This window comes from Brevundimonas sp. NPDC058933 (genome assembly GCF_049315965.1).
Taxonomy (GTDB): Bacteria; Pseudomonadota; Alphaproteobacteria; order Caulobacterales; family Caulobacteraceae; genus Brevundimonas.
The window spans coordinates 1-224,620 of sequence record NZ_JBMOSL010000002.1 but is presented as its reverse complement, the minus strand read 5'-3'; the positions used below and the strand labels follow the sequence as shown (position 1 = coordinate 224,620).

Below are 224,620 nucleotides of genomic sequence, written 5' to 3'. Positions count from 1 at the left end.
CTGTCGTTCCAGCGCAGGCCGCGACGCTGCGGCGCAGGGGTCGATTGCGAAGCCTGGGCGGCTTCGGTCAGGGAGACGGCGGGCGCCCGGCGCGCCTGGGCCGAGGCGTCATGAGCCGTCCCGGCGATAGCCAGGGCGCTCACAGTCGCAGCGATGATCGCAACGAAACGCATCTTCCAACCCTTGCGACCGACGTTAAACCGCCGATCCTTGTTCCTGAACCCGAGCCGAAACTCGAGAACACAGCGATTAGACACCGCTGGTCCACCCGGTCAACGAAACGTAGTCATCCACAGGTCGTTCCGCACGACTCTTCGCGGCCCTGTGGCGCTGGCACCACGCCAATAAGTCGCCTTACCGGCGCTCGAACATCGGTTCGCCTTGTCACGGCCCCTTTTCACCGTGTTATAGAGCGTGGCTGCGGCGCAGACGTGCGCGGATCAGGGACGCCCGCGTCCAGGGTTCGCGTTGCGGCTCGGCCTCGAACCTTTACGGAGACCTCGGAATGGCTTTTGTTCGCGGCGCTGCGGTCGCCCTTATTGCGTCGGGACTGCTGCTCGGCGGCTGCTCCAGCCTGCCTTTCGCAGGCGGCAAGGAAGCCGCCCCCAAGGCTGACGCCCAACTGGGCATCGGCGTAAACGCCTATCTGTGGCGCGCCACGCTCGACACCCTGTCCTTCATGCCCCTGGCCAACGCCGATCCCTGGGGCGGCGTCGTCAACTATGACTGGCACGTCAATCCGCAGGCGCCGAACGAGCGCTTCAAAGCGACCGTCTTCATTCTGGATCGCCGCCTGCGCGCCGACGCCCTGAACGTTTCGGTGACCAAGGAGGTCAAGGACGCCGCCGGCGCCTGGACCCCCGCTCCGGTCGCGGCGCAGACGGAGACCGATCTGGAAAACGCCATCCTGACCCGCGCGCGTCAGCTCAACCTCGCCAACGCGGCTCGCTAAGAGCCGCCCTCGCCCGCCACCCCAACGCAGACCTCAGGGCCGCCTCAAGCTTCGCGCCTGAGGCGATACCTCAGGATACGCCGTGGCCACTCGTTACGAGCCCAAGACCGCCGAACCCCGCCAGCAGGCCCGCTGGGCGGCCGCTGACGCTTTTTCGGTGTCCAACGCCGACACCGGCCGTCCCAAATACTATGTGCTCGAGATGTTTCCCTATCCGTCGGGCAACATCCATATGGGCCACGCCCGCAACTATGTGATGGGCGACGTGGTGGCGCGCCACAAGCGGGCGCAAGGGTACGACGTCCTGCATCCCATGGGCTGGGACGCCTTCGGCATGCCGGCCGAGAATGCGGCCATGGAGCGCGGCGTCCATCCCGGCGACTGGACCTGGTCCAACATCGCCACCATGCGCGACCAACTTAAGCTATTGGGCCTGTCGCTGGACTGGAGCCGTGAATTCGCCACCTGCGACCCAGCCTACTACGGCAAGCAGCAGGCCTGGTTTCTGGAGCTGTACAAACGCGGTCTGGTCTATCGCAAGGACGGGGTGGTCAACTGGGACCCGGTCGACAATACGGTCCTGGCCAACGAACAGGTCATCGACGGACGCGGCTGGCGCTCGGGCGCACCTGTAGAGAAGCGCAAGCTGAACCAGTGGTTCCTGCGTATTACTCAGTATGCAGACGATCTGATCGACGGCCTGTCCGAACTGGAAGGCCGGTGGCCCGACAAGGTCCGCCTGATGCAGGAAAACTGGATCGGCCGGTCCAGGGGCCTGCAGATGAAATGGGCCTTCGCGCCCGACGCCGCGCCCGCCGGGCATGAGGCGGTCGAGGTCTACACCACTCGTCCCGACACCCTGTTCGGCGCCAGCTTCGTCGGCCTGGCCCCCGATCATCCGATCTCGAAACAGTTGGCCGAGGCCAATCCCGAGATCGCCGCCTTCGTCGCCGAATGCCGCAAGGGCGGGGCCTCGCAGGCCGAGATCGAACAGGCCGAAAAGATAGGCTGGGACACGGGCCTGAAGGTCGTCCACCCCTTCACCGGCGCCGAGGTTCCGGTCTGGATCGCCAACTTCATCCTGTCGGAATACGGCACGGGCGCCATCTTCGCCTGCCCCGCCCACGACCAGCGCGACCTGGACTTCGCCCGCAAATACGACCTGCCGGTGATCCCGGTCGTCCGCCCCGAGGGCGCCGACGATGACTTCGCCGTGGGAACCGAGGCCTATACCGGCCCCGGCTCCATCTTCCATTCCGACTTCCTGAACGGCCTGGACATCGACACCGCCAAGGCCGAGGCCATCGCCCGCATCGAGGCGACGGCTCAGGGCGAGGCCAAGACCATCTATCGCCTGCGCGACTGGGGCGTCAGCCGCCAGCGCTACTGGGGCTGCCCCATCCCCATCATCCACTGCGAGGCCTGCGGCCCGGTAGCGGTCCCGGCCGACCAACTGCCGGTTGAACTGCCCAAGGATGTGACCTTCGACGTGCCCGGCAACCCGCTGGACCGTCACCCGACCTGGAAGCACGTCAAGTGCCCGAACTGCGGCGGGGAAGCCCGTCGCGAGACGGATACGCTGGACACCTTCGTCGACTCCAGCTGGTACTTCGCCCGCTTCACTGATCCCAAGGCGGACGAGCCGATCAACAAGGCCGCCGCGTCGAAGTGGCTGCCGGTCGACCAGTATATCGGCGGCGTCGAACACGCGGTCCTGCACCTGCTCTACGCCCGCTTCATCACCCGCGCCCTGTCGGACGCCGGCCTGATGGACGTGAAGGAGCCGTTCGCCGGCCTGTTCACCCAAGGCATGGTGGTCCACGAGACCTATTACGAAGGCCATGAAGCCAGCGGCAAACCCCGTTGGGTCGAGCCCTCGGACGTGCGCATCGAGACCGTGAACGGCCAGCGCGTCGCCACCCGCCTGTCCACCGGCGCCGCCCTGACGATCGGCGACATCGAGAAGATGTCCAAGTCCAAGAAGAACGTGGTCGCGCCCCAGGACATCATCGCCGCCTACGGCGTGGACGCTGGTCGCCTGTTCGTCCTGTCCGACAGCCCGCCCGAGCGCGACGTCCAGTGGTCGGTCGGCGGCGTCGAGGGCGCCAGCCGCTTCGTCCAGCGCGTCTGGACCGAGTTCGACGGCTTCGACCCGGAGGCTGCGGCCAACGCCGACATCGACGCCAGCCTGATCCGCGAGACGCACAAGACCATCAAGGCGGTCAGCGAGGGCGTCGAGGGCTTCCGCTTCAACTCAGCCATCGCCAAGCTCTACGCCTTCCTGGCGACCCTGCGTCAGCACGACAAGGCGGGCGGCGAGGCCAGGAAGGCGGCGCTGGCGACCATGGCCCGCCTGATCGCCCCCTTCACGCCCCACCTGGCCGAAGAAGCCTGGGCGCGCCTTGGTGAAGACGGCATGGTTCTGGATGCGCCCTGGCCGGTGTTTGACGCCGCCCTGGCGGCGGACGACGAAGTCACCCTGCCCGTCCAGATCGGCGGCAAGCGCCGCGGCGAGGTCGTCCTGCCGCGCGGATCGGACAATGCGACGGTCGAGGCCGCTGCTCTCGCCAATCCGACGGTTCAGGCCTACCTTGCCGCCAACAACCTCAGCGTCCGCAAGGTGATCGTGGTGCCCGACCGTATCGTCAACCTGGTGGCCGGCTGATGCGTCGCGCCGTCGCCCTGATCGCCGTCGCGGGGGCCGCCCTGCTGTCCGGCTGCGGCTTCACGCCGATGTACGGGGACATGGGGGTCGGCGCGGGCCTGTCACGCATCGCCGTCGCCACGCCCGACAATCGCCTCGGCTACCGCCTGCGCGAGCAGTTGGAGGACGCCTTCGGCTGGAATGGAGCGGCGACGCCCCTCTATCGCCTGGCGACGGAGGTGACGCAGGAGCGTCGCCCTCTAGGCCGGCGTATCGACGACACGGCCAGCCGCTATGAGCTGACGGTCAAGGCCGACTGGACCCTGACCCCGGTCAGCGGCGGCGCCCCGATCAAGGGCTCCCAGACCACGACAACCACCTACGCCGCCGCCGACCAGCCCTATGCCGCCATCGCCGCCCAGCAGGACGGCGAGGACCGCGCCGCCGCCGATCTGGCGCGCCTGATCCGGCTGGACATGATGCGCGCCCTGGCGGGCCAGTGAGCCGCATTCTGAGGGGGATGGCCGCGTGATCCTGGCCAAGCGGCCCGAGGTCGACCGCTTTCTGAAGTCGCCAGACAGCCACATCCGCGCGGCCGTGATCCACGGCAAGGACCGCTCGGGCGTCACTGAGCGCGCTCTGACCCTCTACAAGGCCATCACGCCCGACCTGAACGACCCGTTCAACGTCACCTTCCTGACCGAGGCCGACATCGACGGCGACGCGGTCAAGCTGGAGGAGGCGCTGACGGCGCTGAGCATGATCGGCGGGCGGCGCCTGGTGCGCATCCGCCTGTCGGACGGCAAGCCCGGCGTCGACAAGGCCATCGCCGCCGCCCTGACCGTCCACGCCGACGGCGGCTACAACCCCGACGCCATGCTGGTCGTCGAGGCCGGAGCCCTGGGTCGCGAATCCGCCCTGCGCAAGGCCGCCGAGAAGTCGCCCGGCGCCGTCGGCATCGCCTGCTACGAGGACGAGGTCGGCGACGTCGCCCGCATGACCCGCGAGGCCCTCGGCGCCGACAAGGTCGGCCTGACCGGCGACGCCCTGGACCGCTTCGTCGCCCGCCTGCCCCGCGAACGCGGCCTGATGCGTCAGGAGATCGAGCGTCTGGTGCTCTATATCGGGCCTGGCTCGGGCCGCACTATCGACGTGCCGGAACTGGAAGAGCATCTGGGAGTCGAGCCCGACGCCTCCCTGTCCGACGCCGCCCTGCAGGCCTTTGGCGGACGCCCCGGCCCGGCCCAGTCGGGCCTGCGCCGCGCCCTTGCCGAGGGCGAAAGCGCCGTCATGGCGGTGCGCATGGCCGCCATCCACCTGGGAAAACTGCGCCGCATCAACGTCCTGCAAGCCTCCGGCGCCGGCGCCAAGGAGGCTGCGAAGTCCGCCGGCGTCTTCTGGAAACAGGAGGCCGAAATCCTGCGTCAGGCCCGCGCCTGGCGGCTGGAACTGCTCGACGAGGTCCAGGACAGCGTCAACACAGCCGACATCGCCACCAAGACCACGGGAATGCCCGAGGCCCTGATCGCCGAACGCCTGCTGCTGGAAATCTCCGCCCGCGCCAAACGCATGGGGCTTTAAGCTAGGGGGCCTATCGCGCTTCGCGCTACTTGAGGCCCATTCCTCTTGGCCCACCGGCCTTCGGCCTGCTTGCGCCCTCGTTTCTCTAGCCCTTCTCCCATTGGGAGAAGGTGGCCGCAGGGCCGGGTGAGGGTCGTCGGTCGCCTCCGGCGTAAGCCGCCGCCCTTCGGGTCGCCGTTCCCAATCGCTACGCTCCTGGAGGCTCAAGCCCTCTCCCGCAGGGAGAGGGAAAGCAAGGCGCTAGCCCCGCTTGGAGGCCTTGCGGAAGGCCGGCTTGTTCGCCGCCGCAGCCTGGCGCTGCATGGCCTTTTCGGGGGCCTTGCCCACGGTCTTGGCGCCGGGCTGGCCGCCTGGCGCCCCCGCCTTCTTGGCGGCGAGGGCGCGCTTCAGGGCTTCGGTCGCGCTGGTCTTGTCGGTTTGATCAGTCATGAGCCCACCCTAGCACGTCCTGACCAGAATCGTCCTAGCCGCGCATCAGGCGTCGGCACAGGTCGTCCAGCTGTTCCAGGGTGCCGTACTTGATGGTCAGCTCGCCCTTGCCGCCCTTGTCGGACAGCAGGACCTTCAGGCCCAGCGCGTCGGCCAGATCCTGCTCCAGGGCGACGACGTCGGCGGCGCCCTCCCCGTTTGCCGCCGGCCTGGACTTCGACGCCTTGGGACCGTCGACGGCGCGACGGGCCAGGGCCTCGGTCTGCCGCACGTTCAGCCCCTTGGATAAAACCTGTTCGGCCAGGGCCTCGGGGTTGGGGGCCGTGATCAGGGCGCGGGCGTGGCCGGCCGAGAGCCGGTTCTCCATGACGTGGGTCAGGACGCTGTCGGGCAGTTGCAGCAGACGCAGGGTGTTGGCGACGTGGCTGCGGCTCTTGCCGACCACGCCGGCCAGCGCATCCTGGGTGCGGCCGAAACGCGAGATCAGCGAGCCATAGGCCATGGCCTCTTCGACTGGGTTCAGATCAGCGCGCTGGACGTTCTCGATGATGGCGACCTCCATCACCTCCACGTCGTCCATCGGGCGTTCGATGATGGGCACGAATTTCAGGCGGGCGGCCTGGGCGGCGCGCCAGCGACGCTCGCCTGCGATGATCTGCCACATGCCGTCCTCGCCCGGCTGAGCGCGGACGAGGATAGGTTGCAGCACGCCCTTGTCGCGGATCGAGGCGGTCAATTCTTCCAGATGCTCGGCGCCGAACTGCTTGCGCGGCTGGTCGGGATTGGGCTTGAGGCTCTCGATCGGCACGGCGCGCACGCCCGTCGGCTGAACGCCGCCGTCGACCGGCGCGCTCTCGGCGACGTTTTCCCCCAGAAGGGCCGAAAGACCCCGGCCCAGACCACGTTGACGTTCGGACAAGATACTGATTCCGTTTCTATATTCTATCAGGCAGCCAGGGCGAGACGGCGCTGACGCTCGCGCGCGACGACTTCGCGGGCCAGTTTGAGATAGGCTTGGCTGCCCGTGCATTTCAGGTCGTAGATCAGCACTGGCTTGCCAAAGGACGGCGCCTCGGACACCCGCACATTGCGGGGAATGACGGCGTCATAGACCTTGTCGCCGAAGTGGCTGCGCACATCGGCCGCCACCTGACCCGAAAGGGCGTTGCGGCGGTCGTACATGGTCAGGACCAGACCCTGGATTTCCAGCGACGGATTGAGGCTCTGCTTGACCATGTCGATGGTCCGCATCAGCTGGGTCAGGCCCTCCAGCGCGAAGAACTCGCACTGCAACGGCACCAGAACGGCGTCGGCCGCGGCCATGGCGTTCAGCGTCAGCAGGTTCAGCGACGGCGGGCAGTCGATCAGGACGTAGTCATACCGCGTATGGCCGTTCCCGCCCTGCGCCGCCAAGGCGTCACGCAGGCGATAGGATCGGCGATCCGCCTGGCTCAGTTCGATCTCGACGCCCGACATGTCGGCGTCGGCGGGCACGATGAATAGGCCGGGAACCGTGGTCTCCACCGCCGACAGATCGATCGGGCGGCCGTCGACGATAACGTCATAGATCGTCGCGCGGCGTGTTTCACGTGGAACACCCAGACCCGTCGAGGCATTGCCCTGCGGGTCCATGTCGACGATCAGCACCTTTTCGCCGATGGCGGCCAGGGCGGTGCCAAGGTTGATGGCGGTCGTGGTCTTGCCCACCCCGCCCTTCTGGTTGGAGACAGCCAGCACTCGGGTCTGTTTCTCGCGATCAGCGGACACGGCGAAGACTCCGGATATGGACGATGCGGCCGCGCGGGTCGCTGCGCGAGACGGAGAGGTCGCTCTTAAAATGCCAGACCTTGGCCGCCTCTTTCAACTCAGCTTCGGCCTTCTCGCCCTTCAGGAACAGGCCTTGTGCACCGTGATGGAAGTAAGGCTGTGCATAAGACAGCAGCTTCTCCATCGGCGCCACGGCGCGGGCGGTGACGATGTCGACCTCGACGTCCTGCTCCTCGGCCCGACCGTTGATGACGGTGGCGGGCAGATCCAGAGCCTCGACCACCTGATCCAGAAAGCGGCAGCGCTTGCCCAGGCTGTCGATCAACCAGACATGGGCGTCCGGACGATCCTTCAGCAGGATGGCCAGCACCACGCCAGGAAAGCCGGCGCCGGCCCCCAGATCGGCCCAGGTCAGGGCCTCGGGCGCCAGGGCCAGGAGCTGGGCGCTGTCCCAGGCGTGCCGGTTCCAGAAGTCCGGAATGGAATCCGGCCCTACCAGATTCATCACCTCATTGGCCTCGGTCAACATGGCGAGGAAGGCGGTCAGATCGGCGATCTGGGTTTCACTGGCGCCCGTATGGGCGCGGAATTCGGCGACGGGGTCCAGGCTCACGCGACGATGGTCTCGACTTCTGCGGCGAGCGAGGTCGCCTTCTTCACATGGGCCAGGAGCGCCGTCAGCGCCCCCGGCGTCATGCCTTCGATGCGGCCCGCCTGCCCCAGGGTGCGGGGCTGGACCAGGATCAGCTTCTCGCGGACCTCATTCGACAGACCGCCGATGGCGGCGTAGTCGAGGCTTTCGGGCAAAGACAGCCCCTCCTCGCGCCGCAGGGCCTCGGCCTCTGACGCCTGGCGATCCAGATAGCCGGCGTAGACGGCGTCGATTTCGACCTGTTCGCGCACCGCCGGGGCCCAATCGGCGATCTCGGGCCGGACAGACACGAACTGATCCAGGGTCACACCGGGGAAGGACAGCAGGTCGCGGATGGCACGACGCTGGCCGTCGGCGTTGACGCTGATGCCCAGCGCCCCGGCCTCCTTGGGCGTGAACTGTGTTTCACGTGAAACACGGTTCGCCCGGTCTAACTGGCCCGACTTCTCCAGCCATACCTTCCCCCGCTCCGAGCCGACGACGCCCGCCGCGATTCCCAAGGCCGTCAGGCGCACGTCAGCGTTGTCGGCGCGCAGGGTCAGGCGGTACTCGGCCCGGCTGGTGAACATGCGATAGGGCTCGGTGACGCCGCGCGTCACCAGGTCGTCGATCATGACGCCGATATAGGCCTGGTCTCGGCCAAGGATGATCGGGTCGGAAGCGGCGGCGGCGCGGGCGGCGTTCAGACCGGCCATGAGCCCTTGAGCTCCCGCTTCCTCATAGCCGGTCGTGCCGTTGATCTGCCCTGCCAGATAGAGGCCAGGGCGCTTCTTGACCTCCAGCGCCGGCGTCAGTTCGCGCGGATCGACATAGTCGTATTCAATGGCGTAGCCGAAGCGGAAAACCTCGACCTGCTCCAGTCCGGGCATCGTCTTGAGGAACGCCAGTTGCGTCGCGTCGGAGACAGAGGTCGAAATGCCGTTGGGATAGACGGTCGGATCATCCAAACCCTCGGGTTCGAGGAAGACCTGGTGGCTGGTCTTGTCGGCGAAGCGGACCACCTTGTCCTCGATCGAGGGGCAGTAACGCGGACCGCGACCCGACAGCTTGCCGCCATAGACGGCGCTCTCGCCCAGGTTCTCGGCGATGATGCGGTGGGTTTCCTCGGTCGTGTGGGTAATGCCGCAGGCGATCTGAGGCACCTCGATCCGGTCGGTCAGGAAGCTGAAGGGCACAGGCTCCTCGTCCGCCGCCTGCATCTCCAGCCGATCCCAGGCGATGGTGCGGCCGTCCAGGCGCGCGGGCGTGCCGGTCTTCAGACGCCCCATCATCAGGCCCGAGCCATAGAGGTCTGCCGCCAGACCCGTCGACGGCGCCTCGCCGAAGCGGCCCGCCGCGATGCGTTCCTCGCCGCGATGGATGACCCCGTTGAGGAAGGTGCCCGTCGTCAGGACCACGGCCCCGGCGCGAAGATCAGTCCCCTCGCCCGTCGTCACCCCCACCACGCGGTCGCCGTTCAGGATAAGGGCTTCGGCCGTGCCGGCCATCAGGGTCAGGTTCGGCGTCTGGGCCAGCTCGGCCTGCATGGCCTCGCGATAGAGGCGACGGTCTATCTGGCTGCGTGGCCCGCGCACGGCGGCGCCCTTGGAGCGGTTCAGCAGGCGGAACTGGATGCCTGACACGTCGGCCAGACGGCCCATGACGCCGTCGAGAGCGTCGATCTCGCGCACCAGATGGCCCTTGCCCAGGCCGCCGATGGCCGGGTTGCAGCTCATCTCGCCGATGGTTTCGAGCTTCTGCGTCAGCAGCAGGGTGCGGGCGCCGGCGCGCGCCGAGGCGGCTGCAGCTTCGCAGCCGGCATGACCGCCGCCGATGACGATGACGTCGAAGATCGTGGAGGGGGAGGAACTCATGGGCGAGGACATAGTCCATCCGGCCACAGATCGCCACTAGAACGACGCCGATGTTTCACGTGAAACACCGTGGTTCGGCGGCTATTTGCCGATGCAGAAGGTCGAGAAGACCTCGCCGAGGATGTCCTCGACGCCGATGGCGCCGGTGACACGGGCCAGGGCGTCGGCGGCCCGGCGCAGGTCGTCGCCCGCCATCTCTGGCGCCAAGTCAAGCGCGCGACGTCCCGCCTCGACTGCAGCCAGGGCCTCGACCAGACGGCGGCGATGGCGCTCGCGCGTCACCGCCGGGAAGTCGGCGCCCGACAGATCGCGGGCCAGACGGGCGGCGATCCAGTCATGGAGATCGGACAAGCCCTCCCCGCTCGTCGTGCTGACGGACAGGGCCTCAAGCCCGTCGACCGGCTTCGCGGCGCCGAGGTCGGCCTTGTTGAGGATCTGCAGATCCTCAACCTGGGCGAAGGCGGCGGCGGGGTCATCCCCCTGCCCTTCATCTGGCGCGCGGACCCAGAGGCGCAGGTCAGCGTCTTGCGCCCGCAACCGCGCCCGGCGGATGCCCTCGGCCTCGACCACATCCTCGCTTTCGCGCAGGCCGGCGGTGTCGGACAGGGTGACGGCGTAGCCGCCGATCATCAGTTCGGCGTCGAGAACATCGCGGGTCGTGCCGGCGATGGGGGTGACGATGGCCGCTTCACGCGCCGTCAGGGCGTTGAACAGCGACGACTTGCCAGCGTTGGTCTCGCCGATCAGGACGATACGATAACCCTCGCGCACCCGCCGACCGCGATCGGAATCGGCCAGAGCCGCGCGCAGATCGGCGGCCAGCTGGTCCAGAACCGGGCCGGCCGTGCGGGCCAAATTGTCGGGGACCTCCTCGTCCGGGAAGTCGATCTCGGCCTCGACCAGCGACAGGGCCTTGAGCAGGTCGCGACGAAAACCGGCGTAGGCGGCAGACAGGGCGCCGTCCAACTGCCCCAGGGCCTGAGACTTCTGGGCCGTCGTTTCGGCGTCGATCAGGTCGGCGACGGCCTCGGCCTGGGCCAGGTCCATGCGGCCGTTCTGGAAGGCGCGGCGGGTGAATTCACCCGGCTCTGCGGGACGGACCTTCAAGGCGATCAGGGCGCGGCTGGCGGCCTCGATCACGGCCCGGCCGCCGTGCAGATGCAGTTCAGCGGAGTCCTCGCCGGTGTAGGAGTTGGGGCCAGGAAAGCGCAAGACCAGGGCCTGATCCACCATCTCGCCGTCATGACGCAGGGTGCGCAGCGCCGCCAGACGCGAGGTCAGCCCCCCTGCCCCCAGCGCGCTCAGCGCCGCGTTCACGCCTGGCCCGGACAGGCGCAGGATGGCGATGGCGCCGCGTCCGGGCGGGGTGGCCAGGGCGAAGATGGTGTCAGCGTCGGCGCTCAAGTCGTCAGGCCTTGGGCGCGCCCGTGACGGCGGCTTCCATCAGACGCCGGAACTGATCCTGGGCTTGAGCGCCGAAGCTGGTCCAGGTCTTCATCAGTTCGTCGGGCTGCATGGCCGCCATGTTGGCGTCCATCCGCTTCTGCATCTCGGCCACCAGATGATCGTTCAGGACGGTGACGTCGGGCAGGCCGAAGAAGGCGCGGGCCTCAGCCGGGGTGCAGTCGATTTCGATGTTCAGCTTCATGGCGTCTGCCTTTCAGGCTGGCTTGGTTTCACGTGAAACATGCCCTCAAGCCGCCGCCCGCCGTGCGGGCGGCGCCAAGACCGGAATTATGTATTCATGGACTGGAAGAAGTCGCCGTTGTTCTTGGACTGGCGCATCTTGTCGAGCAGGAACTCGATCGCGTCCTGCGGCCCCATCGGGTTGAGGATCCGGCGCAGGACATAGGTCTTGGCCAGCTGATCCTTCGGCGTGATGAGGTCTTCCTTGCGGGTGCCGGACTTGAGCACGTCGATGGCCGGGAAGATGCGCTTGTCGGCGACCTTGCGGTCCAGCACGATTTCCGAGTTACCCGTGCCCTTGAACTCTTCGAAGATGACCTCGTCCATGCGGCTGCCGGTGTCGATCAGGGCCGTGGCGATGATGGTCAGAGACCCGCCCTGCTCCACGTTACGCGCGGCGCCGAAGAAGCGTTTGGGCCGTTGCAGGGCGTTGGCGTCGACGCCGCCGGTCAGCACCTTGCCCGACGACGGGACGGTGGCGTTGTAGGCGCGGCCCAGACGGGTGATGGAGTCCAGCAGGATGACGACATCCTTCTTGTGCTCGACCAGACGCTTGGCCTTTTCGATGACCATTTCGGCGACGGCGACGTGGCGGGTGGCGGGCTCGTCGAAGGTCGAGGCGACGACCTCGCCCTTCACCGTGCGCTGCATGTCGGTGACTTCTTCCGGACGTTCGTCGATCAGGAGGACGATCAGGAAGACTTCCGGGTGGTTGCGCTCGATCGACTTGGCGATGTTCTGCAGCATGACCGTCTTGCCCACCCGCGGCGGGGCGACGATCAGGCAGCGCTGGCCCTTGCCGAGCGGGGCGACGATGTCGATGACCCGGCCCGAGCGGTCCTTCAGCGTCGGATCCTGGATTTCCATGTGCAGACGCTCTTCGGGATAGAGCGGCGTCAGGTTGTCGAACAGGACCTTGGTCTTGACCATCTCCGGATCTTCGAAGTTGATCGTGTCGACCTTCAACAGGGCGAAGTAGCGCTCGCCCTCGCGCGGACCGCGCACGGCGCCGTGCACCGTGTCGCCCGAGCGCAGGCCGAAGCGGCGGATCTGCGACGGCGAGACATAGACGTCGTCGGGACCCGGCAGGTAGTTGGCGTCGGGGCTGCGCAGGAAGCCGAAGCCATCCGGCAGGATCTCCAGCACGCCCGAGGCGATGATCTCCACCTCTTCGTCGGCCAGGGTCTTGAGGATGGCGAACAGCAGGTCCTGCTTGCGCAGGTTGCCGGCGTTCTCGATGTCCAGTCCCTCGGCGAAGGCGACCAGCTCTTCCGGCGTCTTCTCGTTCAGTTCCTGCAAGGTGATGCGGCCGTTGGGAACAATGGGCTCGCCGTCTTCGTCCTCATCGTCGGCCGTGGTGTCGATACCCGTATCGTCGTTGACGATATCAGTCGCTGCTTCGACCTCGACTTCAGGTTCCGGCTCAGACGTCGGCTCAGCGGCGCGCGAGCCGCCCAGAGTCAGCGTCTTTCTTGGACGTTCCGCAGCCGTTTCAAGGACTTCCGGAGCCTGGTCGTTGTTCTCGGGCGTATCGGTCATGGCGTGCTCGCTCACGCGCTCAAACGCGATCAGCGTTGAGGGCGGTTCGTCTGTCGATGTCGCGGCCTTGCGGCCAGAGGGGGGACGACGGGCTCCCGCAGGATCAATCCGGCAGGCGTCGCAAGAAGAGAGGGAACGCCCTGCGGATCGCAATGGGATCACGTCGAACGGTTCACCACGAGCGGAACCACGAATGACCCAACCGCGTCAAGCAAGGCGGTATCAGAAAGGCTGGCGGTCAGGCGGCAAGCGACCCCCCCCCGGGAGCGTTATCGCCCCTAGAATGTCCATTCAAGGGTGACGGACAGCACCATGACGATGGCCAGCAGGAAGGGAATCTCGTTGGTCATGCGCCAGAAGCGACCCGAATATTTCGACGTGCCTGCAACGATCTTCTTTCGCTGACCGGCCAGGAAACCGTGCCAACCCGCCAACAGGAAGACACCGACCAGCTTGGTCACCATCCAGGGCTGGTGCGCAAAGCTCCAGTCGGCGCCGTCGCCGCTGCGCAGCCACAGCAGCCAGCCGCCGAAGACGAAGGCCAGGATCATGGCCGGATTGATGATGATGCGTAGAAGCCGCGACTGCCACAGGCGCAACAGGGCCTGCATTTCGCCGCGCAAGGGCTCGGGCCTGGCGTTCTGCTCGGCGTCATAGGCGAACAGACGCGGCAGGAAGAGCATGCCGGCCATCCAGGCGATCACCGCCAGGATGTGAAGTCCGCGCGCGAGATTATAATAGTCCATAAGGATCCCCTCGACCGGTCAGGCCGCCTTTGAACAACCGCTGGGACAGGCTTTCAAGCGGGCGCATGGTCCCCCCTTCGACGGGCCCTGCGGCGCCACGCCCGAGGTCCCTAATGCGGCCTCGACGGCCTGGGCCAGGGCCGCGATGAAGGACGGCTCAATGCCGACGGCGGGCGTGCGCAGATAGGGGGCGCAGCCGACGTGCGCGGCCAGTTCCCCGTATTCCAGATCCAGCTCGACCAGGGTTTCGATGTGTTCGGAGACGAAGGCGATCGGCACCACCACGGCGCCGACGCCGTCCCGCCCTGCCTGTTCGATAGCCTGGGGCGTAGCCGGTCCCAGCCATTTCAGCGGCCCGACCCGGCTCTGATAACAAATGGCCCAGTCCGTCAGACCCATGCGGGCGACGATCGCTGCGACCGTGGTCTCGACCTGAGCCTGATAGGGATCGCCGGCGGCGACCAGTTTTTCTGGAATGCCATGGGCCGAAAACAGCACGCGCACGGGCTGGCCCTCGGCACGATCCATGGTCTCGCGGATCAGCTTGGCCTGAGCCTCGACCAGACCCTCGGCGTCGGGATAGCAGCAGACGGCGTGAACCTCGCCAGGCCCCTTGTAGGCCTCGTTCCAGACCTTGAGCGAAGAGGCCGTCGTCGTGGTCGAGAACTGCGGATAGAGGGGCAGAAGCACGACATGGTCGGGCTGGAAATCCGCCACCGCGCGGGCCGTGTCCTCGGTAAAGGGGTGCCAGTAGCGCATGGCGATGAAGACCTCGGTCTCATCGCCGGGCGCCGCGTCCGCGAGCACCTCAGACAGGGCGGCGGCCTGTTTCAGGGTCTCGGGCAGCAGCGGCGAGCCCCCCCCCATCAGGGCGTAGTTGGCCTGAGCCGATTTCTCGCGCCGTGAGGAGATCAGCCGCGCCAGGGGCGTGCGCACTATGGCCGGCAAGCCGATGATGGCCGGGTCGTTGAACAGGTTGAACAGGAAGGGTTTCACCGCCTCCGGCCCATCAGGCCCGCCGAGATTGGTCAGCACCACGGCCACGCGCCGGTTCGATCGGCTCGGCTCGGCGGTCATGATCACTGAGCTCCGATCCGGCGCAGGACCTGTTCCACGTGAGCGATCGGGACGTCCGGCAGGATCCCGTGGCCCAGGTTGAAGATCCACGGCCCCTGGCCCCAGGCCTCCATCAGTTGATCGACGCGGCGATCCAGCGCGGGACCGCCGGCGCGGAGGAGAAGCGGATCGAGCGCGCCCTGGATCGGCTTGATGGCCTGGACCCGTTTACCAACCTCCAGAGGACAGGCGGTGTCCAGCGCCACGGCCTGAACGTCGCAACTGCTGGCGTAACGCTCTGCAAGCGCCGCAGAGCCCCTCGGGAAGCCGATGAGCGGCACGGTGACCCCCAGGGCCCGGGCGCGGGCCACAAGCGCCTGGTGAGGCTTCAGGACGAGGCTTTCGAACAGATCGTCGGGCAGGCCCTCGGCCCAGCTCTCGAAGATCTTCAGAACCTGGGCGCCCGCGTCCTGCTGCATCTTCAGATAATGGGCGGTGGACTCGACCAGAACCTCGAGAAGGGCGGCGACCTTTTCCGGCTCGGCATAGGCATAGGTGCGGGCCGTGGCGCGCTCCCCCTTGCCAATGGTGCGGGCTTCGCCGTCCAGCATATAGGTGGCCACGGTCCAGGGCGCGCCGGCGAACCCGATCAGAGCCTTTGACGGATCCAGTTCAGCACGAACAAGGCTCAGGGTCTGGCCCACCGACTTCAGGGCTTCCCCTGCCTGGTCAGCCAGCTCCCGCATCGACTCCACCGACGGCAGGGCGCCAAGACGCGGACCTTCACCGGCTTCGAACCAGACCTTTTGTCCCAGAGCGCCCGGGATCAGCAGGATGTCGGCGAAGACGATGGCCGCGTCGAAGCCGAAGCGGCGCATCGGCTGAAGCGTCGCCTCGGCCGCCATCTCCGGGTTCATGCAGAAGGCGATGAAGTCCGGCGCCTTGGCCCGCAGCTCTCGGTATTCCGGCAGGTAGCGCCCGGCCTGACGCATGAACCACACGGGCGGACGGGTCGTAGTCTGGCCCTGGAGAGCCTGGATCAGAAGAGGAGTGCTCATGCCTTGGGCTTTAGGATGCACACCCCCAAGCCTCAATCCCTATTCAAGAATAAGAATTTGAAAGAATTGGAGGATGGAAGCAGGGCGCTGGAATGCGGGGATAGTTCGCGGCCATACCGTCGATCGACAGGTTTCTCCCCGATTTCGAGTGAACCAATCCGACGACCCCGGCGATAGTGTGTTGATTGCGGGGATAACACTTGCCGAATCCGCTGTGACGGGAGTCCGACCTGGGCGCCGTTGTGGGAAAGGCGCCGGGCGCCAATTCTGGACAAGGCGCCTTATCCCCGGGTGAGGATAGAAATTCGGCGCCTGCATGAACGACTCCAGGCGCCGTTCGACCATTGGCGCCCGCGATCCCCGCTCGCGACCGGGAGCGGGGCTTGCTAGAGGATTCGGCGCCCAGTCGATGTCGAACGGCGCCCCGACTTTTACACAGGCTGCGGGGACATAGGCCGACACTATCGACCGAGGCGACCGAGGATGAGGAGACGATCAAAGTCATGAGCCCCGCCCGACCGTCGTCGCGTCTCGCCACCTATTTCCACGTCCACCTGGTCTCGGATTCGACCGGCGAGACCCTGAACGCCATGGCCAAGGCGGTGATCGCCCGTTTCGACGGCGTCATTCCCATCGAACACATCTACGCCCTCGTCCGTTCAGCCAAGCAGATGGAGCGGGTGCTGGAAGAGGTCGCGGGGGCGCCTGGCGTGGTTCTGCATACCCTGGTCGACCGGGAACTGCGCGAGCAGTTGGAGGATGGCTGCCGTCGGCTGCAAACGCCGCAGATCGGGGCCCTGGATCCGCTGGTCGGCGCGCTGTCGGGCTATCTGGGGACCAATATCTCGACCCGCGTCGGGGCCCAGCACGCTCTGGACCACGGCTATTTCAACCGCATCGGCGCCCTGGACTTCGCCATCGCCCACGACGACGGCCAGGGCACGCTGGAGCAGCTGGAGCATGCCGATGTGGTCTTGTGCGGCGTCAGCCGCACCTCCAAGACCCCGACCTGCATCTATCTGGCCAACCGCGGCATCCGCGCCGCCAATGTGCCGCTGGTGCCGGGTCAGGAGGACGGCGAGCGGTTGATGCAGCTGAAGAACCCCCTGGTCGTCGGTCTGACGGTCTCGCCCGATCGGCTGGTGCAGATCCGCCGCAACCGACTGGAGGGGCTGAACGCCCACCACGCCTCGGACTATGTCGACCACGATGCGGTGCGCGAGGAAACGGTCAAGGCGCGGCGCGCCTTTGAGCGGCGCGGCTGGCCGACGATCGACGTGACCCGCCGCTCGGTCGAGGAGACTGCGGCGGCCATCATCAACCTTCTGAGCGAGCGGCGGACGCGCCGCGTGGGGACTGCCTGGTGAAAAACGACGGCGAACGACTGATCCTGGCCTCAAAGAGCGCGGCGCGACGCGCCATCCTGACCGAGGCGGGCGTGCCCTTTACGGTACAGGTGGCCGATGTGGACGAGGACGCGCTGAAGACGCCGGGCGTCGATCCGGTCGAACTGGCGGTGGAGCTGGCGCGGGCCAAGGCCCTGGCCGTGTCGCGCCACGACGCCGAGGCCTGGGTCCTGGGCGCCGATCAGACCCTGGCCTTTGACGGCGGCCTGGTCTCCAAGGCGCCGACTCTGGCGGCGGCGCGCGAGCGGTTGATGGCCATGCGCGGCCGCAGCCATCACCTGCATTCCGGCGCGGCCCTGGCCCGCAACGGTCAGGTGGTCTGGTCCGGCGTCGATACGGTCGAGATGAAGATGCGCGACTTTTCCGACGCCTTCCTCGATGCCTATCTGGCGGCCGAGGGCGAGGCCCTGCTGGCCTGCGTCGGCTCCTACCGGCTGGAGGGCCTGGGCTCGCAGCTGTTCGAGGCGGTCGAGGGCGACTATTTCACCGTTCTGGGCCTGCCGCTGTGGCCGGTTCTGGCCGAACTGCGCCGCGCCGGAGTGATTGTCTCGTGAGCCCCTCCCCTACGCCAAATCGTATCACCGGCGCCGCCCTGCTGGCCGGCATCGCCGGCCAGCCCGTCAGCCATTCGCTCAGCCCCGTGATTCACAACGCCTGGCTGGAGGCCGGTGGCATCGACGGCGTCTATGCGCCGTTCGCGCCGAAAGACGCCGCAGGGTTCGATGCTCTGGTGGCTGCCGGTCGCGCCGGCCTGGTCCAGGGGCTGAACGTCACGGCTCCCTTCAAGCAACAGGCTTTCGCCCTGGCGAGTGAGGCCAGCAAGGCCGCTCAGGCGACGGGCTCGGCCAATATCCTGGTGTTTGAGGACGGTCGTGTGTTTGCCGACAGCTCGGACGGCGTCGGCGTTCTTTATGCCTTGGCCGAACAGGCGCCGGCCCTGAACCTGCAGGGCGCCGTCGTCGTTATGCTGGGCGCTGGCGGGGCGGCGCGAGCGGGCGCGGGCGCCCTGATCGAGGCAGGGGCCGGCATTCGCATCCTCAACCGCTCGCGCGACCGGGCCGAGGCCCTCGCCGCCGATCTAGGGCCGTCGGTTAAGGTGGCCGATGAGACAGCTCTGGCCTCGGCCGATCTGGTCATCAACGCCCTGAGCGTGCAGCCGGGGATTGATCTGTCGGTCTTGAAGCCGGACGCCGTGGTCATGGACATGACCTACAAGCCCGTCGTCACCCCCTTCCTCGCGGCGGCGAAAGCCCGAGGCCTCACCACGGTGGACGGCCTGGCTATGCTGATCGGCCAGGCGACTCCGTCATTCACGGCCCTGTTCCGGCGCCCGCCTCCGCCGCTGGACCTGCGCGCCCTGCTGTTGAGCCATCTGGGCGACGCGGCGTGATCGTCCTCGGTCTGACGGGCTCGATCGGCATGGGCAAGTCCACCACGGCCCGGATGTTCGCCGACGAAGGGGCCCTGCTGTGGGACGCCGACGCCGCCGTGCATCGGCTCTATGCACCGGGCGGAGCGGCGGTCGCCTCGCTGGACAAGGCTTTTGCCGACGTGGTGGTCGACGGCGCCGTGGACCGCACGCGACTGGCGGCGGCTCTGGGGCGCGACGAAGACGCGTTCAAGCGTCTGGAGGCCATCGTCCATCCTCTGGTGGCGCAGGACCGGGCCGAGGCTCTGGCCAAGGCGCGAGCTGAGGGCGTTCGGCTGGCCGTCCTCGACATCCCCCTCTTGTTTGAGACGGGCGGCGACGCCTTCGTGGACGCCGTGGTCGTGGTCACCGCTGATCCCGAGGTGCAGGCGACGCGTGTTCTCGCCCGTCCCGCCATGACTCGCGAACGGTTCGAGGCCATCCTGGCCCGCCAGACGCCCGACGCCGAAAAACGCCGCTGCGCGGACTTCCTGGTCGATACGGGCCGGGGCCTGGACGCCGCACGGGATCAGGTGCGCGGAATCGTGGGGACAGTCCTTGATCCGTCGTGGACGCCGCCGGCCCGAGACTGAGCCGGCTCTTTCGCCCGGGCGCGGCTTACCGCATTAAGGGGCATGGCCCGCGAAATCGTTCTCGACACCGAAACCACCGGATTCGATCCCAAGACCGGCGACCGCCTGATCGAGGTCGGCTGTATCGAGATTCACGACCTGCTGCCGACGGGCCGGACGTTTCACCGTCTGGTCAACCCTGAGCGGTTGATCCCGCCGGACGCGATCCGGGTGCACGGCATCACCGACGACCACGTCAAGAACGCGCCCAAGTTCCATGAGATCGCCGCCGACCTGCTGGACTTTATCGGCGATGCGCCCCTGATCGCGCACAACGCCAACTTCGACCGCAACTTCATCGACTTCGAGTACAGCCGCATCGGCCAGAAACCGCCGCTGCAGGAGCGCTGGATCGACACGCTTCAGTTGGCGCAGAAACGCTTTCCGGGGATGCCCAACTCCCTGGACGCCCTGTGCAAGCGCTTCAAGATCTCGTTGGTGGACCGCACCCTGCACGGCGCCCTGATCGACTCCCGCCTGCTGGCCGAAGTCTATCTGGAACTGCGCGGCGGCAAGGAACGGGCGCTGGACCTGACCACGGCTCGCAGCCCGCAAGCCGTGGCGGCGGCCGCCTCGGTCAGCCACGGGGCGCGACCCCATCCCCTGCCCTTGCGCTCGACCGAGGCGGAACAGGCGGCGCATCTGGCCTTCCTGAAATCCTCGCTGAAGGATTTTAGCCTCTGGGCTGGCTACGGCGTGACCGTCGAGGTCAAGGACGAGGCGGCGGCCTAAAGCGCGGGGTCCATCAGGATGTAGGTCCCCGGCTTCTCCTGAAAGGCGTCGATCTGCGGGACCAGGCGGCGGAAATGTTCGCTGGCGCAGTGGACGTCCAGCGCGGCCTGATCGGGCCATTCCTCGATGAAGATGAAGTGGCCGGGCTGGCGCTGATCCGTGAACAGATCATAGGCGAGGCAAAGCGGCTCTTCGCGCGTCAGCCGCACCAGTTCACGATAGAGCGGCATGACCGCCTCGATGTGTTGGGGCTTGATGAAGTCTTCGGCGATGACCTTCAGCACAGCGGCTCGCGCTCCCTTATAGACATAGAAAAGGGGGCGCCCCACGGACGCCCCCAAACCTTCCGCTCAAGCAGCGAGGCGCCGCGCGCCTCGCGTTGGCGGTCTTCCTTAGAAGTTATGCCTGACCGGTTTCGGCCGGGCCGCTGGCGATCTGCTGCTGACGGGCGACGTAGATGGCGGCGAAGTCGATCGGGTCGACCATGAAGGGCGGGTAGAAACCGCCGTCCGATGTGGCCTGGGCGATGACCTGACGGGCGAAGGGGAAGAGGTAGCGCGGGCATTCGATCAGCAGCATGGGCTCGATGTCCTGGGGCGCGACGCCCGTCAGGGCGAACAGGCCGCCATAGACGAGTTCCACGTGAAACACGGCGTTCTTGTCGTCGCCCGTGGCCTTGACCGACAGCTTCAGGTCCAGCTCGAACAGACCGTCGGGACGACCGGCGGCGTTCATCTCCACGCCCATGTCGATGGCGGGCTTGCCTTCGATACGCAGGCTTTCCGGGGCGCGCGGGTTCTCGAAGGACAGGTCGCGGACGTATTGCGCCAGAATGCGGAAGCCGGGACCGGCTGGCTGGCCCTGGCCTTCCATCGGCTCGGTCTGGCCGTTGGCGGCGGTGTCGGCGGGGGCGGTGGCGTCGGTCATGAAGATAGCCGTCAGTCTGAAAACCAAGGGGACGCCGGACCGCTCCGGGTCCGGGGTGAAGGGGCCGCGACTACCACGGCGAGGCTATTGGCCGCAACGGCGAGACCCGCGTTCTGAAGCCCCCTCGCCTTGCGCCGGACAGGATCGCCCCCTAATCCTCACAATAACAGATGCGCGTCCGTTGAACCCCGGGGCGCGCGCTAATCCCAGGGAAGCCCCGTGCCCGTACAATTCCAGATCGTCATGTTCGCCATCGTCGCCGCGGTGCTGCTGTTCATGCTCTACAACGTGCTGGGCAAGAAGGTGGGCCGCCAGCCGCAGGAAGACGCCCGCTTGCCGCAAACGACCGCGCCCGGACAGGCGGCGCCGGCCCTGACGCCCGGGGTGGACCCGGTCACGGCCGCCGCCGTGGCGGGGCTCAAGGCGCGCGACCCGGCCTTCGACCCGGCTCGCTTTGTCGAAGGCGCCCGCCAGGCCTATGAGACCATCGTCCGAGGCTATGCTGCGGGCGATCGCGACGCCTTGCGGCCCTTGCTGACGCCGGCGGTCATGACTTCGTTCGAAGCGGGCATTGCGGCGCGCGAAGCGCGCGGCGACCGCGAGCAGACCGAATTCCTGCATCCCCCGCGCGCCGATCTCGAGTTGGCTACGGTCAAGGACGAGCGCGCCATCGCCAAGGTCCGCTTCCTGGCGGAAATGCGCAGCACCGTGACCCCAGCCGTGGGCGAGGCCGCGACCGAGGAGCGTCGCACCGCCGAGTTGTGGACCTTCGAGCGTACGCTTGGCGCGGCGGACCCCAACTGGGCCCTGGCCCGTGTCGAGCCGGCCAACGCCTGATGCGCGCCGTCGTCCTGCCGTCCGCCTCGACCTCGGCTCGGTCTGGCGCGGCCAGGGTCGGCGCCCTCTCGTTCCTGATGTTCGTGGCCGCTTGCGCTTCGGCCCCGCCCGTCGTTTCGCCGGTTTCGCCTGATCCCGGTCCGGGTCCGGGTCCGGGTCCGGTTTCGCCGCCGACCGCGGGCGAAGGTCTGAGCCTGGCGGCCCTGCCCGGCTGGGCCCAGGAAGACCATCTGGCCGCCTTCCGCGCCTATGTCGCCGGCTGCGGCCGCGCCAAAGGGGCTGGGGCTGCGGCCGTCTGCGCCCGCGCCCGGGACCTGGCGGACCGGCGGCTGTCGCCCAGCGACGCCCGCAGCTTTCTCGAGACCCACTTCGTCGCGACCGAAGCGCGGACGGATAACGGCCGCGCCGGTCTGCTGACCGCCTATTTCGCTCCCGAGTATCCTGCGCGTGGCGCGCCTGATGCGGAGTTCGACGCCCCGGTCCTCAGCCGCCCGACCAATCTTTCCGAGGTCGGCGATCGCGCCGCGATCGAAGCCGGATCGGCCCGGTCGTCGGTGCTGGCCTGGATGCGGGCCGAGGACCTCTTCTTCCTGCAGATACAGGGATCCGGAACCCTGACCTTCCCGGACGGCGCCCGACTGCGCGCCGCCTACGCCGCCGACAATGGCGCTAGGTTCGTCGGCATCGCCCGCCCCATGGCGGAGCGGGGCCTGCTGCCACAGAACGGCACTTCGGGCGACGCCATCCGCGCCTGGCTGGCGGCCCACCGCGGGGCCGAGGCCCGTGAGGTGATGGCGTTGAACCCGCGCTACATCTTCTTCGCCATCAGCCCGGATAAAGGCGACGAGGCGACCGGCGCCGCCGGCGTTCCCCTGCCCGCGCGCCGTTCGGTGGCCGTGGACCCGTCGCACTGGACCTATGGCGACGCCGTCTGGATCGAGGCCGACGGCGGCAACCTGATCGGGGCCAGGGCCAGCTACCGCGGCCTGGTCATGGCGCTCGACACCGGCTCGGCCATCCGCGGCCCCGTCCGCGCCGACCTCTATATCGGCCGGGGGGATGCGGCGGGGCAGGAAGCCGGCGCCGTGCGGCATCCCTTACGGATGTGGCGGCTGACGCCGAAGGGGTGAGGCGGGGAGGTCAGGCTGCATTCGACCCATAGGACACCTTCTCGCCTAGCTAGGGCACCAACCCGGTAGGGGAGTCTCCAAGTGAACTTCAGCCAGGGGGGAGTCGTCCCGCTTTACGAAAACGCCGCCGCTAGCGTCGCCAAATACCTGAAGGCGCATGGCCTGAGGAGGCCGACCCTCACCCTCCACAAAGATGATGCCTTCCGAGATCACGTATGACCCTCGGACAGGTCCAACTCGGTGACGGGGGCGAGCATAGGTTCCGTCGGGACAGAAGACTCCAGCGTATCCCCCAATACTGATCTCGCTCACATACTTCATCGCCTTCCCGCTGAAGGCAGATGCGATCTGCGTCCCTGAAAGCGGGTGGATTCTCTCCTCAACGGATCGAGAACCGTTGCGCCAAGTAGTGCTGACGCTAGCGAGATCAGACCATAGGTCGACATCGATATTCCCTACTGCGACGCTGTGTGGTGGATCATAACTGATCTGAAGCCGTGGGCGAACAAGTCCGCTAACACCCTTAAGCGAACTTCGCTTCACGACCCGTTGCGGACGTCATGGAAGGCCTTCCGAATTGCCTACTGTGGCCAATCCAAAGTCTTCTTACGATCAGCTAATCGCGATTTCGCTCGACGCCTGTAGAACCATTCCACCGCTTCTGGCACGAGTAGCAGAGGGATAATAACCGCTATCCCGCGCCACCACTCGGCGCTCAGCCATTGCCCCGCGATCGGCAGCCGATCTTTGACGTGGAACGCAGAAGCAAGCATCACACCAATTGCCAGCAAGCGCATCGCTAGCAGCAGAAAGGTGATTGATCGCGGCGGTCGTGCCGCTTGATTTAGCGCAAGCTCACGGCCCGATAGCTTCTCGCCAAACAACCGACCCAACACGTTCCCTCGCTTCATATCAGCCTTCGCTAGGAACCATATACCATCCAGCTACAAGTCTGCTTCCCACCCTTTGCTGACTCTCTCTACCGCCGCTTGAGGCTGCCCAGGACGCCGCGCAGGAGTTCGCGGGTGATGGTTGTGCCTGCGGTGCGCAGGACGGACTTGGTCAGGGCCTCCATCGGCGTCTGGCGGGATGAGGCGCGGGCGCGCGGCGCGGCGCGTTCGCGGGTCGGCGCGGGCGCCGAGCGGGTCGCCCTTTCGGCGGCCTTGGCCTCGGCGGAGGCGCTGGCGGCTTCAGCCTCGATGCGCTCGGCCTGGGCGCGGCGGGCTTTCAGGACCTCTTCGGCGGACTCGCGGTTGATGGCGGTGTCATAGGTCCCGCGCACCGGGCTGGCCGCCATGACGGCGGCGCGTTCGGCGTCGGTGGCGGGGCCCAGGCGCGAGTCCGGCGGACGGATCTTGGTCTGGGCCACCACGGTCGGGGCGCCCTTGTCGTCAAGGGTCGAGACCAGGGCCTCGCCCACCCCCAGCCCCTGAATGGCCTCGGCGGTATCGAAGGCGGGATTGGTGCGGAAGCTCTGCGCTGCGGCGCGCAGGCCCTTCTGTTCGGCCGGGGTATAGGCGCGCAGGGCGTGCTGCACCCGGTTGCCCAGTTGGGCCAGGACGGTGTCCGGGATGTCGGCCGGGTTCTGGGTGACGAAATAGACCCCGACCCCCTTGGAACGGATCAGGCGCACCACCTGCTCGACCTTTTCCAGCAGGCCCCGGGGCGCGTCGTTGAACAGCAGGTGGGCCTCGTCGAAGAAGAAGACCAGGCGCGGCTTCTCTGGGTCGCCGATCTCGGGCAGTTGTTCGAACAGTTCCGACAGCAGCCACAGCAGGAAGGCGGCGTAGAGGCGCGGGCTGTTCATCAGCCGCGTCGCGTCGAGGACGTTCACCTGACCCCGCCCGTCCAGCGAGGTGCGCATCATGTCCTCCAGCCGCAGGGCCGGCTCGCCGAAGAAGGCCTTGCCGCCCTGCTGTTCCAGTTGCAGCAGGGCGCGCTGGATGGCGGCGATGGAGGTTGGCGAGACATTGCCGACCTCCCGGCCGATGGTCTGGGCGTTCTCTCCGACATAGGCCAGCAGGGCGCGCAGGTCCTCGAGGTCCAGCAGCAGCAGGCCTTCCTTGTCGGCGACATGGAAGGCGACGGTCAGGACGCCTTCCTGCACGTCGTTCAACTCCAGCATCCGGGCCAGAAGCGTAGGGCCGACGTCCGAGACCGTGGCGCGGATCGGGTGGCCCTTCTGACCGTAAAGGTCCCAGAAGACCACGGGCGCGGCCTTGCCGGTCAGGCTCAGCCCCATGGCGCCGGCGCGCTCGGCGAACTTCTCCACATTTCCCGCCTGGCTGATGCCCGACAGGTCGCCCTTGACGTCCGCGCAGAAGACCGGGACGCCCGCGTCGGAAAAGCCCTGGGCCATGATCTGCAGCGTTACGGTCTTGCCGGTGCCGGTGGCGCCGGCCACCACGCCGTGGCGGTTGGCGCGCTTGAACAGCAGGTTTTCAGCGGCGCCCTCGAAGGACTGGCCGAGGAAGAGGGCGGCGGCGGCGGCGGCGTCGGTCATTCGGGCGTTCTCCTGCGTCCGGGCGCATGGTTATCCGACCGGGCCGGAGCCGCAAGGCGGAACCGCAAGGCTTTACAGCGATTGACGCTGTCCCCGCCGCCCGTGACAGTCCCCCTCATGAAACTGCCTATCTCGCTTCAGACCTCTTCGGTCGCGCGCAACGCCCTGGTCCTGATCGCCGTCGTGGCGGGCGGCGCGGCCCTATATTGGCTCAGGGACATCCTGACGCCCCTGGCCATGGCCATCTTCCTGATGATCATGATCGACGGGATGAAGCGGGCGATAGAGCATCGCACGCCCGTGCCGTCGCGCTTCGCCGGGACGGCGGCGCTGATCCTGGTGGTTCTGGGCTTTCTTCTGTCGATCTGGATCATCGTCGACGGAGCGGCGGGCTTCTTCACCGACGCCTCCGGGGTCTCGGCCAGCATCGGTCCGCGACTGGACCACATCATCGCCGACATCAGCGGTCTGGTGGGCCTATCGGACCCGCCGACCCTGAACGAGCTGATCGCCGGCATCGACGTGCGCGGCTGGCTGACCCAGGCGGCGATGCAGGCGCAGGGAGTCGCCTCGGGCGCCTTCTTCGTCATGGTCTATCTGGGCTTCCTGCTGGCCTCCCAGGCAGGCTTCCGCAAGAAGATCGTCGCCATGTTCCCTGATCGCGGCGCCCGCAACGAGGCGCTGGAGGTGTTCAACCGCGTCCGCGGCGGGGTCGAGGGCTATCTCTGGGTTCAGGCCGTCACCGGCGCGCTGATCTGTCTGGTGGCCTGGGTCCTGATGCGGGCGGTCGGCCTGCAGAACGCCGAGTTCTGGACCTTTGTCATCTTCATCGTCGGCTTCATTCCGGTCCTGGGCGGGGCGATCGCGGGCCTGGCGCCGCCCCTGTTCGCCCTGGTCCAGTTCGAGAGCTACTGGCCCGCCCTGATCCTTCTGGTGGGGTTGCAGGCCCTGCTGTTTATCGTCGGAAACCTGATCCAGCCCCGGATGCAGGGCGACAACCAGAACATCGATCCGGTCGTGGTTCTTCTGGCCCTGGCCCTTTGGGGCAAGATGTGGGGCGTCCCGGGCATGTTCCTGTCGACGCCGCTGGCGGTCATGGCCATGGCCATTCTGGCCGAGTTCAAGGGCTCTCGCTGGATGGCGGTCCTGTTGTCCGGGGATGGCGAGCCCTACGCCGCGCGCAAGACGGCGCCTCCGTCGGCCTCGGCGGGCGGCGGCTGGTTCAGACGCCTGCTGGGGCGCGGCAAGCCGCCGCATGAAAAAGACGGCCTCGACGACTGAGCTTGCCCTTGATCCGCCATATCTGGCGACTATCTACCCAATCAGACGACGCGGCCCCCTCCCCCTCCCGGCCGCGAAGTCCAGAGGACCGGCGCTCCCTCCCCCCTCCTGCGCCGGACCCCAAGCAGGCCGTCGAGCGTTTCACGCTCGGCGGCCTTGTTCTTTTCGGGTCCATTTCTTGAGGGCGACCCTCGCCGCATCACGGCTGAATTGGGGCGGTTATTGTCGTCCTTGCTGTTCAGGCGACCGGAATTCGCCCAACTGTGGGCCTTTGGCGCAACATGGTGCGCTGCACACTGAAATTCAGGGTCTGAGCCGCCCCCGGCGCCCTAGCCAGTTCCGCCAGCGGCGCTAAGGTGACGAGGTCAAATCCCTGCGGCCTTCGGCCGTGCTGTTCGAGACCTCACCATGTCCGCCGCTCCGCGCACAGTTTCCGCCACCCCAGCCACTCTGGAGGCGCTGGAAGCGGCCTATGCGCGGATTGTCGCCGGCCCCCCGGGCGCGGCTGAAAAGTCTTTGCTGGCCCAGGCCTTTGAGGACTACGCCGCCGATGAGGCGCCGGAACTGGGCGGCGACGACGTGGCCGCCCTTCTGGGTCTCGTCTGGCGTTCGGCCAAGGCCCGCCAGGCCGGCGACCCCGCCCGCGTCACCGTTGGTCCGCTGACCGGGGCCGACGGCGTCGCTACGGGTTATGACTGTGTCCTGATCCTGCAGGACGACGCCCCCTTCCTGGTCGACAGCGTCCTGGGCGAGCTGGCTGACGCCGGGGTTACCGTGCGCGCCCTGTTCCACCCGGTCGTCGAGGTCGAGTCGGGGCGCCGCGACTCGTTGATCATCGCGGTCATCGACCCCCTGCCGCAGGAGCGCCGCGACGCTCTCGGCGAGGGCCTGGCCCAGGCGATGGCTGACGTGCGCGCCGCGGTGACCGACCACGGCGCCATGGTCCAGCTGATGCAGGACGCCGTCGAGCAGTTGGAGGCCACGCCGCCCGCCGCCATTGATCCCGCCGTGCTGGACGAGAACATCGCCTTCCTGCATTGGGCCAAGAGCGACCACTTCGTCTTCCTGGGGGCCCGCGACTACGCCTATCCGCGCAGCGCCGACGGCGGTTATGCGCCCGAGGCGCCGCTGGACATCTCCGACCAGGGCCTGGGCGTTCTCGGCGATCCCGAACGCCGCGTCCTGCGTCGCGCTTCGGAGCCCGCCGTCCTGACCGCCGCCATGCAACGCCAGCTTGACCTCAGCGAGCCGGTGACGGTGGCCAAGGCCAATATCCGCTCGCGCGTGCATCGCCGCGCCTACATGGACTATGTCGGCGTCAAGCGTTACGGCGCGGACGGCAAGGCCTCGGGCGAGACCCGTTTCGTCGGCCTGTTCACCGCCGAAGCCTATGACAAGATGGCCAAGGAGGTGCCGCTGATCCGGCGCAAGGCGGCCAACGCTCTGGAGCGCGCCGGCAAGGCCCCAGGCAGCCACAACTACAAGCGCCTTAAGAACATCCTCGAGAACTACCCCCGCGACGAGCTGTTCCAGATCAGCGAGGACGAGCTGCTGGAGACGGCGCTCGGCATCCTGCACCTGTATGACCGCCCGCGCATCCGTCTGTTCACGCGCCGCGATCCGTTCGACCGCTTCGTTTCGGTCCTCTGCTTCATCCCGCGCGAACGCTTCGACGCGGGCCTGCGTCAGCGCATCGGCGGAATCCTGGCCAAGGCCTGGGGCGGTCGGGTTTCGGCCTGGTATCCGCAGCTGTCGGACCAACCCCTGACCCGCGTCCACTACATCATCGGCGTTGAGCCGGGCGCCCACCTGGACCCCGATCTCAAGGCCCTGGAGGCCGAGGTGGCCGAGGCCGGCCGCAGCTGGATCGACCGCTTCGAGACCGCCCTGCGCGCCGCCGATGTCGACGAAGTCGCTGTCGGTCCCACCAGCGCCAAATGGGCTGACGGTTTTGGCGTCGCCTATCGCGCCCGCTATGACGCCGCCGAGGCCGTGGCTGACCTGGAACAGTTCGACCGTCTCAACGACGGGTCGGCCGCCGATGGCGTTCATGCTGAACCGGTAGCGGTCCGCGCCTTCCGGACGGCCGACGAAAGCGCGCTGCAGTTCCGCTTCAAGCTCTATCGTCGCGGCTCCGCCGTGCCCCTGTCGGACGTCCTGCCGATCCTGGCCGACATGGGTCTGAAGACGCTGGAAGAGTCGGACCACGTTATTCGCACGACGGGCGACACGCCGGTCTACATCCACGACTTCCTGCTCGAGGATCCGCGCGGAGAGGCCCTGACCTTTGCCGACATCAAGGCCCCGTTCGAGGCCGCCTTCTCCGCGGTCTGGAGCGGCCGGACCGAAAGCGACGGCTTCAACCGTCTGGTGCTGGAACTGGGCGTCGACTGGCGTGAGGCGGCCCTGATCCGCACCCTGGCCCGCTATCGCCAGCAGACCGGCCTGGACCCGTCGCAGGCGGTGCAGGAAACGGCCCTGCGCGAGTATCCGACGGTGGCCCGGGCCATCCTGTCGCTGTTCAAGGCGAAGTTCGATCCGGCCCACGGCGGTTCGGTTGAAGAGCGTGAAGCTCTGGTCGCCGAGCTGAACGACAAGATCATCGCCCTGCTTCAGGATGTGAAGAGTCTGGATCACGACCGGGTGCTGCGCCGCATCGCCCTGCTGATCGGCGCCGTCAAGCGCACCAACTTCTATCAGGTCGACGCCGGGGGCCACGCCAAGCCGCACATCTCGATCAAGATCGCCTCGCGCGAGCTTGAAGACCTGCCGCTGCCCAAACCCTTCCGCGAGATCTTCGTCTGGGCCCCGCACATCGAGGGCGTCCACCTGCGCTTCGGCCCCGTGGCGCGCGGCGGCCTGCGCTGGTCAGACCGTCGCGACGACTTCCGCACAGAGGTCCTGGGCCTGGTGAAGGCCCAACAGGTCAAGAACTCGGTCATCGTTCCGGTCGGCTCCAAGGGCGGCTTCTATCCCAAATGTCTGCCGGTCGGCGGCGACCGCGACGCCATCCAGGCCGAGGCCATCCGCGCCTACAAGACCTTCCTGTCCGGGCTGCTGGACATCACCGACAACATCGTCGGGGAGGGCGCGCCGGTGCGTCCGGGCAATGTCGTGGCCTGGGAAGGCGACGACCCCTATCTGGTCGTGGCCGCCGACAAGGGCACGGCGACCTTCTCCGACATCGCCAACGGCGTGAGCCAGTCCTACGGCTTCTGGCTGGACGACGCCTTCGCTTCGGGAGGGTCGGCCGGTTACGACCACAAGGAGATGGGCATCACCGCGCGCGGCGCCTGGGAGGCGGTCAAGCGTCACTTCCGCGAGATGGGCAAGGACATTCAATCCGAGCCCTTCACCGTGGTCGGCGTGGGCGACATGTCCGGCGACGTCTTCGGCAACGGCATGCTGCTGTCCAAGGCGATCAAGCTGGTCGCCGCCTTTGACCACCGCGACATCTTCATCGATCCCAACCCGGACACGGCAAAGTCCTTCGCCGAGCGTCAGCGTCTGTTCGAGACCCCGCGCACCAGCTGGCAGGACTATGACAAGAGCCTGATCTCGGAAGGCGGAGGCGTCTTCTCGCGCTCGGCCAAGACCATCACCCTGACGTCGCAGATCAAGGCCCTGCTGGATATCGAGGCCGACAGCGTCGATCCGACCACCCTGATGCAGGCCATCCTCAAGGCACGGGCCGAGCTGCTCTACTTCGGCGGCATCGGCACCTACATCAAGGGCGCCGGCGAGACCAACGCCCAGGCTGGCGACAAGGCCAATGACGCCATTCGCATCAATGGCGGCGAAGTCCGGGCTCTGGTCCTGGGCGAAGGCGCCAACCTGGGCGCCACCCAGCTGGGCCGCATCGAGGCGGCGCGCGCGGGCATGCGCCTGAACACCGACGCCATCGACAACTCGGCGGGCGTGGACTCCTCCGACCACGAGGTGAACATCAAGATTCTCACCGGCGGCGCCATCGCCTCGGGTCATCTCAAGGCCGAGGATCGCAACGCCTTGCTGAAGTCCATGACTGACGAGGTCGGCCTCAAGGTCCTCGCCCACAACTACGACCAGACCCTGGCTGTCAGCCTGCAGCAGGCCGAGGGCGCCGACGCGCTCGACGCCCAGCAGGCCTTCATGCAGCACCTGTCTGCGCTGGGTAAGCTCAATCGCGCGGTGGAATATCTGCCCGACGACGCCCGCATGGCCGAGATGAAGCTGCAGGGCTCCGCCCTGACCCGTCCCGAGCTGGCGGTGCTCACGGCCTATTCCAAGCTGGAGCTGTTCGACGAGATCGTGGGCTCGTCGGCGCCTGACGACGCCTTCTTCGAGCGCCTGCTGGTCCACTACTTCCCCGCTCCGCTGGCGAAGTTTGAAGACGACATGAAGCGTCACCGTCTGCGCCGCGACATCATCGCCACCGTCCTGTCGAACGAGATCGTCAACATGGCCGGTCCGACCTTCCCCGACCGTCTGCGTGCGGCGGCGGAGTGCGACACCGCCGCCATGGTCACGGCCTTCGAGACCGCACGTCAGGTCTTCCGTCTGGATCAGGCCTGGACGGCCGTGTCCGCCCTCGACCTGAAGATCCCGGCCGAGGCGCAGACGGCCCTCTATCGCGAGATCGCCAAGGTCCTGCGTCGCCAGACCTACTGGCTGGCCCGCCGCGCCGCGCGTACGGAAACCACGGTCGGCGGCATGATCGCCGCCTATCAGCCTGCCGCCGACGCCCTGCGCGCCGCTGGCCCGGAGGTGTTGTCGCGCTTCGAGCAGAAGCAGTTCGAGGCCCGCGTCGCGACCTTCGTCGGCCTGGGCGCGCCGGAAGACCTTGCCCGCGACATCGCCCTGCTGCGGCCCATGGTGGCTACGGCCGACATCGGCGATCTGGCCAATGAACTGGGCTGGAGCGCCCCGGCGATGGCCCGTCTCTATCACCAGGTCGGCGCCGCCTTCGATTTCGACCGTCTGCGCGTCGCGGCCGGTTCGGTGCCGTCGGGCGATCATTTCGATCGTCTGGCCGTACGTCGCCTGATCCAGGACCTCATGGCCGAACAGCAGCAGCTGACCCGCGCTGTGGCCAAGGCTTCGGCCGAGGCGGCGGGCGCCAGCGAGGAAACCGCAGAACAGGCCGTGGACGCCTGGATCGGCGCCCGCATGGGTCAGGTGGAATCCCTGCGCGCCGCCGTGGACGAGATCGAGACCTCGGGCGCCGGCTGGACCTTCGCCAAGTTGACCATCGCCAACGGGGCTATCAGGGAGGTTCTGGGAAGTTAAGGCTTCCCGGAGCGCTACGCTCGCGACGCGGCCGCTCGCTGTTTGAGCGCAGATCGCGCGCTTCGGCGTCAGTTCAGGGTCCGCTCGTTTCGTCCTTCCTGGCGAAGCGAGCGGTCTTGGCGTTTGGGGCGGCTTGGCGTTAGGTGGTCGCCGCTGTTCAGAGATCCGCAAGGCCGGAAGATCCCATGCCCAGGAAGTTTCTCGTCGTCGTTGACGACAGTCCCGAGTTCGGCGCGGCCCTCGGCTACGCCGCCCGGCGGGCCAAGTCGACGGGCGGCCGCGTCGTTTTGCTGCGCGCCCTGCCGGGGGGCTCGGATGAGCACTGGTCCGGCGTTCGCGATGAAATCCGCAGGCAGCAGCGGGAGGAGGCCGAAGCTCTCCTGACCCGCATAGGCGAAGAGGCGGCCGAGAAATCGGGAGCCGCACCCATCTTCCTGATCGAGGAAGGCGATCCGCAGGACGCCATCCGCAAGGCGGTGGGCGCGGATCCTGACATCAAGATTCTGGTTCTGGCCGCCGGTTCGGGCTCGCGCGGACCCGGGCCCCTGGTCTCGGCCGTGCTGAAACAGGGCGGCGCCTTCAGCGGCCGCAAGCTGCCTGTGACCATTGTTCCTGGCGAACTGACCGAGGCTGACATTGAAGACCTGGCGTAATTCCAGAGGTCGCTATCGCTCGCCGCGCGGCGGGTTCTCTGCTTGAGCGACGATTTGCGCTGGGCGCCGTTCATGAGGTCTTGAAGATGCCGCGCAGCGGGCGCATCTCCCGGCCATGTTCATCCAGACCGAACCCACGCCCAACCCTAATGTCCTGAAGTTCCTGCCGGGCCGCGACGTGGCCCCGGAAGGCGTGCTGGAATACCGCACCATCGACGAGGCCGCGGCTTCGCCGCTGGCCGAGGCCCTGTTCGAACTGGAAGGCGTCGAGGGCGTCTTCTTCGGCGCCGACTATGTCTCGGTCACGCGCGGCGGACAGGCCCCGGACTGGAGCGTGATGAAGCCCTCCATCCTGTCGGTCATCATGGACCACTTCGTCTCGGGCGCCCCGCTGACGCGCGGTGTAGACGCTGTCGCGGACGATGGCGTTGAGGACAGTGAGATCGTCGCCGAGATCAAGGGCCTGCTCGACAGCCGCATCCGCCCCGCTGTGGCGCAGGACGGCGGCGACATCCTGTTCGATCATTTCGATCTGGAAACCGGCGTCCTGCGCCTGAGGATGCGCGGCGCCTGCTCGGGCTGCCCCTCATCGTCCGCCACGCTCAAGTCCGGCGTCGAACAGATGATGCGTCACTACATCCCCGAAGTGACCAGCGTCGAACAGGTCATTTAAGCGCGCCACACGCGTTGCTCGAGCGCATTCCGGCGTCGTTATCTCGGATGGACCCGGGGACGCCGCTGCCCCCCCCTCCTGGCTCAGCGCGCCCATTCATGTTTCACATGAAACACTATCGTCCCGACGGGCGGTGGGGCATGATCGCTGCATGGCCCGTTTCTCTTCCGATGACGACGCTGGCGCAGCAGGCCGCGCTCTCGGCGAAGCCCTGTCCGCTCTACGCCGCGAACGCGGCCTGAGCCAGGCCGAGGCTGGTCAGAGGATCGGCATGACCAGCCAGGGTTGGGGGCTGTACGAAGCCGGCAAGCGTCCCGGCCTGTTCCGCCCGGACGTGCAGCGCCGTCTGGCCGGCGCCCTGGACGCCACGCCCGAGGATCTCGTCCTCCTGATCGGCTCCGCCCCCGCCCTTCAGGCCGGGCCTTCGGCTGACGGTCTCAAGTCCCGTGGTCGCGCTTTTGAGGCCGCTCCTGTCGCCGAACGACGGCGTCTTCAGCTCTCCACGGACGATCTCGCGCCCTGGGCCGCCGCAGGAACGGTGCTGGAATATCTTCCCGAACGCTGGCCTCGCCGTGATCAGGGCTGCGTCATTGAAATGAACGACGGCAGCCTTCGGGCGCGGCTCTATGTTCGCTCCGACGACGCCGAACTGGTTGTGCGCGGCGCCGGCGCCCTGTTGACCATCGAACGGATCCAGCGCGTCCAAACTCGCATGGTCGCAGCGGTGGTTGCGCGTGTTGACGAGTGATGAAACGAAAAAGTTGTTTCCTGTGACGTGATGTGAAACTCTCTTGTCGCTACGATCAGGGAGGCCCGCTCATGAACCGCCGTACTCAGGACATAGACGCCGCCGTGGGCGTGCGGATGGCCGCGCGACGTTCAGCCCTGGGACTGTCGCAGACGGCCGTCGCCCTGCAGTTGGGGATCAGTTTCCAGCAGCTGCAGAAGTATGAAAAGGGGACCAATCGCGTCTCCGCCTCGCGTCTTCATCAGGTGGCGACGGTGCTCGGCTGTTCCGTGGCCGACTTCTTCCCGGCGCGAGCGGATACGCTCGACGGCGACGCGGCGTCGCGTGACTTGACGGCCACCCCTGACGGCCGCGCGCTGGCCCAGGCCTTTCCTCGCATCACCGACCCGGCGGTTCGCCAAGCGGTGGCGCGCGTGGTCGAGGCGCTGGCGTCGGCCTGATCGTCCCGATAGGAAGGCCGGGATGAGAGTTCTGATCGTGGATACGGCGCTGGGCGCCTGCACGGCCTGCGTGGTCGAGGACGGGCGTCTGCTGGGCGTCCGGTCGGAACTGATGACCAAGGGGCATCAGGAGCGGCTGGCGGGCATGGTGCGGGACGCTGTGGCCGACGCCGCCCGGGAAGCCGGCGGCGGCTTCGAGGCGCTGGACCGCATCGGCGTCACAGTCGGACCGGGTTCCTTCACCGGCCTGCGCGTCGGCCTTGCCTTCGCCCAGGGTCTTAGCGCCGCCCTGGACCGTCCGGTCGTGGGCCTTTCGACGCTGGACGGGCTGGCGGTCTCCATCAAGCCGGCGGGACTGGTCGCCGCCCTCATCGACGCCCGTCGGGGTCAGGTCTATGCGCGGCTGTTCCGCGACGGACGTCCCCTCGGCAGAGCCGAAGCCCTGCCGCTGGCGACGGCGGCGGATCGCATCTATGACGCCGCCGCCGGCGCGCCGCCGATCCTTGTTGGGTCGGGCGCCGCCCTGCTGGTCGAGGCTTTTCCCGAGCGCCTGGGCGCAGCCGTAGCCGCGCGACTGCCGGCGCCCTCGCCCGAAGCTCTCGCCTATATGACCGCCGTGGTCGATCCGGCGGCCGCTCCGCCTCGCCCTCTCTACCTGCGCGCGCCGGACGCTGTTCCGCCCCGTCGCCTGCCGGGCCAGCCGCGTCCGCCAGCCACGCCGTGACCGACGCCGCGCATCTCGCCAGCCTCCATGCCGAGGCGTTCGAGACGCCCTGGGATAGGGCCAGCCTGTCCGCGCTGCTGGCCTCGCCCGGCGTTCTTGTCCTGTCGGAAGGCGACGGCTTCATCCTGATCCGGGTGGTGGCTGACGAGGCCGAGATCCTGACCCTGGCCGTACGGCCCGCCGCACGACGCGGCGGTTTGGGCGCGCGTCTGGTCACAGCCGCCATCATCCGCGCTGCGGCGCTCGGCGCCGAGAGGATGTTCCTGGAGGTGGCCGAAGGCAATGTCGCGGCCCGCGCTCTCTACGGCCGGACAGGCTTCGCCGAGGCGGGGCGACGACGCGGTTATTATGCGCGTACGGACGGAAGCCGTGAGGATGCGCTGGTCCTGTCGCTGAACTTGTCGCGACCGCTTCCATAAAACGACGGCTCAGCCTATCTTCCGATCCATGGAACGGATCGAGAAACTCTGCGCCGATCGCGGCATGCGTATGACCGAGCAGCGGCGGGTGATCGCGCGCGTTTTGTCCCAGGCGGAGGACCATCCCGACGTCGAGGAACTGTATCGCCGCGCTTCGTCGATTGATCCGCATATTTCTATCGCCACCGTCTATCGGACCGTCCGACTGTTCGAAGAGGCCGGCGTGGTCGAGAAGCATGACTTCGGCGACGGCCGCAGCCGCTATGAAGAGGCCGGCGACGACCACCACGATCACCTGATCGACACCAAGACGGGCGAGGTCATCGAATTCTTCGACGCCGAGATCGAGCGTCTCAAGAGCGAGATCGCCAAGCGTCTGGGCTTCGAACTGGTCGGCCACAAGCTGGAGCTCTACGGCCATTCGATCGAGGGCGTGGAGCCCAGCGAACGCGAAGGCCTGATCTACAAGCGTCACGCCGCCCGGACCCAGCCTGCGGACAGCTGAGCCTGCGTCTGCTCGCCTTGCCGTTGGCGGCTTCGGCGATCATAAGCCGCGCATGACTGACACGCTCGAAAAGCCCGTGGACCTGGCGAACGGCGCCGCGCAAGACCAAGGTCTGGCCGCCTCGCCCAAACGCCTTTTCATCAAGACCTACGGCTGTCAGATGAATGTCTATGACAGCGAGCGAATGGCCGATGTCCTGCGCCCGCTTGGCTACGCCACGACCGATGCGCCAGACGCCGCCGACTTCGTCATTCTGAACACCTGTCATATTCGCGAGCGGGCGGCCGAAAAGGTCTATTCCGAACTCGGCAAGCTGAAGCAGATGCGCGAGCGCAAGGTCGCGCGCGGCGACGGCGGCATGACCATTGCGGTCGCAGGCTGCGTCGCCCAGGCCGAGGGCGAAGAGATCATGAAGCGTCAGCCGGCGGTCGATCTGGTGGTCGGGCCCCAGGCCTATCACCAGCTGCCGGAACTGCTGACCCGCACGGCGCGGGCGCGTGGAGAACGCATCGGCGCCGACTTCGCGCCGCATGAAAAGTTCGACGCCCTGCCCGTCGCGCGCGGCGGTGGCGGCCCGACGGCCTTTTTGACGGTGCAGGAGGGCTGCGACAAGTTCTGCACCTTCTGCGTCGTCCCCTATACGCGCGGCGCTGAGTGGTCGCGCCCGGTGGCGGCGGTGCTGGCCGAGGCCCGCGCCCTGGCCGACCGGGGCGTGCGCGAGGTCACCCTGCTGGGCCAGAACGTCAACGCCTATGACGGCGAGGGACCGGACGGAAAACCCTTCACCCTGGCCCGGCTGGCCTATGCCCTGGCCGAGATCCCTGGTCTGGACCGCATCCGGTATACGACCAGTCACGCCAACGACATGTCCGACGACCTGATCGCCGCCCATGCCGATCTGGACGTCCTGATGCCCTACCTCCATCTGCCGGTGCAGGCCGGATCGGACAGGGTGCTGCGACTGATGAACCGCAAGCACGGCCGTCAGAAATACATCGACCTGATCGCCCGTATCCGCGAGGCGCGGCCCGACATGGCCATCGCCGGCGACTTCATCGTGGGCTTCCCCGGCGAGACTGAGCGGGACTTCGAGGACACCCTCGATCTGGTGCGTCAGGTGACCTACGCAGGCGCCTTCAGCTTCGTCTATTCGCCGCGGCCCGGCACGCCGGCCGCCACCATGCCCGGCCAGATCGAGGACAAGGTCGGGCTGGAGCGTCTGCAGCGTTTGCAGGCCCTGCTGTTCGAACAACAGACCGCCTTTAACGCCGCCCAGGCGGGCAGGACCCTCAATATCCTGTTCGAGAAGAAGGGCCGCTACGCAGGCCAGGCCATCGGCCGCTCGCCCTATCTGCAGGCCGTCCATGTCGACGGGGCGGATCATCTTCTGGGCCAGATCGTTCCGGTCGAGATCATCAGCGGCGCGCAGAACAGCTTGAACGGGCGTTTGGCTGACCCAGCCACTATCTAGTGTCAGTATTGTAGTTTGACGTCCCTCAAGCAGCCTCGCTCCGTGAGCGAGGTGTTAGGGACCCCAACAAGGAAACCTATGGCGAGAGAGTCCGAATTCCTATCCCTCAGCGATCAGGCCCTGCGGGCCGTGATCGGTCCCAACAGCCGCCACGTCGCCCTGATCGAAGACGCCTTCAAGGTGCTGGTCGAGGCCCCAGGCGGCGGGGTCTCGATCAACGGCTCGGCGCGGGACCGGGCCCAGGCGAAACGCGTGGTGGAGACCTTGGCCCAGCGGGTTGATGCGGGGGCTGAGATCACCGAGGCCGACGTCCGCATGGCTCTGGGCGCGGCGGTGTCGCAGCCGCGACCGGATCAGGGGCGCGTGGTGCCGGACGCCATCAGCCTGCCCGTAGGACGGCGGGGGGCCATTGCGCCCAAGACGGCGGCCCAGGCCCAGTATCTGGACCTGCTGAGCCGCTGCGAGCTGACCTTCGGCGTCGGCCCAGCGGGCACGGGCAAGACCTTCCTCGCGGCGGCCTATGGCGCCAGCCTGTTGCGGCGCGGCCAGGTGGATCGGCTGGTCATTACGCGCCCGGCGGTGGAGGCGGGCGAGAAGCTGGGCTTCCTGCCGGGCGATCTGAACGAGAAGGTCGATCCCTACCTGGCCCCTATCTGGGAAGCGCTGAACGACATCCTCGGCGTTGAGGACGTGCGGCGCCGTCGCGAGAAGGGCGAGATCGAGGCCGCACCGATCGCCTTCATGCGCGGCCGCACCCTGAGCCACGCCTTCATCATTGTGGATGAGGCCCAGAACACGTCGCGGCTGCAGATGAAGATGGTGCTCACCCGCCTGGGCGAAGGCGCACGTATGGTGGTGACCGGCGACCCGTCGCAGATCGACCTGTTGAATCCGCGCGATTCCGGCCTCAGTCACGCCCTGCGCATCCTGAAGGACGTCAAGGGCGTAGGCGTTCAGGCCTTCAAGGCCGAGGACGTGGTGCGTCACGCCATGGTCGAACGCATCGTGCGGGCCTATGACGCCGATACCGCGCGCAATCGCCCGACGCCGGACCTCGAGGACGCAGACTGAATGATCGAGATCGAAGTCGAGGATGCGGCCTGGACCGCCGCCCTGCCGGAGGTCGAGGCCGTGGTGCTGCGCGCGGCGAAAGCGGCCCTGGGAACGGTTGAGGGCGATGTGGTTGTCCTGCTGACCGACGACGCGGGGGTCCGGGACCTGAACGCCCGATTCCGCGACAAGGACCGGCCGACCAACGTCCTGTCCTTCCCGGCGGCCGAGAGCGCCTTTCCGCATCTGGGCGACGTGGTGCTGGGCTACGCCTATTGCACGGCCGAGGCCGAGGCGCAGGGCAAGACCCTGTCCGATCACCTGAGCCATCTGGTGGTCCACGGCGTCCTGCACCTTCTGGGCCGGGATCACGAGGACGACGCCGAGGCTGAGGAGATGGAGGCCGAGGAGCGCGAGATCCTGGCTGGGCTCAACGTCGCCGATCCCTATGCCGTCGAACGCGAGGCGAATGCATGAGCGACCGTTTGTCGGCCCCTTGGGGGGGCGTGCTGACGAACCGCTGGGGCCGCTTGGCCCTGGCCCTGCTTGCCGGCGCCGGCGCCGCCCTGGCGCACCCGCCGTTCGGGATCCTGGCGGGCCTGTTGGGCTATCCCTTGCTGATGCTGCTGGCCGAGCGGTCGCGGACGGCGAGGGGCGGGTTCTGGGTCGGTTGGCTGGCCGGTTTCGCCTACTTCTTCATCGGCTGCTGGTGGGTGGCCGAGGCCTTTCTGGTCAATAAGGATCAGGCCTGGATGGCGCCTTTCGCCGCCAGCCTGCTGCCCATGGGACTGGGATTGTTCTTTGGGACGGCCACGGCCCTCTATCGTCGCTTCGCCCCGCGCGGGGCCGTGCGGCGCGTCCTGCTGTTCGCCGCTCTCTTCGCCCTGCTGGAGTGGCTGCGCGGCCATGTGCTGACCGGCTTCCCCTGGAACCCGGCCGGCGCCGCCTGGCAGGCAGGCTCGGCCATGTCGCAGTTCGCCTCGGTGGCCGGCGTCTATGGTCTGGGACTGGTGACGCTGGCGGCCGTGTCGGCGCTCGGCCTGCTGGTCGGCACGGGCGCGCGGCGGTCGCGCATGATCGCGGCCGGTGCGGGCGTGGCGGTTCTGGCGGGTCTGTTCGCCTTTGGAACCCTGCGCCTGTCGTCGGCAAAGCGTGTCGACGGTCCGACCCTGGTGCGTCTGGTCCAGGCCGATATTCCTCAGGAATCCAAATGGAGCCCGGAGGCCTATCAGGCGATCGTCGACCGCTATGTCGCCATGACGGCCCAACCGGGGGCGGCTGTTCCCGATGTGGTGGTCTGGCCCGAGGGGGCCCTGCCCGCCACGGCCAATGACGTGTTCAACTCGCCCGACGCCCAGGCTGTCGCCGGCGCCTTGCAGGCCGGCCAGACCTTGCTGATGGGCATCAGCCGGGGCGAGGCCGACCCGGCCGCCGAGGGCGGCGCGCGCTATTACAACAGCCTGTTCGCGCTCAATGACGAGGGCGCGGCGGGGCTGCGGATCGGCGCCATCTACGACAAGCATCGCCTGGTGCCGTTTGGCGAGTACCTGCCGCTGGGCCGCCTGATGAGCCGGATCGGCGTGCGCAGCCTGGTCCATGTCCCGGCCGACTTCAGCGCGGGTCCCAGGCCAGCGCCCATCAGCCTGGTCAATGCGCCCAGCGTTCAGCCGCTGATCTGCTACGAAAGCCTCTATCCCGGCTTCACCCCGGCCAGCGGCGCGGCGCGTCCGGCCTGGATCGTCAACGTCTCCAACGACGCCTGGTTCGGGGCCACCTCGGGCCCGCGCCAGCATCTTAACCTGGCCAGCTATCGCGCCATCGAGACGGGCCTGCCCATCGCCCGCGCCACCCCGACCGGCGTCTCGGCCATGATCGACCCCTGGGGCCGGATTGTGGACGGCAAGCGACTGGACCCGGGCCAGGCCGGCGTCATCGACGTTCGCCTGCCTGAGCCGGCGGCGCCCACCCTCTACGGCCGTTGGGGCGATGGTTTCTTCGGCCTCCTGCTGGCGCTGACGCTGGCGGGCGGCCTGTCCTGGAAGCGGCGCGGGAAGCGTGCATGACCAAGGCTGGCGATGAGGAAGAGCTGGACCGCAAGCGGACGCGTCACATCGACGAGCCCCTGGGCGCCCGTCTTCGCCTCATGCGTGAAGATCGTGGAATGACCCAGGCCGAGCTGGCGCAGAAGCTGGGCATATCCGCCAATCAGTGGGGGCGTCACGAGAGCGGGGAAAACCGGGTGCCGGCCGCGCGACTTTGGCAGTTCTGCAAGACAATGAACGTAGAGGTGTCGGAGGTCTACGACGGCCTGCCAGCCAGCATCGTTCTGCAGCAACCGCAACCTGGAATGAAAGACGGTAGTGAAGCGGTCTTTGTCGGACCGCCTCGCATCGGGCATCCTCTCGTTCAAAGGATCGGGTCAGCCGCCAGAAAGCTCCCCGAAGCGCGCCAGCGAACTCTTCTGGCGGTGATCCGGGCCCTCAGGGACGAGGACGCGAACTAGAGGACGGCGGGCGGCCAGGACACCCGCGTCGGGCGAATTGTAATGACAGACCTCTCTATCCGTCGCATTTCAGAACAATTGAGTTCGGGCGTAGATTTCAGCGAGAACGCGTGATGGTCAGAGGCGCTGCAGAGGATGGTCCGCATCCGGTGGACCGTCATGTAGGTCGGCGGGTTTGCGAAAAACGCATCGCCCTCGGATATAATCAGAGTGATCTGGGCCGCGCCCTGGGTCTGACATTCCAGCAGATTCAGAAGTATGAGAAGGGCGCCAACCGTGTCTCCGCGTCCAAGCTCTGGGACATCGCCCGTTTCTTCAAGGTCGATATCAGCTACTTCTTCGAGGGCCTGACCACGTCGGCGCCGGGGATGGCCGAGGGCGAGGCGGAGCCCTTCGTTCACGATTTTCCCGCCACCCGACAGAGCATCGAAATCGGGCGATTGGCCCCGCAACTGTCGGTGCGTCAGCAGAAGCTGATCCTGGACATGATGCGCGAGATGGCCGGGCCGGAAGGCGACGGCGCCAAGAGCTGACGGGGATCTACCGCAAATGAGAAAGGCGCGGATCGCTCCGCGCCTTTTTGTTGTCTGCGATCTGCCGGATCAGCCGGCCAGCGCGGCTTCCGAGGCCACGATCCGGCTGGCGGCGTGAACCACGGCGCCGATACGCAGGGCGGCCTGAACCTGAAGGTTCGGCACGCCGTGCTTGCGCAGCTCGCCTTCGTGAGCGTCCAGACAGGCGCCGCAGCCGTTGATGGCCGAGACGGCCGTCGACCACAGCTCGAAGTCCAACTTGTCCACGCCCGGGTTGGCGATGACGTTCATGCGCAGCTTGGCCGGCAGGGTGGTGTACTCGTTGTTCTTCATCAGGTGCAGCGAGCGATAGTAGATGTTATTCATGCCCATGATGGCGGCGGCGGCCTTGGCGGCGGTCAGGGCTTCGGGCGACAGGACGGTTGCGGCCTGGGCCTCGATCAGCTTGACGACCGGGGCAACGCCGATGGCATGGGCCGAGGCCAGGAAGCAGCCCCACTTCTGCTGGTCGTTCAGCACCGTCTCATTGGCCAGCGAGGACAGGTTCAGCGAGATGTCCTTGCCATAGGCCGGGATAAGGTCGCGCAGGGCGTCGAGGGACATGGGGAACTTCCTTCTGCTCAACGGCGCCGCTTGCGCCGGATAGGATATAGGGATCGCCGACGGCGGCCGTCAGGGCTGAACGTCAGGCGTGAAAAAGGCGGCGACAGTCGCCTGCCGCCGCCTCTTCAAAGGGGGCGGCCCGGACCATACAAACGCGGTCCGAGCCTGGCCTTGGCCAGTATTTAAGCGGCCAGGGTCTCGCCGCCGACCGGGCGGTTGCAGGCGCACAGTTCGTCGGTCTGCAGGGCGTCGACGACGCGCAGGGTGTCTTCCGGCGAACGGCCGACGTTCAGGTTGGTGACGTAGACGTGCTGGACGACGTTGTGCGGATCCACGACGAAGGTGGCGCGCAGGGCGACGCCGTTTTCTTCGTCCAGGATGCCCAGGTCGCGGGCCAGCTTGCCGCCGGTGTCAGCGAACTGCCAGATCGGCAGCTTCGACAGGTCGGCGTGGTCGCGGCGCCAGGCCAGCTTGACGAATTCGTTATCGGTCGAACCGCCGAGCACGACGGTGTCGCGATCCTCGAAGTCCTTGCCCAGCTTGGCGAAGGCGGCGATTTCGGTCGGGCAGACGAAGGTGAAGTCCTTCGGATAGAAGAAGATGACCTTCCACTTGCCGTCGAAGCTGTCCTGCGTCAGCGCCTCGAAGGCCGAGACGCCGTTTTCTTCGTGGTCGTTGAAGCCCGGCTTGACGCCAGTGATCTTGAATTCAGGCAGTTTTTGACCGACGCCCAACATGCGGGTGCTCCATCTTTGCAAAGAATGAAAGGCGGCGACGCAGGGAGGCGCATCGCCGATGGGCATCAGATGGGCTTCGGCGGCCCGGAAGTCAAATCGATCATTTCGCAAGTGCGAATAGGTTTTGCTTATGCAGCAATTTCGGAAAAACCTGCCTCGATCATAACCTGAGCTGTTGTTGTTCAGAAACTTTATCGATTTTCCTTCGGCGTCGAGGCGGGCGTAGACTCCTTCGATAATCAGCCAGACAGGAGGAAAGTCATGGACGGACAAGCAGGCGGCCCCACCCCTCTCCACGATCCGAAAAAGGAGCCGGCGGCCTTGCGTTCGCTTCTGGGGCGCACCAACCGCGACTGGTGGCCCAACCAGATGGCCATGGACATCCTGCATCAGCAGGGCCGGTCCGGCGACCCGATGGGCGACGGTTTCGACTACGCCGAGGCGTTCAAGTCGCTGGATCTGGCCGCGGTCAAGCGTGACCTGACGGCCCTGATGACCGACAGCCAGCCCTGGTGGCCGGCGGACTACGGTCACTACGGCCCCTTCTTCATCCGCATGGCCTGGCACTCGGCCGGCACCTATCGCACCGGCGACGGACGCGGCGGCGCCGGCGCGGGCCAGCAGCGCTTCGCCCCGCTCAACTCCTGGCCGGACAACGGTAACCTAGACAAGGCGCGCCGCCTGCTGTGGCCGATCAAGCAGAAGTATGGCTCCAAGCTCAGCTGGGCCGACCTGATGATCCTGGCCGGCAATGTCGCCATCGAGTCCATGGGCGGGCCGGTCTTCGGCTTCGGCGGCGGCCGCGCCGACGTCTGGGAGCCCGAGAAGGACGTCTACTGGGGCACGGAGGAAAACTGGGTCGGGGACGAAGCCAACCAGACCCGCATCCAGCCCGACAAGGACATGGCGCTGGAGGAGCCGCTGGCCGCGATCCAGATGGGGCTCATCTACGTCAATCCGGAAGGTCCGGGCGGCGTGCCCGAGGCGCTGCAATCGGCCCGCGACATTCGCGAAACCTTCGCCCGAATGGGCATGAACGACGAGGAGACGGCCGCCCTGACCGCGGGCGGCCACACCTTCGGCAAGGCCCACGGCGCCGGCGACGCCTCCAAGGTCGGCGTAAGTCCGGAGGGCGCCGATATCGCCCAGCAGGGCCTGGGCTGGATCTCGGGCCACGAAAGCGGCATCGGCGACCACACCATCACCTCAGGCATCGAGGGGGCCTGGACCCCCACGCCGATCACCTGGGACATGACCTATTTCGACATGCTGCTGGACCACGACTACGAGCTGGTCCGCAGCCCGGCGGGCGCCAAGCAGTGGCAGCCGGTGGGCAACCCGCCCGAGACCCTGGCGCCGGCCGCCCATACGCCCGGCAAGCGCGTGCCGACGATGATGACCACCGCCGACATGGCCTTCAAGATCGACCCTGAGTACCGCAAGATCATGGAGCGGTTCCGCGCCGATCCGGCCTATTTCGGCGACGCCTTCGCCCGCGCCTGGTTCAAGCTGTGCCACCGCGACATGGGGCCCAAGGCCCGCTATCTCGGCCCGGACGTGCCCGCGGAGGACCTGATCTGGCAGGACCCGATCCCGGCGCACACCGGATCGTCGCTGTCGGATGCGGACATCACCGCATTGAAGGCCGCGATCGCCGCCTCCGACCTGTCGGTCGCCGATCTGGTCTCGACGGCCTGGGCCTCGGCCGTGACCTATCGCGGCTCGGATCATCGCGGGGGCGCCAACGGCGGGCGTCTGCGTCTGGCCCCGCAAAAGGACTGGGACGTCAATGAACCGACGAAGCTGGCCCGCGTGCTCACGGTCTATGAGGACATCAAGGCGGCGTCCGGCGCCAATGTTTCCATGGCCGACCTGATCGTTCTGGGCGGCGGGGTCGGGGTCGAGCAGGCGATCAAGGCGGCGGGTCATGACGTGGCGGTCCCCTTCACGCCGGGTCGCGCCGACGCCTCAGCCGAGCAGACCGACGTGGACGGCTTCAAGGTGCTGGAGCCCCGCGCCGACGGTTTCCGCAACTATCTGCAGGTGCGCTTCAACGTCCCGACCGAGGAGCTGCTGATCGACCGGGCGCAACTGCTGGGTTTGACGGCGCCCCAGATGGCGGTGCTGGTCGGGGGCTTGCGCGTCCTCGGCGCCAACCACGGCGGCTCGAAGCACGGCGTCTTCACCGACCGGCCGGGCCAGCTGACCAACGACTTCTTCGTCAACCTGCTGGACATGAGGACCGGCTGGAAGCAGGTCGACGGCGAGGGCGACGAGACCTTTGTCGGCACGGATCGTCTGACCGGCGAGCAGCTGTGGACCGCCACCCGCACCGACCTGGTCTTCGGCTCCAACGCCCAGCTGCGCGCCCTGTCCGAGGTCTACGCTTCGGCTGACGCGGGCGAGAAGTTCGTCCGGGACTTCGTCGCGGCCTGGGTCCAGGTCATGGAGAACGACCGCTACGACCTGCCTCGCGCCCGCCTGCGCGCCCAGCGATCGGCGGGCTGACCGACGGCCCCTCCCCACCTGTGGGGAGGGGCTTACGAAATATGGGGGGCGGCGCCGGTTTTCAGCCTTAAGCCGCCCCCTCGCAACGATGAAGGAAGGGATGTTCCTTCGATGGACTTTGCCTCAACCATAGGAAGCGCCTATGTGGGGCGGATGCTCCCCACCCTGCGACAGCTCCACTATCTCAAGCTTTTGGCCGAACACGCCTCCTTCAGCCGCGCCGCCGAGGCCGCCCACGTCAGCCAGCCGGCCCTGTCGGCGGGGGTGCAGGAATTGGAGAAGATCCTGGGCGCGCCCGTCGTCGAGCGCACGCGCGGCGCGGTGCAACTGACCGCCGTCGGCGCCGAGGCGGTCAAGCGCGCCGAGGACGTCCTGGCCCGCACCGAGGACCTGGTCGAGGCGGCGAAAAACGCCGGCAAGCCCCTGTCGGGCCGCTTCCGTCTGGGGATCATCCCCACCGTCGCCCCCTTCCTTCTGCCCAGCGCCCTGCCCGGCCTGCGCGAGCAGTATCCGGCCCTGCGTCTCTTCATCCGTGAGGACCTGACCCCGCGCCTGATCGCCGGGCTGAAGGCGGGGCAGCTGGACGCCGCCGTCATCGCCCTGCCCTACGACGCGCCGGGCATCGACCACGCCCGCATCGGCGACGACGAGATTCTGGCCGCCGCCCCGGTCGGCCACCCCCTGGCCGGTTTGGGGCCCATCCCCGAGGGGATGCTGAAGTCCGACGACCTGATCCTGCTGGAGGACGGCCACTGTCTGCGCGATCAGGCCCTGGCCGCCGTCAATATCGAGGCCCCGCGCGGCGAGGACGTCTTCGCCGCCACCTCCCTGCACACCCTGGTCCAGATGGTCTCCGCCGGCCTGGGCGTCAGCTTCCTGCCGCAGATGGCCGTGACCGCCGGGCTGGCCGACAACCCCGGCGTCGTCGTCCGCCCCATCTCCGCCGACGCTCCCCGCCGCGAGATCGTCGTCGCCTGGCGCGCCGGCTCCAGCCGTGCGGCGGAAGCCCGGCTTCTGGCCGAAGCCCTCAAACTGGACTGACGCGCGCGGGCGGCGAGGCGCCGCAGCCCTAGGCCGCCAGGCCCTCCTCGCGCCTGCCCCCTCCCCCGCCGTCATCCTCGGGCTTGACCCGAGGATCCAGCGCAGCGGCGCGCTCGTTGCGATGGTCCGTTGAACTTCCTGCCTGAAGCCGCCAAGCTTGAAGGATGTTCACCGCACTCGACGCTTCCTCCGAAAAACTGGACGCTCAGGAAACGAAATTCGTCGCTCAAATCCGAAACCATGGGTGGTTTCGGAGCAACGTTTTTGAGAACGCTGAAGGGCCGGGCTTTTCGTACACAACGGGATTCTGGTTCGGCGCTGGCGCACCGGAAGTCATCGTGTTTTCGCTGAATTCGGGCAACGCTCATGACGTCCTATGGGATGTTTATCGCAGAGTGTCGGAAGGCGAATGCTTCCCCATCGGTCAGCGGCTATCGAACATTTTCGCAGGCACCGAGGCCGTGTTCCTTCCTGTCTCGAAGCAGTTCTACGCTGAGTACTTGGGGTGGAGCCGATGGTTTTATGGAAGTGATGACTGGTCTTGCCTCCAACTGATCTGGGCAGATCAAAACGGGGCCTTTCCATGGGAGGCTGGCTACGAGGAGCGTTTCGCAAACAGTCAGCCCAACCTGAGCGGCTTGCCTTGGCCGACAATCTAGCTCGGCTTCGAACGCCCAGGTGGGGGCGAGGCTCCTCAATACCGCCCAAACAAAAAGGCCGGCGGATCGCTCCGCCGGCCTTTCCATTTCAGACGACTGCCTGAGACCTATTCAGCCTCGCCGCGCGCCAGGTTGCGCAGGACGTAGGGCATGACGCCGCCGGCCTTGAAGTAGTCCAGCTCGGTCTGGTTATCGATGCGGCAGCGGACCGGGAAGCGGGCCATCTTGCCGTCCGACGGACGGAACATCTCGACCCACAGGTCCTGACGGGGCTTCAGCTTGCCGATGTTGGCGTCGGTCAGGCCACGGATGGTGACGATCTCTTCGCCAGTCAGGCCCAGCTTGGCCCAGCCGTCCTGCTTGAACTGCAGCGGAACCACGCCCATGCCGACCAGGTTCGAGCGGTGGATACGCTCGTAGCTTTCGGCGATGACGGCGCGAACGCCCAGCAGACGCGTGCCCTTGGCCGCCCAGTCGCGCGACGAGCCGGTGCCGTATTCCTTGCCGGCGAAGACGACCAGAGGACGGCCTTCCGACTGGTAACGCATGGCGGCGTCATAGATCGACATCGTGTCTTCCGAGGGGAAGTGCTTGGTGACGCCGCCCTCGATGTCCGGGGTGATCTTGTTGCGGATGCGGATGTTGGCGAAGGTGCCGCGCATCATGACTTCGTGGTTGCCGCGGCGGGCGCCGTAGCTGTTGAAGTCCAGGGCGTCGACGCCGTGGTTGGTCAGATAGACGCCGGCGGGCGAGGCCTTCTTGATCGAACCGGCCGGGCTGATGTGGTCGGTGGTGATCGAGTCTCCGAAGATGCCCAGGATGCGGGCCTCGACGATGTCGGTGACCGCCGAAGGCTCCATCGACAGACCCTCGAAGTAGGGCGGGTTGGCGACGTAGGTCGACTTGTCGTCCCACTCATAGGTCTGACCGCCGGTGACCTTGATGGCCTGCCAGTGCTTGTCGCCCTTGAAGACGTCCTTGTAGCGCTTGGCGAACATGGCCGGGGTGACGGACTTCTTCTGGATGTCGGCGATCTCTTGCGAGGTCGGCCACACGTCCTTCAGGAAGACGTCATTGCCCTTCTTGTCCTGACCGATCGGGTCCTTGGTGATGTCGATGCGCATCGAACCGGCGAGCGCATAGGCCACGACCAGCGGCGGCGAGGCCAGGTAGTTGGCCTGGACGTCCGGGTTCACGCGACCTTCGAAGTTCCGGTTGCCCGACAGGACCGAGGTCGCGACCAGGCCGTTGTCGTTGATCGCCTTCGAGATGGCCGGGTCCAGCGGGCCCGAGTTGCCGATGCAGGTGGTGCAGCCATAGCCGACCAGGTTGAAGCCCATGGCGTCCAGATCCTTCTGGAGGCCGGCGTCGGTCAGATAGTCGGTGACGACCTGCGAGCCGGGGGCCAGCGAGGTCTTGACCCAGGGCTTGACCTTCATGCCCAGGGCATGGGCCTTGCGCGCCACCAGACCGGCGGCGATCAGGACCGACGGGTTCGAGGTGTTGGTGCAGGAGGTGATGGCGGCGATGACCACGTCGCCGTCGCCGACGGTGAACTTCTGGCCCTCGACGGCCACGCGGCCGGCGTCGTTCACGCGACCGAAGACGTCGGTCAGGGCGGTTTCAAACGCCGGGGCGGCGGTGGTCAGCTCAACGCGGTCCTGCGGACGCTTGGGGCCGGCCAGCGACGGCACGACCGTCGAGATGTCCAGTTCCAGCACGTCGGTGAAGACCGGGTCTTCCGAGGTCTCGTCGATCCACAACCCTTGAGCCTTGGCATAGGCTTCGACCAGGGCGACGCGCGCCTTGTCGCGGCCCGTGGCGGTCAGATAGTCGACGGTGGCTTGCGACACCGGGAAGAAGCCGCAGGTGGCGCCGTATTCCGGGGCCATGTTGGCGATCGTGGCCTGATCCTCGATGGTCATGCCGGCGATGGCGGGACCGAAGAATTCGACGAACTTGCCGACGACGCCCTTCTTGCGCAGCATCTGGGTGACGGTCAGGACCAGGTCGGTCGCGGTGGCGCCTTCCGGCATCTTGCCCGACAGCTTGAAGCCGATGACTTCCGGGATCAGCATGGGGATGGGCTGGCCCAGCATGGCGGCTTCGGCCTCGATGCCGCCGACGCCCCAGCCCAGGACGGCCAATCCGTTGATCATGGTGGTGTGGCTGTCGGTGCCGACGACGGTGTCGGGATAGGCGACGGTCGTCTTGCCCTCGGTCAGGGTCCAGACGGTCTGGGCCAGGTTCTCCAGGTTGACCTGGTGGCAGATGCCGGTGCCGGGGGGCACGACGCGGAAGTTGTTGAAGGCCGACGAACCCCAGCGCAGGAAGTTGTAGCGCTCGATGTTGCGCTCATACTCGCGCTCGACGTTCTGGCCGAAGGCCTTGGCGTTGCCGAAGTGGTCGACCATGACCGAGTGGTCGATGACCAGGTCGACGGGGACCAGCGGGTTGATCTTGGCGGCGTCGGCGCCCAGCTTGGCCATGGCGTCGCGCATCGCGGCCAGGTCGACGACGGCGGGCACGCCGGTGAAGTCCTGCATCAGCACGCGGGCGGGACGGAAGGCGATCTCGTGCTCGACCGAGCCCTTGTTCTCGATCCAGGCGGCGACGGCCTTGAGGTCGTCTTCAGTGACGGAGACGCCGTCTTCGTTGCGCAGCAGGTTCTCGAGAAGCACCTTCATCGAGCGCGGCAGACGGGAAATCCCGGCCAGACCCGCTTCCTCGGCGGCAGGAAGGCTGTAATAGGCGTACTTCTTGCGCCCGACCGAAAGGTCCTGACGGGTCTTGAGGCTGTCAATCGACGGCATGGAGAGGGTCCTCTGACTAACGCCGCCCGACAATTCGGTTGCGCCTTCGCGCGCTGGACGCCGGGGCGCACAGGTCCCAGGCGCGCGCGGCGAAAGCCTGCTGCGGCGCTTGCGCATATAGTCCCGTGCGCGGGAGCCGTCCATGTATCCACAACGCAGTCGTGGACATTGAGAGAGGTTCGCAAATCGGCGGGGTCATGCTGAAGGCGATCGAGATCCAGTCCCTGAGCCTGTCGCGCGGCGAGCGGGTCCTGTTCCAGGGCCTGTCGTTGCGGCTCTCGGCGGGCGAGGCCGTGGCCCTGACCGGGGCCAACGGCGCGGGCAAGACCAGCCTTCTGCGCGCCGTGGCCGGCTTTATCCGGCCCGACGCGGGCGCGATTACATTCTCCGGCGGCCCAAATGCCGGACCCGGCTTGGACAGCGAGGCGCTGGAGCCCGAGACGGCACGGCGCGAGGGCGTCCATCTGTTGGGCCATCTCGAAGGCTTGAAGCCGACGCGGACGGCGCGTCAGGAGTTCGACTTTCAGACCACTTGGCTGGGCGGAAATACTGTGGCGCGGGAGGCGGCGATTTCTCGCCTCTCGCTGGCGCCCCTGCTGGATTTGGAGACGCGCAAGCTGTCGGCGGGCCAGAAGCGCCGCCTGTCGCTGGCGCGGCTGATCGCGGCCCCGCGCGCCCTGTGGCTGCTGGATGAGCCCCTGGCTCCGCTGGACGAGCGCTGGCGCGCGGTGGCCGCCGAGCTGATGGCGGCCCATCTGGCGTCCGGCGGCATGATCCTGGCGGCGGTGCACGACCCCCTGCCCGTCGCGTCGCGCAATCTCGATCTCGGAGGCCTCGCATGAGGGGCGTCCGCGTCCTGTTCGGCCGCGAGCTGTCGCTGGCCTGGGGCGGCGGCGGCGGGCCTCTGCTGGCCTGCGGCTTCATGTTGTGCCTGACCGCCATCCTGCCGCTGGCGGCGGGCGGCGATCCGCGGGTCCTGGCCCCGGCGGCCTCGGGCGCCAGCTGGATGGCCCTGGCCCTGGCCTCGCTGCTGTCGCTGGAGCGGCTGTTCGAGCGCGATCTGGAGGACGGCGCCCTGGACCTGCTGGCGCTTGGCCCCCTGCCGCTGGAAGCGACGGTGGCGATCAAGGCGCTGGCGCAGTGGCTGGCGACGGGTCTGCCGTTGGCGCTCGCGGCCCCGGTCGCGGCCCTGGCCCTGGGTCAGCCGGCCCATCTGATCGGTCTGACGGCGCTGGCGGCGGCCATCGGCGGGCTGGGCTTCGCCTTTACCGGGGCGCTGGGGGCTGTTCTGGCGCTCGGGGCCAGGCGCGGCGGCCTGCTGATCGCGGTGGTGGTGCTTCCCCTGTTCATTCCGCCGGTGGTGTTCGGCGCGGGGGCCTTGACCCGGGCGGCGGACGGCGGCGATCCGCTGTCGGCCCTGGCGCTGCTGGGTGCCTATGTCCTTTTCGCCATGGTCATCGCGCCGCTGGCCGGAGCGGCGGCGATCCGCAACGCGCAGAGTTAGCCCCACCTTGCCGTCCTCCCGGACAAGGCTCGCTGGCGAGCCGAAGATCCGGGATCCAGGCGGTGCAGTTCCAAGCTGTCACCGAACCCGTCCAGAGCCGCCGCCTGGGTCCCGGATCGGCCTGACGGCCGTCCGGGATGACGAAGAACAAGCGATCGGGGTCGAGCTTAGCGCGGCTTCAGCGTGACGTAGAGGGCGCCGTCGCCGCCGTGACGCCGGTGGGCGAAGGCGAAGCCGGACACCACGCCGCGCAGATGCGGTCCGGTCAACCAGTCATGCACCGAGCTACGGATGACGCCCCCGCCGCGCCGTCCCTGACCCGTGATGACCAGAACCGATCGCAGGCCCCGCGCCTGACAGCCCATCAGGAAGCCGCGAAGCTGGTCCTCGGCCTCGAAGCGGCCAAAGCCGTGCAGGTCGATGCGGGCCTCGATCGGATCGCGTTCGCGCGACAGGCGGCGCTGGCGGCGCGGCTCGAGTTCTTCGGGCGTGGGCCGGGCGCGCGGCGCCGGGGGATTGGCCGGGACGACGATGCCCAGCGCCGCGAGGGTCGGCGTCTGGTCGGTCGCGTTGCGTTTTTTGCCGGCGACCCCGCGCAGGGGTTTGGCCGCCGCCGAGGCCGGAAGAGGCGCCGTTTCAGGATCAGGCAGGACCGCGCCGGGCGTGACGCGGACGGCCTTGCGACGGGCGGGCGGCGTCACTGTCCCGGTTACCCGCGCCCAGATGCGCTTGTCGTCGTCGGAGGTCGAGGGCGGGCCTTTTCGGGCCACCTCAGTCCTCGGCGTCGTCGAAGGCGTCGCCGGGACCGGGCTCGTGGGCGAGCAGGTCGCCAGGCTGGCAGTCCAGTTCGCGGCACAGGGCGTCAAGCGTCGAGAAGCGCACGGCGCGGGCCTTGCCGGTCTTGAGGATCGACAGATTGGCCACGGTCACGCCCACGCGATCAGCAAGCTCCGTCAGCGACATGCGCCGTTCGGCGAGGATTCGGTCGAGTTGGACGCGGATGGCCATGGGGTCAGCTTAACGTTTCGGGATCAGATCGTCAGTTCGGATTCGCGGCGCAGGCGCGCGCCTTCGCGGAACACCTCCGCCAGGACGAAGACGACGAGAATGGAAAAGACGGGGGTGAGCAGGTCGCTGACGCCTTGCGGTTCCATGACGCCGGGCGCCAGGCGGGCGGCCACCAGGCCTTGCGCCACCCAGACGCCGCCGGTCACGATCGCCAGGATCAGGCCGATCTGGCGCAGGCGGCGCACATTGTCGGGCTGGAAGGGATCGCCGAGGGTCAGGGTGCGGAAAATCTTTCTCAGGCCGCGCAGGATCATCAGGAAGCCGCCGAAATAGGCGGTGATGGCGCCGACGCCAAACAGCAGCAGCGGGCGGGTCAGCGGCATCTGGCGGCCATCGGCGCCGTCGCTGACGGTGACGTTCAGATTGTCGATGGGAATGAAGATGGAGGCGATCCAGAGCAGCAGCAGCACGCCGGTGATCAGGGCCAGCAGGACATAGGCGACGTCCAGCGCGATCTTCAGCAGGCTGGACACGGAGCCTGGACCCAGGGTCCGAAGCGGGGTGCGAAGGTTGCCGGCGCTCAGGCGCGGCGCACGAATCCCGATGGAAGCCAGTTTCGGGAGGTGCATGAAGTCAGGTCTCGGGCCGGGTGGTTCGGGCGGCGATCGCCGCGCGGGGTCCGGCAGACCCTCACGCGGCGCTATTCTTCGCGGTGTTCATGCTGATCGTCAAAGCCCCCGTTGTGATCCAGTTCTGGATCACAGGCTCTGGATGACCAGGGCGATGGCGGCGGTGGGCAGGGCGGCCAGCAGAAGGGCGTTGAAGAAGCCGTGGCCGACGCGGTCCATCCAGATCGAGGTTTTCATCGCTTGCATCGCATCTCTCCGTGGTTGCACGATTTTCGTGCGTTTCTGTTGTGTCGCTGAGTGAACGTTGCGGATTTTTCGCTTCGTTTGAACGGTGCGACCCCCGTTCTTGAGATTGAAGATAGGGGCGACCCCGCCGAAAAGCACGTTACATATCGTTTAACGATGTTAAACTTCCGCAATGCATCGGACGGGACTAAGGTGACCGCATGAATCTCAAGCTGATCAAGGGGATGCGGCTGGTGGCCGCGACCCACAATCCGGGCAAGGCGCGCGAGATCGAAGCGCTGCTGGACGGAAATTACAGGATCGTCACGGCCGGCAGCCTCAACCTGCCCGAACCGGACGAGACCGAGAGCACATTTGTCGGCAACGCCATGCTGAAGGCCCGCCACGCGGCCGAGGCCTCGCGGGAGGTCTCGCTGGCCGACGACTCCGGCCTGTCGGTCGCGGCGCTCGACGGGGCGCCGGGCATTTTCTCGGCGCGCTGGGCCGGACCGGGCAAGGACTTCGCCCTGGCCATGAAGAAGGTCGAGGAGCGGCTGGAGGAAGTCGGTTCCACGGATCGCCGCGCCTGGTTCACCTCCGCGCTCGCTGTAGCCTGGCCCGACGGCCCCTGCGTGGTGGTCGAAGGGCGCATCGACGGCGACCTGGTCTTCCCGCCGCGCGGCGACGGCGGGCACGGCTATGATCCCATCTTCCGGCCCGAGGGCTCGGACAAGACCTTCGCCGAGATGGAAGACGCCGAGAAGGACGCCATCAGCCACCGAGCCCGCGCCTTCGCCCGGCTCAAGGCGGCGCTGATTGACTGACACCCTGTCAGGGTCGCTGGTCCCTCAAGCAGCCGCCTTCCGCGAAGGCGGCGCTAGGGGCCCCAAGGATGTCGCCCTCTACGTTCACTGGCCCTACTGCGCCCGCATCTGCCCCTATTGCGACTTCAACGTCGTGCGCGACCGGGGCCGGGTCGAGGAGCAGGCCGGGCTGGTCCAGGCCATCCTGGCGGACATGGAGGCGCAAAGCCTGCTGGTCGGCCCGCGCCGTCTGGCCTCGATCTTCTTCGGCGGCGGCACCCCGTCCCTGATGCCGCCCGAGGCTGTGGCCGCTGTGATCGCGCGGGCCAAGGCCCTGTTTCCTCCGGCCGGAGACATAGAGATCACGCTGGAGGCCAACCCCACCGACGCCGAGGCGGGCCGCTACGCCGCCCTGGCCGAGGCCGGGATCAACCGCCTGTCCATGGGGGTGCAGTCGTTTGACGACGCCGCGCTGAAATTCCTCGGCCGCGACCACTCGGCGGCGGAGGCCCGGCGCGCGGTTCAGACGGCGGGGCGCGCCTTTCCCCGCCTGTCCATCGACCTGATCTACGCCAGGCCGGGCCAATCCGTGGCCGACTGGACGGCGGAGCTGGCCACGGCGCTGGACCTGGGGTTCGAGCACGTCTCGCCCTATCAACTGACCATAGAGCCGACGACGGCCTTTGGTCGGGCCTTCGCGCGGGGTGCGCTGACCCCGCCCGACGAGGATCTGGCCGCCGCCCTCTATGAAGCGACGCAAGACGTGCTCGAGACCGCCGGGTTCGAGGCCTATGAGGTGTCCAACCACGCCCGCGACGAGGCGGCGCGGTCATCCCACAATCTGCATGTCTGGCGCGGCGGCGACTACCTGGGTCTCGGTCCCGGCGCGCACGGCCGATTGACGCTGGATGGAAGGCGGACGGCCACGGTCGCCCATCGCCGCATCGCGGACTATGTCGCGGGTGTCGCCGCCGGAACGCCCTGGGCCGAGCGCGAGACGCTGGACGCGTCGGGGGCCGCCGAGGAACGCGTGTTGCTGGGCCTGCGCACGGTCGAGGGCGTGCCGTTGACGACCCTGCAGGCCTTGGGCCTGTCGGACATCAGCGGGCCGCTGGCCGACCTGATCGCCGACGGCTTCCTCAGGCTGCAAGAGGGTCGGGTCGCCGCCACCGCTACGGGACGTCCCGTGCTGGACGCTGTGCTGCGGGCCCTGCTGACCTAGACCTGAAGCTGGCGGACTGGCAGGGTCCGGCCGATGTCAGACGTCTCCCTCTTCCCGCCGACCGCCCCGCCCGCGCGCTCCGTCGCGCCCGGCCTCTATCTGGTGGCGACGCCCATCGGCAACCTGCGCGACATGACGCTGCGGGCGCTGGACGTTCTGGCCGCCGCCGATCTGGTCCTGGCCGAGGACACCCGGGTCACGGCCAAGCTGCTGACCGCCTATGGCCTGAAGGCCAGGCTGGAACGCTGCGACGACCACGCCTCGGCCCGCGCCGCCGAGACGGCGATCGAACGGCTGAAGGCCGGCGAGGTCGTGGCCCTGGTCTCGGACGCCGGCACGCCCCTGGTGTCGGATCCCGGCTATGTCGTGGCCCGTGCGGTCATCGCCGAGGGCCTGCCGGTCCATCCCATCCCGGGCGCTTCCAGCCTGCTGGCCGCTCTCTGCCTGGCGGGCCAGCCCGCCGATCGGGTCCTGTTCGCCGGTTTCCTGCCGCCAAGGTCGGGGGCGCGCAAGACCATGCTGGAGGAACTGCGGACCGGGCGCCAGACCCTGGTCTTCTTCGAGAGCGGCCCGCGCCTGAAGGACAGTTTGACCGACATGGCCGAGGTGCTGGGCGACCGTCCCGCCGCCGTGACCCGCGAACTGACCAAGCTCTATGAGGAGGCCGTGCGCGGCACCCTCACCGAACTGGCCGCCGACCCGCGCTGCGACGCGCCCAAGGGCGAGATCGTCGTCGTCATCGGCCCCGGCGAGGCCGAGGTGGCCAGCGCCGCCGACGCCGATGCGGCCCTGACCGAGGCCATGACCCGCCTGCCTCCAGGCGAGGCCGCCGCCGAGGTGTCCAAGGCGCTCAATCTGCCCCGAAAGCCGCTCTACAAGCGGGCGCTGGAAATGCAGGGCCGGGGGTGAAGCCCCGCCTGCGGCCTTCGCTGTCGCCGCCTCGGCCCCCAAAACGGGCAAAGTCGGGCTGGCGTCAGGCGCTGGGCGGACGGTCGCACCGCGAAGGCCATTCCGCCGAATGGCTCGCCGCCCTGTGGCTGATGCTCAAGGGCTATCAGATCCTGGCCTTTCGTCTGAAGGGACGCGGCGGGGAGATCGACATCCTGGCGAAACGCGGCCGTATCCTGGCGGTGGTCGAGGTCAAGCGGCGGCGCACGATCGAGGCGGCCATCCTGTCGCTGGGGCCGGAACAGCACGGCCGACTGGCCGCCGCCGGTCAGGCCGTGGCTCGCAGCCGCCCCTCGCTCCAGGGGCTGAACCTGCGGATTGATATGGTGGCGCTGGCCCCCGGACGATTTCCGCGCCATCTTCGCGGAGTTGCGACAACAGGAGCGGACATCCGGTGACCCGGGACGAGGCGGAAACCATTCTGGCCCAGGCGGGGACCGCCGAGGACGACGGCTTTCCGCTGCTCGAATGCGCCATCGCCTGCGCCATTCACGACTATCCGTTCCGCGACCCCGAGCCCGTCCGCCTGCTGGCGCACCAGGCCGCCCAGAGGGTCAGGGAGCGCGCCGCGAACGAGGGTCCAGACGAGGCCCTGGCCGAGACCATGGCCTCGGACCTGCGGCTGAACGGGGACCTGCTCAACTATGACCATCCCGGCAATACCGACGTCATCGACGTCGCCGAGCGGCGGCGCGGCCTGTCGGCGGCGCTCGTCGTCTTCTACCTCGACGCGGCGCGACGGGCGGGATTGAAGGCGTCGGCTGTAGATTTTCCGGGTCATGTCCTCCTGCGAGTCGAGACGCCCGAAGGGCCGGTGGCGCTGGACCCCTTCAGCCAAGGCCGTCTGGTCCTGCCCAGCGAGCTGACGCGGCGCGCCCTGCTGGCGGGGCTGACCCCGCACGTCGCCGACCGGCTCGACCTTCTGATGGCGCCGGTCAGCGATCGTCAGGCCCTGATCCGCATGCAGAATGTCCTGTTCAGCCGCGCCTTGAGGGCGGAAGATTTCGAGGGCGCCGAACGCTCGGCCTTGCGCCGCGCCCTGCTGGACCCCGAGGATCACCGCCCCTGGCTGGACGTGGCGGCCGCACGAGAGAAGCAGGGCGCCCTGACGGGCGCGCTTCAGGCCCTTTCGCGCGCCCGGGCCGTGGACGGTCCCGCCGACGCCCATCGCGCCAGCATGGACCGGGTGCGCATGCGTCTGAACTAGCCCGTACGCCGTCATCCTCGGACCGCGGATGACGGCTGAAAGGGAAGGGCGGCGGTAAAGAGGGGGCCGCGCCCTTGCGTCCGGGCCCCTTGCCGCGCATCTGCAACGCTCTGACGCCTCGAAAGGACATCCATGCTGAAAGTCGCCATCCAGATGGACCCGCTCGAGGCGGTCAACGTCCAGTCCGACACCACCTTCCTGATGGCGCTGACCGGTCAGGCGCGGGGGCACAGGCTATGGATCTACGATTTTCGCACCCTGTCCCTGGAGGATGGCCGCCTGTCCTGTCGCGCCCGTCCGGTGACCGTGAACACGGTCCAGGGCGAGCACGCCGACTTCGGCCCTGAGGTCGTCCTCGACCTGGCCGAGGACGTGGACGTCATCCTGATGCGTCAGGACCCGCCCTTCGACATGGCCTATGTCACCGCCACCTATCTCCTGGAGCGGGTGCATCCCAGGACCCTGGTGGTCAACAATCCGGCCGAGGTGCGCTCGGCGCCCGAGAAGCTGATCGCCACCCTCTTCCCCGGCCTGCAGCCGCCGACCCTTGTGTCTTCGGACCCGGTCGCCCTGGTCGACTTCCACCGCCGCCACGGCGATGTGGTGCTCAAGCCCCTGCACGGCGCCGCCGGCTCGGGCGTGGTTCGGCTCAAGGCCGACGACCCCAATCTGGAAGCCCTGATCGAGATCCACGCCGCCGGGTCGCGCGATCCCCTGGTGATCCAGAAGTTCATCCCGGCGGTGTCGAAGGGCGACAAGCGCATCATCCTGATCGACGGCGAGCCGGTCGGCGCCATCAACCGTATCCCGGCCAAGGATCAGGTGCGCTCCAACCTGCGCGTCGGCGGCAGGGCGGCCGCGGTCGAACTGACCCCCCGGGATCTGGAAATCTGCGCCGCCATCGGCCCCTATCTGAAGGCGCGCGGCCTGATCTTCGTCGGCATCGACGTGATCGGCGACTATCTGACCGAGATCAACGTGACCTCCCCGACGGGGGCCCAGCAGATGCTGCAGTTCAACGGCGTCGATGCGACGGCCCTGATGTGGGACGTAATCGAAAAGAAGAAGCGCGAAACGAACTGAGGGTCGCGCACGACGGGAGGGGACCCCATGACCAGAACGACAAAGGCCGGGGCGCTGGTCGCCCTGATGATGCTCTTCGCCTGCCCGGCGGTCGCGCAGGACGCCGCGCCGAAGCGCCCCTCGCTGGAGGTGCTGGAGCGGATTATCGAGACCCGGACGCCGCAGACGCGCGTCGAGGCGCCGGATCACGACCGCATCACCGCCCGCCGCATAGACATCGTCGACGCCGACGGGACCATCCGCATGACCCTCTCGGGCGCCACGCCCGCCCCGATCATCGACGGCATCCAGTACAAGCGCGCCTTCAACGTCGCCGGCCTGATCCTCTATGACGACAAGGGCAGCGAGCGCGGCGGCTTCGGCACCGCCGACGTGGACGGGGGCATGGCGGTGCTGGCCCTGGATCACCCGGCCATGGACGCCATCGGCTGGCGCGTGTCGCCGGACGGTTCGGTCAGCTTCGTCATCAACCAGGCCCCGCCCCTGATCCGCGAGCCGGGTCTGGGCGACGCCCTGGTGCCGGGCGTGCAGACGCCGACGCGCATGCGCCTGTCGGTCGCCGCCGACGGCACGCCCGCCGTCGCCCTGTCCGACCGGAACGACAGGCCGCGCGTGCGCATGACGGTGACGGAGGAGGGCTTCGGCGCCATCCAGTTCCTGAACGCTGCGGGCGAAGTGATCCACACCCTGGCGCCTGAGGCTGATCTGCCCTGACCTGACTTAAAGAACGGCGCTCTTGCGGTTTGATCGAGTTCGTGATTTGTTCTCGTTCAGACAGAGGAGCGAAGGCATGGTCGCGCGGGTGGTGACGGTCGCATTCGATGGGGTCGAGGCGCGACGGGTCGATGTGGAGGTGCAGCAGGTGGCCACCCCCGCCGGCGCCTTCGCCATCGTCGGCCTGCCCGACAAGGCGGTGGCCGAGAGCCGCGAACGGGTGCGGGGGGCCTTTGCGGGCATCGGCCTGGCCCTGCCGCCCAAGAAGGTCATCGCCAACCTGGCCCCCGCCGACCTGCCCAAGGAGGGCAGCCATTTCGACCTGCCTATCGCCCTGGCCCTGCTGGCCTCCATGGGGGTCATCGCGCCCGACGCCCTGGACGGCTGGGCGGCGGTCGGCGAACTGGGTCTGGACGGTCAGATCGCGGCGGTCGGCGGCACGCTTCCGGCGGCGATGGCGGCGGGCGCCATGGGGTTGGGTCTCATCTGCCCCGAGGCCAATGGACCCGAAGCCGCCTGGGCCGGCGACACCGCCATTCTGGCGCCCCGATCCCTGATCGGCCTCATCAATCATTTCCGGGGCAAGCAGATCCTGCGCGCGCCCGAGCCTGGCCCGGTGACCGCGGGCGGCGCCGTGCCCGACCTGCGCGAGGTCAAGGGCCAGGAAAGCGCCAAGCGGGCGCTCGAGATCGCGGCGGCGGGCGGCCACAACCTGCTGTTCATCGGCCCGCCCGGATCGGGCAAGTCGATGATGGCCCAGCGGTTGCCGGGCTTGCTGCCGCCGCTGACGCCGCAGGAGCTGCTGGAGACCTCCATGGTCTGGTCGGTGGCCGGCCTGATCCAGCGCGGCGCCCTGACCCGCGACCGGCCCTTCCGCTCGCCGCACCATTCCGCCTCCATGGCCGCCCTGACCGGCGGCGGGCTGCGGGCCAAGCCGGGCGAGGCGTCGCTGGCCCACAACGGCGTCCTCTTCCTCGACGAACTGCCGGAATATTCGGCCCAGGCGCTCGACAGCCTGCGCCAGCCGCTGGAGACGGGCGAGATCGTGGTGGCGCGCGCCAACGCCCATGTCCGCTATCCGGCGCGGTTCCAGCTGGTGGCGGCGATGAACCCCTGCCGTTGCGGTCTTGGCGGATCGGGACGCGGCGCCTGCGGCAAGGCTCCGCGCTGCCAGCGCGATTATCAGAACCGCATCTCGGGCCCGATGTTCGACCGCATCGACCTGACGGTCGAGACCCCGCCCGTCACCGCCGCCGACATGGCCCTGCCCCCGCCCGCCGAGGGCACGGCCGAGGCCGCCGCCCGCGTGGCCGCTGCGCGGGCGCAGCAGGAGGAGCGGGTCCGCGCGGCGGGCTTCGATCCCGACAAGGCGCGCGATCAGGCGATCAACGCCCGCGCCTCGGGCGAGACCCTGGACCGGTTCGCCACGCCGGACGATGCGGGACGCGCCCTGCTGATGCGGGCGGGCGAGGCCGGGGGGCTGACGGCCCGCGGCTGGACCCGGACCTTGCGGCTGGCGCGCACCATCGCCGATCTCGACGGATCGACCGGAGTCCTGCGTCGCCACGTGGCGGAGGCCCTGATGTATCGCCGCACGACAGTCGGGGCCCAGGGCGATTTCGAGCGCCAGACGGCGCATCGCAGCGAGGCGGCGGCCTTCTGAGGTCTGAAATCTTCGTTCGGCCACGCTTAACCCTTTGGGCGTTATGGGTGGCGTCATGGGACAGGCACGCAGAACGCACGCACCGACCGAGATCACGCCCGCCGCCCCCCCCGGAGCGCCCTCGGGCGCGCCGGAACAGCAGTTCCTGCGGCTGATGAGCCACGAGATGCGAACGCCCCTGAACGGGGTGATCGGCATGCTGGGCCTCCTGTCGCGAACCCGGCTGGACGGCGCCCAGCGCGCCTATGCCGAGGCGGCGCAGAAATCGGCCGAGCACCTGCTAGGTCTGGTCAACGATCTGCTGGACTTCGCCCGCCTGGAAGCGGGAGCGCTTGAGTTTGACGCCTCTCCCGTCGACCTGGAAGGCATGACGCGTGGCGTGGCCGAACTGCTCAGCCCCAAGGCCCACGACAAGGGGCTGGAGATCGCATGGTCGGTCGCCGCCGACGCGCCGGACGTCATCGCTGACGAAGGGCGTCTGCGTCAGGTCCTGTTCAATCTGGCCGGCAATGCGGTGAAATTCACGGACAGGGGCGGCGTGCGCCTGACGGTCGAGCGTGCGGGCGGGACCGCCGCGCATCCGCGTCTGGCCTTCATTATCGACGACACCGGCCCCGGCGTCCCGGAAGAGGCGCGGGTGCGCATCTTCGATGAGTTTGGTCACGCTGACGCCTCCGACGCCGCCCGCTTCGACGGCGCGGGTCTGGGCCTGGCCGTGGTCCGGCGTCTGGCCCAGGCCATGGGCGGGACCGTGACGGTGTCTGACCGGCCTGACGGCCCCGGCGCTCGGTTTCGCTTCGAGGCTCCCTTCCCGATCGCCGGGACCGAACCGCGCGCCCGCCCTCTCGACGGCGTCGCCGTGGCTGTGCGCACCCCCGACCCCTTCGTGCGCCAGGCGGCCACGGCCCAGATCGAGGCCTCCGGCGGCCGCGTCGCGCGCCAGGCGGGGGTGACCCTGATCGATCACGCCATGGCCGAGGACGGCGCCCTGATGGTGCGCCCGTCGCAGGGCGAGGCCATCATCCTGCTGAAGCCCGGCGAGCGCGATCTGGTGGATCGCTATCGGGCGGCGGGTTTCCACGGCTATCTGATCAAGCCGCTGCGCCGCGCTTCGCTGGCCGAGCGGGTGCTGGCCGCTGCGGGGCGCCGCAAGGGCCTGCCCGTCGCCGTCGGGCGCGCTCAGGACGACGACCGCGTCACTCCTGTGGCCTTCAAGGGCCTGCGGGTCCTGCTGGTCGAGGACAATCCGGTCGGCGCCCTTCTGGCCAGGACCCTGCTGCGTCGCGAGGGCTGCGTGGTCCAGACCGCCGCCGACGGCCATGAGGCCCTTCTGACGCTGAAAGAGGCGCGCTTCGATCTGATCTTCATGGACATGCGGATGCCGCGCATGGACGGGCCGGCGGCGGCGCGGGTGCTGCGGGCGCGAGGCGAGCGCACGCCGATCGTGGCCCTGACCGCCAACGCTTTCGCCGAGGACCGCCTCGCCTGTCTCGAGGCGGGCATGAACGACCATCTTACCAAGCCGCTGGAGCCGGATGCTCTGCGCGCCGCCCTGACCCGCTGGACGAACGTCGGCAACCGCGCCAAGGTCGGCGCCCAGTAACCACGACCGCCTGTTTCCGGCGGCGTCCGCCGGAGACCCGCATGACCGACACGAAGACGCCTGCTTCCGAGGTTGCGGCCCTGCAGCCGTCGCCGAAAGGCCTGGGCGTTCTGAAGGCGGCGTTTCACGAGCGACGCACCCTAGCCATGCTGCTGCTGGGCTTTTCCGCCGGCCTGCCCTTCGCCATGCTGTTCGGCACTCTGAACGCCTGGCTGTCGGATGCCGGGGTGTCGGTGGCCACTATCGGCATCCTGTCCTGGGTCGGCCTGTTCGGCGCCTTCAAATTCCTCTGGTCGCCGTCGGTCGGCCTGACGCCGCCGATCATCGGCAGGATGGGGCGGCGTCGATCGTGGCTGATCCTGTGTCAGGTCGTTGTTGTGGGGGCGCTGCTGACCATCGCCTTTTCGCATCCGGGCACGGGCGCGATCGCCCTGCTGGCGGGCGCGGCGGCGCTCGGCGCCTTCGCCTCGGCCACACAGGACATCGTCATCGACACCTGGCGGATCGAGGTCGCCGACGAACGCGTGCCCGTGGACCTGCTGTCGACGGTCTATCAGTTGGGTTTCCGCACGGCGGCCCTGGTCGGCGGGGCGGGCGCCCTGGTGTTGGCGGACACGCTGGGCTGGTCGACGACCTTCGTGATCGGAGCAGGCCTGATGGGCCTGGGGCTGGCGGGCACGCTGATCGCGCCCGAGCCCAAGCCGGCGCCCAGGCAGGCCATTGCTCGCGAACGCATCGGTTCGCCGCGTCTGCGCATGATGGCGCTGGCGGCCACCCTGCTGGCCTGGGCCTGGGCCGCCTTCATGCTGATCCGCTTCATGGTCACGGCGTTAAGCGTCACGCCGGCGCCGAGCGCGGGCGAGTTCACCGCCACCTGGGGCCCGTGGATCGTCGGCGGCGCCGTCATCCTGCCCGCAGCCCTGGCCGGCCTGATTGTCTGGCGGGGCGGCAAGACTGGGCCGGTTCAGGTGGAACGTGACGCGCCGCCGTTCCTGAACACCCTTTACGACGCCATTCTGGCGCCTCTGGTAGAGTTGATGGGACGCCTGGGCTGGGGCGCGATCATCGTCCTTGGCCTGATCCTGACCTACCGCATCACCGACGGCGTCTGGGGGCCGTTCGCCTTCCCCTTCTACATGGGCGACACAGGCGGAGCCCTGGGGCACACCAAGACCGAGATCGCCCTGGCTTCGAAGACCTTCGGCGTGGTCATGACCATCCTCGGCATCGGGCTCGGCGGTTGGGCCCTGCTCGTTATTGGACGGATGGCCAGTCTGCTGCTGGGCGCCGCGTTGTCGGCGGCCACCAATCTGCTGATGATGGATCTGGCGCTGGGCGCGCCGGTCATCCACGGTTTCATGCAGGTCAGCGGCCTCTACAAGCTGTTCGGCCTGTTTCACGTGGGCGAGCCTCTGGCGCGTTTGATGCTGGCCATTGCGGGCGAGAACATCGCCGGCGGTTTCGCGGGCGCAGCCTTCGTCGCCTATCTGTCGGCCTTGTCGAACAAGATGTTCGGCGCCGTCCAATTCGCAGTGTTCACTTCGCTGGCCCTGCTGATCGGGACTCTTGGCCGGGGGGCTCTGGGCGAATTGATCGAGCGTCAGGGCTATGCCGCCATGTTCGTCATCGCCGCCTGGCTGGGCGTCATCGCCGTCGTCTTCTGCGCGATGGAGTGGGTTCGTCTGACGGCCGAGCGTCGCCGTCTGAACCTGGAAACCTGACGCCCAACGCAAAGAGGCGGCCCGAAGGCCGCCTCTCAACGTCTTGACGGCTTTTGAGCTGTCAATCCTCGGTCGGCGCGCCCTCGGCGTAGGCGGCGAAGGTGGCGGCCGTGATGATCTCGTTGACCGAGGCGCCCAGGGGCACGATCTGCACCGACTTCTCCAGACCGACCAGCAGCGGGCCGATCACCGTGGCGCCGCCAAGCGACTGCACCAGACGGGTCGAGATAGCGGCTGAGTGGATGGCCGGCATGACCAGGACGTTGGCGTCGCCGGTCAGGCGCATGAAGGGATAGTTGGCGCGCGCCTCGGGGTTAAGGGCCAGCTCGGGCGGCATTTCGCCTTCGTATTCGAAATCGACGTCCATGCCATCCAGGATGCGGATGGCCTCGCGCACCTTCTCGCCGCGATCGCCGGGGGGGTCGCCGAAGGTCGAGTAGGACAGGAAGGCCACGCGCGGCGTGCGGCCCAGTTTCTTGACCGTGGCGGCCGCCTTGATGGCGATCTCGGCCAGTTCCTCGGCGTTGGGCAGTTCGTGGATCGAGGTGTCGGCCACGAACAGGGTGCGCCCCTTGGCCAGCAGAATCGACAGGCCGATCATGCGGTCCGTGACGTCGAGGACGCGACGGACCTCCTTCAAGGCCATGTTGAAGTTGCGGGTCACGCCGGTGACCATGCAGTCGGCCTGACCGCGCGCGATCATGGTGGCGCCGAAGTAGTTGCGGTCCTGATTGATCATGCGCTGGACGTCGCGGCGGAGGTAACCCCGGCGGTTCAGGCGCTCATACAGCCAGTCGGTATATTCGACGTTGTGGCCCGAGGTGCGGGCGTTGACGATCTCGATGCCCAGCTCGTCGAAGTTGAGGCCCGCCTCGGCGGCGTTCTGACGGATCAGGTCCTCGCGGCCGACCAGGATGGGCGTCCCCAGCTCGGCCTGCTTGAAGGCCCAGGCGGCGCGGATGACGGACGGCTCCTCGCCCTCGGCGAAGACCACCCGCTGCTTGGGACCGGAGCGCACCGCCGAGGAGATCTTCTGCATCAGGGCGGCGGACGGATCGACGCGCTGCTTCAGCGAGATGCGATAGGCGTCCATGTCGGCGATCGGCCTGCGCGCCACGCCGGTCTCCATCGCCGTCCGGGCGATGAAGGGGGGGATGTACCAGATCAGACGGGGATCGAACGGGGTCGGGATGATGTATTCCGGGCCGAACTTCAGCTTGCGGCCGCGATAGGCCGTCGCGACCTCGTCCGGCACGTCCTCGCGCGCCAGCGCCGCCAGGGCGTGGGCGCAGGCGATCTTCATCTCGTGGTTGATCTGACGCGCCCGCACGTCCAGCGCGCCCCGGAACAGGTAGGGGAAGGCCAGGACGTTGTTGACCTGGTTCACATAGTCCGAGCGGCCGGTGGCGATGATGGCGTCAGACCGCACCGACTTGACGTCTTCCGGGGTGATTTCCGGGTCGGGGTTGGCCATGGCGAAGATGATCGGATTGGGGGCCATGGAGGCGACCATGTCCTTGGAGATCGCGCCCTTGGCGGACAGGCCCAGCACCACGTCGGCGCCGACCATGGCCTCGGCCAGGGTGCGCAGATGCGTGTCGGTGGCATGAGCCGCCTGCCACTGCGAAACATTGGCGCGGCCCTTGTAGATCACGCCTTCGCGGTCGCAGATGACGGTGTTCTCGGCCTTGACGCCTGCGGCCTTCATCAGGGCGATGGACGACAGACCCGCAGCCCCGGCGCCGGACAGCACGACCTTCACGTCTTCCAGCTTCTTGCCGACGACATGGCAGGCGTTGATCAGGCCGGCGGTCGAGATGATGGCCGTGCCGTGCTGGTCGTCATGGAAGACGGGGATGTCCAGCAGGTCCTGCAACTGGGCTTCGATCTCGAAGCATTCCGGGGACTTGATGTCCTCCAGATTGATGCCGCCCCAGGTGTCGCCGATGTTCTTGACCACGGTGACGAACTCGTCCGGGTCGGTGGTCTTCACCTCGACGTCGAAGCTGTCGACGTCGGCGAAGCGTTTGAACAGGACGGACTTGCCTTCCATCACCGGCTTGGACGCCATGTGACCCAGGTTGCCCAAGCCGAGGATGGCCGTGCCGTTCGAGATGACGGCGACCAGATTGCCCTTGGCGGTATAGTCGTAGGCCTTGTCCGGATCGGCGGCGATGGCCAGGACCGGCACCGCCACGCCCGGCGAATAGGCCAGCGACAGGTCGCGCTGGGTCGCCATCGGCTTGGTCGGGGCCATGGAGATCTTGCCCGGGATCGGATCGCTGTGGAACTCCAGCGCGTCGTCGTCAGAGAAGGTCTGTTTGTCGGTCAGTTCGGGCATTTCGATCTCGGGAAGGGCAGGCGCCTCTTGTTCCTAGATCGTGGGACGGATGGGGACAACCGTTGACGCGGCGTCAGGGTCGATTGCTCAGCCTTGCAACTGTCCTGTGCGCTCGACTTCGACGGGGCCGGTCATGAGGACGTGGCCCGAGGTCTCGTCCCAGTCAATGATCAGTTCGCCGCCGTCGACGACCACAGTGGCCTTGCGGTCGGTCAGGCCGCGCCGCGCCGTCGCCACCAGGGCGGCGCAGGCGCCGGTGCCGCAAGCCAGGGTCAGACCCGCGCCACGCTCCCACACCCGCAGCCGGATATGGTCGCGGTCGATGACCCTGGCGAAGCCGACGTTGACTCCCTCGGGGAAGAGCGGGTGATGCTCGATCAATGAACCTGAACCGCGCACGAAGGCGTCGTCCTGCTGGTCGGTGAAGAAGACCACGTGCGGATTGCCCATCGAAACCGCGCCTGGCGTGTGCAGCAGGGGCGCGTCGATCGGTCCGACCTGTAGCTCGATGCCGCGCGTGTCCATCTCCTCGGCCAGCGGGACCTCGGTCCAGTCCAGACGGGGCGCGCCCATATCGACCGTGACATTTCCTTTGGCGGCGATCGTCGACCCTCCGGAATCTCCCGACCCGACGCGGCCTGCCGCTCGTCGCGCGGTGGTGGGCCCGCCGAGAGTATCGATCACCACCTCTTCCTTCCCCGTGGCTTCCAGCAGCAGCCAACCCACGCAGCGCAGGGCGTTGCCGCAGGTCTCGACCATCGAGCCGTCGGCGTTCCACACCCGCATGAAGGCGTCCGCCGTCTCGGACGGCTCGACGCCGATCAACTGGTCGAAGCCGCCCAGGCCCGCCGCCGGATCGGCCAGGGCGCGCACCTGATCCTCGGTCGGATGGAAGACCTCCTCGAAGGCCTGGACGACGATGAAGGCGTTTCCGGCGCCGTTCATGCGGATATAGGGGCGAGGAGCCTGGGTCATGATCGCCTTCATATAGGATTTTTCGCCGGTTCATGTATCGCTGGCGATGATGGCGTCAGATCAGAGCGAAACCGGCAAATCCGAAGGTCTGCGTCTGAGGGCGCGGCTGCGCTACCTCTATCACGGGACCCAGCCGGCGGCCGTGAAGTTCCGCCTGATGGTCATCGTCGTGGATCTGATCATCATCGGCTTCTTCCTGGCCACGCCGATCCTGAAGGAGGCGGGCTGGGTCTTCTATGTCGCCGACTATGTCATCGCCGCCATCCTGGGCCTGGATCTTGCGGCGCGGGCCTATGCCTATTCCGACATCAAGGACTGGCTGAAGCGGCCCATCGTCTGGATCGACCTGTTTGTCCTGGCCACCTTGCTGTTCCCGGTCTGGCTGGCCAACCTTGGCTTCCTGCGATTGCTGCGGCTGTGGAGCCTGCTGAACAGCGACCTGTTCTGGCGCACCCTCGGCCGTCGCTTCGACGACACGCGTGTGGAGGAAATCACCCGCGCGCTGGCGGCCCTGATCACCTTCGTCTTCGTCGTGACGGGCTTCGTCTATGCCTATTTCCGGGGCAAGGCCGAGCATATCCACGGCTATCTCGACGCCCTCTATTTCACCGTGGCGACGCTGACGACCACGGGGTTTGGCGACATCACCCTGCCTGGCAACGGCGGACGGCTCGTGTCCATCGTCGTCATGCTGGTGGGCATCACCCTCTTCATCCGTCTGGCCCAGACCCTGATCCGGCCGCACAAGGTCAAGTTTCCCTGTCCGACCTGCGGCCTGCAAAAGCATGATCCCGACGCCGTTCACTGCAAGGCCTGCGGCCAGATCCTGTGCATTCCCGACGACGGGGCCTGATCCCTGCGACCAAAGATGACAGGCTTGTAAGGTTTACGCCGCTTGCCGCCGTCCCCGCGTCTCGCCAAGGTGCCGCCCAAATTCTGTTGGGGCCCATATATTCTGGGGAATGAAAAACATGATCCGCACTCTGGCGTCCGCCGCCGCCCTTCTTCTCGCCGCCGGAGCCGCTCCCGTCGCCATGGCCCATCCGACCGACACCCCCGCTGCGGCCTCGACCGCGCCCGGCTTCGCGACCAGCGACGCGACCGATCCCTACATCTGGCTGGAAGAGGTCGAGGGCGAGCGCGCCATGGACTGGGTCAAGGCCCACAACGCGACCTCGCTGGGAACGCTGCAAGGCGACCCCCGCTACGAGACCCTGCATCAGCAGGCCCTGGACATCGTTCAGTCGCGCGACCGCATCCCCTCGCCCGGCTTCACCCACGACGGCCACGTCGACAACTTCTGGCAGGACGCGACCCATGTGCGCGGCATCTGGCGCCGCACGACGCTGGACTCCTATCGCACCGCTACGCCGAGCTGGGAGACCATCCTCGACATCGACGCCCTGTCGGCGGCCGAGGGCGCCAACTGGGTTTACAAGGGCGCGACCTGCCTGCCGCCTGAGGAACGCTACTGCCTGCTGTCCCTGTCGAACGGCGGCAAGGATGCGGTGACGATCCGCGAGTTCGACAGCGTCACCAGGACCTTCGTGGATGGCGGATTCGACCTGCCGGAATCCAAGGGCGGCGTCGCCTGGATCGACAAGGACACCCTGCTGATCTCGCGCGACTTCGGCGAGGGTTCGCTGACGGACTCGGGCTATCCGCGCACCGTCCGCCTGATGAAGCGCGGCCAGAGCGTCGATCAGGCCGTCGAGGTCTTCGCCGGCCAGAAGACCGACGTCTCCGTCTCGGGCTACACCCTGCGCGACGCCGACGGCGTGGTGCAGGCTGTGCTGCTGAACCGGGGGATCAACTTTTATGAAAGCGAAACCTGGCGCCTGAACGCCGACGGCACGACGACCCAGCTGGAACTGCCGCTGAAGGGCAATATCAACGCCCTGGTCGCCGGCCAGATGGTGGTGACCACGGATCAGGACTGGACCGCGCCCTCGGGTCAGGAATTCAAGACCGGCGACGTCATCGCCTGGAACCTGCAAGCCTGGCTGGCCGATCCCAAGACCCCCGCGCAACTGGTCATCCGTCCGGGCGAGCGCGAGGCGATCGAGGGCATCAACGCCACCCGCAACACCCTGGTCGTCGCCCTGTATGAAAACGTGCGCGGCTCGGTCTATGTCTATCGTCCGAACCCGTCGGGCGAATGGGGGCGCACGCGTCTGGACCTGCCGCAGAACGTCACGGTCGGCGTCGGTTCGGCTTCGGAACAGGACGACAAGGTCTTCGTCAGCGTCGCCGGCTATCTCAACCCGTCCAGCCTCTATCTGGCGGACGCGGCGACGGGCGCGCTCAGCCTGACCAAGTCCCTACCCGCCAAGTTCGACGCCACGGGCATGACCGTGGATCAGTTCGAGGCCCGCAGCGCCGACGGCACCATGATCCCCTATTTCGTCGTCCATAAGGACGCCATGGCCATGGACGGCTCGAACCCGACGCTGCTGTACGGCTACGGCGGCTTCCAGTCGTCGCTGCTGCCGGGCTATTCGCCGACGGTCGGCAAGCTGTGGCTGGAGCGCGGCGGCGTCTATGTCATCGCCAATACGCGCGGCGGCGGCGAGTTCGGACCCAGGTGGCACCAGGCGGCCCAGCAGGAAAACCGCCAGCGCGCCCACGAGGACTTCCAGGCCGTGGCTCAGGACCTGATCACGCGCAACATCACCAGCCAGCCGCATCTCGGGATCATGGGCGGCTCGCAAGGCGGCCTGTTCATGGGCGCCATGCTGACCCAGCGCCCGGACCTGATCAACGCGGCGGTCATCCAGGTGCCCCTGTTCGACATGCTGCGCTTCCATAAGCTGCTGGCCGGCGCCTCGTGGATCGGCGAGTACGGCAACCCGGACATCCCCGAACAGCGCGCCTGGATCGAGGCCTACTCGCCCTATCAGAAGCTGGCGGCGGGCCAGCCCTACCCCGAGGTCTTCATCCACACCTCGACCAAGGACGACCGTGTCCACCCCGGCCACGCCCGCAAGGCGGCGGCGCGTCTGGAGGAGCTGGGCTATCCGGTCCTCTTTTACGAGAACACCGACGGCGGCCACGCGGCCGGCGCCAACCTGCGCGAAACGGCCCGCCGCATCGCGCTGGAATACACCTATCTGACGCGCCGCCTGATGGACGAACCGGCGAAGCCGTAGGCGGTATCTGATCCTCCCCTGTGAGCCTTGGCGAACGGGGGAGGGGGACCACGAAGTGGTGGAGGGGGCGACCCTGGACGCCGAGGCTGGTTCCGCCCCCTCCACCGCCTGACGGCGGTCCCCCTCCCCCGCTGACGCAGGGGAGGAATCCGAAAGCGGAGTTTGCCTTCATGAAGTCCCTGTTCCTGTCCGCCGCCCTGCCGGTGCTGATCCTCGCCGCCGGCCCGGCCCTCGCCCAGGCCCCTGCCGACCCGGCCGCCGCCGCCGCGACCAATCCCCCGCCCCACTTCCCGCACGACCTGTCGCCCGAGGGAGTCAGGGCCGCCGACGATCATCTGGCGCTGGAAGAGGTGGACGGGGCCGAGGCCCGGGCCTTCGTCGCCGCCTCGAACGAAAGGGCCCTGTCGGCCCTGACCGGCGACCGCCGCTATGAACCCTTCCGTCAGCAGGCCGAGGCCATCCTGACGGCCACCGACCGCATCCCCGGCGTCAGCTTCCTGGGCGAGGGTCTGGGCAACTTCTGGCAGGACGCCGCCAATCCCAAGGGCGTCTGGCGCCGCACGACCCTGGACTCCTATCGCACGGCCCAGCCGCAGTGGGAGACCCTGCTGGACATCGACGCCCTGGCCAAGGCCGAAGGCCGCGACTGGGTGTTCAAGGGCGCCAACTGCCTGGCGCCGGACGAGACCCGCTGCCTGATCAACCTGTCGGACGGCGGCAAGGACGCCGTGACCGTCCGCGAGTTCGACCTGACGACCAAGACCTTTGTCACTCCTGAGAATGGGGGCGGCTTCGTCATCCCCGAGGGCAAGCACCGCCTGACCTGGCTGGATCGCGACACCCTGCTGATCGCCACCGACTTCGGTCCCGGCACCATGACAGAGTCGGGCTATCCCTTCATCGTCAAATCCCTGAAGCGCGGCCATCCGTTGGCCCAGGCGACCGAGGTCTATCGCGGCGAGCAGTCCGACGGTGGTTACGGCGTCTCGCCCATGGTCTTCCGTGATAAGGCCGGCGCGGTCGAGGCCGTCCTGTTCAGCCGCCCGCTGGACACCTTCCGCTCGGAGACGTGGTGGTTGAAGGACGGGCGTCCGGTCCGCCTTCACATCCCGAGCCGTGTGACCCTTCACGGGATGCTCGACCAAACTCTGGTTTTCGGTCTGGATGAGGACTGGAACGGGTCCATCAAGTCCTTCAAGGCTGGAACTCTTGTCGCTCCGCCGCTTGATGGCCTGGAGATCGAGAATCCCCACCTCGTTTTCGGCAACATGCAGGTGGAGGTGTTTGCGCCGGACGCGCGCCAGTCCGTGGCGGACGTGGCCGTTCTGGACGATCGACTGGTTGTCGCGCTGAACGACAATGTGCGCGGCCGCCTGCTCAGTCTCAGACCGCATGGTGAGCAGTCCTACAGGCTCGCCGAGTTGGCCGTGCCGGCGAACAGCGCCGTCGGCCTGGGCGACAGCTCCAAGTCGCGGAGAGAGGTTTTTGTTTCAAGCCAGGGGTTCCTGACGCCGCCGACGCTCAGCCTTTTGTCGGCCAGTCCTGGCGCGCAGGGCACGCTGGACAAGGGCGCGCTGGCCCTGAGCGAGCTGAAATCGGCGCCCGCCAAGTTCGACGCCTCGACCCATGTGGTCGAGCAGTTCGAGGCGACCTCGACCGACGGGACCAAGATCCCCTACTTCGTCACCCGGCCCAGGGACCTGGCGATGGACGGGACCGGGCCGACCATCCTGTTCGGCTACGGCGGCTTCCAGGCTAGCTTCCCGCCCGCCTACAAGCCCGAGATGGGCAAGCTGTGGCTCGAGAACGGCGGCGTCTTCGTCCAGGCCAATATCCGCGGCGGCGGCGAGTTCGGCCCTGGCTGGCACCAGGCGGCCCTGCGCGAGAACCGCCAGCGCGCCTTCGACGACTTCGCCGCCGTGGCCCGCGATCTGGAGCAGCGCAAGATCACCAGCCCGCGCCACCTGGGCATCTATGGCCGTTCCAACGGCGGGGTCCTGACGAGCGTGTCGATCACCCAGCACCCGGAGCTGTTCAACGCGGCGGTGATCGAAAGCCCGCTGATCGACATGCTGCGCTATCAGGACCTGCCCGCCGGCGCCTCGTGGATCGGCGAATACGGCGATCCGCGCATTCCGGGCGACGCCGAGTTCATCGCCCGCTACTCGGCCTATCAGCAGCTGCGGCCCGAGGTGAAATATCCGCGCGTCTACATCACCACCAATACCCGCGACGACCGTGTCCACCCCGGCCACGCCCGCAAGTTCGCCGCGCGCCTCGGCGATCAGGGCCACGACCACCTCTATTTCGAGGACACGGCCGGCGGTCACTCCAACGACGCCGACCCGGTCGCCAACGCCCGCCGCTGGGCCCGGCACTATGTCTATCTCAGCCAGCAGCTGATGGACTGAGCCTGTCGTCGTCCCGACCTGCCCGTCATCCCGGAAGCGGCGGCTTCGCCGCTATCCGGGACCGCAAGAGGCGCTGACCGTCGAGTTTTGAGCGGTCCCGGCTCTCCGCTTCGCTGCGGCCGGGATGACGGTGAGGGGTGCACCCTCCCCTTCACGGTTTTATGAGCGGCGTCGACGGATCGAGGGGCTAGGATCGCCGTCATGACGATACAGGGCATCAGGTTCGGGATGATCGCGGCCACGCTCGCAGGCGTCGGCCTGCTGACCGTCGCCGCCTCGCCGCCGCGTGAGCGGGACGCCTCCCTCCAGCCAGTGGTGGTCGAACTGTTCACGGCCCAGGGCTGCGCCGGTTGTCCCGACGCCAACCGCACCCTGGAAGCGGTGGCGGACGAGCCGGGGGTCATCGCCCTGACCTATGGCGTCGGCTACTGGGATTACCTGGGGTGGTCGGACACCTTCGCAAAACCCGAGTTCACCGCGCGTCAGCAGGCCTATCGTCAGGCGCTGAAGCTGCGGAACGTCTCAACGCCCCAGGTGGTGATCGACGGGCGGCGTCACCTGTCGGGCGCCCGTCCGCCGGAACTGCAAGCCGCCATCGACGCCGAGGCCGCCGCCCGCCTCTGGCCGCCCGAGATCGAGTTCCGCGAGACCGGGGACCGGGTCGGCGTCGGCTCGGGCCGTCCGCCCGCCGGCGGGGCCGAGGTCATGGCCGTCATCTATCAACCGGGCCTTCAGACGGTCGAGGTTCGGCAGGGCGACAACCGCGGCCAGGCCGTGCGCCACATCAATGTCGTGCGCGAAGTGAAGCGACTGGGCGACTGGACCGGTCGCCCTGCTCTCTTCCTGCTTCCGGCCGATTCCGCCTCTGAAGACAATGTCGTAGTCCTGGTTCAGGCCAAGTCGGACCGGCGCATTCTGTCCGCCGCCCGCCGTGCGGAACCGGCGCGCGATTGAACCGCTGACCGAAAGGGTCTAAAGGCCCGCCGCTCTTGATGGGCGCGCCCTTCGCGCGACCCGGAGGTTATGCATGGCCGGGGATACGCCCCGCGGCGACGCCGAGACGTCCGCCGCAAAAGCTTCCGAACAACCGAACGCCCAGATTCCGTCTCCTCAAGGACACGGCAAGGCGACGCATCGCGCCCTGATCCTGGGCGCCATCGGCGTGGTTTTCGGCGATATCGGCACCAGCCCCATCTACGCCCTGCGCGAGGCCATCGGTCACGCCCAGAAGGGGGTCGGCGGCGAACTGGCCATCATCGGCGTGGTCTCTCTCGCCTTCTGGGCGCTGATGATCGTGGTGACGTTCAAATACGTCATGTTCCTGATGCGGGCCGACAACAAGGGCGAGGGCGGCACCCTGTCGCTGATGGCCCTGGCCCAGCACGCCGTCGGCCGACGCAGCGCCTGGCTGTTCATTCTCGGCGTCTGCGGGGCGGCGCTCTTCTACGCCGACGGCGTCATCACTCCGGCTATTTCCGTCTTGTCGGCGGTCGAGGGTCTGAAGGACGCGCCCGGTCTGAACGGCGAGCTGGACCCCTTCATCCTGCCGATCTCGGCGGGCATCCTGATCGCTCTGTTCCTGGTCCAGTCGCGCGGCACCGCCGGTCTGGCCAAGCTGTTCGGCCCCATCACCGCCGTCTGGTTCCTCAGCCTGGGCGTTCTGGGCCTGACCCACATCTTCGACGACATCTCGATCCTGCGCGCCCTGTCGCCGCTCTACGGGATCGAACTGCTGCTCAAGGACGGCTTCCTCGGCTTTGTCATCCTGGGCAGCGTCTTCCTGGCCGTCACGGGGGCCGAGGCCCTCTATGCGGACATGGGCCATTTCGGCAAGGCGCCGATCCGCCAGGGCTGGCTGTTCGTGGTCCTGCCCTGCCTGACGCTGAACTATCTGGGCCAGGGCGCCTTCCTGCTGGCCAATCCGGGGGCGGCCGACAATCCGTTCTGGAACATGGTGCCGCAGATGATCTACTGGCCCATGCTGATCCTGGCCACGGCGGCCACGGTCATCGCCAGCCAGGCCGTCATCACCGGCGCCTTCTCGGTAACGCAACAGGCGGTCCAACTGGGCCTGCTGCCCCGTATCGACATCCGCAACACCTCCGAGACCCTGGCGGGTCAGATCTATGTTCCGGCGGTCAACAGCCTGCTGATGATCGGGGTTCTCTTCCTGCTGCTCACCTTCCAGTCGTCGCACAATCTGACGGCGGCCTATGGCGTCGCCGTCACCGGCACCATGCTGGTCAACACCCTGATGTCCTTCTCGGTCGTGACCAAGAAGTGGAAGTGGCCGATGTGGGCGGTGCTGGGGACGCTGATCCCGTTCGGCGTCATCGACGCGGTCTTCCTGACCTCCAACCTGCTCAAGATTCCCGACGGCGCCTGGATGCCGCTGGTGCTGGGCGGCGGCCTGGTCCTGATCATGTGGACCTGGGTGCGCGGCACGCAGATCCTGACCGAGAAGACCCGCAAGGACAGCCTGCCCCTGCATGACTTGATCGAGATGCTGAAAGCGCGTCCGCCGCACCGGGCGCCGGGCACGGCCATCTTCCTGACCTCGGACCCCGAGGTCGCGCCGGTCGCCCTGATGCACAACCTGAAGCACAACAAGGTGCTTCACGAGAAGAACGTCATCCTGACGGTCCACACCGCCGACCGGCCGCGCGTCGCCGACAGCCAGCGCGTGACGATGGAGCCGATCAGCGACGATTTCAAACGACTGACCATCACCTATGGCTTCATGGAGACGCCGAACGTCCCGCGTGCGCTCGGCTTGTGCCGCAAGCAGGGTCTGAAGTTCGACATCATGTCGACCAGCTTCTTCCTCGGCCGTCGCTCGGTCGTGCCGTCGGCGCGTCAGGGCATGCCGCTGTGGCAGGACAAGCTGTTCATCTTCCTGATGCGCAACGCGGCCAATCCGACCGACTTCTTCCATATCCCGCCGGGCCGTGTGGTCGAGCTGGGCACGCAGGTATCCGTATGAGTGGTGGCGCCCCCAAGGGTAAGAGTTCGGCCGCGCGCGGTCGTCGCATGGCGGAGAAGGCGCGGCCGCGTCGCGAGGCCCAGCCCGAGATCGTCACCGATGACCCCCACGCGGACATCGGGGTCGAGGCGCGTCTGGTGGCCGGCGTCCTGCTGAACGCCGCGCTGGAGAAGCGCACCGGCCTGGACGAGGCCCTCAGCCAGTCGCCGGCCAAGGATCTGGACGGCCCTGATCGCGCCTTCGCTCGCGCCGTGGCCATGGCCGCCCTGCGTCGTCTCGGCGAGATCGACCAGATCCTGGATCGCCGCCTGCAGAAAGCGCCGCCGGCCCCGGTGCGCACCATCCTGCGTGTCGCCCTGGCCCAGACCCTGGTCCTGGGCACGCCCGCCTTCGCCGCCGTTTCCACCGCCGTCAAGCTGGCCGAGCGCGACGCCAAGACCCGCCCCTACAAGAACCTGGTCAACGCCGTGCTGCGCGGCGTCGACCGCGACGGTCCCGGCCTGACCACGGCCGAATCCAACCTGCCCGACTGGCTGGCCGCCCGCTGGAAGGCGACCTACGGCGAGGCCGCCCTTCTGGGCTTGGCCCTGGCCACCCGCGACGAGCCTGCGACGGACCTCAGCGCCAAGCCTGGGGTCGATCTCGAGGTCCTGGCCCAGGACGTCGAGGGCGAGGTCCTGCCCGGCGGCACGGTCCGCACCGGCAAGCGCGGCGATGTGGCCGGGTGGCCCGGCTTCGAAGCCGGCGACTGGTGGGTGCAGGACGCCGCCGCCGCCGTCCCCGCCCGCCTGCTGGGCGCCACGGCAGGCGAGACGGTTCTCGACATGTGCGCCGCTCCTGGCGGCAAGACGCTGCAACTGGCCGCCGCGGGCGCCGAGGTGACGGCGCTCGACCGTTCGCCGGCGCGCCTGAAGCGCCTGCGCCAGAATTTCGACCGCACAGGCCTGCCGGTCGAGGTTGTCGCCGTTCCCGCCGAGGACTGGGAGGATGCGCGCACCTTCGACGCCGTCCTGCTGGACGCTCCCTGCACCGCCACCGGCACCTATCGCCGCAACCCCGAAGTCCTGCGCGCCACCCGCCCCGCCGAGGTCGCCAAGCTGGCCGACGTCCAGCACCGCCTGCTGGACGTCGCCGCCGAGAAGGTGAAGCCGGGCGGTCGTCTGGTCTATTGCGTCTGTTCATTGGAACGCGAAGAGGGCGAGACCCAGGTCATCGCCTTCCTGCGCCGCAACCCGGCCTTCCGCACCGTCGCCGCCGTCCCGGCCGAGATCGGCGCGCCCGACGAGGCCCTGACCGCTGAAGGCTGGCTGCGGATCCTGCCCTCGCAATGGGCCGAACGCGGCGGCGTGGACGGCTTCTTCGTGGCGAAGCTGGAGCGGCTCGCGGTCTAGGAGACGCGCCCGGCCAACAGGCCGAGCGCCGCTACCAGGACGGAGCCGAGCAAGCCGACCACCGCGATGGCCGCCGTCAGCACCAGCGCCTTGACGCCGCCGATCAGCGGAGACCCATACCACCGGCCGCGTCCCATGCGCAGGAAGGCGACCAGGCCGAGGATCGCCATGGCCAGACTGGCCAGGGCCGCCAGCGGCCCGGTGCCGTAAAGGAACCAGGCGATGGGCAGCAGCGGCACAGTCCAGGCGTTCAGATAGGCGCAGGCGGCGCGGAACCCCCGACGCCAGCCCAGCTTTTCAGGGTCCCACCAGCGCAGCAGAGGCGTGGCCGTGAAGACATAGAGGGTCGCCAGAAGCGGCACCATTATCAGGCTCATCCAGCCGTCGGCGTCGGCGATGAAGGCGTCGCGCGTCTTGCCGGAGGCCTGGATCGCCGGGAGCAAGATCTCGGGCGGCAATCCCCGCAGCAGATTGGCCGAGCCGCCGTTGAGAAACTGGATCAGCATGAGCACGCCGTTCAGCGCCAGATAGAGGCGCAAGGGGCGCGCATAGCGGCCGTCGCCGGTCGGCCCGTGCGTCATCCAGGCTTCCAGCACCTGACGTGGTCGAACCAGGATGTCCCGAACGGTGCGCATGTCGGTGGAGCCGACGCCCAGGGTGTCTTCCGACAGATCGTCGATCGTCTTGGCCCGGGCGGCTCGCGACTGGTCCTGTTTGCTCATCTTGCGTCCCCTCGTCCGACTGGATCGCATTGCGGCGGACGTGGGGCAAGGGCGCCGACGAGCGTCTAGTCCGCGTCGTCTTCGATATGGTGGATCTGGTCGTCGTCGAGACCGAGATGGTGGCCGATCTCATGGATCAGGACATGGGCGATGATCTCGGCCAGCCCCACGTCGCCGCGCTCGCACCATTCGTCGAGGATGGGGCGCCGATACAGGAAGATGCGCGAGGGTTCGGGCGCCGGCCCCATGCCGTCCCGCTCGCCGATATGAACGCCGGAGTAGAGGCCGGTCAGTTCGAAAGGGTCTTCAATCTCCAGATCCTTCAGGGTCTCTTCGTCGGCGAAGTCGTCGACGCGGATCACCACCTCGCCGGCCGCCTGCCGGAACAGGTCCGGCAGATCGGCGAAGGCCGTCTCAGCCAGGCGGGCGAAGTCGTCGAGCGAAGGGGCGGACTGGTCGTTCCACGCCAGGGTCGTGATCTGGGTCATGCCGTGGATATCGCCCGCGCGGGCCTGCGCCGCAATCGGCTGTCTCGCCGCATCGCAAATCGCGCAATCAGGGTATGGTAAACGCGAATCGGTCGGCGCCCCGTGCGGGTCCGGTCGCTTGATCGACGAATTTTCCGGGGACAGGATGGCCGAGGCCGACATCGCCTATGTGGCCACTGCGGGCGCAGCGGGTCTGGCGCTGGCGATCAGCGCCTGGGCCTGGCGGCTGCGCAAGCGTCTGGGCGCGCGCGAAGCCGAGGTGGAGGCCTGGATGTCGGGCGAACGCGCCCACGCCGCCGCCTGCGAAGGCGCCCTCAACGTCTTCGACGACGTGCGGCTGGCCCTGACGCCCGAGGGCGCGGCCCAGTCGGTGTTCGGCGCGCCAGAGGCCCTGGCGGTGCTTGCGCCCGGTCGCGAAGGCGCGGCGGCGGCCGAGGCCATCGTCCAGGCGCTAAATGAAACCCACACCGGCCATATGGAAGGCCTGATCCAGCGCGGGGAACCGTTCGAGACCCTGCTGGAATCCGCCGATGGCGCCTGGGCCGTCGAAGGCCGCGCCCTGGGCGGATCGGCCTGGCTGCGGCTGTCGAAACTGGGCGGGGCCGAGACGGCGGCGGACGCCGGTCTCGGCGCACTGGCCGAAGCCTCCCCCGCCCCGACCTGGGTGGTGGATGGCGCGGGACAACTGATCTGGGCCAATAGGGCCTGGCTGACGGAGGTTCGCGCTGAAACCTTGGCGGAGGCCCGCGAGACGGGGCTCAGCTTCGATCGCGGGGCCGACCTCATCGTGGCCGAGGCCTCGCGTCTGAACGCACGTCAGGACGGTTTCCGCTGGGTGTCGTCGGATGGCCGTCGCCGCGCCTGGCGCATTCTGGCCGAACCTCTGGCCGGCGGGCGCGGCGCCGTCATCGCCTTCGCCATCGACATGACCGAGGCCGAGGAGACGCGCGACACCTTGCGCCGCCACGTCGAGGCTCACGACGAGACGCTGAACCATTTGGCCGACGCCGTGGCCATCTTCGGTCCCGCCAAGCGGCTGGCCTTCCACAACACCGCCTTCCAGCAACTGTTCAACATCGACCCGGCCTGGCTGGACGAGCGCCCGACCCACGCCGAACTGCTGGACCGCCTGCGCCAGAAGCGCCAGCTGCCCGAGGTCATCGACTACGCCGGGTGGAAGGCGCAGGAGCTGGAATTCTACGGCGCGGCCACGGCCTCGCCCGACGACAGCTGGTCCCTGCCTGACGGACGGACGCTGCGGGTCGTGCGCCAGCCCCACCCCTTGGGCGGCATCCTGCTCATCTTCTCGGACATCACCGACGAGCTGCAGCTGCGCAGCCGCTACAACGCCCAGATCCAGGTCCAGACGGCGACGTTGGACAAGCTGAACGATGCGGTCGCAGTCTTCGGATCGGACGGCCGGCTGCGGCTCAACAACGACGCCTTCGAGACCTTCTGGGGCGTTTCGGCCGAGAAGCTGGCCGAGGCCGGCGACTTCGACGCCGTGGCCGCACTGTGCCGCCCGGTCCTGCCAGACGCCGCCCTTTGGCTGGGGCTGAAGGCGCGCGTGGCCGATCCCGACCCGGAAAGTCGCGTCGCCGTGTCCGGCGAGGGCCGCACCGAGGACGGCCGTCTGGCCGCCTGGCAGACCCGCCCCCTGCCCGACGGCGCCACTCTGGTCGCCTTCTCCGACGTCACCGCCCGGCGCGAGCTGGAACAGGCCCTGGCGGCCAAGGAAGCCGCTCTGGCCGAAAGCCAGGCGCTGAAGCGGGAATTCGTCGGCAGCGTCTCCTATGAACTGCGGACGCCTCTGACCACCATCGTCGGCTATTCCGAACTGCTGGAGGCCATGGGCGACCTGCCTGAGCGCAGCCGCCAGCACGCCGGGGCCATCCGCGTCGCCGCCAGCCATCTGGCCCGCTCCATCGACGACGTCCTGGACATGGCCCAGATCGACGCCGGAGAGATGGAGCTGACGCTCGGCGACATGCGCGTCTGCGACCTGCTGGAGGCCTGCGCCGAGAAGGTGCGCGGCAAGGTCGAGGGGCGCGGCGCCGTCCTGACCGTCGCCTGCCCGGCCCGGCTCAAGCCGATCCGCGCCGACGCCCGCCGCATCGCTCAGGCCGTCGATCACCTGCTGGAGAACGCATGCCGCGCCGTGTCCGATGGCGGGGCCGTCACCCTGACCGCCGAGGTCGGGGCGGGCGAGGTGCGCATCCGCGTCGAGGACACCGGCCGGGGCATCCCCTATCACCTTCAGGCCCACGTCTTCGACCGCTTCGTGCGTCGCGAGCGCGGCGGGCCGGGCGTGGCCCTGGCCCTGGTCAAGGCCCTGATCGAGCTGCACGGCGGCTGGGCCGAGGTCCAGTCCGAACCGGGCAAGGGCGCGGCCTTCATCCTGCATCTTCCGGTCGAGGCCACGGCCCCCACGGCGGCCCCGGAACTGCTGCTGGGCTGATGTTCGCCGGATCTCGTGCTAGAGGGCGTGTCCAAGCCCTCAGGACGACCCCATGGCCGACAAGACCCGCCCCCTGCTCAAGACCGCCATCATCTATGATTTCGACGGCACCCTGGCGCGGGGCAATATGCAGGAGGTCAGCTTCATCCCCTCGATCGGGATGACGCCGGCCCAGTTCTGGAACGAGACCGTCCGTCCACGGACCATCGCCTCCGACGGCGACGGCATCCTGATGTATATGCAGATGATGCTGCAGACGGCGCGCGAACAGGGCGCGCCCGTCACGCGCCAGACGCTGCAGGACCACGGCCGCGACGTAGCCCTGTTCGAGGGTCTGCGCGACCGTTCCTGGTTCGACCGCATGAACGAGTTCGGCGCCCAGTACGGGCTGGAGATCGAACACTACATCATCTCGGCCGGCCTGGAGGAGATGATTCAGGGCTGCCCCATCGCCGAGGCCTTCACCCACGTCTTCGCCTCGAAATACGCCTATGACGAAAACGAGGTCGCCGTCTGGCCCGCCGTCGGCGTCAACTACACGACCAAGACCCAGTACCTGTTCCGCATCAACAAGGGCGTGCACAACCACTGGGACGACGAACGCATCAACCGCTTCATCCCGGACGAGGAACGCCCGATCCCGTTCGACCGGATGATCTTCCTCGGCGACGGCGACACCGACGTCCCGACTATGAAGATGATGCACACCAAGGGCGGCTTCTCGATCGCCGTCTACGACCCCGACAACACCCCGCGCGACCACAACAAGATCCATCGCCTGATCTCGGAGGATCGCGTCAACTTCGTCGCCGAGGGCGACTATCGCGAAGGCACCCCGGTCGACCTGATCGTCAAGGGCCTGATCGGCCGCATCGCCGTCAACTATGGACGGATGCCGGCGGACTGATTGTCCGGTCGCGGGCGAGATCAAACGTCAGATCGGCTCGGACGCCACCCGTCAGCATATGGCGGGTGATGCGCTCGAAGGCCTGAATGAAGACGGCCAGTTCGGCGCGACGTTCTGGCGGCAGATCAACTGGCGCCAGTCCCAGAAGCCCCGCCTCCTGTTCGCAGCGCCAGTCCAGCACGGCGGTGAACGTGGGCGCCTTCAGGAACAGGACGGCGTCGAAGCGGGCGAACAGGTCGGCGTAGGGCCCGGCCAACGCCTCGTTGACGGCGCGTCGCCACACCCCCTGCCCGTCCCGCTCGCGTTCCAGCGCATTGATCGGCGCCGTGAGGTCCGCCTCAGCTTGCGCCGTCGCCCCCAGGCACCAGCCGTCGATCAGCACCGCCGACGGGCGGCCCGCAAACATGGGCCATTGCGCCTCGGGGCGGCGGTCATCGGAAAGCTTGTCGAAGGCGGGAAGGGCTGTGCGGCTGTCGGCGCCAGCGGCGCGCAGAGCGGCGACGCTTGCTTCCAGCAGCGTCAGGTCGTGCGTCCCTGGCGGCCCCCGCACGGCGAACAGGGGATGGACCGCCCTGCCCTTGGCCTCGCGCTCGGCCTTGGTCAGATAGACGTCGTCCAGCGACAGGTGCGCCGCGCCCCAGTGTGCGGCGGCGGCCCGGGCCAGCGTGGTCTTGCCGCTGCCTTGCGCCCCGGCGATGCCGATCAGCGGGACATGGCCGGGCCGCGCATGGGTGTTGATCAGGGCCCCGACCGCGTCCAGCAGCCGGGCGTCGGTCATCTCAGTGCTGGCTTTGCGGCAGGCGTACGACCAGCCCGTCCAGGTCGTCGCTGACGCGGATCTGGCAGGACAGGCGGCTGTTCGGCTCGACGTTCTCGGCGAAGTCGAGCATCGACTCCTCCATGGCCGAGGGGCGGCCGGTCTCGGCGGCGAAGGCCTCGTCCACATAGACGTGGCAGGTGGCGCAGGCGCAGGCGCCGCCGCAGTCGGCGTCGATGCCCGGCACATTGTTGCGGATCGCGCCTTCCATGACGCTGAGGCCGGTCTTGACCTCGACCGTGTGCTCGGTCCCGTCGTGCTCGATATAGGTGATCTTGGCCATGCAGGCGTCTTAGCCCAGGCCGCGCGGGAGGCAAGCCCCGGCGCGCGGCGCGCATGAAAAACCCCCGGAGCCTGTCGGCGCCGGGGGCTGTTCGGGTCGGTAAGCCTGACGGCTTAGGCCGCCGCGCGCTTGCGGCTCGGCGCGACCATCAGCTTCTTGGTCTCGGCGATCGCCTTGGCCGGGTTCAGCCCCTTGGGGCAGACCTGGGCGCAGTTCATGATCGTGTGGCAGCGATACAGCTTGAAGGGGTCCTCAAGGTCGTCGAGGCGCTTCTGGGTCGCGTCGTCGCGGCTGTCCGAGATCCAGCGGTAGGACTGCAGCAGGGCCGCCGGGCCGAGGTATTCTTCCTGGTTCCACCAGTAGCTGGGGCAGGAGGTCGAGCAGCAGGCGCACAGGATGCACTCGTACAGCCCGTCCAGCTTCTCGCGGTCGGCGGGCGACTGCAGGCGCTCGGCTTCCGGGTCCGGCTCGTCGGACTGGAGGTAGGGCTGGATCGAGTCGTACTGGGCGTAGAACAGGCTCAGGTCCGTCACCAGGTCCTTGACCACCGGCTGGTGGGGCAGGGGGGCGATGGTGATGTTGTGCGACGAGCACTCGTCCATGCCCTTGGTGCAGGCCAGGGTGTTGCGTCCGTCGATGTTCATCGAGCACGAGCCGCAGATGCCTTCACGGCACGAGCGACGGAAGGACAACGTCGGGTCGATTTCGTTCTTGATGTGGATCAGGGCGTCCAGAAGCATGGGGCCGTGATCGTCGGACGAGACCTCGAAGCTGTCCCAGCGCGGATCGGAATCCGTTTCCGGGTCATAGCGATAGACCTTGTAGGTCTTGACGTTCTTGGCGCCGGCCGGGGCCTTGTGGACCTTGCCGGTCGTGGGCTTGGAGCCGCGCGGGAGGGTGAGTTGAACCATCTGTCTGCTCTCCCTAGTAAACCCGAGCCTTGGGCTCGATGTACGAGACGTCGTCGGTCATCGTGTATTTGTGGACCGGACGGTAGTCGATCTGGACGCCTTCGCCCGGACGCTTCCAGGCCAGGGTGTGCTTCATCCAGTTGACGTCGTCGCGATCGGGGAAGTCCTCGCGGGCGTGGGCGCCGCGCGATTCCGTGCGGTTGGCGGCGCCTTCGATGGTCACGAGGGCCTGGGCGATCAGGTTGTCGTATTCCAGGGTCTCGATCAGGTCGGTGTTCCAGATCAGGCCGCGATCCGTGGTCTTGATGTCGGCGCCGGCGGCATCGATCTGGCGCAGCTTGGCCACGCCTTCGTCCAGGGTCTTGCCGGTGCGGAAGACGGCGGCGTCGGACTGCATGGCGCGCTGCATCTCGAGGCGCAGCTTGGCGGTCGGGGTCGAGCCCGAGGCGTTGCGGAAGCGGTCGAGGCGGGCCAGGTGCTCGTCGGTCTGGGCCTTGGAGGCCGAGGGCACGGCCGAGGCCTTGTCGACGACTTCACCGCAGCGCAGGCCGACGGCGCGGCCGAACACGACCAGGTCGGTCAGCGAGTTGGAGCCCAGTCGGTTGGCGCCGTGCACCGAGACGCAGGCGGCTTCGCCCACGGCCATCAGACCCGGAACCACGCTGTCGGGGTTGCCGTCGCGCAGCGTCAGCACCTCGCCGTGATAGTTGGTCGGGATGCCGCCCATGTTGTAGTGGACCGTCGGCAGGACCGGGATCGGCTCCTTGGTCACGTCGACGCCGGCGAAAATCTTGGCCGATTCCGAAATGCCCGGCAGGCGCTGGTGCAGGATCTTGGGATCCAGGTGGTCCAGGTGCAGGAAGATGTGGTCCTTGTTCGGACCCACGCCGCGGCCTTCGCGGATTTCGATGGTCATGGAGCGCGAAACCATGTCGCGCGGGGCAAGGTCCTTCACGGTCGGCGCATAGCGCTCCATGAAGCGCTCGCCTTCCGAGTTGGTCAGATAGCCGCCTTCACCGCGGGCGCCCTCGGTGATCAGGCAGCCGGCGCCATAGATGCCGGTCGGGTGGAACTGCACGAACTCCATGTCCTGCAAGGGCAGGCCGGCGCGCAGCACCATGGCGTTTCCGTCGCCGGTGCAGGTGTGGGCCGAGGTGGCCGAGAAGTAGGCGCGGCCGTAACCGCCGGTCGCCAGCACCACCATCTTGGCGCGGAACTGGTGCATCTGGCCGGTGTCGAGTTGCAGGGCGGTGACGCCGGTGCAGGCGCCGTCCTGCATGATCAGGTCCAGGGCGAAGTATTCGACGAAGAACTTCACTTCCCGACGGACCGACTGGCCGTAGAGGGTGTGCAGGATGGCGTGACCGGTGCGGTCGGCGGCGGCGCAGGTGCGCTGCACCGGGCCTTCGCCGAAGTTGCGGGTCATGCCGCCGAAGGCGCGCTGGTAAATCTTGCCTTCTTCGGTGCGGCTGAAAGGCACGCCCCAGTGTTCCAGCTCGTAAACGGCCTTGGGCGCGTTACGGACCAGGTATTCGATGGCGTCCTGATCGCCCAGCCAGTCCGACCCCTTGACGGTGTCGTACATGTGCCACTGCCAGCTGTCCTCGCCCATGTTGCCCAGCGAGGCGGAGATGCCGCCCTGGGCCGCGACCGTGTGCGAGCGGGTCGGGAAGACCTTGGTGACGCAGGCGACCTTCAGGCCCTGCTGTGCGGCGCCGAGGGCCGCGCGCAGGCCGGAACCGCCCGCGCCGACGACGACGACGTCGTATTCGTGATCGATAAGCTCGTAAGCAGCCATGACGGGATCAGACTCCGGCGGGCAGCGGGGCGGAGCCCATCGCCACACGCACGATGAAGAAGATGCTGGCGGCGGCCAGCACGAGGAAGACGAGGTTCGACAGGTTGATCAGGGTCGTCCGGGCCGAGGGCGCGGGGACGTAGTCCTCGATGATCACCTTCCAGGCCAGGCTGGCGAACAGGAAGAAGACGATGGCGGTCAGGCCCAGCAGGCCGGCGTTCAGCGCATTGCCGAACCAGGCGGCGACCGCCTCATAGCCGGCGCCCGCCAGGGTGAAGCCCGACGACAGGACCCACAGGCCCAGCGGCATCAGGGCCAGCAACGCCAGCTTCTCGATCTTCCATTCGCCGGCGCCGTGGCGCTCGGAGACCTTCACATGGTTCTTGAACTTGGGGGCGGCGCTCACAGCGAAACCTTTCCGGCGGCGAACAGGACGGCCCAGAACAGGACGACCAGGACCAGGGGGCCCCAGACGGCGATGTTGGCCATCAGATTGGCGGACTTGAGATCAAGGCCCTTGCCGGCGTCGTTGATCAGGTGGCGCGTTCCGTTCAGCAGGAAGGAGAACAGCACCAGTGACAGGCCGAACCAGACGAAAAGACCGATCGGCGAGGCCGAGCAGGCCAGAACCTTGGCGTAGGCTTCGGGACCCGAAGCGACCGCGGCGACCCAGCCGAGCAGCAGGACGGCGCCTACCGTGGCCGCGCCGATGGTCACGCGGAACAGGATGGAGGCCGTCATGGTCATGTGCCAGCGCCAGACGTCGGTAAAGGGCGACATCGGCGCGACATGGCCGTTGGGGTGGCGGACGTAGCGGCCAGTCGGGTCGCCCGCATCCTGGGGAAGGTTCGACATGCGAATGATTCTCAAAAAACCTGTGGAAAAACAGGCCCGGTTGCAGTGCGATAGGCTTTAGTGACCGCAAAGGCCGGGTGTCAACGAACCGGGGCGGATAAGCGCCGCTGATCGCAATTTCCTGATCAGGCTTCGCGAATCGCTCGCAACATGGCCTCGCAATCAGCCTCGGACAGACGAACGGCCCCTGGCCGCCCCCAGATCGGATCGGGCCACAAACCGTCGTCGCGGCGGCGACCGACGACATGGACGTGCAGCTGGCGGGTGACATTGCCGAGCGCCGCCGTGTTCAGCTTGTCCACGCGCCGTCCAGCCGCCTGACCGAGCGCGCGAACCACCTCGCCGGCCCGCACGATCTCTTCGGTCAGCACCGCGCGTTGCGCGGCCGTCAGATCATCCAGCTCGACCGCCCCGTCCACGCGCGGCAGCAGGATCAGCCAGGGAAAGCGGGCGTCGTCCTGCAGCCGCACCTGACACAAAGGCCAGTCGGCGGCGAAGACGGACCCGGCCTCGAAGGCGGGGTCTGCGGTAAACTCGGTCATGTCAGATGCTCATCCTCGAACCAGCGCAGGCGATAGGCGTTCATCGCCGTCGTCGCCAGCCGGGTCGTCAGCCGCCAGTTGACCACGGCTCCCACAGGCGCCCCGATGACAGGGATCAGCTGGGCCATCTTGGCCAGGTCGATATAGTCGCGATACTCCAGCTGGAACTTGCGCCAGTCGAAGTCCTGAATCCGTTCGGGCTGGTGCAGACCCTTTCCGGCCGCCTCCAGCGCCGCCAGGGCCTCGGGCCGATGCCGGGCGCTGGAAAAGGCCATCTGGAAGATCCGCAGCAGGAAGAGCCGCTCGCTCAGGCTCTTGCCCGAATGGCCGTAGAGGGCGCCGATCTCGGCCAGCAGCTTGATCTTGATCGCCAGCAGAGCCGGAAAGTCCGCCGCCGCCAGCAGGAAGCCGCCCGCCCCCGCCACCCCGCCCTCGACGCTGGCCGTGGTGCGGTAGAAGTCGATGCGGGTCTGGATCAGCTCTTCGCGCTTGCGAAGGCTGCCGTGAAGCAAGGGCTTGGCCGTGGTCCAGTCGGCGCCGGTCATGATGCCCCGCGTGGTCATCTCGACGCCCGAGGTCACGACCTGGTGGACGCGCTCGGGGATGATCCTGTTGATCCGGTCCTGGGCCGCCCGCGTGGTCTTGTCCCACAGGCCGGGGCGGCGCAGCTGACGTTCGCGCCAGACCTCGGCCTCGGCCAGGACGCGCGCCTCATACTGTCGATCGTCTTCCGCAGCGGTCATGATGCCTCTCAGGATCTCGGGACCCTCGCAGGGGTCGACCAAGGGCGCAACGCCCGACGCTTGCTCCCGCTCCGCTGCGGGTCTAGACCGCCCGCCATCGAGTACCGTTTCGCACACGCAACATCGACTGGAGAGACCTCTATGGCTCGCGCGAAGATCGCCCTTATCGGCGCCGGAATGATCGGCGGAACCCTGGCCCACGTGGCCGCGCGCGAAGCGCTGGGCGACGTCATCCTGTTCGACATCGCCGAAGGCACGCCGCAAGGCAAAGCCCTCGACATCGCCGAGGCCTCGGCCGTCTTCGGTCAGGACGTGTCGCTCAAGGGCGCCAACGACTACGCCGACATCGCAGGCGCCGACGTCTGCATCGTCACCGCCGGCGTGCCGCGCAAGCCGGGCATGAGCCGCGACGACCTGATCGGCATCAACCTCAAGGTCATGAAGGCCGTCGGCGAGGGCATCAAGCAGCACGCCCCCAACGCCTTCGTCATCTGCATCACCAACCCGCTCGACGCCATGGTCTGGGCCCTGCAGAAGTTCTCGGGCCTGCCGAAAGCCAAGGTCGTCGGCATGGCCGGCGTGCTGGACTCGGCGCGTTTCGCCTACTTCCTGGCTGAAAAGACCGGCGTCTCGGTCCAGGACATCAACGCCTGGACCCTGGGCGGTCACGGCGACGACATGGTGCCGATGGTGCGCCACTCGACCGTGGGCGGCCTGCCGCTGCCGGACGCCGTCGCCGCCGGCTTCCTGAGCCAGGCCGAACTGGACGCCATCGTCGAGCGCACCCGCAAGGGCGGCGGCGAGATCGTGGCCCTGCTGAAGACCGGCTCGGCCTTCTACGCCCCGGCCGAAAGCGCGATTGCGATGGCCCGCTCCTACCTGCTGGACCAGAAGCGCGTTCTGCCCTGCGCCGTCTGGCTGTCGGGCGAGTACGGCCTGTCGGACCTCTACGTCGGCGTCCCGGCCCTGATCGGCGCCGCCGGCGTCGAGAAGATCGTCGAGTTCACCACCAACGACGAGGAAAAGGCCATGTTCGCCAAGTCGGTCGAGTCGGTGAACGGCCTGATCCAGGCCTGCAAGGACATCGAGCCGTCGCTGGCTTAAGGGCGCTAACGCGGGCCGCGCGGCGGCTCGCTGGTTGAGCGCTTAGGCGTCTGAAATACGAAGGGTCGTGCCGAAAGGCGCGGCCCTTTTTCGTGCGCCATCCTTTGAGCCCGCTCATCCCGGCGGACGCCGAGATCCGGCGCTTTGGCTTCGAGGGCTGGCCAGGATCAAGGCGCCTGTTTCCACCGGCACATTTGAGGCTCTAACTGAATCCCGGCGTCCGCCGGGATGAGCGGGCGAGGGAATGGGCCGCGTCAGGCGTGAACCGAAGTCGCGTCTTCGGCGGCGTCCTCGTCGCTCCGCTGCTCCAACCAGTCCTTGCTCTGCATCTCGTTGAACCGCGACACCGTCCGTTCGAACTCGAACGCCCCGACCCCTTCGGCGTAGAGGGCTTCGGGCTCGGCCTCGGCCAGGACCACCAGCCGCGTCTTGGCCTCGTAGAGGGCGTCGATCAGGGTCACCAGGCGGCGCGCCTCATGGTGGTTGGCTGGGCTCAGCGTCGGCACGTCGGACAGGAAGAGGGTGTGGAAGCGTCGGGCGACGGCCAGATAGTCCTGCGGGCCCAGAGGTGATCCGCACAGCTCGTTGAAACTGGCCCGCGCCATGCCGCCGACCGTACGCTGGACCCGGACCTGACGGCCCAGCACCGGCAGGGCCGCCGGCTCCTCCGGCTCGCCGCCCTTGAGGTCAGACCACAGGGTCTCGAAGCCGGAACGCGCCGCGTCGTCCAGCGGCGCGAACCAGACCTTGGCCCCGGCCATCCGGTCCAGGCGGAAGTCGCGCGCCCCCGCCGTCTCCACCACCTCGCAACGCTCCCTCAGGATGTCGATGAAGGGCGTAAAGAGCTGGCGGTTGATGCCGTTCTTGTAGAGGTCCTCCGGCGCGCGGTTCGAGGTGATGGCCAGCACCACCCGCTTCTCGAACAGGGCGTCGAACAGCCGGCCTAGGATCATGGCGTCGGCGATGTCGGTGACTTGAAGCTCGTCAAAGCACAGCAGCCGGGCTTCCGAGGCGATCAGGGCCGCGATCGGCGGGATCGGGTCGTCACCCTTGGCGGTCCCGAACACAGCCTTGCGGGTGCGGGCGTCGCCGTCACGCCACTGTTTCACCAGGTCGTGGATGCGTGCCATGAAGGCGTGGAAGTGGGCGCGGACCTTCTTCTGCTCGGGCGTGGCCGAATAGAAGAGGTCCATCAGCATGGACTTGCCGCGCCCCGGCGGTCCCCAGATGTAGATTCCCTTGACCTCGGGCGGGCGGCCAAACAGACCCTTCTTCGCCAGATCCGCCTCCAGCCGTTCCAGCGCGGCCAGCAGCTCCAATTGTTTCGGATCGGGGGCGATCACGCCCTCTTCGACGCGGATGTCGTAGGCGTTGCGGATACGGGAGGTCATGGTCAGCGGCATAGACCTTGAGGGCAGATCAGGGAAGGCGAGGGATTCATGTCCCCTGAAGCAGGATTTTGGTGAAAACTGGTTGCTTCGCGCTTGCGAAAGACCCAAATGCAGAACCGCTTTTCTCCCCAGCGCCCCTACAAGGATAATTTAGTCATGGGCTATCGCGTCGCCGTCGTTGGCGCCACCGGCAATGTCGGTCGCGAAATGATGAACATCATCGAGGAACTGAACTTCCCCGTCGACAAGATGCACGCGATCGCCTCACGAAAATCCAAAGGCGTGGAGGTCTCCTTTGGCGACAAGACGCTGAAGTGCGAAGATCTTGAGCAGTTCGACTTCTCCACCGTCGACGTCGTTCTGATGAGCGCCGGCGGCGCGGTGTCGAAGGAATGGTCGGAAAAGATCGGCAAGGCCGGTCCCATCGTCATCGACAACTCCTCGGCCTTCCGCATGGACCCGGACGTGCCGCTGATCGTGCCGGAGGTGAACCCCGACGCGGTCAAGCTGGCGCGCAAGAAGAACATCGTCGCCAACCCCAACTGCTCGACCGCCCAGCTGGTCGTGGCGCTGAAGCCCCTGCATGACGCGGCGAAGGCCAAGCGCGTCGTGGTCTCGACCTATCAATCCGTGTCGGGCGCCGGCAAGGAAGGCATGGATGAACTGTGGAACCAGACCAAGGCCATCTACGGCCTGGGCGACGCCACGCCGAAGAAGTTCCCCAAGCAGATCGCCTTCAACGTCATCCCCTACATCGGCGCCTTCCGCGACGACGGCTACACCGACGAAGAAGCCAAGATGTGGGACGAGACCCACAAGATGATCGACCCCTCTATCAAGCTGACCGTGACCTGCGTCCGCGTGCCGGTCTTCGTCGGCCATTCCGAGGCCGTGACGGTCGAGTTCGATCGTCCGATCGAGCCGGACGAGGCTCGCGAAATCCTGCGCGAGGCGCCCGGCGTCATGGTCATCGATAAGCTGGAGCACGACGGCTACATCACCCCCGTCGACGCCGCCGGCGACCATGCCGTCTTCGTGTCGCGTATCCGCAAGGACCCGACGGTCGAGAACGGCCTCAGCTTCTGGGTCGTGTCCGACAACCTGCGCAAGGGCGCAGCCCTGAACGCCGTGCAGATCGCCCAGCTGCTGGACGAAACCGGCGTCATCACCCCGTCCAGCGGCTATCGCACGCTGACGGTCTAAGTGAAGGGGGCCTAACGCCCCGCGCGCGGCGCGGGGCTGCTTGAGGCCCAGTGTTCTATCCTCTCCAAGCCTCCGTCGCGTTTGGGCGCGGCGGAGGCCGAAAGGTCCGCCCTGTGACCGCGTCCCCCGCCCAGAACTCTTCCGAAGCCCGCGCCGCACTGATGGCGGGGGTGGGCTGCTATCTGCTGTGGGGCTTCATCCCCCTGGTCTTCCAGCAGATGGCGCATCAGGGCGCCGACGCCTGGGAGATCATGGGCCACCGCGCGGTCTGGGGGGTGCTGTGGGCCCTGTTGCTGGTGCTGATCGCGCGCCAATGGACTCAAGTTCTCGCCGTCTTCCGCCAGCCCAGGGTTCTGGGCTGGCTGGCCCTGTCGGCGGTGCTGATCGCCACCAACTGGACCACCTACGTCATCGCCGTGAACAACGGCCGGACACTGGACGCCTCGCTCGGCTACTACCTCAATCCCCTGCTCAACATGGCGGCAGGGGCCTGGCTGTTCCGTGAATGGATCGACCGTTTCGGCGCCGCCGCCATCGCCCTGGCCGCGATCGGCGTCGTCTTGCAGACCCTGGCCCTGGGTCACGCGCCCTGGGTCTCCTTGCTGCTGGCCTTCAGCTTCGCCGGCTACGGCATCATTCGCAAGCGGGTCGCCGTCGACGCCCAGACCGGCCTCTTCATGGAATGCCTGCTGCTGGCCGCGCCCGGTCTGGCCTGGGTCATCTTCATCGAGGCGACCGGTCAGGGGCATTTCACCGCCACGCCCGCCGCGACCTTCTGGCTGCTGTTCGCCGGCCCGGCCACGGTCATTCCTCTGGCCCTGTTCGCCTGGGCGGCGCGACGGATGCCCCTGTCCAGCATGGGCTTCCTGCAGTTCCTGGCCCCGACCATCGTCTTCTTCATCGGCGCCATGCAGGGCGAAGCCCTTGGCGCACTTCGCATCGCCTCCTTCGCCTTCATCTGGCTGGGCGCTGTCGTCTTCGCCGTCGGCGCGGTCCTCAAGGTCCGCCGGTCCAGTCGCACGGCCGAGACCATCGTCGCGCCCGAACCCGGCCTTCTGAACGACCCGGCCGAGGACCGCATGGCGGCGCTCAACGATGACGCGCGTCCTTCGCGTTGAGCTTCGACCGCGTTCCAGCCTAGAAGGGGTGATGATCCGCGCCCGCTCCTTCGCCGCCCTCGCCCTGACCATCGCTCTGGCGACAGGATCGTCCGCCTGCGCTCAAAACGTCGGAATCCAGGGAGGCGGTGACGAAGTCATCCGCACCGCCCGGACCGAAGCCTCCGTCGCCCTGACCCCGCCGGTCGCGGTGCCGACCACGGCCGAGACCTTCGACGCCGTCAGCAACACCCTCGACGCCGCCGCCGAGGCCTGGTCATCGGGCGACGTGGAGGCGGTTATGGCCACCTATGTGGCTGACGAACCCCTGTTGGTCTTCCTGGGCGACACCCCGCTGAAGGGGCCGGACACGGTGCGCGCCGCGCTGCAAGCCCGCGCCGCCCAACCCGGGGGGCTGGGGCTGATGACGTATGAGTGGTTCGAGACCCTGCAGTTCGATGTCAACACCACGGTGGTGTCGGGCCGCGTGGTGATGCGCCGCGAAGGCAAGACCCATCGGGGCCTGTTTACCCGCGTTCTGCGCCGTACCGAGGACGGCTGGCGCATCGTCCATGACCAGCTCGCCTGGGGCGCTGACGCCTAGAGGACGGCGTAAAGCGCCTCGACCAGCCGCAGGGCGCGCGGATCGCCGATCAGATGCGGCGACTGGCGCGTCATGACATAGGCGGCCGAGACCCGCGCGTCCGGATCGGCGAAGGCCATCGACCCGCCCCAGCCGCAATGACCCACGGCCAGCGGGTTTGGCCCAAAGACCTTCAGCCCCTCGTTGCGGGTGAACCCCGCCGCCCAGCTCATGACATAGGGCAGGACCCTGTCCTGACCGTGGATGCGCTCGCGCGTCGCCTGGGCCAGCGTCTCCTCCGACAGCACCGCCTGTCCGTCCAGCGCGCCGCCGGTGGCGACCACGGACATCATCCGCGCCAGATCCTTCGCCGTGCCATGCAGGTTGGCCGAGGGGATTTCCGCCATCCGCCATTCCGTCGAGCCGCGCCCGCCCGGCGCCGAGCCCCGGTCGAGGAAGGCGGCCTTCTTGATCGCGTCGATCGGGCCAAGGTCCGGCGCAGCAGCCGGCTTTCTCAGCTGGGTCACCCGTCCATGCTCGCTCTCGGGCAGGCCGATCCACAGGTCCAGATCAAACGGTGTGGCGAAGTCCTCGCGCAGGGCCGTGCCCATGCTGCGCCCGTCGACGATGCGGAACAGCTCGCCCGCCAGATAGCCGATGGTGATCGGGTGGTATCCTGACGCGGTCCCCGGCGCCCACAGCGGGGCCTGGGCCGCCAGCTTGTCCAGCACCGCCTGACGGTCAAACCAGATGGCCGGCTCGACCCCGTCGGAAAAGCCCGGCAGACCGGACTGGTGGCTCATCAACTGGCCGACGGTCAGGCGGTCCTTGCCCGCCGCGCCAAAGGCCGGCCAGTGGTCGGCGACCCGGTCCTCATAGGACAGCAGGCCCTTGTCCACGCAGCGCGCGATCATCAGGGCCATCATCGCCTTGCCGGTCGAGAAGACCGGAACCAGGGTATCCTCGGCGAAGGGTTTGGTCCCCGCCAGATCCGCCGACCCGGCCCATAGGTCCAGCAATACCTCGCCGTCGATCGTGACGGAGAAGCGCGCCGCCAGTTCGTTCAGCCCCTCGGGCGCCTCAACGAAGTTGGCGGCGAAAGCGTCTTTCACCGCGTTGAAGCGAGCGGGGCAGAGGCCGTGGATTTCAGGCAGGTCGGTCATGCGGGCGGTCTAGCGCGTCAGTCGGCCAAGGTCACGGCTTGCGCGCCGCTGCCGACGCTTGACGCGCCGCCTCGAATTCGTCGCCGGGCTTCCACGCGGGCCAGTCGCGCGAATTGGCCAGGTCGTAGCCGACCTCATACAGAAGCTGCACATCGGCGGCCGCGGCGTCCATCTTCCACTCCGGCGTCCATTCGTCTGTAGGCTGATGATAGCGGTTGGCGACATAGTCGCGGCTGGCGGCGTTGTGGCCGGTGAAGCCGGCGGCGGCGAACAGGGCGGGCACGCCCTTGCGCGCCAGGGGGAAGTGGTCGGAGCGATAGAAGGCCCCGGCCTGGGGCGCCGGATCGGGGATCAGGCGGCGGCCCTCGCGGCCCGCCAGCACGGCCAGCCGGTCGTCCAGATCATTCTTGCCCGCGCCGATGACGACGATGTTGGGGTCGATCTCGGTCCCTGGCAGCAGGCTGTCCATATTGATGTTGGCGACCGTGGTCTCGAGCGGCCAGACCGGGTTGGCGGCGTAGTATTCGGCCCCCAGCAGGCCTGTCTCCTCGGCCGCCCAGCTGACGAAGACGGTCGAGCGTTCGGGGCGCGGCCCCTCGGCGAACAGGCGGGCCAGTTCCAGCACGCCCGCCACGCCGGTCGCATTGTCCACGGCGCCGTTATAGATGTCGTCGCCGTTCTTGGGCGTGGCGCGGCCGTAGGCGTCCCAGTGGGCGCCGAACATGACGGTCTCGTCGGGGTGGGTCGTGCCCGGCAGGCGGGCGATGACGTTGCGCGTCTCGACCCGGTCGGCGGTCTGGCCGAAGTCGATGGACATGGTCACCCCGTCCAGCGTGACCGGCTGGAACTCGGGCGTGCGCGCCTGGGCCTTCAGCGCCGCGAAGTCGAGGCCGGCGTCCTGGAACAGCTTTTCAGCGACCGCGCCCTGGATCCAGCCCTGGGCCGCCACCCTCTCCTTGTCCGGGTCGGCGCGGACGATGTCGAACTTGGGCGCGGTCGAGGAGTTCTCCAGCGTCGACCAGGGATAGCCCGCGCCCGCCGTGTCGTGGATGACCAGGACGCCCGCCGCCCCCTGCGCCGCCGCCTCCTGGAACTTGTAGGTCCAGCGCCCGGCGAAGGTCATGGCCTGACCGTCGAACTTGCCCGCCACCGGGTGGCCCTCGGGCGCGCCGAAGTCGGGGTCGTTGACCAGAACCAGCATGATCTTGCCGCGCAGATCGACGTCCTTGTAGTCGTCCCAGCCGCGCTCCGGCGCATCGACGCCATAGCCGACGAAGACCAGGGGCGCGTCGGTCAGGGTGATGCGGCTCACCGGCCGGTCGGACGAGACGATGACGTCCGTGGCGCGGTTCAGCGCCGTGGTCCGGCCCTTGCTGGTCACGCTGAGGGTCGCCGGTCCGTCCTGCTTGGTGCGGCTGACCTGAGCCACCTGAACCCAGGATCCGTCCGGCCCGCCGGGCTCCAGGCCGAGGGCCTGAAATTGGGCTGACAACCAGGCGATCGTCCTGTCCTCGCCCGGCGTGACCGGGGCGCGGCCCTCGAAATCGTCGGACGCCAGAACCCGCGTCGCCTCGTTCAACCGGGCCGGATCAACGCGGCCCGGCGCCGTCTGGGCTAGGGCCGAGGTCGAGGTCATCAGCGCGGCGATCAGGCCGAGCGCGGCGACGGAACGGGACATCGGCATGAGGGCGAACTCGAACATCTGCGAAAGGGGAGGCGACACGCTGCCCCCTCTCACCCGCCCTGTCGACCCCCGCCTTGGTCGATCAGCGCCCCTTGAGCCAGTCGACGACGCCGTCAGCCGCGGCCACGCCGGAGGCCATCGAGGCCTGCAGCAGATAGCCGCCGGTCGGCGCCTCCCAGTCCAGCATCTCGCCCGCGACGAAGGCGCCGGGGCGGGCCGTCAGCATCAGCCGCTCGTCAACGGCGTCCAGCCTCACGCCCCCGGCCGAGGAGATGGCGCGGGCCAGGCCCTGCACCCCGGTCAGGGTCAGGGTCACGCCCTTGATGCGCGCCGCCAGCGGGCCGGGTTCGGTCGGCAGGGGTCCGCCCTCACGCAGCAGGGCGATGGCGGCGGGGTCGAGGTGGACGATCTTGCGCAGCCAGTTGGACAGGCTCTCCTTGCCGCGCGGCTTCAGCAGTTTCTGGGTCAGGGCGGGGCGGCTGAGGTCGGGCCGCAGGTCCAGCGTCAGTTCAGCCGAACCGTCGCGCTCAATGGCGTCGCGCAGGCCCGCCGACAGGGCGTAGACGCCTCCGCCCTCGACGCCATAGGCGGCGATCATGGCCTCGCCGCGCACCGTGCGCCCGGCGTGGGTCAGGGCGATTCCCTTGATCGGCTGGCCGGCGAAGCGGTCGCGCAACAGCGGCGACCAGGCCACGTCGAAGCCGACGTTGGCGGGGCGGAAGGGGGTGATGGCGACGCCCGCTTCCGCCAGCCAGGGCGTCCAGGCCGCGTCGGAGCCCAGCCTGGCCCAGCTGGCGCCGCCCAGCGCCAGAACCACGGCCTCGGGCCGTTCCAGCGTCTCGCCCTCGGGCGTGTCGAAGCTGAGGGCGCCGTCCTTCCAGCCGGTCCAGCGTGAGCGGGCGCGGATATCGACGCCCAGGCTCTCCAGCCGGGCCAGCCAGGCCCGCAGCAGGGGCGAGGCCTTCATCGCCCGAGGGAAGACGCGGCCCGAGGAGCCGACGAAGGTCTCCTGGCCCAGGGCCTCGGCCCAGGCGGTCAGGTCGGCGGGGGAGAAGGCGTCCAGCCACCCTGCCACGCGATCACGCGCCGGCGCGTCGTAGCGGGCGAGGAAGGGCGCCCGCGGCTCGGAATGCGTCAGGTTCAGTCCGCCGCGCCCGGCCATCAGGAACTTGCGGCCGACGGACGGCATCCGCTCATGAACCGTGACGCGCAGGCCCGCCGAGGCCAGGCGTTCGGCGGCCATCAGTCCGGCGGGGCCGGCCCCGATCACGGTGACTGTGGAAGGAGCGGAGGAGGAAGCGTCGGTCATCGGCTCTTCTAGACCGGAACGTCCGCGAACGGCATACGCTGTGTCATCATGAGCGTCGCCTTCACCCGAGAAGAAGATCTGGAAGCCACGGCCGCCGACCTGGTGGACCGCCCGATCTCGCCCCATCCCAACCATGTCACGCCCGAGGGGATGGCGATGATCGAGGCCGAGCTGGCCGCGGCGCGGGCGGCCTATTCGGCGGCCCAGGCCAAGGGCTCGATCGAGGCGGATCGCACGGCCATGGCGCGGGCCACGCGCGACCTGCGCTACTGGTCGGCGCGACGGGCCTCGGCCCAGTTGCTGGAAACCAAGCCGGACGGTCGGGTGCGCTTCGGCGGCTCAGTCACCATCGAACGCGAGGACGGCCGCACCCAGACCTGGCGCATTGTCGGCGAGGACGAGGCCGATCCGGCCAAGGGCTCAGTCAGCCACGTCTCGCCCCTGGCCCGCGCCCTGATCGCCAGGCGGGTCGGCGACGAGGCGACCGTAGCGGGCCAGTCGGTCGAGATCGTCGCCGTCGATTAGTGCGGCTTAGAAGCCGCCGGTCCCCTTCTCTTTCGCCACCGGCTGGAAGTCGCGCACGAAGCGTTCCAGCAGGCGGACGCTGAAGCCCGCAGAGCCGGCCGGCTTGACGTCGCTGGCGGCGCCGTAAGCCATGTTGGCGATGTCCAGATGCGCCCAGGGGGTCTCGGGCCGGGCGAAATAGCCGATGAAGTGGGCGCCGGTGCCCGCGCCCGCGCCGCCCTCGCCCGAGTTCTTGATGTCGGCGATGGGGCTGCTGGTCGCCGCGACATAGGAGGGGTGCAGCGGCAGGCGCCACAGACGCTCGCCGGTCGCGTCGCCCGCCGTCTTCAGCTGCTCGGCCAGGGCGTCGTGACGGCTGAACAGACCGGCGTAGTCATTGCCCAGGGCGCCGCCGACCGAGCCGGTCAGGGTGGCCACATCGACGATGGCCGCGGGATCCAGGCGGGTGTCGGCCCAGACCACGGCGTCGGCCAGGACCAGACGCCCCTCGGCGTCGGTGGAGATGACCTCGATGGTCTTGCCGTTCATCGCGGTCAGGACGTCGCCGGGCCGGATGGCGTTGGCGTCGGGCATGTTTTCGGCCAGGGCCGCGACGGCGGCCACGTCGACCGGCGCGCCCGCCTTGGCCAGGGCCAGGACGGCGCCGACGACGCTGGCGGCGCCCGACATGTCCATCTTCATATTGCCCATATTGGCGCCCGGCTTGATCGAGATGCCGCCGGAATCGAAGGTGATGCCCTTGCCCAGCAGGGCGACCGGGCCGGCGTCGGGCGCGCCCTGGCCGCGATAGCGCACCACCAGCAGGCGCGGCGGACGCGCGGAGCCCTGGCCGACGCCCAGCAACGAGCCCATGCCGAGGCGCTGCATGGCGGGCACGTCCAGCACCTCGATCTTGACGCCGGGTACGCCCGCGAAGGCGGCGCGGGCGCGCTCGACGAAGCTCTCGGGATAGACGACGTTGGCGGGTTCGTTGGAAATGTCGCGGGTCCAGGCCATGGCCTCGACCAGGGCCGCGCCGCGCCGCCAGGCGGCCTGAGCGGCCGAGGCGTCGTCGGCCACGAGCGTGATGCCGCCCGGCGCGGCGGCGTCGCGGCCGGTGGTGCGGTGCAGGTCGGAGCGGTACTGGCCAAGGCCGAGGCCGGTGGCCAGCTCGGCGGCGCTGTCGGCGGACAGGCCGCTGGTCAGGACGGTCATCGCGCTCGGCTGGGCGATCAGGGCGCGACCGGCGACGGTTCCCGCGGTCTGGATGTCGGCGGCCTTGGCGTCCGTGGGCAGGCCGACGACCAGGATGCGGTCCCAGCCGCCGACGCCGTGCAGACTGAGCGTCTGACGCGCCTTGTAGTCGAAGCGGGCGGCGGTCAGGGCGGCGGCCACGGCCTCACGCACTTCGGGGCTCAGCGCCGCGCCGCGCGTCGCCAGATCGCCTTCGGCGCCCAGCGGCAGGACCAGGGCGCCCGAGGCCTGGCCGGGCGTGGCGGCGAAGGTCACGGGGCGCTGCACGGCGGGCGCGGCGCGGGGCGTCAGGGCGGCGGGGGCTTCGGCAGCGGCCGCACGACGAGATTGCGCCTCGGCGGGCAGGGCGACGCTCAGGCTGACAGCGGCCACAGCGGCGGCGGCGGCGAAGGTCGGGAATTTCGTGGTGCGGCGCATCGGTCGGAGCCCCCTCGGTGTCGATGAAGGTGCCTTTATGGCCAAGGTCGCCGGAGCGGCGCAAACCGTTCCAGCGATAGAGCGACGGACCGCGACGCCGTGTCGCGGCGGGGCGGTCAGCGGGTCAGCAGGCGGCGCGGCGGGGGCGCAGCCTCGGCGCGGGCGCGGCGACGAGTTTGGACGCGACGGGCGCGGCGGCCTTTCGGGCGTCCAGCAGGGCGCCGATCCAGCCCCACGCGGGTTCCTTATGAGTGCTGTAAATGTAGTCCATCGGTCGTCCTCCTTTCGTGAAGCCGGAATATGTAGTTGACGCGGGGCGTTCACAAACGGGACGATGGGGCTCATGCATAAGGCTTGCTTATGGCTGACGTCCTGTCCCGCATTCCCGTCGACGCCCTGAGGGTGTTCGAGACCGCCGCGCGGCTGCTCAGCTTCACCCGCGCCGCCGAGGCCCTGGGCACGAGCCAGGCGGCGGTCAGCTGGCGCATCCGCGACCTGGAGCAGAGGCTGGACCGCGCCCTGTTCGTGCGCGGCGTGCGGCAGGTGTCGCTGACGCCCGAGGGCGAGCGGCTGGCCACGGCCTCGATCGAGGCCATGACCCTGTTGCGGCGCGCCGTGGCCGACGTGGTCGAGGCCGACCAGGGCGTGCTGGCCATCACCACGCTTCAGACCCTGGCGACCCAGTGGCTGGCGACGCGGCTGGGGTCGTTCCAGCTCGACAACCCCGATCTGGCGGTGCGGGTGGACACCAGTCCGACCCTGTCGATGCTGGGCGCCGACGGGCTGGACGTGGCGCTTCGGTTCGGCTCGGGTCAGTGGGCGGGGCTGGAGAGCCGCTTCCTGATGCCCGCTGTCTTCACCCCCCTGTGCAGCCCGGCCATGCGCGACCGGCTGGACCTGAAGACCCCCGCCGACCTGCAACGCGCCCATCTGGTCGGCGAGCCGCGCGAATGGGCCGCCTGGTTCGCCGCCGCCCAGGTCTCGCCCGCCGATGCCGCCCCGTCGCCGCGCCTGACCGCCGACAACCAGGCGATGGAGGTGGCGGCGGCCCTGGGCGATCAGGGCGTGGCCCTGGGCTCGCCCATCCTCTATGCGCGCGAGATCGAACGGGGGCTGCTGGTCCGCCCCTTCGATCAGACCGTCGCATTGGCCGAGGGCTACTGGATCTGTTACCCGCCCGCCCGCCGTCTGACCCCCAAGATCGCCCGCTTCCGCGACTGGCTGCTGGACACCGCGCGGGACGACCCGGCGGTGGTCGAGGGCGCGCGGCTGGCGAAGCGGGCAGTGGGGGAGACGGGGTAGGTCCTTCTCCCTCCCCTTCATGGGGAGGGTGGTCGGAGCGAAGCGTAGACCGGGTGGGGAGGGCGAGGCGATACAAAGCGCAACGTCTGATTTGCTCTGCCGCCCCACCCGGCTTCGGCCTGACGGCCTCAGCCACCCTCCCCATGAAGGGGAGGGAGAGGCGCGGCGCATAGAAAAAGGGCGGGACCTTTCGGTCCCGCCCTTCCTTGGTTCTAGCCTGGGTGGGCTTGGACTTAGAAGTCCATGCCGCCCATGCCGCCCATTCCGCCCATGTCAGGGGCGCCGCCGGCGCCGCCCTTCTTGGGGGCGTCAGCGATGGCGGCTTCCGTGGTGATCATGATGCCGGCGACCGAGGCGGCCGACTTCAGAGCCGAACGGACCACCTTGGCCGGATCGATCACACCCATCTGGACGAGGTCGCCGTACTCTTCGGTCTGGGCGTTGAAGCCGAACGAAGCGTCGTTCGATTCCATGACCTTGCCGACCACGATCGAGCCTTCGACGCCCGAGTTTTCCGAGATCTGACGGATCGGAGCCTGGAGGGCGCGACGGACGATGGCGATGCCGGCGTTCTGATCGGCGTTGGCGCCCTTGAGGTCAGCCAGCTTCTTGGAAGCGATCAGCAGGGCGACGCCGCCGCCCGGTACGATGCCTTCATCGGCAGCGGCGCGGGTGGCGTTGAGGGCGTCGTCGACGCGGTCCTTCTTTTCCTTCACTTCGACTTCGGTCGAGCCGCCGACGCGCAGGACGGCGACGCCGCCAGCCAGCTTGGCCAGACGCTCTTGCAGCTTTTCCTTGTCGTAGTCCGAGGTGGTGTCCTCGATCTGACGCTTGATCTGACCGACGCGGGCTTCGATGCCCTCTTTCTCACCGGCGCCTTCGACGATGGTGGTGTCGTCCTTGGTGATCTGGACCTTCTTGGCCTTGCCGAGCATGTCGAGGGTGACGGTCTCAAGCTTGATGCCGAGGTCTTCCGAGATGACCTGGCCGCCCGTCAGGATGGCGATGTCTTCCAGCATGGCCTTGCGGCGATCGCCGAATCCCGGAGCCTTGACGGCGGCGACGCGCAGGCCGCCGCGCAGCTTGTTGACCACCAGGGTGGCCAGGGCTTCGCCTTCGATGTCTTCGGCGATGATCAGCAGGGGACGGCCCGACTGAACCACGGCTTCCAGCACCGGCAGCATGGGCTGCAGCGAGGTCAGCTTCTTCTCGTGGAGCAGGATGAGGGGCTCTTCGAGGGAGACCTCCATCTTGTCGGCGTTGGTGATGAAGTAGGGCGACAGGTAGCCGCGGTCGAACTGCATGCCTTCGACGATGTCGACGGTGGTTTCAGCCGTCTTGGCTTCTTCGACCGTGATGACGCCTTCGTTGCCGACCTTGGCCATGGCCAGGGCGATCAGCTCGCCGATTTCAGCGTCGCCGTTGGCCGAGATGGTGCCGACCTGGGCGATTTCCGAGTTGTTCGAGACCGGCTTGGAGATGGCCTTGACCTCGTCCAGAGCCACGCCGACGGCCAGATCGATGCCGCGCTTCAGGTCCATCGGGTTCATGCCGGCGGCGACGGCCTTGAGGCCCTCTTGCACGATGGCCTGAGCCAGGACGGTGGCGGTGGTGGTGCCGTCGCCCGCGTTGTCGTTCGCCTTGGAGGCGACTTCGCGGATCATCTGGGCGCCCATGTTCTCGAAGGCGTCTTCCAGCTCGATCTCTTTGGCGACCGAGACGCCGTCCTTGGTCGAGCGCGGGGCGCCGAAGGACTTCTGGATCACGACGTTGCGGCCCTTGGGACCCAGGGTCACCTTGACGGCGTCAGCCAGGACGTTGACGCCGCGCAGCATCTTGTCGCGAGCGTCGGTGTTGAATTTTACGATTTTAGCGGCCATGTGGGCAGCTCCTATCTAGATGGTTTTAAAAGAAAATCCGGAAACCGGGCCTGTCTTACGACAGCACGCCCAGGACGTCGGATTCCTTCATGATGATCAGGTCGTCGCCGTCGATCTTCACTTCCGTGCCCGACCACTTGCCGAACAGGATGCGGTCGCCGGCCTTCAGCTCGAGAGCGTTGACCTTGCCGGATTCATCGCGAACGCCGGGGCCGACGGAGACGACTTCGCCTTCCTGGGGCTTTTCCTTGGCGGTGTCGGGGATGATGATCCCGCCCTTGGTCTTGGATTCTTCTTCAACGCGCTTGACCAGCACGCGGTCGCCGAGAGGACGAAACGCCATCTGATGATCTCCTGATAGGTGTCGATTTGAGCCCCGGACCTTGCGGCTTTGGCAGCCGCCCTCCCCGAGTGCTAACGCGACGGGAGTTAGGGGGAGGGTGGGGGACCGTCAAGGGCGGAGCCCGCCGAATTCCCGCGCCGAAGATGACTTGAATATGAACGGCCGCCCTTGGGGTCGTTCAGCAGGGACCCCCTAAAACAAGGACAACGGATCAACCGGCTTTCGAAAGGAGCCCGCCATGAAGACTATTTCCAAGATCGGCGTCGGCGCTGTGGCCCTGACGATGCTGGCGGCCTCGCCTGTCGCCGCCCAGAACTATCGCGACCGTGATCGCGACAACACCGGCCGTGACGCGGTGCTGGGCGCCGTCGTCGGCGGCGTGGCCGGCGCCATCATCGGCAACGGCGACGGACGCTATGTCGCGGGCGGCGCCCTGGCCGGCGCGGCTCTGGGCGCCACGGCGACCAACCGCGGCAGCGGCTGCGAATATTACCGCGGCGGCCGCTGCTACCGCAACCAGGGCCACTGGGAGCGCGACCACGGCATCAACAGCCGCGACGGCTACTACAACAACGGCCGCTATCAGGGCCGTGACCGCTACGACCGTCGCTATGACCGCCACGACAACCGTCGCGACTATCGCTACGACCGCCGCTGGTAGGATCTGGCGCCTGAATGAAGAAAGGCCCGGCGGCGACGCCGGGCCTTTTTGCATCTGGCGTCAGCGCACGCCGACGGTCAGGGTGTAGTTGGCGTGCTCGTCGCGGCGGGCGGCGTTGCGCATCAGATAGACGCGGACGACATAGTCGCCGTTGGCCGGCAGGGCGCCGCGCCAGTTGACGACATTGGCCGCGCCGTCCAGCGCCGTGTCGCCGCCGCTGGGCAGGACGTTGAAATAGGCCGAGGCGTTGGTGGTCCGCATGCTTACGGTCAGGGTCTGACCGCGACGGGCGCCTACGACATAGTCGACCGAGTCGTAGCCGTGGACATTGCCCTGCAGGGTGGCGGACGAGGCCCCGCGCGCGAACTGGACCCGTTCAGTGCGCCCGTGATCCTGGGCGACGGCAGGGACGGCGATGGCCCCCATGGCGACAAGAGCGGACGCGGCGAGGACGGCGTATCGGAACATCAGATCTCTCCGGATTGAAGCCGTGAAACGGCGACGCTGGCGGGCAGTTCCACCGACCGTCGGGATTGAACAACCACCATTGTTGGTCGATGCTGACCAACAGTGCGCCGTCGCTTCGATTTCGTCCTCCCAACATCGAACAGCCGAGAAGTCCTCATGACCCTGCCCAAGGCGCCCGTCGCCGTTCTCGCCGCCGCGGCCCTGCTGGCGGCCTCCTTCCCGGCGGCCGCCCAGACGCCGCCGGACCTGCGCGATCTGGTCGGCGCGCGCGCCGGTCAGGCGGAAGGGGCGGTGCAGAGCCGGGGCTATGCCTTCGTCCGCACCCAGGAGGGCGGAAACTCCAAGTGGAGCTACTGGCGGCGCGGCGATGACTGCGTCCAGATCACCACCACGGACGGCCGTTACGCCTCGATCGACCGGATGGACCGCAATCTCTGCGACGGCGGCGGCTCGCGCGACAGTGGAAGCAATGCGGCGGCGGCCGTTCTGGCCGGGGCGGCGGTGATCGGTCTGGCGGCGGCCTTGGCCCACCACAACCGCAGCCACGACAATCGCGACGACAGCCACGACAACGACTATTCACGCGGTTATCAGGACGCCCTCTACGGCTCCAACTATGATCGCAACGACAGCGAGGCCTATCACGACGGCTATCTGGCGGGAGAGGCTGAACGGGGCAATCGTCGCGCCTCCAACACGGACCATGTTCGCCGTGCGCCCTGGGCCGCGCAACAGGCCTGCTCGGCCCGCGCCGATGACTATCAGAGCCGGCCGCGCGGCAGCTCGACGCCGATCAGCGTGCGTGATCTGGGCAATGGCGACTGGCAGATGGTGATGGGGACCGGGTCCTATCGCTCGGTCTGCGTGGCCAGCAGCGATGGTCGAGTGCGCAGCATCGACCCCTATTGATAGGGAACTGAAACACGAGAGGGGCGGGCGTTGCGGCGCCCGCCCCTTTTTCGTGCGCGCGTCAGGCCAGAAGGCGAGTCAGCAAGGCCGCCGTCGAGGGGTCGAGATCGGCCGAGGGCGCGCCCGCCGCCACGTCCTTGAGGACGGCCCTGGCCAGAACCTTGCCCAGTTCGACGCCCCACTGGTCGAAGCTGTTGATGTCCCAGATCACGCCCTCGACGAAGGTCTTGTGTTCATAGAGGGCGATCAGGGCGCCGAGGGTCTGCGGCGTCAGGCGGTCCATCAGGATGGCGGTCGAGGGCCGGTTGCCGGGGAAGGTCTTGTGCGGGGCCAGGCGGTCGGCCTCGGCTTCGGACGCGCCGCCGGCGATCAGTTCGGCACGGGCCTGGGCCTCGGTCTTGCCCTGCATCAGGGCCTGACCCTGGGCCAGGGCGTTGGACCACAGCGGGCTCTCAGGGGTCTCGCCGTGCGTGCGGGCCACGATGACGAACTCGGCCGGGACCACCTGCGGCCCCTGATGGATCTGCTGGAAGAAGGCGTGCTGGCCGTTGGTGCCGGGCTCGCCGAAGACGACGGGGCAGGTCTGGCGCCCGACCGGAGAACCATCGCGGCGCACCCGCTTGCCGTTCGATTCCATCTCCAGCTGCTGCAGGAAGGCGGGCAGGCGGCGAAGCGCGTGGGCGTAGGGGGCGACGGTGCGCGCGGGCCGATGCAGACCATCGACGTTATAGATCTGGGCCAGGGCCAAAAGGACGGGGGCGTTGGTCTCTAGCGGGGCTTCCAGGAAATGCCGGTCCAGGGCGGCGGCGCCGTCGAGGAAGCCCTGGAAGACATCCCAGCCCAGACCGATGACGCAGGACAGGCTGACCGCCGACCACAGGGAATAGCGCCCGCCGACCCAGTCGCTGAAGCCGAACACGCGCGCGCACCCAAAAGCTCGAGCCTTTTCCGGGGCTGCGGTGACGCCGATGAAATGACGGTCACGTCGTTCTTCTGGCAGGCTCCCGGCCAGCCACGCCTTGGCCGCTTCGGCGTTGGCCAGGGTTTCCTGGGTGGTGAAGGTCTTCGACACGACGATGACCAGGGTGGTCTCCGGATCCAGCCCGGTCAGGGCCTCGGCCATGTCTCTTGGGTCGATGTTGGAGACAAAGCGAAGGTCGATCTCGGGTTGTAGCGGGCGCAGGGCGTCCCAGACCAGGCGCGGCCCCAGATCAGACCCGCCGATGCCGATGTGGACAACGGCCTTGAAAGGGCGGCCCGTTGCGCCGGTTTCGGAGCCGCTGCGCACAATCCTGGAATAGTTCGCCATAGCGTGTCGAACGTCGTCGACGTCGGCCGACACGGCGTCGCCCAGGGCGTGGAAGTTCGCACCGCCGGGCGCGCGCAGGGCAGGGTGCAGGACGGCGCGGCCCTCGGTGGCGTTGACGGCCTCGCCGCCGAACAGGGCGGCGCGACGGCCCTCGACGTCGGCGGCGCGGGCCAGGGCCAGGGCGGCGTCGAAGCCGGCACGGGTCCAGCTCTGCTTGGACAGGTCCAGATGCAGACCGGCCGCGTCCACGGTCAGGCGCGACAGGCGATCGGGATCGGCGGCGAACTGATCCAGGATGCGGGCGTCGGCGTCGCGGCGGGCGACGGCCTCCAGTTCGGTCCAGGCGGCGTGCGGCATCCTCGTCTCCCCCATGAGCGCCGGCCAGAGATCGGCATGACGCTTGCAACCCTTCGTTTATGGCTCAGGCCTAAAAGAGTTCAATCAAAGACCGGTCAACATGGGTTTCTGCGCGGAAACGCCTGCCTCGGTCGTCACTGAAAGGGATGTCTCATGTCCTGCGGACTGATCCTCGCCGCCGCCCTGATGCTCAGCGATCCTTCGGTCGCCGAGGCCGCCGCCCAGCCGCCCGTCGCCGCCGACGCCCCCGTCTCGGTCGCACATGAGCCCCTGTTCGCCGATCTGGTGACGCGCTCGGGCGCGCTGAAGACCATCGTGGACGGCTGGATCGCCTCGGGCGCCGCTGACGGCGAAGGCTTCATCGCCGGTCCCGCCTTCACCGGCTTCAAGACCCAGGCGAGCGACCTCGCCGCCCGCGACCTGCAGGGCCACCTGGTGCTGAAGGAACGCGGCACGGACAACGACCTGAAGTGCATCCTGCGCGGCATTTCCGAGGACATGCCGAAGAAGGTGGCCGCCGTCGAAGCCGCCCCCAACGCCGCCGAACGCAGGGTGGCGCTGGAAGAACTGGCCTATCTGCTGAACGACAATGTCGAGGTCATCACCTCGCCGCCTCGCCCGGCGGCGTAGCCGCCTGGCGAGGCTTTCTTTGGGGCCTATCGCCCTTCGGGCTACCTGAGGCCCGTACTTTTGGGGCCTGCCGCGCTTCGGGCTACTTGAGGCGCATTCTTTTGGGGCCTATCGCCCTTCGGGCTACTTGAGCCCGGTTTGAAAAAGCCCACTCACCATCCGTAGAGGTTTAGAGGTCTGAGGCGGCGGCCTCAGCTCTCGACCGTCTCCGGGTATTTGATGGCGCAGCCGTAGGGTTGGGCGAAGGGGGTCTGGACCGGCCGGCCGGCCTTGGCGTCGGCCAGGGCGGCGCGGACGAAGTTGTTGGCGCCGGCCAAGTCCTCGACCTTGTTGGTGGGCTTGTCGTCGATGCCGCCGACGAAGATCAGACGCCCCTCGGGATCGATGATGCGCATGTCGGGCGTCGTCTTGGCGTCATAGCGCTTGCCGACCTCGCCGGTCGGATCGAGCAGCAGGTGGGTGAAGGCGGCCTTGTGCTTGGCCTTCCAGGCGCGGGCTTCCTCGCCCTCGACATAGCCCTGCGTGGTGGGCGCCGAGGAGATGATGGTCAGCCAGACCACGCCGTCGGCGGTCGCCTCGCGCTGCAGGTCCTGCATGGCGCCGGTGTAGTGCTTCTTCACATAGGGACAGCCCTCGTTGGTCCACTCCAGCACCACGGTCTTGCCCTTGAAGTCGGCCAGCGAGCGTTGCGTCCCCTCGGCGTCGACCAGGGTGAAGGCCGGGGCCATGTCGCCGGGGCCGGCGACGGCGGGCGTGGCGGCGGCTGGGGTCGCGGCCTTGTCCGGCGCGGCGGCGGGCTGTTGCTGGCAGGCGGTCAGAACCAGCAGGGAGGCGGAGGCGACGGTCAGTATGCGGAACATCGGGTGGTCTCCTTCAGGTCAGGGGCAGATGAAAATCAGCGGGCGGCGTCCTTCAGGGCGCCGACGACGGTTCCTTCGGTCAGAAGCTGGGGCAGGATGCGCGGCTCGGCCTGGCCCGGCGCGTAAAGCAGGTAGAGCGGGACGCCCGAGCGGCCGTGGCGTTGCAGTTCGGCGGTGATGGCGTCGTCGCGGCGGGTCCAGTCGCCGACCAGATAGACGGCGTTCGTCGCCTGTATCGCCTCGGCGGTGCGCGGCGAGGACAGGGCCGCGCCCTCGTTGATCTTGCAGGTGACGCACCAGTCGGCGGTGAAGTTGACCAGGACCGGACGACCCTCGGCCAAGGCGGCCTGTACGGCCTGCGCTGACCAGGGTTGCGAAGCCAGATGGGCGGAGGTCTGCGCGCTGTCGGTTGCGGCTGGGGCGGCGCGGGCGGCCAGGACGCCGAGGCCGAGGGCCGCGATCAGAGCGAGGGTTGCGCCAGTCGCGGCGACCCGGCCCTTGCCGGGCGTGGTCTGCGACCGGCCGAACAGCCACAGGGCCAGGGCCAGCATCAGGCCGGCGCCGAACAGCAGGGCCAGGGCGTCTGCGGTCTGGCGGCCATAGACCCAGGCCAGCCACAGGGCGGCGCCGTACATGGGGAAGGCCAGCAGGTTCCTGAGCGTCTCCATCCACGGGCCGGGACGCGGCAGGCGGGCCAGCAGGCGCGGCGACAGGCTGATCAGGACATAGGGCAGGGCCAGACCCAGACCGAGCATCAGGAAGACCGCCAGCGCCATGGGCCAGGGCATCAGCAGGGCCGCGCCGAGCGCAAAGGCCATGAAGGGGGCGGTGCAGGGCGCGGCCACGACGACGGCCAGCACCCCGGTGAAGAAGGCGCCCGTCGCGCCGGGCAGACGCGACAGGGGGCCGGAGCCCGCGCCTTGCAGGCCGCCGCCGATATGGAAGACGCCCGACAGGTTCAACGCCACGGCCAGCATCAGCAGCGACAGGGCGGCGACCACACCGGGCGACTGCAACTGGAAGCCCCAGCCGAGCGCCTGACCGCCCGCGCGCAGGGCCAAAAGGGCGCCGGCCAGAACGAGGAAGGTCGCCAGCACCCCGGCGAGGAAGGCCAGGCCGTCGCGACGCGCCTCCGCCGGATGGTGGGCCGAGCGGCTCAGCGCCGCGGCCTTCATCGCCAGAATAGGGAAGACGCAGGGCATGAGGTTGAGGATCAGCCCGCCGAGCAGGGCGAACAGGGCGGCCTGCAGGAAGGCGAGCGGCGTCGTGGCGGCGGTCGGGCCTTGCGTCGCCTCGCCGTCGCCGAGCGCCCCCTCTCCCCCGGCGCCGGGCAGGGCCGGGCCCTGTTCAGCGGAGATGTCCCAGGCGCCGAGGTCGGTGGACAGGACGCCCGCGAGCGGAGGCTTCAGTCCATTGGCGGACAGACCGCGCCCTGGGGCCATGGTCAGGGTCAGGCCTTGCCGTCCGCGCTGGCCGGTCTGGGCTGCGGCGTGGTCGATGACCCCGCCCTCGAAGGGAAAGAAATAGGCCCATTTCGGCGCAGCGCCGGCCAGCGGACCGCCCGTCGCCGTCAGGGTCAGCTGGCCGTCGGCGAAGGCCGCGCGGGCGTCGATCCCGGCGGGGCCTGGGGCGGTCTGGACCAGGGTCTGGATCTTCTGGCCCCAGCGCGGATCCAGCGGCGCGGCGCCCTCCTGCACCCGCAGGTCGAGGCTGAGTGTCAGTTCGTCGGGCACGCACATCTGGTCGCTGCAGACCATGAACAGGGCCCTGGTCGTCAGGCGCAGGGTCTGGCCGGGCCGGGCGTCGGCGGGGATCTCGATCGGCACGGGCAGGAAGACCTCGCCCTCGTAGCCGTAGTTCATCAGGCTTTGCAGCCGCTGGCGGCGGGGCAGGGGCCAGACGATGTCGCCCGCGCTGACGTTGTTCGGCAGGGTCCAGTCCAGGGTGGTCGGGCCGCCTGAATCCCCGGGATTGCGCCAATAGGTGTGCCAGCCGGGCTCGATCTGCTGACGCACCGCCACCACGGCGGTCGAGCCGGGCGCGGCCCAGGCGCTCATGGGGACCAGTTCGGCCTCGATCCGTTCGGTGCGCTGAGGGCCGGAAGGCGAGGCGGCGCCCGCCTTCAACGCCTGATCAAGGGCGGACGGCGCCGCCGTCGCCGAAGCGGCGAAGGTCAGCCAGACGAGGACGGCGGCGAGAAGACGCAAAAGAACGGCACCGGACAAGGAAGGTTGGCCGCGATCCTAGCCGCCGCGCGCCGCGACAGCCACCGTCCCGCGACGCCAGGCCGCACGAGGTCTAGCGGGGGCGGGCCTCGATCACGACCTCGGTGCGGCGGCGCAGGGGGTCGTTCACCCCATTGACGACAGCGCCGTCGGCGCCGGCGGCGGCCACCTCGAAAGCGGGGGCGGGCAGGCCGGCCCCGGCCAGGGCCTCGGCCACGGATCTGGCGCGACGCTCGGAAAGGGACTGGTTGGCGGCCGGCGTGCCGCTGCGGGCGTCGGCAAGGCCGAGCACCTGGACCCTCGTCACGTCGCATCCCTGCAACTGGGTTGCGGTCAGGCTGATAGCTTCGCGCGCCGCCGTCGTCAGGCGCGCCTGGTCCTGATCAAAATAGACCTCGAACCGCTTGGCGGCGCAGGCTGCGGGATCGCTGACCAGGTCGCTGCGCGTCTTGTAGACGCCTGGCGTGGAGCAGCCCGCCAGGAAGGCCAGGGTCATAACGCCGACGACAGCGGCAGGAAGGATCGGTTTCATCAGTCAGCCCTTCGACAGAACGCCCAGCCCCGGGCGTGCAAGACTACAGAAGCAAAAGGGCGGTCCGCGCAAACGGACCGCCCCTTGAACCTGACCCGAAAATCCATCGGGCGCCAGTCGCTTAGTAGCGACGCTGGCCGTTCTCCCAGTAGCATTCGCTCTGGCGATTGTCGTAGCAGTAGTAGTAGCGACCCTGGTTGTCGCGATAGCGCTGCTGGTTGTTGCGGTCCTGGTTCGAACCACGGATCGCGCCTGCTGCGCCGCCGGCGAGGGCGCCGATGGCTGCGCCGGTGGCTGCGTTGCCGCCGCCGACATTATTGCCGATGATGGCGCCGGCTACGGCGCCGAGGCCCGCGCCGATAGCGCCCTGACGGACGGTCTCGTTGTTGTTGCCGCCGCCGTAATACGGGTCACTGGCGCAGGCGGTGACCAGAAGACCGGCGCCGGCGATGGCGATAATCGCCTTGTTCATGGATCTGTCCTTCATCCCGAGGGGGCTCCCCTGAAGTCGACAGAACGCAAGCCAAAGGCGGCGGTTCCGAGACTGGCGGGCAAGCTTTACATTATTTTCTTCGAGCCTGCGGTTCGGGGAACCGGGGCCAGCGACGAGGCGTTCGCCGCCCATGACAGACGCCGCCGCCGCGCCCGACGCCCTTCGCCTGACTTCAGATGTCGCGATAAAAAAGGTGATCATCCTGGTCAACCCGCTGTCGGGCGGAGTTGGATCCCAGGCTGCGGCGGAGGCCGAGGCCCTTTTGGCGCCCTATGATTTCGAGGCCGCGGTGGTGATCCTGGAGGGCGCCCGGATACCGGATCAGATCGCCGAAGCTATCGCGGCTCGGCCGGACGTCCTGTTTGTTCTGGCCGGCGACGGCACCGCCCGGTCAGTCGCCACGCGGGCGGGCGCCAAGGGGCCTCTGATCGCCCCCCTGCCCGGCGGCACCATGAACATGTTGCCCAAGGCCCTCTATGGCACGGGCGACTGGAAGCTGGCGCTGAAGCGCGCCCTGGAAGAAGGCGCGCCTCAGGCCGTGTCCGGCGGCGTGGTGGAAGGCGAGGCCTTCTATTGCGCGGCCATTCTGGGCGCCCCCGCCCTGTGGGCCCCGGCTCGAGAAGCCATGCGCACCGGCAAGCTGAAACTGGCCTGGATGTACGGACGACGGGCGTTCAAGCGGGCCTTCAGCGGTCATATCCGGTTCAGCCTGGACGGCGGCGCCCGGCGCCGGGCGGAAGCCCTAGTGCTGATCAGCCCCATGATCTCAAGGGCGATGGACGAGCCGGTCGGTCTGGAAGCGGCCGCCATGACCACGTCCGACGCGGCTCAGGCCTTCGGTCTGGCGGCCCGGGCCCTTTTCGACGACTGGCGTCACGACCCCAATGTGACGACCCAGCCAGCGCGCAAGATCGCGGTTTCAGCGCGGTCCAAGATCCCTGCGGTCATCGACGGCGAGCCCATGCTGCTGGGCCGCGAGACCAGCATCAGCTTCCTGCCGCGCGCCTTCATGGCCCTGGCCCCGCTGCCGCCCGCAGCGGAGGACAGCGTCTGATGGGGCGGGTGATCCAGTTCTCCGACGTGCATTTCGGCTGCGAACATGTCCACGCGGTCGCCGGCGCCCTGGATTACGCCCATGCAACCCCGCATGACCTGGTCCTGATCACGGGCGACATCACCCAGCAGGGCTTCCCGAAGGAGTTTGAGGCGGCCGGCGCCTGGATACGCGCCATGCCGCAACCGGTCTTCGTGACTGTGGGCAATCACGACGTGCCCTATTGGGATGTCATGGCCCGGCTGTTCTGGCCGTGGCGCGCCTTTGAGCAGGCGACCGGCCATCCGGCGCATGATCATGAGTTCAAGCGCGACAATCTGATGGTGCGCGGGGTGACCACCGCACGAGGCTGGCAGGCCCGGCCGAACTGGTCGAAGGGCGTGATCGATCTGGATCAGACGCGGCGTGCGGCCGAGGCTCTTCGCAATGCGCCGATCGGAGCCCTTCGAATACTGGCCTGCCATCACCCCCTGATCGAGATGATCGGCACGCCGATGACCGGCGACGTCAAGCGCGGCGACAAGGCGGCCTTGATCTTCGCCGAGGCGGGGGTGGACCTGATCACCACGGGTCATGTCCATGTGCCCTTCGCCCTTGGCATCGACATATCGGACCGGTGTTCCTACGCCATCGGCTGCGGAACCCTGTCCCACCGCGAACGCGGCGCGCCGCCCAGCTTCAACCGCATCGAGTGGGATGCGCGAGAAATCGTGGTCACAGCGGTGGTCTGGACCGGCCAGCGGTTCGAGGATCACCAGACCTGGCGTCTGCCGCGTCGCCAGGACACGCGGCGGGCCGAGACCGCGCCCGATCCCGCGACGCCCGGTGAAATGGAGGCCGCTGTCACCTGACATCGGATGCAAGAAAAAGGCCCCGGCGATCGCCGGGGCCTTTTCATATGCAGCCGGGGAGCTGCGTCAGATACGCGGACCTCGCCCGCGCATGCCGCCGACGACCAGCGACACCACGAACAGAATAACGGCGATAATGGCGATGAATTTAGCAATCTCGAACGACATGCCCGAGATACCGCCGAAGCCGAGAACGGCGGCGACCAGTGCGACGATAAAGAAAATGATGGCCCAGCGAAGCATGGACGACCCTCCGAAACGTTGTTGAAACGAAAGCAAGACTATCGACTCCTCCCGTCGATCATCTCGCCTGCTTCAATAACGCCCCGGAGGCTTAGCCGTTCCGCGCTCTAACGTCGGCGAGGGCGGCTTTTTTCAGTAAAGGCCGCAGCCACCATGGTGGCGAGGGCCGGGTTGCGCAGGAAAATCCAGCCGCCGGCCAGGGCCGCGACGGTGCCGAGCACAGGCCGTTGCTTGAACAGATGGAAGGCGCGCATGCCCAGACCCTCCGGTTCGTAGTCCTCTTCGTCTTCCTCGCCCTGCGCGCGACGCACGAAGATCAGGGCGACGAGGAGCGCGATGATCGCGAACAGAGCCGAGGTGATGGCCGCGGCCGCCAGCGGAACGACGACCAGGGCGAGCAGATAAAACACCGTGGCCCCGAGAGCGACCACGGCCACGAAGCCTGCGCCAGCCGCGATGAAGGTCGCGACGGCGCGGTTGACGAGCCCCCGCCCGATCATCAGCGACGACGACCGGCGAGCAGGAGGCCGAGCACGACGCCGACGCCCAGGGCGATGGCGGTGGACTGCACCGGACGTTCCTGAACGCGTTCGACGACGTAGCGCTGGGCTTCCTCGAAGCGTTCGGCGGCGTCATCGTAATATTCACGGCCGCGCACGCGGGCGTCGTCATAATAGCCGCGCGCCTTTTCGCGGAGTTCCTCGCCCTGCTCACGCAGGCGGGCCTCGGCGTCGGCCGCCTTGGCTTTCAGGCGCTGCGTTTCCTCGCGCGCGCCAGTCTTCAGATCCTCCTTGAGGGTCTTCAGATCGTTCTTGATGTCTTCCCGAGCCTTGGTGGTGGCCATGATGCGCGCTCCGCTGGGTGTGTAAGCTTGACGATTAAATAGAGAACCCCTGCCCCGAACGCCACACCGACGACCAAGGTTCCTGCAAAGCAGCAAGCCGAGGGTCGACATTCAAGGCGTGGCTGTCGCCGCCTTCTGGCGTCATCAGGGGCGTCGTCCTACAACAACGTCATGACCCAATGGCTGTTCCCGCCCGCTTCGACGCCGTCCCTGCCCATTCAGGGCGACACGCGCCGTTTTCCAGTCCGTCGTATTCTCTGCGTCGGCCAGAACTACGCCGCCCACGCTCGCGAAATGGGGGCCGATCCGTCTAGGCCCGCGCCCTTCTTCTTCGCCAAACCGGCCGACGCCCTGGTCGTGGACGGCGCTGATCCCGTCTATCCGTCGGCGACGGCCAACCTGCATCACGAGGTCGAACTGGTGGTCGCCGTAGGCGAAAACGGCGAGATCGCCGGCTGGGCGGTCGGCGTCGATCTGACGCGGCGCGACCTTCAGTCCGAGGCCAAGGCCAAGGGCCGCCCGTGGGAGGCGGGCAAGGCGTTTGACCAGTCGGCGCCTTGCGGGGCGCTGACGCTCGGAGACTTGCCCGACCCCAATGCGACCATCACGCTCACGGTCAACGGCGAGACGCGCCAGTCGGGGCGTCTGTCCGACATGATATGGGACCCGGTCGGGATTTTGGCCAAGGCGGGCGAACTCTGGAGCCTTCAACCCGGCGATCTGATCTTCACCGGCACCCCAGAGGGCGTGGGACCCTTGGCCCCCGGCGACCGGGTCGAGGCGCGGATCGACGGTCTGGCCCCGCTCGCCTTCACGGTGCAGCCGTGATCCTGCACGGCTACTGGCGTTCGGGCACCAGCTATCGCGCCCGCATCGCCCTCAATCTCAAGGGGCTGGTCTATGAAACGGCGCCGGTCGACCTGCGGACGGGCGCGCAGACGTCCGACGCCTATCTGGCGCTGAACCCGCAGGGGCTGGTGCCTGCGCTGGAGACAGGCGACGGTCTGGTCCTGACCCAGAGCCCGGCCATTCTGGAGTGGCTGGAGGAAACCCATCCGACCCCGGCCCTGCTGCCGACGGCCGCCGCCGACCGGGCGGCGGTGCGGGGCATGGCCGCCCTGATCGGCTGCGACATCCATCCGCTGAACAATCTCCGGGTGCTGAAGGCGGTCCGTGATCTGGGCGCTGATCAGGCGGGCGTGGACGCCTGGGCCGGGCGCTGGATCCTCGACGGATTCGCCGCGCTCGAGGCGCAGGTCCAGCACCATGGCGAGGGCTGGTGTTTCGGCGGAGCGCCGACGCTCGCCGACTGCTACCTGATCCCGCAGATTTATTCGGCGCGGCGGTTCAACGTCGATCTGACGCCCTTCCCGCGTCTGCTGGCGACCGAAGCGAGGGCCAGCCTGCATCCGGCCTTCATGGCGGCGCACCCGGACAATCAACCGGATGGGCGACCGGACGCGGATTAAGCCTGTTCGTTCACCAACGACCCTGATTTCGGTCAATCTCCCTTAAGCTTTGACGCTGAATATCGGCGCCGTGAGATTCGCCGTCCCGCCCTGTCCGGCCGACCGGCTCGCCATCGCTGTGGTGACTGAGCCTGAACGGTCCCGCCCGCTGCCTCCCGGCCAGCGGGAGGACGCCATGCGTCATCTGCTGCAGACAGCGGGGGACGCGGGCGTCGGCCTGGTCGCGACCCGACCCGAAGGCGATGTCGAGCGGCTGCTGGGTCAGGCCTGGCCCTTCCCTTCGCCTTTCCGCGTCACCGTGCGCACCGTGCCCCTGGCCGACGGTCTGGACCGGGTCGAGGCCCGCGCCCGTCGCTCGCTGGAGCGCATGGGCCTGCCGCGCGGCGACGCCGTTCTGGTGCAGAACGCGTCCGATCTGGCCGGGGTCGAGGGCCGCGCCCTGTGGGCGCGTCTGACGGCGCTGAAGGAACGCGGCGTCTTCCGCAAGATCGGCTTCGTGGCCACGGTCGAGGACGGCCCGGCCCTGCTGGCCCGTCGCTTCCAGCCTGACGTCGTGCAGGTAGCCTGCAACATCCTGGACCAGCGCGCCGCGCGCGGCGGGGTGATCGAGGATCTGGCCGGCCAGGGGGTCGAGGTGCATCTGGCCTCGGTCTTCGCGCAAGGGTTGCTGTTCGCCAACCGCGAGAGCCTGCCGCCGGAACTGGCGGCGCACGGCATGGCCCTGTCGCGCACGCGTCGGCGTCTGGCCGAGGCCCGGGTCGATCCGATGCAGGCGGCGCTCGCCTATGCCCTGAACCTGCCCGGCGTGGCCTCGGTGATCGCCAGCGTGGCCTCGGCCGCCGAACTGCGCGCCATCGTCGCCGCCTCGCACGCGGCCAAGCCCGACATCGACTGGGACGCCCTGGCCCTGGACGAGGCCCCGGCCGCCGTCGCCTCGCGCACCCGCCTGCGCATCAGCAACGCGGCCTGATCCACAGGCGCGGCGGGCTTCTACGCCCCCCTGTGCATGATCGCCGCCGATCCTGCTTGAGGCCGGCGCCCCGATCCGTCACCTTGCGCCGCGTATGAACGCGCCCCTGTCCCATCCCCCGCAAGCCGATCTGAAGCCCGACGCCAAGGCGGATCCGGGCACGACGCCGGTCATGGCGCAGTTCCTGGCGGCCAAGGCCGATCAGCCCGACGCCATCCTCTTTTTCCGCATGGGCGACTTCTACGAGCTCTTCTTCGACGACGCGGTGAAGGCGGCGGCGGCCCTGGGCATCACCCTGACCAAGCGCGGCAAGCATCAGGGCGAGGACATTCCCATGGCCGGGGTGCCGGTCCATGCGCTGGACGGCTATCTGGCGCGGCTGATCCGCATGGGCTTCAAGGTCGCCATCTGCGAGCAGCTGGAAGCCCCCGCCGAGGCCAGGAAGCGCGGTCACAAGGCGGTGGTGCATCGCGGGGTGGTGCGGGTGGTGACGCCCGGCACCCTGACCGAGGACAGTCTGCTGGACGCGCGCGGGGCCAACCGTCTGGCGGCGGTGGCTATCCGCAAGGGCCGCGCCGCCGTGGCTGTGGTCGAGCTGTCGGCGGGCGCGGTGGACTCGGTGGCCTGCGACCTGGGCGATCTCGGCGCGGCGCTGGCGGCCTTCCGGCCCTCGGAGGTTCTGGTGCCGGACCGCCTGTTCTCGGACGAGACGCTGAAGGGCGCGCTGGACGGCTCCGGCGGCGTGGTTCAGGCCATGCCCCAAGCCCTGGCCGAGCCGGTCGGGGCGCGCGACCGGGTGCAGCGGCTCTATGGGGTTTCGGCGCTGGACGGTTTCGGCGCCTTCGAGGAGGCTGAGGTCTCGGCGCTGGGCCTGATCGCCGCCTACCTGGAGACGACCCAGGCCGGCAAGATCCCCGCCCTGGCCCCGCCGCGCCGTTCGGGCGAGAGCGGCTTTCTGGCCATCGACCCGGCGACGCGGTTGAGCCTCGAGATCGACCGGACCCAGCGCGGCGAGCGCGACGGCTCCCTGCTGCACTGCATCGACCGCAGCGTGACGTCTGGCGGGGCGCGGGCCCTGGCGGAACGCATTTCGCGGCCCTTGCGTGATCCGGCGGCGATCAACGCCGGGCTGGACTCGGTGGAGTGGTTGCTGGAACGGCGCGATCTGCGCCGCGATCTGAGGGACGGGCTGCGGTCCTCGGCCGATGTGGCGCGGGCGACGTCGCGGCTGGCGCTGGGACGCGGCGGACCGCGTGATCTGGGAGCGATCCGTTCCGGCCTGACGACGGCGCAGGGGCTGGCCGGGCTGTTCGCCGCTGCGGCCCGCGATCCCCTGGCCGGGCCGCCCGCACGGGTTCTGGCCTGTCTCGACCGGCTGACGCTGGACGCCGATCTGTCGCACCTGCTGGCTGATCTGGGCGACGGCCTGATCGAGGAGCCGCCGCATCTGGCGCGGGACGGCGGCTTCGTGAACCCCGGCCACCGGCCCGAACTGGACGCGGCCCGCACCCTGCGCGACGACAGCCGCCGGGTGGTCGCCGATCTGGAGGCCCGCGCCGTGGCCGAGAGCGGCGTGGCCTTCAAGGTGCGCCACAACGCCGTCCTGGGCTATTTCCTCGAAGCTTCCGCGAAAGCCGCGGAGGGCCTGCTGCGGGCCGGGCCCGACAGCCCCTTCATCCACCGCCAGACCCTCGCCAACCAGGTCCGCTTCACCACGGTCGAGCTGTCGGAACTGGACGCCAAGATCAGCCAGGCCGGGCATCGGGCGCTCGCCATGGAAGGCGAGACCTTCGAGGCCTGGCGGCGCGAGGTCGCCCGTCTGGCCGGACCGTTGCAGGGCGTGGCCGCGGCCCTGGCCGAGCTGGACGCCCACGCGGCGCTGGCCGAATGGGCCGAAGAGGTCGGCGCGGTTCGTCCTGTCGTCGACGACAGCCTCTGCTTCGACGTCGAGGCCGGGCGCCATCCGGTGGTCGAGGCGGCGGTGACGGCGCAAGGCGACCCCTATACCCCGAACAACTGCCGACTGGCCGGCGACGGCGTTGGGGCCTCGCGCCTGTCGATCGTCACCGGACCCAACATGGCCGGCAAGTCGACCTTCCTGCGCCAGAATGCGCTGTTGGTGGTCCTGGCTCAGGCCGGGGCCTTTGTCCCGGCGCGGGCCATGCGGCTGGGCGTGGTGGACCGGCTGTTCAGCCGGGTCGGGGCCGGCGACGACCTGGCGCGCGGCCGCTCCACCTTCATGATGGAGATGGTCGAGACCGCCGCCATCCTGACCCAGGCGACGCCGCACAGCTTCGTGGTGCTGGACGAGATCGGCCGCGGCACGGCCACCTACGACGGCCTGGCCATCGCCTGGGCCACCGCCGAGGCCCTGCACGAGACCAATCGCGCCCGCACCCTGTTCGCCACCCATTATCACGAGCTGGCGCGGCTGGAGGAGCGGCTGGACTACGTCTGCAACCTGTCGATGAAGGCGCGCGAGTGGAACGGCGACCTGGTCTTCCTGCACGAGGCGGCGCCGGGCGCCGCCGACCGCTCCTATGGCGTGCAGGTGGCCAAGCTGGCGGGGGTGCCGAGCAAGGTGGTCGGCCGCGCCCGCGAGGTGCTGGAGCGGCTGGAGAGCGAAAAGGCGGCGGCGGCGCGTCTGGACGACCTGCCCCTGTTCGCCGCCGTGGCCGAGGCGCCCCCCGCCCCCATGGCTTCCGCGCTGGATGAGGCTATGGCCGCCATCGACCCGGATGAACTGACCCCGCGCGAGGCGCTGGAGGCCCTGTACCGGCTGAAAGCCTTGGGCAGACCTTAACGGGGCGATCCGTAATGGCCCGCATGGAGGGATTCCTGCGGCGTTAAGGGGGATGCGCCATCAAGGCGGTCACAGTCCTGCTCGGACGTCATCCTCTCCCCGGGATCATCGCCATGAGCCTTCGCTCGCTCTCTCTTGCTTCCAAGACGGTTCTGATGACCGTCACGGCCCTCGCCGTCCTGTCGATCGCCCTGCTCGCCGTCGGCGGCTGGCTGATGCAGAAGGAGGGAGAGCGTCGGGCCGCCGAGCGCCAGGAAACCAATATGCGTGTGGCCTGGGAGGTGCTGGCCCGATATGGCTCGACCTATTCGGTTCGGGACGGCACCCTGTTTGCGGGTGAGACGCGGCTGGACGGCAATTTCGCCCCTGTCGACCGGATCAAGACCCTGGTGGGCGGCACCGCCACGGTGTTTCGCGGCGACATGCGGGTCTCGACCAATGTGACCAAGGCCGACGGCGCGCGGGCGATCGGCACCCCGCTGGCGCCGGGGCCGGTCCACGACGCGGTGCTGGGGCGCGGCGAGCCCTATCGGGGCCGGGCCGACATTCTGGGCAGGCCCTATTTCGTCGCCTATGACCCCATCAAGGACAGTGGCGGCGCCGTGATCGGCGTTCTCTACGTCGGCGTGCCGGAGGCGGACTTCCTCGCCTCGGTGAAGAGCGCTCTGGCGTCCCTGCTGGCGGTCGGCCTCATGGCGGCTCTGATCACCAGCGGCGTCTGTCTGGCGATCTCGCGCCGCATGTTCGCCCCGCTCTCGGCCCTGTGCCACCGGCTGGAAGCGCTGCAGAAGGGCCAGGTCGAGGTCGATGCGCCGTGGGCGTCCCGTGGGGACGATATCGGACAGATCTCGCGCGCCGTTCTGGCCTTCCGCGACGCCGCCGTTCAAAAGCGCGACGCCGAGGCTCAATCCCTGGCCATGCGCGCCGCCGCCGAGCAGGAGCGTCAGGAGGCCGCCGCGCAGCAGGCGGCGATCGCAGCTGAGGACGCCGTGGTGGTGACGGCTCTCGGGGCAGGCCTGGCGGCCCTCGCAAAAGGCGATCTGGCGCATCGCATTGACGCCGCCTTCGCCCCGCGCAGCCACCAGCTGAAAGAAGACTACAACGCCGCCCTGACCGCCCTGGCCGAGACGATGGCCGAGATCGCGAGCTCGGCCGTGGCGGTGCGCCAGGGCGCGGCCACGGCCAGCGACGCGGTCGACGATCTGTCGCGCCGCACCGAGCAGCAGGCGGCTTCGCTGGAAGAGACGGCGGCTGCGCTGGATCAGATGACCACCGCCGTGCGCCGCACCGCCGAAGGCGCCCAGGGGGCGGCCGACATTACCGAAACCGCGCGACGGGGCGCGGGCGAGCGCGAAGCCATGGTCAGGCAGACCGCGACGGCGATGAATGAGATCAAGACGGCGTCGGGTCATATCAACGAGATCCTGGGCGTGATGGACGAAATCGCCTTCCAGACCAATCTTCTGGCGCTGAACGCAGGGGTCGAGGCGGCCCGCGCCGGCGACGCCGGTCGCGGCTTCGCCGTGGTGGCCTCGGAAGTGCGGGCCCTGGCCCAGCGTTCCGGCGACGCCGCGCGAGAGATCAAGACGCTGATTTCGGATTCGACCGGCAGCGTCGAGCGCGGCGCTCTTTTGGCCGGTCGAACCGGCGACAGCCTGTCGGCCCTGGTCGCCCAGGTCGGCGAGATCGACACCCTGGCCACGGAACTTGCGGCCTCGGCGCGGGAACAGGCGATCGGGCTGGAAGAAGTGAACACGGCCGTGAACCAGATGGATCAGATGACGCAGCACAACGCCGCCATGGTCGAGAAGTCCACGGCCGCCAATCGCGCGCTCGCCGATCAGGCTGAGCGTCTGTCCGCCCTGATTGCGCGCTTCCGCCTGTCCGGCCAGCCGCGGGTCGCCCTGGCCGCCTGACGCCCCGTCAAATGGGCGCGAGGCCTTGTTCGCCTCCGGCGAGGGGGGCATGAAGGGTCATGCGACGTCTGTCAGATCTCCGTGGTGTCCTGTCCGATCCCCGGGGACTGAAATGAGCCTTGATGAGCGCCTCGAGGCTGCGGCTGGGGCGCCCGACGCACGCGTCGCCGTCACCTCCGTCCTGCGCGAGAGCTTCGCCATTGACCGCGCGCGCGTCTCGCGGCGGCTGGAAGGGGGCGTCGACGGCGCCGAGGCGGCGCGCCTCTATGCCGCCGCAGCGGACGCCATGCTGGCCAGTCTGTGGCGGGTCGCCACCGAGATCCTGCACCCGTCGCCGCAGGATCGCCTGAGTCTGCTGGCGGTCGGCGGCTATGGTCGGGGCGTCCTGGCGCCCTTTTCCGATCTCGACCTGCTCTTCCTGCGAGACGGCCAGGCGATCAGTCCACGCGCGACGACGGTGATCGAGTTCATCCATTACGTCCTGTGGGACCTTGGCCTGAAGGTCGGCTCGGCCTCCCGCTCGGTCGGCGAGACGCTGGACCTGGCGCGCAGCGACATGACGGTGCGCACCTCTCTTCTGGAGGGCCGGGTGCTGGCCGGAGACGCTGATCTGGGCGAAGGCCTGCTGACGCGGTTCCGCGGTGAAGTCGCCAAGGCCGACCCCCGCCCCTTCATCGCCGCCAAGATGGAGGAGCGCGACGTCCGTCTGCAGAAGACGGGGGCGGTGCGCTATCGCGTCGAGCCCAACGTCAAGGACGGCAAGGGGGGGCTGCGCGACCTGAACACCCTGTTCTGGATCGCCCGGTCGCTGGCGCCGGACAGCGAGCGGGGGCAGGCGGCGCTGGAGGGTCTGCTGAGCGCGCGCGAGCTGCGCAGCTTCCGCGAGGCCATCGGCTTTCTGTGGAACGTGCGTATCCACCTGCACTTGGCGGCGGGTCGGGCCGAGGAGAAGCTGACCTTCGACTTCCAGCCCGAGATCGCCCGGCGCATGGGCTGGCGCGGGCGCGGCGACGAACTGGCGGTCGAGCGTTTCATGCGTCGCTATTTCCAGGTGGCGCGCGAGGTCGGCGCCCTGACCCGCGCCGTCTCGGCCCAGCTGGAGGCGCGCCAGCAGAAGAAGGCGCAAGGGTTGGCGCGCGGTCTGTCGCGGCTGATCCCCAGGCGACGGGTCAAGCTGGCCTTTGACGGCCTGGCCGTCGAGGGCGGGCGGCTGACGGTGACGGGGGGCGGCGTCTTCGCCCACGACCCTGTGCGTCTGCTGCTGCTGTTCGTTGAAGCCGACCGGCTGGATCTGGACCTGCACCCCGACGCCTTCGCCGCCGTGATCCGCGCCCTGCCGCTGGTGACGCCGGCGCTGCGGCGGGATCCTCGCGGGGCCGAGGCCTTCCTGACGGTGCTGGCGCATGGACATCGCCCCTACCGCGTCCTGTCGATCATGAACGAGACGGGGCTTCTGGGCCGTTTCCTGCCGGAATGGGGGCGGATCGTCGGCCAGACCCAGTTCAACATGTATCACGCCTATACGGTGGACGAGCACACCCTGCAGGCCGTGGGCATCATCAACGACATCGCGCGCGGCAAGCTGGAGGCCGACCACCCGACCTCGACCATCATCATCCATCGCATCGCCGACATCGAGGTGCTGATGCTGGCCATGCTGCTGCACGACGTGGGTAAGGGCGGCGACCGGGGCCAACTGGAAGACGGGGCCATCGCCGCGCGGCGCGCCTGCGAACGGCTGGGCGTCGATCCGCGCCGGATCGAGCTGGTGGTCTGGCTGGTGCGCCATCACCTGCTGATGAGCGACTATGCGCAGAAGCGCGACGTCTCCGACCCCTCGACGGTCCGCGCCTTTGCGGAAGCCGTCGGTGACCCGGAACGTCTTCGGATGCTGATGGTCCTGACTGTGGCCGACATCCGCGCCGTGGGGCCGGGGGTGTGGAACGGCTGGAAGGGGCAGCTGATGCGGGCCCTGTTCGAGGCGACCGAGGCCCTGTTCAGGGGCGACGCCGTGACGCGCGAGAACCCGCTGATCGACCACCCGGCCCTGGTCGAACGCGCCCGGCGCGGAGGGGCGGCGGTCGAGGCCCTGCCGCCCGAGACCGCGCTGGAATCCACGGCGCGGGTGGCGGTGGCGGCGACGGACCGACCCGGTCTGTTCGCCGATCTGGCGGCGACCCTGGCCAAGGCCGGGGCCGATGTCGTGGGCGCGCGTCTGGCCACGGCCGAGGACGGCACGGCGCTGGACGTGTTCGAGCTTCAGGACGGGGCGGGCGAGGCCTATGGCCAGCGCGAACCCCGTCGGCTGGCCATCCTGGTCAAGGCGCTGGAGCGGGCGGCGCAGAAGGGGGCGCGGGCCTCGGCGGTCGAGACCCCCCGCGTCAGTGCGCGCCGCGCCGTGTTCGAGGTCCGGCCGGTGGTCCGCATCGACATGGAGGCCGGGACCAGCGCCGTGGTGGTCGAGGTGTCCGGCGCCGACCGGCCGGGCCTGCTGGCCGATCTGGCGCGGACGATTTCAGAGCATGGCTACTCGACCCGCTCGGCCCACGTGGCCAGCTTCGGCGAGCGGGCGGTGGACGGCTTCTACATCACCGATGCCGACGGCGCGAAACCGAGCGATGCGGGACGGCTGGCGGCCCTCAGGACCGGACTTTTGGAGGTTCTGGATCGCGCGCCGCAGGGTCCGGCGGGGCGGCGCATCACGCCGGTGCGGGCCAGCGTGCGGGATGTTTCGGATCTGGAAGGCGCGCTGGGACGCAAGACCATATCCAGCGGGTCGCGGGCGCGCTAAGGCGTTCGACCGGGCGAACACAGAGACAGCCGTGAACGACAAGATCGATCCCATCGAACCGGCGGCCCCGACGCCGGCTGCGAGCGCCACGGTGGAGCCCATGGTTCAGCCGCCTGCGGCCTCGGCGACGCTCGATGGCGGTGCGCCAAAAGGCGGGGGCGTCATGCGTTCCTCGGCCATCTTCAGCGCCATGACCCTGCTCAGCCGTCTGGCCGGGTTTGCGCGCGACGTGGTGATCTCGGCGGCGCTGGGCGCCTCGGCGGGGCCGGCGGCCGACGCCTACAACACCGCCCTGAACTTCCCCAACCTGTTCCGCCGCATCTTCGCCGAGGGGGCTTTCGCCGCCGCCTTCGTGCCGGCCTACGCCAAGACGCTGAAGACGGAAGGGCAGGCGGTGGCCGATCAGGTCGCCACCGACGCCCTGGCCGCCGTCGCCGCCGTCACCGTGGTGCTGACCATCCTCGCCCAGCTGACCATGCCGTGGCTGATGACGGTCATCAACATCGGCTTCCTGGACGATCCGGCCCGCTTCAAGCTGGCGGTGATTCTTACCCAGATCACCATGCCCTACCTGCCCTGCATGGCCGTCGCGGCCTTGTTGAGCGGGGTGCTGAACGCGCGCGGGCGCTTCATCGTCTCGGGCGCCTATCCCATCCTGCTGAACCTGATCATGCTGGCCGCCGTCATCCCGGCCCAGGGGGATCAGATCGGCGCCGCCTACGCCGCCTCATGGGCGGTGCTGGTCGCCGGCGTGGCCCAGGCGGGTCTGTGCTGGTGGGCGGCGCGGAAGGCCGGCGCCAATATACGCCTGACCATGCCCAGGCTGACCCCGGCGGTGAAGGCCATCATCATCACCGCCGTGCCCGCCGCCATCGGCAATAGCGCGACCCAGATCAACGTCTTCATCTCGGGCAACCTGTCCAGCTTCGTCGCCGGCGGGCGGACCTGGCTGGCCACGGCGGATCGCCTGTACCAGTTGCCGCTCGGCCTGGTCGGGGTGGCCATCGGCATCGCCCTGCTACCCAAGCTGTCGGCGGCGGTGGCGTCCAAGGATCACGGCCAGCAGCAGGCCTCGATGGACGAGGCCGTGGCCCTGTCCATGGCCCTGACTCTGCCGGCGGCTGCGGCCCTGATGGCCATGCCCTATTTCCTGATCGACGCCCTGTTCACGCGCGGCGCCTTCCTTCAGGTTGACGCCGTCAACACGGCCCAGGCCCTGTTCCAGTTCGGCTGGGGCGTGCCGGCCTTCGTCCTGATCCGCATCCTGGCCCCGGCCTTCTTCGCGCGCGGCGACACCCGCCGACCCATGGCCTTCGCCCTGGTTTCGGTGGCGGTCAACGCCGCCCTGGCCATCGGCCTGTTCAACCTCGGCATGGGGATTTCCGGCATCGCAGCGGCGGTCAGCGCAGCGGCCTGGACCAACGCCCTTTTGCTGGGCGCGACCCTGTGGCGACGCGGCCATTACCGGCCCAGCCCGGCGGCGGCCTCGCGTCTGGCGCGCATCCTTCTTGCCAGCGTCGGTCTGGGTCTGGTGGTCGGCCTCGCCTCCTGGGCGCGGCCCCTGCTGCAGGCCCCAGTCGAAGCCTTGCTGGGCGCGCTCGGCGCGGACCACGGCGCCAAGGAGCTGACCCTGCTGGCCGTCGTGGCGGCGGGGGGCCTGACCTATGTCGTCCTGGCCTTCGCCACGCGGGCGATCACCGTGGCCGAGATCAAGGGGCTGATCCGCAAGGGTCGGTAAGCTTGCCCTTCGCGCCCCGAGGCGATAAGCGCGGGGGCATGGCTTATTCGGGACATCCCTTTATCGCCCGGCGATGGCGCGGCTGACTGTTCACCGCCTGCCTCCGCACGCCTGCGCGTGCGCCGAATTCCAGCCTTTACGCTTCCCGAGAAAATCCCATGACTGACCAGACCCCGGCCTCCGTCGCTCCGGCTGCGCCCGCCTATGCCGGTCCGCGCCGCATCCTGTCCGGCATCCAGGCCTCCGGCGCCCTGCACCTGGGCAACTATCTGGGCGCCTTGAAGCGCTTCACTGAACTTCAGGACACGGGCGCGCCCCTGTTCGTCTTCGTCGCCGACATGCACGCCATCACCGTCTGGCAGGAGCCCGAGAAGCTGGCGGCCCAGACGCGCGAGATCGCGGCGGCCTATCTGGCCTCGGGTCTGGACCCGGCCAAGGCGACCATCTTCCCGCAGTCGGCAGTGCCGGCCCATGCCGAACTGGCCTGGATCTTCAACTGCGTCGCCCGCCTCGGCTGGCTGGACCGGATGACCCAGTTCAAGGAAAAGTCGGGCAAGCACAAGGAGCGCTCCAGCGTCGGCCTCTACACCTATCCGGTGCTGCAGGCGGCGGACATCCTGCTCTACAAGGCGACCGAGGTGCCGGTCGGCGAGGACCAGAAGCAGCATCTGGAACTGACCCGCGACATCGCCGCCAAGTTCAACAACGACTTCGGCGCGCCGGGCTTCTTCCCCCAGCCGGAGCCCCTGATCCAGGGACCGGGCACGCGCGTCATGTCCTTGCGCGACGGCGCGGCCAAGATGTCGAAGTCCGATCCCTCGGACCTGTCGCGCATCAACCTGACCGACGACGCCGACACCATCGCGGCCAAGATCAAGAAGGCCAAGTCGGACATGGATGTCCTGCCGGACACGGTCGAGGGTCTGGACGGTCGGCCTGAGGCCAGGAACCTGGTGGCCATCTATGCGGCCCTGTCGGATACGACGCGCGAGGCCGTTCTGGCCGAGTTCGGCGGTCAGGGCTTCGGCTCGTTCAAGCCCAGGCTGGCGGAGCTGGCGGTCACGTCGATGGCCCCGGTCACGGCGGAAATGCGCCGCCTGATGGCCGACCCGGCCGAGATCGACCGCGCCTTGGCGGTCGGCGCCGAGCGCGCCCGCGAAATCGCGCAGCCGGTGGTGGACGAGGTCAAGAAGATCGTCGGCTTCTGGCGGGGCTGAGGCCGTGAGCCACCCGCTCGACCGCCCGATCTGGAGCGCGCTGACGTCCGAGCGCCAGACGTCTCTGGCGGTCGGCGCCAACAGAGCGCTGCGTTTCGCCCCTGGCTACGGCGTCTTCGCCGCCAGCGAGGATCAGTCGCCGGAGAGCCTGGCGGCGATGGCGGCGCTGGAACGGCCCGAGGGCGTGATCTGCACTGTCGAGGCTGACCCGATTCCGGTGCCGCCCGGATTGAGCGTGGTCAAGGAAGCGACGTTGGCGCAGATGGTGCTGGTCGCCCTGGCGCCCGCCAAGGCGCGCGACATCGTCATCGAGCCCCTGACCGAAGCGGACGCCCCGGCCATGCTGGCGCTGGCGACCCTGACCGAACCCGGCCCCTTCTTCGAGCGGACGCACCAACTGGGCGACTTCTTCGGGGTCAAGCAGGACGGGCGTCTGCTGGCCATGGCCGGCGAGCGGCTGAAGCCCGACGGCTTTACCGAGGTCTCGGGCGTCTGCGCCCATCCCGACGCGCGCGGTCGCGGCTATGCCGGGGCCCTGATGCGGACGGTGATCGAACAGATCCTGGCGCGCGGGGAGACGGCCTTCCTGCATTCCTACGCCGACAACGCCGGGGCCATCGCCCTCTATCGGTCGCTGGGTTTCGCGGTGCGGAGCCAAATGGCCATGAGGATGCTAGCCTCCCCGGATATCTGAACGGGAGAGCGGCATGAGCGGTCACGGCGCAACGGTGGAATGGACGCGGGGCGACCAGCCTTTCGTCGACAAGCGATACAGCCGGGCCCATGTCTGGCGCTTCGACGGCGGGGCGGTGGTGCCGGGATCGTCAGCCCCCTCTGGCGTGCCGGTCCCGATGTCGGACCCGGCGGGCGTGGACCCAGAGGAGGCCATGATCGCCTCCCTGTCCAGCTGTCACATGCTGTGGTTCCTCGCCTTCGCCGCCAACGCCGGTCTGACGGTCGACCGCTATCTGGACGACGCCTCGGGCGCGCTGGACAAGAACGGGGCGGGCCAGCGCTATCTGGCGCGCGTCGCCCTGAACCCGGTCACGACCTTTACCGGCCGCCAGCCCGATCAGGCCCAACTGGACGCCCTGCACCACGCCGCGCACGAGCACTGCGACATGGCCCATTCGGTGCGCGCCGAGATCACGGTGACGGCCCGTCTGGGCTGACGCCTCAGGCCGTCTCCTCCTCGATCAGGGAGCGGAAGGCGCCATGGGCCGCCAGCATGCCGTCCGTCGTCGCCAGGGTGATGTTGCTGGCCGGTCGCGCCAGATCACCGGCGGCGAAGACGCCCGGCTGGCTGGTCTGCTGCTGGGCGTCAACCTTGACGATGCGCCCCACCGGACTGTCGGTCATCTCGCAGCCCAGGCTTTCCGCGAAGCCGCTGGATTGGCGCACGGAGGCGCCGACGAAGATGGCCTTCAGCGGGATGAAGCGGCCGTCGGTCAGCCGCGCGCCGGTCAGGGTCGGGGCCTCGCCTTCCAGCCGTTCGATGGGCGTGGGCTCGATGGTGACGCCGCGACGGGCCAGAACGCGCGCATCGTCCTGGCTCAGACCCGCCGGGTCCATGAACAGGAAGACCTGACCCCATTCGGCGACGATGGTGGCGTAAGCCACAGCGTGGTCGCCGCGCCCCAGGACGCCGATCGGCCCGCCGCCGATTTCGTAGCCGTGGCACCAGGGGCAATGCAGGGCGGTGCGGCCCCAGCGTTCCTTGACGCCGGGAATCTCGGGCAGAACGTCCTCGACCCCATGGGCCAGGATCAGGCGGCGGCCCAGGGTCTTGGTCCCGTCGGCGAAGGCGACGGAGAAGCCGCCGTCGATGCGGCTGACGTCCACCGCCTCGGCCATGCGGAAGGCGGCGGTGGGATAGGCGGCGACCTGGGCGCGAGCGGCGGCGGCGATCTCGGCGCCGGGGCGGCCGTCGTGGCTCAGCACCCCGTGGGCGCGGGCGGCGAAGCGGTTCCTTGGCCGGTTGTCGTCGATCACCAGAACCCGGCGGCGGGCGCGCACCAGTTGCAGGGCGGCGGACAAACCGGCGTAGGAGCCGCCGATGACGACGGCGTCATGAGGCATCGGATTTTCGCGCATGGGCATGGAACAGGTCTCTCCTGGGATGAGCGCCCAGCCGGCGCGAGAAGTCCGCCGCCAGATCGGCCAGGGTGATGGAATCCAGCCGCGCGACCAGCAGGGCGCGCGCGGCGGCGTAGGTGTCGGACAGGGCGTCGTTGACGGCCGCCTCGATCAGGCAGCCCTCCGCCTCGACCGGCGGGGTCTCGGGCAAGAGGCCGGGCTCGCCCAGGGCGGTGTGCACCTGACCCAGGGTGATGCCGTCCAGCGGCCGGGCCAGCCGCCAGCCGCCGCCGTGGCCTTTTTCGGACGCGACCAGCCCCTGTTCGCGCAGGCCCGCCATGGTGCGACGAACCACGACCGGATTGGTCGACAGACAGGTCGCCAGCAGGTCCGAGGTCATGGGCTGGCCATGACGCTGCTCATGCTCGGCCATGTGCAGCAGGGCGTGGAGGATGTTGGACAGGCGGGAGTCGCGCTTCATGTAACTTCAATTGTTACGTGAAGGGCCATGCGTCAAGACGGGGGCTGAAATTGTTTTCAGGCGTCGGGCGCGACGTCTTTCAGGAAGGCGGTGAAACGGCGCAGGGCCTCTAGCGTCAGCTCCGGGTGGTGACGCATGGGGCCGTTGCTGGTCGGTTCGTCAAAGGCGTGGGTGCCCTCGGCGATCCAGCTTTCGACCTCGGATCCGCAGTCGCGGATCATGGCGTTGACCCGTTCCGCGTTCGACACCGTGGTCAGGTGGTCGCGCCTGGCCGTCATGGCCAGGACGCGCGGACAGTGCCGCCAGGGCTTCATCCGGTTGAAGGCCCAGGCGCCGATATAGGGATAGGCCAGCCAGACCGCCTTGACGCCCGACAGGTCGCAGGACTCCGGGTCGGCCACGCCCATGCGGCCCGGTTGCGGGTCCTCGCTCATCATCTCCATGATCGACCAGCCGCCGTGGCTCCAACCCGCCAGAGACAGCATCGTCGGATCGACGTCGGGGCGGCGGGATATGCCCTTGATCGCCGCCAGCAGGTCGCCCGCCCGCTCATAGCCGCGCAGCACCAGGCCGGTGCAGACGGTGGTCAGGGTGAAGGCGCGGTTCCAGCCGCGCGGGCCGTAGGAATCGACGATGAAGGCCCGCCAGCCCGCCGCCTTCGCCGCCTCGGCGTAGCGCGGCAGATGGTCCCGCAAGCCCCCGCACCCGTGGAACAGCAGCACCGCCGGGCGCGGCCGGTCGTCGTCGGGGCCGACCACGGTCGTGTGCGGTTCCAGCATGGCCCAGCGGGCGTCGAGCGTATCCATCAGCTCAGCTTAGAGATTCGCGATTGCGAGGAAAGGGGTCTTGCGGTTTCGATATATCGATATATCTATGCGTCAGTTCGATATATCTAAGTGAAAAACGAGAGAACCATTATGAGAGGATCCAAGGGGATCGAGAAAACCGGCGGCGGCTTTGGCCGCGGCCATCACGGCGGCCACGGAATGGGCTTCGGTCACGGCTTCGGTCGGGGCGGCCACGGCCGTCATATGCGGCCGGAAGGCGGACGCGGCCCCGGCATGGGCGGCGAAGGCCGGCTGCGCGGCGAGCGTCATGGACGGCGCGGCGGCGGTGGACGGATGTTCGAGCACGGCGCCCTGCGCTGGGTGCTGCTGTCGATGATCGCCGACAAGCCGAGCCACGGCTATGAGCTGATCAAGGAGATCGAAAGCCGCATGGGCGGGACCTACGCCCCCAGCCCCGGCGTCATCTATCCCAGCCTGTCGTTGCTGGAAGACATGGGCGCGGTCAGCGTCGCCGCCGAGGGCGGCAAGAAACGCTATGCGATCACCGACGAGGGCCGCCGTCTGCTGACGGAGAACGCCGAGGCCCTCGCCCACATCGACATGAAGATGAAGGCCCTGCGCGGACGGCCGGACCGGCCCGCCCGCATCGCCCAGGCCATCGAGGCCTTGCGTTCGGCGACGCATCAGCGCCTGACCCAGGAGCCGCCGTTGAGCGAAGCTCAGGTCGAGGCCATCGCCGACCTGCTGGAGGCCGCCGCCGAGAAGGTGCGGCAGGCATGAGCGAGACGCATCTGCGCCAGCCGCGCCGGATCCGGCACGAGCTGAAATTCCGCCGCGCCCGCGTCGAGTCGGTCGAGCAGCTGACGCCGGTGCTGAAGCGCATCGTCCTGACCGGCGAGGAACTGGAGGGCTTCTTCAGCCCCGGCTTCGACGACCATGTGAAGGTCTTTCCGACGCCGCGCGGCCAGCCCTTGGTCCTGCCCACGGTCGGGCCGGACGGTCCGGTCTTCGCTGAGCCGAGGCCTGTGGCGCGAGACTATACGCCGCGCGCCTTTGACGCCGCGACCCGGCGGCTGACCATCGACTTCGCGGTCGGGCACGGCGGTCCGGCCACGGCCTGGGCCGAGGAGGCGCGGGTCGGAGACGAACTGGGGTTGGGCGGACCACGGGGCTCGTTTCTGGTTCCGACCAGCTTCGCCGAGCACCTGCTGGTCGGCGACGAGGCGGCCATTCCCGCCATCGCCCGGAGGCTGGAGGAACTGCCGGCGGGCGCGCAGGCCATCGCCTGTATCGAGGTGGCGGATGCGGCGGGCGAGCTGCCCCTGCCCAGCGCCGCGAACGTCGAGATCGTCTGGGTCCATCGCAACGGCGGTCCGCGTGGTCGGGCCGAGGCCCTGACGGCGGCGGCGGTCGAAGCGGCGGGGCGAATCGACCCGAGCGACGCCTATGTCTGGGTGGCCTGCGAGTCCTCGGCGGCGCGTTCGATGCGCGCGGCGCTTCTGGCCGCCCGCCCCTTCAATCCGAAATGGATGAAGGTGGCCGGCTACTGGCGCCTGGGTCGCGCCGGCTCGCACGAGGTGATCGAGGACTGAATGAGCGACAAACCCAGCCGTCATTCCGGGCGGCGCTGGCCGACCCGGAACCCAGGCGGTTCAGCGGCCCGTCCGCAGCCGAAAAGGCCGCGCGTGAAGCCGCCGTCTGGGTCCCGGGTTCGCTGCGCGCCCCGGGATGACAGAAGGGAGAGGGACCTCCTGCCTTAGTGCCGGAAGACGCGGACGCCCGTAAACGCCATGGCGATGTTGTTCTCGTCGGCGGCGGCGATGACCTCGGCGTCTCGCATCGAGCCGCCGGGCTGGATCACCGCCGTGGCGCCGGCCGCGATGGCTTCCAGCAGGCCGTCGGCGAAGGGGAAGAAGGCTTCGGACGCGCAGGCGGACCCCTGGGCCAGCGAATGGGCCAGACCCTTGGCCTCGCCCGCTTCCTTGGCGCGGATGGCGGCGATGCGGGCCGAGTCCCGGCGGTTCATCTGGCCGGCGCCGATGCCGGCCGTCTGGCCGTCCTTGGCGTAGACGATGGCGTTGGACTTGACGTGCTTGGCCACGGTGAAGGCGAACAGCATGTCCTGAATCTCGGTCGGCGTCGGCTGGCGGCGCGTGACGATCTTCAGGTCGGACGGCTTGATCAGCGAACGGTCGCGCGACTGCACCAGGAAGCCGCCGGCCACCGAGCGGAACACCTCGCCCGCGCCGTGCGGGTCGGGCAGGCCGTCGGTGATCAGCAGGCGCAGGTTCTTCTTGGCGGCGAAGACGGCCTTGGCCTCTTCATCGGCGCCGGGGGCGATGACGACCTCGGTGAAGATGCCGGTGATGGCGCGGGCGTCCTCGCCGTTCAGCGGGCGGTTGACGGCGATGACGCCCCCAAAAGCGGACACCGCATCGCATTCCAGCGCGCGGGCGTAGGCTTCCGACAGGGTGGCGCCGACGGCCACGCCGCAGGGATTGGCGTGCTTGACGATGACGCAGGCCGGACTTTCGAACTCGGCCACCAGCTCATAGGCGGCGTCGGCGTCGGCGATGTTGTTGTAGCCCAGCTCCTTGCCCTGGACCTGGTCGGCATAGGCGACGCCCGGACGACGTTCGCCAGTGCGGTAGAAGGCGCCGGTCTGGTGCGGGTTCTCGCCATAGCGCAGCGTTTGCGCCAGCGAACCGGCGATCGACTTGCGGGCCGGGGCGGCGTCGTTCAGTTGCCCGGCGAACCAGCCCGAGACGGCGGCGTCATAGGCGGCGGTGCGGGCGAAGGCGCGGGCGGCCAGCTGCTTGCGCAGGCTCAGCGTGGTCGAGCCGTCAGCCTTCAGCGCCTCCACGATCAGGCCGATGCTCTCGCCGTCCACGGCGACGGCGACGTGGCCGTGGTTCTTGGAGCCCGAACGGATCATGGCCGGGCCGCCGATGTCGATGTTCTCGATGGCCGCTTCAAAACCGCCGCCGTCCTCGACCGTCTTTTCGAAGGGGTAGAGGTCGATCCAGACGATATCGATGGCGCCGATGTTGTGGGTGGTCATGGCTTCGGCGTGGGCCGGGGCGTTCCTCACGCCCAGCAGGCCGCCGTGCACGACGGGGTGCAGGGTCTTGACCCGGCCGTCCATCATTTCCGGGAAGCCGGTCAGATCGGCCACATCCTTGACCGGCAGGCCATAGCCCGCGATCGCCGCCTTGGTGCCGCCGGTCGAGACCAGCTCGACGCCCAGCCCGGCCAGGGTGCGCGCGACATTCTCCAGCCCCGCCTTGTCCGACAATGAAATCAGGGCGCGGACAGGTTTGATCGCGTCCGGGGCGGGCGGAAAGTCGGGAGCGGCGGGCATGGGCGGCGTCCGTTAACAGCTGGGGCGGGGAGATGGCGCGGCCTCTAGCATCAACGGGCGTCGGCGTCAGCCCGCTGCGGCCCATTAGGGGCTGTGAGTAATCCTCCCCCATAGCGAAGCGTATGGGGGAGGGGGACCGCCGCAGGCGGTGGAGGGGGCGGAAACGGGCAGGCGTGTTCCATGCTTTGAGCCGCCCAAGAGCGGCGAGGGATGCAGATAAACTCGCCCCCTCCACCCTGCTGCGCAGGGTCCCCCTCCCCCGCTCCGCAGGGGAGGATTTGGTGTCAGTGCGGGTCGCCCGCCGCGCCGGCCGGGCTCAGCTTCCAGCGGATCTTGGTGTCGGCGTCGGTGCGGGCGGAGCCGCGGACGACGATCTGGAGGCTCCGCCGCGTCAGGCCCTCGTCGACGTGGACGGCGGGTTCGATGGCCACGTCGGGGCCGTCGCTGCGGAACCACCAGCCGCGACCCGAATGGCCGCGCAGCAGGATGGAGCGGCGGTCGCGGGCCAGCGAGGCCTGGACGCCGGGCTCCAGTTGGAAGCGCAGGGCGTAGGGGGCGGCGATGGCGCGGGTCACGTCGGGGCGGTTCTCGGGCGGATGCAGGCGTTCCTCGGCGCGCAGTTCGTCGAGCCGCTGATCCAGATAGAGGCGGCGCTGGTGCATCAGGCCGTAGCCGGGCATCCAGCCGTCGTGCTCGACCTCCAGCCAGACGGCGCCGTCGCCTTCGCGGTGGTCGCGGGTGACGTGCAGGGTCGGGCCGATCAGGCGCGGACCCAGAAGCTCGGACTTCCAGCCGGACAGGGGCTCGCCCAGCGGCTGTTCGCCCAGCGTCAGCGTCGAGGCGCCCGGCGTCAGGCGCAGCGCCTGACGATCAAGCGCGCGGGGGGTCCAGCCGGCCGAGGTGAACAGGCGGTCGCGGCCGCAGACGACTTCCAGCGCAGCCGGTTGACCGCAGGCGGCGGCCGACCAGGCGCCGCGCGCGGGCGCCTCGACATCGACCATGACGGTCAGCAGGGGGCTGGAGATGCGGACCAGACCGCCTACGGCGCCGCTGGACGGCGGGGCGGGCGTGTCGTCGTGGGTGCGGGCGGCGGAGACCCTTTCCGGGGTGGAAGGACCGCCGCCCTGGAAGGCGGCGAGGCGGCCGTCGGGCAGGGCCAGGACGCGAAGGCTGGTGGTCAGGCGCGAGATGGCGGCGGCGACCGGCTCGGGCGTCGGCTCGGACAGCTGGGCCAGGGCGTCGTCCAGGGTCAGCAGATCGAGCAGCAGCTCCAGCCCCATTTCCGGGGCGCGGGCGGCGTGATGACCGTCAATGCCGACCGTGATCTCCAGCGCGTGGGGCAGCCGCTTCAGCGCGGTGCGGCGGACGCCCGCCCCGGCCTTGCTCGCCAGGGCGCAGCCGGCGACAGCGGCGGCGGTCAGGCGCTCGGCCCGGCCCATCAGGCCGCCGGGCGGACGCAGCAGTTGGCGGGCTTGCCGCGCCAGGATGTCGGTCAGGCGCAGACGTTCGGCCTCGGTCGCCACCCCGGCCAGGCGCCGTCCGGCGCAGGCCAGATGATAGGTGCGGCGCGCCAGAATGTCGGGGTCCCATGAGAAGGGCGACCAGCGGTTGAAGAGGTCGTCCCAGGCCAGGGTCAGGGCCAGGGCCTCGCGCGCGCCCCGATCGCCGTGGGCCATCATCTCGGGCATCCAGGCGAAGGCGTGCAGCTCGACGGCGAAGGCGCGGCTGGGGGTGGGCCGATTCCACAGGTCGGCGGGTCCCTCGGCGTCCAGGCTGAGCCCGGCCAGGGTGAAACGGCCCGATAGCAGCGGACGCGGGGCCTCTTCGCGCAAGGGACGGAAGTCGCGGGGGCTGACGGCGAACCCGTCGGCCCGGGTGCCCTTGAGGGTCAGGGCGTAGCCGGGCAGACCGTAGAGCTCGATCCACAGCTGGCGCGCGGCCAGTTGTCCGGCGACGGCCGCCCACAGGGCGGGATCGGTCCTGGGGCCGCTGGCGGTGCGGACGGGCGTGCGGACCGGCGCGCCCTTCAGGCCGGGGATGTGGCCCTCGGTCAGGCCGCCTTCCGTTTCGCGCGGGGCGAAGGGGCCGAGGGGGCTCACGCGGCGGCGGCTTTCAGGGCCTGGATATTGGCGGCGTAGGCGTCCGGCCCGCCCTTGAAGACGAAGGAGCCGGCGACCAGGGCGTCGGCTCCGGCGGACAGGCAGGCTCCGGCGTTGGCGGCCACGACGCCGCCGTCGACCTGCAGGTGAGCTCTGGATCCGGCGCGGTCGAGGATGGCGCGCGCGCGCTCGATCTTTTTCAGCGAGGACTCGATGAACTTCTGTCCGCCGAAGCCGGGGTTGACCGACATGATCAGCACCAGATCGACAAGATCGACGGCTTCTTCGAGCACGGATAGCGGCGTGGCGGGATTGAAGACCAGGCCGGCCTTGGCGCCCAGCTGGCGTATCTGGCCGAGCGTCCGGTGAATGTGGGGGCCGCTTTCGGGGTGAACGCTCAGGATGTCGGCGCCGGCCTCGCGGTAGGCCTCCAGCCAGTTGTCGACCGGCGAGACCATCAGGTGGACGTCGAACGGCAGGCGGGTGTGGGGGCGAAGCGCCTTCACCACATCCGGGCCGATGGTCAGGTTGGGCACGAAGTGGCCATCCATGACGTCGACGTGAATCCAGTCAGCGCCGGCGGCCTCCAGCGCGCGGATTTCCTCGCCCAGCTTCGAGAAGTCGCTGGCGAGGATGGAGGGGCAGATCAGCGGGGCGGTCGCGGTCGTCTGGGTCATGGTTCTGCGACTTACGGCCCCTCGGCCCGGGGGGCAAGCCGGGCCGCTGACGCAGGAGCGCGACGTTCGGCGGCGACAGGTGTTCATTGGCGCTTCGTGAACGGTTGGCGGTGGTCGTTGGCGAAGGCGCGGCGGTTGCGGACGCAGGGCCGCTGGCGAGGCCCGGCGGGGCGAGGGAGGAAGGGGTCGACATCCACTCTTCAAGGACGCCCGCCATGATCCGCTCCCTCGCCGTCGCCGCCGCTCTGGCCTTCGCCGCGCCGGCCTTCGCCCAGACAACAGACCACCGCCTGACCCTGACCTTCGAGACGGGCGCCGAAACGGGCGCGGTTCTGGTCGCCCTCTATGACGCCGAGGCCGCCTATGAGGGCGGAGAGCCAGCCCGCGTGGCCCAGGTCGATGTGGCGGCGGGTCAGCGCGAGGCGGTGTTCGACCTGCCCGCCGGCGCCTATGGGATGAAGGCCTTCCACGACGTCAACGGCAACGGAAAGATGGACGTCAATCCGTTCGGGATGCCGACCGAGCCCTTCGCCTTCTCCAATAATGCGGTCGGCAACATGGGGCCGGCCAAGTGGGATCGCGCCCGCTTCGAGGTCTCGGGCGCCACCGCCCAGACCATCCGTATCCGCTGAATCCAGACGCTCGGAGAGATCGCCATGACCCCCAACCGTCGCACCCTGTTCATGGGCGCCGCCGCGCTCGCCGCCGCCCGCGTCCTGACCCCCGACCGGGCCTATGCCGCGCAGGCGATGAGCGCGACCGTCGACTGGTCTTTGGCCACCGCCGATGTCGAGGGCGACGTGACCCCGCGCGCGCTGCGGCTGGTGCAGGGCCGAGCGCCGGCCGGGCTGTCGGGCAGTCTTTATCGGAATGGACCGGCCAGGTTCCGCCGGCCGGGCGGCTCGTCTCAGCACTGGTTCGACGGCGACGGCCTGATCCGCCGCTGGCGTATCGAGGACGGTCAGGCGACCCTGGCCGCCCGCTTCGCCGACACGCCCAAGCGGCGTCAGGAGACCGAGCTCGGGGCCATGCTGATGCCGGGCTTCGGCACGGTGGCGGACCCGCGAGCCAAGATCGGCTCAGCCGACGACGCCAGTCCGGCCAACACCTCGGTGCACAAGATCGGCGGCAAGCTGTGGGCGCTGTGGGAGGCGGGCTCGCCCCTGGCCATGGACCCTGAGACGCTGGAGACCGAGGGGTTTGTCGCCCTGCGCCCCGACCTGAAGAACATGCCCTTCCTGGCCCATCCGCGCATCGAGCCGGATGGCCGTATCTGGAACCTGGGCCTGAACGGCAAGCAGGCCATGGTCTGGCGGCTGGCGGCGAACGGTACGCTGGAGGCGGCGGAGGTCATCGCCCTGCCGCGCGCCAGCTATATCCACGACTTCAGCGCCACAGCCCGGCATCTGGTCATCGTGCTGCAGCCCTGGGTGCACACGCGCAACGTCATGCCGATCTCGGCCGGCTTCGAGTGGACGCCGCAGGCGGGGACCCAGGTGCTGGTGATCGACAAGGCCGACCTGACCCAGCGCCGGATCTATGAGTTGCCGCCCTTCGGCTTCTTCCACGCGGGCGACGCCTGGGAGGAGGCGGACGGCACGATCCGGCTGGATCTGTGCGCCCACAAGGACATGGATTTCGCCGCGCGCGGCGCCCATGAGGTGCTGAACGGCGTGCCATTGGGCGGCGAGCCGGCCGAACTGGCCATGGTGGTGCTGGAGCCGAACGGTCGTGGCCGGCTGGAGCGGACCGGGGTGGTGGGCGAGTTCCCCCGCAGCGACCCGCGTCGCGCCGGTCTGGCCCGGCGCTTCAGCCTGCACACCACGGGCGAGCGCGCCGACCGGCCCCTGGCCTCGGCTGTGGCGGTCACCGACTGGACGTCAGGCCGCACGCGGTCCTTCGACTTCGGCCCCGGCCATGTGACCGACGAGATGGTCTATGTGCCCAAGCTCGGCGGGACGCACGAGGCCGACGCCTGGCTGGTCGGCCCGACCATCAACCTGAAGGCGGGGGTCAGCGAACTGCATGTGCTGGACCTGATGCACGTCGAGGACGGCCCCGTCGCCACCTGGCGCGCCGACGTGGCCCTGCCGGCGGCGTTTCATGGGAACTGGGTGTGACAGGCGCCATGTCCCAATGAGTTGCAGACCTTTGCGCCCTACGGTTGAATGTCATCGCTCCGATTGTTTTGAGAGATGCGATGCCATTAGGCCCGAGATGCCCAAACTGCGCCAAGCGCGTGCCGTTCGGGCGTACGCAATGGAACCTCGGCAAGCCGTTTCAGTGTTTGCGATGCGAAGCGCGCCTCGTCGTGTCGAGTTCTAATGCTGCAGCGTTGGGGATCGGGATGCTCGTGACCTTCTGGCTCTTCCGTGACCGCTTTCCACCTGAATGGGGAGGGCAGTTCGGTCTCTTTGCTTTTATGGTCGTGATCGGCTTGCCGATTACCTGGGCCGCAACGAGAGTTCGTTTAGCGAAGGTTTCCTAGTTAGCGGATCTCGAACAGCAGCGCTCACCACCATCCCGCCTCGCGCAGCGCCCGCGCGTAGCGGCGGCTGACGGGGGCGGTGAGGTTGTCGGTCAGGGTCAGGGCGGCGCGGCCGTCGCCGCGAGCGACGGAGGCGACGGCGCCCTTGGCCACCCACCAGCTGCGGTGGGTCTGGGCGCCTTCCAGGCCTTCCAGTTCGATCAGGGCGTCGGCGAGCCGCATCAGGATCAGGTCGGAGCCCCGGTCGGTGTGCAGGCGCAGGTAGTGGTCCTCGGCCTGGACCGCGAGCAGGCGGGCGCCGCGCAGTTTGGGCGGCAGGCGGTCGAGGAAACGGGCGGGCGCGGCGCCGGGGGCGGCCGCGTGTGTCTCGACCGGGGTCTCTCGACCCAGGAAGACGTTCAGGGCGCTGAGGACGGCGGTGATCAGGGCGACCGGCGCGAAGAAGTGGATCAGGGCGTCGGCGTGGCGCAGTCGTCCCTCGAACAGCAGGCCCGTCAGGGCCCAGACCGCGATGGTCAGGGGGCCGGTAATGATCAGGGTCAGGGCGGCGGTCGCCAGCCAGGGGCGGGCGTCCACGTCGATGAAGCGTCCGATCAGGGCGCCGCAGGCATGCCCCCACAGCCCGCCGACCACCAGCAGGGGAATCCAGTAGGCCAGACGCTGGGCCAAGGGCGCGCCGCTGGAGCCGAAGGCGCCGCTGAAGGCCAGGAAGACGCCGGCGATGGCGGCCACGATCAAGCCGCGCAGAAATTCACGCGCCTTCGACCTCGGCGATAGATCGGGCAGGCGCATCAGACGCTCGACTTCGGCCCGCAGACGGCGCGGAAACCGGCGGCGGCGAAGCGCACCATGTAGTCGCAGGCGCTGTCCAGGTCGCCGGACTTGCACAGGCCCCCCGACAGCCGGTCCAGACGTCCGGTCTCGCCAAGCGTCAGGGTCAGGGCTCCCGACAGGTTGTGCCAGGCCCAGTAGAGATCTTCGTCGCGCGCCTGGGGCAGCAGGCGCTTGACCAGTTCCAGCAGGCGGCGGATGGCCGGGTCGAAATAGCGGGCCATGGTCTCGCCGCCGAAGGCCGGGTTGGCGTTGGTCTGGGCCACCAGGGCGGCGTAGTGTTTCCAGCCCGGTCCGCCCTTCAGCGACCACTGGAAGGGCGGGCGCAGGAAGGCCTCGAACAGCCCCTCCAGCGTCATGGCCTCGCCCGCCGCCTCGGCGTAGCGGTCGACGGCGGCGACGCGTTCGCTGTTCCACACCTCGGCGCGGCGGGTGAAGACGGCGTCGAACAACTCCTTCTTGGCCCCGAAGTAGTAGTGGACCAAAGCCGTATCCACGCCCGCCTCGCGCGCCACCTCGCGGATGGTGACGCCATAGAAGCCGTGCTTGGAGAACAGGTCCTCGGCGGCGTTCAGGATGGCGTCGCGGGTCTCGCCCGCGCCGGTGGTCTTGGTCTTCTTGGGCCGGCCGCGACGGGCCGGGGGGGCGACGACGGGCGGCAGGGTCGGGGCGAGGTCGTCGTCAGGTTTCATGCGCGCAAGCTAGTCGTGGTTCGACCTTCAGTGCAACGGCGCCACAGGCGAGGCGGATTTGCGGCGACGTCAGCGTGGCCGTTTGACAGAGCGGCGAAAGACCGGCACGTTCCGTGAAAATCATTGAACGCTGAATAAAAGCGTCGATTGGGCAGGAAATCAGGAATTGGGATGCCAATGAACAGACTCGTGAAGACCGTCTTGCTGGCCGGCGCCGCATGGGGCGCGCTGTCGGCCACCGCCGTGGCGCAGGAGGTTTCGACCGAAGCCCAGGCGTCCAACGTCGACGACATCATCGTCACCGCGCGCCGTCGTGAGGAAACCCTGAAGGACGTGCCGGTCGCGGTCTCGGTCCTGGGCGCCCAGCGCCTGGACGAAACCGGCGCGACCGACATCACCGTGCTGCAGCAACAGACCCCCAACGCCACGGTTCAGGTGGCGCGCGGTTCGAACTCGACCCTGATCTCCTTCATCCGCGGCATTGGCCAGCAGGATCCGCTGTGGGGCTTTGAGCCGGGCGTAGGACTCTATGTCGACGACGTCTATGTGGCGCGTCCGCAGGGCGCGGTGCTGGACATCTTCGACATCGAGCGCATCGAAGTCTTGCGCGGGCCTCAGGGTTCGCTTTACGGCCGCAACACGGTCGGCGGCGCGATCAAGTACGTCACGTCGCGCCTTGACCCGGATTCGCCGGAACTGACGCTGCGCGGCGCCTATGGCAGCTATAACCAGATCGACCTGCTGGCCCAGGGATCGATGCCCGTCACCGACAAGCTGCGGATCGGCGGTGCGATCGCCAGCTACAACCGCGACGGCTACGGCGAGAACCTGAACACCGGCGCCGACCACTACGACAAGGACGTTCTCGCCGGCCGCGTCAGCGTCGAGTTCCAGCCCTATGACAACGCCTTCTTCCGCCTGGCCTATGACCGGGTCGAGGACCGGTCCAATCCCCGCCATGGTCACCGCGAAGTCGCAGGGGTAGGCCCCGGCGCGGGCGTTCCCGGCAGCGTCTATGACACCTATGCCGGCCTTGGCGACCGCAACAAGGTGACGAACGAAGGCGTCTCGCTCACCGCCCAGGTCGATCTCAATGACGTCTGGTCGTTCAAGTCGATCACCGCCTATCGCACAGGCGACACCGACACCCTGATCGACTTCGACAACACCCCGGCCCCGACGCTGGACGTGCCGGCCATCTATGGCGACCATCAGTTCACCCAGGAATTCCAGGCCCTGTTCAGCGGCGAGCGGATTCAGGGCGTGGCCGGCGTCTTCTATCTGGACGGCACCGCCTCGGGCGCCTTTGACACCATCGCCCAGAACTTCGGCATCGTCATCGGCACCGCCGGCTATGTCGAGACGACCAGCATCGCCCTGTTCACCGACATCAACTTGGACCTGACCGAGCGTCTGCACCTGGGCCTGGGCGCGCGCTACACGATGGACGACAAGACGGGCCACGTCTTCCGCGCCAACTATCTGGGCGCGACCCCCAGCCCCCTGCTGGGCGGCGCGGCTCGCGCGCCGATCCTGCTGCGCACGGATTACACGCGATCCAACACCTTCGACCAGTTCACGCCCAAGGCCTCGTTGTCCTATGACTTCTCGGATCGTCTGACCGGCTACGCCTCCTATTCCAAGGGGTTCAAGTCAGGCGGGTTCGACATGCGCGGCGACGCCATCCTGACCCCGAACACGGTCAACGGCTACCAGCCGGAGATGGTCGATTCCTACGAGATCGGCCTGAAGGGTTCGGCCTTTGATCGCCGTCTCAGCTTCTCGTCGGCCATCTTCTACAACGACTACACGGACCAGCAGGTCACCACCCAGGTTCCCGCCGTGGGCGGTATCGCCAGCTTCGTCGACAACGTCGGATCCTCGAAATTCTTCGGGGCGGAATTCGAAGGGTCGATCATCCTGACCGACAGCCTGACGGCCAATGTCGCCATTGGCTATCTGGACTCCAAGTTCGAGGAGTTCCTGCGCTACAATCTGACCACCCAGCAGTACGAGGACATCTCGAGCCAGGTGGTGCTGCAGAACGCGCCGAAGTGGACGGGCTATCTGGGTCTGACCTGGCGCGGCGACGTGGCGGGCGGTTCGCTGGCGGTGACGCCGTCGGTCAGCTACCGCGACGACTACAGCCAGTTCGAGTTCCCCAACCCGGTGCTGGATCAGGACGCCTACGCTTTGGTCGATCTGTCGGCCGTGTGGACGGACCCGAGCCGGACCTGGACCGTCGGCGTCTACGGCAAGAACCTGACCGACGAGGAATACCGCGTCGGCGGCTACAACTTCGCGGGCGCGTCCTACAACAACTCCCTGATCGGCTACTACGGCCCGCCGCGCACCGTGACAGCGTCGCTGCAGTACAAGTTCTGATCGGAATTTATCTCCTGGACGCCTGATCCTCTGATCGCGGGCGGCGGTTCAGCCCTGAACCGCCGCCCTTTTTCTTTTGGCGCCGCCCGACGACGCCGCTACCGTTGTTCTCAAAGAAGACAAGAACAGAGCCCTAGGGGGGCACGCCATGACCACGTCCGGGGCCGCAGCGCCGCAAGAGGCCGTCGAGAAGGGCGTATCGCCCGGCTACCGCTACTATGTGCTGGCGGTTCTGATCCTCATCTACATGCTCAACTTCCTGGATCGGCAGATCATCGGCATTCTGGCGGCGCCGCTGAAGGAAGAGTTCGGCATGTCGGACAGCCAGTTCGGCCTGCTGGGCGGCATCGCCTTCGCCTCGGTCTATTCGACCCTGGCCATTCCCCTGGCCTGGATGGCGGATCGGGTCAGCCGGGTATGGATCATGACCGGCGCCCTGGCGGTCTGGTCAGGTTTCACCGCCCTGTGCGGCCTGGCGGGCTCCTTCACCCAGTTGTTCCTGTGCCGTATGGGCGTGGGTGTGGGCGAGGCGGGCGGCGTGGCCCCGGCCTACTCGCTGATCGCCGACTACTTCCCGCCGCATCAGCGCGCGCGCGCCATGGCGGCCTTCGCCTTCGGCATTCCGCTGGGCATGGCGGCGGGCACCCTGGTCGGCGGCCTGCTGGCGGCGACCTATGGCTGGCGAACCGCCTTCATCGTGGTCGGTCTGCTGGGCGTGCTGGTCGCGCCCCTGCTGCGGTTGACGGTGCGTGATCCCAAGCGCGGCGGGACGGACGCGGTCAAGACCGCCGCCCAGGTCGCGGCGCTGGAAGCGGCCCCCGTGGGCACGGACCGCCCCGGCAAGCTGGCCGCCCAGATCATGCTGGGCATCGGCGCTGGAGCCCTGCTGCTGGCGGGGCTGATCCAGTTCGCGGGCCTGTCGCTGGGCAACCCGCTGGTCTTCGTTTTCGGCGGCCTGCTGGCCGGGGTGATCGGGATTTCCCTGATGATCGCGCGGCGCACCGCCACCGTGGTCATCAGGAAGCGCAGCTTCTGGCTGCTGGCCCTGGGCGCGGCCTCGTCTTCGGTCTGCGGCTACGGCGTGGCCGGCTGGCTGCCGCTCTTCTTCATGCGCAGCTTTGATCTGACCCTGGCGCAGACCAGCGTCTACTACGCCGGCATCGCCCTGATCGGCGGCATCCTGGGCATCTGGATGGGCGGGATGATCGCCGACAAGCTGTCGAAGAAGGGCAAGGGCGCCTATCCGATGGTGCCGGCCGTGGCCTTCCTGATCTCGGCGCCCTGTTTCATCCTGGCGATGAACTCGCCCTGGCTGATCGGTCTGGTCCTGCCCGGCGGCGGCAGCCACGCCCAGCAACTGGTGCTGGCCTTCCTGATCTTCCTGCTGCCCACGGGGCTGAACCTGGCCTGGCTGGGGCCGATCACCGCGGCGGTGCAGCATCTGGTGCCGGCGGCCATGCGCTCGACCGCCTCGGCCCTGTTCCTGTTGATCAACAACCTGTTGGGGATCGCGGTCGGCTTCTACTACTTCGGCTGGATGAGCGATCTGCTGGCGCCGCGTTTTGGCGAGGAGAGCCTGCGCTGGGCCATCTATACGGGCATGGGCTTCTATGTGCTGGCGGCCATGCTGCTGTTCGGCGCGGCCCGCACCTTGAAGAAGGACTGGGTCGACTGATCCAGCCCCACGCGGCGGATAAATAAAGCCTCTGACAGCCATAAGGAGGGGGGCGGTTGCGCAGGCGAAGGCGCGACGCCTATAAGCGCGACCAAAGTTTCCTCACTCCTCCTCCCAGCGGCGCGGATCAGACATGAACATTCACGAGTATCAGGCCAAGCAGGTTCTCAAGGCCTTTGGCGCACCGGTCGCCGAAGGCGTGGCCATCACCTCGGCCGATCAGGCCGAAGCCGCCGCCAAGCAACTGCCTGGCCCGCTCTATGTCGTGAAGTCGCAGATCCACGCCGGCGGCCGCGGCAAGGGCAAGTTCAAGGAACTGCCGGCTGACGCCAAGGGCGGCGTGCGTCTGGCCTTCTCGATCGAGGACGTGGTCAAGAACGCCAAGGACATGCTGGGCAACACCCTGGTGACGGCTCAGACGACCGACGCCGGCAAGCAGGTCAACCGCCTCTATATCGAAGACGGCGCCGACATCTCGCGCGAGCTCTACCTGTCGATCCTGGTCGACCGCGCCTACGGCCGCATCGCCTTCGTCGTCTCGACCGAAGGCGGCATGGACATCGAAGCCGTCGCCCACGACACCCCGGAAAAGATCATCACCGTCGTCATCGATCCGACGACCGGCGTGACCGAAGCCGACTGCGCTACGCTGTCGGACGCGCTTCTGCTGGAAGGCGAAGCCCGTGAAGACGGCAAGTCGCTGTTCCCGGCCCTGTACAAGGCCTTCGTCGAGAAGGACATGGCCATGCTGGAAGTGAACCCGCTGATCGTCATGGAAAACGGCCGCCTGCGCGTTCTGGACGCCAAGGTGTCGTTCGACGGCAACGCCCTGTTCCGTCACCCCGACATCAAGGAACTGCGCGACGAGACCGAGGAAGACGCCAAGGAAATCGAAGCGTCGGAATGGGACCTGGCCTACGTGGCGCTGGACGGCAACATCGGCTGCATGGTCAACGGCGCCGGTCTGGCCATGGCGACCATGGACATCATCAAGCTGTACGGCAAAGAGCCGGCCAACTTCTGCGACGTCGGCGGCGGCGCCGGCAAGGACAAGGTCGCCGCGGCCTTCAAGATCATCACCGCTGACCCGGCCGTCCAGGGCATCCTGGTCAACATCTTCGGCGGCATCATGAAGTGCGACGTCATCGCCGAAGGCGTGGTCGCAGCCGTCAAGGAAGTGGGCCTGAAGGTGCCGCTGGTCGTGCGTCTGGAAGGCACCAACGCCGAGCTGGGCAAGAAGATCCTGAACGAGAGCGGCCTGGCCATCACGGCTGCGGACGACCTCGACGACGCCGCCCAGAAGATCGTCGCGGCGGTCGGCTAAGGCCTCGGCCTTACTCGCCACCGTCCCGCAGACACACAGATTTCAGAGCACAGACACATGTCCATTCTCGTCGACAAGAACACCAAGATCATCGTGCAAGGCCTGACCGGCAAGACCGGCGGCTTCCACACCGAACAGGCCCTGGCCTATCACGGCACCCAGATGGTCGCCGGCGTGCACCCGACCAAGGGCGGCACCAACTGGACCGGCTCGCACGGCGAAACCCTGCCGATCTACGGCTCGGTCGCCGAAGCCAAGGAGCGCACGGGCGCCGACGCCACGGTCATCTACGTCCCGCCGGCAGGCGCCGCAGACGCCATCATCGAGGCCATCGAGGCCGAGATCCCCTTCATCACCTGCATCACCGAAGGCATCCCGGTGCTGGACATGGTGCGCGTCAAGGCTCGCCTGGACCGCTCCAATTCGCGCCTGCTGGGCCCGAACTGCCCCGGCATCCTGACCCCGGAACAGTGCAAGATCGGCATCATGCCGGGCAACATCTTCTCCAAGGGCTCGGTCGGCGTCGTCTCGCGCTCGGGCACCCTGACCTATGAAGCCGTGTTCCAGACCACCAACGCCGGCCTGGGTCAGACCACGGCTGTCGGCATCGGCGGCGACCCGGTCAAGGGCACCGAGTTCATCGACGTCCTGGAAATGTTCCTGGCCGATCCGGAAACCACCTCGATCATCATGATCGGCGAAATCGGCGGCGGCGCCGAGGAAGACGCCGCCCAGTTCCTGATCGACGAAGCCAAGAAGGGCCGCTCCAAGCCCATGGCCGGCTTCATCGCCGGTCGCACGGCTCCGGCCGGCCGCACCATGGGCCACGCCGGCGCCATTGTTTCGGGCGGCAAGGGCGACGCAGAATCCAAGATCGCTGCGATGGAGGCTGCGGGCATCCGCGTCTCGCCGTCGCCCGCGCGTCTGGGCCACACCCTGCTGGAAGTGCTGAAGGGCTAAAGCTCTTCAGCAAGGTCGCTAATGCTCGCCGCGCGGCGGCTCGCTGCTTGAGCGAGTTTGCTGCGCCTCCCTCAAGGGTGGAAAACGGCGGATGAGCTAAGCGAACCGTGTTCCGGGGCTAATTTTCGCGCCCCGCGACCTTTTGAAACGCCTCCGGAATCGTCCGGAGGCGTTTTTTCTTGCGGATTCGACCAATTTCCACCCGCATCGCCCCGCTTCGGTCATGACCGGTAAGGAAACACGGCCTATATGAGCGGCGCCGCTCACCGCGCAGGCGTGCGCGCGCGGCCGGAACAGGACGACGAGAGAAACATGGCGGACGATGCAGGTCAGCTGAACCAGGTCTTTGCCGAGACCAGCTTCCTCTATGGCGCGAACGCCGCCTTCATTGAGGACCTGCACGAAAAATGGGCTGCGGACCCCGGCTCGGTGTCGGGGGAATGGCGGGCCTTCTTCGACCAGCTGAAGGACAACGCCGACCTTGTGAAGCAGTCGGCCGCCGCCGGCTCCTGGGGCCGTGGGGCCGCCACCGATCCGAGCGAGGACACGGCTGTCTTCGACGGTCGCTGGCCCGCGCCCAAGGTTGATCCCAAGGCTGCCGCCGGCAAGCCCGGCCCGCGTCCGGCGGCTCCGGCGGCTGACGCCTCGGGCGCGCTGACCGCCGCCGACGTGCGCGCCGCCGCCCATGACTCGATCCGCGCCCTGATGCTGATCCGCAGCTACCGCGTGCGCGGTCACCTGCAGGCGACGCTGGACCCTCTGGGCATCGAGCAGCCGATCGACAACCCCGAGCTGACCCCCGAATTCTACGGCTTCACCGCCGCCGACATGGACCGCCCGATCTTCCTCGACGGCGTCCTGGGCCTGCAAACCGGCTCGATCCGTCAGGTGCTGGAGATCGTCAAGCGCACCTACTGCGGCAACATCGGCGTGCAGTACATGCACATCGCCGAGCCGGAGGAGAAGTCCTGGCTGCAGCAGCGCTTTGAAGGCGCCGACAAGTTCGAGCAGAACGCTTTCACCAAGGAAGGCAAGCTGGCCATCCTGAACAAGCTGATCGAGGCCGAGGGCTTCGAACGCTTCCTGCACAAGCGCTTCCCCGGCACCAAGCGCTTCGGCCTGGACGGCGGCGAGGCCATGGTCCCGGCGCTGGAACAGGTGATCAAGCGCGGCGGCTCGCTGGGCGTCGACGAGATCATCTTCGGCATGGCCCACCGCGGCCGCCTGAACACGCTCGCCGCCGTCATGGGCAAGCCCTACAAGGCCATCTTCCACGAGTTCCAGGGCGGTTCGACCGTGCCGTCGGACATCGAGGGGTCGGGCGACGTCAAATACCACATGGGCGCCTCGTCGGACCGCGAGTTCGACGGCAACAAGGTCCACCTGTCGCTGACCGCCAACCCGTCGCACCTGGAGATCGTCAACCCGGTCGTCCTGGGCAAGGCGCGCGCCAAGCAGGCCTTCGACATCCGCGACGCCAACGCCGGCAAGCCCGAGGCCGAATGGGCGCTGGACCGCTCCAAGGTCATGCCCCTGCTGATCCATGGCGACGCCGCCTTCGCCGGGCAAGGCGTGGTGGCCGAGTGCTTCGCCCTGATGGGGCTGAAGGGCTACCGCACCGGCGGCACCCTGCACTTTGTCATCAACAACCAGATCGGCTTCACCACCAGCCCGCGCAACTCGCGCTCGTCGCCCTATCCGTCGGATGTGGCGCTGATGGTCCAGGCCCCGATCTTCCACGTCAACGGCGACGACCCCGAAGCGGTCGTCTTCGCCGCCAAGGTGGCGACGGAATACCGTCAGAAGTTCCACAAGGACGCGGTGGTGGACATGTTCTGCTACCGCCGCTTCGGCCACAACGAAGGCGACGACCCCACCTTCACCCAGCCGCTGATGTATTCGAAGATCCGCGCCCAGCCCTCGACGCGCGAGATCTACTCCCGGCGTCTGGTCGCCGAGGGCGTGGTCACCCAGGCCGAGGTCGATGCTGAGGTCGCCCGCTTCGAGGCCTTCCTCGACGCCGAGTTCGAAGCCGGCAAGGCGTTTGAAGCCAAGAAGGCCGACTGGCTCGACGGCCAGTGGCAAGGTCTGGGCCTGCCCAAGGGCGAAGAACAGCAGCTGCGCGGCCAGACCGCTGTCCCGGCTGAAAAGCTGAAGGACTACGGCCACCGCCTGACGCAGATCCCCAACAGCGTCGATATCCACAAGACGCTGAAGCGCGTCGTCGAGGCCCGCCGCGAGACGGTCACGACCGGCCAGAACATCGACTGGGCCACCGCCGAAAGCCTGGCCTTCGCCTCGCTGCTGGACGAGGGCTACAACGTCCGTCTGTCGGGCCAGGACTCGGTGCGCGGCACCTTCTCGCAGCGTCACTCGGGCATCACCGACCAGACGACGGAACAGCGCTACATCCCGCTGAACCACCTGCGCGACGGTCAGGCCCATTTCGAGGTCATCGACTCGGCCCTGTCGGAAGAGGCGGTGCTGGGCTTCGAGTACGGCTACTCGCTGGCCGACCCCAACACCCTGACCCTGTGGGAGGGCCAGTTCGGCGACTTCGTCAACGGCGCCCAGGTGGTGATCGACCAGTTCATCAGCTCGGGTGAACGCAAGTGGCTGCGCATGAGCGGCCTGACCATGCTGCTGCCGCACGGCTATGAGGGTCAGGGCCCGGAACACTCCTCGGCCCGCCTGGAGCGCTTCCTGCAACAGTGCGCCGAAGACAATATGCAGGTCGCCAACTGCACCACCCCGGCCAACTACTTCCACATCCTGCGCCGCCAGATGCACCGGTCGTTCCGCAAGCCGCTGATCCTGATGACGCCCAAGTCGCTGCTGCGTCACAAGAAGGCCGTCTCGACCATCGCCGACATGGCCGAGGGTTCTTCTTTCCACCGCGTGCTGCGCGACGACGCCCAGCTGCGTCCTGAGGTCGCCGGCATTTCGCTGAAGGCCGACAAGGACATCCGCAAGGTCATCGTCTGCTCGGGCAAGGTCTATTACGACCTGCTGGACGCGCGCGAGAAGGCGGGCGTCAACGACATCTACATCCTGCGTCTGGAACAGTTCTATCCGTGGCCGATCAAGTCGATCTCGACCGAGCTGGCCCGCTTCCCCAACGCCGATCTGGTCTGGTGTCAGGAAGAGCCCAAGAACATGGGCGGCTGGACCTTCGTCGATCCGTGGATCGAACTGACTCTCGAGAAGATGGATATCAAGGCCAAGCGCGCGCGTTACGTCGGGCGTCCGGCCTCCGCCTCCACGGCGGCCGGCCTGATGAGCCGCCACCTGAAGGAACTCGAGACCTTCCTCGCCGAGGCCATGGCCTGACCGGCCCCGCCTGACCTATAGATACGCCAAGACACGAAAAGACACTGGACCGAAACATGGCCGACATCCTGACCCCCGCTCTCGGTGAATCCGTCAGCGAAGCCTCCATCGCCAAGTGGACCAAGAAGGTCGGCGACGCCGTCAAGAAGGACGAAGTCCTGGTCGAACTGGAAACCGACAAGGTTTCGCTGGAAGTCGTGGCCCCGGCCGACGGCGTCCTGGCGGCGATCAACGCCGCTGAAGGCGACACCGTCGTTCCCGGCACGGTCCTGGGTTCGGTGAGCGAAGGCGCTTCGGCTCCGGCCGCTGCCCCCGCTGCTGCCGCCGCCCCGGCTGCTGCTGCTCCGGCCGCCGCTTCGGCTTCGGTCGAGATCGCCGTCCCGACCATGGGCGAGAGCGTCGCCGAGGGTTCGATCGGAACCTGGCTGAAGAAGTCGGGCGACACGGTCGCCAAGGACGAGCTGCTGGTCGAGATCGAGACCGACAAGGTCGCGGTGGAAGTCTCGGCCCCGGCCGCCGGCGTCCTGACCATCATCGCTGACAACGGCGCGACCGTGACGCCCGGTCAGGTCATCGGTTCGGTTTCGGCCTCGGGCGCTGCGGCTGCTCCGGCGGCAGCCGCCCCCGCCGCCGCCCCGGCCAACACCGGCACGGCTCAGGCGCCCGCTTCGGCTCACCTGTCGCCGGCCGTTCAGCGCGTGGTTTCGGAAAACAACCTGAACCCGGCGTCGCTGTCGGCCTCGGGTCCGAAGGGCAACATCACCAAGGCTGACGCCATCGCCGCCATCGGCGCCGCCGCTCCGGCCGCGCCCAAGGCTTCCGCTCCGGTCGCCCCGCGCGCCGACCAGCCGCGCGAGGAGCGGGTGAAGATGACGCGCCTGCGTCAGACCATCGCCCGTCGCCTGAAGGAATCCCAGAACACGGCCGCCCAGCTGACCACCTTCAACGAGGTGGATATGACCAACGTCATGGCCCTGCGCGCGCAATACAAGGAAGTGTTCGAGAAGCGCCACGGCGTGAAGCTGGGCTTCATGTCCTTCTTCACCAAGGCCGTGGTTCAGGCCCTGCACGAACTGCCCGCCGTCAACGCCGAGATCGACGGCACGGACATCATCTACAAGAACCACTACGACATCGGCGTGGCCGTCGGCACCGACAAGGGTCTGGTGGTTCCCGTCCTGCGCGACGCCGACACCCTGTCGCTGGCGGGCATCGAAAAGGGCATCGGCGCCCTGGGCAAGGCCGCCCGTGACGGCGCCCTGACCATGGATCAGATGCAGGGCGGCACCTTCACCATCACCAACGGCGGCACCTATGGCTCGCTGATGTCGACGCCGATCCTGAACGCGCCGCAGTCGGGCATCCTGGGCATGCACAACATCGTCCAGCGCCCGATGGCCATCAACGGCGAGGTCAAGATCCGCCCGATGATGTACCTGGCCCTCAGCTACGATCACCGCATCGTCGACGGCAAGGAAGCCGTGACCTTCCTGGTCCGCATCAAGGAACTGCTGGAAGACCCGGCCCGCGCCCTGCTGGACCTGTAAGGATACAAATTTTTGGGAGCTGCTAAGAAGCGCAAACAGGCGTTCTTCAGAGAACATGCTCGATGTTGCTTCTGTGGTGGCTCCCAAGAGGCCACTACAATTGACCACGTTCCCTTGCGTGCTGCGTTCGCAGGGAACATTGGGCCGGAAGGATTTGAGTTTCCGGCGTGCGCGGCGTGCAATCGGGGTACCTCAGGCAGCGAGCAGGTTTTTGCGCTCTATGTCCGCCTGCTGGACCAGATTGACGAAAATTATGATCAGGCGCTGATCGGGACGCTTATTCGCGGCGTTCGAAATAACTACCCACGTCTTCTGCCTAACCCCAGATTGGGGGCTTCAAGTAAGCGGCGCGCGCTGAGGCACTATGGTTGGGAGTTGGAACGCGGCCAGCTTCTCGATGATGTCAGTCTTGTTGGTGTTCCTGAGCAATTCGATGAACACGCGCGCATGAATGTAACGAAATTGCTCGCTGCATTGTATTACCGACACACCGGAGCAGTTGTGTCAGGTGCTTCCGGCGTGCTGTGGGGGTGGAGCCAGCAAGGCCTTCCGGGGGTCGATGAGGCTCAGGACGTTTTGTTCGACGGTATGCCCGAATTGGTTATCGGGAAACGGACCAATACGAGCATCGGAGATCAGTTCGCCTACCGTTGGGGTGTCAACGCGGAGGAGGGGCTGTTTGGATTTGCAGCGGGATTCGGGGCGGGGTTGTTTGTTTTTGGTGCCTCGGCACCATGGGGAAAGGTCTCGCAGTTGGAAAACTGGGAGCGGTTCGGACCCCCGAGATCACCCCAGCCCTAGCTGCAGCCGCGCTCATTTAGCGTCGCCAGCACGTCATCCGTGTCCTGCCCCAGCTTCGGCGGCGGGGCGTCGTAGCGGACGGGGGTCTTCGACAGGCGGATAGGCGAGGCGACGGTGCGGATCGGCACGGCCAGATCGTCGCGCGACTGTTCGACGGTCAGGCCGCGATGGATCGCCTGGGGTTCTTCGAAGACCTGATCCACGGTGTTGACCGGGCCGCAGGGCACGCCCGCCGCCTCCAGCGCCGCCATCAGCCCCTTCATGGTGAAGCCGGCGGTCAGGGCCGACAGGGTGGGCGACAGCTCGACGCGGTGCTGGACCCGCAGGGCGTTGGTGGCGAAGCGCGGATCGACGCCCATGGGCGCGACGCCCAGCGCCCTGGCCAGGGCGCGGAACTGGCCGTCGTTGCCGACGGCGATCACCACCATGCCGTCGGAACAAGGGAAGGGCTGATAGGGGGCCAGGTTGGGGTGGGCGTTGCCCATCCGCGTCGGAGTGGTTCCCGAGACGAAGTAGTTCGTCGCCTGATTGGCCAGCATGGCCGCCTGGACGTCGAACAGGGCGATGTCGACCTGCTGGCCGTCGCCGGTGGCGCGGGCGTGCATCAGGGCGGCCAGGATGGCGTTGGAGGCGTAGAGGCCGGTGAACAGGTCCACGACCGCCACCCCGACCTTCATCGGTTCGGCGCCCGGTGCGCCGTCCGGCTGACCGGTGATCGACATCAGCCCGCCCATGGCCTGGATCATGTAGTCGTAGCCGGCCCGGTGCGCGTCCGGCCCATCCTGACCGAAGCCGGTGATGGAGCAGTAGACCAGCCTGGGATTGACCGCCGACAGGCTGGCGTAGTCCAGGCCGTACTTCTTCAGTCCGCCGGTCTTGAAGTTTTCGACCACCACGTCGCAGGTCGCGGCCAGGCGGCGTACATTCTCGGCGCCGTCAGGGCTGGCGATGTCCAGTTCGACTGACTTCTTGCCCCGGTTGGCGCACATGAAGTAGGCGGCGTCGCCCCTGGCCCCGTCGGTCGCGGTGGTGAAGGGCGGCCCCCAGTGGCGGGTGTCGTCGCCCGCGCCCGGCCGCTCGATCTTGATCACCTCGGCGCCCAGATCCGCGAGCGTCTGCGTCGCCCAGGGGCCGGCCAGAACGCGGCTGAGGTCGAGGACGCGAATGCCGGAGAGGGGGCCTTGGGGCTGGATCATGCCTTCTGACTAGCCCGCACCGGGCGCGTCGAGAAGGCCTAGAGACCCACGTCCCAAACGCCGGCGTTCTTCATGCGGCATTCGCGGGCCTCTTCGGCGCGGCCGCCCATGTCGCGGGCCATGCCGCGAATGGCGTCCGACACCGTGCTCTTGTGCACGCCGGGCACCACCGCGTGCGCGAAGGCGCAGCCGGCCAGACGCATCAGCTTGAAGCCAAACCGCGACGACGCGGCCATATGCTCGAGATAGGTCTCGCTGACCTCTTGCGGGTGATCGCGGAACAGGCGTGAAAAGGTGTTCGACATGGTTCCAGCCTAACGCGGTTCCCCGCCGCCCTCTACCCGGTTCAGCTATTTTGCCCTAAACCAGCCGCCGGAACAGGGGTCGCATCGTCACGCCCCGACAAGCCTGCGTGACGCTCAGAGAACCCCGCACACTCGCGCAGGAAACACGCAATGGCCGACGGCTCGCACGCTTCGCAACAGACCTTCCGCTGGGACGACCCGTTCGACCTGCGCGGCCGCCTGACCGACGACGAGCGGATGATCCAGGATGCGGCGCGGTCCTATGCCCGCGAGGCCCTGCTGCCGCGCGTGGTCGAGGCCTTCCGCGACGAGACCTTCGACCGCGCCATCATGACCGAGATGGGCGCGATGGGCTTCCTCGGCGCCATGCTGCCGGAACAATACGGCGGCTCTGAAGCCAGCCACGTCGCCTATGGCCTGATCGCGCGCGAAGTCGAGGCTGTCGACAGCGGCTATCGCTCAGCCATGAGCGTCCAGTCCTCGCTGGCCATGTACCCGATCTACGCCTTCGGCTCGGAAGAGCAGAAACTTAAATTCCTTCCTAAAATGGCGGCCGGCGAACTGGTCGGCTGCTTCGGCCTGACCGAGGCCGACGGCGGGTCCGACCCGGCCTCGATGAAAACCAAGGCGGTCAAGGTCGAGGGCGGCTATCGCCTGAACGGCGCCAAATACTGGATCACCAACTCGCCGATCAGCGACCTGGCCATCGTCTGGGCCAAGCTCGCAGACGCCTCAGGAGAGGGCAAGATCCGGGGCTTCATCGTCGAGCGCGACTTCGACGGCTTCACCACGGACAAGATCGGCGACAAGCTGAGCCTGCGCGCCTCGATCACCGGCGACATCGGCCTCAACGACGTCTTCGTGCCGGAGGCCAACATCCTGCCGGGCGTCCAGGGTCTGCGCGGGCCTTTCTCCTGCCTGAACAAGGCGCGCTTCGGCATCGCCTGGGGGGCCATGGGCGCCGCCGAGTTCTGCTTCCACGCCAGCCGCGACTATGTCGGCGAGCGTATGCTGTTCGGCCGCCCGCTGTCGTCGCGCCAACTGGTGCAGAAGAAGCTGGCCGACATGCAGACCGAGATCTTCCTCGGCTTCGAGGGCGCCTACGCCCTCGGCCGTCTGCTCGACACCGGCGCCTGGGTGCCGGAGGCCATCAGCCTGATGAAGCGCAACAACTGCGGCAAGGCCCTGGCCGTGGCGCGCGAGGCGCGCGACATGCACGGCGGCGCCGGCATCACCGGCGAACTGCACGTCATGCGCCACGCCATGAACCTGGAAACCGTGAACACCTATGAAGGCGCTCACGACGTCCACGCCCTGATCCTCGGCCGGGCCATCACCGGCGAAAGCGCCTTCTAGGGCTGATCGTCCGGCTGGGCGTCCGGAGGCGTCTCCACCGGCTTGCGGCCGCCGCTCAGCTCTGGCTGGTAGAGGCCGGTCACGGCCCGCACGACGAATCCTTCGGGGCGGGTGCGCGGCCCGAAGCGGGCGCAGGGGTCGGGGTCGGCGATGGCGCGCGGCTTGCGGTCGGCGGGCGCGAAGGCGTCGCCGACCATGTCGCCGAAAACCTCTGCCAGCTGGTGCGCGTCGCCCACGCGCGACAGCGAGGGGTCGTCCGTGCCGATCACGGTGGCGTTGCGCGCCCAGACGATGGCCGCGACCTGACGCCCTTCGGGGTCCAGCATCTCGGCTTCGGCGGCCAGGCCGCCGGTCGTCCCGGGCGCGCGCAGACCGATCGGGCCGGGAATGAAGTAGCCGGCTACGGCCGAGGCGGCTGAACCCGCCTGTCCCGTGGGGCTGATCCGCGTCGCCGCCAGCCGCACCCTGGCCACGTCGGGCGCAGGGCTGTCGACGACGGTGAACCGCTCGCTCAGCTCGTAGCAGACCTGACGGTCGATCTCGCCCAGCACCAGGGCCCAGTCCTCGGCGCTGAGGGCCGGGGCGGCGTCCGCAGTCAGCTCGGCGCGTTCGATATGGACCTGTTCGATCCTGCGGGCGGCGTCATCGTCCCGGCGTTGGCGCACCGAGGCGCGCACCGTATCCGACCGTGTCACCATTCCCTCATAGGTCGAGAGATAGCCGGAGTTGGGCTCTGGCGCCGTGGCGCAGGCGGCGGCGGACAGTCCAAGGCCGACGATCAGTGCGGCGGTCCGGGTGGTTGATTTCATGATATCCCCTGACGCCGGAAACAGGCGCTTTCCGTCAATACGTTTGCGGCTGCGTTTCGGTTCATCGGCCATCGTCACGGCGGCTTTCGCGCGCTAGGCTGGACGTCTGTGAAGGGACTTTCAATGACGCGACACGCCCTGCTGGCTTCTTCCGGCGCCGCCCTTGTCCTTGTCCTGAGCCTCGCGCCGCTGGCCGGGACGGCGGCTGTCGCCCAGACGCCTGCGGTTCAGGGCCTGCCCTATGACGCCCGACGCGGCGTCTTCACCTTCGCCGCCGGCCTCGACGCATCCCTGCCCGCGGTCGTGCAGGTCACGACCCTGGGACAGTCGCGCGGCCCCCGATCGGAGGGCGACCCCAAGCCGGCCCAGGGCGGGTCAGGGGTTATCATCGACGCTGCGAACGGCATTATCGTCACCAACAACCACGTCATCGAGAACGGCCAGAAGTTCACCGTCGACATGATCGACGGGCGGCTGTTCGACGCCGTGCTGGTCGGGGCGGACAAGGCGACCGACATCGCCGTCCTGAAGATCGAGGCGTCCGGCCTGTCCCAGGTCCAGACGGTGGATTCCGACACCCTGCGCACCGGCGATCTGGCCTTCGCCGTAGGCTATCCGCTGGGCCTGGACCAGACCCTGACCATGGGCGTCATCTCCGGTCTGAACCGTTCGGGCATGGGCGACGCCATCGAGGACTATATTCAGACCGACGCGGCGGTGAATTCGGGCAACTCGGGCGGGCCGCTGCTGGACAGCCGCGGGCGGCTGATCGGCATCAACACCGCGATCCTGTCGGGCGGCATGGGCGGCGGCAACGACGGCATCGCCTTCGCCGTGCCGACCCGGATCATGATGTTCGTGGTCGACCAGTTGCGCGCCACCGGCGAGGTCAAGCGCGGCCAGATCGGCGCAGCCCTGGGGTCGCTGACGGCGGAGCGGGCGCGCGAGATGGGCCTGAACCTGGTGCGCGGGGCGGTCGTCTATGACGCCGCGCCGGGCTCCCCGGCCGAGCAGGCGGGCCTGCGTCCGGGCGACGTCATCACACGGCTCCAGAACCGCCCGGTGGCCAATGCCGGCTCGGTCCAGGCCACCGTCGGCATCGCCCAGCCCGGCGCCGCCCTGCCGGTTGTCTATCTGCGGGACGGGCGCGAGGCCACGGCCAGCCTGACCGTTCAGTCGGCTGATCTGCCGACCGTGCGCACGGGGCGCAGCGCGGCCATGGCGCGCGGGCTGACGTTCAGAAACAGCGGCGACGGCGCGGGGGCCCAGATCACCGTGGTCGAGGGCGGATCGGTCGCTGCCACGGCGGGCGCGCACGCGGGCGACGTCGTGGTTCAGGCGGGCGGCGCGAACGTGGCCGACATGTCCGCATTGGCGGCAGCGCTTCAGGCGGCGCGCGGCGCGATCGAACTGATCGTCTTGCGTGACGGGGAGCGAACGACGATCAGCCTGCCCGGCTGATCTTCAACATCGCAAAGACCAGACAGCAAAACGCCCGCGTCGCCAGGAGGGGGAGGAGGGCGGTCGCGGGCGTCTCTGCTTGGAGGAAGCATCGGCCCGTCGAAGCCCTTTAGCGGAAAAATCCTGGGGGGCTGGGGGGGCTGTTCAGGATCCGGGACTTTTCCGAACTCCGACAGGCCGATGATGTAGATTTGACCCCCGTTCCGGGCGGGCTCACGACCGAATGGGGGCCTTTTCGTGTTCTGCGAGATTTTTTGCTCGCCGGGTCGAAATCAGACCTTGGACAGGATCAGCGTGCCGTTGGTGCCGCCGAAGCCGAAGCTGTTGGACATGACGTGCTTCAGTTCGCCGTCGTGGCGTTCGCGCAGGATCGGCATGCCCTCGAACTCGGGGTCCAGGCTTTCGATGTGGGCGCTTTCGGCGGCGAAGCCGTGCTTCATCATCAACAGGCAGTAGATGGCTTCCTGAGCGCCGGCCGCGCCGAGCGAGTGGCCCGTCAGCGACTTGGTCGAGGAAATCATCGGCATGTCGTCGCCGAAGACGTTACGCACCGCGCCCATCTCCTTGGCGTCGCCGACCGGGGTCGAGGTGCCGTGCGGGTTCAGGTAGTCGATCTTCGGGTCGCCGGCCATCTTCAGGGCCAGCTTCATGCAGCGCTCGGCGCCTTCGCCCGAGGGGGCGACCATGTCGTAGCCGTCCGAGTTGGCGGCGTAGCCGGTGACTTCGGCGTAGATGGTCGCGCCGCGCGCCACGGCGCGTTCGTATTCTTCCAGCACCACGATGCCGGCGCCGCCGGCGATGACGAAGCCGTCGCGGTCCTTGTCATAGGCGCGGCTGGCGACCGAGGGCGTCTCGTTGAAGTTCGACGACATGGCGCCCATGGCGTCGAACATGTTGGACATGGACCAGTCGATGTCCTCGCAGCCGCCGGCGAAGACCACGTCCTGCTTGCCCCAGGCGATCTGTTCGGCGGCGGCGCCGATGCAGTGGGCCGAGGTCGCGCAGGCCGAGCTGATCGAGTAGTTGATGCCCTTCAGCTGGAACCAGGTGGCCAGAACCGCGGACGGACCGCTGGCCATGGCCTTGGGCACGGCGAAGGGGCCGACGCGCTTGGGCGAGCCCTTTTCGATGGTGGTCTGGGCCGCCTGCAGGATGACCTGGGTCGAGGGGCCGCCCTCGCCGACGATCAGGCCGATGCGCTCGTCCTTGATCTCTTCGGCGCTCAGGCCAGAGTCCTTCAGCGCCTCTTCAAAGGCGATGTGCGCCCAGGCCGTGCCGTTGGCGAGGAAGCGCGCCGCGCGGCGGTCCACCAGCGGCGCCCAGTCCTCGGCGGTCACGCCCAGCGACGGCGGGGCCCAGACCTGGGAGCGGAAGCCGTACTTGGCGTGGTCGGCGGCGTGCTGGACGCCTGATCTGGCTTCGCGCAGGGAGGCCGCGACCTCGTCCTGGCCAGTGCCGATGGAGGAGACGATGCCCAATCCGGTGACGACGACACGCCGCATGGTGTTTCCTATCATTCAGTCTTCTAGGCGCCGCGTTGACCGCGGTCTGCGTTAAATGGGGTCAGGCGTCCGCAGCCGCTACCGTGGCCGCGCCGCCGAACAGGCCGACGCGCATGTCGGCGCAGGTGTAGATGACCTCGCCGTCGGCCTCGAGCACGCCGTCGGCGATGCCCATGACCAGCTTGCGGTTGATGACGCGCTTCAGGTGGACCTTGTAGACCACCTTCTTGACGTCCGGCGTCACCTGGCCGGTGAACTTGACCTCGCCGACGCCGAGCGCCCGGCCCTTGCCGGCGCCGCCGATCCAGCCAAGGTAGAAGCCGACCAGCTGCCACATGGCGTCCAGGCCCAGGCAACCCGGCATGACCGGATCGCCGATGAAGTGGCACTGGAAGAACCAGAGGTCGGGATTGATGTCGAGTTCCGCCTCGACATAGCCCTTGCCGTAGTCGCCGCCGTCCGAGGTGATGGTCGTGATGCGGTCGAACATCAGCATCGGCGGGGCCGGCAGCTGGGCGTTGCCCGGACCGAACAGCTCGCCACGGCCCGAAGCCAGCAGGCCTTCATGATCGAACGACGACGGATATTGGGACTGGCTCAAGGCTGACGCTCCGGAAGTGTTGCGGGCGGGTTACACGACCCGGCGCGCGCGCTCAACTGTTGTGACGGCTGGAGCCTGACCGGCGGTCAGTCTCCAGGCATGATGCAGCCGCGAATATCTGAGCCTGGCCGCCAGCGCGTCCAGGCCGATTTTGCTCTAGCTGCGACCGGCGCCGGCGGGCCGGGCGGCGTTGCACAGGGTGCGCTCCTGGGTGCCGAACACCGCGCGTTCTGGCACCCAGCCGCGAATCTTGCGCGCGCGAACCCGGCACCAGCCCTCTTCGCATTCGTCCAGCGAGACGATGGAGCGGGGGGACAGGCGCGCTCGCACTGACGATGTGGCCGAGCGTCCCGAATGGATGGCGATCTCTTCAGCCGAGCGGTTGAACACGCTGCGGCGGCCCGAGGCCACGGTGCGGTGGATCCAGGCGACCGAGCCGTCGGGATCGCAGATCTTGCGCCACTCCCTTGTCTCGGCGATCACCTGCACGGGCAGGCCCGCGGCGCGGTACTCCCACAGGATCCGATAGTCGAGGCCCGGCCCCTGACGCGCCCGCACCTGGGAGGATTTCAGCGTGACCCAGCGCGGCACTTCCAGCCCGGTCGGGGTCGGACGACCATCAGGCATGCGGGCGCTGGCGCCGGCGAAGACGCCCAGTCCGAGGACGGCGGCGATGACGGCGATACGCCGGAAACTTTTGAACCTGACCACAGCTTTGCTAGACACCGGATCGACACGTCCCGCACGGGCGCTTCCGCCCGTCGAAACCCAGGCTCCCTATGTCCGCTCGCAAGCTTAAGGTCGTATTAACCAGACGCCTGCCCGATGCGGTGGAAACGCGCCTGCGTGAACTGTTCGACGCCGAGCTGAATCTGACCGATCGTCCGATGTCGCCCGATGACCTGGCCGCCGCCCTGCAGCGCGCGGAGGTTCTCGTCCCCACCATCACCGACCACCTTGACGCCGCGCTGATCGCCGAGGCCGGCGAGCAGTTGAAGATGATCGCCAGCTTCGGCGCGGGCGTGGACCATATCGACATCGACGCCGCCGTCGGGCGCGGAATTATTGTCACCAATACGCCGGGGGTCCTGACCGAGGACACGGCTGACCTGACCATGAGCCTGATCATGGCCGTCAGTCGCCGCATCGTCGAAGGCGCCAATGTGGTCGCGACGGGCCAGTTCCAGGGCTGGAGCCCGACCTGGATGTGCGGCCGCAAGCTGTGGGGCAAGCGTCTGGGCATCGTCGGCATGGGGCGCATCGGCCAGGCCCTGGCGCGCCGGGCCAGGGCCTTCGGCATGCAGGTCCACTATCACAATCGCAAGCCGGTTTCGGACATGATCGCCGAGGAACTGGGCGCGACCTGGTGGGACGATCTGGATCAGATGCTGGCGCGGATGGACGTCATCTCGCTGAACTGCCCGGCGACGAAAGACACCCACCACATCCTCTCGGCCGAGCGCATCGCCCGGCTGCAGCCCCACGCCATCGTGGTCAACACGGCGCGCGGCGAACTGATCGACGAGGCGGCCATGGTCGAGGCCCTGGATCGCCGCGCCCTGTTCGGGGTCGGTCTGGACGTGTTCGAGCATGAACCGGCGGTGCATCCGGGCCTGGTCGGTCGTTCAAACGTCGTGCTCCTGCCTCACCTCGGCTCGGCCACGATCGAGGCGCGCCAGGACATGGGCGATCGCGTCATCGCCAACATCATGACCTATCAGAACGGTCACCGCCCGCCGGACCGGGTCATCCCGGCCATGCTGTAGCGCTGTCAGCCGACCGCTTGACCTCCTCCATGACATCTTCCTAAGGAAGACGAAATGATCCGGGGGGATTGATGCAAAATCAGAAGCACGCGTGGGGCGCGGCCTTATCGCGACGGCTCCTTCTCTGCGCGGGCGGCGCAGGCGCTATGATGGCCGTCGTAGGGGGGCGGCTGGCGACCGCCGCGCCAGCGAGCGCCTACGCTCTCGACGCCTTCTTTGCGGGGCAAACCACCCGGGCGGTGGCCCTGTCGCCATCAGGCGGGCGCATAGCCATTCTGGAGCAGTTGGGCACCAGGGAGCAGCCTCGCGGTGTCATCGACCTGTTGGACGCCGCCGCGCCGGAAGGCCAGCGTCGCCGGATTGAGCTGGGCGAAACTGCTGTCGAAGCGCTGGAGTGGGCCAATGACCGGCGGTTGCTGGTGCGGGTCGCCATCAAACGGGTCATTCCGGGTCGCAAGCCGCCGGGGTCCAACCTGCCCGGTCCCAGCCAGACGGTCATCTCCCGTCGGGTCGTGGCCATGGATCATGATACCGGAGACATGGTCGTTCTGTTCGAGGGCGAACGCCAGCGTATGCGCTATTCGCGGGATCTGGGGCGCGTCATCGACCTCCTTCCCGACGACCCTGACCATGTTCTCATGACCGCCTGGGAATCCGATGGCGTGATGGGCTTGCACCGCGTCAATATCATCGACGGCAAGGCCGAACGGCTTGAACGCGGCAACTCGGCGACCATCGGCTGGCAGACTCACAATGGCGTTGCGGTGCTGCGCCGCGACGTCAATACGCGCTGGACTGTGGAGACCATCCACGCCCGCGCGCCTGGCGAGACCGAATGGCGCTTCGTGCGACGGAGCCGCATTGTCGATGCGCCGGACTTCTCCTGGGTTGGAGGGGGCGCCTCTCCCGAGACGGTGCTGGTCTCGGCTCGCGCCGAGGGCGAAGATGTCGAAACGATCCGCGAGATGAATCTTCACAGCCTGGCGTTCGGTGCGCCGATGCAGCCGAGGGTCGGTCGAGATGTGCTGTATGGTCTGATGGACGCCCGCAACCGCTACCTCGGCGCCGCCTATTACGGCGACCGGCTGGAGTACGAGTTCGCCGAGGTGGGCCTCGCGGCCCACCATCGCGCCATGAACCGCTTTTTTGACGACGACTGCGACGTTCATCTCAGCCAGGTCAGCGACGACCGCAACCGGTTCATAGCCTATGTCGAGGGGCCCCGTGAGCCGGGCTCCTGGTACCTGTACGACAAGGTTGCGCGAAGCATGACGAACCTGGGGTCGAGATACGCCCTGGATTTCGAGCGGCTGGGCGGCTGTGAACTGTTGTCGGTGCAAACACGCGACGGCGTATTGATTGAGGCTTATCTGACCGCGCCCCCCAATGCGACGCCCGGACCGCTGGTGGTCATGCCGCACGGGGGGCCCGAGGCGCGCGATCAAAGGGGCTATGACCGCCAGGTGCAGGTTCTGGCCGCCCAGGGCTGGTGGGTGCTGCAGCCGAACTTCCGAGGTTCAGGCGGCTACGGGCTGGCCTTCGCCCAGGAAGGCTGGCGACGTTGGGGCGAACGGATGCAGGAGGATGTCGAGGACGCGGTCGCCCAGGTCGTGCGCGACAAGGGTCTGGATGGCGACCGCGTGGCCATCATGGGCACCAGCTATGGCGGCTATGCGGCCCTGATGGGCGCTGTGCGACGCCCGGACCTGTACAAGGCTGCAATCTCGATCTGCGGTGTGTCGGACTTGCCGGACATGCTGGCCTGGGAGCGTCGGGATGACGACACGCCGACCAAAGAGATCTACGGCTTCTGGAAGAAGCGGATAGGCGATCCCGACACGGACGCATTGTTGCTGGAAACGGCTTCGCCACGCCGGCGTGCCGCAGACATGGTCTGCCCCGTCCTGCTGGTGCACGGCGTGGACGACCGAATCGTGCCGGCGATCCAGTCCCGTATCATGCACAGCGCTCTCCGCAGCGCGGGCAAGAAGGTGGATTATGTCGAGGTGCCCGACGCCGGCCACGCCGACTGGGAGGCCGAGGTCGAGAAGGATCTGATGGAACGCTACGTGGGCTTGTTGCGGCGCGCCTTCGCCTAGACGCCGCATGTGGGGCAGGTCGGGTCTGCGGAGACACGCGTCACCCGGCTGGTCCCGGCCAGGCCGTCGTAGAGCATCAGGCGGCCGGTCAGGGGCGCGCCCGCCCCGGTGATCAGCTTGATGGCTTCCATGGCGGCCAGGGCGCCGACCACCCCGGCCAGGGCGCCGACCACCCCGACGCGGGCGCAGGTCTCGGCGTCGGGCGGGGTCTCGGGCACGAGGCATTGATAGCAGGGCTGGCCGGTGAAGACGCCGACCTGGCCGTTCCAGCGACCCAGGGCCCCCGAGACCAGAGGCTTGCCCGCCGCGACGCAGGCGGCGTTGACGATGAAGCGGGTGTCGAAATCGTCTGTGCCGTCCAGCACCAGGTCGAAGCGTTCGATTAGGCCCCGCGCATCGGCTGGGGTCAGGCGCTCGTTCAGGGGCTCGATCGCGACATGGGGGTTGAGAGCGGCAAGACGCTCGCCGCCAACCTCCACCTTGGGGCGGCCGACGTCGGCGGCGGCGAAGATGATCTGGCGCTGGAGGTTCGACAGGGCGACCGCATCGTCGTCGATCAGGCCCAGGGTCCCGACCCCGGCGGCGGCCAGATACAGGGCGGCGGGCGCGCCGACGCCGCCGAGGCCGACGATCAGCACGCGCGCACGTTTCAAGGCCTGCTGACCCGGCCCGCCGATTTCGGACAGCACCAGCTGCCGCGCGTAGCGGTCGACCTCGTCGTCGGAGAAGCGGGCGGGCGCGGGCGTGGCGGGAGACTGGATCACAACAGCCTGTCTAGCGCAGTCGGCCCTCGCCGTCAGGCCGGAAGCGGCAGGGCTCCGGCGGCCAGGACCAGCAGCGCCTCGGCACGATCGGCGCCCAGTTGATCCAGCCGGGCGCCGCCGAGCAGGCGGGCGGCGTCCGGGGTCAGTTGCGTCAGCATCATCAGGCATTCAGGAAAGAGGCGGCTGGCGACGTCCTGATCGGACAGCAGGCGCAGGTTCTGATGGCGAGGATCGGCGCGCAGCCTGTCCAGAAGCCGGTCGATATCCGAGCGGCGTCCTTCGATGACCTGCAGGAACTGGCCCTCATGTCGCATCATGGCGCCGGTGCGCCCGTCGCGTCGGTTGTTGCGCTCCGACTCGCCGAGGATTTCCGCCAGAACCAGCAGGCTTGTGGCGGCGTCGCCGACGGCGTCGCTGACGTAGATGGCGCGATGGAGGGGCAAAGCGGGTACTCGAACTGACGCGACGCAACTGACGTCGAGAGGCTCCCTGTCACGTCCAGGGTTAACAAACCAAGAGCGCCGGCGCAGCCTGCGGCGCGGCGGCGTCTTGCAGGGGTGGTCATTCCTCGCCATCTGATCGGCCATGACCCAGAGCTCGAACTTTCCCGACTGGCACGGCACCACCATTCTGGCGGTGCGCAAGAACGGCCGCACTGTCATCGCCGGCGACGGCCAGGTCTCGATGGGGCCGACCATCGTCAAGGGCGCCGCACGCAAGGTGCGCACGCTGGCGGGCGGCAAGGTTCTGGCCGGTTTCGCCGGGGCGACGGCTGACGCCCTGACCCTGATCGAGCGGCTGGAAGCCAAGCTGGAGCAGTATCCGGATCAGTTGGCGCGCGCCTGCGTCGAGTTGGCCAAGGACTGGCGGACCGACCGCTATCTGCGTCGGCTGGAGGCCATGCTGCTGGTCGCCGACAAGGACACCATCCTGACGGTGACGGGGGTCGGCGACGTGCTGGAGCCGGAGTATGGCGTCGCCGCCGTCGGCTCGGGCGGCAACTATGCGCTGGCCGCCGCTCGCGCCCTGAGCGACGAAAACTCCGAGCTCGACGCCGAGCAGATCGCCCGCAAGGCCATGAAGATCGCCGCAGACATCTGCGTCTACACCAATGGGAATTTGACGGTGGAGAGCCTCTAAATGACCGACCTGTCTCCCCGCGAAATCGTCTCCGAACTGGACCGCTACATCGTCGGCCAGGATGACGCCAAGCGCGCCGTGGCCGTGGCCCTGCGCAACCGCTGGCGCCGCAAGCGCGTGCCCGAGGATCTGCGCGACGAGGTCACGCCCAAGAACATCCTGATGATCGGCCCGACGGGCGTGGGCAAGACCGAGATCGCCCGGCGTCTGGCCAGGCTGGCGGGTTCGCCCTTCCTCAAGGTCGAGGCGACCAAGTTCACCGAGGTCGGCTACGTCGGCCGCGACGTCGATCAGATCATGCGTGATCTGGTCGAGAGCGCCCTGGTCATGGTGCGCGACAAGCGCCGCTCGGGCGTCAAGGCCCGAGCCGAGGGTCAGGCCGAGGAGCGGATTCTCGACGCCCTGGTCGGGCCGGGCTCGCAGCCTGCCACGCGCGACGCCTTCAGGAAGAAGCTGCGCGCCGGGGAACTGGACGACAAGGAGATCGAGATCGCCCTGGCCGACACGACCTCGCCCTTGCAGGGTCTGGACATGGGTGCCGGCGGCGGCAACGTCGGCCTGCTGAACCTGTCGGACCTGCTGGGCAAGATGGGCGGCGGCCGCACCAAGACGGTCAAGCTGACGGTGGCCGAGGCCATGGCCCCGCTGACCACCGAGGAAAGCGACAAGCTGCTGGACCAGGAAAGCCTGACCAAGGAAGCGCTGCTTTTGGCTGAAAACGAAGGCATCGTCTTCCTCGACGAGATCGACAAGGTGGCGGCGCGCCAGGGCGCCTCCGGGGCCGACGTGTCGCGCGAGGGGGTCCAGCGCGACCTGCTGCCCCTGATCGAGGGCACGACCGTCTCGACCAAGTACGGGCCAGCCAAGACCGACCATGTCCTGTTCATCGCCTCGGGCGCCTTCCACGTGGCCAAGCCGTCGGACCTGCTGCCCGAACTGCAGGGCCGCCTGCCGATCCGGGTCGAGCTGAAGGCCCTGACGCGCGACGACTTCAAGCGCATCCTGACCGAGCCCGAGGCCAATCTGATCCGTCAGAACCAGGCCCTGCTGGAGACCGAAGGCGTGACGGTCGTCTTTACCGACGATGCGGTCGAGGCCATGGCCGACGTGGCCGTGGCCGCCAACTCCACCGTCGAGAATATTGGCGCGCGCCGGCTTCAGACCGTGCTGGAACGGGTGCTGGAGGAGACCAGCTTCAAGGCTTCGGACCTGTCGGGCCAGACCCTGACCTTTGACGGCGACATGGTGCGTGAAAAGGTCGGCGCACTGGCCAAGAACATCGACCTGAGCAGGTTTATTCTCTGATGGGCTGAGTTTCTCCTCCCTATTTGATGGGGAGGTGGCGCGGTGGCGCAGCCCCCGTGACGGAGGGGCCGGGTTGAGCCTAGTGCGAGCGGCCCCTCCACCGCTACGCGGTCCCCCTCCCCATGAAATGGGGAGGAGAAGGATGCAGCCTCAGCCCCGCATCGCCCCCACGGCTTCAATCAGCCGCGCCAGATCGGCGGGGCTCGACAGCCTGTGGTCGCCGCCCTCGATCAGGTCCAGGCGTACGTCGCCGCCGCCTAGTCTTTCGATCAGATCGACCTGATGGCGCCACGGCACCACGTCGTCCGCGCGGCCCTGCAGCACGTGAACCGGGGCGCTGATGTCGATGACGCCGCCCAGCAGCAGCCAGTCGCGGGCCTCCTCGAACATCCTCCTGGTCAGGACATAGGACCCCAGCCCCTCCTCGGTAATGACCGTCTCGCCCTCGCGCAGGATGGCCTGACGCTCATGGTCGGCCAGGCCGGGCCACATCAGTTTTTCGGTGAAGTCCTGGGCCGGATTGACCAGCACCAGCCCCTTGATCCGTTCAGGCCGCGCCAGGGTCGCCAGCAGCGCCACCCAGCCGCCCATGGACGAGCCCACCGGGATGACAGGGCCGTCCAGGCTGTCGATCAGGGCGATCGCGTCCTCGCGCCAGCGGCCGATGGTGGCCTGCTTCCAGTCGCCCGACGACTGGCCGTGGGCGAAGTGGTCGTAGCGGACATAGTTCCAGCCGCGCTCGCGCGCCGCCGCCTCCAGCGCCAGAGCCTTGGTCCCCTCCATGTCCGAGCGGAAGCCGCCGATCCAGACGACCGTCGGCCCGTCGCCCTTGACCGCCTTGAAGGCCAGAGTCTCGCCGTCGGGGCGGGCCAAGATCTGGGTAGGCGTGTCGAAGTCGGACATGGAAACTCCTCGGACTGTCATTCGGGGCGGAATGGCTTTAGCAGAGACGGCGATTGTTCACAGGCCGCGAGGGCCCCGCTTGTCCGCACCCAAAGCCCTTTTTGTCAGCTCGAACCGCATCGGCGACTGCGTCATCTCTTCCGGCGTGATCCGCGAGATCGCGCGCCAGTTGCCGGGGGCGCAGATCACCGTGGCCTGCGGCCGGCCGCCGGCGCCCTTCTTCCGTTCTGCCCCAAACGTCGAGCGGGTCATCATCCTCGACAAGAAGAAGGCCGCCGGACACTGGGTCGATCTGTGGAAACAGGTGCGCGGGACGAAATGGGATCTGGTGGTCGATATCCGCGGCTCGGCCCTGGCCTGGCTGATCCCGGCCAAAAGGCGTGTCGTCTATAGTCGTCGCTGGGAGACCGGGCTGCGCAAGGTCGAGATGGTGTCGCGCCTGATGGGCTCGGCGACGCCGCTGAACCCGGAAATCTGGCTTGACGATCGGGCGCGCGCCGAGGCCGCCGCCGTCATCGATCCGCAACTGGCTGCGGGGCCGGGCGAAGGCCCGATCATCGCCCTGGCGCCCATCGCCCACCAGCCGGGCAAGTCCTGGCCGGCCGACCGCTGGGGCGCACTCGTCGAAAAGCTGAAGGCCGAGCCGCGCTTCGACGGCTGGCGCTTCATGCCCGTCGGCGGACCCGGCGACCGGCCCCCCGCGACCCCTGCCCTGGAGGCCGCGGGCGACCGCGGCATCGACTGCGTGGGCAAGGGCGACATCCTGTGTTCGGCCGCCGTCATTGATCGCGCCGCCCTGTTCGTGGGCAACGACTCCGGCCTGATGCATGTCTCGGCGGCGCTCGGTCGACCGACCCTGGGCCTGTTCGGTCCGACCGAGTGGTGGCTCTATGGCCCCTGGGGGCCGAAGACGCGCACGGTCGCCTCGAACGAGACGCGGGGCCAGTTTGCGCCGATCGAAGACCTGACGGTCGAGCATGTCTTTGAGGGGGTGCTGGCGCTTCATGACGCCTTCATTGGCGGCGCAAACCCCGACGAGCCTTGAATTACAGGGCTTCAGTCGTCATATTCGCGCCGCCGGGAAGCGCCGCCTCTGTCGCGCTGTTCCCTGCGAGATTTATCGCCTGTCTTCTGATCACATAAGGAAACGACGCCCATTCGCCGTCCCATGCAAGCGCCGCCCGTCAAGGACGGGCCGCCCATCAACCAGGAAATCCGCGCCACGCGCGTGCTGCTGATCGACCAGAACGGCGAAAAACAGGGCGTCATGCCGCTGTCGTCCGCACTGGAAGCGGCCGAAGAAGCCGGTCTGGATCTGGTCCAGATCGTCGGCAACGCCGAGACGCCGGTCTGCAAGATCCTGGACTACGGCAAGCATCGTTTTCAGGAGCAGAAAAAGAAGGCCGAGGCGCGCAAGCGTCAGAAGGTCGTCGAGCTCAAGGAAATCAAGCTCCGTCCGAACATCGACACCCATGACTATGAGGTCAAGGCCAAGGCGATGCACCGCTTCTTCGACGAGGGCGACAAGGTCAAGGTGACCCTGCGGTTCCGCGGTCGTGAGATGGCGCACCCGGAACTGGGCATGAAGCTGCTCAACAAGGTTCAGGCCGACTTCGACGAGGTCGCAAAGGTCGAATACGCCCCGCGTATGGAAGGCCGCCAGATGATCATGATCCTGGCGCCGCGTTAAGCGCACGCCTGTTGATCCGATCTATAGACGCCCCGGCCCTCGCGCCGGGGCGTTCTGCGTTTAAAAGGCCAGGTGCGCCGGTCCAGACTCTCCTTGATTTCCGGCTGTGGCTGGATTACTAGCCGCCCCTTCGCCTACGAACCGCCAGGCTAATGGCATGCCTCGGTGGTTCTTAATCCCAGCCGCTGTCCACCCGATCTCTTGCAGACCGAACGGACGGCAGCCAAAAAGTGAGTGGAAAATGCCGAAACTGAAGACGAAGTCTGGCGCCAAAAAGCGCTTCAAATTCACGGCCACTGGCAAGGTGAAGGCCGGCGTTGCGGGCAAGCGTCACCGCTTGATCAGCCACAACTCCAAGTACATCCGCCAGAACCGCGGCACCTCGGTCATGGCCGACGCCGACGCCAAGAAGATCAAATCCTACATGCCGTACGCCTGATCGGCGCGCGCATTTCGATCTGATCTCTACGTAAGAATTTGAAAGGATAGCGACATGGCTCGCGTCAAACGGGGCGTAACGTCCCACGCCAAACACAAGAAGGTTCTGAAGCAGGCCAAGGGCTTCTACGGCCGCCGCAAGAACACCATCCGCACGGCCAAGGCCGCTGTCGACCGCGCAGGCCAGTACGCCTACCGCGACCGTCGCAACAAGAAGCGTTCGTTCCGCGCCCTGTGGATCCAGCGCATCAACGCCGCCGCCCGTCTGGAAGGCTTCACCTATTCGCAGTTCATGCACGGCCTGTCCAAGGCCGGCATCGAGCTGGACCGCAAGGTCCTGTCGACGATCGCCGCCGACGAAGCCAGCTTCAAGGGCATCGCCGACAAGGTTCGCGCCGCTCTGGCCGCCTAGGTCTCGCGATCACGCTCAAGCAGCGAGGCTTCGAGAGCCGAGCGCTAGCGTAAAAAACAAAAACGCCCGTCCCGTTTCCGGGGCGGGCGTTTTTCATGGCCAGATCTGACCTTTTCGCCGGATCGAGCGTTGGGGTTCAGTCGGGTCGACTGGCGACCCTGGCGGTTCAGGAGGCTTTGCCGATGTCCATCGCTCGCGTCACCGAAATCACCGCGTCATCCACCGTCAGCTTCGACGACGCCATCGCCCAGGGGATCGCTCGCGCCGACAAGACCCTGCGCCATGTCGAAGGCGCCTGGATCCAGGAGCAGAAGGTCGTGGTCCGTGAGGGAAAGATCGCCGAGTATCGCGTGAACATGAAGGTCACTTTCGTTCTGGCTGACTGAGCCTGATCGACGCTGAAGGCTTTGCGTGACGGCCGTGTCGGGCTAGACGCTGCGGACCATGACCGATCTCGCCCAGCTAGAACTCGACCTGATCAACGCCATCGGAGCGGCCGAAAGCGTCGCTGCGATCGAAGAGGTGCGCGTCGCCGCTCTCGGCAAGACCGGCGCCGTCTCCGCCCTGCTGAAGGGGATGGGCGCGCTCAGCCCCGACGAACGCCGCGAACAGGGGCCGATCATCAACGGTCTGCGCGACCGCGTCACCGCCGCCATCGCCGCCAGGAAGGCCGAGCTGGAGGCCGCCGAGCTGGACGCCCGGCTGCTGGCCGAGCGTGTCGACCTGACCCTGCCCAGCCGCCCGCGCCGCAAGGGCGGAGTGCATCCGACCATGCAGGTCATGGACGAGATGATCGCCCTGTTCGCCGAGATGGGCTTCGCCGTGGCCGAGGGTCCGGACATCGAGGACGACTTCCACAACTTCACCGCCCTGAACTTCCCGCCCAAGCATCCGGCGCGGGAAATGCACGACACCTTCTTCCTCAAGCCCGACCCGGAAACGGGCGAGCGCAAGGTCCTGCGCACCCACACCAGCCCGGTGCAGGTGCGGACCATGATGAGCCAGAAGCCGCCGATCCGCATCATCGCGCCGGGTCGGACCTTCCGTAAGGATTCCGACGCCACCCACACGCCGATGTTCCACCAGATCGAGGGTCTGGTGATCGACCGCGACATCCACATGGGGCATCTGAAGACGACGCTGGAGACCTTCATCGCCCGCTTCTTCGAGCTGGACGACGTCAACGCCCGCTTCCGTCCGCACCACTTCCCCTTCACTGAGCCCTCGGCCGAGATGGACATCCGCTGCGACCGCTCGGGCGGCAAGCTCACCCTGAACGAAGGCGACGACTGGCTGGAAATTCTGGGCTGCGGCATGGTTCACCCCAACGTGCTCCGCAACTGCGGCATCGACCCGGACGAGTATCAGGGCTTCGCCTTCGGCATGGGCGTCGATCGCCTGGCCATGCTGAAGTATGGCGTCTCCGACCTGCGCCCCATGTTCGAGGCCGATACGCGCTGGCTGGCGCACTACGGCTTCTCCGCCTTCGCGGCGCCCAACCCGGCCAGCGGCCTCAGCTGATTTCAAGAGCCTCAGACATGACCGACACGACCCAGACCCCGATGTCCGCAGAAGAAAAGTTCGGCCGCGAACTGGTGGCCCGCACGACGTTCGAGAAGGAAGCCGTCTGGCTGCCTTCGCTGGCGGTGCATCACATGAATGCTGGCCAGACCTTCATCGAAGGCAAGACCTTTACCGAATGCCTGATCGAAGGCCCGGCTGTGATCGGGGTGATGAACGGCACCCACTTCGATACCTGCAACATGGGCGTGGCCGAGAATCCGAAGACCCTGTTGCTGGACCCGCGCGGCGACATGATCGCCGGCGTCATCGGCATGTCTAATTGCCAGTTCATCCGCTGCCGTTTTGTCCAGGTGGCTTTCACGGGCGCGCGTGAGATGCTCGACGGGGTTGAAAAGGATCTGCTGGGCGCCCGCGGCGCGGCGGCCCAGGCATGACCGACGTCGCGCCCGCACCCCTCACGCTGGAACCGCTGGGCGCAGGACCCACCTACGCCAGCGTCAATATCTGGCTGCCGCAGCTCTACATCGAAAGCCTGCGTGCGGGTTCCCAGGTGATCGAGAACCGTCGCTTTGAAGGTTGCCTGTTCGAGGGGCCGGCGGTGATCCTGCCCATCGAAGGCTGTCAGTTCGACGGCTGCGATCTGGGCGACGCCAAAGGCGATCCACGCAGCCTGATGCTGGCGCCGTTGGGCGCGAACCGGGTCGTCGGGCCAATCGCGTTCAAGAACTGCCAGTTCATCAACTGCCGCTTCGTCGGCGTCGGCTTCACCGGCGCGGCTGCCTTCCTCGATGACATGGCCCAGGCCATCGACGGCGGAGCGCCCCAATGAAGTTCACGCTGTCCTGGCTGAAGGAACATCTCGATACGACGGCTGAGGTCGATCAGGTCGCGGCCGCCATGACGATGACGGGCCTTGAAGTCGAGGAGGTCCACGACCCCATAGCGGCCCTGGCCCCCTTCACGGTCGCCAGGATCGTGTCAGCCGAACGCCACCCCAACGCCGACCGCTTGCAGGTGTGTCAGGTGGATACGGTGGATGGCCGCAAGGAAATCGTCTGCGGCGCGCCCAACGCGCGGGCGGGCCTGACGACCATCTACGCCCCCATCGGCGCCTATGTGCCCGGTCTGGGCGTGACACTGGTCGAGAAACCGGTGCGCGGCGTGGTGTCCTACGGCATGCTGTGCTCGGGCGCCGAGCTGGAACTGGCCGACGACAGCGACGGCATTCTGGAGCTGGACGATGACCTGCAGGTCGGCATGCCGGCCGCCGGCGTTTTCGGCGCCGAGCCCGTGATCGACTTCGAGGTGACGCCGAACCGCCCCGACTGGCTGGGGGTGGCGGGCATCGCCCGCGACCTGGCCGCCGCGGGTCTGGGCCAGCTGACGACGCCGGAGATCAAGCCGGTCGCCGGTGGCTTCGCCTCGCCGATCACGGTGCGGATCGAGGCGCCGGAGCTTTGCCCGATCTTCGCGGGACGCGTGATACGAGGCGTGCAGAATGGGCCGTCCCCGGCCTGGCTGCAGCACCGCCTGACCGCCATCGGCCTGCGCTCGATCAACAAACTGGTCGATATCACCAATCTGATTTCCTACGACCGGGCGCGGCCGCTGCACGTCTATGACGTGGCCAAGCTGTCGGGCCAGCAGATCGTCGTGCGCGCCGGTCTGGTCGCCAAGGATACCGGCGAGCACGAACATCTGATCGCGCTGGACGGCAAGACCTACGCCGCCTCGCCCGCCGATTGCGTCATCGCCGACGCCGACGGCGAACGCCCCATCGGTCTGGGCGGCGTCATGGGCGGCGAAAGCACCGGCTGTTCAGACGAGACGGTCGATGTCTTCGTCGAGAGCGCCTGGTTCGAGCCCCTGGCCATCGCCCAGACGGGGCGGTCGCTGGGCATCAGCTCCGACGCCCAGTACCGCTTCGCACGTGGCGTGGACACGGCCTCGGTCGTGCCCGGTCTGGAACTGGCGACCCAGCTGATCCTCGACCTGTGCGGCGGCGAGCCGTCCGAGGTCGTGGTGACGGGTCAGGCCCCGGCCGCCCCCGTCGGCTTCGCCTTCGACCCCGCCTATGTGAAGCGCCTATCGGGCCTCAGCCTGTCCGACGACCGCATCTTTGAAATCCTGACCGCGCTCGGCTTCACCGTCATGCGTAGCGCGCCTTGGACCGTGGTGCCGCCGTCGTGGCGTCGCGACGTCGAAGGCCCCGCTGATCTGGTCGAGGAAGTCGCGCGCATCGAGGGCTTCGACGCCCTGCCTTACACGCCTCTGCCCGACGTCGCTCGTGCGCCCGGCGGCGTGCTCAACCCCCGTCAGGCGCGCGTGCGCGCGGCCCGTCGCGCCTTGGCCGCCCTGGGCTATGCCGAGGCCGTGACATGGTCCTTCACCAAGCAGTCGACGGCCGTCCTGTTCGGCGGCGGCGACGAGCGTCTGGTGCTGGAAAATCCGATCGCGGCCGACCTCGACTGCATGCGTCCGTCGATCCTGCCCAACCTGATCCAGGCGGCGGCGCGCAACGCCGCGCGCGGCCACGCCGACGCCGCCCTGTTCGAGATCGGGCCCATCTATCTGAACGACCAGCCGAACGGTCAGCGCACCGTCATCGCCGGCCTGATCGCCCCCCATCCCGACCGTCACTGGAGCGGCGCGGGCGAGGACGCCCTGTTCGGCCTCAAGGGCGATCTGTTCGCCTTGCTGGAGGAGATCGGCGCGCCGGTCGCCTCGCTGCAACTGGCCCAGGGCTCGAACCAGGGCTGGTGGCACCCCGGTCGTTCGGCCCGCCTGCAACTGGGTCCCAAGAACGTCATCGTCGAGTTCGGCGAACTGCACCCTCGCGTGCTCAAGGCCCTGGACGCCGACGGCCCCATGCTGGCCTTCGAGGTCGTTCTCGACGCCGTGCCGGAACCGCGTGGCCAGAAAGGCAAGAATGGGGGCGGCAAGGCGCGGGGGGCGGCGGACCTGCCGAACTTGATGCCGCTGAGCCGCGACTTCGCCTTCCTGCTGGATGAGGCCAAGGCTGTGGGCGACCTGACCCGCGCCGTCGTCGGCGCCGACAAGGCCCTGATCGCCGAGGTGCGCGTCTTCGACGTCTATCGCGGCCAGGGCGTGCCCGAGGGTCAGAAGTCGGTGGCGATCGAAGTCGAGATCCAGCCGCGCGCCGCCACCCTGACCGAGGCCGAGATCGAGGCCCTGACGGCCAAGGTCGTCGCCGCCGCGGCCAAGGCCGGCGGCGTGCTTAGGAGCTAGGCATGGCGGACAAGAAGCCCTGGGCCGAGGTTCAGTTCGAGCGCAGCCTGTTCCGCGCGCGATGGCTGATGGCGCCCTTCTACCTGGGGCTGGTCGCGGCCCTGATCATGCTGCTGGCTGTCTTCGTCCGGGAACTGATCTATTACGTGCCGCAAGCTTTCGTCATGGGCGAAGGCCACATGAAGTCGGACGGCGCCATCCTGGCCATCCTCAGCCTGGTGGACCTGTCGCTGGCGGGCAACCTGCTGCTGATCGTCATCTATTCCGGCTATGAGAACTTCGTCTCCAAGCTGGACCTGGACGAGAACCATGTGGATCGCCCGCCCTGCATGGGCACCGTGGACTTCTCGGGTCTGAAGATGAAGCTGATCGCCTCCATCGTGGCGATCTCGGCCATCTATCTGCTCAAGAGCTTCATGAACATCGGCAAGCCGGGCGTGCCGCTGGACGAGGCCGGTCTGATGTGGGCGGTGATCATCCACCTGACCTTCGTCGCCTCGGGCGTGCTGCTGGCGCTGATGGACTGGATCGCGGCGAAGACGGACAAGCACTAGGGCTCCGCCCTGGCGTTTTCTTTTTGGGGCCTATCGCGCTTCGCGCTACTTGAGGCCCGCGATGTTGGAGCCTTCCGGAGGCGAGTGGCTGCTGACGAAGCCTTGATCGGCTTGGACGGGGCGGGGAATACAGCCAAGCAAGGTTCGGTTAACCTTAAAGCCCCAAGGCTGCCGCAAAAGACACGGACGGTAGGCCAAGCCCGCGACGATGGGCGCACCGTCCTCTGTCAGGAGCCTCGACATGCATCGCCGCCAACTGATCCGCACCAGCCTCGGTCTCGCCGCCGCCGGCGCCCTGCCCGTGGGCCTTGGCGCCTGCGCCTCCACGCGCCAGCCGACCGACCCTGCCTATCCGATCGCCTCGGACCAGACGGCCCAGGCCTATACCTTCGACGAACTGGTCTCGGCCGGGTCGCGTGAAATGGGCATCGCCGCCGAGGCCATGGGCTCGGCGCTGGAGCGCGTCTTCGCCGAGCAGGGCGACCGCCCCACCGCCTATATCGCCGGCGAGGAAGCCGCCGGCGCCGCCGTCGTCGGCGTGCGCTACGGCCGCGGGGCCTTGCACATGAAGGACCTGTCGGCCTCTCAGGAAGTCTTCTGGCAGGGCGCCTCTATCGGCTGGGACGTGGGGGGCAACGCCAGCCGGGTCTTCACGCTGGTCTACGGCCTCTATCACCCGGACATGCTCTATCGCCGCTACCCCGGCGTCGAGGGCTCGGCCTATCTGGTCGCCGGTCTGGGCGTGAACTACCAGCGTGCGGACGGCATCGTCCTGGCCCCCATCCGCACCGGCGTCGGCCTGCGCCTGGGCGCCAATGTCGGCACCATGAGCTACAGCCGTCAGCGGAACTTGTTGCCTTTCTAAGGAAGAAGGGCGCTACCGCGCGCCGCGCGGCGGCTCGCTGCTTGAGCGCTCAAGGGCGCGCTTGCGGCGAGGACGCTGCGAGGATGCTCTCTAATCCTTCGCGCCAGGTCGGGTATTTCGGCCGCCAGCCCAGCTCGGCCTTGGCGCGGGCGTTCGAGAGGCGCTTCGAGTCATTGTAGAAACGCCTCATGGCGTCCGACACCGACGGGTCGTCCAGACTGACTTCGGGCGGCAGGGGCAGGCCCAGGCGGGCCGCCGCGCCCCGGATCACCTCGTCCGCCGCAGCCGGCTCGTCGTCGGCCAGGGTGTAGGCGCGACCGGGATGCGGGCGGGCCATGGAGGCGAAGACCCCGGCGACGGCGTCCTCGACGTGGATGCGGTTGAAGACCTGGCCGGGCTTCTTCACCAGGCGCGCCGTCCCGTCGCGCAGGCGGTCCAGCGGCGAGCGGCCGGGGCCGTAGAGGGCGGGCAGGCGGAAGATCTGCACCGTCAGCCCCATGCCGCGCCCCGCGTCCAGCCAGTCCTGTTCGACTCGCACGCGGCGGGCGCCCTCCAGGCTGGCGGCGTTCAGTTCGTCGTCCTCGAAGGCCCAGCCGCCCGCCCGGTCGCCATAGACGGCGGTTGATGAGACGTAGCCGATCCAGTCAGGATAGGCGCCCGAGGCGGCAAGCGCCGGGACCAGGGCCTTCAGACCGGGACAGCCGGCGCCGTCGGGCGCGGCGGTGATCAGAATGGCCGAGGCGTCCGATACGGCCGCCTGCAAGGCTGCGGCGTCGGTCGGATCGACGGCGATGACGCCCGCCGCCGTCAGTTCTGAGCGTCGCTCCGGATCGCGCGAGGTGGCGATCGCGCGGTCGCCGCGTCGCATCGCCTCGCGCGCCGCTTCGAGCCCCAGATAGCCGCCGCCGAAGACGAGCAGGCAAGTTGCGGCGGGGGCAGGCTGGGTCATGGATCCGGTCAGGCGATTTGAACGACGGCAGGGGGGGCGTCCCCCGCCCTCGACTGCAGCGCTTCGGCGCGTTTGCCGTTCCAGCTGGAGACGCAAGGAATCTTGGTCCGGTCGGCGCGATCGGCATAGCGACGGGCGATGTCGGTGACATCCGTCAACAGGCCCTCGGCCAGGGTGATGGGCTTCAGGCCCAGATCGCGGAACTGGTCATTGGCGACGACCAGCTCGTTCTCGTCGGCCTCCTGGCGGGGGTTCGGCACATTGTGGACCTCGGCGCCGGTCATGGCGGCCACCATCTGCGCCAGATCGCGAACGCGGCGGCTCTCGGTCATCTGGTTGAGAATCTTGACCCGGTCGCCCGACTTCGGCGGGTTCTTCAGCGCCAGCTCGACGCAGCGCACCGTGTCCTGGATATGGATGAAGGCCCGCGTCTGACCGCCCGAGCCGTGCACCGTCAGCGGATAGCCGAGCGCGCCCTGCATCAGGAAGCGGTTCAGCACCGTGCCATAGTCGCCGTCATAGTCGAACCGGTTGATCAGGCGCTCGTCCTGCTTCGTTTCCTCGGTCTGAGCGCCCCAGACGATGCCCTGATGCAGGTCGGTGATCCGAAGGGCGTCGTTCTTGGCGTAGAACTGAAACAGCAGGGCGTCCTGGGTCTTGGTCATGTGATAGATGCTGCCGGGGTTCGGCGGGAACAGGATCTCCTGCTCGGTCGGGCCGAAATCGGTGTCCACCGTGACCTTCAGATAGCCCTCGGGGATGCGTAGACCCGCCGTGGTGTAGCCATAGACGCCCATGGTCCCCAGGTGGGCCAGATGGACGTCCCGACCGCTCTCGACGATGGCGGCCAGCAGGTGGTTGGTGGCGTTCAGGTTGTTGTCGACGGTGTAGAGCTTGTGCCGCGCGGACTTCATCGAATAGGGGGCGGCCCGCTGCTCGGCGAAGTGGACGACGCTGTCGGGCGCCCAGTCCTTGATCAAGGCGACCAGGCGGTCGAACTCCTTGCCCACCGTCAGATTGACGAAGTCGATGGTGCGGCCCGAGACCTCTTTCCACGCGGCGATGCGCTCGCCCATGGTGCGGATGGGCGTCAGGGACTGGACCTCAAGCTCATTGTCGATGTTGCGACGGCTGAGGTTGTCGACGATCAGCACCTCCCAGCCGCGCGCCGACAGGTGCAGGGCCGTGGGCCAGCCGCAGAAGCCATCGCCGCCCAGGATCATCACGCGCATCAGTCGAACCTTCGTCTCGTCTTCGCTTACTGCCTAGCCGAACGCGCGAGGGGGCGAAAGCGTGGCGCTTGGGCGGGGGAAAAAGCGAAGCGTGGGGAAAAACAGAGTCCAATTCGTCTGAATAGTCTGAAATCGGACGGCATGTCGGGGCGGGCGGTCATTGTCGAGCGCCGGGTGGGTAGGGCGCGCCGAATGGGGCCGGCGAAGGGATGGATGTTGAAAGGGCGAGGTTTTTCAGGGCTGGGTATGCGCGTTGAAGCGTTGAGGCCGGCCCTTCTCCCGCAAGGGGCAGAAGGACGTTAAAGCAGCGCCGTGATCGCCGCCCGTGTCGCTTCGCCCAGGTCGGGGCGTTTCAGGGCCAGGGCGACATTGGCGCGCAGCAGGCCGATCTTGTCGCCGCAGTCGTGGGTCACGCCTTCATATTCATAGGCGGTGAAGGTCTGGGTCTTCATCAGCCGGTCCATGGCGTCGGTCAGCTGGATCTCGCCGCCGGCGCCGCTTTCCTGGGTTTCCAGCAGGTCGAAGATTTCCGGCTGCAGGATATAGCGGCCCGAGATCGACATATTGGAGGGGGCCGTGCCCTTGGCGGGCTTCTCGACCATCCCCTTCATGGCGAAGCGGCGGCCGTCCTGGGACGAGGGGTCGATGATGCCGTACTTGTGGGTGTCGGCCTCCGGCACGGCTTCGACGCCGATCAGGTTGCCGCCGACCTCGGCGTAGAGGTCCGCCAGCTGCTTCAGGGCGCCCGGCTGAGAATCGACGATGACGTCGGGCAGGATGACGGCGAAGGGCTCGTGGCCGATGATGTCGCGGGCGCACCAGACGGCGTGGCCCAGGCCCTTGGGCTGCATCTGGCGGGTGAAGCTCATCTCGCCGGCCGTGGCCAGTTCGGCGTTCATGGCCTCCAGCAGTTCGGTCTTGCCCTTGGCCAGAAGCTGGGCCTCCAGCTCGATCTGGTGGTCGAAATAGTCCTCGATGGCCTGTTTGGCGCGACCGGTGACGAAGACGATGTGCTCGATCCCCGCCTCGCGCGCCTCTTCGACGATGTAGGACAGGATGGGGCGATCGACGACGTTCAGCAGTTCCTTCGGTGTGGTCTTGGTGCCCGGCAGGACGCGGGTGCCCAGGCCGGCCACGGGGAGAACCGCCTTGCGAAGGCGTGCGGGGGAAGTCGTCATCAGTCGTCCTGAACAGCCGTTGGGCTGCTTTAATAGGCGTAAACCGTGACGGTTCCAAACGTCGCAAATCTTGCCCTTCTCCCCTTGAGGGAGAAGGTGGCCTGCGGAGCAGGCCGGATGAGGGGTGTCGGCGCGACGGCCTAGCGAGATGTCCGCTTGGGGGAGACGGCTTCGGATGGGCGGCGCTCACACCCCTCATCCGAGCGCCTCCGGCGCCCACCTTCTCCCGCAAGGGGAGAAGGATTATCGGGTCACTCCACCGTCACCGACTTGGCCAGGTTGCGCGGCTGATCGACGTCCGTGCCCTTCTGGACCGCTGTGTAATAGGCCAGCAACTGCACCGGCACGGCATAGACCAGGGGCGCGATCAGCGGGTGGCAGTCGGGGGCGTCGACGCGGCGGATGCCGGCGCCGTGCGGGGCGGGGGCGGTCGCGGGGGCGATCATGACGACGGGGCCGCCGCGGGCGGCGACCTCCTGCAGGTTGGAGGCGGTCTTCTCATAGACCTCGTCCAGGGGGGCCAGGGCGATGATCGGCGTCTTCTCGTCCACCAGGGCGATGGGGCCGTGCTTCAGCTCGCCTGCGGCGTAACCCTCGGCGTGGATGTAGCTGATCTCCTTCAGCTTCAGCGCGCCCTCCATGGCCAGGGGGAACATGGCGCCCCGGCCGAGGAAGAGGACGTCGGTGGCCTTGGCCAGGTCGAGGGCGATGGCGCGGATCTGGCCGTCCATCTGCAGGGCCTCGGCGATCAGGCGCGGAGCCTCGAACAGGGCCTTGACCAGTTCGGCCTCGCGCGTCGCGTCGATGCGGCCGCGCGCCACGCCGGCGGCGACGGCCAGGGCCAGCAGGGCCGAGACCTGGGCGGTGAAGGCCTTGGTCGAGGCGACGCCGATCTCCGGCCCGGCGTGGGTCGGCCACAGGACCTCGGCCTCGCGGGCCATGGACGAGGTGTGGACGTTGACGACGGCGGCGGTCTTCAGGCCCTGCGCCTTGCACCAGGTCAGGCTGGCCAGGGTGTCGGCGGTCTCGCCCGACTGGCTGACGGCCACGGCGACCGTGCCCGGCGTCAGGGCCGGGGAGCGGTAGCGGAACTCCGAGGCGATCTCGACGTCGCAGGGCAGGCCCGCATATTTCTCGAAGGCGTATTTGCCGATCTGGCCGGCGTAGAAGGCGGTGCCGCAGGCGATGATCTGGAGGCGGTCGACCGTGGCGAAGTCCACGCTCTGCGGCTTGGCCGTGCCGGTCACCAGATCGAGGTATTCCGACAGGGTGTGCTGGACGCTGTCGGGCTGCTCGTGGACTTCCTTCTCCATGAAGTGGCGATAGGCGCCCTTCTCGACCATGGCGGACGAGGCCGAGACCTGGACCACGGCGCGGTCGGCGGGGCGGCCGTGCGCGTCGAACATGTGCGCGCCCGAACGGGTCATGGCGACATAGTCGCCTTCTTCCAGATAGGAGATCTTCTGGGTGAAGGGACCGACGGCCAGGGCGTCCGAACCCAGGTACATCTCGCCCTCGCCCCAGCCGACGACCAGGGGGCTGCCGCGACGCGCGCCCAGGATCAGATCGTCTTCACCCTCGATCAGGACGGCCAGGGCGTAGGCGCCCGTCAGCCGGTCCAGCGTGGCCTTGAAGGCGTCCAACGGGGCCAGGCCCGCCGCCAGCCTGTGGTCCAGCAGGTGAGCGACGACCTCGGTGTCGGTCTGGCTTTCGAAGACACGGCCCTCGGCTTCCAGCTCGGCCTTCAACTCGGCGAAGTTCTCGATGATGCCGTTGTGCACCAGGCAGACGCGGCCTGCCTTGTGCGGGTGGGCGTTGGCGGTGGTCGGGGCGCCGTGGGTGGCCCAGCGGGTGTGGCCGATGCCGATGGTCCCCGACAGGGGTTCGGCGGCCAGCACGGCTTCCAGTTCCCGGATCTTGCCCTTGGCGCGGCGGCGCTCGATACGGCCGTCGACCACGGCGGCGATGCCGGCGGAATCATAGCCGCGGTATTCCAGCCGCTTCAGGCTGTCGATCAGACGGGGAACAACGGCGCCTGCGCCCGTGATGCCGATGATGCCGCACATGAGGTCTGCTCCGGTGAAGGGGCGAGGCGGTCTCGCTTTGCGCGACGCCGCCGTAAGGGGTAAGCGAGAGGGTTCAGCCCGTCTCGCCCTGTGATCTTGCGTCTAGGGGAAGCGAAGGCCGGCGACATCAAAAAATGGGTTTCGGAAGGTTTCTTTGCAAACCGTCCGGCGCCCCGCCATCAAAGGACGACGCCCTTGGGCGAGAGAAAATACTTCGGAACCGACGGCATTCGCGGGCGCGCCAACAGCCATCCGATGACGGCCGAGGTCGCGCTGCGGGTCGGACTGGCGGCGGGCAAGCTGTTCCGCACCGACGATGACCGGCGTCACCTGGTGGTGATCGGCAAGGACACGCGGCTGTCGGGCTATATGATCGAACCGGCCCTAGTCGCCGGTCTGGCCTCGGTCGGCATGGACGTGCGCACCTTCGGGCCCCTGCCGACGCCGGGCGTGGCCATGATGACACGGTCGATGCGCGCCGACCTGGGCATCATGATCTCGGCCTCGCACAACGACTATGCCGACAACGGCATCAAGCTGTTCGGGCCGGACGGCTACAAGCTGTCGGACGAGATCGAGCTGCAGATCGAGGCCCTGATGGACGGCGGGCTGAACGACGACCTGGCGCCCTCGGACAAGCTGGGCCGGGTCAAGCGCATCGACGACGCCCCGCCCCGCTATATCGAGATCGCCAAGTCGGCCTTCCCCAAGAGCCTCAGCCTCAAGGGCTTGCGCATCGCCATCGACTGCGCCAACGGCGCCGGCTACCGGGTGGCGCCGACGACCCTCTATGAGCTGGGGGCCGAGGTCTTCCCCGTCGGCGTCGAGCCGAACGGCCTGAACATCAACGCCGACTGTGGTTCGACCTATCCGGCGACGGTGTCGGAGGCGGTCAAGCGCTATCGCTGCGACATCGGCATCGCGCTCGACGGCGACGCCGACCGGGTCATCATCTGCGACGAAAAGGGCCATGTGGTCGACGGCGATCAGATCATGGCCCTGGTCGGTCTGGACTGGGCCAGGCGCGGTCGGTTGACCGGCGGCGGCGTGGTCGCCACCGTCATGTCCAACCTGGGTCTGGAGCGGAAGCTGAAGGCCGAAGGCCTGACGCTGGAGCGGACCAAGGTCGGCGACCGCTACGTCATGGAGCGGATGCGCGCCGGCGGCTTCAACATCGGCGGCGAGCAGTCGGGCCACATCATCCTGAAGGACCACGCCACGACCGGCGACGGCCTGATGGCCGCCCTGCAGGTTCTGGCGGTTCTGGTCGAGACCGGCGTGCCGATGAGCGAGCTGGCGCGCCAGTTCGAGCCGGTGCCGCAACTGCTGCAGAACGTGCGCTACACCGCCGGCAAGCCGCTGGACGATGCGAACGTCAAGGCCGCCATGGCCGAGGCGGAAGCCGCCCTGAGCGGTTCGGGCCGCCTGCTGGTTCGGCCGTCGGGCACAGAGAAACTGATCCGCGTCATGGCCGAGGGCGACGACGAGGCCCTGGTCAAACGCGTGGTCGCCGACGTGGCCGCGGCGGTGAAGGCGGCGGGCTAGATCGCCAGGCGTTCCGTCAGGGCCTCGATGCGCTGACGGATGTCGGGCACGGCGACGGTTTCCCAGAAGGCCGCGCGCGCGGGCGGACCGAGGACGTAGAGCGCCGGATCCGGCGCGCCGTCGGCGTGGCGGACGCGTCCCTCGGCGTCGAGATCGAGCCCGAGCCCCGAGGCGGCGAGGCGGGCGCGGCCCGAAGCGATCAGGGCGGCGGTCGGCGGCGCCGTCGCGGCGTCATGGCCGGGACCGGTGCAGTCGATCAGCCAGGGCGCCGACAGGGCGTGTTCGGTTCCGCCGCGCGTCGCCAGCCGCAGGGAGGCGCTGGTGTCGGTGCTTTCCATTGCAAGGACGCGGCCGGCGCGAACCGTCAGGCGGCCGCTCGCGATCAGGCCGTCCAGTTCGTCTGCGATCTCGGGCGCTATGCGGTGGCGGTGGACGTCCCACCAGGGGCGGAGGTGACGCAGAAAGCGCCGACGCTCAACCTCGGTCGCCGCCCGCCACAGGTCCAGCGTGATCGGGCGATAGCCCTCCATCAGCCGCCGCCACCCGTGGGTCTTCGCCAGGCGCCGCGCCGTCGCCAGCCGGGCCGACAGAGGGCCGGTCAGGGCCTCGGGCGGCAAGGCGAGCGGGGCGTCGTGCCGGGTCCCGTGAGCGCGGGGCAGAAGACCGCGTCGCGACAAGGCGGCCGCCCGCCCGCGCCAGCCCTGCGCCTCCAGCATCAGCAGGACGTCGACCATGGTCAGACCTGCGCCAAGGATCAGGACGTCGTCGCCGGGCTGGACGCGCGCCAGGGCCTGGCGAGCCCAGGGATCGGCGATGATGCGCCCGCCCTGTGCGGCCGTGCGCGGCGCCGGATTGCCGGTGGCCAGCACGATCGCCCGACCCTCGACACGCTCGCCGCTGGCCAGAACGGCGGTCAGGCCGTCCACCGCGACAACCGCGCCGGTCACGCGCCGGATCAGGTCCGGACGGGCTTCCTCAACCGCAGCCAGGCGGTCGCGGAGGTAGAGGCCGTAGAGGCGACGCGGCGCGAAGCCGTTGGGATCGGCCTGGTCGGGATGGCGCGCCGTCAGCCAGTCGACGAAGTCGGCGGGCCGATCAGCGACGGCGCTCATGCGGCCTGCGCGGACGTTCAGCCGGTGCGCGGCGAGGGCCGTGGAGTAGGCGACGCCCAGACCAAAGGCGTCGCTCCGATCGATGACGACAGACGCCTGTCCACGCTCGGCCAGTCGGGCGGCCAGCATGGCGCCGGAAAAGCCGCCGCCGACGATGACGACAGGCAGGGGGAAGGCGTTGCTCATGACGGCACTTCGCCTCGGCCCCGCCCGCCCGTCAAATCCAGGTCAGATTTCCTGATTGAAGGCGCCGATCTCGGGATGGGCGGCGAGACGCGGCTTGACCTCGTTCCGGAACAGGTCGCGCATGTCGTCGGCCGAGCGCATGCTCTCGACCACCACGACCAGTTCCGGCTTGTTGCTGGAGGCGCGGACCAGGACCCAGGAGCCGTCCTCAAGATGGACGCGGACGCCGTTGACGGTGATGGCCTCGACGATCCTGCGGCCCAGGATCGAGCCGCCGGCGGCGGCCAGATCCTCGTATTCCTTCACGATCTTCGCCAGCACGTCGTACTTCAGCTCGTCGTCGCAGTGCGGCGACATGGTCAGGCTGGTCCAGGCGTCGGGCAGGGCGGACTTGAGTTCGCTCAGCGACTTGCCGGGGTTGCGGTCGAGCATGGCCAGGACGGCGCCCGCGGCGACCAGGCCGTCGTCGTAGCCGTGGCCCAGATCGCCCGAGAGGAAGAAGTGGCCCGATTTCTCGAATCCGGCCAGGGCGCCCAGCTCGGCGGTCTTGCGCTTGATGTAGGAGTGGCCGGTCTTCCAGTAGACGGTGGCGGCGCCGTTGGCGGCGAGCACGGCGTCTGTCTTGTAGAGGCCGGTCGACTTCACATCGACGACGAAGGTGGCGTTGGGGTAGAGCGCCGAAAGGTCGCGGGCCAGCATCAGGCCGATCTTGTCGGCGAAGATCTCTTCGCCGGTGTCGTCCACCACCCCGCAACGGTCGCCGTCGCCGTCGAAGCCGAGGGCCAGGTCGGCGCCGGTTTCACGCACCTTTTCCGCCATCTGCATCAGCATGGCGTGATCTTCCGGGTTCGGATTATATTTGGGGAAGGTCCAGTCGAGCTCGGTGTCCATCTCGATCACTTCGGCGCCCATCAGGCGCAGGACCTCGGGGGCGAAGGCGCCGGCCGTGCCGTTGCCGCAGGCGGCGACGACCTTGAGCGGGCGGGTCAGCTTCACCTTCGACGCCACGTCCTGGATATACTGCTCGCGGAAGCCCTCGACGCGTTCGACGCGGCCGCCGGGGCGGGCCACGCCCTCGCCGTTCAGCACGATCTCCTTCAGGCGGCCGATCTCGTCGGGGCCGAAGGTCAGGGGCGCCTGGGCGCCCATCTTGACGCCGGTCCAGCCGTTCTCGTTGTGGCTGGCCGTGACCATGGCCACGCAGGGGCAGTCCAGCGCGAACTGAGCGTAATAGGCCATGGGCGACAGGGCCAGGCCGATATCGACCACCTCCATCCCGCCTTCCAGAAGGCCGAGGATCAGGGCCTGCTTCACCGACAGGGAATAGGAACGGAAGTCATGGCCGACGGCGATGCGCGGGCGCTGTCCGATCTCGTGGACGTAGGTGGCCAGACCCAGTCCCAGGGCCTGAATGCCCAGCAGGTTGATCTCTTTCTCGAGGATCCAGCGGGCGTCGTATTCGCGGAAGCCGGTCGGCTTCACCAGGGGGAGGGTTTCATACTCCGCCGTATTGGGGCGGATATCCTGGCGCGGTTTCGACATGAGTATTCCTGGAACTTGGACAGACAGGCGAACGGGGTTCAGCGAGCCGCTTGCAATCTTTGCGGTATAGCGGGCCTCCCCGCAGAGGCCAACAACGCACGGGGGAGGTTGCGGCTGCATTCTTTTCCCGCATCCTGAAACCTTGACCAGGCCCGCGTCCACGGCCTAGGCGAAGACGACCTTACGGAGACGCCCATGCCCCGCCTGATCCTGCTGCGCCACGGCCAGAGCCAGTGGAACCTGGAAAACCGCTTTACCGGCTGGGTCGACGTCGATCTGACCGCCGAGGGCGAGGCGCAGGCGCGGCGCGGCGGCGAACTGATCGCTGCGGCCGGGTTCAAGCCGGCGGTCATGTTCACCTCGGTGCTGACGCGGGCGCAGCGCACCGGCGCCCTGGCCCTCGATTCTGCGGGTCTGAAGGACGTGCCGGTGGTCGAGGACTGGCGCCTGAACGAGCGTCACTACGGCGGCCTGACCGGGCTGGACAAGGCCGAGACGGCGGCCAGGCACGGCGAGGACCAGGTCAAGATCTGGCGCCGCAGCTATGACGTGCCGCCGCCGCTGCTGGCGCCGGGCGGCGAGTTCGATTTCGGCTCCGACCCCCGCTACGCCGGCAAGGCCATCCCGGACACCGAAAGCCTGAAGACCACCCTGGACCGGGTCCGCCCCTATTGGGACGCCGAGATCGCGCCGCGTCTGAAGGCGGGCGAGGACGTGCTGATCGCCGCCCACGGCAATAGCTTGCGCGCCATCGTCAAGCTGCTGTTCTCCGTGCCTGACGACCAGATCGTCGGCGTCGAGATCCCGACCGGCAACCCGCTGGAGATCGATCTGGACGCGAACCTGAAGCCGGTCGCCGCCCGCTATCTGGACGAAGGCCGGGCTCAAACCCTGCCGGTGATTGCGTGAGCACGTCTGACGCCGTCCACATGCGCCGGGCCATTGATCTGGCCCTGGCCAGCATGGGCGAGACCTGGCCCAATCCGGCGGTCGGTTGCGTCCTGGTCAAGGACGGGGTCGTGCTGGCCGAAGCCGCCACGGCGCCGGGCGGACGCCCGCACGCCGAGGAACAGGCCGTCCCCGCCGCCGGCGAGGCCGTGAAGGGCGCGACCGCCTATGTGACGCTGGAGCCCTGCGGCGCGCGCTCATCCGGTCGCAAGTCCTGCGCCCACTTCCTGGCCGAGGCCGGGGTCGAGCGGGTGGTGATCGCCGCCCTGGACCCCTCGCCCTTCGCCTCCGGGCGGGGCACCGAGCGCCTGCGCCAGTCGGGGCTGACGGTCGAGACGGGCTTGCTGGCCGCAGACGCCGCCGTCCTGTGCGAGGGTTTCCTGCATCGCCTGGAAACGGGGCGGCCGATGGTCCGCGTCAGCGAGGATGGAAAAGGCTTCGACGGTCGCTTCGTCGCCGCGCCGCGCGCCGATCTGACGACCGAGCTGAATCGGCTGGGCGAGGCGGGTTACACCCGGCTCTGGACCAATGAGGGCGAACTGGCTGAATCCTTGCGCGAACAAGGCCTGCTGACGGAATAGGCTCACGGAAACCCCTGTTTCCGCAAAGCTTCCTTAATGGGCCGTAAGCCATGTTGGCGGCATGAGCGACGTTGCCGATCCTGTCCGTAGAAAACTGAGCCAGGCCGAGGTCGATCTGATCTGCGCCAAGCACGACCGTCTTTGGCAGGCGAAGCCCGGCGGGGCGCGCGCCGTTTTCGCCTGGATGGACCTGTCGGGACTGTCGCTGCGGGGCCGCAATCTGGCCGACGCCGACTTCGCCGCCGCGCGTCTGCACAACTGCGATCTGTCCGGGGCCAAGCTGGACAACGCCAACTTCTTCGGCGCGGACATGCAGGACATCAACCTGACCGAGGCCAGCCTGCGCCGGGCCGATCTGCGCGGCGCCTGCCTGCGCGGGGCCGACCTGTCAGGCGCCGACCTGTTCGAGGCGGACCTGCGGGAAGGCACCATAGCGGCGGCGGACGGCAAGCTGGGCTTTCGTGTCATCGAGGCCCAGAAGCGCGGCGACACCCAGGCCCAGGGCGCCAGCCTGGTCGGGGCCAACCTGCAACGCTCGCGCATGACCGGCATGGTGGCCATCGCCGCCGATTTCACCGACGCCGTCATGAAGGACTGCAAGCTGGTCCGGGCCAATCTGAAACAGGCCAACTTCACCGGCGCCGATCTGGCGGGCGCGGATCTGTCGGGGGCTGATCTGTCGGGCGCGGATCTGACCGACGCCATCCTGGTCGGGGTCAAGGCCGCCATGTGGCGCACCGACGGGGCCAAGATGGAAGGGACGCTGACGGACAATCGCTCGGCCGGCGAATCCGTCAGCCGCATGCCCGCCGCCGAAATGCTGCGCGATCACGCCCAGTGGTGCGAGACGGGCGGCGCCGAGGGGCAGCCCTCGGTGTTCGACGGGGTCGACCTGCGCCCGCTGGAGTCCATTCGCGGCCTGAACCTGACGGCCCTGTCGGCCAAGGGGGCGGTCTTCTACGGCCTGGACATGGAGGGGGTTCAGCTTCAGGGCGCGCAACTGGAAGGCGCGGACCTGCGGTCGGCCAATCTGCGGCGCGCCGATCTGCGCGGGGCGCGGCTGGGCCGGGCCAAGCTGAACGGCTCTGACCTGCGCGAGGCCCAGTTGGGACCCCTGATGCTGGGGCCGGAGCGGCTGCTGCCCGCCGACCTGTCGGGGGCCATTCTGCGCGGGGCCGACCTGTCGGGCGCCGATCTGCGTCGGGCCGTATTGAAGGGGGCGGACCTCAGCCGCGCCGTCATGCACGGGGCCCAGGTCAAGCAGGCCGATTTCACCGGAGCCCAGACCGGCGGCGCGCGCGGGCTGGACCCGGCGGATCTGAAGGCGGCGGCGGCCTAAGGGTGCACGCTATCTCGGAGGTTGGATGGGAAGCTGCGAGACCCGCTAGGCTTAACATGTGCGGCCAAAGCACTGGGTCCCCGCCTCCGCGGGGATGAGCGGGATTATCGAGCGCATGAAAAAGGGGCGACGCGAACGCCGCCCCTTCTCGGTTCTTCAGGCGTCGGCTGCGCTTAAGCGGCCTTCTTCGCCTTGTCCGTCTTGCCCTCGATCAGGGCCTGGCCGGTCGCGATCTCGATGCGGCGCGGCTTGAGCGCCTCGGGCAGTTCGCGCTGAAGGTCGATGGTCAGCAGGCCGTTCGACAGGTCGGCGCCCTTGACCACCACATAGTCGGCCAGCTGGAAGCGGCGCTCGAAGTCGCGCTCGGCCAGGCCGCGATGCAGATAGGTCTTCTGGGGCGCAGCATCGTCGTTGGCGGCCTTCTTGCCGGTGACGGTTAGCTGGTTTTCCCTGGCCTCGATGTTCAGTTCGTCGGGCGAGAAGCCGGCGACGGCGATTTCGATGCGATAGGCGTTCTCGCCGGTCGTCTCGATGTTATAGGGGGGCCAGCCGTTTTCCTGGCTGGAGCGCGCAGCGCTTTCCAGTTGGCGGGCCAGGCGGTCGAAGCCGACGGCGGAACGGTACAGCGGCGAGAAATCATAGGTACGCATGGGTCATCCTTCTGAGGTTCAGCAAGGTTGAGCCGCCCGGCGATTTGGCCCCGGACGGCGGAGGGATTCAGTCCCGTCGGCCCGAAATCGGCCCCGGCAGGTCTGGAGAGCCCGAAACCGGCGCTCTCGGATGAAGAGGTAGGGGCGCATTTTCGCTTCGCAAGAGGGGGCCAGAGGGGCGAGGGGCGCGCGAAATCGTCGCTTGCCCCAATCCGCGCCTTGCCGAGGCCGCGAAGCGCCGTAAGGGTTACGGATTGTTTCTTTCAGGACCGACCGGAGCCCTCATGCGACCCCTCGTCCTCGCCGCCCTTCTGGCGTCAGCCTTCGCCTCTCCCGCTTTCGCGCAGAACGCGCCGCCGGAACCGCCGGCCCTGCAACATCGCCAGGGCCTTTCGATGGAGATGCCCCAGGTCCAGGAAGACGCCGCCCTTCAGGCGGCCATCGCCTCGACGACGCGGCCCGAAGCCGACCGCGCGCGCGACGGCCAGCGTCATCCGTTCGAAACCCTGACCTTCTGGGGCTTGCAGCCCGGCCTGACCGTGGTCGAGATCGAGCCCGGCCGCGCCGGTTGGTGGCGCAATATCCTGGAGCCCTACGCCGCCGCCACCGGCGGGCGCTACGTCGCCGTCGGCAAGCCGACCGAGAGCATGGGCGTGGCCGATGGAACCGCCGACATGGTGGTGGTGGCCCGCGCCTTCCACAACTGGTCGCGCGACGGCCGCACGGACCCCTATCTGGCCGCCTTCTTCAAGGCGTTGAAGCCGGGCGGCGTCCTGGCCGTCGAACAGCACCGCAGCGTCGACGGACTGAACATCGCTGATGTCGCCTCGACCGGCTATGTCCCAGAAAGCTATGTCATCCACGCTGCGCGCCGCGCCGGCTTCGAGCTGGAAGCGCGCAGCGAACTGAACGCCAATCCCAAGGACGACCGGGATCATCCGTTCGGGGTCTGGACCCTGCCTCCCGTCCGCACCTCGGAACGCGCGGGCCGCACCCTGACGGCCGAGGAACGCGCCGCCTTTGACGCTGTCGGCGAGAGCGACCGCATGACCCTGCGGTTCCGCAAGCCCGAGATCGCGAACTGATGAGGTTTGCGGTTTTGACGCTGCGGAAGAACCGTTTTAAGCCCGAGGTCATGATGATCCTGACGCCGGGAGGCGCGCATGTCTGAGCGATCGACGCGACGCGCGGTCCTGGCGGGCGCCTGCATGGCCGCCTTCGCCGGGCTGGCCGCCTGCGGCAAGAAGGAAGAAAAGGCGGCGCCCCAGGCGCCCGCCGCACCGGCCGGCCCGGCAGAGGGGTCGCTGGAGTGGGCGGTGGCTGGGCCCTGGCGCTCGGCGACCGACAAGGCGCGCGATGTCTGGCGTCATCCGCTTGAAACCCTGCGCTTCTTCGGTCTTCAGCCCAGGATGACGGTCGTGGACTTCTGGCCGGGCAGCGGTTGGTACGTCGAGATTCTGGCGCCCTATCTGAACAAGGGCGGCGGCACGCTCTATCTGGCGGGCTTCGCCGAAGAGCCGGCGGCGGAGCCGGCCCAGGTTGCGATCAACAACGCCCTGAAGGCCCGCATCCTGGCCGACAAGAAGCTGTACGGGGACGTCCAGTTCACGGCGTTCGGCCCCACGACCGGGCCGGTGGCGCCCGCCGGGACCGCCGATCTGGTGCTGTTCATGCGCTACATCCACGCCTGGATGGCGGCGGGCATAGCCGAAAAGGCCTTCGCTGACGCCTTCGCCGCCCTGCGCCCTGGCGGCGTGCTGGGGGTTGAGCAGCACCGGCTTCAACCCGACGAGGATCAGGATCCGGCGGCGGCCAACGGCTATGTGCAGGAGGCCTTCGTCAAGCAGCTGGCCGCCGAGGCCGGCTTCGTCTTCGTCGAGGCGTCCGAGATCAACGCCAATCCGGCCGACACCAAGGACCACCCCTTCGGGGCCGACACCCTGGCGCCCGTCCGCCTGACGGCGCCCATGGGCCAGCCGGCCAATCCCGAGTTCGACCGCACCAAGTATGACGCGATCGGCGAGAGCGATCGCATGACCTTGAAGTTCAGGAAGCCCGAGTGAACCGCGCCACCGCCTTCGCCGCCCATGCGCCCCTGATGGGGGTTCCCGGCGCCGCCTCCCCCCCTGGCGGAGAGGGCGACTGGTTCCGCGGCGCGGGCGGGCTTCGCCTGCGCGCCGCCCTGTGGACGCCGTCGGCCATGGTGGCCAGAACGCCGCGCGGCACGGTGGTGCTGAGCCCCGGCCGCACCGAGCCGATCGAGAAGTATTTCGAGGTCATCGGCAACTTCCTGGCGCGCGGCTTCTGCGTTCTGGCCCATGACTGGCGCGGCCAGGGCCTGTCGGCGCGGCTGCTGCCGGACCGGTTGCGCGGGCATGCGCGGGCGGTCGAGGAGTTTCTGGACGATTACGCCCGCCTGCTCGACGCCTATGAGGACAGGGCGCCCAAGCCGTGGATCATGGTGGGCCACTCGATGGGCGGGGCGCTGAATCTTCTGTCGCTGGAGGCGGGGGAGAGCCGCTTCGCCGGCGCCCTTCTTTCGAGCCCCATGCTGCGCATCAAGACCGGCAAGCGGTCGATGTGGTCGGTCAAGCTGGCGGTGCGCTGGAGCCTGCGCCACGGCAAGGCGGGCGACTATGTGCTGGATGACGCCGACGACCCCTTCGACCACACCTTCGAGAAGGACGGCCTGACCTCGGATCAGAACCGATACGACCTGTGGCGTCAGCAGCTCTACGCCTGCCCGCACCTGGCTATCGGCGGTCCGACCTGGGGCTGGCTGGCCTTCGCTCTGGATGCGGGCGAGCGGGCGCTGAAGCCGCGCGCGCTGAAGGCGGTCAAGATTCCGGTCTGCGTGGTCCAGGCGGCCGAAGACGACAAGGTGTGGAAGCAGACCAATCGCTGGGCCGCGCGTCGTCTGGGCCGGGGTCGCTACGTCGAGGTCGCGGGCGCGCTGCATGAGGTGATCATGGAGGCGGATGCGCTGCGTGGCGTCTTCCTCGACGAATTCGACGCCCTGGCCGGATACGTTGCGCCGGCCGAAGGTCAGGCGGCGACCGCCCCGCCGGAGAAGGGCGCGGCCTAGACGGCTGGGTTCAGCACCGCCAGGGCCTGATCCGTCAGGCCGGCGTCGCCGACGGCCAGGATGCGGCCATCGCCGTCCGGCGTCTGACCGGACCAGCCCGTGACCCGCCCTCCGGCCGCCTCGATCACCGGCTTGAGGGCCGACCAGTCCCAGATCTTCAACTCGGTCTCGGCGACGACGTCGATCCGCCCCGCCGCCACCATGGCGTAGGCGTAGGCGTCGCAGCCGAGGCGGGCCAGGCGGGCCGAGGCGCGCAACCGCGTCCAGGCCTCGCGGTCGGGGCCGACGAAGATGTCGGGATCGGTGGTCGCGATCAGGGCGTCGGACAGGGCCGGGCAGGCGCGGGTCTTCAGCAGGGTTTCGCGCCCGTCGCGCAGCAGCCGCGCGCCTGAAGGGCCGCCGAGGAAGATCTCGCCCAGATAGGGCTGACCGATGGCGCCGATCAGCGGCGCGCCCTCATGACGAAGGGCGATCAGGGTGGTCCACAGCGGCAGGCCGGCGATGAAGGCGCGGGTGCCGTCGATGGGGTCCAGAACCCAGACATGCTCGGCGTCCGGGCGGTCTTCGCCATACTCCTCGCCGATGACGCCATGCTCGGGATAGCGCGCGGCGATCCGGCGACGAATGGCGGCTTCCGCAGCGCGATCGGCCTCGGTGACGGGATCGAAGCCGCCCGGGCCCGCCTTGTTTTCCTCGACGTTGTCGCCACGGAAATAGGGCAGGGCCGTGCGCGCGGCCTCATGCGACAGTTCGACAGCGAAGGCTTCCAGCTCGGTCATGACGGCGAGATACACTGCCCGCCGTCATGGGGCGAGGGTTGACGACGACTCAGGCGGCCTTGCTGCCCGGGTGCAGGCCGTTGTCGCGCGCGGCGAACGGCTCGAGGCTGGCGGCGGCGGTCCGTTCCTTCGCCTCGCTCAGGCCGTCGTAGAAATAGCTGACCGGCGTTCCCAGCGCTTCGGCCAGTTCCCACAGACGGGCGGCCGAAATGCGGTTGGCGCCGCATTCGTATTTCTGGATCTGCTGGAAGCGCACCCCGACCTGAACGGCGAGTTGTTGCTGGGTCAGGCCCAGCAGGCGGCGGCGGCGACGCAGGCGACGGCCCAGGTGAAGATCGATGTCGGCGGCCATGACGGCCCCTCCCTCTGACGGTTTGTGCTGTGCCGGATCGGCACGGCTCAACCCCGGTGTCGCAAGCGCCGTGCCTGTTCGCCTGAAACGCGAACGGCGACGCTTGTCGTAATCGATGGCAACCCCTGAGCGCGCGGCGCATTAAGGTCGCGGCATCAAGCCTGACTTTATGGGAGGGTACGAATGAGTGGATTTGGATTTATCGCCTGGATCATCATCGGCATTATCGCCGGATGGCTGGCGGAAAAGATCATGAAACGCAGCCACGGTCTTCTGACCAATCTGATCGTGGGCGTGATCGGGGCCCTGCTTGGCGGCTTCCTCGCCAACCTGCTGGGCTTCGACGCAGGCGGCAGCTGGATCGTCGGCATCATCGTCGCTACCTTGGGCGCCGTGTTGCTGTTGTTCCTGCTGGGACTGGTCAAGAAGCGGGCCTGACCCGCTTTTTCTGATCGGAACGACAAAAGGGGCGGCCCTCGCAAGGGCCGCCCCTTCTATTTGGGCAGTCGATCAGGTGTTGGGTTCGTCAGCCGTCGGCGGCTCGACGGGTTCGGCCGGCGGCGTCGCATCCGTGGCGTCGGCCGGCGGCGCAGCTTCGGCCGGAGCCTGACCGCCGATGGGGGGGGCGGCCTGGAAGTCGGCCAGGCTGGCGTTGACGATGATGTCGGCGCCTTCCGGACGGATGCCGGCCACCGAGACTGCGCGGACGGAACCGTCAGCGCCGCGAACGGTCAGTTCCTGACCAGCGGCGCCGTTCTGGGCGCCGACCAGCTTGCCGAGCTCCGAACCGTCAGCGCTCTTGACGGTGGAGCCGGGCGTCAGGGTCAGGCTTTGGGGTTGAGCCGGGGCCGCCTCGGCCGTAGCCGGTTCGGGCGTCTGCGGCGTCGTGGCGTCCTGGGCGAAGGCAGGCGCGGCGATGAAGAAGGCGCCGGCGATGCCGGTCAGCAGGGCGGTCTTGCGGATCATAAAATCTCTCCGAGTGAGCGAGTCTGGCGCTCGCGAAATAGTGAACTCGCTAGATTTCAGATTGTTTCAGCTGCCTAGAAATGACCTTTTCAGCGCCCCAAACGGCCGATTCCTGCTCTATGACGAATCAGCGAGTTCGAGAGGAAGAATGACGACCACGAAACGGCAGGGCGGCCTGGGACGAATCCTCCAGAGACTGGGCGGCCTGGCCTATGAGCTGACGCCTCAGGTCTTCGCCGTGGCCTCCTTCTGCCTGGGCGCGCTCATGCTGCTGTCGGCGGTGACCCCGGCCTTCAGCGGACGGCTGCAGGCGCTGGACCGGATTGCAGCGCCGATCCTGATCGACCTGTCCCACTTCGCGGCCAGCGTGACGGGCTTCCTGCTGTTGCTGGTGTCGGCAGGCCTGTGGCGGCGTCGGCGCGGGGCCTATTACGCCGCCCTGTTCGGCCTGATGCTGGGCGCGGTCTTTTCCGTGATGAAGGGGCTGGACTGGGAGGAGGCGGCGGAGCTGACGCTGGCTGCGGCCCTGCTGCTGCCGTGTCGAGCGGCGTTCAATCGGCGCTCGCGTCTGGGCGAGCCGCTGCGTCCCGGCTGGCTGCTGATGCTGGCCGCCGCCGTGGCGGCCATGCTGTGGCTGGGCTTCTTCGCCTATCGCGACACCGCCTATACCGACGAGCTGTGGTGGACCTTCCTGACCGACAAACAGGCGTCCGGCTTCCTGCGGGCGGGGGCGGTCCTGGCGATCCTGACCCTGGCCGTGGCTGTCCGATCGCTGCTGACGGCGCCGGGCGCGCGCAGCCACGGGCCGGCCAGTCCGTCGGATGTCGAGCGGGCGCGCGCCGCTCTGGCGCAAGCCGACACCGCAACCCTGGAAGCGGGCCTGGCCCTGCTGGGCGACAAGGCCCTGCTGTTCAGTCCCTCGGGGCGGAGCTTCATCGCCTATCGCGTTCGGGGGCGGCGGTGGATCGCCATGGGCGAGGCGGCGGGTCTGAGGGAGGAGCGGCTGGATCTGCTCTGGGCCTTCGCCGAGATGGCGGACAGCTATGGCGGGGCGCCGGTCTTCTACTCGGTGGGAGAAGGCATGCTGGCGGACCTGGCGACCCTAGGCATGGCCGTGCGCAAGGTCGGCGAGGCCGCGGTGATCGACGCCGAACATTTCTCGACCGAGGGCAAGGGCAAGCAGAACCTGCGCACCGCCGTGAACCGGGCCGAGCGCGAGGGCACGACGTTCGAGGTCCTGACGCCAGGCGCCGCGCAACCGCTGGAGGCGGAACTGCGGGCTGTGTCGGACGCCTGGCTGGACCATCACAATGGATCGGAGAAGGCCTTCTCCCTGGGGCGGTTCGACATCGCCTATCTGGACCGCTCCCCCATCGCCGTGGCGCGCCATGACGGTCAGATCGTCGCCTTCGCCAACCTGCTGGCGGGCGCCCGCGGCGAGGAGGTGATGATTGACCTGATGCGCCACACGCCGGACGGCCCGCACGGGGTGATGGACTATCTGTTCACCCGAACGGCGCAGTGGGCGCGGGCCGAGGGTTTCAAGCGGCTGGATCTGGGGATGGCGCCCCTGTCCGGTCTGGAGAACCGGCGCCTGGCTCCGGTCTTCGCCCGTGTGGGCGCCCTGATCTTCGAGGAGGGCGGCGCTGTCTACGGCTTCCAGGGCCTGCGCGCCTACAAGGGCAAGTTCGGTCCGGTCTGGCGACCCAAGTTCATCGCCGCCTCGACCACGACCCCGCTTGCGCTGGCCCTGCTGGACGTGGCCCTGCTGACCAGCGGCGGTTGGCTGGGACTGCTGGGTTTGAAGAAGTAGGCCTGCTCTATCGTCGTCATCCCGGACGACCTGAAAGGTCGATCCGGGACCGCAGAAAGAGCTGACCGTCGAGTGTGTGGCGGTCCCGGCTCTCCGCTGCGCTGCAGCCGGGATGACGGTGAAGGGGGCGGGCCTCAAGCAGCCCGAAGGGCGGTAGACCCCAAAAAGAAAGGCGACCCTTTCGGATCGCCTTCTTCCATCTGAATTGTCGTCAGCCTCAGTCGGGGCGCTGACGCTTCTTGCGGAACGAGGGGTTCAGGATCTGCTTGCGCAGACGGATCGACTTGGGCGTGACCTCGACCAGTTCGTCGTCGCCGATGTAGGCGATGGCCTGTTCCAGCGACATCTGGCGCGGCGGGGTCAGGCGAACGGCCTCGTCCTTGCCGGCGGCGCGGACGTTGGTCAGCTGCTTGCCCTTGATCGGGTTGACGTCGAGGTCGTCCCAGCGGGCGTTCTCGCCGATGATCATGCCTTCGTAGGTCTTCTCGCCGGCGCCGACGAACATGACGCCGCGGTCTTCCAGGTTCCACAGGGCGAAGGCCGCCGTGTCGCCGTCCGAGTTCGAGATCAGCACGCCCTTCAGGCGGCCGGCGATCTCGCCCTTGTGAGGCTCATAGTGGCTGAAGACGCGGTTCAGGACGCCCGAACCGCGCGTGTCGGTCAGGAATTCGCCTTGGTAGCCGATCAGGGCGCGAGACGGCGCCTTCAGGCTGATGCGGGTCTTGCCGGCGCCCGACGGACCCATGTCGGCCAGTTCGGCCTTACGGGCCGAAAGCTTTTCGATGACCACGCCGGTGAACTCGTCGTCGACGTCGATCATGACGTCCTCGATGGGCTCCAGGCGCTCGCCGTTCTCACCGGTCTGATAGACCACGCGCGGACGCGAGATCGAGACCTCGAAGCCTTCGCGGCGCATGTTCTCGATCAGCACGCCCAGCTGCAATTCGCCGCGACCGGCCACTTCGTAGGCGTCGCCGCCTTCGGTCGTGGTGACGCGGATGGCGACGTTGGCTTCGGCTTCCTTCAGCAGGCGGTCGCGGATGACGCGCGACTGGACCTTGTCGCCTTCGCGGCCGGCCAGCGGGCTGTCGTTCACCGAGACGGTCATGGAGATGGTCGGCGGGTCGATCGGCTGGGCGTCCAGCGGTTCGGTCACTTCCATGGCGCACAGGGTGTCGGCCACGGTGGCCTTGGACATGCCGGCGATGGCGACGATGTCGCCTGCTTCCGAGCCCTCGTCCAGGGCCTGACGCTTCAGGCCGCGGAAGGCCAGGACCTTGGTGATGCGGCCGCGCTCGATTTCCTTGCCTTCACGGTCAAGGGCGTGGATCGCCATGCCGGGAATGGCCTTGCCGCTTTCGATGCGGCCGGTCAGCAGGCGACCCAGGAAGGGATCGCTTTCGATCAGCACGTCCAGCATGCGGAACGGCTTGTCCTTGTTGGCCTGGACGGCGGGCGGCGGCACGTGGTCGACGATCAGGTCGAACAGCGGGGCCAGGTTGTCGTTGGGCTGGTTCAGGTCCAGCGTCGCCCAGCCGTTGCGGCCCGAGGCGTAGATGTGGGGGAAGTCCAGCTGCTCGTCCGTCGCGCCGATCGCGGCGAACAGGTCGAAGGTCTCGTTGTGGACGCGGTCCGGGTCGGCGTGGGCGCGGTCGACCTTGTTGATGCAGAGGATGGGGCGCAGGCCCATCTTCAGCGCCTTGGTCAGCACGAACTTGGTCTGGGGCATGACGCCCTCTTCGGCGTCGACCAGGATGACGCAGCCGTCCACCATGCCCAGGATGCGCTCGACTTCACCGCCGAAGTCGGCGTGGCCGGGGGTGTCGATGATGTTGATGCGGGTTTCGCCGGCCTTGCCGTTCCAGAGCACCGACGTGCACTTGGCCAGGATGGTGATGCCGCGTTCCTTTTCCTGGTCGTTCGAGTCCATGGCGCGCTCGGTCGTCGCCTCATTGGCTCGGAAGACGCCGGACTGGGCCAGCAGCTGATCGACCAGGGTCGTCTTGCCGTGGTCAACGTGGGCGATGATAGCGACGTTACGAAGGTTCATTTCGGGCTCGGGCGGACTGTGTTCGGCCACGGAAGTCCGGGCCGCTGCAAGATGCGGAAAGCGGGAAGGAAGCGGCGCCTCTTACAGCCCTATCGCCGGAAAGGCCAGCGGGGCGGTTCGATTGTGCGTCAGGCGGGCAAAATGAGCACGATGGTCGCCAGGGCCAGCGCGACGATCAACAGGGCGGACAGGGCAGCCACAGCGGCCACGCGCGGCCCGGCGCGGACGACGGCGCGCGGATCGACCATCAGGCCCAGGCCCGCCATGGCCGCCAGGGTCATGGCGGTCACCCCGGCCTGCAGCGGCGGGAGGACGACCTCGGGAATGGCTCCGGCCGAGCGCAGTCCCATCAGGATCAGAAAGACGATGATGAACCAGGGAGCCATGTGGTGCAGTTTGGGACCCTTGGCGCCCTCCCCCCCGCCTTCCCCCTTGGCCGAACGCATCAGGCCCAGCACCAGACAGACCGGACCCAGCATCAGGACGCGGACCAGCTTGACGATGGCGCCGGTCTGGACGGCCAGCATGCCGGCAGGGGCGGCGGCGGCCAGCACCTGGGGCACCGCATAGACGGTCAGGCCGGCCAGGACGCCGACCTTGGTCGCGTCGAAACCCATCAGCGCTCCGACGGCGGGAACCAGCAGAACCACAAGAATGCCGAGGACGGCGGTGAAACCAATGGCGGCGGCCACGTCCTGACCCTCGGCCTCGATCACAGGGGCGACGGCGGCGATGGCGGAGTTGCCGCAGATGGCGTTGCCGCAGGCCACCAGCAGGGCCATGGCCGGCGGCAGGCCGAAGGCGCGACCCAGGGCGTAGCCGCCGACGATGGCCAGGGCGACCACGCCGACGATGGCCAGCAGCAGCACGGGCCCCAGCGCCATGACGGCGGCGCCGGACACGGTGGCGCCCAGCAGGGCGACCGCGACCTCCAGCAGGGTCTTGGCGCTGAACTGAACGCCCGGCGTCCAGAGGCTGGACGGAGTCCAGAAGAGGCGCAGGCCGGCGCCCAACAGGATGGCGATGACCAGGCCCTCGATCCACGGATGAGAAAAGAGGGCGGTCTCGATCAGTTGAAGGCCGAAGGCGATGGCGCCGATGCCGGCGCTCAACAGCACCCCGGGCAGCAGGCGCGCCATGCCGTGCAGCGGACCGAACAGGCTGGCGTGGGCGGGGACCGGATGGTGAGCGATCGTCATGTCGCCGCATCATCTGCTCCGACCTCTGATCGTTCCAACGGATAGTTCTGGATTTAATGATCGATAAAAGCGATTGATTGGCCATGACGCTGGAACAGCTTCGCATCTTTGTCGCCGTGGCCGAGCGTCTGCATATGACGCGGGCGGCCGAGGCGTTGAACCTGACCCAGTCGGCGGTCAGCGCGGCGGTCGCGGCGCTGGAGGCGCGGCACGGGACCCAGCTGTTTGATCGCGTCGGCCGGGGCTTGGCGCTGAACGCGGCGGGGGCCGCCTTCCTGCCCGAGGCTCGCGCCGTCCTGGCCCAGGCCGAGGCGGCGGAGCAGGCGCTGGACGATCTGGCGGGGCTGAAGCGCGGTTCGGTGCGGCTGTTCGCCAGCCAGACCATCGCCGCCTACTGGCTGCCGCCGCGCATGGCCGCCTTTGCCCGGGCCCATCCCGAGATCCAGCTGCACCTGTCGATCGGCAATACGCACCGGGTGGTCGAGGCCGTGCTGGCGGGCGAGGCGGAGCTGGGTCTGATCGAGGGGGCGTTCGAGGCGTCCCGGGTCGAGAAGGTGCGGATCGACGCGGACCGGCTGGTGGTGGTGGCGGCGCCGGGGCATCCGCTGGCGGGGCGGGCCGAGCCCCTGTCGGCGGCGGAGTTGAAGGCGCTGGACTGGGCCCTGCGGGAAGAAGGGTCGGGGACGCGCAGCGAGTTCGAGGCGGCCCTGCCGCGCGGCGTCGCGGCGGGGCTACGCGCCGTTCTGACCCTGCCGTCCAACGAGGCCATCCTGTCGGCGGTGGCGGCGGGCGGGCTGGTCACGGCGATTTCGGAACTGGCCGCCCAGCCCCTGATCGAGGCGGGGCGGCTGGTTCGTCTGCCGCTCGATCTGCCCGAGCGGCCGTTTCACCTGCTGCGCCACCGCGAACGGCGGCCCAGCAGGGCGGCGGAGGCCTTCGCCTCCGCGATCTAGACCCTGGCCGAGCGGCTGCGGATCCAGGCGTAGAGGGCGAAGGTCAGGACGGCGAAGGCGATCAGACCGGCCCACATGGCGGGCCACATCGTCTCCTTGGGCAGAAGCGCGAAGGGCGCCTCGTTCCGTGTGCTGACGATGACGGCGGCGGTGAAGACGCCGAACAGGCTTTCGCCGACGATCAGGCCGGACGCCAGAAGCACGCCCATGCGGCGGCCGACGTCGGCGAAGCGGGTGGTGGCGATCCACTTCTCATAGGCCCAGCCGCAGACGGCGCCGACGACCAGCATGGTGGTGACGGCGGCCGGCAGATAGACGCCGATGCCGGCGGCCAGCGGCGGCAGCTTGATCTTGTCCTTGGTGGCGCCGCGCAGGATGACGTCGAGGATGATGACGCCGACGCCGACCAGGGCGCCGATGCCGATCAGGTCCCAGCGCAGCTCGCCGCTGATGACGCCCTTGGCCAGGGCCGAGATCAGGGTGGCCTGGGGGGCGGCCAGGGTCTGCGAGCCCTCGACGATGGCGGGCGGGCCGCCTTCGAAGCCGAAGGCCTGGTTCATCATGTCCAGGACGAAGGGGATGACCAGGGCGCCGGCGACGACGCCGACCAGCAGGGCCGTCTGCTGACGCCAGGGCGTGGCCTCGACCAGCTGGCCGGTCTTGAGGTCCTGCAGGTTGTCATTGGAGATGACGGCCACGGCGAAGACCACGGCGGTGACGATCAGGGCGAAGGCGATGATCGACGGATCGGCCGGCACGCCCGCTATGGCCATGACGCCCAGCATCAGCAGGGAGGCGATGATGATGGCCAGGATGCCGACGCCCGAAACGGGGCTGTTCGACGAACCGATCAGGCCGGCCATGTAGCCGCAGATGGCGGCCACGGCGAAGCCGATGACAACGACGTAGATCAGGCCGCCGACGACCAGCAGCGGGGTCGAACCGGCGAGGGCCGTGCCCTGGGCGAAGACGGCCAGCAGGACGGCGATGCCGACCAGGGCGGCGAGCGAGAGCAGGCCGACGATCTTGATTGGAATGTCCTGCTCGGTGCGGTCCAGCACCTCGCCGTGGGCGCGTTTCGACTGGGCGGCCAGGGCTGAGGCCAGACCGGCGACCAGAGGCCTGGCCAGTTTGAACAGGGTCCACAGGGCGGCGACGCCGATGACGCCGGCGCCGATGAAGCGGACTTCCCGCGCCCAGACGGTCATGGCCAGTTCCTCGGCCGGGGCGCCGGCGGGCAGGCTGGCGGCGATGGACGGCACGCCGTGGGCGGCGGCCCAGGCAACGAACTCTGGCGAGGTCAGGATGGGCACGAAGATCAGCCAGGCCAGGACCAGGCCGAACAGCTGGGTCAGGCCGACGGCCAGGCCGATCAGGTGGCCGGCGCCCAGAAGGGCGAACTGCATGGAGAAGCCGACGCCGGTGGCGCCCCCGCCCAGAGCCGCGGGCAGGCGCAGGAAGGCGGTGGTCTCGGCGGCGAAGACGCGGGCCGAGGCCAGGAAGGCGAAGAAGGCCGAGGCGATGGCGCTGCCGATGACGACGAACAGGCCCGAACGGTTCTCGCGCACCGCGCTTTCGGATTCATCCGCGCCCGGCGAGCCGACCTTGAGCACCTCGGCGGCGGCGACGCCCTCGGGGTAGGGCAGGCCGCCCTGGACCACCAGGGTGCGGCGCAGGGGAATGGAGAAGGTCACGCCCAGCACGCCGCCGAGCACGCAGATCGCCACCGACTCCCAGAAGGGGAAGTTCATCCACCAGCCGATCATGACCAGACCGGGCAGGACGAAGATGATCGAGCTCATGGCGCCGCCGACCGAGGCGACGGTCTGGACCGTCATGTTCTCCCAGATGGTCGAACCCTTGAAGGCGCGCAGCAGGGCCATCGAAATGACCGCCGCCGGAATGGCCGAGGCGAAGGTCAGGCCGACCTTCAGCCCCAGATAGGTGTTGGCCGCCGTAAACACCGCCGCCAGCAAGCAGCCCAGGATCAGGGCGCGGATGGTCAGCTCGATGCGTTTTCCGGTGGTGGGAGGACTGTCTGTCATGCGGGGCTCTTTTCCGTTGTCGCGCGGAGGTAATCCTGAAAGCGGCGCTGTGACAACGGGTCGCGGAGAGATAGGCGAGCACCTCTCCCTTCCCTTCATGGGGAGTGTGGTCGCGTCAGCGGCCGGGTGGGGCAGGCGCCGTTCTGTCGCTGCGCGAGCCGCCTTCTCCCGCAAGGGGGGAAGGAGGAGAGGCGGCTTCTCGCCCTGGGGGAGAAGGGCTAGGTTTGGGCATGCCTGAATTACCCGAAGTCGAAACCGTGCGGCGTGGTCTGGAGCCGGTGCTGGAGGGGGCGCGGCTGACGATGGCGCGTCAGAACCGGCCGGATCTGCGCTTTCCCTTTCCCGAGCGGTTCGTCGAGCGTCTGGACGGGGCGACGGTGCTGCGGCTGGACCGGCGGGCCAAGTATCTGCTGTTCCCGCTGTCGACCGGCGAGACCTGGGTGACGCATCTGGGCATGACCGGGCGGTTCACGCTGGAAGGCGCGGCGCCGGGCGTGTTCGAGACGGACGCACCGGTCGTCGGCAAGCATGAGCATATGAGCCTGACGGTCGAGCGGGACGGGGTGACGACGCGGCTGGGTTATGCCGACGCGCGGCGGTTCGGCTTCATGGGGCTGATCCCGACGGAAGCAGTCCAGGGGCATGCCTGGTTTGCGGGTCTGGGACCGGAGCCGCTGGGCAACGGGTTTTCCGCCGCCCATCTGGCCGAGGTGTTTGCGGGCAAGACGCAGAACATCAAGGTCAGCCTGCTTGACCAGAGGAATGTCGCGGGACTGGGCAATATCTATGTCTGCGAAGCCCTCTATCGGGCGCGGATCTCGCCGCTGACGCCGGCGGGCAAGGTCAGCCGGCCCCGACTGGAACGGCTGGCGACCGAGGTGAGGAACGTCCTGGTCGACGCCATCACGGCGGGCGGCTCGACGCTGAAGGACTTCGCCAATGTCGAGGGCGGGCAGGGCTATTTCCAGCATCGCTTCGACGTCTATGGCCGCGAGGGCGAGTCGTGCCGGACGGAAAACTGTTCCGGCGTGGTGACGCGCGTGGTCCAAGGCGGGCGTTCGACCTTCTTCTGTCCGGTCTGCCAGAAGGGTTAGGGCGCGGGTGTTCCAGTGGGCGGGCTGAGGCGCTAGACCTGCCGCGAACGATATAGAGGAGCGCCTCCATGGCCGACGCCTATTCCACCCTGCTGATCGAACGCCACGCCGACGGCTATGCGGTCGTCACCCTGAACCGGCCCGAGGCGCTGAATGCGCTGAACACCACCCTGACCGGTGAGCTGGGCGACTTCCTGGAGAGCGTGGCCGACGATGACTCCGTCAGGTGCGTGGTCCTGACCGGCTCGGTGACGGCCTTCGCCGCCGGCGCCGACATCAAGGAGATGGCGGACCAGGCCTATGCCGACATGTATCGCGGCAACTTCTTCGCCCGCGCCCATGACCGGGTGGCGAGCTTCCGCAAGCCGATCATCGCGGCGGTGTCGGGCTACGCCCTGGGCGGCGGCTGCGAGCTGGCCATGCTGTGCGACTTCATCATCGCCTCGGAGACGGCCAAGTTCGGCCAGCCCGAGATCAACCTGGGCGTGGCCCCCGGCATCGGCGGTTCTCAGCGCCTGACCCGCGCCGTGGGCAAGGCCAAGGCGATGGACATGTGCCTGACCGGCCGGATGATGGACGCGGCCGAGGCCGAGCGGGCCGGTCTGGTCTCGCGCGTGGTGGCGTCCGACGCCCTGCTGGACGAGGCGCGCGCGGCGGCGGCCAAGATCGCCGGCCAGTCGATCCTGGCGGTCATGGCCAACAAGGAGCTGGTCAACGCCGCCTTCGAGACGACCCTGACACAAGGGGTGGTGTTCGAGCGCCGCCTGTTCCACTCCCTGTTCGCGTTCGAGGACCAGAAGGAAGGGATGGCCGCCTTCGTCGAGAAGCGCAAACCCGTCTTCACGGGGCGCTGAAACCCAGGCTGTGATTCAATTCCGGCCGGGTCGCGTTGACCGGCCGGAGCCTTTCCGCTATAGCCGCCCGCTCTTGAGATTTCCTCGCCGTGGACGTGGGTTCGCGGCGTTTTCGTTCGAAGGTTTTACCCGATGGCCAACAATGCAGGCGCCCGCAAGGCGATCCGCAAGATCGAAGCGCGGACCGAAGTAAACAAGGCCCGCCGCACCCGCGTCCGTACTTACCTGCGTAAGTTCCAGGAAGCCCTGACGGGCGGCGACGCCGCCGCGGCCAAGGCCGCCTTCATCACGGCCCAGTCGGAACTGATGCGCGCCGTGTCCAAGGGCGTGGTTCACAAGAACACCGGCTCGCGCAAGGTTTCGCGTCTGGCCGCCCAGCTGAAGAAGCTGTCGGCCGCCTGATTTAGACGGCGTCGCGGACGGGCTTTCACGCCTTTGTCAAACGACGTCATCTGACGCGTTCGGATGACCCGTAACGGGGTTGTCGCAAGAAAATCCAGCGATTTCAACGGCGAGGAAGCGCAAGCTCCCTCGCCGTCTTGCTGTCTGGCGCTAAGCGACTGATGGAATCCGCTGATCGAAATTGGGGCGAAACGGCCATTTTCTCAAGCGCGGCCGAGGTTTGCCGGAGTCAAACAATTTAAGTGCGAATCTCGACTCGAATCAGCGTTGATCTCCGGCGTGCGACGCGTAAGTTTTGGCCGGTAACGCACTTCCATCCCAATCCGGATGAAGACGGGGGAAATCAATGGTTTCCGCCGGCGGGAGACGTCTGTCCGTGAGTATGACCCCACCTGTGAAGCCTCGGCTTTTCGGGACAGGAGAAGTCGTCCCGGCAGTCGCCTTCGACGTGCGTTCGTTCGGTGGTTCTAGCTCTTGGCGGGTGTGTTTTGACGATATTGGGGGGCGCGGCGATGACGGGCATGACGGATCCTGACCGTATCTGGACTGAGGCGGCGGGCCGCCTGAAGACCGAGATCGGCGACGGTCCGTTCAGCAGCTACATCGCGCCGTCGGCCGTGCGGCTGGACGCTTCGGGCAATCTGATCCTGGTGACGCCGACCGCCTATGCGCGGGACTGGGTGCGCAAGAACGCCCTGCGTCGCATGAACGAGCTGTGGCTGGGCCTGGACGGCCTGTCGCGCCGTCTGGATGTCCGTTGCCGCGCCGAGGTGGGTTCGCCCGCTCCGGCCACCGCCTTCCCCGCCGGCGAGGCTCCGCGCCTGGCCTCGGTGGGCGGCGTGGTCGCCCCGGCCATGGCGTCGGCCGCCTCCTCCTTCGCCCCCTCGACCGACGGCGCCCGCGCCGTCCGCGCCGCCGGCCTGCAAGAGCGCCTGACGTTCGACAGCTTCGTCGAAGGCCAAGGCAACGCCTTTGCCCTGGCCATCGCCAGGCAGGTCGCCAGCTGGGCCGACGGCCATTTCAACCCGGTCTTCTTCTGCGGCCCCTACGGCTACGGCAAGACCCACCTGCTGAACGCCATCGCCTGGGAGGCGCAGCGCCTGCGCCCCGACGCCAAGGTGGTCTATCTGACCGCCGAGCGCTTCCTCTCGACCTTCGTGCGCGCCATGCAGGACCGCTCGACCGCGGCCTTCAAGGAAAGCCTGCGCTCGGCCGACATGCTGCTGCTGGACGACGTCCAGTTCGTCGGGGGCAAGACCTCGACGCAAGAGGAACTGCTCAGCACCCTGACCGCGCTGATCGAGGACGGCAAACGCATCGTCCTGTCGGCCGACCGCGCCCCGACCGCCCTGACCGATGTCGAGCCGCGCCTGCGCAGCCACCTGTCCGCCGGCCTGACCTGCCCGGTCGAAGCCGCCGACCGCAATCTGAAGATCGCCGTGGCCCAGTCGCGTCTGCACGCCCTGGCCCGGCTGGGCGTCGTGACGGGCGAGGCCCGCACCGACGTGCTGGAACACCTGGTCGACCGCACCCCCGGCTCGATGCGTGAACTGGAAGGCGCCGTGAACACCCTGGCCGCCGTCGCCGGCGCCCGCCTGTCGACCCTGGGCGTGGACGAGGCGCAAAGCCTGCTGGGCGTCGCCCTGCGCGGCGGCCCCGAGCGTCGCATCACGGTGGACGAGATCCAGAAGACGGTCGCCGACCACTTCAACCTGAAGCAGGCCGATCTGCTGAGCGAGCGCCGCACCCGCGCCATCGCCCGGCCGCGCCAGATCGCCATGTACCTGTGCAAGCAGCACACGACCCGCTCCTATCCCGACATCGGCCGTCGCTTCGGCGGGCGCGATCACACGACCGTCCTGCACGGCGTGCGCAAGATCGAGGAGCTGATGCCCAAGGAAGAGCAGATCGCACGCGACGTGGAAGCCCTGACCCGCAAGCTGCGCGGATAAGGTTTCGTCCACGGCCAGCCTGTGGATAGCGGGGGCAGACGTCACAGGATGTCGGCCCCCCGTTGCCCCCGCCGCTCAATGCGCTAGTGTTCCAGCCCATCCTTACGGCGACGCTGATGAAGGCGTCGCGGCCCGGGCGAGACCACATGCAGCTGACCATCGAACGTTCCGCGCTCCTGAAGGCCCTCGGGCATGTTCAGAGCGTGGTCGAGCGCCGCAACACCATTCCGATCCTGTCGAACGTGTTGCTGAGCGCCGGGCGCGATCGCCTGGCCTTCGCCGCCACCGATCTCGACATGGAGATGGTGGACGAGGCCGAGGCCCAGGTGAATGTCGAGGGCCAGATCACGGCCTCGGCCCACACCCTGTACGAAATCGTCAAGAAGCTGCCGGACGGCGCCGAGGTCTCGCTGACCTATTCGGGCGACGATCCGCGTCTGGTCATCTCGGCGGGCCGGTCCAAGTTCAACCTGCCGGTCCTGCCGGCCGGCGACTTCCCCATCATGTCGACGGAATCCACGGGCGCGCGCTATTCCCTGCCCAAGGAAGACCTGGCGCGGCTGATCGACAAGACCCGCTTCGCCGTCTCGACCGAAGAGACGCGCTACTATCTGAACGGCCTCTACCTGCACACGGTGGCCGAGGGCGGCATTCCCCTGCTGCGCGCCGTGGCCACCGACGGCCACCGTCTGGCCCTGGCCGAGACCCCGGCGCCGGAAGGCGCGGCGGGCGGTCCCGGCGTCATCGTGCCGCGCAAGACCATTGATCAGGTCCGCCGCCTGCTGGACGACGGAAACGGCCCGGTCGAGGTCCAGGTCTCGGCCCAGAAGATCCGCTTCGAGTTCGGCCAGGCCAGCCTGACCTCCAAGGTTATCGACGGCGCCTTCCCCGACTATCTGCGCGTGATCCCCAAGGGCAACGACAAGCAGGCCGACATCGACAACGCCCTGTTCGCCAAGGCCGTCGACCGCGTGGCCACCATCTCGGCGGAAAAGAGCCGCTCGGTGAAGCTGGCCTTCGACAACGACCGGGTGAAGCTGACCGTCCGCAACATGGAGGCCGGTCAGGCCGAGGAAGAGGTCGAGATCGGCTATTCCGAAGAGCCGTTCGAGATCGGCTTCAACGCCCGCTATCTGCTGGACGTCGCCGGCCAGATCACAGGCGAGACCGCCCACTTCAAATTCGCCGACCCGGCGTCGCCGACCCTGGTGCTCGATCCGGCCGATCCGGGCGTGCAGTACGTGCTGATGCCGCTGCGGGTGTGAGTTGACCGATCCTGAGCCACGCCTAGTTTTTCGGGGCGCGGCATGGAAGTCGGGGCTCAGAACGCTTGGGGGGATCTTCGGCATCGTGGTCGCTGTCTGGATATTGGACGGCGACTACGAATCTTATCGGTATCCGAAAGCGACGCGCGAGATCGTCGCGATCGGCTGCATGGCGGCGTTTGGTTGGCTTGCTGCTCTGTCTTTCCTCAGGCTGTGCCTTCCCCCTGAACTTGTCCTCACCAAGGAAGGGTTCAGCGTTCGAGGTCTGAGAAAGACCCGGTTGATACCCTGGGAAGACATTCAGAGTTTCGAGTTGGTTGAGCGCCGAGGTGGAGGCGTGGCTGGCTATGTCCTCAAACCGGGTGCGAGGATGCGTGTCCGAGGCTTGCCGCGGCTCATGGCCGGAGTTGATGGGACCATTGCTGTATCTCCTGAGGAATCGCCGGGGTATGTCGTCAAAATTCTGAATGACTGGCGTCGGCGCTATGCGCCGCCGTCCTGACCCAAGCATGATCACCTCCCTCGCCCTCACCGACTTCCGTTCCTATGCGAGCGCCAGCCTGCCGGTTTCCGGCGGGGCCGTGGTGCTGCATGGGCCGAACGGGGCGGGCAAGACCAATCTGCTGGAGGCCATCAGTCTGCTGACCCCCGGCAAGGGTCTGCGCGGGGCGACGGCGCAGGAGATGGGGCGGCGTGAGCCGGGCGAGGCCCTGGGGCGGGCCTGGGCCGTCATGGTCACTCTGGACGAGGATGGCGAAGAGGTGCGTCTGGGCACCGGGGTGCAGACGCCGGGGGCGGCAAGGCGCATCGTCCGCATCGACGGGGAGACGGCCCCGCCGGGACGGCTGCTGGATCACCTGCGCCCGGTCTGGGCCACGCCCGAGCAGGACCGGTTGTTTTCCGACGCGCGGGCGGCGCGGCTGCGCTTCTTCGACCGGCTGGTCTTCGCCGCCGATCCTGACCATGCGGCCACGGTCTCGACCTATGAAAAGGCCCTGCGCGAGCGGTTGCGGCTGCTGACCGACGGGGCGGAAGGCAAGCCCGCCGACCCCCTGTGGCTGGACGCGCTGGAGGCGCGGCTGTCCGAGGCCGGGGCGCGGGCGGCGATGGCGCGCACCACGGCGCTGGCGGCCTTGCAGGCGGGTATCGACGCGCGCGACGACCGGCCCTTTCCCCAGGCCGATCTGGGTCTGACCGGCGAGGCTGAGGCGATGGCGGCGGCCGGCGCGGACGAGGCCGACATCGTCGGGATGCTGGGCGAGGGCTTTGTGCGGGCGCGGGGGCGCGATGCGGCGGCGGGGCGGTCGCTGTTCGGGCCGCATCGTTCGGACCTGACGGCCCTTCACCGCGAGAAGAACCGGCCCGCCGCCGAAGGCTCGTCGGGCGAGCAGAAGGCCCTGGTGCTGAACCTGATCCTGGCCCAGGTCGGGCGGCTGGCCAGTCCTGGGTTCGGCCAGAAGGCGCAGCCCGTTCTGCTGCTGGACGAGGCTCCGGCCCACCTCGACGAGGTGCGGCGCGCCGCCCTGTTCGACGAGATCGAGGCCCTGGGTCTGCCGGCCTTCATGACCGGCACCGAGCGCAGCCTGTTCGCGGCGCTGGAAGGGCGGGCGCAGTTCGTGAGCGTGGAGGGCGGGGCGCTGCTCGCGGGCGAGTAGGCGCATTCTCCCTCCCCTTCATGGGGAGGGTGGCCGAGGCGTAGCCGAGGTCGGGTGGGGGCGCTTCGGCTATTCAGGCGCTGCGTCTTTCTCGCCTCGCCCTCCCCACCCGGTCGCTGTGCGACCACCCTCCCCATGAAGGGGAGGGAGAGGGGGACAAGGAGTGGCTTTTCCTGTCAAATTTCCTATATGTTATCGACGTCGGGGCGCGGTGAATTGCGACCTGATGCAGACGGCTGAAAGGCCGTCTTTTCCCTGTCCGTCCGCGGACCCTGAGCCGACGTTTTCATGACCGACCAGACTGACGCCTCGCCGGAATACGGCGCTGATTCCATCAAGGTTCTCAAAGGCCTGGACGCGGTGCGCAAGCGCCCCGGCATGTATATCGGCGACACCGACGACGGCTCCGGCCTGCACCACATGGTCTATGAGGTGGTGGACAACGCCATCGACGAGGCCCTGGCCGGTCACGCCGACCTGGTCACGGTCACGCTGAACGAGGACGGCTCGGTTACCGTGACCGACAACGGGCGGGGCATCCCGACCGCCATCCACGCAGAGGAAGGCGTGTCCGCCGCCGAGGTCATCATGACCCAGCTGCACGCCGGGGGTAAGTTCGACCAGAACTCCTACAAGGTGTCGGGCGGTCTGCACGGCGTGGGCGTGTCCGTGGTCAACGCCCTGTCCGACTGGCTGGAGCTGGTCGTCTATCGCGACGGCAAGAAGCACAGCGTCCGCTTCGAGCGCGGCGAGACGGTGCGTTCGCTCGCCGTCATCGGCGACGCGCCGATGCGCGAGGACAAGGGGCGCCTGCTGACCGGCACCGAGGTCACCTTCTATCCCTCGGTCACCACCTTCAGCCACATCGACTTCGACCTGAAGACGCTGGAGCACCGCCTGCGCGAGCTGGCCTTCCTGAACTCCGGCGTGGTCATCAAGCTGTCGGATCACCGCGGGGCCGAGCCGGTCGAGATCCTGCTGCACTATGAGGGCGGCGTCGAAGCCTTCGTGCGCCACCTCGACAAGTCCAAGACGCCGATCCTGAAGGACGTCATCGTCATTCGCGGCCAGAAGGACGGCATCGAGGTGGATCTGGCCCTGTGGTGGAACGACAGCTACCACGAGACCATGCTGTGCTTCACCAACAACATCCCGCAGCGGGATGGGGGCACCCACCTGTCGGCCTTCCGCGCCAGCCTGACCCGCGTCATGGGCAGCTATATCGAGAGCTCGGGCCTGGCCAAGAAGGAGAAGGTCGCGCCGACCGGCGAGGACGCCCGCGAGGGCCTGACCTGCGTTCTCTCGGTCAAGGTGCCGGACCCCAAGTTCAGTTCGCAGACCAAGGACAAGCTGGTCTCGTCCGAGGTGCGCCCGGCGGTCGAAAACCTCTGCTCCGAGGGCCTGTCGCAATGGTTCGAGGAACACCCGGTCGAAGCGCGACTGATCGTATCCAAGATCATCGAAGCCGCCTCGGCGCGTGAAGCCGCCCGCAAGGCGCGCGACCTGACGCGGCGCAAGTCGGCGCTGGAGATCAGCTCCCTGCCCGGCAAGCTGGCCGACTGTCAGGAACGCGATCCGGCCAAGTCCGAACTCTTCATCGTCGAGGGCGATTCCGCCGGCGGCTCGGCCAAGCAGGCGCGTAACCGCGAGAACCAGGCCGTCCTGCCCCTGCGCGGCAAGATCCTGAACGTCGAGCGGGCGCGCTTTGACCGGATGCTGTCGTCGGAGCTGATCGGCACCCTGATCCTGGCCCTGGGGACCGGCATCGGCCGCGACGACTTCAACGCCGACAAGCTGCGCTATCACAAGATCATCCTGATGGCCGACGCCGACGTCGACGGCGCCCACATCCGCACCCTGCTGCTGACCTTCTTCTATCGTCAGATGCCGGAGCTGATCGAACGCGGCCACGTCTACATCGCCCAGCCGCCGCTCTATAAGGTGTCGAAGGGCAAGCAGCACCGCTACGTCAAGGACCAGGCGGAGATGGACGCCTACCTGATCGAGGAGGGCTGCGGCGACGCCGAGCTCGACCTGGCCAACGGCGAGCGCCGCATGGGTCTGGACCTGCAGGCCCTGGTGCGCGAGGCTAAGGCCTTCAAGGCCCTGGTCGACCGTCTGGCCGCCCGGGCGCCTGCCTTCGCCATCGAGCAGGGGGCCCTGGCCGGCCTGTTCACCGAGACCGGCGAGCTGGAGGCGCGCGCCGCCAGCGCCGCCGAACGCCTGAACCTCTATGCCGAAGAAGGCGACGGCGCCTGGTCGGGCGCGCGCGCCGAACAGGGCGGGGTCCTGTTCAGCCGCGTCCGTCGCGCCGTGACCGAGACCATCGTCCTGGACGAGCAACTGGGCCGCTCGCTGGACGCCCGGCGTCTGGCCGAGCGCGCCGGCGCCTTCGAGGGGCTGTTCGACCAGCCCGGCGTCTATCGCCGCAAGGACAAGTCGACGACCATTCGCGGCCCTCTCGACCTGCTGAACGCGGTGCTGGACGCCGGCAAGAAGGGCATGGCCATCCAGCGCTACAAGGGTCTGGGCGAGATGAACCCCGAGCAGTTGTGGGAGACGACGCTGGACGTCAACGCCCGCACCCTGCTGCAGGTCAAGGTCGAGCATGGCGACGACGCCGACGACCTGTTCGCCAAGCTGATGGGCGACGTGGTCGAACCGCGCCGCGAGTTCATCCAGGAAAACGCCCTGGACGCCGCCGTCGACGTCTGACGCCAACCCCGACCGTCTGACTGCATGACTGGCCGTCCTGGCGGGCGGCCAGGGCGGCAACTGGCCATGCGACGACGACAGCTATGGCGACGGCGACGCCCGGGGGCGTTTCGACAAGCCGCGCACCGGGACCTGTGATGAATGGCACGGCCAGCGCCGCGCTGCTGATCACCGAGACGCCTTGAGGCTCGGCGCCGGGCCTATTGGTCTTCGTCGAACTTGCGGGCGACGAGGTCGCTGAGGGCCTCGATGGCTTCGGCGGCGTCGGGGCCGTCGGCTTCGATATCGACGCCGCAGCCGATCCCGGCGCCCAGCATCAGCAGGCCCATGATCGAGCGGGCGTCAACGGTGACGCCGTCGCGCGTGACGCGAATCTCGGATTCGAAGCTGGAGGCCAGCTTGACGAACTTGGCCGAGGCGCGGGCGTGCAGCCCGCGCTGGTTGCAGATGCCGACGGTGACCTGGATGGGGCCCTGAACAGAAGCGTCGGTCATTTTTCGCCCGCCAGAACCCAGGACGCCACCGAGATGTATTTGCGCCCCGCGTCCTGCGCATGGGCGACGCAGGTCTCCAGGTCTTCGCGACCGCGCACGCTGGCCAGCTTGATCAGCATGGGCAGGTTCAGCCCGGCGATGACCTCGGCGTGGGTCTGCTCCATCACCGAAATGGCCAGGTTGGAGGGCGTGCCGCCGAACATGTCGGTCAGCAGGATGACGCCGTCGCCGTCGTTCACGGCGGCGGCCGCATCGACGATGTCGCGGCGGCGTCGCTCCATGTCGTCCTCGGGGCCGATGCAGATCGCGGCCACGCCCCTTTGAGGGCCGACCACGTGCTCCATCGCCGCCAGAAATTCGGAGGCCAGGCCCCCGTGGGTGACGATCACCAGCCCGATCATGAAGGCTTCACCAAGACAATACGCCCCGCGCTTCTGCTCTCAGCGAGCGCCTCTGAGGCGCCCGGACTGATCTGCAAGCCGGCCTTCATAGGCCAATCGCGCGCCGGTTCAAAGAGCGGCGAGCGCAGTTGCGACCACCTGACCCGCCGAGGCCGGGCGAGGGTCCAGGCGCAGGCGTGGAATCGTCACGTCGTCCCAGGTCCAGGTCGCGGCTTCGGGCAGGCGCTCGACGGCCTCGTGGGTGCAGGCGACAGCCAGCATGATCCGGGCGATGGGCTGGAAAGGCGTGGTGACGATGCCCAGGCCGCGCGCCTCGATCCGGCCGGCGATGGTGGTCGGGGCGGAGGCGTAAAGGGTGTTGTCGGAGGCCCAAAGATGGGTCCAGTCATCGGCGATCAGCCGCCAGCCCTGGCCGATCAGGCGCAGGGCCAGATCGCTCTTGCCGATGCCGGACGGGCCCTGGATCAGGACGCCGCGCCAGCCCTGCGGCGTATGTCGGGCTACGGCGGTGGCGTGGATCGGCTGCATCCGCGCGGTCATGGGCGGCGTCCGGCCAGGGGCAGCAGGACTTCAAAGCGGGCCCCGACCACGGCGCCGGCCGCGTCTACACGGTTCTCGGCATGGACCCGCCCGCCGTGGGCGTCGATGATCTGGCGCACGATGGACAGGCCCAGCCCCGAATTGGCGCCGAAGGCCGTGCCCTTGGGGCGCGAGGTGTAGAAGCGCTCGAACACGGTTTCTAGGTTCTCCGCCGGGATGCCCGGGCCGTCGTCCTCGACGCGGATGCGCAGCGGCAGGTCGGCCCGGCTGTCGTCGCGTTCCAGGCGCACGCGGACCTCGCCGTCCGGCGGGCTGAACGAGCGGGCGTTGTCGATCAGGTTGCGGAAGACCTGGCCCAGAGGAATGTCGCGGCCAAGCACGCGCGCGGCCTCGGCCGTCGAGGCGAAGCGGACCACGGCCTCGCCCGGCTTCTGACTGCCATCATAGACCGCGACGATGTCGCCCAGCAGTTCGTTGAGGTCGATCAGGCGGGGCCGGTCGCGTGACAGCTCGGCGTCCAGCCGCGAGGCGTTGGAGATGTCGGTGATCAGCCGGTCCAGACGACGCACGTCCTGTTGCAACAGGTTGGTCAGGCGCGCTCTCTGCTCGTCGGTCTTGACCAGGGGCAGGGTCTCCAGCGCCGAGCGGATCGACGTCAGGGGGTTCTTGATCTCGTGGCTGACGTCGGCGGCGAAGCGTTCGATGGCGTCCATGCGCGTCGAAAGGGTGTCGGTCATCGACTCCAGGGCGCGGGCCAGGTCGCCGATCTCGTCCTTGCGGTCTTCGAGGTCGGGCAGGGAGATGGCGCGGGCGCGTTGCAGGCGCACCTGATCCGCCGCCGCCGACAGTCGCATGACCGGGCGAGCCACGAACATATGCAGCACCAGCGCCGACAGCAGGTTCACCGCCAGGGCCACCAGGGCAAAGGGCGTCAGGGCGCGGCGCTGGGCCGCCAGGGTCTCGTCCACGTCGCCCGCTTCCAGCGTCAGCACGCCGAGCACCTGCTGCACGTGGCGAACGGGCAGGGAGACCGAGACGACCCGGTCGCCGTCCTCGTTGCGACGGATGTCGGCCTGGGGCGCGCCTTGCAGGGCGCGCTCGACCTCGGCTGAGAGTTCGGCGTTGGCGCGCGTCAGTCGCGCTTCCTCACGCGGCGTGGGCTCGCTGGAGGGGACCGGCGTTCCGGCGGGACGGGCAGGGGGCAGGCTCTCGCCCGGAATGGCGTCGGTGACGGCGTAGCTGTCTGAAACCAGCAGGCCGTCCTGATCATACAGGCGCGCCCGCTGGCCCGCAGGAATGAAGTTGTCGCGCAGCCACAGGCCCGCCGATCCGGGGTCGAGCATGGGATAGGGCTCGCCCCGGGTGATGCCCAGCTCGCCCAGCACATTGGCCAGAAGCTCGGCCTGGACCGACAGGGATTCCTGCCGCGCCTCGATCAGGCCGCGTTTCCATTCATTCAGCGCCAGGGCCCCGCCGAACAGGATCAGCAGGCTGAGCAGGTTGAGCGCGAGAATGAAGCCGCCGAGGCGCGATCCGCCGAAGCGGAAACGGCGCCGCGCCGGGGCGTCCTCGATCTCAGCTTTCGCGGTAGCGGTAACCGACGCCATACAGGGTCTCGATCGCGTCGAACTCGGGATCGACCACCCGGAACTTCTTTCGCATCCGTTTGACATGGCTGTCGATGGTGCGGTCGTCGACATAGACCTGATCGTCGTAGGCGGCGTCCATCAGGCTGTCGCGGCTCTTCACGAAACCGGGGCGCTGGGCCAGGGCCTGAAGCAGCAGGAACTCGGTGACGGTCAGCTTGACCGGACGGCCTTCCCAGGTGCTCTCGTGGCGCGCCGGGTCCATCGACAGCTTTCCGCGCTTGATCGCCTTGCCGGCGGCTTCGGCGGCCGTCTCGACCTCGCCGCCGTCGGCGCCGGTGCGGCGCAGCAGGGCCTTGACCCGCTCGATCAGCAGACGCTGGCTGAAGGGCTTGTGGATATAGTCGTCGGCGCCGAGGTTGAAGCCGAGGATCTCGTCGATCTCCTCGTCCTTGGACGTCAGCATGATGACCGGGATCTGCGAGGTCTGGCGCAGGCGGCGCAGCACCTCCATGCCGTCCATGCGCGGCATCTTGACGTCCAGGATGGCCAGATCCGGCGGCGTGGCCTCCAGCGCTTCCAGGCCCGAGGCGCCGTCATGATAGGCCGTGACCTTGTGGCCGTGGCTTTCGAGAGCCAGGGACACGGAGGCGACGATGTTTTCGTCGTCATCGACCAGAGTGATATTGGCCAAGAGCTTCTCCTGAGTGCGGGCGGCGGCGGTCGTTCGATCATCCGTCGCAGTTGAAAGCTCAACGCGCGACAAGCGTAACCGTTCTATTCCATCGTGGTGACATTACGGCCACAGCAAATGGTTCGCCAGAGCCTGTCTTTCAACCTTGGCCGTGAAAAGGCGAAACCTCGCCTTAAAGCCTGAGGGCGCAGGATGGCCGGTCGATACGCGAAAGACGCCATGGCCGGTCCGGTTCACTACGAAATCTATATTCGCAAGACGCCGCCCGCGTCCTGGTCGCTGTCGATGGCGACCGAGGACCGCAAGACGGCGATCGAAACGGCCGAGGACCTGCTGCGCGACGGTCAGGCCTGCGCCGTGCGCGTGACCAAGGAGACGCTGGACCCCGACACCATGGAGTTCGCCAGCGTCAACGTCCTGACGCGCGGCGCCCCCGAGATGAAGCAGAAGGTGAAGGTTCGCGAGGAGCGGGTCGGCCCCAGCTGCCGCGGGGTCCAGGACCTCTATACCCCCCACGCCCGCGACCTTATCAGCCGCGTGCTGGAGGACTGGCTGACCCGCCAGGGCGCGACGACGTTCGAACTGCTGCACCGGCCCGATCTGGCCGAGCGGCTGGAGGCCTCGGGCGTCGAGTTGCAGCACGCCATCCAGAAGGTGGCCGTGCCGGAAAGCCAGGCCACGGGGCAGCCGGTGCATGATCTGGTGCGCCACTATCTGAAACTCAGCGAGCAGGCGATCGAACGGGTTCTGCAGGCGGGGCGCCGCAACCAGTTCCCCGGTCTGGCCGAGCGTTCGATCGCCGATGTGGCGCATCGGCTGAGCGGCTCTGCGGACCGCGCCTTTATCATGGGCGGGGTTGTCGCCGGTGCGCTGAAGGGGGTGAAGGGCGCCCGGGCGCGCCTGGACCGCCTGATGGATCTTTGCGACCGCGCGCCGGCGGACGGGCCGCCGCGCGCCCTGGTCTTCGTGCCGGTCGAGCAGGTGCTGTGCGAGCTGTTCGGTTCGCGCGCCAGCCTGGCCCAGATCGTCGGCCCGGCGCTGGATCAGGGCTCCAGCCTGGCGGCGGTGGTGCGCATGGTGGCTCCCCGCGAAATCAACGCCCTGATCGCCCGCGACGCCCGGCTGGCCGTTCTGGTGCCGCCGGTGGAGGGCGGCCCGGCGCGGCTGGGCGAACGGCTGGCGGCGGGCGACTTCCCGCTTCTGTCCGCATCGCTGGCGCGAATGGTGGTGCGCGAACTGATGAGCCCTCGTCGGCTGCGGCCCAATGACCCGCAGGGGGAAATCGACATCCTGCGCGCGCTGGCGGTCGCCCTGACCGCCACGGCCGGTCGCCTGCTGACGCTGGAAGAGGTGCAGACCGCCTTCAGCGAGCGCTCCAAGAGCCTGGTGACAGCGGACTTCGTCGCCGCCTATGTGCGCGGCTGCCCCACGGCGCTGAAGGAGGCGGAGCGGCTGGCGCGGCTCTGCGAGAACGTCACCGGCGGCGCCAACAAGCGTGCGGCGGCCCGGTGGCTGGACGCCTGTGTCACCTCCCTGCGCTTCGAAACCGAGATGCGGGCCATGAGCCAGGCGCCCGGCCAGAAGCTGATCGCCCTCAGCGCCCTGCAGCGTGCCGTGGGCAATGCTGCGCTGTCGGACCGTGATCGCGACGCGATCGTGGAGGCGCTGGGCGTGGTCGGGGGCTCCATCGAGGCGGACGCCAGGCTGACCGTCCAGATTGTGCGCGCCCCCGTGCCGGCGACGCAGAAGCTGGCGGCTCTTCTGCGTCTCGCCGCTGCCGAAACCGGGCCCACGGGCCCGGTCGCGGAACGGGCCAGGGCCGAGGCGATCAGGCTGTTTCGATCTCCCGAGGTGCGCACGGCGCTGGGCGCGGCGCCTGACGCCGTGCAGGCCTTGCGACCGCTGATGAAGGCGGTCGGCCTGGCCGCCTGAACGCCGTCAGTCGAAGATGTCGAAGATGTCCATCCGCTTCTTCTTCTTGCGGTGGTGGTAGTCGTCGTCGCGATGACGATCATCCTTGTAGCGCGGCGGCTCGCGATAGCCCTGAGGTTGTCCGCCCCAGGGTTGTTGCATGGGCTGCTGCTGGACCGGCTGCTGATAGGTCGGCTGCGACGCGGCCTGAGGGGCGGAAGCGCGGCCTTCCTCGGCGGCGCCGGCCATCAGTTTTTCCAGTTCGCCGCGATCCAGCCAGACGCCGCGGCAGCTGGGGCACATGTCGAACTGGACGCCGTTGCGGTCCAGCGTCTGCATGGCGGCGTTGTCATTGGGGCACATCAGTAGGGGCATGGGGTCCTCAAGGTCGAAAGATGCGGTCCGACATCACGTCGCCAAAGCGCCGCCAGAGGGGCCCGTCCCGCTGAGGATAGAGTTAGGGTGGCGCCGGCCCTGCGACAACGTGCGCAGACGCCGCAGCCCCGGCGGCCCACGTCAGCAGGTCTGCCCTGCCGCCCAGCCCGACGACCAGGCCCACTGGAAGTTGTAGCCCCCCAGCCAGCCGGTGACATCGACCACCTCGCCTATGAAGAAGAGGCCGGGGACGGCTTTCGCCTCCATCGTCTGCTGGTCCAGGGCGGCGGTGTCGACCCCGCCCAGGGTGACCTCGGCGGTGCGATAGCCCTCTGATCCGACCGGCTTGACCGTCCAGGCGTTGACGGTCTCGGCCATGGCCCGCAGCTTCTTGTCGCCGACCTCGGCCAGCTTGCCGGCCAGACCCTCGCGGGCGCAGACGACCTCGGCCAGTCGGCGGGGGATGATGTGGCCCAGGGCCGTATGCACCGCCTGCTTGCCGTTCTCGGTCTTGGCCGCCAGCATCCGGGCGGCGACGTCCTCGGTCGGGGCCATGTTGACCGTGATGGCCTCGCCCTCGCGCCAGTAGGAGCTGATCTGCAGGATCGACGGGCCGGACAGGCCCCTGTGCGTGAACAGCATGGCTTCGGTGAAGCTGGCGGGCCTCGACTTTTCCGTCGTCTTGACCACAGCGTCGACGGCGACGCCGGCCAGCGGGACAAGCTGCTCCAGCAGGCCGGGCTCGAAGGTCAGCGGCACCAGGGCCGGACGCGTCTCGGTCACCCGCAGGTCGAACTGGCGCGCCACCTCATAGCCCCAGCCGGTCGCGCCCATCTTCGGAATGGACTTGCCGCCGGTGGCCACCACCAGCGACGCCGCCGAGACGCGCGTGCCGTCATCCAGATCGACGACGAAGCGCTCGCCGTCGCGGGCGATGGCCTTGACGCCGAGACCCAGCGACAGGGTCACGCCCGCCGCCTTCATCTCGTCCGTCAGCATACGGATGATCTGCTTGGCGCTGTCGTCGCAGAACAGCTGGCCCAGGGTCTTTTCGTGCCAGGCGATGCCGTGGCGCTCGACCATCTTGAGGAAGTCGTGCGGGGTGAACCGCTTCAGCGCCGACAGGGCGAAACGCGGGTTCTCGCTCAGGAACTCAGCCCCGCTGGTTCTCGTATTGGTGAAGTTACAGCGCCCGCCGCCCGAGATGCGGATCTTCTCGCCGGGCGCGCGGGCGTGGTCGATGACGCGCACGCGACGACCGCGCTTGCCCGCCTCTATGGCGCACATCATGCCGGCCGCGCCGGCGCCGACGATCAGGACGTCGAGGGTCTCGTTCTTCATCGCCCCGCCCTAGCAGGCGCGGCCGCCTGAGGCGACCTCGGAAGGCCCTGTTACAGACCCAGAGCGATGCGATAGCTGGGATGCACGACGTCGGCGTACTCGGGATGCTTCTTCAGATAGCTGGCGAAGAAGGGGCAGGTCGGCAGGATGACCAGACCGCGTTCCTTCAGGTCGGCCAGGACGTGCTTGGCCATCCGGCTGGCGATGCCGCGTCCCTCCAGCGGAACCGGCACGATGGTCTCGGTGATCAGCAGGCCGCCCGCCACCTTGTTGTAGATGACCACGGCGGTCTGGCCGTCCACCGTCAGCTCGTAACGGGTGGCCTCGGCGTTGTCGTGGATTTCGGGGTCCATGGCGGTCTCCATCAGTGGGCTTCGTCCCAGTTGTTTGCGGCCTTGGCCTCGACCACCAGAGGCACGGTCAGGGCGACGGCGGGGTCGGCGGCGCCTTCCATGATCTTGCGGACCACGACCAGGGCGCGTTCGGCCTCGGCCTCGGGGGCTTCGAAGATCAGTTCATCGTGGACCTGCAACAGCATGCGGGTCTTCAGCCCCGCCTCGGCCAGGGCGGCGGGCATGCGGATCATGGCGCGGCGGATGATGTCGGCGGCGGCGCCCTGGATCGGGGCGTTGATGGCGGCGCGTTCGCCGAACTGACGCTCGGCGCCCGACTTGGAATGGATGGCCGGGATGTGGATGCGACGGCCGAAGACGGTGGTGACGAAGCCGTCGGCCTTCACCTGGGTCTTGGTCTTGTCCATGTAGGCGCGAATGCCGGGGAAGCGCTCGAAATAGGTCTTGATATAGGCCCCGGCCTCGCCCTGATCGATGCCCAGCTGGGCCGCCAGACCGAAGGCCGAGATGCCATAGACGATGCCGAAGTTGATGGCCTTGGCCCGGCGGCGGGTTTCCGACGGCATCCCTTCGACCGGCACGCCGAACATTTCGGACGCGGTGGCGGCGTGAATGTCGAGACCGGCCTTGAAGGCGCGCTTCAGCTCGGGGATGTCGCCGATGTGGGCCAGCAGGCGCAGCTCGATCTGGCTGTAGTCGGCGCTGATCAGCACATGGCCCGGCGAGGCGATGAAGGCCTGACGGATCAGGCGGCCCGTCTCGGTGCGGATCGGGATGTTCTGCAGGTTGGGATCGGACGAGGCCAGACGCCCCGTCGTCGCCGCCGCCAGCTGATACGACGTATGCACCCGGTGCGTCGTCGGGTCCGAGGCCGCGACCAGGGCGTCGGTATAGGTGCCCTTGAGCTTTGACAGCTGACGCCAGTCCAGGATGGCGCGCGGCAGATCGTGTGTCAGCGCCAGTTCTTCCAGCACGCTGGCGTCTGTGCCCCATTGGCCGGATGCGGTCTTCTTGCCGCCGGGCAGGCTCATTTCGCCGAACAGGATCTCGCCGATCTGACGCGGGCTGCCGACGTTGAAGGGCCGGCCCGCCAGCTTGTGCGCCTGCTCCTCCAGCTCGGCCATGCGCTGGCCGAAGGTCGAGGACAGGGAGCGCAGACGGTCGGGATCGACCCGCACCCCGTTCAGCTCCATGTCGGCCAGGACGGCGGGCATGCCGCGTTCCAGCGTCTCATAGACCGTGGTCAGGCGCTCGGTCGCCAGACGCGGCTTCAGCAGCTTGTAGAGGCGCAGGGTCACGTCCGCGTCCTCTGCGGCGTAGCAGGTCGCCGGCTTCAGCTCGACGTGCTTGAAGCTCTTCTGGCTCTTGCCCGCGCCCGCCACGCTCTTGAACGGGATGGTCTCGTGGCCGAGGTGCAAACGCGCCAGCTCGTCCATGCCGTGGCTGTGCAGCCCGCCTTCGAGGACGTAGGAGATCAGCATGGTGTCCTCGATCGGGGACACGCGGATGCCGCGCCGGGCCATGACGGCGAGGTCGTACTTGATGTTCTGGCCGACCTTCAGAACCGCCGGGTCTTCAAGCAAAGTCTTGAGCCGTTCCAGCGCGGTGGGCTTGTCGATCTGCGTCAGCGGCTCGCGCGTCTCGCCCTGGGCCGGTTCCAGGCCGAAGTCGAAACCGCCGCTCAGCGCCGCGTCGCCGCTCGGCTCATGGTCGTGGGTCAGGGGGACGTAGCAGGCCTCGTTCGGGCCGACGGCGATGGAGACGCCGCACAGGCCCGCATGGGTGGCCGACAGGGCGTCGGTCTCGGTGTCGAAGCCGATGATCCCGGCGGCGCGGGCGCGGGCGATCCAGCGGTCCAGATCCTCCAGCGTCTGCACGCACTCATACTTGTCGCGGTCGAAGTCGTGGACCGCGTCGGGCGTCGCGACCTCGGTCTGACCATAGCGCGGGGTGGCGACCGGAGCGCTGGGCTGACGGGCGAAGGCCGAGCCCTCCTTTTGCGGCGCCTTGCCGTCGCCGACGCGGCGCAGCAGGGAGCGGAACTCCATCCGCTCCAGGAACTCGGACAGCACCGCCGGGTCGGGATCGCGGATCAGGAAGTCGTCGACCGGCTCGGGCGCCGGGGCGTCGCAGGTCAGGGTCACCAGTTCGCGCGACAGGCGGATCTGGTCGGCGAAGGCGATCAGGGTCTCGCGGCGCTTGGGCTGCTTGATCTCCCCTGCGCGGGCCAGAAGCGTGTCGAGGTCGCCGTACTCGTGGATCAGCTGGGCCGCCGTCTTGGGCCCGATGCCGGGGGCGCCGGGGACGTTGTCGACGCTGTCGCCGATCAGAGCCTGGACCTCGACCACCTTGTCCGGGGTTACGCCGAACTTCTCGAACACGGCCTCTTCGTCCAGCCGTTTGTCCTTCATCGGGTCGTACATGACGACGCCGTTCCCGATCAGCTGCATCAGGTCCTTGTCGGAGGAGACGATGACCGCCTCGCCGCCCATGTCGCGGACCTTGCAGGCATAGGTGGCGATCAGGTCGTCGGCCTCATAGCCGGGCAGTTCCAGGCACTGGACGCCGAAGGCGGCGGTCGCCTCGCGCACCAGGGGGAACTGCGGGACCAGATCCTCGGGCGCCGGCGGGCGGTGGGCCTTGTACTGATCGTAGAGGGTGTTGCGGAAGGTCTTTTCCGAATGGTCGAAGACGGCGACCAGATGGGTCGGGCCGTCCTCGCCCTTCATGTCGCGGATCAGCTTCCACAACATGTTGCAGTAGCCCTGAACCGCGCCGACGGGCAGGCCGTCCGACTTGCGCGTCAGGGGCGGCAGGGCGTGGTAGGCGCGGAAGATATAGGCCGAGGCGTCGATCAGCCAAAGCCGGGGCGGCGGTCCGTCCTGGGTCAATTCACGCGCGGGGGGGCGGGCGGCGGATTCGATGGGCGCGTCGGTCATGGCGCGAACATAGGGGGCGACGACGGTCGCGTCATCGCCTTAAGCAATCCTCCCCTGCGAAGCGGGGGAGGGGGACCATGCGCAGCATGGTGGAGGGGGCGCGTCCGGTGGCCGAGGCGTGTGCTGCGGGGGCTCCCGCCGCCACGGCCAGCCCGGCGGCGGCCGTGGCCGCCAGGACCG

Annotated in this window: 205 protein-coding genes and 1 pseudogene (1 of these 206 cut by a window edge); 117 read left to right on the top strand and 89 right to left on the bottom strand. The window is 68.2% G+C overall.

Going from position 1 to position 224,620, the window contains the following annotated elements; translation table 11 throughout:
* Positions 1-173: the 5' end (the start) of an NtrZ family periplasmic regulatory protein gene (locus ACOZBP_RS06980; protein ID WP_422675678.1), read on the bottom strand. Its footprint begins 223 nt before the window's first position; the window shows 173 of its 396 coding nt (coding positions 1-173); it begins with the start codon at positions 171-173; its stop codon lies off the left edge, out of view.
* A 332-nt stretch (positions 174-505) separates the two neighbouring features.
* Between ACOZBP_RS06980 and ACOZBP_RS06975 the strand changes: the two genes are divergently transcribed.
* The 4 genes from ACOZBP_RS06975 to holA all read left to right on the top strand — a co-directional run bounded on the left by ACOZBP_RS06975 (position 506) and on the right by holA (position 5,177).
* Positions 506-952, top strand: coding sequence for a DUF3576 domain-containing protein (locus tag ACOZBP_RS06975; protein WP_422675677.1), 447 nt, complete (start codon positions 506-508; stop codon positions 950-952).
* A gap of 82 nt (positions 953-1,034) precedes the next feature.
* A complete protein-coding gene (leuS, locus tag ACOZBP_RS06970; RefSeq protein WP_422675676.1) occupies positions 1,035-3,617 on the top strand; it encodes a leucine--tRNA ligase in 2,583 nt (860 codons plus the stop codon).
* The gene (lptE, locus tag ACOZBP_RS06965) at positions 3,617-4,099 is read left to right on the top strand and encodes an LPS assembly lipoprotein LptE (protein ID WP_422675675.1); all 483 of its coding nucleotides are present in this window, start codon (positions 3,617-3,619) and stop codon (positions 4,097-4,099) included. The genes leuS and lptE overlap by 1 nt, the downstream gene beginning before the upstream one ends.
* A gap of 25 nt (positions 4,100-4,124) precedes the next feature.
* Positions 4,125-5,177 (top strand): DNA polymerase III subunit delta, encoded by a 1,053-nt coding sequence (gene holA, locus ACOZBP_RS06960; protein WP_422675674.1) that lies wholly within the window; start codon positions 4,125-4,127, stop codon positions 5,175-5,177.
* 240 nt (positions 5,178-5,417) lie between these two features.
* Here the strand turns inward: holA and ACOZBP_RS06955 are convergent, their stop codons facing one another.
* The 11 genes from ACOZBP_RS06955 to hemE all read right to left on the bottom strand — a co-directional run bounded on the left by ACOZBP_RS06955 (position 5,418) and on the right by hemE (position 15,963).
* Positions 5,418-5,606, bottom strand: coding sequence for a hypothetical protein (locus ACOZBP_RS06955; RefSeq protein ID WP_422675673.1), 189 nt, complete (start codon positions 5,604-5,606; stop codon positions 5,418-5,420).
* Positions 5,607-5,640: 34 nt separating this feature from the next.
* On the bottom strand, positions 5,641-6,525 hold the full coding sequence (locus ACOZBP_RS06950) for a ParB/RepB/Spo0J family partition protein (RefSeq protein WP_422675672.1): 885 nt from the start codon (positions 6,523-6,525) through the stop codon (positions 5,641-5,643).
* Positions 6,526-6,551: 26 nt separating this feature from the next.
* Entirely contained in the window at positions 6,552-7,373 is an 822-nt protein-coding gene (locus tag ACOZBP_RS06945) for a ParA family protein (protein ID WP_422675671.1), read from the bottom strand.
* Positions 7,363-7,986: a 16S rRNA (guanine(527)-N(7))-methyltransferase RsmG gene (rsmG, locus tag ACOZBP_RS06940; protein ID WP_422675670.1), complete on the bottom strand. Its 624-nt coding sequence runs from the start codon at positions 7,984-7,986 to the stop codon at positions 7,363-7,365. The genes ACOZBP_RS06945 and rsmG overlap by 11 nt, the downstream gene beginning before the upstream one ends.
* A complete protein-coding gene (mnmG, locus tag ACOZBP_RS06935; protein WP_422675669.1) occupies positions 7,983-9,878 on the bottom strand; it encodes a tRNA uridine-5-carboxymethylaminomethyl(34) synthesis enzyme MnmG in 1,896 nt (631 codons plus the stop codon). Before mnmG ends, rsmG begins: the two co-directional genes overlap by 4 nt.
* 81 nt (positions 9,879-9,959) lie before the next feature.
* Positions 9,960-11,282 (bottom strand): tRNA uridine-5-carboxymethylaminomethyl(34) synthesis GTPase MnmE, encoded by a 1,323-nt coding sequence (gene mnmE, locus ACOZBP_RS06930; RefSeq protein ID WP_422675668.1) that lies wholly within the window; start codon positions 11,280-11,282, stop codon positions 9,960-9,962.
* 4 nt (positions 11,283-11,286) lie between these two features.
* Positions 11,287-11,526, bottom strand: a complete 240-nt coding sequence (locus ACOZBP_RS06925) for a DUF6489 family protein (protein ID WP_422675667.1) — start codon at positions 11,524-11,526, stop codon at positions 11,287-11,289.
* Between the two features lie 86 nt (positions 11,527-11,612).
* A complete protein-coding gene (rho, locus tag ACOZBP_RS06920) occupies positions 11,613-13,103 on the bottom strand; it encodes a transcription termination factor Rho (protein ID WP_422675666.1) in 1,491 nt (496 codons plus the stop codon).
* Positions 13,104-13,381: 278 nt separating this feature from the next.
* A complete protein-coding gene (locus ACOZBP_RS06915) occupies positions 13,382-13,849 on the bottom strand; it encodes a CopD family protein (protein WP_422675665.1) in 468 nt (155 codons plus the stop codon).
* Between the two features lie 18 nt (positions 13,850-13,867).
* Positions 13,868-14,926, bottom strand: a complete 1,059-nt coding sequence (hemH, locus tag ACOZBP_RS06910; RefSeq protein ID WP_422675664.1) for a ferrochelatase — start codon at positions 14,924-14,926, stop codon at positions 13,868-13,870.
* Positions 14,927-14,928: 2 nt separating this feature from the next.
* Positions 14,929-15,963: a uroporphyrinogen decarboxylase gene (gene hemE, locus ACOZBP_RS06905; protein WP_422675663.1), complete on the bottom strand. Its 1,035-nt coding sequence runs from the start codon at positions 15,961-15,963 to the stop codon at positions 14,929-14,931.
* Positions 15,964-16,466: 503 nt separating this feature from the next.
* Between hemE and ACOZBP_RS06900 the strand changes: the two genes are divergently transcribed.
* Genes ACOZBP_RS06900 through dnaQ form a run of 5 tightly spaced genes read left to right on the top strand, consistent with a single transcriptional unit; the run spans position 16,467 to position 20,141 of the window.
* The gene (locus ACOZBP_RS06900; protein ID WP_422675662.1) at positions 16,467-17,330 is read left to right on the top strand and encodes a pyruvate, water dikinase regulatory protein; all 864 of its coding nucleotides are present in this window, start codon (positions 16,467-16,469) and stop codon (positions 17,328-17,330) included.
* A complete protein-coding gene (locus tag ACOZBP_RS06895) occupies positions 17,324-17,923 on the top strand; it encodes a Maf family protein (protein ID WP_422675911.1) in 600 nt (199 codons plus the stop codon). Before ACOZBP_RS06900 ends, ACOZBP_RS06895 begins: the two co-directional genes overlap by 7 nt.
* Positions 17,920-18,759: a shikimate dehydrogenase family protein gene (locus tag ACOZBP_RS06890; RefSeq protein ID WP_422675661.1), complete on the top strand. Its 840-nt coding sequence runs from the start codon at positions 17,920-17,922 to the stop codon at positions 18,757-18,759. Before ACOZBP_RS06895 ends, ACOZBP_RS06890 begins: the two co-directional genes overlap by 4 nt.
* Complete coding sequence (gene coaE, locus ACOZBP_RS06885; protein ID WP_422675660.1) at positions 18,756-19,370, top strand: dephospho-CoA kinase; 615 nt, start codon at positions 18,756-18,758, stop codon at positions 19,368-19,370. The genes ACOZBP_RS06890 and coaE overlap by 4 nt, the downstream gene beginning before the upstream one ends.
* A gap of 42 nt (positions 19,371-19,412) precedes the next feature.
* Positions 19,413-20,141 carry a DNA polymerase III subunit epsilon gene (gene dnaQ, locus ACOZBP_RS06880; protein WP_422675659.1) on the top strand — a complete coding sequence of 243 codons (729 nt, stop codon included), beginning with the start codon at positions 19,413-19,415 and terminating at the stop codon, positions 20,139-20,141.
* Here dnaQ and ACOZBP_RS06875 read toward each other — a convergent pair.
* Together ACOZBP_RS06875 and secB are read right to left on the bottom strand one after the other, a co-directional pair.
* Positions 20,138-20,470, bottom strand: coding sequence for a putative quinol monooxygenase (locus ACOZBP_RS06875; RefSeq protein ID WP_422675658.1), 333 nt, complete (start codon positions 20,468-20,470; stop codon positions 20,138-20,140). The genes dnaQ and ACOZBP_RS06875 overlap by 4 nt on opposite strands.
* A gap of 70 nt (positions 20,471-20,540) precedes the next feature.
* Complete coding sequence (gene secB / locus ACOZBP_RS06870; protein WP_422675657.1) at positions 20,541-21,068, bottom strand: protein-export chaperone SecB; 528 nt, start codon at positions 21,066-21,068, stop codon at positions 20,541-20,543.
* A gap of 219 nt (positions 21,069-21,287) precedes the next feature.
* Between secB and timA the strand changes: the two genes are divergently transcribed.
* Positions 21,288-21,905, top strand: a complete 618-nt coding sequence (gene timA / locus ACOZBP_RS06865; RefSeq protein ID WP_422675656.1) for a TIM44-related membrane protein TimA — start codon at positions 21,288-21,290, stop codon at positions 21,903-21,905.
* Complete coding sequence (locus ACOZBP_RS06860; RefSeq protein ID WP_422675655.1) at positions 21,905-23,035, top strand: MltA domain-containing protein; 1,131 nt, start codon at positions 21,905-21,907, stop codon at positions 23,033-23,035. Before timA ends, ACOZBP_RS06860 begins: the two co-directional genes overlap by 1 nt.
* 979 nt (positions 23,036-24,014) lie before the next feature.
* Here ACOZBP_RS06860 and ACOZBP_RS06855 read toward each other — a convergent pair.
* Positions 24,015-25,538, bottom strand: a complete 1,524-nt coding sequence (locus tag ACOZBP_RS06855) for a helicase HerA-like domain-containing protein (RefSeq protein ID WP_422675654.1) — start codon at positions 25,536-25,538, stop codon at positions 24,015-24,017.
* A gap of 117 nt (positions 25,539-25,655) precedes the next feature.
* Here ACOZBP_RS06855 and ACOZBP_RS06850 point away from each other — a divergent pair, with 117 nt between their 5' ends.
* The 15 genes from ACOZBP_RS06850 (at position 25,656) to ACOZBP_RS06780 (ending at position 41,806) form a co-directional block, all read left to right on the top strand.
* Positions 25,656-26,819: an AI-2E family transporter gene (locus tag ACOZBP_RS06850; protein ID WP_422675653.1), complete on the top strand. Its 1,164-nt coding sequence runs from the start codon at positions 25,656-25,658 to the stop codon at positions 26,817-26,819.
* A 408-nt stretch (positions 26,820-27,227) separates the two neighbouring features.
* Positions 27,228-32,087 (top strand): NAD-glutamate dehydrogenase, encoded by a 4,860-nt coding sequence (locus ACOZBP_RS06845; protein ID WP_422675652.1) that lies wholly within the window; start codon positions 27,228-27,230, stop codon positions 32,085-32,087.
* A 185-nt stretch (positions 32,088-32,272) separates the two neighbouring features.
* Positions 32,273-32,740, top strand: coding sequence for a universal stress protein (locus ACOZBP_RS06840; RefSeq protein ID WP_422675651.1), 468 nt, complete (start codon positions 32,273-32,275; stop codon positions 32,738-32,740).
* 115 nt (positions 32,741-32,855) lie between these two features.
* Positions 32,856-33,413, top strand: coding sequence for a NifU family protein (locus tag ACOZBP_RS06835; RefSeq protein WP_422675650.1), 558 nt, complete (start codon positions 32,856-32,858; stop codon positions 33,411-33,413).
* Positions 33,414-33,564: 151 nt separating this feature from the next.
* On the top strand, positions 33,565-34,161 hold the full coding sequence (locus ACOZBP_RS06830) for a helix-turn-helix transcriptional regulator (RefSeq protein WP_422675649.1): 597 nt from the start codon (positions 33,565-33,567) through the stop codon (positions 34,159-34,161).
* Positions 34,162-34,232: 71 nt separating this feature from the next.
* A complete protein-coding gene (locus ACOZBP_RS06825) occupies positions 34,233-34,601 on the top strand; it encodes a helix-turn-helix domain-containing protein (RefSeq protein ID WP_422675648.1) in 369 nt (122 codons plus the stop codon).
* Positions 34,602-34,623: 22 nt separating this feature from the next.
* Complete coding sequence (tsaB, locus tag ACOZBP_RS06820; RefSeq protein WP_422675647.1) at positions 34,624-35,325, top strand: tRNA (adenosine(37)-N6)-threonylcarbamoyltransferase complex dimerization subunit type 1 TsaB; 702 nt, start codon at positions 34,624-34,626, stop codon at positions 35,323-35,325.
* Positions 35,322-35,744, top strand: a complete 423-nt coding sequence (gene rimI, locus ACOZBP_RS06815) for a ribosomal protein S18-alanine N-acetyltransferase (RefSeq protein WP_422675646.1) — start codon at positions 35,322-35,324, stop codon at positions 35,742-35,744. Before tsaB ends, rimI begins: the two co-directional genes overlap by 4 nt.
* Positions 35,745-35,772: 28 nt before the next feature.
* The gene (locus ACOZBP_RS06810; RefSeq protein WP_422675645.1) at positions 35,773-36,249 is read left to right on the top strand and encodes a Fur family transcriptional regulator; all 477 of its coding nucleotides are present in this window, start codon (positions 35,773-35,775) and stop codon (positions 36,247-36,249) included.
* A gap of 112 nt (positions 36,250-36,361) precedes the next feature.
* Positions 36,362-37,720: a tRNA (N6-isopentenyl adenosine(37)-C2)-methylthiotransferase MiaB gene (gene miaB, locus ACOZBP_RS06805; RefSeq protein ID WP_422675910.1), complete on the top strand. Its 1,359-nt coding sequence runs from the start codon at positions 36,362-36,364 to the stop codon at positions 37,718-37,720.
* A gap of 78 nt (positions 37,721-37,798) precedes the next feature.
* Positions 37,799-38,791, top strand: coding sequence for a PhoH family protein (locus tag ACOZBP_RS06800; protein ID WP_422675644.1), 993 nt, complete (start codon positions 37,799-37,801; stop codon positions 38,789-38,791).
* On the top strand, positions 38,792-39,247 hold the full coding sequence (gene ybeY / locus ACOZBP_RS06795) for an rRNA maturation RNase YbeY (RefSeq protein ID WP_422675643.1): 456 nt from the start codon (positions 38,792-38,794) through the stop codon (positions 39,245-39,247).
* On the top strand, positions 39,244-40,833 hold the full coding sequence (lnt, locus tag ACOZBP_RS06790; protein ID WP_422675642.1) for an apolipoprotein N-acyltransferase: 1,590 nt from the start codon (positions 39,244-39,246) through the stop codon (positions 40,831-40,833). Before ybeY ends, lnt begins: the two co-directional genes overlap by 4 nt.
* A complete protein-coding gene (locus ACOZBP_RS06785) occupies positions 40,830-41,273 on the top strand; it encodes a helix-turn-helix domain-containing protein (RefSeq protein WP_422675641.1) in 444 nt (147 codons plus the stop codon). Before lnt ends, ACOZBP_RS06785 begins: the two co-directional genes overlap by 4 nt.
* A 113-nt stretch (positions 41,274-41,386) precedes the next feature.
* On the top strand, positions 41,387-41,806 hold the full coding sequence (locus ACOZBP_RS06780) for a helix-turn-helix domain-containing protein (RefSeq protein ID WP_422675640.1): 420 nt from the start codon (positions 41,387-41,389) through the stop codon (positions 41,804-41,806).
* Between the two features lie 69 nt (positions 41,807-41,875).
* Here ACOZBP_RS06780 and ACOZBP_RS06775 read toward each other — a convergent pair whose 3' ends face one another.
* On the bottom strand, positions 41,876-42,409 hold the full coding sequence (locus ACOZBP_RS06775) for a carboxymuconolactone decarboxylase family protein (RefSeq protein ID WP_422675639.1): 534 nt from the start codon (positions 42,407-42,409) through the stop codon (positions 41,876-41,878).
* Between the two features lie 182 nt (positions 42,410-42,591).
* Positions 42,592-43,146: a peroxiredoxin gene (locus ACOZBP_RS06770; RefSeq protein ID WP_422675638.1), complete on the bottom strand. Its 555-nt coding sequence runs from the start codon at positions 43,144-43,146 to the stop codon at positions 42,592-42,594.
* A 261-nt stretch (positions 43,147-43,407) separates the two neighbouring features.
* Here ACOZBP_RS06770 and katG point away from each other — a divergent pair, with 261 nt between their 5' ends.
* The 3 genes from katG to ACOZBP_RS06755 all read left to right on the top strand — a co-directional run bounded on the left by katG (position 43,408) and on the right by ACOZBP_RS06755 (position 47,354).
* A complete protein-coding gene (gene katG / locus ACOZBP_RS06765) occupies positions 43,408-45,654 on the top strand; it encodes a catalase/peroxidase HPI (RefSeq protein WP_422675637.1) in 2,247 nt (748 codons plus the stop codon).
* A 153-nt stretch (positions 45,655-45,807) separates the two neighbouring features.
* Entirely contained in the window at positions 45,808-46,695 is an 888-nt protein-coding gene (locus ACOZBP_RS06760) for a hydrogen peroxide-inducible genes activator (protein ID WP_422675909.1), read from the top strand.
* 164 nt (positions 46,696-46,859) lie between these two features.
* The gene (locus tag ACOZBP_RS06755) at positions 46,860-47,354 is read left to right on the top strand and encodes a DUF4262 domain-containing protein (RefSeq protein ID WP_422675636.1); all 495 of its coding nucleotides are present in this window, start codon (positions 46,860-46,862) and stop codon (positions 47,352-47,354) included.
* Between the two features lie 107 nt (positions 47,355-47,461).
* Here the strand turns inward: ACOZBP_RS06755 and acnA are convergent, their stop codons facing one another.
* Entirely contained in the window at positions 47,462-50,167 is a 2,706-nt protein-coding gene (gene acnA / locus ACOZBP_RS06750; RefSeq protein WP_422675635.1) for an aconitate hydratase AcnA, read from the bottom strand.
* A 197-nt stretch (positions 50,168-50,364) separates the two neighbouring features.
* Here acnA and ccmA point away from each other — a divergent pair, with 197 nt between their 5' ends.
* Both ccmA and ccmB read left to right on the top strand, forming a co-directional pair.
* Positions 50,365-51,009: a heme ABC exporter ATP-binding protein CcmA gene (gene ccmA / locus ACOZBP_RS06745; protein ID WP_422675908.1), complete on the top strand. Its 645-nt coding sequence runs from the start codon at positions 50,365-50,367 to the stop codon at positions 51,007-51,009.
* Complete coding sequence (gene ccmB, locus ACOZBP_RS06740) at positions 51,006-51,671, top strand: heme exporter protein CcmB (RefSeq protein WP_422675634.1); 666 nt, start codon at positions 51,006-51,008, stop codon at positions 51,669-51,671. Before ccmA ends, ccmB begins: the two co-directional genes overlap by 4 nt.
* Before the next feature lie 167 nt (positions 51,672-51,838).
* Here ccmB and ACOZBP_RS06735 read toward each other — a convergent pair whose 3' ends face one another.
* From ACOZBP_RS06735 to ACOZBP_RS06725, 3 genes are read right to left on the bottom strand one after another with little or no spacing between them, the layout of a single operon-like run.
* Entirely contained in the window at positions 51,839-52,441 is a 603-nt protein-coding gene (locus ACOZBP_RS06735; RefSeq protein WP_422675633.1) for a Smr/MutS family protein, read from the bottom strand.
* Between the two features lies 1 nt (position 52,442).
* A complete protein-coding gene (locus ACOZBP_RS06730; protein WP_331034146.1) occupies positions 52,443-52,679 on the bottom strand; it encodes a helix-turn-helix transcriptional regulator in 237 nt (78 codons plus the stop codon).
* Between the two features lie 23 nt (positions 52,680-52,702).
* Positions 52,703-53,308, bottom strand: a complete 606-nt coding sequence (locus ACOZBP_RS06725) for a DUF2975 domain-containing protein (RefSeq protein WP_422675632.1) — start codon at positions 53,306-53,308, stop codon at positions 52,703-52,705.
* 446 nt (positions 53,309-53,754) lie between these two features.
* Here ACOZBP_RS06725 and rdgB point away from each other — a divergent pair, with 446 nt between their 5' ends.
* From rdgB to ACOZBP_RS06675, 10 genes are all read left to right on the top strand, one after another.
* Positions 53,755-54,357 carry an RdgB/HAM1 family non-canonical purine NTP pyrophosphatase gene (gene rdgB / locus ACOZBP_RS06720; protein ID WP_422675631.1) on the top strand — a complete coding sequence of 201 codons (603 nt, stop codon included), beginning with the start codon at positions 53,755-53,757 and terminating at the stop codon, positions 54,355-54,357.
* Between the two features lie 16 nt (positions 54,358-54,373).
* A complete protein-coding gene (hemW, locus tag ACOZBP_RS06715; RefSeq protein WP_422675907.1) occupies positions 54,374-55,558 on the top strand; it encodes a radical SAM family heme chaperone HemW in 1,185 nt (394 codons plus the stop codon).
* 33 nt (positions 55,559-55,591) lie between these two features.
* Positions 55,592-56,467, top strand: coding sequence for a 16S rRNA (cytidine(1402)-2'-O)-methyltransferase (gene rsmI, locus ACOZBP_RS06710; RefSeq protein WP_422675630.1), 876 nt, complete (start codon positions 55,592-55,594; stop codon positions 56,465-56,467).
* Positions 56,464-56,904 carry a YraN family protein gene (locus ACOZBP_RS06705; protein WP_422675629.1) on the top strand — a complete coding sequence of 147 codons (441 nt, stop codon included), beginning with the start codon at positions 56,464-56,466 and terminating at the stop codon, positions 56,902-56,904. The genes rsmI and ACOZBP_RS06705 overlap by 4 nt, the downstream gene beginning before the upstream one ends.
* Entirely contained in the window at positions 56,901-57,713 is an 813-nt protein-coding gene (locus tag ACOZBP_RS06700; RefSeq protein ID WP_422675628.1) for a SirB1 family protein, read from the top strand. Before ACOZBP_RS06705 ends, ACOZBP_RS06700 begins: the two co-directional genes overlap by 4 nt.
* Positions 57,714-57,845: 132 nt before the next feature.
* Positions 57,846-58,796 (top strand): glutathione synthase, encoded by a 951-nt coding sequence (gene gshB, locus ACOZBP_RS06695; protein WP_422675627.1) that lies wholly within the window; start codon positions 57,846-57,848, stop codon positions 58,794-58,796.
* Between the two features lie 27 nt (positions 58,797-58,823).
* Complete coding sequence (locus tag ACOZBP_RS06690) at positions 58,824-59,510, top strand: hypothetical protein (RefSeq protein ID WP_422675626.1); 687 nt, start codon at positions 58,824-58,826, stop codon at positions 59,508-59,510.
* Positions 59,511-59,586: 76 nt separating this feature from the next.
* Entirely contained in the window at positions 59,587-61,173 is a 1,587-nt protein-coding gene (locus ACOZBP_RS06685) for a YifB family Mg chelatase-like AAA ATPase (protein ID WP_422675625.1), read from the top strand.
* 55 nt (positions 61,174-61,228) lie between these two features.
* The gene (locus ACOZBP_RS06680; protein WP_422675624.1) at positions 61,229-62,776 is read left to right on the top strand and encodes a response regulator; all 1,548 of its coding nucleotides are present in this window, start codon (positions 61,229-61,231) and stop codon (positions 62,774-62,776) included.
* A gap of 41 nt (positions 62,777-62,817) precedes the next feature.
* Positions 62,818-64,497, top strand: coding sequence for an AmpG family muropeptide MFS transporter (locus ACOZBP_RS06675; RefSeq protein ID WP_422675623.1), 1,680 nt, complete (start codon positions 62,818-62,820; stop codon positions 64,495-64,497).
* A gap of 61 nt (positions 64,498-64,558) precedes the next feature.
* Here ACOZBP_RS06675 and ACOZBP_RS06670 read toward each other — a convergent pair whose 3' ends face one another.
* Together ACOZBP_RS06670 and dapF are read right to left on the bottom strand one after the other, a co-directional pair.
* The gene (locus ACOZBP_RS06670) at positions 64,559-66,838 is read right to left on the bottom strand and encodes an NADP-dependent malic enzyme (RefSeq protein ID WP_422675622.1); all 2,280 of its coding nucleotides are present in this window, start codon (positions 66,836-66,838) and stop codon (positions 64,559-64,561) included.
* Between the two features lie 87 nt (positions 66,839-66,925).
* The gene (dapF, locus tag ACOZBP_RS06665) at positions 66,926-67,813 is read right to left on the bottom strand and encodes a diaminopimelate epimerase (RefSeq protein WP_422675621.1); all 888 of its coding nucleotides are present in this window, start codon (positions 67,811-67,813) and stop codon (positions 66,926-66,928) included.
* A 49-nt stretch (positions 67,814-67,862) separates the two neighbouring features.
* Between dapF and ACOZBP_RS06660 the strand changes: the two genes are divergently transcribed.
* The 6 genes from ACOZBP_RS06660 (at position 67,863) to ACOZBP_RS06635 (ending at position 77,747) form a co-directional block, all read left to right on the top strand.
* On the top strand, positions 67,863-68,666 hold the full coding sequence (locus ACOZBP_RS06660; protein WP_422675906.1) for a potassium channel family protein: 804 nt from the start codon (positions 67,863-67,865) through the stop codon (positions 68,664-68,666).
* A gap of 118 nt (positions 68,667-68,784) precedes the next feature.
* The gene (locus ACOZBP_RS06655; protein WP_422675620.1) at positions 68,785-70,962 is read left to right on the top strand and encodes a prolyl oligopeptidase family serine peptidase; all 2,178 of its coding nucleotides are present in this window, start codon (positions 68,785-68,787) and stop codon (positions 70,960-70,962) included.
* A 170-nt stretch (positions 70,963-71,132) separates the two neighbouring features.
* Positions 71,133-73,373 (top strand): prolyl oligopeptidase family serine peptidase, encoded by a 2,241-nt coding sequence (locus tag ACOZBP_RS06650; RefSeq protein ID WP_422675619.1) that lies wholly within the window; start codon positions 71,133-71,135, stop codon positions 73,371-73,373.
* Between the two features lie 201 nt (positions 73,374-73,574).
* Positions 73,575-74,327, top strand: a complete 753-nt coding sequence (locus tag ACOZBP_RS06645; protein ID WP_422675618.1) for a DUF1223 domain-containing protein — start codon at positions 73,575-73,577, stop codon at positions 74,325-74,327.
* A 73-nt stretch (positions 74,328-74,400) separates the two neighbouring features.
* The gene (locus ACOZBP_RS06640; RefSeq protein WP_422675617.1) at positions 74,401-76,356 is read left to right on the top strand and encodes a potassium transporter Kup; all 1,956 of its coding nucleotides are present in this window, start codon (positions 74,401-74,403) and stop codon (positions 76,354-76,356) included.
* Positions 76,353-77,747, top strand: coding sequence for an RsmB/NOP family class I SAM-dependent RNA methyltransferase (locus ACOZBP_RS06635; RefSeq protein WP_422675616.1), 1,395 nt, complete (start codon positions 76,353-76,355; stop codon positions 77,745-77,747). The genes ACOZBP_RS06640 and ACOZBP_RS06635 overlap by 4 nt, the downstream gene beginning before the upstream one ends.
* On the opposite strand, the gene ACOZBP_RS06630 is transcribed toward ACOZBP_RS06635, so the two are convergent.
* Positions 77,744-78,469: a hypothetical protein gene (locus tag ACOZBP_RS06630; RefSeq protein WP_422675615.1), complete on the bottom strand. Its 726-nt coding sequence runs from the start codon at positions 78,467-78,469 to the stop codon at positions 77,744-77,746. The genes ACOZBP_RS06635 and ACOZBP_RS06630 overlap by 4 nt on opposite strands.
* Positions 78,470-78,534: 65 nt before the next feature.
* Positions 78,535-78,957: a metallopeptidase family protein gene (locus ACOZBP_RS06625; protein ID WP_422675614.1), complete on the bottom strand. Its 423-nt coding sequence runs from the start codon at positions 78,955-78,957 to the stop codon at positions 78,535-78,537.
* A gap of 145 nt (positions 78,958-79,102) precedes the next feature.
* Here ACOZBP_RS06625 and ACOZBP_RS06620 point away from each other — a divergent pair, with 145 nt between their 5' ends.
* Together ACOZBP_RS06620 and ACOZBP_RS06615 are read left to right on the top strand one after the other, a co-directional pair.
* A complete protein-coding gene (locus ACOZBP_RS06620) occupies positions 79,103-81,415 on the top strand; it encodes an ATP-binding protein (protein WP_422675613.1) in 2,313 nt (770 codons plus the stop codon).
* A 52-nt stretch (positions 81,416-81,467) separates the two neighbouring features.
* The gene (locus ACOZBP_RS06615; RefSeq protein WP_422675612.1) at positions 81,468-82,322 is read left to right on the top strand and encodes an HAD family hydrolase; all 855 of its coding nucleotides are present in this window, start codon (positions 81,468-81,470) and stop codon (positions 82,320-82,322) included.
* On the opposite strand, the gene ACOZBP_RS06610 is transcribed toward ACOZBP_RS06615, so the two are convergent.
* From ACOZBP_RS06610 to ACOZBP_RS06575, 8 genes are all read right to left on the bottom strand, one after another.
* Complete coding sequence (locus tag ACOZBP_RS06610) at positions 82,294-83,100, bottom strand: kinase (protein WP_422675611.1); 807 nt, start codon at positions 83,098-83,100, stop codon at positions 82,294-82,296. The genes ACOZBP_RS06615 and ACOZBP_RS06610 overlap by 29 nt on opposite strands.
* Position 83,101: 1 nt before the next feature.
* On the bottom strand, positions 83,102-83,422 hold the full coding sequence (locus ACOZBP_RS06605; protein WP_333610636.1) for a 2Fe-2S iron-sulfur cluster-binding protein: 321 nt from the start codon (positions 83,420-83,422) through the stop codon (positions 83,102-83,104).
* Between the two features lie 113 nt (positions 83,423-83,535).
* Positions 83,536-84,333 (bottom strand): succinate dehydrogenase iron-sulfur subunit, encoded by a 798-nt coding sequence (locus tag ACOZBP_RS06600; RefSeq protein WP_300197566.1) that lies wholly within the window; start codon positions 84,331-84,333, stop codon positions 83,536-83,538.
* A gap of 13 nt (positions 84,334-84,346) precedes the next feature.
* A complete protein-coding gene (gene sdhA / locus ACOZBP_RS06595) occupies positions 84,347-86,131 on the bottom strand; it encodes a succinate dehydrogenase flavoprotein subunit (protein WP_422675610.1) in 1,785 nt (594 codons plus the stop codon).
* Between the two features lie 7 nt (positions 86,132-86,138).
* Positions 86,139-86,537 (bottom strand): succinate dehydrogenase, hydrophobic membrane anchor protein, encoded by a 399-nt coding sequence (locus ACOZBP_RS06590; RefSeq protein ID WP_422675609.1) that lies wholly within the window; start codon positions 86,535-86,537, stop codon positions 86,139-86,141.
* Positions 86,534-86,911 carry a succinate dehydrogenase, cytochrome b556 subunit gene (gene sdhC / locus ACOZBP_RS06585; protein ID WP_422675905.1) on the bottom strand — a complete coding sequence of 126 codons (378 nt, stop codon included), beginning with the start codon at positions 86,909-86,911 and terminating at the stop codon, positions 86,534-86,536. Before sdhC ends, ACOZBP_RS06590 begins: the two co-directional genes overlap by 4 nt.
* A gap of 200 nt (positions 86,912-87,111) precedes the next feature.
* Positions 87,112-87,528 (bottom strand): HIT domain-containing protein, encoded by a 417-nt coding sequence (locus ACOZBP_RS06580; protein ID WP_422675608.1) that lies wholly within the window; start codon positions 87,526-87,528, stop codon positions 87,112-87,114.
* Positions 87,525-88,271, bottom strand: a complete 747-nt coding sequence (locus ACOZBP_RS06575; RefSeq protein WP_422675607.1) for an EcsC family protein — start codon at positions 88,269-88,271, stop codon at positions 87,525-87,527. The genes ACOZBP_RS06580 and ACOZBP_RS06575 overlap by 4 nt, the downstream gene beginning before the upstream one ends.
* A gap of 141 nt (positions 88,272-88,412) precedes the next feature.
* Between ACOZBP_RS06575 and mdh the strand changes: the two genes are divergently transcribed.
* A complete protein-coding gene (mdh, locus tag ACOZBP_RS06570) occupies positions 88,413-89,375 on the top strand; it encodes a malate dehydrogenase (protein WP_422675606.1) in 963 nt (320 codons plus the stop codon).
* A 254-nt stretch (positions 89,376-89,629) separates the two neighbouring features.
* Here mdh and zapE read toward each other — a convergent pair whose 3' ends face one another.
* Positions 89,630-90,766: a cell division protein ZapE gene (zapE, locus tag ACOZBP_RS06565; protein ID WP_422675605.1), complete on the bottom strand. Its 1,137-nt coding sequence runs from the start codon at positions 90,764-90,766 to the stop codon at positions 89,630-89,632.
* A 156-nt stretch (positions 90,767-90,922) separates the two neighbouring features.
* Between zapE and ACOZBP_RS06560 the strand changes: the two genes are divergently transcribed.
* The 3 genes from ACOZBP_RS06560 to ACOZBP_RS06550 all read left to right on the top strand — a co-directional run bounded on the left by ACOZBP_RS06560 (position 90,923) and on the right by ACOZBP_RS06550 (position 93,670).
* The gene (locus tag ACOZBP_RS06560; RefSeq protein ID WP_422675904.1) at positions 90,923-91,969 is read left to right on the top strand and encodes an aspartate-semialdehyde dehydrogenase; all 1,047 of its coding nucleotides are present in this window, start codon (positions 90,923-90,925) and stop codon (positions 91,967-91,969) included.
* 113 nt (positions 91,970-92,082) lie between these two features.
* Positions 92,083-93,087, top strand: a complete 1,005-nt coding sequence (rarD, locus tag ACOZBP_RS06555; RefSeq protein ID WP_422675604.1) for an EamA family transporter RarD — start codon at positions 92,083-92,085, stop codon at positions 93,085-93,087.
* 31 nt (positions 93,088-93,118) lie between these two features.
* The gene (locus ACOZBP_RS06550) at positions 93,119-93,670 is read left to right on the top strand and encodes a YybH family protein (protein ID WP_422675603.1); all 552 of its coding nucleotides are present in this window, start codon (positions 93,119-93,121) and stop codon (positions 93,668-93,670) included.
* Here the strand turns inward: ACOZBP_RS06550 and ACOZBP_RS06545 are convergent.
* The 3 genes from ACOZBP_RS06545 to ACOZBP_RS06535 are packed head-to-tail and all read right to left on the bottom strand — an operon-like array spanning position 93,667 to position 97,805.
* Positions 93,667-94,812 carry a serine hydrolase domain-containing protein gene (locus ACOZBP_RS06545; RefSeq protein WP_422675602.1) on the bottom strand — a complete coding sequence of 382 codons (1,146 nt, stop codon included), beginning with the start codon at positions 94,810-94,812 and terminating at the stop codon, positions 93,667-93,669. The two genes, ACOZBP_RS06550 and ACOZBP_RS06545, sit on opposite strands and share 4 nt — an antisense overlap.
* Positions 94,813-94,843: 31 nt before the next feature.
* The gene (locus tag ACOZBP_RS06540; RefSeq protein WP_422675601.1) at positions 94,844-96,535 is read right to left on the bottom strand and encodes a M28 family peptidase; all 1,692 of its coding nucleotides are present in this window, start codon (positions 96,533-96,535) and stop codon (positions 94,844-94,846) included.
* Between the two features lie 43 nt (positions 96,536-96,578).
* Positions 96,579-97,805 carry a TIGR03862 family flavoprotein gene (locus tag ACOZBP_RS06535; RefSeq protein ID WP_422675600.1) on the bottom strand — a complete coding sequence of 409 codons (1,227 nt, stop codon included), beginning with the start codon at positions 97,803-97,805 and terminating at the stop codon, positions 96,579-96,581.
* 48 nt (positions 97,806-97,853) lie between these two features.
* Here ACOZBP_RS06535 and greA point away from each other — a divergent pair, with 48 nt between their 5' ends.
* On the top strand, positions 97,854-98,330 hold the full coding sequence (gene greA, locus ACOZBP_RS06530) for a transcription elongation factor GreA (protein WP_422675599.1): 477 nt from the start codon (positions 97,854-97,856) through the stop codon (positions 98,328-98,330).
* 6 nt (positions 98,331-98,336) lie between these two features.
* Here the strand turns inward: greA and ACOZBP_RS06525 are convergent, their stop codons facing one another.
* Positions 98,337-99,980: a leucyl aminopeptidase gene (locus ACOZBP_RS06525; protein ID WP_422675598.1), complete on the bottom strand. Its 1,644-nt coding sequence runs from the start codon at positions 99,978-99,980 to the stop codon at positions 98,337-98,339.
* Between the two features lie 124 nt (positions 99,981-100,104).
* Positions 100,105-100,251 carry a hypothetical protein gene (locus ACOZBP_RS06520; RefSeq protein WP_422675597.1) on the bottom strand — a complete coding sequence of 49 codons (147 nt, stop codon included), beginning with the start codon at positions 100,249-100,251 and terminating at the stop codon, positions 100,105-100,107.
* Between the two features lie 89 nt (positions 100,252-100,340).
* Between ACOZBP_RS06520 and ACOZBP_RS06515 the strand changes: the two genes are divergently transcribed.
* Positions 100,341-101,282 carry a LysR substrate-binding domain-containing protein gene (locus tag ACOZBP_RS06515; protein WP_422675596.1) on the top strand — a complete coding sequence of 314 codons (942 nt, stop codon included), beginning with the start codon at positions 100,341-100,343 and terminating at the stop codon, positions 101,280-101,282.
* Between the two features lie 233 nt (positions 101,283-101,515).
* Here ACOZBP_RS06515 and groL read toward each other — a convergent pair whose 3' ends face one another.
* Both groL and groES read right to left on the bottom strand, forming a co-directional pair.
* Positions 101,516-103,162, bottom strand: coding sequence for a chaperonin GroEL (gene groL / locus ACOZBP_RS06510; RefSeq protein WP_422675595.1), 1,647 nt, complete (start codon positions 103,160-103,162; stop codon positions 101,516-101,518).
* Between the two features lie 55 nt (positions 103,163-103,217).
* A complete protein-coding gene (groES, locus tag ACOZBP_RS06505; protein ID WP_008259448.1) occupies positions 103,218-103,505 on the bottom strand; it encodes a co-chaperone GroES in 288 nt (95 codons plus the stop codon).
* 238 nt (positions 103,506-103,743) lie between these two features.
* On the opposite strand from groES, the gene ACOZBP_RS06500 reads away from it, so the two are divergent.
* Positions 103,744-104,166, top strand: a complete 423-nt coding sequence (locus tag ACOZBP_RS06500; RefSeq protein ID WP_422675594.1) for a hypothetical protein — start codon at positions 103,744-103,746, stop codon at positions 104,164-104,166.
* A gap of 60 nt (positions 104,167-104,226) precedes the next feature.
* Here the strand turns inward: ACOZBP_RS06500 and ACOZBP_RS06495 are convergent, their stop codons facing one another.
* On the bottom strand, positions 104,227-104,634 hold the full coding sequence (locus ACOZBP_RS06495; RefSeq protein WP_422675593.1) for a hypothetical protein: 408 nt from the start codon (positions 104,632-104,634) through the stop codon (positions 104,227-104,229).
* Positions 104,635-104,790: 156 nt separating this feature from the next.
* On the opposite strand from ACOZBP_RS06495, the gene ACOZBP_RS06490 reads away from it, so the two are divergent.
* Positions 104,791-105,543 (top strand): hypothetical protein, encoded by a 753-nt coding sequence (locus tag ACOZBP_RS06490; protein ID WP_422675592.1) that lies wholly within the window; start codon positions 104,791-104,793, stop codon positions 105,541-105,543.
* Positions 105,544-105,604: 61 nt separating this feature from the next.
* Here ACOZBP_RS06490 and pgi read toward each other — a convergent pair whose 3' ends face one another.
* Positions 105,605-107,209 carry a glucose-6-phosphate isomerase gene (gene pgi / locus ACOZBP_RS06485; protein WP_422675591.1) on the bottom strand — a complete coding sequence of 535 codons (1,605 nt, stop codon included), beginning with the start codon at positions 107,207-107,209 and terminating at the stop codon, positions 105,605-105,607.
* Between the two features lie 153 nt (positions 107,210-107,362).
* Here pgi and ACOZBP_RS06480 point away from each other — a divergent pair, with 153 nt between their 5' ends.
* Positions 107,363-107,839 carry a hypothetical protein gene (locus tag ACOZBP_RS06480; RefSeq protein WP_422675590.1) on the top strand — a complete coding sequence of 159 codons (477 nt, stop codon included), beginning with the start codon at positions 107,363-107,365 and terminating at the stop codon, positions 107,837-107,839.
* A gap of 191 nt (positions 107,840-108,030) precedes the next feature.
* On the opposite strand, the gene ACOZBP_RS06475 is transcribed toward ACOZBP_RS06480, so the two are convergent.
* The 4 genes from ACOZBP_RS06475 to ACOZBP_RS06460 all read right to left on the bottom strand — a co-directional run bounded on the left by ACOZBP_RS06475 (position 108,031) and on the right by ACOZBP_RS06460 (position 111,928).
* Positions 108,031-108,699, bottom strand: a complete 669-nt coding sequence (locus tag ACOZBP_RS06475) for a thioredoxin family protein (protein WP_422675589.1) — start codon at positions 108,697-108,699, stop codon at positions 108,031-108,033.
* Between the two features lie 35 nt (positions 108,700-108,734).
* Positions 108,735-110,756 (bottom strand): protein-disulfide reductase DsbD family protein, encoded by a 2,022-nt coding sequence (locus tag ACOZBP_RS06470; protein ID WP_422675903.1) that lies wholly within the window; start codon positions 110,754-110,756, stop codon positions 108,735-108,737.
* A 241-nt stretch (positions 110,757-110,997) separates the two neighbouring features.
* Positions 110,998-111,456: an OmpA family protein gene (locus ACOZBP_RS06465; RefSeq protein ID WP_422675588.1), complete on the bottom strand. Its 459-nt coding sequence runs from the start codon at positions 111,454-111,456 to the stop codon at positions 110,998-111,000.
* A 121-nt stretch (positions 111,457-111,577) separates the two neighbouring features.
* Positions 111,578-111,928, bottom strand: a complete 351-nt coding sequence (locus tag ACOZBP_RS06460; RefSeq protein WP_422675587.1) for a YMGG-like glycine zipper-containing protein — start codon at positions 111,926-111,928, stop codon at positions 111,578-111,580.
* 151 nt (positions 111,929-112,079) lie between these two features.
* Between ACOZBP_RS06460 and ACOZBP_RS06455 the strand changes: the two genes are divergently transcribed.
* Together ACOZBP_RS06455 and ACOZBP_RS06450 are read left to right on the top strand one after the other, a co-directional pair.
* The gene (locus ACOZBP_RS06455) at positions 112,080-113,003 is read left to right on the top strand and encodes a diacylglycerol/lipid kinase family protein (protein ID WP_422675586.1); all 924 of its coding nucleotides are present in this window, start codon (positions 112,080-112,082) and stop codon (positions 113,001-113,003) included.
* On the top strand, positions 113,003-113,854 hold the full coding sequence (locus ACOZBP_RS06450; protein WP_422675585.1) for a metallophosphoesterase family protein: 852 nt from the start codon (positions 113,003-113,005) through the stop codon (positions 113,852-113,854). The genes ACOZBP_RS06455 and ACOZBP_RS06450 overlap by 1 nt, the downstream gene beginning before the upstream one ends.
* 66 nt (positions 113,855-113,920) lie before the next feature.
* Here ACOZBP_RS06450 and ACOZBP_RS06445 read toward each other — a convergent pair whose 3' ends face one another.
* From ACOZBP_RS06445 to ACOZBP_RS06435, 3 genes are all read right to left on the bottom strand, one after another.
* Entirely contained in the window at positions 113,921-114,097 is a 177-nt protein-coding gene (locus ACOZBP_RS06445; RefSeq protein ID WP_105562042.1) for a DUF1328 domain-containing protein, read from the bottom strand.
* A gap of 107 nt (positions 114,098-114,204) precedes the next feature.
* The gene (locus tag ACOZBP_RS06440; protein WP_422675584.1) at positions 114,205-114,597 is read right to left on the bottom strand and encodes a hypothetical protein; all 393 of its coding nucleotides are present in this window, start codon (positions 114,595-114,597) and stop codon (positions 114,205-114,207) included.
* A complete protein-coding gene (locus tag ACOZBP_RS06435; protein WP_292032274.1) occupies positions 114,597-114,941 on the bottom strand; it encodes a glycine zipper domain-containing protein in 345 nt (114 codons plus the stop codon). Before ACOZBP_RS06435 ends, ACOZBP_RS06440 begins: the two co-directional genes overlap by 1 nt.
* Before the next feature lie 171 nt (positions 114,942-115,112).
* Between ACOZBP_RS06435 and ACOZBP_RS06430 the strand changes: the two genes are divergently transcribed.
* The 10 genes from ACOZBP_RS06430 (at position 115,113) to ACOZBP_RS06385 (ending at position 129,017) form a co-directional block, all read left to right on the top strand.
* Positions 115,113-115,769 carry a fumarylacetoacetate hydrolase family protein gene (locus ACOZBP_RS06430; protein ID WP_422675583.1) on the top strand — a complete coding sequence of 219 codons (657 nt, stop codon included), beginning with the start codon at positions 115,113-115,115 and terminating at the stop codon, positions 115,767-115,769.
* Complete coding sequence (gene maiA / locus ACOZBP_RS06425; RefSeq protein WP_422675582.1) at positions 115,766-116,410, top strand: maleylacetoacetate isomerase; 645 nt, start codon at positions 115,766-115,768, stop codon at positions 116,408-116,410. Before ACOZBP_RS06430 ends, maiA begins: the two co-directional genes overlap by 4 nt.
* 70 nt (positions 116,411-116,480) lie before the next feature.
* Positions 116,481-117,380 carry an aldo/keto reductase gene (locus ACOZBP_RS06420; protein ID WP_422675581.1) on the top strand — a complete coding sequence of 300 codons (900 nt, stop codon included), beginning with the start codon at positions 116,481-116,483 and terminating at the stop codon, positions 117,378-117,380.
* A 94-nt stretch (positions 117,381-117,474) separates the two neighbouring features.
* Complete coding sequence (gene mutS, locus ACOZBP_RS06415; RefSeq protein ID WP_422675580.1) at positions 117,475-120,183, top strand: DNA mismatch repair protein MutS; 2,709 nt, start codon at positions 117,475-117,477, stop codon at positions 120,181-120,183.
* 113 nt (positions 120,184-120,296) lie between these two features.
* Positions 120,297-122,099 carry a methyl-accepting chemotaxis protein gene (locus ACOZBP_RS06410; protein WP_422675579.1) on the top strand — a complete coding sequence of 601 codons (1,803 nt, stop codon included), beginning with the start codon at positions 120,297-120,299 and terminating at the stop codon, positions 122,097-122,099.
* Between the two features lie 112 nt (positions 122,100-122,211).
* Positions 122,212-124,890, top strand: coding sequence for a [protein-PII] uridylyltransferase (glnD, locus tag ACOZBP_RS06405; RefSeq protein WP_422675578.1), 2,679 nt, complete (start codon positions 122,212-122,214; stop codon positions 124,888-124,890).
* A gap of 31 nt (positions 124,891-124,921) precedes the next feature.
* Positions 124,922-126,628, top strand: a complete 1,707-nt coding sequence (murJ, locus tag ACOZBP_RS06400) for a murein biosynthesis integral membrane protein MurJ (RefSeq protein WP_422675577.1) — start codon at positions 124,922-124,924, stop codon at positions 126,626-126,628.
* 158 nt (positions 126,629-126,786) lie between these two features.
* On the top strand, positions 126,787-127,845 hold the full coding sequence (gene trpS, locus ACOZBP_RS06395) for a tryptophan--tRNA ligase (RefSeq protein ID WP_422675576.1): 1,059 nt from the start codon (positions 126,787-126,789) through the stop codon (positions 127,843-127,845).
* Positions 127,846-127,849: 4 nt separating this feature from the next.
* A complete protein-coding gene (locus ACOZBP_RS06390; protein ID WP_422675575.1) occupies positions 127,850-128,539 on the top strand; it encodes a GNAT family N-acetyltransferase in 690 nt (229 codons plus the stop codon).
* Positions 128,540-128,552: 13 nt separating this feature from the next.
* The gene (locus tag ACOZBP_RS06385; RefSeq protein WP_422675574.1) at positions 128,553-129,017 is read left to right on the top strand and encodes an OsmC family protein; all 465 of its coding nucleotides are present in this window, start codon (positions 128,553-128,555) and stop codon (positions 129,015-129,017) included.
* Between the two features lie 4 nt (positions 129,018-129,021).
* Here the strand turns inward: ACOZBP_RS06385 and ACOZBP_RS06380 are convergent, their stop codons facing one another.
* From ACOZBP_RS06380 to ACOZBP_RS06370, 3 genes are read right to left on the bottom strand one after another with little or no spacing between them, the layout of a single operon-like run.
* Entirely contained in the window at positions 129,022-129,945 is a 924-nt protein-coding gene (locus tag ACOZBP_RS06380) for an NAD(P)/FAD-dependent oxidoreductase (RefSeq protein ID WP_422675573.1), read from the bottom strand.
* Complete coding sequence (locus ACOZBP_RS06375; protein WP_422675572.1) at positions 129,914-130,402, bottom strand: Rrf2 family transcriptional regulator; 489 nt, start codon at positions 130,400-130,402, stop codon at positions 129,914-129,916. Before ACOZBP_RS06375 ends, ACOZBP_RS06380 begins: the two co-directional genes overlap by 32 nt.
* 56 nt (positions 130,403-130,458) lie before the next feature.
* Complete coding sequence (locus tag ACOZBP_RS06370) at positions 130,459-131,208, bottom strand: dienelactone hydrolase family protein (protein ID WP_422675571.1); 750 nt, start codon at positions 131,206-131,208, stop codon at positions 130,459-130,461.
* 111 nt (positions 131,209-131,319) lie between these two features.
* Between ACOZBP_RS06370 and ACOZBP_RS06365 the strand changes: the two genes are divergently transcribed.
* Complete coding sequence (locus tag ACOZBP_RS06365) at positions 131,320-131,970, top strand: PadR family transcriptional regulator (protein ID WP_422675570.1); 651 nt, start codon at positions 131,320-131,322, stop codon at positions 131,968-131,970.
* Positions 131,967-132,782, top strand: coding sequence for a siderophore-interacting protein (locus ACOZBP_RS06360; RefSeq protein WP_422675569.1), 816 nt, complete (start codon positions 131,967-131,969; stop codon positions 132,780-132,782). The genes ACOZBP_RS06365 and ACOZBP_RS06360 overlap by 4 nt, the downstream gene beginning before the upstream one ends.
* Positions 132,783-132,946: 164 nt before the next feature.
* Here the strand turns inward: ACOZBP_RS06360 and purH are convergent, their stop codons facing one another.
* The 3 genes from purH to rpe form a co-directional block, all read right to left on the bottom strand.
* Positions 132,947-134,551: a bifunctional phosphoribosylaminoimidazolecarboxamide formyltransferase/IMP cyclohydrolase gene (purH, locus tag ACOZBP_RS06355; protein ID WP_422675568.1), complete on the bottom strand. Its 1,605-nt coding sequence runs from the start codon at positions 134,549-134,551 to the stop codon at positions 132,947-132,949.
* Positions 134,552-134,835: 284 nt separating this feature from the next.
* Positions 134,836-136,650, bottom strand: a complete 1,815-nt coding sequence (locus ACOZBP_RS06350) for a heparinase II/III family protein (protein WP_422675567.1) — start codon at positions 136,648-136,650, stop codon at positions 134,836-134,838.
* Complete coding sequence (rpe, locus tag ACOZBP_RS06345) at positions 136,647-137,327, bottom strand: ribulose-phosphate 3-epimerase (protein WP_422675566.1); 681 nt, start codon at positions 137,325-137,327, stop codon at positions 136,647-136,649. The genes ACOZBP_RS06350 and rpe overlap by 4 nt, the downstream gene beginning before the upstream one ends.
* Before the next feature lie 215 nt (positions 137,328-137,542).
* Between rpe and ACOZBP_RS06340 the strand changes: the two genes are divergently transcribed.
* Together ACOZBP_RS06340 and ACOZBP_RS06335 are read left to right on the top strand one after the other, a co-directional pair.
* Positions 137,543-137,959 carry a DUF2141 domain-containing protein gene (locus ACOZBP_RS06340; RefSeq protein ID WP_422675565.1) on the top strand — a complete coding sequence of 139 codons (417 nt, stop codon included), beginning with the start codon at positions 137,543-137,545 and terminating at the stop codon, positions 137,957-137,959.
* Positions 137,960-137,983: 24 nt separating this feature from the next.
* Positions 137,984-139,447, top strand: coding sequence for a carotenoid oxygenase family protein (locus ACOZBP_RS06335; RefSeq protein ID WP_422675564.1), 1,464 nt, complete (start codon positions 137,984-137,986; stop codon positions 139,445-139,447).
* 392 nt (positions 139,448-139,839) lie between these two features.
* Here ACOZBP_RS06335 and ACOZBP_RS06330 read toward each other — a convergent pair whose 3' ends face one another.
* Both ACOZBP_RS06330 and ACOZBP_RS06325 read right to left on the bottom strand, forming a co-directional pair.
* Positions 139,840-140,607: a LytTR family DNA-binding domain-containing protein gene (locus ACOZBP_RS06330; RefSeq protein WP_422675563.1), complete on the bottom strand. Its 768-nt coding sequence runs from the start codon at positions 140,605-140,607 to the stop codon at positions 139,840-139,842.
* On the bottom strand, positions 140,607-141,338 hold the full coding sequence (locus tag ACOZBP_RS06325) for a TetR/AcrR family transcriptional regulator (protein WP_422675562.1): 732 nt from the start codon (positions 141,336-141,338) through the stop codon (positions 140,607-140,609). Before ACOZBP_RS06325 ends, ACOZBP_RS06330 begins: the two co-directional genes overlap by 1 nt.
* 177 nt (positions 141,339-141,515) lie before the next feature.
* On the opposite strand from ACOZBP_RS06325, the gene ACOZBP_RS06320 reads away from it, so the two are divergent.
* From ACOZBP_RS06320 to ACOZBP_RS06290, 7 genes are all read left to right on the top strand, one after another.
* Entirely contained in the window at positions 141,516-143,723 is a 2,208-nt protein-coding gene (locus tag ACOZBP_RS06320) for a TonB-dependent receptor (RefSeq protein WP_422675561.1), read from the top strand.
* 148 nt (positions 143,724-143,871) lie between these two features.
* A complete protein-coding gene (locus ACOZBP_RS06315; RefSeq protein WP_422675560.1) occupies positions 143,872-145,398 on the top strand; it encodes a spinster family MFS transporter in 1,527 nt (508 codons plus the stop codon).
* A gap of 133 nt (positions 145,399-145,531) precedes the next feature.
* Positions 145,532-146,722, top strand: coding sequence for an ADP-forming succinate--CoA ligase subunit beta (sucC, locus tag ACOZBP_RS06310; protein WP_422675559.1), 1,191 nt, complete (start codon positions 145,532-145,534; stop codon positions 146,720-146,722).
* Between the two features lie 57 nt (positions 146,723-146,779).
* Positions 146,780-147,682: a succinate--CoA ligase subunit alpha gene (sucD, locus tag ACOZBP_RS06305; RefSeq protein ID WP_422675558.1), complete on the top strand. Its 903-nt coding sequence runs from the start codon at positions 146,780-146,782 to the stop codon at positions 147,680-147,682.
* A 312-nt stretch (positions 147,683-147,994) separates the two neighbouring features.
* Positions 147,995-151,012 (top strand): 2-oxoglutarate dehydrogenase E1 component, encoded by a 3,018-nt coding sequence (locus ACOZBP_RS06300; protein ID WP_422675902.1) that lies wholly within the window; start codon positions 147,995-147,997, stop codon positions 151,010-151,012.
* A 56-nt stretch (positions 151,013-151,068) separates the two neighbouring features.
* A complete protein-coding gene (gene odhB, locus ACOZBP_RS06295) occupies positions 151,069-152,559 on the top strand; it encodes a 2-oxoglutarate dehydrogenase complex dihydrolipoyllysine-residue succinyltransferase (RefSeq protein ID WP_422675557.1) in 1,491 nt (496 codons plus the stop codon).
* Between the two features lie 114 nt (positions 152,560-152,673).
* Positions 152,674-153,360, top strand: a complete 687-nt coding sequence (locus tag ACOZBP_RS06290; RefSeq protein WP_422675556.1) for a hypothetical protein — start codon at positions 152,674-152,676, stop codon at positions 153,358-153,360.
* Here ACOZBP_RS06290 and ACOZBP_RS06285 read toward each other — a convergent pair.
* Entirely contained in the window at positions 153,357-154,556 is a 1,200-nt protein-coding gene (locus tag ACOZBP_RS06285; RefSeq protein WP_422675555.1) for a CaiB/BaiF CoA transferase family protein, read from the bottom strand. The two genes, ACOZBP_RS06290 and ACOZBP_RS06285, sit on opposite strands and share 4 nt — an antisense overlap.
* 38 nt (positions 154,557-154,594) lie before the next feature.
* The gene (locus tag ACOZBP_RS06280) at positions 154,595-154,861 is read right to left on the bottom strand and encodes a DUF6356 family protein (RefSeq protein WP_422675554.1); all 267 of its coding nucleotides are present in this window, start codon (positions 154,859-154,861) and stop codon (positions 154,595-154,597) included.
* A gap of 150 nt (positions 154,862-155,011) precedes the next feature.
* Between ACOZBP_RS06280 and ACOZBP_RS06275 the strand changes: the two genes are divergently transcribed.
* Positions 155,012-156,217, top strand: coding sequence for an acyl-CoA dehydrogenase (locus ACOZBP_RS06275; protein ID WP_422675553.1), 1,206 nt, complete (start codon positions 155,012-155,014; stop codon positions 156,215-156,217).
* Here ACOZBP_RS06275 and ACOZBP_RS06270 read toward each other — a convergent pair.
* Positions 156,214-157,026 carry a DUF3313 domain-containing protein gene (locus ACOZBP_RS06270; RefSeq protein ID WP_422675552.1) on the bottom strand — a complete coding sequence of 271 codons (813 nt, stop codon included), beginning with the start codon at positions 157,024-157,026 and terminating at the stop codon, positions 156,214-156,216. The two genes, ACOZBP_RS06275 and ACOZBP_RS06270, sit on opposite strands and share 4 nt — an antisense overlap.
* 123 nt (positions 157,027-157,149) lie before the next feature.
* Between ACOZBP_RS06270 and ACOZBP_RS06265 the strand changes: the two genes are divergently transcribed.
* On the top strand, positions 157,150-158,487 hold the full coding sequence (locus ACOZBP_RS06265; protein WP_422675551.1) for a trypsin-like peptidase domain-containing protein: 1,338 nt from the start codon (positions 157,150-157,152) through the stop codon (positions 158,485-158,487).
* Between the two features lie 272 nt (positions 158,488-158,759).
* Here ACOZBP_RS06265 and fabB read toward each other — a convergent pair whose 3' ends face one another.
* The 3 genes from fabB to ACOZBP_RS06250 all read right to left on the bottom strand — a co-directional run bounded on the left by fabB (position 158,760) and on the right by ACOZBP_RS06250 (position 161,316).
* On the bottom strand, positions 158,760-159,989 hold the full coding sequence (gene fabB, locus ACOZBP_RS06260; RefSeq protein ID WP_422675550.1) for a beta-ketoacyl-ACP synthase I: 1,230 nt from the start codon (positions 159,987-159,989) through the stop codon (positions 158,760-158,762).
* A 61-nt stretch (positions 159,990-160,050) separates the two neighbouring features.
* Entirely contained in the window at positions 160,051-160,590 is a 540-nt protein-coding gene (fabA, locus tag ACOZBP_RS06255) for a 3-hydroxyacyl-[acyl-carrier-protein] dehydratase FabA (RefSeq protein ID WP_422675549.1), read from the bottom strand.
* 156 nt (positions 160,591-160,746) lie between these two features.
* Complete coding sequence (locus tag ACOZBP_RS06250; protein ID WP_422675548.1) at positions 160,747-161,316, bottom strand: SH3 domain-containing protein; 570 nt, start codon at positions 161,314-161,316, stop codon at positions 160,747-160,749.
* A gap of 53 nt (positions 161,317-161,369) precedes the next feature.
* Here ACOZBP_RS06250 and ACOZBP_RS06245 point away from each other — a divergent pair, with 53 nt between their 5' ends.
* Both ACOZBP_RS06245 and ACOZBP_RS06240 read left to right on the top strand, forming a co-directional pair.
* Positions 161,370-162,356: a 2-hydroxyacid dehydrogenase gene (locus ACOZBP_RS06245; RefSeq protein WP_422675547.1), complete on the top strand. Its 987-nt coding sequence runs from the start codon at positions 161,370-161,372 to the stop codon at positions 162,354-162,356.
* A 146-nt stretch (positions 162,357-162,502) separates the two neighbouring features.
* A complete protein-coding gene (locus tag ACOZBP_RS06240) occupies positions 162,503-164,455 on the top strand; it encodes an alpha/beta hydrolase family protein (protein WP_422675546.1) in 1,953 nt (650 codons plus the stop codon).
* Here ACOZBP_RS06240 and ACOZBP_RS06235 read toward each other — a convergent pair.
* Both ACOZBP_RS06235 and ACOZBP_RS06230 read right to left on the bottom strand, forming a co-directional pair.
* On the bottom strand, positions 164,452-165,219 hold the full coding sequence (locus ACOZBP_RS06235) for a HesA/MoeB/ThiF family protein (protein ID WP_422675545.1): 768 nt from the start codon (positions 165,217-165,219) through the stop codon (positions 164,452-164,454). The genes ACOZBP_RS06240 and ACOZBP_RS06235 overlap by 4 nt on opposite strands.
* Positions 165,220-165,251: 32 nt before the next feature.
* Positions 165,252-165,662, bottom strand: coding sequence for a BLUF domain-containing protein (locus ACOZBP_RS06230; RefSeq protein ID WP_422675544.1), 411 nt, complete (start codon positions 165,660-165,662; stop codon positions 165,252-165,254).
* Between the two features lie 142 nt (positions 165,663-165,804).
* Here ACOZBP_RS06230 and hslV point away from each other — a divergent pair, with 142 nt between their 5' ends.
* Together hslV and hslU are read left to right on the top strand one after the other, a co-directional pair.
* Positions 165,805-166,359 (top strand): ATP-dependent protease subunit HslV, encoded by a 555-nt coding sequence (hslV, locus tag ACOZBP_RS06225; RefSeq protein WP_422675543.1) that lies wholly within the window; start codon positions 165,805-165,807, stop codon positions 166,357-166,359.
* A complete protein-coding gene (hslU, locus tag ACOZBP_RS06220; RefSeq protein WP_422675542.1) occupies positions 166,360-167,664 on the top strand; it encodes an ATP-dependent protease ATPase subunit HslU in 1,305 nt (434 codons plus the stop codon).
* A gap of 150 nt (positions 167,665-167,814) precedes the next feature.
* On the opposite strand, the gene ACOZBP_RS06215 is transcribed toward hslU, so the two are convergent.
* Positions 167,815-168,567 (bottom strand): alpha/beta fold hydrolase, encoded by a 753-nt coding sequence (locus ACOZBP_RS06215; RefSeq protein WP_422675541.1) that lies wholly within the window; start codon positions 168,565-168,567, stop codon positions 167,815-167,817.
* Between the two features lie 79 nt (positions 168,568-168,646).
* Here ACOZBP_RS06215 and ACOZBP_RS06210 point away from each other — a divergent pair, with 79 nt between their 5' ends.
* From ACOZBP_RS06210 to ACOZBP_RS06160, 11 genes are all read left to right on the top strand, one after another.
* Positions 168,647-169,612 carry a glycosyltransferase family 9 protein gene (locus ACOZBP_RS06210; protein ID WP_422675540.1) on the top strand — a complete coding sequence of 322 codons (966 nt, stop codon included), beginning with the start codon at positions 168,647-168,649 and terminating at the stop codon, positions 169,610-169,612.
* Positions 169,613-169,735: 123 nt separating this feature from the next.
* Positions 169,736-170,257: a translation initiation factor IF-3 gene (gene infC, locus ACOZBP_RS06205; RefSeq protein ID WP_422675539.1), complete on the top strand. Its 522-nt coding sequence runs from the start codon at positions 169,736-169,738 to the stop codon at positions 170,255-170,257.
* Positions 170,258-170,498: 241 nt separating this feature from the next.
* Positions 170,499-170,696, top strand: coding sequence for a 50S ribosomal protein L35 (gene rpmI, locus ACOZBP_RS06200; protein WP_003166435.1), 198 nt, complete (start codon positions 170,499-170,501; stop codon positions 170,694-170,696).
* A gap of 54 nt (positions 170,697-170,750) precedes the next feature.
* Positions 170,751-171,107 carry a 50S ribosomal protein L20 gene (gene rplT, locus ACOZBP_RS06195; RefSeq protein WP_422675538.1) on the top strand — a complete coding sequence of 119 codons (357 nt, stop codon included), beginning with the start codon at positions 170,751-170,753 and terminating at the stop codon, positions 171,105-171,107.
* A gap of 95 nt (positions 171,108-171,202) precedes the next feature.
* Positions 171,203-171,493 carry a dodecin family protein gene (locus ACOZBP_RS06190; RefSeq protein WP_422675537.1) on the top strand — a complete coding sequence of 97 codons (291 nt, stop codon included), beginning with the start codon at positions 171,203-171,205 and terminating at the stop codon, positions 171,491-171,493.
* A 58-nt stretch (positions 171,494-171,551) separates the two neighbouring features.
* The gene (gene pheS / locus ACOZBP_RS06185) at positions 171,552-172,628 is read left to right on the top strand and encodes a phenylalanine--tRNA ligase subunit alpha (RefSeq protein WP_422675536.1); all 1,077 of its coding nucleotides are present in this window, start codon (positions 171,552-171,554) and stop codon (positions 172,626-172,628) included.
* Between the two features lie 17 nt (positions 172,629-172,645).
* Positions 172,646-173,065 (top strand): hypothetical protein, encoded by a 420-nt coding sequence (locus tag ACOZBP_RS06180; RefSeq protein ID WP_422675535.1) that lies wholly within the window; start codon positions 172,646-172,648, stop codon positions 173,063-173,065.
* The gene (locus ACOZBP_RS06175) at positions 173,062-173,460 is read left to right on the top strand and encodes a hypothetical protein (RefSeq protein ID WP_422675534.1); all 399 of its coding nucleotides are present in this window, start codon (positions 173,062-173,064) and stop codon (positions 173,458-173,460) included. Before ACOZBP_RS06180 ends, ACOZBP_RS06175 begins: the two co-directional genes overlap by 4 nt.
* A complete protein-coding gene (gene pheT, locus ACOZBP_RS06170; protein ID WP_422675533.1) occupies positions 173,457-175,880 on the top strand; it encodes a phenylalanine--tRNA ligase subunit beta in 2,424 nt (807 codons plus the stop codon). The genes ACOZBP_RS06175 and pheT overlap by 4 nt, the downstream gene beginning before the upstream one ends.
* 2 nt (positions 175,881-175,882) lie before the next feature.
* Positions 175,883-176,434 carry a TIGR00645 family protein gene (locus ACOZBP_RS06165; protein ID WP_422675532.1) on the top strand — a complete coding sequence of 184 codons (552 nt, stop codon included), beginning with the start codon at positions 175,883-175,885 and terminating at the stop codon, positions 176,432-176,434.
* 241 nt (positions 176,435-176,675) lie between these two features.
* The gene (locus tag ACOZBP_RS06160; RefSeq protein ID WP_422675531.1) at positions 176,676-177,299 is read left to right on the top strand and encodes an EipA family protein; all 624 of its coding nucleotides are present in this window, start codon (positions 176,676-176,678) and stop codon (positions 177,297-177,299) included.
* 49 nt (positions 177,300-177,348) lie between these two features.
* Here the strand turns inward: ACOZBP_RS06160 and ACOZBP_RS06155 are convergent, their stop codons facing one another.
* The 4 genes from ACOZBP_RS06155 to glmS form a co-directional block, all read right to left on the bottom strand.
* Complete coding sequence (locus ACOZBP_RS06155; protein WP_422675530.1) at positions 177,349-178,248, bottom strand: NAD(P)H-binding protein; 900 nt, start codon at positions 178,246-178,248, stop codon at positions 177,349-177,351.
* A gap of 8 nt (positions 178,249-178,256) precedes the next feature.
* Positions 178,257-179,480, bottom strand: a complete 1,224-nt coding sequence (locus tag ACOZBP_RS06150; RefSeq protein WP_422675529.1) for an NAD-dependent epimerase/dehydratase family protein — start codon at positions 179,478-179,480, stop codon at positions 178,257-178,259.
* A gap of 299 nt (positions 179,481-179,779) precedes the next feature.
* On the bottom strand, positions 179,780-180,658 hold the full coding sequence (galU, locus tag ACOZBP_RS06145; protein WP_422675528.1) for a UTP--glucose-1-phosphate uridylyltransferase GalU: 879 nt from the start codon (positions 180,656-180,658) through the stop codon (positions 179,780-179,782).
* 251 nt (positions 180,659-180,909) lie between these two features.
* The gene (glmS, locus tag ACOZBP_RS06140; RefSeq protein ID WP_422675527.1) at positions 180,910-182,724 is read right to left on the bottom strand and encodes a glutamine--fructose-6-phosphate transaminase (isomerizing); all 1,815 of its coding nucleotides are present in this window, start codon (positions 182,722-182,724) and stop codon (positions 180,910-180,912) included.
* Positions 182,725-182,919: 195 nt separating this feature from the next.
* Between glmS and glmM the strand changes: the two genes are divergently transcribed.
* On the top strand, positions 182,920-184,269 hold the full coding sequence (gene glmM / locus ACOZBP_RS06135) for a phosphoglucosamine mutase (protein WP_422675526.1): 1,350 nt from the start codon (positions 182,920-182,922) through the stop codon (positions 184,267-184,269).
* Here glmM and ACOZBP_RS06130 read toward each other — a convergent pair.
* Positions 184,266-185,567 carry an FAD/NAD(P)-binding protein gene (locus tag ACOZBP_RS06130; protein WP_422675525.1) on the bottom strand — a complete coding sequence of 434 codons (1,302 nt, stop codon included), beginning with the start codon at positions 185,565-185,567 and terminating at the stop codon, positions 184,266-184,268. The two genes, glmM and ACOZBP_RS06130, sit on opposite strands and share 4 nt — an antisense overlap.
* 42 nt (positions 185,568-185,609) lie before the next feature.
* Positions 185,610-187,109, bottom strand: coding sequence for a phosphomannomutase/phosphoglucomutase (locus ACOZBP_RS06125; RefSeq protein ID WP_422675524.1), 1,500 nt, complete (start codon positions 187,107-187,109; stop codon positions 185,610-185,612).
* Positions 187,110-187,304: 195 nt separating this feature from the next.
* Between ACOZBP_RS06125 and ACOZBP_RS06120 the strand changes: the two genes are divergently transcribed.
* The 3 genes from ACOZBP_RS06120 to ACOZBP_RS06110 all read left to right on the top strand — a co-directional run bounded on the left by ACOZBP_RS06120 (position 187,305) and on the right by ACOZBP_RS06110 (position 189,977).
* Positions 187,305-188,018 (top strand): 2,3-bisphosphoglycerate-dependent phosphoglycerate mutase, encoded by a 714-nt coding sequence (locus ACOZBP_RS06120; protein WP_422675523.1) that lies wholly within the window; start codon positions 187,305-187,307, stop codon positions 188,016-188,018.
* Positions 188,015-188,638, top strand: coding sequence for a bifunctional diaminohydroxyphosphoribosylaminopyrimidine deaminase/5-amino-6-(5-phosphoribosylamino)uracil reductase RibD (locus tag ACOZBP_RS06115; RefSeq protein WP_422675522.1), 624 nt, complete (start codon positions 188,015-188,017; stop codon positions 188,636-188,638). Before ACOZBP_RS06120 ends, ACOZBP_RS06115 begins: the two co-directional genes overlap by 4 nt.
* Positions 188,639-188,699: 61 nt before the next feature.
* Positions 188,700-189,977, top strand: a complete 1,278-nt coding sequence (locus tag ACOZBP_RS06110) for a pentapeptide repeat-containing protein (RefSeq protein WP_422675521.1) — start codon at positions 188,700-188,702, stop codon at positions 189,975-189,977.
* 173 nt (positions 189,978-190,150) lie between these two features.
* Here the strand turns inward: ACOZBP_RS06110 and ACOZBP_RS06105 are convergent, their stop codons facing one another.
* Entirely contained in the window at positions 190,151-190,627 is a 477-nt protein-coding gene (locus tag ACOZBP_RS06105; RefSeq protein ID WP_422675520.1) for an Hsp20 family protein, read from the bottom strand.
* A 284-nt stretch (positions 190,628-190,911) separates the two neighbouring features.
* Between ACOZBP_RS06105 and ACOZBP_RS06100 the strand changes: the two genes are divergently transcribed.
* From ACOZBP_RS06100 to ACOZBP_RS06090, 3 genes are all read left to right on the top strand, one after another.
* The gene (locus ACOZBP_RS06100; protein WP_422675519.1) at positions 190,912-191,712 is read left to right on the top strand and encodes a class I SAM-dependent methyltransferase; all 801 of its coding nucleotides are present in this window, start codon (positions 190,912-190,914) and stop codon (positions 191,710-191,712) included.
* 78 nt (positions 191,713-191,790) lie between these two features.
* A complete protein-coding gene (locus tag ACOZBP_RS06095) occupies positions 191,791-192,690 on the top strand; it encodes a class I SAM-dependent methyltransferase (protein ID WP_422675518.1) in 900 nt (299 codons plus the stop codon).
* Positions 192,687-193,712 (top strand): alpha/beta fold hydrolase, encoded by a 1,026-nt coding sequence (locus tag ACOZBP_RS06090; protein WP_422675517.1) that lies wholly within the window; start codon positions 192,687-192,689, stop codon positions 193,710-193,712. The genes ACOZBP_RS06095 and ACOZBP_RS06090 overlap by 4 nt, the downstream gene beginning before the upstream one ends.
* Here the strand turns inward: ACOZBP_RS06090 and hisN are convergent.
* On the bottom strand, positions 193,709-194,491 hold the full coding sequence (hisN, locus tag ACOZBP_RS06085; RefSeq protein WP_422675901.1) for a histidinol-phosphatase: 783 nt from the start codon (positions 194,489-194,491) through the stop codon (positions 193,709-193,711). The genes ACOZBP_RS06090 and hisN overlap by 4 nt on opposite strands.
* Positions 194,492-194,591: 100 nt before the next feature.
* Positions 194,592-194,843, bottom strand: a pseudogene (locus ACOZBP_RS06080) (helix-turn-helix domain-containing protein); the annotation flags it as partial.
* A 183-nt stretch (positions 194,844-195,026) separates the two neighbouring features.
* Between ACOZBP_RS06080 and ACOZBP_RS06075 the strand changes: the two are divergent.
* Positions 195,027-195,281, top strand: coding sequence for a GlsB/YeaQ/YmgE family stress response membrane protein (locus ACOZBP_RS06075; protein ID WP_422675516.1), 255 nt, complete (start codon positions 195,027-195,029; stop codon positions 195,279-195,281).
* A gap of 72 nt (positions 195,282-195,353) precedes the next feature.
* Here ACOZBP_RS06075 and ACOZBP_RS06070 read toward each other — a convergent pair whose 3' ends face one another.
* Positions 195,354-195,809 (bottom strand): superoxide dismutase, encoded by a 456-nt coding sequence (locus ACOZBP_RS06070; RefSeq protein ID WP_422675515.1) that lies wholly within the window; start codon positions 195,807-195,809, stop codon positions 195,354-195,356.
* A gap of 148 nt (positions 195,810-195,957) precedes the next feature.
* On the opposite strand from ACOZBP_RS06070, the gene ACOZBP_RS06065 reads away from it, so the two are divergent.
* The gene (locus tag ACOZBP_RS06065; protein WP_422675514.1) at positions 195,958-197,622 is read left to right on the top strand and encodes a GNAT family N-acetyltransferase; all 1,665 of its coding nucleotides are present in this window, start codon (positions 195,958-195,960) and stop codon (positions 197,620-197,622) included.
* A 217-nt stretch (positions 197,623-197,839) separates the two neighbouring features.
* Here the strand turns inward: ACOZBP_RS06065 and typA are convergent, their stop codons facing one another.
* Positions 197,840-199,672, bottom strand: coding sequence for a translational GTPase TypA (gene typA / locus ACOZBP_RS06060; RefSeq protein ID WP_422675513.1), 1,833 nt, complete (start codon positions 199,670-199,672; stop codon positions 197,840-197,842).
* Between the two features lie 128 nt (positions 199,673-199,800).
* Positions 199,801-200,871, bottom strand: coding sequence for a YeiH family protein (locus tag ACOZBP_RS06055; protein WP_422675512.1), 1,071 nt, complete (start codon positions 200,869-200,871; stop codon positions 199,801-199,803).
* 83 nt (positions 200,872-200,954) lie between these two features.
* Between ACOZBP_RS06055 and ACOZBP_RS06050 the strand changes: the two genes are divergently transcribed.
* Positions 200,955-201,824, top strand: a complete 870-nt coding sequence (locus tag ACOZBP_RS06050; RefSeq protein WP_422675899.1) for a LysR family transcriptional regulator — start codon at positions 200,955-200,957, stop codon at positions 201,822-201,824.
* Here ACOZBP_RS06050 and ACOZBP_RS06045 read toward each other — a convergent pair.
* A complete protein-coding gene (locus tag ACOZBP_RS06045) occupies positions 201,821-203,869 on the bottom strand; it encodes an OPT family oligopeptide transporter (RefSeq protein ID WP_422675511.1) in 2,049 nt (682 codons plus the stop codon). The two genes, ACOZBP_RS06050 and ACOZBP_RS06045, sit on opposite strands and share 4 nt — an antisense overlap.
* 230 nt (positions 203,870-204,099) lie before the next feature.
* On the opposite strand from ACOZBP_RS06045, the gene mutM reads away from it, so the two are divergent.
* From mutM to gyrB, 8 genes are all read left to right on the top strand, one after another.
* Entirely contained in the window at positions 204,100-204,963 is an 864-nt protein-coding gene (mutM, locus tag ACOZBP_RS06040; RefSeq protein ID WP_422675510.1) for a bifunctional DNA-formamidopyrimidine glycosylase/DNA-(apurinic or apyrimidinic site) lyase, read from the top strand.
* A gap of 68 nt (positions 204,964-205,031) precedes the next feature.
* Entirely contained in the window at positions 205,032-205,817 is a 786-nt protein-coding gene (locus tag ACOZBP_RS06035; protein ID WP_422675509.1) for an enoyl-CoA hydratase, read from the top strand.
* Between the two features lie 132 nt (positions 205,818-205,949).
* The gene (gene rpsT / locus ACOZBP_RS06030; protein ID WP_114817932.1) at positions 205,950-206,219 is read left to right on the top strand and encodes a 30S ribosomal protein S20; all 270 of its coding nucleotides are present in this window, start codon (positions 205,950-205,952) and stop codon (positions 206,217-206,219) included.
* A 512-nt stretch (positions 206,220-206,731) separates the two neighbouring features.
* The gene (gene dnaA, locus ACOZBP_RS06025; protein WP_422675508.1) at positions 206,732-208,171 is read left to right on the top strand and encodes a chromosomal replication initiator protein DnaA; all 1,440 of its coding nucleotides are present in this window, start codon (positions 206,732-206,734) and stop codon (positions 208,169-208,171) included.
* Positions 208,172-208,317: 146 nt separating this feature from the next.
* Positions 208,318-209,436 carry a DNA polymerase III subunit beta gene (gene dnaN / locus ACOZBP_RS06020; RefSeq protein WP_422675507.1) on the top strand — a complete coding sequence of 373 codons (1,119 nt, stop codon included), beginning with the start codon at positions 208,318-208,320 and terminating at the stop codon, positions 209,434-209,436.
* Position 209,437: 1 nt separating this feature from the next.
* Positions 209,438-209,938: a hypothetical protein gene (locus tag ACOZBP_RS06015; RefSeq protein ID WP_422675506.1), complete on the top strand. Its 501-nt coding sequence runs from the start codon at positions 209,438-209,440 to the stop codon at positions 209,936-209,938.
* A 7-nt stretch (positions 209,939-209,945) separates the two neighbouring features.
* Positions 209,946-211,091, top strand: a complete 1,146-nt coding sequence (recF, locus tag ACOZBP_RS06010) for a DNA replication/repair protein RecF (RefSeq protein WP_422675505.1) — start codon at positions 209,946-209,948, stop codon at positions 211,089-211,091.
* Between the two features lie 288 nt (positions 211,092-211,379).
* Positions 211,380-213,806: a DNA topoisomerase (ATP-hydrolyzing) subunit B gene (gyrB, locus tag ACOZBP_RS06005; RefSeq protein WP_422675504.1), complete on the top strand. Its 2,427-nt coding sequence runs from the start codon at positions 211,380-211,382 to the stop codon at positions 213,804-213,806.
* 200 nt (positions 213,807-214,006) lie between these two features.
* Here the strand turns inward: gyrB and ACOZBP_RS06000 are convergent, their stop codons facing one another.
* From ACOZBP_RS06000 to ACOZBP_RS05980, 5 genes are all read right to left on the bottom strand, one after another.
* Positions 214,007-214,300: an HPr family phosphocarrier protein gene (locus tag ACOZBP_RS06000; protein ID WP_422675503.1), complete on the bottom strand. Its 294-nt coding sequence runs from the start codon at positions 214,298-214,300 to the stop codon at positions 214,007-214,009.
* On the bottom strand, positions 214,297-214,701 hold the full coding sequence (locus ACOZBP_RS05995) for a PTS sugar transporter subunit IIA (protein ID WP_292085094.1): 405 nt from the start codon (positions 214,699-214,701) through the stop codon (positions 214,297-214,299). The genes ACOZBP_RS06000 and ACOZBP_RS05995 overlap by 4 nt, the downstream gene beginning before the upstream one ends.
* A 108-nt stretch (positions 214,702-214,809) precedes the next feature.
* Positions 214,810-215,241 carry an HPr kinase/phosphorylase gene (locus ACOZBP_RS05990; protein ID WP_422675502.1) on the bottom strand — a complete coding sequence of 144 codons (432 nt, stop codon included), beginning with the start codon at positions 215,239-215,241 and terminating at the stop codon, positions 214,810-214,812.
* Positions 215,238-216,848, bottom strand: coding sequence for an ATP-binding protein (locus ACOZBP_RS05985; protein ID WP_422675501.1), 1,611 nt, complete (start codon positions 216,846-216,848; stop codon positions 215,238-215,240). The genes ACOZBP_RS05990 and ACOZBP_RS05985 overlap by 4 nt, the downstream gene beginning before the upstream one ends.
* Positions 216,817-217,521 (bottom strand): response regulator transcription factor, encoded by a 705-nt coding sequence (locus ACOZBP_RS05980; protein WP_422675500.1) that lies wholly within the window; start codon positions 217,519-217,521, stop codon positions 216,817-216,819. Before ACOZBP_RS05980 ends, ACOZBP_RS05985 begins: the two co-directional genes overlap by 32 nt.
* 192 nt (positions 217,522-217,713) lie before the next feature.
* Between ACOZBP_RS05980 and ACOZBP_RS05975 the strand changes: the two genes are divergently transcribed.
* A complete protein-coding gene (locus tag ACOZBP_RS05975; RefSeq protein ID WP_422675499.1) occupies positions 217,714-219,453 on the top strand; it encodes a hypothetical protein in 1,740 nt (579 codons plus the stop codon).
* A 6-nt stretch (positions 219,454-219,459) separates the two neighbouring features.
* Here ACOZBP_RS05975 and ACOZBP_RS05970 read toward each other — a convergent pair whose 3' ends face one another.
* The 4 genes from ACOZBP_RS05970 to polA form a co-directional block, all read right to left on the bottom strand.
* The gene (locus ACOZBP_RS05970; protein ID WP_422675498.1) at positions 219,460-219,807 is read right to left on the bottom strand and encodes a zf-TFIIB domain-containing protein; all 348 of its coding nucleotides are present in this window, start codon (positions 219,805-219,807) and stop codon (positions 219,460-219,462) included.
* A gap of 141 nt (positions 219,808-219,948) precedes the next feature.
* Entirely contained in the window at positions 219,949-221,148 is a 1,200-nt protein-coding gene (locus tag ACOZBP_RS05965; RefSeq protein WP_422675497.1) for an NAD(P)/FAD-dependent oxidoreductase, read from the bottom strand.
* 50 nt (positions 221,149-221,198) lie between these two features.
* A complete protein-coding gene (locus tag ACOZBP_RS05960; RefSeq protein ID WP_422675496.1) occupies positions 221,199-221,501 on the bottom strand; it encodes a GNAT family N-acetyltransferase in 303 nt (100 codons plus the stop codon).
* A gap of 11 nt (positions 221,502-221,512) precedes the next feature.
* Positions 221,513-224,425 carry a DNA polymerase I gene (polA, locus tag ACOZBP_RS05955; protein ID WP_422675898.1) on the bottom strand — a complete coding sequence of 971 codons (2,913 nt, stop codon included), beginning with the start codon at positions 224,423-224,425 and terminating at the stop codon, positions 221,513-221,515.
* Positions 224,426-224,620: the final 195 nt, after the last annotated feature.

What these genes read in the sequence shown, in the direction of transcription:
- ACOZBP_RS06975 (WP_422675677.1), top strand. Translation starts at nt 506, where the DNA reads ATGGCTTTTGTTCGCGGCGCTGCGGTCGCCCTTATTGCGTCGGGACTG.
- lptE (WP_422675675.1), top strand. Translation starts at nt 3,617, where the DNA reads ATGCGTCGCGCCGTCGCCCTGATCGCCGTCGCGGGGGCCGCCCTGCTG.
- ACOZBP_RS06955 (WP_422675673.1), bottom strand. Translation starts at nt 5,606, where the DNA reads ATGACTGATCAAACCGACAAGACCAGCGCGACCGAAGCCCTGAAGCGC.
- mnmG (WP_422675669.1), bottom strand. Translation starts at nt 9,878, where the DNA reads ATGAGTTCCTCCCCCTCCACGATCTTCGACGTCATCGTCATCGGCGGC.
- ACOZBP_RS06925 (WP_422675667.1), bottom strand. Translation starts at nt 11,526, where the DNA reads ATGAAGCTGAACATCGAAATCGACTGCACCCCGGCTGAGGCCCGCGCC.
- rho (WP_422675666.1), bottom strand. Translation starts at nt 13,103, where the DNA reads ATGACCGATACGCCCGAGAACAACGACCAGGCTCCGGAAGTCCTTGAA.
- ACOZBP_RS06915 (WP_422675665.1), bottom strand. Translation starts at nt 13,849, where the DNA reads ATGGACTATTATAATCTCGCGCGCGGACTTCACATCCTGGCGGTGATC.
- hemH (WP_422675664.1), bottom strand. Translation starts at nt 14,926, where the DNA reads ATGACCGCCGAGCCGAGCCGATCGAACCGGCGCGTGGCCGTGGTGCTG.
- hemE (WP_422675663.1), bottom strand. Translation starts at nt 15,963, where the DNA reads ATGAGCACTCCTCTTCTGATCCAGGCTCTCCAGGGCCAGACTACGACC.
- ACOZBP_RS06900 (WP_422675662.1), top strand. Translation starts at nt 16,467, where the DNA reads ATGAGCCCCGCCCGACCGTCGTCGCGTCTCGCCACCTATTTCCACGTC.
- dnaQ (WP_422675659.1), top strand. Translation starts at nt 19,413, where the DNA reads ATGGCCCGCGAAATCGTTCTCGACACCGAAACCACCGGATTCGATCCC.
- secB (WP_422675657.1), bottom strand. Translation starts at nt 21,068, where the DNA reads ATGACCGACGCCACCGCCCCCGCCGACACCGCCGCCAACGGCCAGACC.
- ACOZBP_RS06860 (WP_422675655.1), top strand. Translation starts at nt 21,905, where the DNA reads ATGCGCGCCGTCGTCCTGCCGTCCGCCTCGACCTCGGCTCGGTCTGGC.
- ACOZBP_RS06855 (WP_422675654.1), bottom strand. Translation starts at nt 25,538, where the DNA reads ATGACCGACGCCGCCGCCGCCGCCGCCCTCTTCCTCGGCCAGTCCTTC.
- ACOZBP_RS06850 (WP_422675653.1), top strand. Translation starts at nt 25,656, where the DNA reads ATGAAACTGCCTATCTCGCTTCAGACCTCTTCGGTCGCGCGCAACGCC.
- ACOZBP_RS06845 (WP_422675652.1), top strand. Translation starts at nt 27,228, where the DNA reads ATGTCCGCCGCTCCGCGCACAGTTTCCGCCACCCCAGCCACTCTGGAG.
- ACOZBP_RS06840 (WP_422675651.1), top strand. Translation starts at nt 32,273, where the DNA reads ATGCCCAGGAAGTTTCTCGTCGTCGTTGACGACAGTCCCGAGTTCGGC.
- ACOZBP_RS06835 (WP_422675650.1), top strand. Translation starts at nt 32,856, where the DNA reads ATGTTCATCCAGACCGAACCCACGCCCAACCCTAATGTCCTGAAGTTC.
- ACOZBP_RS06830 (WP_422675649.1), top strand. Translation starts at nt 33,565, where the DNA reads ATGGCCCGTTTCTCTTCCGATGACGACGCTGGCGCAGCAGGCCGCGCT.
- ACOZBP_RS06825 (WP_422675648.1), top strand. Translation starts at nt 34,233, where the DNA reads ATGAACCGCCGTACTCAGGACATAGACGCCGCCGTGGGCGTGCGGATG.
- tsaB (WP_422675647.1), top strand. Translation starts at nt 34,624, where the DNA reads ATGAGAGTTCTGATCGTGGATACGGCGCTGGGCGCCTGCACGGCCTGC.
- ACOZBP_RS06810 (WP_422675645.1), top strand. Translation starts at nt 35,773, where the DNA reads ATGGAACGGATCGAGAAACTCTGCGCCGATCGCGGCATGCGTATGACC.
- ACOZBP_RS06800 (WP_422675644.1), top strand. Translation starts at nt 37,799, where the DNA reads ATGGCGAGAGAGTCCGAATTCCTATCCCTCAGCGATCAGGCCCTGCGG.
- ybeY (WP_422675643.1), top strand. Translation starts at nt 38,792, where the DNA reads ATGATCGAGATCGAAGTCGAGGATGCGGCCTGGACCGCCGCCCTGCCG.
- lnt (WP_422675642.1), top strand. Translation starts at nt 39,244, where the DNA reads ATGAGCGACCGTTTGTCGGCCCCTTGGGGGGGCGTGCTGACGAACCGC.
- ACOZBP_RS06785 (WP_422675641.1), top strand. Translation starts at nt 40,830, where the DNA reads ATGACCAAGGCTGGCGATGAGGAAGAGCTGGACCGCAAGCGGACGCGT.
- ACOZBP_RS06780 (WP_422675640.1), top strand. Translation starts at nt 41,387, where the DNA reads ATGGTCAGAGGCGCTGCAGAGGATGGTCCGCATCCGGTGGACCGTCAT.
- ACOZBP_RS06775 (WP_422675639.1), bottom strand. Translation starts at nt 42,409, where the DNA reads ATGTCCCTCGACGCCCTGCGCGACCTTATCCCGGCCTATGGCAAGGAC.
- ACOZBP_RS06770 (WP_422675638.1), bottom strand. Translation starts at nt 43,146, where the DNA reads ATGTTGGGCGTCGGTCAAAAACTGCCTGAATTCAAGATCACTGGCGTC.
- katG (WP_422675637.1), top strand. Translation starts at nt 43,408, where the DNA reads ATGGACGGACAAGCAGGCGGCCCCACCCCTCTCCACGATCCGAAAAAG.
- ACOZBP_RS06760 (WP_422675909.1), top strand. Translation starts at nt 45,808, where the DNA reads ATGCTCCCCACCCTGCGACAGCTCCACTATCTCAAGCTTTTGGCCGAA.
- ACOZBP_RS06755 (WP_422675636.1), top strand. Translation starts at nt 46,860, where the DNA reads ATGTTCACCGCACTCGACGCTTCCTCCGAAAAACTGGACGCTCAGGAA.
- acnA (WP_422675635.1), bottom strand. Translation starts at nt 50,167, where the DNA reads ATGCCGTCGATTGACAGCCTCAAGACCCGTCAGGACCTTTCGGTCGGG.
- ccmA (WP_422675908.1), top strand. Translation starts at nt 50,365, where the DNA reads ATGCTGAAGGCGATCGAGATCCAGTCCCTGAGCCTGTCGCGCGGCGAG.
- ccmB (WP_422675634.1), top strand. Translation starts at nt 51,006, where the DNA reads ATGAGGGGCGTCCGCGTCCTGTTCGGCCGCGAGCTGTCGCTGGCCTGG.
- ACOZBP_RS06730 (WP_331034146.1), bottom strand. Translation starts at nt 52,679, where the DNA reads ATGGCCATCCGCGTCCAACTCGACCGAATCCTCGCCGAACGGCGCATG.
- ACOZBP_RS06725 (WP_422675632.1), bottom strand. Translation starts at nt 53,308, where the DNA reads ATGCACCTCCCGAAACTGGCTTCCATCGGGATTCGTGCGCCGCGCCTG.
- rdgB (WP_422675631.1), top strand. Translation starts at nt 53,755, where the DNA reads ATGAATCTCAAGCTGATCAAGGGGATGCGGCTGGTGGCCGCGACCCAC.
- rsmI (WP_422675630.1), top strand. Translation starts at nt 55,592, where the DNA reads ATGTCAGACGTCTCCCTCTTCCCGCCGACCGCCCCGCCCGCGCGCTCC.
- gshB (WP_422675627.1), top strand. Translation starts at nt 57,846, where the DNA reads ATGCTGAAAGTCGCCATCCAGATGGACCCGCTCGAGGCGGTCAACGTC.
- ACOZBP_RS06690 (WP_422675626.1), top strand. Translation starts at nt 58,824, where the DNA reads ATGACCAGAACGACAAAGGCCGGGGCGCTGGTCGCCCTGATGATGCTC.
- ACOZBP_RS06685 (WP_422675625.1), top strand. Translation starts at nt 59,587, where the DNA reads ATGGTCGCGCGGGTGGTGACGGTCGCATTCGATGGGGTCGAGGCGCGA.
- ACOZBP_RS06680 (WP_422675624.1), top strand. Translation starts at nt 61,229, where the DNA reads ATGGGACAGGCACGCAGAACGCACGCACCGACCGAGATCACGCCCGCC.
- ACOZBP_RS06675 (WP_422675623.1), top strand. Translation starts at nt 62,818, where the DNA reads ATGACCGACACGAAGACGCCTGCTTCCGAGGTTGCGGCCCTGCAGCCG.
- ACOZBP_RS06670 (WP_422675622.1), bottom strand. Translation starts at nt 66,838, where the DNA reads ATGCCCGAACTGACCGACAAACAGACCTTCTCTGACGACGACGCGCTG.
- dapF (WP_422675621.1), bottom strand. Translation starts at nt 67,813, where the DNA reads ATGACCCAGGCTCCTCGCCCCTATATCCGCATGAACGGCGCCGGAAAC.
- ACOZBP_RS06660 (WP_422675906.1), top strand. Translation starts at nt 67,863, where the DNA reads ATGGCGTCAGATCAGAGCGAAACCGGCAAATCCGAAGGTCTGCGTCTG.
- ACOZBP_RS06655 (WP_422675620.1), top strand. Translation starts at nt 68,785, where the DNA reads ATGATCCGCACTCTGGCGTCCGCCGCCGCCCTTCTTCTCGCCGCCGGA.
- ACOZBP_RS06650 (WP_422675619.1), top strand. Translation starts at nt 71,133, where the DNA reads ATGAAGTCCCTGTTCCTGTCCGCCGCCCTGCCGGTGCTGATCCTCGCC.
- ACOZBP_RS06645 (WP_422675618.1), top strand. Translation starts at nt 73,575, where the DNA reads ATGACGATACAGGGCATCAGGTTCGGGATGATCGCGGCCACGCTCGCA.
- ACOZBP_RS06640 (WP_422675617.1), top strand. Translation starts at nt 74,401, where the DNA reads ATGGCCGGGGATACGCCCCGCGGCGACGCCGAGACGTCCGCCGCAAAA.
- ACOZBP_RS06635 (WP_422675616.1), top strand. Translation starts at nt 76,353, where the DNA reads ATGAGTGGTGGCGCCCCCAAGGGTAAGAGTTCGGCCGCGCGCGGTCGT.
- ACOZBP_RS06630 (WP_422675615.1), bottom strand. Translation starts at nt 78,469, where the DNA reads ATGAGCAAACAGGACCAGTCGCGAGCCGCCCGGGCCAAGACGATCGAC.
- ACOZBP_RS06625 (WP_422675614.1), bottom strand. Translation starts at nt 78,957, where the DNA reads ATGACCCAGATCACGACCCTGGCGTGGAACGACCAGTCCGCCCCTTCG.
- ACOZBP_RS06620 (WP_422675613.1), top strand. Translation starts at nt 79,103, where the DNA reads ATGGCCGAGGCCGACATCGCCTATGTGGCCACTGCGGGCGCAGCGGGT.
- ACOZBP_RS06615 (WP_422675612.1), top strand. Translation starts at nt 81,468, where the DNA reads ATGGCCGACAAGACCCGCCCCCTGCTCAAGACCGCCATCATCTATGAT.
- ACOZBP_RS06610 (WP_422675611.1), bottom strand. Translation starts at nt 83,100, where the DNA reads ATGACCGACGCCCGGCTGCTGGACGCGGTCGGGGCCCTGATCAACACC.
- ACOZBP_RS06605 (WP_333610636.1), bottom strand. Translation starts at nt 83,422, where the DNA reads ATGGCCAAGATCACCTATATCGAGCACGACGGGACCGAGCACACGGTC.
- ACOZBP_RS06600 (WP_300197566.1), bottom strand. Translation starts at nt 84,333, where the DNA reads ATGGTTCAACTCACCCTCCCGCGCGGCTCCAAGCCCACGACCGGCAAG.
- sdhA (WP_422675610.1), bottom strand. Translation starts at nt 86,131, where the DNA reads ATGGCTGCTTACGAGCTTATCGATCACGAATACGACGTCGTCGTCGTC.
- sdhC (WP_422675905.1), bottom strand. Translation starts at nt 86,911, where the DNA reads ATGTCGCCCTTTACCGACGTCTGGCGCTGGCACATGACCATGACGGCC.
- ACOZBP_RS06580 (WP_422675608.1), bottom strand. Translation starts at nt 87,528, where the DNA reads ATGACCGAGTTTACCGCAGACCCCGCCTTCGAGGCCGGGTCCGTCTTC.
- ACOZBP_RS06575 (WP_422675607.1), bottom strand. Translation starts at nt 88,271, where the DNA reads ATGACCGCTGCGGAAGACGATCGACAGTATGAGGCGCGCGTCCTGGCC.
- mdh (WP_422675606.1), top strand. Translation starts at nt 88,413, where the DNA reads ATGGCTCGCGCGAAGATCGCCCTTATCGGCGCCGGAATGATCGGCGGA.
- zapE (WP_422675605.1), bottom strand. Translation starts at nt 90,766, where the DNA reads ATGACCTCCCGTATCCGCAACGCCTACGACATCCGCGTCGAAGAGGGC.
- ACOZBP_RS06560 (WP_422675904.1), top strand. Translation starts at nt 90,923, where the DNA reads ATGGGCTATCGCGTCGCCGTCGTTGGCGCCACCGGCAATGTCGGTCGC.
- ACOZBP_RS06550 (WP_422675603.1), top strand. Translation starts at nt 93,119, where the DNA reads ATGATCCGCGCCCGCTCCTTCGCCGCCCTCGCCCTGACCATCGCTCTG.
- ACOZBP_RS06545 (WP_422675602.1), bottom strand. Translation starts at nt 94,812, where the DNA reads ATGACCGACCTGCCTGAAATCCACGGCCTCTGCCCCGCTCGCTTCAAC.
- ACOZBP_RS06535 (WP_422675600.1), bottom strand. Translation starts at nt 97,805, where the DNA reads ATGACCGACGCTTCCTCCTCCGCTCCTTCCACAGTCACCGTGATCGGG.
- greA (WP_422675599.1), top strand. Translation starts at nt 97,854, where the DNA reads ATGAGCGTCGCCTTCACCCGAGAAGAAGATCTGGAAGCCACGGCCGCC.
- ACOZBP_RS06525 (WP_422675598.1), bottom strand. Translation starts at nt 99,980, where the DNA reads ATGCGCCGCACCACGAAATTCCCGACCTTCGCCGCCGCCGCCGCTGTG.
- ACOZBP_RS06520 (WP_422675597.1), bottom strand. Translation starts at nt 100,251, where the DNA reads ATGGACTACATTTACAGCACTCATAAGGAACCCGCGTGGGGCTGGATC.
- ACOZBP_RS06515 (WP_422675596.1), top strand. Translation starts at nt 100,341, where the DNA reads ATGGCTGACGTCCTGTCCCGCATTCCCGTCGACGCCCTGAGGGTGTTC.
- groL (WP_422675595.1), bottom strand. Translation starts at nt 103,162, where the DNA reads ATGGCCGCTAAAATCGTAAAATTCAACACCGACGCTCGCGACAAGATG.
- groES (WP_008259448.1), bottom strand. Translation starts at nt 103,505, where the DNA reads ATGGCGTTTCGTCCTCTCGGCGACCGCGTGCTGGTCAAGCGCGTTGAA.
- ACOZBP_RS06500 (WP_422675594.1), top strand. Translation starts at nt 103,744, where the DNA reads ATGAAGACTATTTCCAAGATCGGCGTCGGCGCTGTGGCCCTGACGATG.
- ACOZBP_RS06495 (WP_422675593.1), bottom strand. Translation starts at nt 104,634, where the DNA reads ATGTTCCGATACGCCGTCCTCGCCGCGTCCGCTCTTGTCGCCATGGGG.
- ACOZBP_RS06490 (WP_422675592.1), top strand. Translation starts at nt 104,791, where the DNA reads ATGACCCTGCCCAAGGCGCCCGTCGCCGTTCTCGCCGCCGCGGCCCTG.
- pgi (WP_422675591.1), bottom strand. Translation starts at nt 107,209, where the DNA reads ATGCCGCACGCCGCCTGGACCGAACTGGAGGCCGTCGCCCGCCGCGAC.
- ACOZBP_RS06480 (WP_422675590.1), top strand. Translation starts at nt 107,363, where the DNA reads ATGTCCTGCGGACTGATCCTCGCCGCCGCCCTGATGCTCAGCGATCCT.
- ACOZBP_RS06475 (WP_422675589.1), bottom strand. Translation starts at nt 108,699, where the DNA reads ATGTTCCGCATACTGACCGTCGCCTCCGCCTCCCTGCTGGTTCTGACC.
- ACOZBP_RS06470 (WP_422675903.1), bottom strand. Translation starts at nt 110,756, where the DNA reads ATGAGCGCCTGGGCCGCGCCCGGCTCGACCGCCGTGGTGGCGGTGCGT.
- ACOZBP_RS06465 (WP_422675588.1), bottom strand. Translation starts at nt 111,456, where the DNA reads ATGAAACCGATCCTTCCTGCCGCTGTCGTCGGCGTTATGACCCTGGCC.
- ACOZBP_RS06460 (WP_422675587.1), bottom strand. Translation starts at nt 111,928, where the DNA reads ATGAACAAGGCGATTATCGCCATCGCCGGCGCCGGTCTTCTGGTCACC.
- ACOZBP_RS06455 (WP_422675586.1), top strand. Translation starts at nt 112,080, where the DNA reads ATGACAGACGCCGCCGCCGCGCCCGACGCCCTTCGCCTGACTTCAGAT.
- ACOZBP_RS06450 (WP_422675585.1), top strand. Translation starts at nt 113,003, where the DNA reads ATGGGGCGGGTGATCCAGTTCTCCGACGTGCATTTCGGCTGCGAACAT.
- ACOZBP_RS06445 (WP_105562042.1), bottom strand. Translation starts at nt 114,097, where the DNA reads ATGCTTCGCTGGGCCATCATTTTCTTTATCGTCGCACTGGTCGCCGCC.
- ACOZBP_RS06440 (WP_422675584.1), bottom strand. Translation starts at nt 114,597, where the DNA reads ATGATCGGGCGGGGGCTCGTCAACCGCGCCGTCGCGACCTTCATCGCG.
- ACOZBP_RS06435 (WP_292032274.1), bottom strand. Translation starts at nt 114,941, where the DNA reads ATGGCCACCACCAAGGCTCGGGAAGACATCAAGAACGATCTGAAGACC.
- ACOZBP_RS06430 (WP_422675583.1), top strand. Translation starts at nt 115,113, where the DNA reads ATGACCCAATGGCTGTTCCCGCCCGCTTCGACGCCGTCCCTGCCCATT.
- mutS (WP_422675580.1), top strand. Translation starts at nt 117,475, where the DNA reads ATGAACGCGCCCCTGTCCCATCCCCCGCAAGCCGATCTGAAGCCCGAC.
- ACOZBP_RS06410 (WP_422675579.1), top strand. Translation starts at nt 120,297, where the DNA reads ATGAGCCTTCGCTCGCTCTCTCTTGCTTCCAAGACGGTTCTGATGACC.
- glnD (WP_422675578.1), top strand. Translation starts at nt 122,212, where the DNA reads ATGAGCCTTGATGAGCGCCTCGAGGCTGCGGCTGGGGCGCCCGACGCA.
- trpS (WP_422675576.1), top strand. Translation starts at nt 126,787, where the DNA reads ATGACTGACCAGACCCCGGCCTCCGTCGCTCCGGCTGCGCCCGCCTAT.
- ACOZBP_RS06385 (WP_422675574.1), top strand. Translation starts at nt 128,553, where the DNA reads ATGAGCGGTCACGGCGCAACGGTGGAATGGACGCGGGGCGACCAGCCT.
- ACOZBP_RS06380 (WP_422675573.1), bottom strand. Translation starts at nt 129,945, where the DNA reads ATGCCCATGCGCGAAAATCCGATGCCTCATGACGCCGTCGTCATCGGC.
- ACOZBP_RS06375 (WP_422675572.1), bottom strand. Translation starts at nt 130,402, where the DNA reads ATGAAGCGCGACTCCCGCCTGTCCAACATCCTCCACGCCCTGCTGCAC.
- ACOZBP_RS06370 (WP_422675571.1), bottom strand. Translation starts at nt 131,208, where the DNA reads ATGGATACGCTCGACGCCCGCTGGGCCATGCTGGAACCGCACACGACC.
- ACOZBP_RS06365 (WP_422675570.1), top strand. Translation starts at nt 131,320, where the DNA reads ATGAGAGGATCCAAGGGGATCGAGAAAACCGGCGGCGGCTTTGGCCGC.
- ACOZBP_RS06360 (WP_422675569.1), top strand. Translation starts at nt 131,967, where the DNA reads ATGAGCGAGACGCATCTGCGCCAGCCGCGCCGGATCCGGCACGAGCTG.
- purH (WP_422675568.1), bottom strand. Translation starts at nt 134,551, where the DNA reads ATGCCCGCCGCTCCCGACTTTCCGCCCGCCCCGGACGCGATCAAACCT.
- rpe (WP_422675566.1), bottom strand. Translation starts at nt 137,327, where the DNA reads ATGACCCAGACGACCGCGACCGCCCCGCTGATCTGCCCCTCCATCCTC.
- ACOZBP_RS06340 (WP_422675565.1), top strand. Translation starts at nt 137,543, where the DNA reads ATGATCCGCTCCCTCGCCGTCGCCGCCGCTCTGGCCTTCGCCGCGCCG.
- ACOZBP_RS06335 (WP_422675564.1), top strand. Translation starts at nt 137,984, where the DNA reads ATGACCCCCAACCGTCGCACCCTGTTCATGGGCGCCGCCGCGCTCGCC.
- ACOZBP_RS06330 (WP_422675563.1), bottom strand. Translation starts at nt 140,607, where the DNA reads ATGCGCCTGCCCGATCTATCGCCGAGGTCGAAGGCGCGTGAATTTCTG.
- ACOZBP_RS06325 (WP_422675562.1), bottom strand. Translation starts at nt 141,338, where the DNA reads ATGAAACCTGACGACGACCTCGCCCCGACCCTGCCGCCCGTCGTCGCC.
- ACOZBP_RS06320 (WP_422675561.1), top strand. Translation starts at nt 141,516, where the DNA reads ATGAACAGACTCGTGAAGACCGTCTTGCTGGCCGGCGCCGCATGGGGC.
- ACOZBP_RS06315 (WP_422675560.1), top strand. Translation starts at nt 143,872, where the DNA reads ATGACCACGTCCGGGGCCGCAGCGCCGCAAGAGGCCGTCGAGAAGGGC.
- sucC (WP_422675559.1), top strand. Translation starts at nt 145,532, where the DNA reads ATGAACATTCACGAGTATCAGGCCAAGCAGGTTCTCAAGGCCTTTGGC.
- sucD (WP_422675558.1), top strand. Translation starts at nt 146,780, where the DNA reads ATGTCCATTCTCGTCGACAAGAACACCAAGATCATCGTGCAAGGCCTG.
- ACOZBP_RS06300 (WP_422675902.1), top strand. Translation starts at nt 147,995, where the DNA reads ATGGCGGACGATGCAGGTCAGCTGAACCAGGTCTTTGCCGAGACCAGC.
- odhB (WP_422675557.1), top strand. Translation starts at nt 151,069, where the DNA reads ATGGCCGACATCCTGACCCCCGCTCTCGGTGAATCCGTCAGCGAAGCC.
- ACOZBP_RS06285 (WP_422675555.1), bottom strand. Translation starts at nt 154,556, where the DNA reads ATGATCCAGCCCCAAGGCCCCCTCTCCGGCATTCGCGTCCTCGACCTC.
- ACOZBP_RS06280 (WP_422675554.1), bottom strand. Translation starts at nt 154,861, where the DNA reads ATGTCGAACACCTTTTCACGCCTGTTCCGCGATCACCCGCAAGAGGTC.
- ACOZBP_RS06275 (WP_422675553.1), top strand. Translation starts at nt 155,012, where the DNA reads ATGGCCGACGGCTCGCACGCTTCGCAACAGACCTTCCGCTGGGACGAC.
- ACOZBP_RS06270 (WP_422675552.1), bottom strand. Translation starts at nt 157,026, where the DNA reads ATGAAATCAACCACCCGGACCGCCGCACTGATCGTCGGCCTTGGACTG.
- ACOZBP_RS06265 (WP_422675551.1), top strand. Translation starts at nt 157,150, where the DNA reads ATGACGCGACACGCCCTGCTGGCTTCTTCCGGCGCCGCCCTTGTCCTT.
- fabB (WP_422675550.1), bottom strand. Translation starts at nt 159,989, where the DNA reads ATGCGGCGTGTCGTCGTCACCGGATTGGGCATCGTCTCCTCCATCGGC.
- ACOZBP_RS06245 (WP_422675547.1), top strand. Translation starts at nt 161,370, where the DNA reads ATGTCCGCTCGCAAGCTTAAGGTCGTATTAACCAGACGCCTGCCCGAT.
- ACOZBP_RS06240 (WP_422675546.1), top strand. Translation starts at nt 162,503, where the DNA reads ATGATGGCCGTCGTAGGGGGGCGGCTGGCGACCGCCGCGCCAGCGAGC.
- hslV (WP_422675543.1), top strand. Translation starts at nt 165,805, where the DNA reads ATGACCCAGAGCTCGAACTTTCCCGACTGGCACGGCACCACCATTCTG.
- hslU (WP_422675542.1), top strand. Translation starts at nt 166,360, where the DNA reads ATGACCGACCTGTCTCCCCGCGAAATCGTCTCCGAACTGGACCGCTAC.
- ACOZBP_RS06215 (WP_422675541.1), bottom strand. Translation starts at nt 168,567, where the DNA reads ATGTCCGACTTCGACACGCCTACCCAGATCTTGGCCCGCCCCGACGGC.
- infC (WP_422675539.1), top strand. Translation starts at nt 169,736, where the DNA reads ATGCAAGCGCCGCCCGTCAAGGACGGGCCGCCCATCAACCAGGAAATC.
- rpmI (WP_003166435.1), top strand. Translation starts at nt 170,499, where the DNA reads ATGCCGAAACTGAAGACGAAGTCTGGCGCCAAAAAGCGCTTCAAATTC.
- rplT (WP_422675538.1), top strand. Translation starts at nt 170,751, where the DNA reads ATGGCTCGCGTCAAACGGGGCGTAACGTCCCACGCCAAACACAAGAAG.
- ACOZBP_RS06190 (WP_422675537.1), top strand. Translation starts at nt 171,203, where the DNA reads ATGGCCAGATCTGACCTTTTCGCCGGATCGAGCGTTGGGGTTCAGTCG.
- pheS (WP_422675536.1), top strand. Translation starts at nt 171,552, where the DNA reads ATGACCGATCTCGCCCAGCTAGAACTCGACCTGATCAACGCCATCGGA.
- ACOZBP_RS06180 (WP_422675535.1), top strand. Translation starts at nt 172,646, where the DNA reads ATGACCGACACGACCCAGACCCCGATGTCCGCAGAAGAAAAGTTCGGC.
- ACOZBP_RS06175 (WP_422675534.1), top strand. Translation starts at nt 173,062, where the DNA reads ATGACCGACGTCGCGCCCGCACCCCTCACGCTGGAACCGCTGGGCGCA.
- pheT (WP_422675533.1), top strand. Translation starts at nt 173,457, where the DNA reads ATGAAGTTCACGCTGTCCTGGCTGAAGGAACATCTCGATACGACGGCT.
- ACOZBP_RS06165 (WP_422675532.1), top strand. Translation starts at nt 175,883, where the DNA reads ATGGCGGACAAGAAGCCCTGGGCCGAGGTTCAGTTCGAGCGCAGCCTG.
- ACOZBP_RS06160 (WP_422675531.1), top strand. Translation starts at nt 176,676, where the DNA reads ATGCATCGCCGCCAACTGATCCGCACCAGCCTCGGTCTCGCCGCCGCC.
- ACOZBP_RS06155 (WP_422675530.1), bottom strand. Translation starts at nt 178,248, where the DNA reads ATGACCCAGCCTGCCCCCGCCGCAACTTGCCTGCTCGTCTTCGGCGGC.
- ACOZBP_RS06150 (WP_422675529.1), bottom strand. Translation starts at nt 179,480, where the DNA reads ATGCGCGTGATGATCCTGGGCGGCGATGGCTTCTGCGGCTGGCCCACG.
- galU (WP_422675528.1), bottom strand. Translation starts at nt 180,658, where the DNA reads ATGACGACTTCCCCCGCACGCCTTCGCAAGGCGGTTCTCCCCGTGGCC.
- glmS (WP_422675527.1), bottom strand. Translation starts at nt 182,724, where the DNA reads ATGTGCGGCATCATCGGCATCACGGGCGCAGGCGCCGTTGTTCCCCGT.
- ACOZBP_RS06130 (WP_422675525.1), bottom strand. Translation starts at nt 185,567, where the DNA reads ATGAGCAACGCCTTCCCCCTGCCTGTCGTCATCGTCGGCGGCGGCTTT.
- ACOZBP_RS06125 (WP_422675524.1), bottom strand. Translation starts at nt 187,109, where the DNA reads ATGTCGAAACCGCGCCAGGATATCCGCCCCAATACGGCGGAGTATGAA.
- ACOZBP_RS06120 (WP_422675523.1), top strand. Translation starts at nt 187,305, where the DNA reads ATGCCCCGCCTGATCCTGCTGCGCCACGGCCAGAGCCAGTGGAACCTG.
- ACOZBP_RS06110 (WP_422675521.1), top strand. Translation starts at nt 188,700, where the DNA reads ATGAGCGACGTTGCCGATCCTGTCCGTAGAAAACTGAGCCAGGCCGAG.
- ACOZBP_RS06105 (WP_422675520.1), bottom strand. Translation starts at nt 190,627, where the DNA reads ATGCGTACCTATGATTTCTCGCCGCTGTACCGTTCCGCCGTCGGCTTC.
- ACOZBP_RS06100 (WP_422675519.1), top strand. Translation starts at nt 190,912, where the DNA reads ATGCGACCCCTCGTCCTCGCCGCCCTTCTGGCGTCAGCCTTCGCCTCT.
- ACOZBP_RS06095 (WP_422675518.1), top strand. Translation starts at nt 191,791, where the DNA reads ATGTCTGAGCGATCGACGCGACGCGCGGTCCTGGCGGGCGCCTGCATG.
- hisN (WP_422675901.1), bottom strand. Translation starts at nt 194,491, where the DNA reads ATGACCGAGCTGGAAGCCTTCGCTGTCGAACTGTCGCATGAGGCCGCG.
- ACOZBP_RS06075 (WP_422675516.1), top strand. Translation starts at nt 195,027, where the DNA reads ATGAGTGGATTTGGATTTATCGCCTGGATCATCATCGGCATTATCGCC.
- ACOZBP_RS06070 (WP_422675515.1), bottom strand. Translation starts at nt 195,809, where the DNA reads ATGATCCGCAAGACCGCCCTGCTGACCGGCATCGCCGGCGCCTTCTTC.
- ACOZBP_RS06065 (WP_422675514.1), top strand. Translation starts at nt 195,958, where the DNA reads ATGACGACCACGAAACGGCAGGGCGGCCTGGGACGAATCCTCCAGAGA.
- typA (WP_422675513.1), bottom strand. Translation starts at nt 199,672, where the DNA reads ATGAACCTTCGTAACGTCGCTATCATCGCCCACGTTGACCACGGCAAG.
- ACOZBP_RS06055 (WP_422675512.1), bottom strand. Translation starts at nt 200,871, where the DNA reads ATGACGATCGCTCACCATCCGGTCCCCGCCCACGCCAGCCTGTTCGGT.
- ACOZBP_RS06050 (WP_422675899.1), top strand. Translation starts at nt 200,955, where the DNA reads ATGACGCTGGAACAGCTTCGCATCTTTGTCGCCGTGGCCGAGCGTCTG.
- ACOZBP_RS06045 (WP_422675511.1), bottom strand. Translation starts at nt 203,869, where the DNA reads ATGACAGACAGTCCTCCCACCACCGGAAAACGCATCGAGCTGACCATC.
- mutM (WP_422675510.1), top strand. Translation starts at nt 204,100, where the DNA reads ATGCCTGAATTACCCGAAGTCGAAACCGTGCGGCGTGGTCTGGAGCCG.
- ACOZBP_RS06035 (WP_422675509.1), top strand. Translation starts at nt 205,032, where the DNA reads ATGGCCGACGCCTATTCCACCCTGCTGATCGAACGCCACGCCGACGGC.
- rpsT (WP_114817932.1), top strand. Translation starts at nt 205,950, where the DNA reads ATGGCCAACAATGCAGGCGCCCGCAAGGCGATCCGCAAGATCGAAGCG.
- dnaA (WP_422675508.1), top strand. Translation starts at nt 206,732, where the DNA reads ATGACGGGCATGACGGATCCTGACCGTATCTGGACTGAGGCGGCGGGC.
- dnaN (WP_422675507.1), top strand. Translation starts at nt 208,318, where the DNA reads ATGCAGCTGACCATCGAACGTTCCGCGCTCCTGAAGGCCCTCGGGCAT.
- recF (WP_422675505.1), top strand. Translation starts at nt 209,946, where the DNA reads ATGATCACCTCCCTCGCCCTCACCGACTTCCGTTCCTATGCGAGCGCC.
- gyrB (WP_422675504.1), top strand. Translation starts at nt 211,380, where the DNA reads ATGACCGACCAGACTGACGCCTCGCCGGAATACGGCGCTGATTCCATC.
- ACOZBP_RS06000 (WP_422675503.1), bottom strand. Translation starts at nt 214,300, where the DNA reads ATGACCGACGCTTCTGTTCAGGGCCCCATCCAGGTCACCGTCGGCATC.
- ACOZBP_RS05995 (WP_292085094.1), bottom strand. Translation starts at nt 214,701, where the DNA reads ATGATCGGGCTGGTGATCGTCACCCACGGGGGCCTGGCCTCCGAATTT.
- ACOZBP_RS05990 (WP_422675502.1), bottom strand. Translation starts at nt 215,241, where the DNA reads ATGACCGCGCGGATGCAGCCGATCCACGCCACCGCCGTAGCCCGACAT.
- ACOZBP_RS05985 (WP_422675501.1), bottom strand. Translation starts at nt 216,848, where the DNA reads ATGGCGTCGGTTACCGCTACCGCGAAAGCTGAGATCGAGGACGCCCCG.
- ACOZBP_RS05975 (WP_422675499.1), top strand. Translation starts at nt 217,714, where the DNA reads ATGGCCGGTCGATACGCGAAAGACGCCATGGCCGGTCCGGTTCACTAC.
- ACOZBP_RS05970 (WP_422675498.1), bottom strand. Translation starts at nt 219,807, where the DNA reads ATGCCCCTACTGATGTGCCCCAATGACAACGCCGCCATGCAGACGCTG.
- ACOZBP_RS05965 (WP_422675497.1), bottom strand. Translation starts at nt 221,148, where the DNA reads ATGAAGAACGAGACCCTCGACGTCCTGATCGTCGGCGCCGGCGCGGCC.
- ACOZBP_RS05960 (WP_422675496.1), bottom strand. Translation starts at nt 221,501, where the DNA reads ATGGACCCCGAAATCCACGACAACGCCGAGGCCACCCGTTACGAGCTG.